This is a genomic window from Mesorhizobium sp. M0715 (genome assembly GCF_040320355.1).
In the GTDB taxonomy this organism is placed as follows: domain Bacteria; phylum Pseudomonadota; class Alphaproteobacteria; order Rhizobiales; family Rhizobiaceae; genus Mesorhizobium.
Genome location: NZ_JAMYPL010000009.1, coordinates 55,473 through 237,017 on the forward strand (window position 1 = coordinate 55,473; position 181,545 = coordinate 237,017).

Below are 181,545 nucleotides of genomic sequence, written 5' to 3' on the forward strand. Positions count from 1 at the left end.
GCAATTATTCCGACCTGAGGAATTCGCATCGCTCGATTATTCCGCGCTGAAACTCGTGCGCACGCCGGAAGCGCTGGTCGAACGATTGGACAATGGCGCCTGCCAGGGGTGCCATCAGGCCGGTTCGACCGCCGGTTTCCATTTCATCGGGCTAGACGACAAGACGACATCGCCGTTGAACCGCATCGAGGTCGGGGTTTCGCCGCATCTTCATGCCGAGATCCCGCGGCGCCAGGCGTGGCTGGCCGCCACGGCCGAAGGCAAGCAGCCGAACCGCTTCCGTCCGCTCTCCTTTGCGCCGCCGGCGGTCTGGACGAACGCCGGCGCGGTCGATTACGCGCCGGCGGAGATGGCCATGCCGTGCCTGATGCAGGAAGATGCGACCCGCTTCGGCGCGACTTGGCAGTGCAGCAGTGATACCATCTGCACGCCGCTGGCCACCGCTTCGGGCGTGCACACGAAACTGGCGCAATGCCTGCTGCCCAAGGACAGCGAAAAAATGTTTTCCGGCCATCCCTGCCTGACCGGCTCGATCGCCAGCAACGCGGCGCAGCCTTTCAACGACCGCTACAGCATATCAGGCCAGTTCGCGGCCTTCGCGCCTGACGTCTCGCGCACCGCTTACACCTGCCGGCCGCCGAAGATCGGCGTGCCCGCCGGGATTGCCTATCGCGGCTGCAACGACAAGGACCGTACATTTGCCGCCTTCAAAGTCGGCAAGCCTCTGCCGCACGAGATCTGCGGGCTGGTCGGCGGCAAGAAATTCGATATCTGCGTAGCCACCAATAATTTCGACCAATGTCTTGGCGGCGCCGTCAATCGCGGCAACCGGCCGGCCTGTTCGGCCGATCATTTCTGCCGCGAGGACTATATGTGCCAGTCGCTGCCGCCGGACACGCCGGGCATCGGCAAAGTGAAAGGCATCGGCTTCTGCTCGCCGACTTATTTCATCTTCCAGATGCGCATCGACAACCACGCAACGCCATGGGGCAGCCCTGTCCGTGCCACGATGGGAGCGGGGTTTGGTGCGGCGGAAGAGGAGTGAGCTGCCCGACGGTTACCTCCTCGGATAGATGCCCAGCCACGCCTCACAGCGGGATGTTGTCGTGCTTCTTCCAGGGGTTCTGCATGTCCTTGTTGCGCAGCATGCGCAGCGCGCGCGCGATGCGGCGGCGGGTCGAGTGCGGCATGATCACCTCGTCGACATAGCCGCGTTCGGCAGCGACGAAAGGCGACAGGAAGCGATCCTCGTAAGCCTTTGTGTGGGCCGCGATTTTTTCCGCGTCGCCGATGTCCTTGCGGTAGATGATCTCGACCGCTCCCCTGGCGCCCATCACCGCGATCTGCGCGGTCGGCCAGGCGTAGTTCATGTCGCCGCGCAGATGCTTTGACGCCATCACGTCATAGGCGCCGCCATAGGCTTTGCGGGTGATGACGGTGATCTTCGGCACGGTGGCCTCGGCATAGGCGAACAGGAGTTTCGCGCCATGCTTGATCAGCCCGCCATATTCCTGCGCCGTACCCGGCAGGAAGCCGGGGACATCGACGAAGGTGACGATCGGGATCGAAAAACAATCGCAGAAGCGCACGAAACGGGCCGCCTTGCGGCTGGCGTCGGAATCGAGCACGCCGGCCAATACCATTGGCTGGTTGGCGACGAAGCCGACGGTGCGGCCCTCGACGCGCCCGAACCCGGTGACGATGTTCTTGGCGAAGTTCTGCTGGATCTCGAAGAAGTCGCCTTCGTCGACAACTTTCATGATCAGTTCCTTGATGTCGTAGGGCTTGTTGGCGTTGTCGGGAATCAGCCGGTCGAGCGACAAATCATGGTCGGTGACCGACTGGTAGCATTCGATCTCGGGAAGCTCCGATGTGTTGGAAGCCGGCAACAGGTCGACCAGCCGGCGCATCTGCAGCAGCGCCTCGACGTCATTGTCATAGGCGCCGTCGGCGATCGACGATTTCGTCGTGTGGACGGAGGCGCCGCCGAGGCTCTCGGCGGTCACCGTTTCGTTGGTCACCGTCTTCACCACATCCGGCCCGGTGACGAACATGTAGGAAGTGTCGCGCACCATGAAGATGAAGTCGGTCATCGCAGGCGAATAGACGTCGCCGCCGGCGCACGGTCCCATGATGACGGAAATCTGCGGAATGACCCCGGAGGCCAGCACGTTGCGCTGAAAGATCTCGGCATAGCCGCCGAGTGCTGCGACGCCTTCCTGGATGCGCGCCCCGCCGGCATCGTAGAGGCCGATGATCGGCGCCCGGTTGCGCAGCGCCATCTCCTGCACCTTGATGACCTTCTCGGCATGCGCTTCCGACAGCGAGCCGCCGAATACGGTAAAGTCCTTGGCGAAGAGGTAGACCGGGCGGCCGTTGACGGTGCCCCAGCCGGTGACGACGCCGTCGCCGGCGATCTTGGTGTTCTCCATGCCGAAGTCGGTCGAGCGGTGCTCGACATACATGTCGAATTCCTCGAACGAGCCCTCGTCGAGAAACACCTCGATGCGTTCGCGCGCGGTGAGCTTGCCCTTCTTGTGCTGGGCATCGATGCGGACCGGGCCACCGCCCATGCGGGCGATCTCGCGGCGGCGCTCGAGTTCCTTGAGAACGTCTTTCATCGATTACCTCCCAAGCCAGCGGCATTTCGTCGTAATCGTGCCGGCAAGCGAGCGCAAGCGGCGCTTGCGCCACGGGCTTTGCTGCGCTGCAACATGAAGCCCCTTGCAATTGAGGGCGAACTCAGCCATATGCAGCCCATAGGCGCTTGGGCCGGGAACGAATCCGGCCTTCTCGACGAATGAGACTGGTTGCGTCTGTTTTCCCTCTTTCCGGTATATCGGCCCTTTTTCCGGTAAATCACAAAGCGGCGAAAAAGCCCCGTGGCATGATGCCTGCGGGCACGACAGCGCAGCCGAGTGGACGAACCCGTCCGCCCGCCTTGTCGTTCATCACAGATTTTTCGACGGCAGGTTGCGCCCTGCCGCCATCGGTGTTTGCGGCCAGAAGCCGCGTGAAAGAAGATTATTTTGACCAACGAAAACACTTTGCCCGGTAGCGCTGCGGAACTCACGGGTTTCGCGGCACTGGGTATTACGGGCGCGCTGCTCAAGGCCACCCACAACGCCGGCTTCGCCGAGCCGAAGCCGATCCAGGCACAGGCGATCCCGCCGCAGATGGAAGGCCGTGACATTTTCGGCATCGCCCAGACCGGCTCCGGCAAGACTGCGGCCTTCGCGCTGCCGATTCTGTCGAAGATCATTGCGCTTGGCACCAAGCGCCGGCCGAAGACGGCACGTGCGCTGATTCTGGCGCCGACGCGCGAACTCGCCGTGCAGATCGAAGACACGATCAAGATCCTCGCCAAGGGCGCGCATGTCTCGACCGCGCTCGTGCTCGGCGGCGTGTCCCGCTTCAGCCAGGTGAAGAAGGTTGCTCCCGGCGTCGACATCCTAATCGCCACGCCCGGCCGGTTGACCGACCTGGTGCGTGAGGGCGACCTCGTGCTTGCCGACACCAAATGGCTGGTGCTGGACGAAGGCGACCGCATGCTCGACATGGGCTTCATCAACGACGTCAAGCGCATCGCCAAGGCGACCGCGCCCGACCGTCAGACGGTGCTGTTCTCGGCGACCATGCCCAATGAAATCGCCGAACTGGCCAAGGGCCTGCTGAAGAACCCGATTCGTGTCGAAGTCGCGCCGCAAAGCACGGCGGCGGCCGAGATCGTGCAGGGCGTCGTCTTTGCCCGCACCAAGCAGAAGCGCCAGGTGTTGTCGACGATGCTCGCCGACGAGGCGATGAAGTCTGTCATCATCTTTTCGCGCACCAAGCATGGTGCCGACAGGGTGACCAAGGACCTTGAGCGCGACGGCTTCAAGGCCGCCGTCATCCACGGCAACAAGTCGCAGAACGCCCGCCAGAAAGCGCTGAACGATTTCCGCGACGGTTCGGTGCGCATTCTGGTGGCGACCGACATCGCGGCGCGCGGCATCGACGTGCCCGGCATCAGCCATGTCGTGAATTTCGACCTGCCTGATGAAGCCGAGAGCTACGTCCACCGCATCGGCCGTACCGGCCGCAACGGCATGGACGGCATCGCGATCACGCTTTGCGATCCTTCGGAAAACAGCAAGCTGCGCCAAGTCGAGCGCATCATCCGTACCAAGCTGCCGATCGTTGCCGACCATCTCGGCAGCCCCGATCCGCTGCGCAATCCGGCTGAAAAGAACGAGCGCTTCGAGCCGGCCAATGACCGCAACGACCGCAATGGGCGTCGCGACGGCAGGCGGCCCGGTGGCGAGAACAAGGGCAACGGCTTTGGCAAGAAGCGCTTCGGCGACAAGCCGGCCTTCGCCGGCGAGCGCAAGCCGGATGGCGCCAAGCCGGCCTTCAAGGGCAACAACAAGCGCCGCTTCGGCGGCAAGCGCCCGGCGGCGCGGGCTGCGTAAGTAGCCAGCGTTGTAGTCAGTCAAGCTCAGGCTGGCTGATTGCCGGGACAGACCAAGGAAAGGGCGGCTGAAGCGATGCTTCGGTCGCCTTTTTCGTCCGCCTACTTCACCACCGCTTCGATCCAGACGGCGATCCTTTGCGCCAGAAACGCCGTGGTCGATGGCGACAGCGCGTCGCCGGCAATGACGTGATTGTCCGGGTCGCCGGTGTCGTCGACCGAAACCAGTTCATGCGGCGCACCCCAGCGCCCGGCAATCTCGCGGGTGCGGTCGGCCCACACCACTTTGTCCGAATCAGAAAAGATGAACAAAGCAGGGATGGTCGCCTTCTCCACCGGCGCGCCATAGGCAAGCTCGGTCAGCGCCTGCATCGGCAAGGTTGCTTCGATCGGATAGCGGGTGGTCCAGAATTTTTCATGCAGCGCGTTGCGCGGCACGAAGCTGTGTTCCTTGCCGGCGACCAGCCTGGCGATCTGTTTGCCCCACGGCATGGTCAGGATCTCGGCGCCCGAAGCCTTGACGCCGAAATTCGGCGAGATGAACGCGATCGCCGCCACCCCGTCCGATGCACCGGACTGCGTTGCCGCCCAGACCGCCAGCGAGCCGCCGGTCGAAGTCGAGATGACGATCACCTTGTCGCCGATCGCCCGGCCAATGGCGAGTGCTTCCTCATAGTCGTTGATCCAGGCGTTGATGCTGCCTTGCGTCATCGCCGCGCCATCCTGCCCGTGACCGGTAAGGCGTGTGTAGAAGAGATTGGCGTCAAGCTGTTCCGCCACTTCGTCGGGCAGCGAGCGGATTTCGCCCTTCGATGCGGAAAAGCCGTGGATGTAGACGATCGACAGCGGGGTCGTGGCATGCACCAACGGATCGGCCCAGACGATCTCTTTTTCCAGCCCGTCACGGATTCCGGGGATGGCGGCTTCCGCCTTTGCCACATAGGCCTGCGGATCGTCAGCGATGAGCGAGGGATCGAAACGGATAGTGGTGTCGACGCGAACGCGCGGGCCGAGCACGAAGGCCAGTGCGAGAATGGCGATAAGGCCCAGCACAGCAAGCACGATCCGTCGCCCCATCGCAGACTCCACGCAGCACTTGCCTCAACCATGGCGACGGCGGCCCGAAACGGTGAGCCTGCCAATTTCGCCGGCGTCCTATTCGATCGGGGGCTTGCGGTCGTAATGCAGCGGCCGCGCCTTCCAACTGGTCATCAGGCTGATAAACCCTCTGCACAGCGGCCTCGGCAGCAGGCCGAGCAGTTTCAGGGGCCAGCTGGTCCGGCGCGGGAAATGGACTTCGAAGCCGCCCGACTTGATGCCCCGCGCCATGCGGCGCGATGCGCGGCTGACCGGCATCAGTCCCGGCATGGGCAGCATGTTCTTCTCGGTCAGCGGGGTGTCGATGAAGCCGGGATTGAACACCTGGATACGCACGTTCATCTTGTCGAAATCATACTTCAGCGACTCGGCCAGAATGTTGATGGCCGCCTTGGTGCCGCCATAGGCGGCCGTTGTCGGCCAGCCGAAATAGGATGTCACCGAGCCGACCAGCACGACATGGCCGCGCGCCCGCACACGCATGCGTTCGACCGCGGGCACGAGGCCGTTGATGATGCCGAAATAATTGACCTCGAAGGACCGCCGAAAGTCGTTGACGACAAGATTCTCCCCCGGCGTCGAAATGTAGTTCCCTGCATTGAAGATGGCGAGCACGATGGGACCGAGTTCCTTCTCGATCGCGGCGACGGTTCTTGCCATGCGCGGCTCGTCGGTGACATCGCAAGGAAAGGCCGTGACACTGCCCGGCATCTGCGCGGTCTCGACGACAAGCGTGTCGATCGGATCGTCGTCAAGCGCCGTCACCGCGACGGCATAGCCCTGGGAAGCAAGATCCCTGGCCAGCGCACGGCCGATGCCGCTTGAGCCGCCCGTGATCCAGGCGACGCCGTGCTTCGGGTTAGCCCGGTAGAGTGTCATGCTGCGCCCTGTCGACTTGTTGGTGCTTTGCTCTAGCGGTGAAGAAATCGAATGAAAAGCCGCTTTTCAACGTCAGCCGGAAATGAACAGTGGCGCAAGAGGCCAGCCTCGGGAAGCGCCGACGCAACAACAGCACTGCAAATGCGACTGGACCAGACAAATTCTTGCCTTGAAACCGCAGCTTCGGGTTTCTAGGGTTTCGGCGCACCTACACAAGGAATCCTGAATGCCCCGTTCTGTGATCGACGCGATCGGCAACACGCCTCTGATCCGCCTCAACAAAGCTTCGGAACAAACCGGTTGCGAGATCCTGGGCAAGGCCGAATTCATGAATCCGGGCCAGTCGGTCAAGGATCGCGCGGGCCTGTTCATCATCCGCGACGCCGAGAAGCGCGGGCTGCTGAAGCCCGGCGGTGTGATCGTCGAGGGAACGGCGGGCAATACCGGCATCGGGCTGACGTTGGTCGCCAAGGCGCTCGGCTATCGCACCGTCATCGTCATCCCGGACACACAGAGCCAGGAGAAGAAGGACACGATCAAACTGCTCGGCGCCGAACTGATCGAAGTGCCGGCCGTGCCCTACAGGAATCCCAACAATTACGTGAAACTGTCGGGGCGGTTGGCCGAGCAACTGGCAAAGACAGAACCGAACGGCGCCATCTGGGCCAACCAGTTCGACAATGTCGCCAACCGTGACGGCCATATCCGCACCACGGCGGAGGAAATCTGGAACCAGACCGGCGGCAAGGTCGACGGCTTTGTCTCGGCGGTCGGTTCGGGCGGCACGCTGGCCGGCGTCGCCTCCGGACTGAAAGCCAAAAGCCGGGATGTGAAGATCGCGCTCGCCGATCCGCTGGGGGCCGCGCTCTATTCTTTCTACACCAGCGGCGAGCTGAAGTCCGAAGGCAGCTCGATCACCGAAGGCATCGGGCAGGGGCGAATCACCGCCAATCTCGAAGGGTTCACGCCGGATTTTTCATTCCAGATCCCCGATGAGGATGCGCTGCCGATCGTCTTCGACCTGATCCAGGAAGAAGGCCTTTGCGTCGGCGGCTCGACCGGCATCAACATTGCCGGCGCGATCCGTCTGGCCAGGGAATTAGGCCCCGGCCACACCATCGTGACCATCCTTTGCGATTACGGCACGCGCTATCAATCAAAACTGTTCAACCCGGAATTCCTGCGCGAGAAGCAGCTGCCGGTGCCAGGCTGGATGGAGCTGAAGAGCACAATTCCGGTGCCGTTCGAAAAGGTCGCGTGATGGCAAACAGGACGGACGCCCTGTTTCGCGACGATGCCTATCTGCGGACGGCGGAGGCGACAGTCGTTGCTGTGAACGATCGCGGCGGTATCATCCTCGACCGGACGATCTTCTACGCCACTTCGGGTGGCCAGCCGGGTGACACCGGATATCTCGAACGCGGCGATGGTAGCCGCATCGCCATTGCCGCCACCCTCACCGGTGAGACCAAGGACGAGATCATCCATGTGCCGGCGCCGGAGCAGGCGGTTCCGCAGCCCGGCGAGGCGGTGAGGCTGGCCATCGACTGGGAGCGGCGGCATCTCTTGATGCGCATGCACGCGGCTTGCCACCTGCTCACCGTCGTCTGCCCGTTCCCGATCACCGGTGCCTCGGTTTCCGAGGACGACAGCCGTGTCGATTTCGACGCTCCGGATGCCGGCTTCACCAAGGAGGACGTCACTGCCGGGCTGATGGACCTGGTGCGGGCCGATCATCCGATCTTTGTCAGGCTGATCAGTGACGAGGATCTGGCTGCCAATCCCGGCCTAGTGAAATCCAAGAACGTTCGGCCGCCGGTCGGCACCGGCAAGATCCGCCTGGTCTGTATCGGCGACAACGCCTCGGTGGACAGCCAGCCCTGCGGCGGCACCCATGTAAAGAGCACCGGCGAAGTCGGCGAAATCCACATCGGCAAGATCGAGAAGAAGGGCCGCGAGAACCGGCGCTTCCGCATCCGCTTTGGGCCGATGTCGGCAAACTGAACAGGACAGTGATCGCCAAAAAAGCGAGCAGGAGAACAAAATGGCCGAGGACAGCCCCTTCACCGTCGACGCAGACTGGCTGCAGCAACGTCTCGGCGAGCCGGGCCTGACGATCATCGACGCATCCTGGTATCTCCCGGCGCAGAAGCGCGATGCGCGCGGCGAGTATGAGTCGGCCCACATCCCGGGCGCACGATTTCTCGATCAGGATGCCGTTTCGGACCCGGATTCGCCCCTGCCGCATACCTTGCCGTCGCCGCAGCATTTTGCCCAGTATGTCGGCGCCATGGGTGTTTCGGCCGATGACACCATCGTCGTCTATGATGGTCCGGGTTTCTTCTCGGCGCCCCGGGCGTGGTGGATGTTCCGGGTGATGGGCGTCTTCCAGACCTATATTCTGGATGGCGGCTTCGATGGCTGGAAAGCCGCCGGCAGGCCGGTGACGGCTGAGCCGACCAAGATCGCGCCAAGCGTGTTTCATGCCGATTTCGACCCCGGGCGCGTCGCCAGCCTCGCCGACATGCGCCGGATCGTCGACACCAGGGCAAGCCAGATCGCCGACGCCCGGGGGCCGGGCCGGTTCACCGGCACTGAACCTGAGCCGCGCGCGGGTATCCGCTCCGGCCATATGCCTGGCGCGCGCAATCTGCCCTATTCGGCGCTGTCGGAAAATGGCGAGCTGTTGTCGAAGGACCGCCTGCGCAAGGTGATCGAGGAGGCCGGCATCGATCTGTCGAAACCTGTCGTCACTTCATGCGGCTCCGGTATTACCGCGGCGGTGGTGACGCTGGCGCTGGAAACGCTTGGCCATACGAACAACAGGCTTTACGACGGCTCCTGGACGGAGTGGGGCGGGCTTTCCGACACGCCTGTGGTGACCGGCAAGGAATGAAGACGATGGAAAACGGCACGCTGGAAGACATTGACGTCACGGTGACGTTCCTCGAGATGCATGTGCCGCCGGCCTATTCGCCGCCTGTGCCGTATAACCGTCAGGTCGCGCTGCTGAAGACCAAGGACATTCCGCTGCATTTCTACCGCTATCTGATGGACCGGGTGGGGCGCAAATGGCACTGGGTCAATGTGCTGAGACTGGATGACGACGAGCTTTCGGCCGGCATCCATCGCGAGGACCGCGACATCAGGGTGCTCTACCTCGATGGCGCCCCCGCCGGCTTCTTTGACCTCAAGCCGCATCTGCCGGAAGAAGTCGAGCTCGCCTATTTCGGCATGATGGAACATGCGACCGGGCAAGGCATCGGCCGCTGGTTCCTGGGCTCCGCGATCGCCGCCGCATGGTCGCATGGGCCGAAGCGGGTGACGGTGCAGACCTGCACGCTCGATCATCCGGCGGCTCTGCCGCTCTACCAGAAGCTCGGCTTCGCACCGGTGGCGCAAAAGAGGGAAATCGTCCATCCGCTGCCTTTCACCGAGCGCGCGGCCAGCGTCATGCGGCCCTAGCCGGAAGCTAATACCAGCTCGAATCTGAACCCGTCGTTCATCGGCCCTTCAGGCTGTTTTTGGCATGTTGCCGGCACCATCAATGCGGCCAAGGCCGAAGGAGACGAAGACATGCTGACCCGCCGTACACTTGCCGCCGCGCTGATCGCGGCAATTGCCATGCCAAGCCTGGCCGCAGCCCAGGCGACAACGCCTTCGGCCGCGACGATCGAGCGGAAGCTCGAGGCGGCGCCGCGTGTGAAATTGCGGCCGAACGAGCGCGTCACCATCCGCGAATTCAAGCGGCGCCCGGATTTGCGCCGCATGGCCCGCTCGATCGATATCCAGTCGATCAACTTCGCCTTCGGTTCGGCGGCCATTTCCAGTTCGCAATACGACAAGATCGAGACCATTGCCGACGCGCTGCGGCGCATCCTGCGCCGCGATCGCGGCGCCCGCGTGCTGATCGAGGGCCATACCGACGCCGTCGGCTCCTTCCAGTCGAACCAGGCCCTGTCCGAACAGCGCGCCGCTTCGCTGAAGCGCACGCTGGTGCGCGAATTCGGCGTGCCGGGTCATGCTCTCGAGACAGTCGGCTATGGCGAGGAGTTTTTGCTGGTGCAGACGCAGACCGAAAACTGGCAGAATCGCCGGGTGACGCTGCGCCGCTTCGACGATTTCATCCGTTGAGCCGCAGCTCCGACGGGACTTGATGAGAGCCGATCGCCGAGGGGCGACCGGCTCTTCGACATTTGGCAGGAATCGGGTGGGCGGCGAGGGTTCAAGGACATAATTTCCAGTCACGACGCCGGAGATTTTTCCATGACCATCCAGTTCAAAGCTTTGCCGACCGAAGATGTCAGGACGTTGCAGCGCGGTGGCATCGATGCTTATGGCCAAATGCCCGAGCGAAAGATCTCCGACGGTGACGGCATGCCTTGCCGTCATTGCTTGAAGAACATAGGAGCCGGCGACGCCTACCTTGTTCTGGCATACAGGCCATTCCCGGGGCTTCAGCCCTATGCCGAAACCGGGCCGATCTTCCTGCATGCCGAGGAATGCGATGGTGCCGCTGAGAGCGGGGCGCTGCCCGAGGTTCTCGATAGCCCTGACTACATCGTGCGCGGCTATGGCAGGGATGATCGTATCGTCTATGGCAGCGGCGGCGTCATCCCGACCACGGCAATTGCTGCACGGGCCGAGACGCTGTTCGAACGCGACGAGATCGCCTACGTCCATGTCCGTTCGGCGCGCAACAATTGCTACCAGTGCCGCATCGAGCGCGCTTGAGGCTGAGATTAGCCCCTGGAAACAGTTGTCGTACTCCCGTCGCATATTCGCGATAGAAAGCCATTGTCGATCGATTTGCCGACCACGGATGAACCGGCGGTAAATCTCGACATCGAGGAAGCGGGGCTTTGGCTCCGCTTTTTTGTTGCGCGGGGGTATTCCGCGCAACAAAAAAGCCCGCCGGCATGGCCGACGGGCTGCAACTGTTTGGCTGGAGGGCCTTTTAGTTGAACTTGTACTTCGCGCCGAGACCCACGGTGTGGAAAGAGGAAGTCGCGGTAAGGGTGTCGTCAGGTGCGCCGAATTCCGAAGAAAAGTCCTTCTTGGCGAACTGCGAATAGCGATATTCGAGACCGACGGTAACGTTGCTGGACAGAGCCGTTTCAAGGCCGCCACCAACCGAGAAACCGCTGGAACCCCAGTCGAGAATGTCGCCGATCGGATCGGAAGCGTTCAGATCGAAATGCTGCCAGCTATAGCCGGCAAGCGCATAGGCAAGGGTCGATTCGTTCATCTTCATGCCGACGCGGCCCAACACATCGAACCCATAGTCGGTATCGACGTTGATCGATCCGCCGCCGAGCTCCAGTTCGGAAGTCATGCCGGAGTAGCGTGCATCGACCATGACGCCTGCGACCCAGCTGCCGAAGTCATGATCGTAGCCGACGTTCAGTTCACCAAAGGCACCTTCGCCACCGAGACCATTGAATTCCAGGTCGCCGAGCGGCGGAACGTTGATCTGATGCACGGATGCACCGGCGCCACCAGCGCCGCCGATGTAGAAGCCGGTCCAGTTGTAGGCTGGCGTCTCGAAGGCAGCACCGCCGCCGTTCTGCGCACCGAAACGGTAATTGGCTGCGATCTGGAAGGTATGGCGCGAGGTGTCAAGATTGAGGAGACCGTCCGGAACTCCGACAAGGCCAGCGTCGGAAAGAAGATCGTCCTTGGTCCCGAAGCGCGTATAGCGATACTCAGTCTTGATCGTCCAATTGCTGTTGATGGCCGTTTCGATGCCACCTCCGACAAAATACCCGCTTTGATCCCAATCAAAGTCGAAGCCGGCGTTCGTATCGAGCTTGTACTTCTGCCAGGAATAGCCACCCAGCACGTAACCCAGAGTGTTCGGCGTCAAGAGGTAGCCGAGACGCAGGCCAGCGTCGAAACCGTAGGTTTCCTTGATCGAAGCGTCGAACCCCGTAATGTCCAGCGTGGTCCCGATGTTGCCGACGTGAGCGTCCAGCAGACCTCCGATGAGGAACCGGGGCGAGACCATATAGTCATAGCCAACCGTCAGCTCACCATAGACGCCTTCGCCACCAATGCCGTTCAGCGAGATTGGAATAAAATCGCTGCCGAGCTTGTGTACGTTGGCACCGGCACCGACGCCAAAACCAACGTAGAGGCCGCTCCAGTTAAAGCCGGCAGCTTCTACCGGTTGCACGACGTCAGCTGCATGAGCAGCAGACATCAAAGCTACAGCAGAAATAGCACCAAGAAGAAAAGATTTCGCGGATGTGCGAATGAACATATGCCCGTACCCCAATGAATAAACCCAGAATGTCTCTAGCAGGGAGTCGGCCGGTACGGGAATGACAAATATGCAACAATGATGAGCAAAGTGCCGTTGCGTCACGTGGTTCGACACCAAGCTTTGCCTGAAAAACAGGCTCGCAAGAAAAAAAACCGCCGGCTTGGAACCGGCGGGCTGGATTGAAAGGAGCTGTTTTCGCGAAAAATCAGGCGGCAAGAACGGCTTTCGGCTCGACCAGTTCGTAGCCGAGCGCCTCGGCGACTGCCCGGTTGGTGATCTTGCCTTTATGGACATTGAGGCCGTTGCGCAGGTGATGATCGTCGACCAGCGCCTTCAGGCCCTTGTCGGCAAGCTGCAGGCCATAGTGCAGCGTCGCGTTGTTGAGCGCGTGGGCCGAAGTGACCGGCACGGCACCCGGCATGTTGGCGACGCAATAGTGGATGACGCCGTCGACCTCATAGGTCGGCTCGGCATGAGTGGTGGCGTGCGAAGTCTCGAAGCAGCCGCCCTGGTCGATGGCGACGTCGACCAGCACCGAGCCTTTCTTCATGCCCGACAGCATTTCGCGCGAAACCAGTTTTGGCGCCGCGGCACCCGGGATCAGCACCGCGCCGACGACGATGTCTGCCGAAAAGCACTCTTCCTCCAGCGCCTCGACAGTCGAGTAACGGGTGTGGACGCGGCCGGCGAAGAGGTCGTCGAGCTGGCGCAGGCGCGGGATCGAGCGGTCGATGATGGTGACGTCGGCGCCAAGGCCGGCCGCCATCCTGGCCGCGTGCAGGCCGACGACGCCACCGCCGAGCACGGTGACCTTGCCGGGCAGCACGCCGGGCACGCCACCCAGCAGCACACCGCGGCCGCCATTGGCCTTCTGCAGCGCCGTGGCACCGGCCTGGATCGACAGACGTCCGGCAACTTCCGACATCGGCGCCAGCAGCGGCAGGCCGCCACGGTCGTCGGTCACAGTCTCGTAGGCGATTGCCGTCACGCCGGACGCAAGCAGGCCCTTGGTCTGCTCCGGATCCGGCGCCAGGTGGAGGTAGGTGTACAGGATCTGGCCTTCGCGAAGCTGCGCCCATTCGCTGGGCTGCGGTTCCTTGACCTTGACGATCATGTCCGACCTGGCGAACACCTCGGCGGCCGTCTTGGCAATCGTGGCGCCGGCGGCGCGATAGGCGTTGTCATCGGCGCCGATGCCGGCCCCGGCGCCGGTCTCGACCAGCACTTCGTGGCCATGGGCGACATATTCGCGGACCGAGCCGGGAGTGAGGCCGACGCGGTATTCGTGGTTCTTGATTTCCTTGGGGCAGCCGACGCGCATTTTCTTCTCCTGATCCGGCCCTTTGGGCTCGTTCCCTGTATGGATGGAGTGAACCACGAATCGTTGCGCAGGTGTTTGCGAATGCGCTTGCGCCAATCGGCCGGTTTCGATAATCGTTGCGCGAAATAACAAGATATTCGCAGGATTCACGAATAATGACGCTCGACAGGATTGATATCGCCATTCTTGAGGCATTGCAGAAGGATGGCAGGATACCCAACGCGGCACTTGCCGAAAAGGTCGGCCTATCGCAGTCGGCCTGTTCGCGCCGGCTCGACAATCTGGAGAAATCCGGAACCATCCGTGGCTATCATGCCCGGCTTTCCAATACAGCACTTGGCCACCAGATGACGGCGATCGTGCACATATCGCTGTCGGGACAGTTCGAGAAGACTCTGTCGGATTTCGAGGCGGCGATCAAACGCTGCCCGAACGTGCTGTCCTGCCATCTGATGTCGGGCGAATATGACTACATCCTGAGGATCGCGGCCAAGGATCTCGTCGACTATGAGCGAATCCACAAGGAATGGCTGTCGGCGATGCCGCATGTGACCAAGATCAATTCGTCGTTCGCCTTGCGTGAGATCGTCGACCGTACGGCCATGGGCATGAAGCCGGAGATGGCCTAGTTCCTCGACACAGAAGTTCTGACGGGTCGCTGCATAGACAAACCACCTGCCTTCGATTTGCGGAAACGGGCGTCACTTCGTCATCCACGGGCGGAGCAAGGAGTGTAGCGACGCAGCGCAGACCCGAGGATCCATGCCGCGACTTCAAAGCGTCACTACGGTGCAGAGTTCTGCTCGGCTGCATTCCTTGGTCAAGGTCACGGCATGGATCCTCGGGTCTCCGCGACGGAGCTTCGCTCCTGCTTCGCCCGTGGATGACGAAGGTGGGTGCCTTGGGTCAATCCCGAATGCCTCTGCGATCCATCGAGACGAACCATGACAACCTGGCTGCTGACAGGCCGCTAACCACCCTGTGGGGCCTGGGCTAGCTGACCGCCGTTACCACCCGATCCATCGGGATATCGTGCGGCTGCGGGTAGATGGTCGCGATGCGCTGCAATTCGTAGCCGACGCCGATGACCAGCGGCTTGAACGGCATCGCTGCCAGCGTACGGTCGAAGAAACCGCCGCCATACCCCAGGCGGTAGTTCTGGGGATCGATGCCGACGATCGGCGAGATGACGATGTCCGGCAGCACCGGATCGCCCTCGGCCGGGATCGGGATGTTCCAGACACCTTTCTCCAGCCGGTCGCCCGCTTTGTAGACGCGGAAGATCAGCGGCTGCCCCTTCTCGATGACGATGGGCAGGGCGGTGCGGCCGCCGCGTTCGTTTATGGACGCCATCCAAGGCCGCAAATCCGGCTCGCCACGAAACGGCCAATAGAGACTGACCATGCGCCCGGCGATCTCGCCGATCATCGCGTCGAGGCTTTCCGCAATGCTTTGCGACATTACCGTTCGGGCGTCGGCCGAAACAGCAAGACGCGCGGCGATCAGGCGTTCGCGCTCGGCTTTGCGCCAGCGTCTCACATCGGTCCAGTCGCTCGAAGGCGCACGGAATTGCGGATCGAGTTCGTGCATGAAACAGGGCGGCGAAGAATATTGCGCCGGAGCATCGTCGTCACGATCGTTGGCCATGCCTCACCTCATCGCGTGTTCGATGACGCTATACCTCGCGATACGATACAACATGTGCATTCACGACATGCAACGACGAGTCTCGGGCACTGTCCATCTGTTGTTGCATTGCACAAAAATACCTACATCCAGGACAGGCAATCTTGCTATCGGGGTGAACGAAATGAACGAAGCTAGGCATCATGTCGTCGTTGTCGGCGCGGGTTTCGGCGGCCTCGAGTTCACCCGTGCACTTGCTGGCGCGCCGGTCCGTATCACCATGATCGACAAGCGCAACCATCACCTCTTCCAGCCGCTGCTCTACCAGGTGGCGACGACGGCGCTGGCCACTTCCGAGATTGCCTGGCCGATCCGCCACCTCCTGCGCAAGCGCAAGGATGTGACGACGCTGCTCGCCAATGTCACCGGTGTCGACCGCGCCGGCAAGCGCGTGCTGCTCGATGACGGCAGCGCGGTCGCCTACGACACGCTGGTGCTCGCCACCGGTGCCCGCCACGCCTATTTCGGCCATGACGAATGGGAACCGTTCGCACCTGGCCTGAAGACGTTGGAGGACGCCACCACCATTCGGCGCCGCATTCTCCTGGCCTTCGAACAGGCCGAGCGGGAGACCGATCCCGCCAAACGCCAGGCGTTGCTGACCATTGCGATCGTCGGCGGCGGACCGACCGGCGTCGAGCTTGCCGGCACCATCGTCGAGCTGGCGCATGACACGCTGCGCGGCGAATTCCGCAACATCGACACGCGGCAGACGCGCGTGGTGCTGATCGAGGCCGGCGACCGCATTCTGGCCAATTTCGCACTGAAACTTTCCGACTATGCCAGCAAAGCGCTCGAGCGGCTCGGCGTGACGGTCGAGCTCGGCCGGGCCGTCACGCGCTGCGACGCCGAAGGTGTTGTGTTTGGCGATAAGCAACTGGCAGCCCGAACGATCCTGTGGGCAGCCGGCGTTGCCGCTTCGCCAGCCGCTGAATGGCTGGGAGCGAAGGCGGACCGCGCGGGCAGGGTGCTGGTCGAGCCTGACCTCAGCGTGCCCGGCAGCCCGGAGATCTTTGTCATCGGCGACGCCGCTCATGTGCTGCGGCCGGACGGGCGGCCGGTTCCCGGCGTGGCGCCTTCCGCCAAACAGGAGGGCCGACATGTTGCGGCCACCATCAAGGCCAGGCTCGGCGGCGACACGACCGCGCGTCCTTTCCACTACAGGCATGCCGGCGATCTGGCGACGATCGGCAAACGCGCCGCTGCCATCGATTTCGGCTGGATCAAGCTCACCGGCTGGCTCGCCTGGTGGCTGTGGGGAGTGGCGCACATCTATTTCCTGATCGGCTTTCGCAACCGGCTTGCGGTTTCGCTGAGCTGGCTATGGATCTACGCGACGGGGCAACGTAGCGCGCGGCTGATCACCCAGGGCGACGACAAGGGCTGATTTCTTCGCCCCGATCGTTCATGCGCACGTCAATCTGTTGCTGATGGACTGACGGCTTCATGCGCGCGACTTGTTGAATGGACTTAAGCAGGTTTCAGAGCGAAGTTCGCTTCGGGGCAGGGCTTTGTCAGGTTGTCGAGGAGAAAACATGTCGCAACTGCTCCATCCCGTATCCCGCCGCGATCTCCTTGCGGGTGCCGCCGCCGCAGGGGCACTGATCATGCTGCATCCGTTCTCCGCCCGCGCTCAAGGCAACCAGGCCCATCTTCGGATCATGGAAACCACCGACATCCATGTGAACGTGCTGCCTTACGATTACTACGCCGACAAAGCGAACGACACGCTGGGTCTGTCGCGCACGGCGTCTCTCATCGATGCTGTGCGCAAGGAAGCCGTGAATTCGATGCTGATCGACAATGGCGACCTGCTGCAGGGCAACCCGATGGGCGACTACATCGCCTATGAGAAGGGGCTGAAGGACGGCGACCTGCATCCGGTCATGAAAGGCATGAACCTGCTCGGCTACGAGTGCTCGACACTGGGCAACCACGAGTTCAACTACGGCCTGTCGTTCCTGGACAAGGTGCTGGCCGGTGCCAATTTTCCCTTCGTCTGCGCCAATTTGATCCGCGGGACCGAGCTTGCCGCTAACCCGCGCGACGACAAGCTCTATCTCAAGCCCTATGTCATCCTCGACAAGAAGATAAAGGACGGCGCGGGCGCCGAGCAGCCGATCAGGATCGGCATTATCGGCTTCGTGCCGCCGCAGATCATGGTTTGGGATCTCAAGAACCTGGAAGGCAACGTCAAGACGCGCGACATCGTCGAGGCGGCCAAGGCCTGGGTGCCGCAGATGAAGGAGGAGGGCGCCGACATCGTCATTGCGCTCTCGCATTCCGGCATCGATGTGAAGCAGGGCGAGATGATGGAGAACGCCTCGTTCTTCGTCGCCGGTGTCGACGGCATCGATGCGGTGTTCACCGGTCACCAGCATCTGGTGTTCCCCGGCAAGAAGGATTTCCAGTCGCTCGATGGTGTCGACACGCAGAAAGGCACGCTGCAGGGCAAGCCCGCCGTCATGGGCGGCTTCTGGGGCTCGCATATGGGGCTGGTCGACCTGATGCTGGAACGTGACGGGTCGAAATGGAAGGTCGTTTCAGCCACTTCCGAGGCGCGGCCGATCTTCGAACGCGTCGACAACAAGAACAAGCCGACTGTCCCGGACGACAAGCGCATCATCGCGGCCCTCGAACAGGACCACCAGGCGACACTGGCCTATGTGCGCCGCCCTGTCGGCAAGACCTCCGCGCCGCTCTATTCCTATTTCGCGCTGGTCGCCGACGATCCGTCGGTGCAGGTCGTCAGCCAGGCGCAGACCTGGTACCTCAAGGATATTCTCAAGAACACGCAATGGAAGGACGTGCCGCTGCTGTCGGCCGCCGCTCCCTTCAAGGCCGGCGGGCGCAACGGCGCCGACTACTATACCGACGTGCCGGCAGGCGACATCGCCATCAAGAATGTTGCCGACCTCTACCTCTATCCCAACACCGTGCGTGCGGTCGAAATCACCGGTGCGCAGGTCAAGGAATGGCTTGAAATGTCGGCCGGCATCTTCAACCGGATCGAGCCTGATAAGGCCGACCAGACCCTCATCAACACCGATTTTCCGTCCTACAATTTCGACGTCATCGACGGCGTCACCTACAAGATCGATCTGTCGCAGCCGTCGAAATACGATGCCAAGGGCGGGCTGGCCAACGCTGGCGCCAATCGCATCGTCGACCTGAGTTTCGATGGAAAACCAATTGATCCCAAACAGAAATTCGTCATCGCGACCAACAATTACCGGGCTGGTGGCGGCGGCAATTTCCCCGACATCAATGCCTCGAAGATCATCTACGAAGCACCGGACACCAATCGCGACGTCATCGTCCGCTATATCGTCAGCGAGGGCACGATCAATCCGTCGGCGGACGACAACTGGTCGTTCGCACCGCTGCCTGGAGCCAGCGCCGTGTTCGAAACCGGCCCCAAGGCCAAGGATTTCATTGCGCAGGTGAAATCGCTGAAGATCGAGCCGGCGGGCGAGGGCGAGGCAGGATTCGCGAAATACCGCATCCTGCTTTGAAGGGTGACGGCGACCGCGCGGCCATGTCGAGATCGTGCTCGACATCGCTTGGTCAGCGGCAATGAAAATCGAAGAGCGTGTCGATTTACGCCTTGTAGACCACCTGGCGCACGTCGATGTAGCTGGCGCGGAAGCCGGCTTCGCAATAGTGCAGGTAGAACTCCCAGAGCTTCTTGAAGCGGTCGTCGAAGCCGAGCGGAACGATCTTCTCCCATGACGCCCGGAACCGGTGGCGCCATTCGGCGAGCGTGCGCGCGTAGTCGTCGGGAAAGACGCGCTCGCGCAGGTGGGCGAGGCCATGATCCTTGCCCAGTGCCTTCAGGATCGACGGTGTCGGCAGCATGCCGCCCGGGAAGACGTAGCGCTGGATGAAATCCGGCCTTGCGCGATAGGTGTCGTAGGCGGCTTCGTTGATGGTGATGATCTGCAGGCCGGCAGTGCCCCCAGGCCTCAGGCAGGCCTTCATCTTGCCGAAAAACACCGGCCAGTATTTCTCGCCGACCGCCTCGAACATCTCGATCGAGGCGATGCGGTCATAGGTGCCGGTTTCGTCGCGATAATCCTGCAGCTTGATGTCGACCTTGTCGGCAAGGCCAGCCTTGGCGATGCGAGCCGTGGCAAAATCGTGCTGCTCGCGGCTGATCGTCAGCCCGGTCACGCGGCAGCCGATCTCGCGCGCCGCGAATTCGGCGAAGCCACCCCAGCCGCAGCCGATTTCCAGCACATGGTCCTTCGGACCGATCCCTGTATCCTTCGCCAGAGCGCGATATTTGGCGGCCTGGGCGCCTTCCAGGTCGTTGGCACCGGTCGTGTAGAGCGCCGAAGAATAGGTCATGCTCGGATCGAGCCATTCCTTGTAGAAGGCGTTGCCGAGGTCGTAATGCGCGGAGATATTGCGTTTCGAACCGGTGCGCGTGTTCTGGTTGAACCAGTGGCGGATGCGCTGGACGGTGTTGATCAGCCAACTGGTGCCGCCCGCGATACGCTCGCCGATGACCGAATTGACCACGAACAGCTCCAGGAAGCTGGTCACATCAGGGCTTTCCCAATCGCCGTCCATATAGGATTCGGCAACGCCGATCGTGCCGCCGGAAAAGGCGCGGCCCGGCAAGCGCCAATTCTTCAACACCAGTTCGGCATCTGGGCCAGGTCCCTTGCCGCCGACGAGGACGGCACGGCCGTCCGGCAGCCTGACCTTGAGCGAACCGCGCGGCAGGTTCATCGCCGCCGACAGCACCATGCGCGCTTTCGCTGGAAGACCTTTCACGATCTCCGCGAAATTGAATTCATCGAGCCTGACCGCGTCGCTCAATGCTACGCCAAAATGTTCCTTTTGCGCCATCTCATGCCCCTGGATTTCCGCGGTGTCGGCGCAAATTGCCGGGCCACGGTTCTCTTGGATCATTCGCCAGCTTCGAACGCCGCCGCGACCGGTTCGTCGGCGAGCGGGCTCGAATGAAGTGCGCGCACCCTACCAGAGCTTCAGCGCTTCCCGGTGAATCCGTGCGACAATCTTCCACGTCATGCGGGGAAACTTCAAGGGGCAGGCTGCAACCGGGGCTGTGCCAAGCAGATTGCTCGCGCCGGCGGGCATCTGTGCCTTTGCACAGCCAAGGCGCAGCGCGTTAAAAAACGCCTATGGCCGCAGAATTCCTTGTGCGATAGATTTAGCCATGCGTTATGTAATCGTCATTGCCGCCATCGCGTTTTTCCTGATCTGGGACGGCATGTACAATCAGGGCCGGTATCTCGACACCACGGTGAGAGAACTTAGCCGCATTGTGCGATATGCTACCGGCAAGGTTTAGCTCCGGCGGCTGCAGCCGCGACATCCTTGTCGATTGACGCCAACGTCCTGCCGTCACAAAAGACCCCAGCACTTTGATCGAGGAGGCGGGGTTGATCCGGCATATCGTTTTCTTCAGCGCGCGGCGAAAAGAGGATGTCGAGGCTGTGCGCACCGGCTTGCTGGCGCTCGGCGACATTCCTCATTCCAGCCTTTTCGAGGTCACCTTGAACACCAAGGTCGATCCACTGTCCGATGAGGTCGACGTGGTCGTCTATGCGGAGTTCGCCGACGACGCCGCGCTGGCCGCCTACAAGGCGCACCCGCTCTATGCGCAGACCACCAGCAAGGTCAAACCGATGCGCGAACTGCGCTATTCCGCCGATGTCGTTGCCGGAAGCTGATGCCTTGTCCAGGTGGTGCCTTTTTCGAAGTCCGGTGAACTGACGTGGGCGAACTGGCCGGGATTGCGATCAAGTCTTGAACCGATTTGCGGAATGATGCACATCGCGCCTGCATGACCCAAACCGCAGCCGCAGGCACTCATCCGCTCGATCACCTGGTGCTGCCGACGCAGAGCCTTGAGGTTGCGCGAGCCCGGCTCACCGCGCTTGGCTTCGTCGTGGCCCCGACCGGCATCCATCCCTTCGGAACGGAAAACTGCTGTGTTTTCCTGGCCGACGGCACGTATCTCGAACCGCTCGCGGTCGGCGACGAACAGGTGGCGACAAAGGCTATCGCAGACGGCAATGTCTTCGTCACGCGTGATCGCGCCTATCGCGACAGCAACGGCGACGAGGGATTTTCCGCCATTGTTCTAGGCACGGGCAATGCCGACGCCGACCATGCACGCTATGTCGGTGCCGGCATCTCGGCGGGAGACATGCTGGGTTTTTCGCGCGCCTTCACCGACCCGGCCGGCAAAAGCGACATCGCATCGTTCAAGCTCGCCTTCGCGGCCGGAGCCGAAGCCACGGACGCCTTCCTGTTTGCCTGCGAGCGCGTCAACGCGCCTGATGTTGACCGTACGGCTTTGCAGGCCCACGCCAACGGCGCGACCGGAATTGTCGAGATCTTGGCGATCAGCGATGCGCCCGGAAAGCAGCATGGGCTTATTTCCGTGGCGGTGGACGATCCGGCCGCCGACAGGCAGGGCGGCAGGTTTCCCTTGCCGAATGCAGATTTGAGCGTGCTTGACGGCCCGGCTTTCACCGCGCGCTTCGGCCTGCCTGCCGGCGCGCCGACAGATCTACGCTTCGCAGCGGTGGTCTTTTCGGTTGGGAACGCCGATGTGACATCGAGGCTGCTTGCAGCCAATTCCGTCCAACACGATATAGCGGGCAATGATATCGTCGTGCGGCCTGCACCCGGACAGGGCGCGGCCTTCATCTTCCGGGAGATCCCATGAGCAAGCCGCAAGCGTCCAATTCAATGGCGCCCAATTCGTCGGTAACCGTCGGCAATGTCGTCTTCGACAACAAGGCGGCTCTGTCGCTGATCGCCGGCCCTTGTCAGTTTGAATCACGCCAGCACGCCTTCGATATGGCCGGCGCGCTGAAGGAACTGACCGGCAGGCTCGGCATAGGGCTCGTCTACAAGACCAGCTACGACAAGGCCAACCGCACCTCGCTGTCGGCGACGCGCGGTGCCGGTATGGACGCAGCCCTTCCCGTCTTCGACGAGTTGCGCAAGGAATTTTCGCTCCCCGTGCTGACCGATGTCCATACCGAGGAGCAGTGCGCGATCGTCGCGCCGCATGTCGATGTCCTGCAGATTCCGGCTTTCCTGTCGCGCCAGACGGACATGCTGGTCGCCGCCGCCAGGACCGGCAAGGTTATCAATGTGAAGAAGGGGCAGTTCCTCGCCCCCTGGGACATGAAGAACGTCGTCGCCAAGATCACCGGATCCGGCAATGCCAATGTGCTGACCACCGAGCGCGGCGCGTCCTTCGGCTACAACACGCTGGTGTCCGACATGCGCGCTCTGCCCATCATGGCCGAGATCGGCGCGCCGGTGATCTTCGATGCCACGCATTCGGTGCAGCAACCGGGCGGGCAGGGTGGTTCCTCGGGCGGCGAGCGCCGCTTTGTCGAGACGCTGGCGCGCGCTGCAGTCGCTGTCGGCGTTGCCGGCGTGTTCATCGAGACCCATCAGGATCCCGACAACTCGACCTCTTCCGACGGCCCGAACATGCTCCCGTTGAAGGACATGCCGGCCCTGCTCGAGCGGCTGATGGCATTCGACCGCATCGCCAAGGGCCTCTAAGGGCGGACGCATACTCCGCCGACTGCCGGCGCTTGTGGAAGGCACGAGCCGGCTATACGCTTGGCTGGCAAATAAGCGTTTTGGCAGGAGGAAGCCATGTCCGTCGCCCGCGTCACCGAAATCACATCCTCGTCGAACAAGAGCTTTCAGGACGCCATCGAACAGGGAATTGCGCGCGCATCCAAAACCCTGAAGAACGTCGAGGGCGCCTGGATCCAGGACCAGAAGATCGTCGTCCAAGACGGCAAGATTGTTGCTTATCGCGTCAATATGAAGGTTACCTTCATCCTCGCGGAGTGAACGGTCGACGCCGAAAAAGTCGGGAACCTTCGCCCGCGCCCCTCATTGTCCAAGTATGGTTCGAAACCACAATGAGGAGCACAATCATGGCAACCCAGACAGGTCACACCCAAGCCATCGCCGCTTCGCGGGTCATCGGCACATCGGTCTACAATACCGAAGGCACGAGCATCGGCAGCATCGAGGATGTGATGCTTGACAAGATGACGAACGGCATCATGTTCGCGGTCATCGGTTTTGGCGGCTTCCTCGGTATCGGCGAGAAATATCACGCCATTCCGTGGGCAAGCCTCGACTACGATGAGGACAAAGGCGGGTATGTCGTGCCGTTTTCCAAGGAACAACTCAGGGCGGCACCTGCCTATTCGATCAACGAATTGACCGGGGCGGATGGTGAGGCGGCCCGCGACGAATCCTACAATTATTACAAGGTCACGCCTTACTGGCATTAACAGCAACCACAAAGCGGCCCCACCGAGAGGCGGGGCCGCTTTGGATTCTGGCTTATTCGCTGACGTATAAGGGGGCCATCGCCTTCGGCGGCGACTGCTGATTGTCGCACGACGTCAGGAATGCCGCCGCGATCAGGAACAGACTCACGATACCACTCAACTGGGACATGGCGAAACTCCTCCTGTTTCGCCCCGCGCCCCCGCACCATAGCCACAAGCCGGCCTGCCGTACATGACTTATGATGACAGCGATTTGCGCTTCGTGAATCGTTCGGAGGCTGATGCCGCGGCAATAATTGCCAGCCGGCCGATTGCCTTTTGCAGCACTTTGGCTAAGACGTGCGGCATTCTTCAGATCAATCGAGGACATCGCAAATGACCGCCATCATCGACATTGTCGGGCGTGAAATCCTGGACAGCCGTGGAAATCCGACCGTCGAGGTCGATGTCATTCTCGAAGATGGCTCAATGGGCCGCGCGGCGGTGCCATCGGGTGCTTCGACCGGCGCCCACGAGGCCGTCGAACTGCGCGACGGCGGTGCCCGCTATCTCGGCAAGGGTGTGCTCAGGGCCGTCGAAGCGGTGAACGGCGAACTGTTCGAGGCGATTGGCGGCATGGAAGCCGAAAACCAGATCCATATCGACCAGACCATGATCGAGCTTGACGGCACGCCCAACAAGAGCCGGCTTGGCGCCAACGCCATTCTCGGCGTGTCGCTGGCGGTGGCCAAGGCGGCCGCCGATGCTGCCGGCCTGCCGCTGTACCGTTATGTCGGTGGCACCAAGGCGCATCTCCTGCCGGTACCGATGATGAACATCATCAATGGTGGCGCGCATGCCGACAACCCGATCGACTTCCAGGAATTCATGATCCTGCCGATCGGCGCGCCGACGCTGCGCGAAGGTGTACGCTGGGGTTCGGAAATCTTCCATACGCTGCGCAAGAAGCTGAAGGATGCCGGCCACAACACCAATGTCGGCGACGAGGGCGGCTTTGCCCCGAACCTGAAAAGCGCCCCGGTGGCGCTCGATTTCATCATGGAATCGATCGAGCAGGCCGGCTTCAAGCCGGGCGACGAGATCGCGCTCGGCCTCGATTGCGCCGCGACCGAGTTCTTCAAGGACGGCAACTACGTCTATGAGGGCGAGAAGAAGACGCGCGATCCCAAGGCCCAGGCCAAATACCTGGCCAAGCTTGCCGCCGACTATCCGATCATCTCGATCGAGGACGGCTTGGCCGAGGACGATTGGGAAGGCTGGAAGTACCTGACCGACCTGATCGGCAAGAAGACGCAGCTGGTCGGCGACGATTTGTTCGTCACCAACACGGCGCGGCTACGCGACGGCATCCGCATGGGCGTTGCCAATTCGATCCTGGTCAAGGTCAACCAGATCGGCTCGTTGACGGAAACGCTCGACGCCGTCGAGACCGCGCACAAGGCCGGCTACACCGCCGTCATGTCGCACCGCTCGGGCGAAACCGAGGATTCGACCATCGCCGATCTCGCGGTTGCCACCAATTGCGGACAGATCAAGACCGGCTCGCTGTCGCGCTCCGACCGCATGGCCAAGTACAACCAGCTGATCCGCATCGAGGAAGAACTCGGCAAGCAGGCAAGCTATGCCGGCAAGTCGGTGATCAAGGGCTGATCCGGAAAACACTCGGATATCGGATGAAAGGGCGGGAGCATTCCCGCCTTTTTTCATTTCGGTTCGCCAAACCGGTCACCTGTAACCGTCCGTTAAGCACAATCGGGCGAAAAAGATCGTGAGCCGCCTGAGTTCGCGGGCTAGAGCCGGATGATTTCAGGTCTGTTCGACCTGAAGTCTGAATCCGACTCTAAATCAAAGAGATAGAGCATGTTGTCGTCCGAAAACCGCTTCACACATTTCGGCATCACGCTCTAGAGGAACCGGGCGATGTGGACGCGTCAGCACAAGCAGAGAAACACCGGCCGGCTGATCATTCCCTCGCTTTGCGTGGTGTTCCTGGCCTATTTCGGCTTTCATGCCTATCACGGCGAATTCGGCATCTATTCGAAATATCAGCTGGAAGCCCAGACGGTTGCGCTGCAAGGCCAGCTCGATGCGATCAAGGCGCGCCGCATGGAACTCGAGCGCCGCGTTCGGCTGATGCATGAAGGCACGCTCGAGAAGGACATGCTCGATGAGCAGGCACGCAAGGCGCTCAATCTGTCCCAAGCCGATGAAATCACCATTATGTTGCCGACCTCGGTGAAATAACTGATTTCCAGTTAATCGCCAATATTTTCAACGATTTTAATTGCTTAGGCGCATGCCAGCTATGCAAATTCGGCATGGCGCAACGCTTTGACGCGTGTTAGCCTCCCTAAAATCGGTGGGGAGGAGCTGATCTCCCCAGAGCAGATTTCATCCTGCTCTAATGTCCACGAAGAGACGCCAACAGGGAGTGATGCATGGCCACCGCAGCCAGAAAAGCGCCTGCCAAATCCAAATCCGACGGCAAATCGGGGCTTTCCGCCCCCAAGCCCGCCGAGTTCACCAAGGATGAAGAGCTTGCCGCCTACCGGCACATGCTGCTCATCCGTCGTTTCGAGGAAAAGGCCGGCCAGCTTTACGGCATGGGTTTCATCGGCGGCTTCTGTCACCTCTATATCGGCCAGGAAGCGGTCGTCACCGGCATGAAGATGGCGCTGATCGACGGCGATCAGATGATCACCGCCTATCGCGACCACGGCCACATGCTGGCGATGGAGCTGTCGCCGCGCGGCGTCATGGCCGAGCTGACCGGGCGTCGGGGCGGCTTGTCCCGGGGCAAGGGCGGCTCCATGCACATGTTCTCCAAGGAAAAGCACTTTTACGGCGGCCACGGCATCGTCGGTGCGCAGGTGTCTCTTGGTACTGGTCTCGCCTTTGCCAACCGCTACCGCGACAACAACAATGTCTCGCTGACCTATTTCGGCGACGGCGCGGCCAACCAGGGCCAGGTCTATGAAAGCTTCAACATGGCCTCGCTGTGGAAGCTGCCGGTGATCTACATCATCGAGAACAACCGCTATGCGATGGGCACCTCGGTGTCGCGCTCTTCGGCGGAAACCAACTTTTCGCATCGTGGTGCCTCGTTCAAGATCCCGGGCATCCAGGTCGACGGCATGGACGTGCGCGCTGTCAAGGCTGCCGCCGACCAGGCGACCGAATGGTGCCGCGCCGGCAACGGGCCGATCATTCTCGAAATGCAGACCTACCGCTACCGCGGTCACTCGATGTCCGATCCGGCAAAATACCGCTCCAAGGAAGAAGTGCAGAAGATGCGCTCGGACCATGACCCGATCGAGCAGGTCAAGGCACGGCTGATGGAAAAGAAGTGGGCGACCGAGGACGAGCTCAAGACCATCGACAAGGAGGTCCGCGACATCGTCGCCGACGCCGCCGAATTTGCCCAGAACGACGCGGAGCCGGATCCGTCCGAGCTCTGGACCGATATCGTATTGTAACGGGAGGGCAAGGACATGCCGATCGAAATTCTCATGCCCGCTCTCTCGCCGACCATGGAAGAGGGCAATCTTTCCAAGTGGTTGAAGAACGAGGGCGACAAGGTCGTCGCCGGCGACGTTATCGCCGAGATCGAGACCGACAAGGCGACGATGGAAGTCGAAGCTGTTGACGAAGGCACGCTGGGCAAGATCCTGATCGCCGCCGGTACCGAAGGCGTCAAGGTCAACACACCGATCGCCGTGCTGCTGCAGGACGGCGAAAGTGCCGGGGATATCGGCAAGTCTGCGGCGCCCGCCAAGGCGGAAGCACCTGCAAAGGCAGAGGCTCCGGCCGCAGCAGAGGACAAGGCGGAGGCCACAAAGCCGGCCGCCGCACCGGTGGCTGCCGCCCCGAAGACGGAGATCGCCGCCGATCCGGACATTCCGGCCGGCACGGAGATGGTCTCCACCACGGTGCGCGAAGCGCTGCGCGATGCGATGGCCGAGGAAATGCGCCGCGACGGCGATGTCTTCGTCATGGGCGAGGAGGTTGCCGAATACCAGGGCGCCTACAAGATCACGCAGGGCCTGCTGCAGGAATTCGGGCCGCGGCGCGTCGTCGATACGCCGATCACCGAGCATGGCTTTGCCGGCGTTGGCGTGGGTGCGGCGATGGCCGGCCTGAAGCCGATCGTCGAGTTCATGACCTTCAACTTCGCCATGCAGGCGATCGACCAGATCATCAACTCGGCCGCCAAGACGCTCTATATGTCCGGCGGCCAGATGGGCGCGCCGATCGTGTTCCGTGGACCGAACGGTGCCGCCGCACGCGTCGCTGCCCAGCACTCGCAGTGCTATGCCGCCTGGTACAGCCACATTCCGGGCCTGAAAGTGGTGATGCCCTACACCGCCGCTGACGCCAAGGGCTTGCTGAAGGCAGCGATCCGCGATCCGAACCCAATCATCTTCCTCGAGAATGAAATCCTTTACGGTCAGTCCTTCGACGTGCCGAAGCTGGACGATTTCGTGTTGCCGATCGGCAAGGCGCGCATCCATAAATCAGGCAAGGATGTCACCATCGTCTCCTTCGGCATCGGCATGACCTATGCGGTCAAGGCTGAAGCGGAACTGCGTGGCCTTGGCATCGATGCCGAGATCATCGACTTGCGCACGATCCGGCCGCTCGATCTCGACACCATCATCGCCTCGGTCAAGAAGACCAACCGCCTGGTGGTGGTGGAGGAAGGTTATCCGCAGAACTCGGTCGGCGACCATATCGCCAACCAGGTGTCGCAGCGCGCCTTCGACTTTCTGGACGCGCCGGTCATCACCATCGCCGGCAAGGATGTGCCGATGCCTTATGCGGCCAACCTCGAGAAGCTGGCGTTGCCGAATGTCGGCGAAGTCATCGAGGCGGTCAAAGCCGTCACGTATCGCTGAACCGGGCGGGAGGACAAAATGCCAATCAACATCACCATGCCGGCCCTGTCGCCCACGATGGAAGAGGGCAATCTGTCCAAGTGGCTCGTCAAGGAAGGCGACAAGGTTTCGCCGGGCGATGTCATTGCCGAGATCGAGACCGACAAGGCGACGATGGAAGTCGAAGCTGTCGATGAGGGCACGGTTGCAAAGCTCGTCGTTCCCGCCGGCACCGAGGGCGTCAAGGTCAATGCGCTGATCGCCGTGCTCGCCGGAGAGGGCGAGGATGCAGGCGCCGTCGCGAAAAGCGGTGGCGGTGCCGCACCAGCGAAAGCCGAGGCGCCGAAAGCGGAGGAGCCCAAGGCTGACGCACCAAAGGCGGAAGCATCAAAGGCGGAAGCATCAAAGGCGGAACCGGTCGCGACCGCACCCAAGGCAGAGGCGGCTCCAGTTGCCAATGGTCATGCGGCCGGCGAGCGCACCTTCGCCTCGCCGCTCGCACGTCGCATCGCCAGGGAAGCCGGCGTCGATGTGTCTGCCGTGACCGGCACCGGCCCGCATGGCCGCGTCGTCAAGGCAGATATCGACGCCGCGATTGCCGGTGGCGGCGCCAAGCCTGCCGCCAAGGCAGCACCCGCCGGGGCTCCGGCAACTGCTCCTGCTGTGAAGGCGATGTCCGACGATCAGGTGCTGAAGCTGTTCGAGGCTGGCTCCTACGATCTCGTCCCGCATGACAATATGCGCAAGACCATTGCGCGCCGCCTGGTCGAGGCCAAGACCACCATCCCGCATTTCTACCTGACGCTCGACTGCGAGCTCGATGCACTCCTCGCATTGCGCACGCAGATTAACGCCGCAGCCCCGGTAAAGAAGACCGACAAAGGCGATGCGCCCGCCTACAAGCTGTCGGTCAACGACATGGTCATCAAGGCGATGGCGATGGCGCTGAAGGCGGTGCCGGATGCCAATGCCTCATGGACCGAAAGCGCCATGGTCAAGCACAAGCATGCCGATGTCGGCGTCGCCGTGTCGATCCCGGGCGGCCTGATCACACCGATCATTCGGCATGCCGACGAAAAGACGCTGTCCACCATCTCCAACGAGATGAAGGATCTGGCCAGCCGGGCGCGCAGCCGCAAGCTGAAGCCGGAAGAGTATCAGGGCGGCACCACGGCGGTGTCCAACCTCGGCATGTTCGGCATCAAGGACTTTGCCGCCGTCATCAACCCGCCGCATGCGACGATCCTTGCCGTCGGTGCGGGTGAGGAGCGGGCGGTGGTCAAGAACGGCGAGATCAAAATCGCCACCGTGATGTCGGTGACGCTGTCGACCGACCATCGCGCCGTCGACGGCGCGCTGGGTGCCGAACTGCTGGTCGCCTTCAAGCGCCTGATCGAGAACCCGATGAGCATGCTGGTTTAGGACGGAGAGGGCGGTGCGGATCTTCTTCACCTCCCTTATGGCGTTTTTCCTGTCAGGATTGGCAGGCGGCTTGGTTGCTCAACAGCTGGCGGTCGCAACCCATGCGCAGGAAGAATACATTCTGGTGTTCATGACGTCGGTGCTTGTCACCATTGTCGCGACGATCGTGTTTTTCATCGCGCAGCTTTTTTCGAACGCACCGTCGATCATCAACTGGCTGGGCCTCTGCGCAATTGTCCTGTTCGTGCTGATCGGGCTCGGCCTGATCGGTTGGACGTTCTCTCAGCCGGTCGATAAGCGCCAGTGGGAAGGTGACCTGCCGATCGTCGCCGGCCTGGTTTTGCCGAACCTGGCCACTGTGCTGGTTCACTGGCTGTTCGTGCGCTGGCGGTTGAGGCGCGGCTCGATTAACGCACAGGTGGGCGCATGAAGACGGTTCTTTGTTACGGCGACTCGCTGACCTGGGGCTACAATGCCGAAGGTGGCCGCCATGCGCTGGAAGACCGCTGGCCGAGCGTGCTGCAGGCAGCGTTAGGCGCCGACGTGCAAGTGATTGCCGATGGCCTCAACGGCCGCACCACGGCCTTCGACGATCATCTGGCCGGTGCGGACCGCAACGGTGCAAAACTGCTACCAACCGTCCTGACGACCCATGCGCCGATCGACCTGATTGTCATCATGCTCGGCGCCAACGACATGAAGCCGTGGATCCACGGCAATCCCGTCGCGGCCAAGCAGGGCATCCAGCGGCTGATCGACATCGTGCGCGGTCACGACTATCCGTTCGACTGGCCGGCGCCGCAGATCCTGATCGTTTCGCCGCCTGTGGTCAGCCGTACAGACAATGCCGAATTCAAGGAGATGTTCGCCGGCGGTGACGAGGCTTCGACGCGGTTGGCGCCGCTCTATGCCGCTCTTGCCGATGAGGCCGGCTGCGGCTTCTTCGACGCCGGCAGCGTGGCGCAAACCACCCCGCTCGACGGCGTCCATCTCGATGCCGAAAACACGCGAAACATCGGCAAGGCGCTGGCACCCGTCGTGCGCGTCATGCTGGAATTGTGAAGGAGAAAAACCGTGGCTGAGAACTACGACGTCATCATCATCGGCTCCGGCCCTGGCGGCTATGTCACCGCGGTGCGTTCCGCGCAACTCGGCTTCAAGACGGCGATCGTCGAGCGCGAGCATCTCGGCGGTATCTGCCTCAACTGGGGCTGCATCCCGACCAAGGCGCTGCTGCGCTCGGCCGAGATCATGCACTATTCGGACCACCTGAAGGATTACGGGCTGAAGCTCGACGGCAAGGTCAGCGTCGATGCGTCAGCCGTGGTCGACCGCTCGCGCAAGGTGTCGCTGCGGCTCAATGGCGGCGTTGCCTTCCTCATGAAGAAGAACAAGGTCGACGTCATCTGGGGCGAGGCCAAGCTTTCGAAGCCGGGCGAGATCGTCGTGTCGAAGACGGCCAAGAAGCCGATGGAGCCGCAGCCGCCAGTGCCGAAAGGCGTCAAAGGCGAAGGCACCTATACCGCCAAGCACATCATCCTGGCGACCGGCGCCCGGCCGCGCGCACTGCCCGGTATCGAGCCGGACGGCAAGCTGATCTGGACTTATTTTGAAGCCATGGTGCCGAAGGAGATGCCGAAGTCGCTGCTGGTCATGGGGTCGGGCGCCATCGGCATCGAATTCGCCTCCTTCTACCGCACCATGGGCGCCGAAGTGACGGTGGTCGAGCTGCTGCCTGCGGTGATGCCGGTCGAGGATGCCGAAGTCTCGAAATTCGCGCAGAAGCAGTTCGAGAAGCAAGGCATGAAGATCATCCTCGAAGCCAAGGTGACCAAGGTCGAGAAGGGTGCCAACTCGGTCACCGCGCATGTCGAGATGAAGGACGGCAAGGTCGAGAAGATCACCGCCGATCGGATGATCTCGGCCGTCGGCGTCCAGGGCAACATCGAGGGCCTCGGACTCGAGGCGCTTGGCGTGAAGACGGAGCGTGGCTGCGTCGTCATCGATGGTTACGGCAAGACCAACGTGCCGGGCATCTACGCCATCGGCGATGTCGCCGGCCCGCCGATGCTCGCTCACAAGGCCGAACATGAGGGGGTCGTGTGCATCGAGAAGATCGCAGATTTTCCTGGCGGGCATGCCACCGACAAGCTGAAGATTCCGGGCTGCACCTACTGCAATCCGCAGGTCGCCTCGGTTGGGCTGACGGAAGCCAAGGCCAAGGCCGAGGGCAAGGACATCCGGGTCGGGCGCTTCCAGTTCGCCGCCAATGGCAAGGCGATTGCGCTCGGTGAGGATCAGGGTTTCATCAAGACCATCTTCGACAAGAAGACCGGTCAATTGCTCGGCGCCCACATGGTCGGTGCCGAAGTGACCGAACTGATCCAGGGTTTTGTCGTGGCGATGAACCTGGAGACGACCGAGGAAGAGCTGATGCACACCATCTTCCCGCACCCGACGCTGTCGGAGATGATGAAGGAAAGCGTGCTCGACGCCTATGGCCGCGCGCTCAACGCCTGATAGATTGAAAGCGCTGCTACAGATGGAACCCGGCGGCAAGGTACTTCGTTTGCGAATGCGTTTTCACGTATCCCACAAGGAGAAGGCATATGCACCTGAATGGCGTCGGCTGGATAGCAGCCATCATCATCGGCGGCCTGGCAGGCTGGTTCGCCGAAATGTTCATGAAGAGCAACACCGGCATCTTCATGAACATCGTCATGGGCATCGTCGGCGCGGTCGTGCTGAACGCCATTCTGCAGGCTCTCAATTTTGGCCCGTTCGGCGTCGGCTGGATTGCCTATCTGATCACCGGCTTTATCGGTGCCTGCCTGCTGATCTGGGCCGGGCGTCTGGTGCGCCGTTAGCATCACTGAAGAGTTGCTATGCGAAAAAGGCTGTTGCGGCATGCGCCGTGGCGGCCTTTTTCTTTGCGTTGAAAAGTCTTAGATGACGTTATGACAGCGAACGCCTGACTGGCGTCGCGAATGAACCAGGTTTCCCGATGGTCACTGTCCTCGATACGATCGCCAACGCCCCGCGCTTGCGGCATCCGGAAAAGGCGCACAAGCCTGATCAGGACGTGCTGCGCAAGCCCGACTGGATCCGCGTCAAGGCGCCGGTGTCGAAGGGCTATGCCGAAACGCGCGAAATCGTCAAATCGCACAAGCTGGTGACGGTCTGCGAAGAGGCCGGCTGCCCTAACATCGGCGAATGCTGGGAAAAGAAGCACGCCACCTTCATGATCATGGGCGAGATCTGCACCCGCGCCTGCGCCTTCTGCAACGTCGCCACGGGCATTCCAACAGCGCTTGACCCGGATGAACCGGCCCGCGTCGCGCATGCGGTCAAGCAGATGGGCCTTACCCATGTGGTCATCACCTCGGTCGACCGCGACGATCTCTCCGATGGCGGTGCGCAGCATTTCGCCGAGGTCATCCGCGCCATCCGGGCCGCGACGCCTTCGACGACGATCGAAATCCTGACGCCCGACTTCCTGCGCAAGGACGGCGCGCTGGAGATCGTCGTGGCCGCCAAGCCCGACGTCTTCAACCACAATCTCGAAACCGTACCGTCGAACTATCTGACGGTTCGTCCGGGCGCCCGCTATTTCCATTCGATCCGGCTGTTGCAGCGGGTCAAGGAGCTTGATCCGTCAATCTTCACCAAGTCCGGCATCATGGTGGGGCTGGGCGAGGAACGGAATGAAATCCTGCAGCTGATGGACGATCTGCGGTCCGCCAATGTCGATTTCATGACCATCGGCCAGTACCTGCAACCGTCGAAGAAGCACCATCCGGTGATCCGCTTCGTCACGCCGGAGGAGTTCAAATCCTTTGAGACGATCGGCCGGACCAAGGGTTTCCTGCTGGTGGCGTCTAGCCCGCTGACGCGTTCGTCGCATCACGCCGGCGACGATTTCGCCAAGCTGCGTGCGGCACGGGAAGCGATTCTCAAGAAATCAGCTTAATCCGCTGGTTTCATGCCAAAATTCGAAGCCATCCGACGCGTATCCCATACACCCGAGCAGATGTTCGCTTTGGTCGCCGATGTTGAATCCTATCCGCAATTCCTGCCGCTTTGCGAAGCGCTGACGGTTCGCTCGCGCAAGGAGCGTGACGGGCGCACGGTTCTGCTTGCCGACATGAGCATTGGTTACAAGGCGATCCGTGAAACCTTCACGACGCAGGTGCTGCTGAAGCCCGCCGAGAACACCATCGACGTGAAGTACATCGACGGGCCGTTCAAATATTTGAGCAATGTCTGGCGTTTCGAACCCGACGGCGCCGGTTGCGCCGTCCGCTTCTTCATCGACTACGAGTTCAAGAGTCGTATTCTGGGCGCGGTCATGGGGACCATGTTCGATCGCGCCTTCCGCATGTTCGCCGAAGCCTTTGAGAAGCGCGCCGACGTCATCTACGGTGCAGCACCTCGGGCCCAAGGTTAGCCGAGTGCTTGCAGGCCCAGTTCCAGCGCTTGCCGGACCGTTTCGCGACGAATGAAATCGCGGCCTTTGTCTGCAAAGAGCTGGTGCTCGGCGACAATCGGTCGGCCGTCCAGCGCAACCCCGAACCAGACCAGGCCGACCGGTTTTCCCGCCGAACCGCCGCCAGGCCCGGCAATGCCGGTGACCGCCAGGGTCAGCCCGGCGCGCGAACGGACAAGCGCGCCTGTTGCCATCTCGATCGCCGTCTCGCGCGAAACCGCGCCGTGCGCCTCAAGCGTGGCGGCGGAGACACCGAGCATGTCCATCTTGGCCTCGTTGGAATAGGTGATGAAGCCGCGATCGACCACGGCCGAGGAACCGGCGATGTCGGTGAGCGCGGCGATGATCATGCCGCCGGTGCAGCTTTCCGCCGTTGCCAGCATGATGCCGCGCTTCTGGCAGGCTTGCAGCAGCGCATTTGCCAGCTCGTTGTTGCTCATTCCGGCACCTCGCCGGGAAACACCACGCTGGCGGTGGCAATCGCCGCTATGCCTTCCTCGCGCCCGACAAAGCCGAGCTTCTCATTGGTTGTGGCCTTGATCGAGATGCGATCCGGCGTAATCGCCAGCATCTGAGAAAGGGCTGCGGTCATGGCCTCGCGATGCGGCCCGACGCGCGGCGCTTCGCAGATCAGCGTGATGTCGGCATTGGCGATGCGGCCGCCGCGCGCGCGCACCAGCCTTGCCGCATGCTCGACGAATATGCGCGACGCAGCGCCTTTCCACTGCGGGTCGGACGGCGGGAAATGCGTGCCGATGTCGCCAGCGCCGCAAGTCGCCAGCAGCGCATCGGTCAAGGCGTGCAGGCCGACATCGGCGTCGGAATGGCCGGACAGTTTCTTGTCGTGCGCTATGGCGACGCCACACAGCGTGACATGGTCTCCCGGTTCGAAGGCGTGGACGTCGTAGCCATTGCCGGTACGGATGTCGGGAAAGCGCACGCGTTCGCCGGAAAGCCGCTGGTCCGCCATCGCAATATCCCGTGCCCAGGTGAGTTTGACATTGTCCGGCGAGCCCGGAACGATCTTGACCGGAATATGCGCCCATTCGGCGATCGCGGCATCGTCGGTAAAATCCATTTTTCCCAGATGATGGGCTTTCTCGTGCGCGGCAAGAATGGGCCAGAACGGAAAGCCTTGTGGCGTTTGCGCCGCGTGAAGCCCGCTGCGCGATACGGTTTCGCCAACCACGCCGGAGGCCGATTCGCGCTTCAGCGTGTCGGCGACGGGCAAAGCGGGCAACGCGCCCTCGCGCTCGCCGATGGCGGCGATGGTGCGATCTATCAGGTCCGCATCGACAAACGGGCGGACGGCGTCGTGGATCAGAACCTGCGCCGGCGCGTGGCCTCTAAGGGCAAGCAGGCCGAGCCGGACGGATTCCTGCCTCGTCGCCCCGCCCATGATGGCGGTGACGCGCTCTACATTGGCGCCCGCCGCCTGCCGGAACAGCTCGTGGTCATCGGCATGAATGGCGACGACGATCTCGCTGGTCCGCGGGTGGGCCAGAAAAATGTCCAGCGTGTGTGCAATGACGGCAAAGCCGCCAATGTGTTGATATTGCTTCGGTCCGTTGGCCTGTCCGGCGCGCGCACCACGGCCGGCCGCAACGATCACCACCGCGACCTTGCCATCCGCATCCGAAACGTGATTTTCACTTGCGTCAGTCATGCCCGTTTGGTCCTAGCGCACGATCCCGAAAAGTGTAATCGGTTTTCGGAAAGATCGTGCGCTAAGTATGAAATTCCAAAGCGTCCTTTGCGCGTCCTGAGGGACGCGCGGCGCTTTGGTCGCGGCCAAAGCCGAAGGCCAGCATTTTTCCCAATTGCGCCTAAATGTGGCGTCATTCCGCGTTGCACATTGCGCCGGTTCTGGCTAGAGAATGTGCAACGAATGAAGATGCTTGGTTTTTGTGCATGGTTAACTTGACCAAATTGCCTGACTTGACCAAATTGGCAGGGCCGCTTGATGTCGGCGGTGTGAGACTCCGCAATCGCGTGTTCCTCGCACCAATGTCGGGGATTACGGACGAGCCGTTCCGGCAGCGTGCCCACGCGCATGGAGCAGGCCTGGTCGTGTCCGAAATGGTTGCCAGCGGAGAGCTCGCCAAGGGCAGGGCCGGTTTCAACCTGCGCATACGCCACTCCGGCCTGCCCGTCCATATGGTTCAGCTTGCAGGCCGTGAGGCGATGCACATGGCCGAAGGTGCCAGAATCGCAGCCGGTGAGGGGGCCGACATTATCGACATCAACATGGGCTGCCCGGCCAAGAAGGTTACCGGCGGTTATGCGGGTTCGGCATTGATGCTGGATCTCGACCACGCACTGTCGCTGATCGACGCCGTTGTCGGCGCGGTCGAGGTGCCAGTGACGGTCAAGATGCGGCTTGGCTGGGACGAAGGCGCGCTCAACGCGCCGATGCTCGCGCGCCGCGCCGAGCAGGCCGGTGTCAGCATGGTGACCGTGCACGGCCGCACGCGCTGCCAGTTCTACCAGGGCAAGGCCGACTGGCGCGCCATCGCCCGCGTCAAGGAAGCCGTGTCCATCCCGGTCGTCGCCAATGGTGACGTCTCTTCGCCGGCGGAAGCGGCCGACATTCTCGATCAATCGGGTGCCGACGCCGTGATGATCGGCCGTGCCCATTATGGCGCGCCCTGGATCGCAGGCGGCATTGCGGCCGCGGCGACCGGCGAGGCGACGCCAAACATGCCACGGGACTCGACCGCGGTCGCCGACTACATCGTGGCCCACTATGAGGACATGCTGGCGCTCTACGGCGCCGAAAGCGGCCTGCGCCAGGCGCGCAAGCATCTTGGCTGGTATCTTGATCGGCATGCCGGCGGCGTCGCCGACGACAGCCGAAAGGCTATACTGACCGCATTCGAGCCCGCGCGCGTTATTGCCTTGCTGCGCGATGTGTTTTCGCGCGATCCGCAACCCTTGAACCTGCGGAGCGCCGCATGAACGCCGCCGCCGGCCAGGGCGCCGAAATGGCGGATGCCGCCCAAATCGTGCTCAACACCATCCGCCGCCCGGTGATCATGATCAGCGAGGAGGGGTTCATCACGTTCGCCAACGCCGATGCGGAAGACTTTTTTCGCTCGAGCGCGACCATGCTCGCCCGCAACACGCTGTCAAAACTCATTCCCTTCGGCAGCCCGCTGCTGACACTGGTCGACCAGGTGCGCGAGCGCCGGGCTCCGGTCAACGAGTACCGCGTCGACGTGTCGTCGCCGCGGCTCGGCATCGAGAAGGTCGTCGATCTCTATGTCGCGCCGGTACCGGAATTTCCGGGCTCGGTGGTGGTTATGTTCCAGGAACGGTCGATGGCCGACAAGATTGACCGGCAGATGACGCATCGGGGCGCGGCACGTTCGGTCACCGGTCTGGCGGCGATGCTTGCCCATGAGATCAAGAACCCGCTCTCAGGCATCCGCGGCGCTGCCCAGTTGCTCGAACTGTCGGCTTCCGACGAAGACCGCGCGCTGACGCGGCTGATCACCGACGAGACCGACCGCATCGTGTCGCTGGTCGATCGCATGGAGGTATTTTCCGACGAGCGGCCGATCGACCGCTACCCCGTCAACATCCATGTCGTTCTCGACCATGTGAAGGCGATTGCCAAGAACGGTTTTGCCAAGAGAATCAAGATATTGGAGGATTACGATCCTTCGTTGCCTCCGGTGTTTGCCAACCGCGACCAGTTGATCCAGGTGTTCCTCAACTTGGTCAAGAACGCCGCCGAGGCGATCGGCAGCGACCCGCAGGGCGAGATCGTGCTGTCGACCGCCTTCCGGCCAGGCATCCGTGTTTCCGTTCCGGGCACGCAGGACCGCGTGTCGCTGCCGCTGGAATTCTGCGTGCGCGACAACGGCTCCGGCGTTTCGGAAGACATCTTGCCGATCCTGTTCGACCCGTTCATCACCACCAAGCCGAACGGCTCCGGGTTGGGTCTTGCGCTGGTCGCCAAGATCGTCGGCGAGCATGGCGGCATCATCGAATGCGAATCGACGCCGCGCGGCACCACATTCCGCATCCTGATGCCGGCCTGGAAAGAAGCGCCAAACGGCGCCGATGATGACGGTGAAGGAGACCGCAAATGACCGTTCGCGGCAATATTCTCGTCGCCGACGACGACGCGGCGATCCGTACCGTCCTCAACCAGGCGCTTTCGCGCGCCGGCCACGAGGTGCGCGTCACCTCCAATGCTTCGACTTTGTGGCGCTGGGTGGCGGCGGGCGAGGGCGACCTTGTCATCACCGATGTGGTCATGCCGGACGAGAACGCCTTCGACATGCTGCCGCGCATCAAGAAGGCGAGGCCGGAGCTGCCGGTCATCGTCATGAGCGCTCAGAACACCTTCATGACGGCGATCCGCGCCTCCGAAACCGGCGCCTATGAATATCTGCCTAAGCCGTTCGACCTGACCGAACTGCTCAACATCGTCAACCGCGCGCTTTCCGAGCCGCGTCGGCCGAAGATCGACGCGCGGCCGGAAGAGCAGCCCGATGCAATGCCGCTGGTCGGCCGCTCGGCCGCCATGCAGGACATCTACCGCATGCTGGCGCGCATGATGCAGACCGACCTGACGGTGATGATCTCGGGCGAATCCGGTACCGGCAAGGAGCTGGTGGCGCGCGCGCTGCATGAATATGGCCGCCGCCGCGGCGGCCCCTTCGTCGCCATCAATATGGCGGCGATCCCGCGCGACCTGATCGAATCGGAACTGTTCGGTCACGAGAAGGGTGCCTTCACCGGCGCACAGAATCGCTCGACCGGGCGCTTCGAGCAGGCTGAAGGCGGCACGCTGTTCCTCGACGAAATCGGCGACATGCCGATGGAGGCGCAGACGCGGCTGCTGCGCGTGCTCCAACAGGGCGAATACACGACGGTTGGCGGACGCACGCCGATCAAGACCGACGTGCGCATCGTCGCCGCCACCAACAAGGATCTGCGCACGCTGATCAACCAGGGGCTTTTCCGCGAGGATCTTTTCTATCGCCTCAATGTCGTGCCGCTCCGGCTGCCAGCGCTGCGCGAGCGCTCCGAGGACGTGCCGGACCTCGTCCGCCACTTCTTCAAGCTCGGCGAAATGGAAGGCCTACAGACCAAGCGCATTTCTTCCGGCGGCATCGAGTTGATGAAGCGCTATCCGTGGCCAGGCAATGTTCGCGAACTGGAAAACCTGGTTCGCAGGCTTGCCGCGCTCTATTCGCAGGACGAAATTTCCGCCGAGATCATCGAGGCCGAGCTGAAGACCGGCGAGCGCCCCGTAGTGCCGGGAGGCGGTAACCTCATTCCCGACGATTTGTCGATTGGCCAGGCGGTCGAGCATTTCCTGCAGCGCTATTTCGCGTCGTTTGCCGGCGACTTGCCTCCTGCCGGGCTCTATCAGCGCATCCTGTCCGAGGTCGAGTTTCCGCTTGTCCTGGCCTCGATGACGGCAACGCGTGGCAACCAGATCAAGGCTGCGGAACTGCTGGGCTTGAACCGCAACACGCTGCGCAAGAAGATTCGCGAGCTCGGCGTCAACGTCTACAAATCATCGCGGCAGGGCTGAGCCTTGATCTGAGCCCGCGCTCTTTTCAGGGGATCGGCTCGCGAAAGATTTCCGTCTCGGTCACACTTGTTGCATAATCGCCACAATGCGTTGCATACATCCGACGCAATCATGGCTCTAGACGGCGACATGGCTCCGCAGGCACCGACAACAAACCAACCGCTTTTCAGCGAACCCGGCGCTCGTGACGGGCGCCGGCTGCTTGCGCTGCCAGGCGTGATCGCGGTCGTCGGCGCGCTGATGACGGCGGCGATCTCGTTCGCCATCCTCGTTGGCGCCACGCCGATCACACCGAACGAGTCGACTACGCTGGCGTTGATTGCCCTCAACACGGCTTTCGTCCTGTTTCTTATCGCGCTGGTCGGGCGTGAGGTGCACCGCATCCTGATGGCGCGCCGGCATGGCAAGGCCGCTTCGCGGCTGCATGTGCGCATTGTCGCCATGTTCGCCCTGGTTGCCGCCATTCCAGCCATCATGGTGGCCATCATCGCGTCGATCACGCTCGACATCGGCCTCGACCGCTGGTTCGAGATCCGCACCAAGACGATCGTCAATTCATCGCTGTCGATCGCCGACGCCTATGTCCAGGAAAATGCCCGCAACCTCCAGGGCACGACGCTGTCCATGGCCTATGATCTCGATGCGTCGCGCACGCTCTACGGCCTTGATCGTACCGGCTTTCTCGACCTGATGAACAAGGAAGCCGTGGGCCGTTCGCTGGCCCATGCGGCGCTGATCAAGCCGGACGGCTCTTTCGTCATGAGCGCCAAGACCGATACGGATTTCGCCATGCCCGAGCCGCCGGAAGGCGCGGTGGCCAGCGCTACCGACGGCAAGCCGGTGCTGATCGAACCGAAAACGCGCAACATCATGGGTGCCATCGTCAAGCTGCGGGAGATCGAAGGACTCTACCTCTACACCATTCGGCTCGTCGACCCCGAAGTGATCAAGGCAAGGCAGATCGTCAGGTCCAACACCGACGAATATCGGGGGCTGGAAGATAACCGCCGTACCTCTCAGGTGGCCTTCGCGCTGCCCTATCTGTCGTTGACGCTCATCATTATCCTGTCCGCGATCTGGACCGGCATTGCGGTCGCCGACCGTCTGGTGCGGCCCATTCGCCAGCTCATCGGCGCCGCCGACGAGGTCGCGACCGGCAATCTCGACGTCGCGGTTCCCGTCAGGCCTTCGGACGGCGATGTCGCGTCGCTCGGCGATACGTTCAACAAGATGCTTCTCGAACTGAAATCGCAGCGCAATGAGATCCTGTCCGCCAAGGACCTGATCGATGAGAGGCGCCGCTTCTCGGAAGCCGTGCTTGCCGGCGTTACCGCCGGCGTCATCGGCGTCGATCCCTACGGCATCGTCACCATCGTCAACCGCTCGGCCGAGGCGATGCTGGCGATTTCGGCCAGCGCAGCCCTTGGGCAGAATCTTTCCGCCGTGCTGCCGCATGTCGGCCGCGTCTTCGAGATCGGCCGCAAGTCCGGCAAACCCGTCTATCGTGAGCAGGTGACCTTTTACCGCGCCGGTGCCGAGCGGACCTTCAACGTGCAGATCACGATCGAGGCCGGCGACGACGGCTCGGAGGAAAAATCCTATGTGGTGACGGTCGACGACATCACCGACCTGGTTCAGGCGCAGCGCTCGTCGGCCTGGGCGGACGTGGCGCGGCGTATCGCCCACGAGATCAAGAACCCGCTGACGCCGATCCAGCTCTCGGCCGAACGTATCAAGCGCCGTTACGGCAAGGTGATTACCGAGGACCGCGAGGTTTTCGACCAATGCACCGACACCATCATCCGTCAGGTTGAGGATATCGGCCGTATGGTGGACGAATTCTCGGCGTTCGCGCGCATGCCAAAGCCCGAGATGAAGGCGATAGATCTGCGCGAATCGCTGCGTGAGGCCTCGTTCCTGGTCGAGGTCAGCCGCGCCGACATCACTTTCGAGCGGATTTTCGGCACGGAGCCGCTAAAGGGCACTTTCGACAGCCGCTTGATGGCGCAGGCTTTCGGCAATGTGATCAAGAACGCCGCCGAGGCCATCGACGGATTGGAACAGAAGGACGGTTCGCACGGCATAATCCGGATTCAAGCCGGGCGCCAGAATGGTGCGATTCGAATCGACGTCATCGACAATGGCAAAGGCCTGCCGCGCGAGAATCGCCAACGGCTGCTCGAGCCCTACATGACCACACGCGAGAAGGGCACCGGACTTGGCCTCGCTATCGTCAAGAAGATCGTGGAGGACCATGGCGGCAGGCTGGAACTACACGATGCTCCAGCGGACTTCCACGATGGGCGCGGCGCGATGATCAGCATCATCCTGCCGCCTGCGGCCGCAACGGCTCCGCGCGGCGAAAGCAGGGCGGAAAACGAAAGAGAAACTGAAAAGGTCGGTAATGGCGTCTGATATTCTCATCGTCGATGACGAGGAAGACATCCGTGAACTCGTCGCGGGCATACTGAGCGACGAAGGTCACGAAACCCGCACGGCATTCGATGCCGACAGCGCGCTCGCTGCTATAGCTGATCGCGCGCCGCGGCTGATTTTCCTCGATATCTGGCTGCAGGGCTCGCGCCTGGACGGGCTGGCGCTGCTCGACGAGATCAAGACCATGCATCCGACCTTGCCGGTGGTGATGATTTCCGGCCACGGCAACATCGAAACGGCGGTCTCCGCCATCCGTCGCGGCGCCTATGACTTCATCGAAAAGCCGTTCAAGGCCGACAGGCTGATCCTTATTGCCGAGCGTGCGCTGGAGACCTCGAAATTGCGGCGCGAGGTTTCCGACCTCAAGCTGCGCAGCGGCGAAACCTTCGATCTGATCGGCATGTCGTCGGCGATGAGCCAGTTGCGCCAGACCATCGAACGCGTCGCGCCGACCAACAGCCGCGTGATGATCATCGGACCGTCTGGCTCGGGCAAGGAACTGGCCGCGCGCGCCATCCACACGCTGTCGGCGCGCAAGAGCGCACCTTTCGTGACGCTGAGCGCCGCCAACATCACGCCCGAGCGCATGGAGATCGAGCTGTTCGGCACCGAATCGAATGGCGTCGAGCGCAAGGTCGGGGCGCTGGAGGAGGCCCATCGCGGTATCCTCTACATCGACGAGGTGGCCGACATGCCGCGCGAGACGCAGAACAAGATCCTGCGCGTGCTGGTCGAGCAGCAGTTCGAGCGGGTAGGGGGAACCAAGCGGGTCAAGGTCGATGTCCGCATCATCTCCTCGACCTCGCAGAACCTCGAAGCGATGATTGCCGACGGGCGTTTTCGCGAGGATCTTTACCATCGCCTCGCGGTGGTTCCGGTCATCGTGCCGGGATTGGCCGAGCGGCGCGAGGATATTCCCTACCTCGTCGATAATTTCATGAAGCAGATCGCCCGCCAGGCCGGCATCAAGCCGCGCCGCATCGGCGACGACGCGCTGGCCGTGCTGCAGGCGCACAACTGGCCGGGCAACGTTCGCCAGCTGCGCAACAATGTCGAGCGCCTGATGATCCTTGCGCGCGGCGACGACGTCGATGCGCCGATCACCGCCGACCTGTTGCCGGCCGAGATCGGCGATGTCATGCCGCGCACGCCGAATCAATCCGACCAGCACATCATGGCGCTGCCGTTGCGCGAAGCGCGTGAGCAGTTCGAGAAGGATTACCTGATCGCCCAGATCAACCGGTTCGGCGGCAACATCTCGAAGACCGCCGAGTTCATCGGCATGGAGCGCTCCGCTCTGCATCGCAAGCTGAAGTCGCTGGGCGTCTGAGCGCGACATATCCAGCCGCCGCGCCCGGGCCGAGCATTTGCCGGTTACGGCGGCGGTGGAATCGCATAAGAAAGCCCCGAGAATATCTAGAGGTTGCCCATGCCGCGCATTGCCTATGTCAACGGGCGCTATGTCACGCACGCCGATGCCGCCGTCCATATCGAGGACCGTGGCTATCAGTTCGCCGACGGTGTCTATGAGGTCTGCGAGGTGGCGCGTGGTTTCATCGTCGACATGCCGCGCCATCTGTCCCGGCTGAACCGCTCGCTGACCGAATTGTCGATCGCCTGGCCGGTCACCTCCCGCGTGCTGCCACTCATTCTGCGCGAGGTGGTCAATCGCAACCAGGTCGCCAATGGCCTGGTCTACGTGCAGGTGACGCGCGGCGTGGCCAGCCGCGACTTCGCCTTCCCTTCCGCCGACACGAAGCCGGCCCTGGTAGTCACCGCCAGGAAGGCCGACGCAGCGGCTGGAGCGAAGCGAGCCGAGACCGGCATCGCGGTCATCACCGTGCCGGAGAACCGCTGGGACCGCGTCGACATCAAGACCGTCGGGCTGCTGCCCAATGTATTGGCCAAGCAGAAGGCCAAGGAAGCCGGTGCGCAGGAAGCCTGGTTCGTCGACGATGAAGGCAACGTAAAAGAAGGCGGCTCGTCCAATGCCTGGATCGTCACCCGGGACGGCGTCCTGGTCACCAGGCCGGCCGAGCACGGCATCTTGCGCGGCATCACCCGCACGACCATGTTCGAAGTGGCGGCCAAGCTTGGCCTGAAGATCGAGGAGCGCGGCTTTTCCGTCGCCGAGGCCAAGGCGGCACGCGAGGCGTTCATCAGCTCCGCAACGACAATCGCCATGCCGGTGGTGAGCATCGACGGCGATACGGTCGCCAACGGGCACCCCGGCTCAATAACACTTTCCTTGCGGCAGGCCTTTTTTGACATTGCGGAAAAAAGTCCAGCCTGATAACCGCACAGGTGGAATGAACATCAATATATCTCGTTCTGCTTGTCGTTACTGACGACAAGACGGTGTTTGCGAGCTTGACATGCGCCCGTTAATTTGGCGCATTGGCTTGCAAACCGAAGGGGATCGGCGAAAGACAAGAACAATGGCGGAACGATCGCAAAACCTTCAGGACCTGTTCCTGAATTCAGTTCGCAAGAGCAAGAACCCGCTCACCATCTTCCTCATCAACGGCGTGAAGCTGACCGGCGTGGTCACTTCGTTCGACAATTTCTGTGTCCTGCTGCGCCGCGACGGTCACTCCCAACTCGTCTACAAGCACGCCATTTCCACGATCATGCCGAGCCAGCCGGTTCAGATGTTCGATGGCGAGGAAAGCCAGGGCGCCTGATTGGCACGTGAGAAAGACGCGGACGCCACCGGTCGCGGAAAACCAACACATCATCCCGGGACGGAAGCCAAGGGCCCGACCCGGGCCGTTGTCATTGTGCCCGTCCTTACCCGCCACCAGCGCAACGACGACGAGACCAACCGTCCTCGGTTGATGCGTTCGGCTGATGCTCGTCATGACGAGGCAGTTGGCCTTGCCCGCGCCATCAACCTCGACCTGGTCCACACTGCGGTGGTTACCATCAACGATCCGCGCCCGGCGACGTTGCTCGGCAGCGGCAAGGTCGCCGAATTCGCCGAAATCGTCAAAGAGGGACACGCGGAGGTGGTCGTCGTCGACCATCCGCTGACCCCGGTGCAGCAACGCAATCTGGAGAAGGAGCTGAACGCCAAGGTGCTGGACCGCACCGGGCTGATCCTCGAGATCTTCGGCGAGCGCGCGCGCACCAAGGAAGGCACGCTGCAGGTCGAGCTCGCCCATCTCAACTACCAGAAGGGCCGCCTCGTGCGCAGTTGGACCCATCTGGAGCGCCAGCGCGGTGGCGCCGGCTTTCTCGGGGGCCCCGGCGAAACGCAGATCGAATCCGACCGGCGGCAGTTGCAGGAAAAGATCATCAAGCTGAAGCAGGAGCTGGAAACGGTGCGGCGCACGCGCGACCTGCACCGCGCCAAGCGCAGGAAGGTGCCGTTCCCGGTGGTGGCGATCGTCGGCTATACCAACGCCGGCAAGTCGACGCTGTTCAACCGGCTGACCGGAGCAGACGTGCTGGCGCAGGACATGCTGTTCGCTACGCTCGATCCGACGCTGCGCCGCGTGCGCCTGCCACATGGCACGCCGATCATCCTCTCCGACACTGTCGGTTTCATCTCGGACCTGCCGACGCATCTGATCGCGGCTTTCCGCGCCACCCTGGAAGAGGTAGTCGAGGCCGATCTCGTGCTTCATCTGCGCGACATTTCGGATCCGGACACGGCCGCCCAGGCCGAAGATGTCGAGCGTATCCTGGCCGACCTCGGTGTTGACGCCGGCGACGCCAAGCGGGTGATCGAAGTGTGGAACAAGATCGACCGGCTCGACGAAGGCAACCGGACCCGGCTGCTTGCCGACGGCGCCGATGCCAACAAGGCGCCGCCGATCGCGGTGTCGGCGGTGACCGGCGAGGGCATCGATGCGCTGAAGGCGATCATCGAAACGCGGATGGCGGGCGAACTCGAAGACCTCACCGTGACGATCGAGCCGGCACAGTTCGGCCTTGTCGACTGGCTTTACCGCAATGGCGATGTCGTTTCGCGAAGCGACAATGATGACGGCAGCGCCACCATCTCGCTCAAGGCCACGCAAAGCGCCCGCGAAGAGATCGAAAGCAGATTGCGTCGTAAAAACAACGGCTAATGTAACTTACTTCGCGGTCTTTGCTTCCTGCCAGAGCGCTTCCATCTCGGCCAGATCAGCCTTGTCCAGCGTGTTGCCGGCTTTTCCCAGTGCCTGTTCGACATAATGGAAACGCGAGCGGAATTTTTCGTTGGTGCCGCTCAGCGCTGCTTCGGAATCGAGCTTGAGATGACGGCCGAGATTGACGACGGCAAACAGCATGTCGCCGAACTCGTCTTTGATCGAGGCGGTGTCGCCTTTGGCCAGTGCCTCGCGCAACTCGCCGATCTCTTCCTCGATCTTGTCGAGGATGGGCGCTGCCTCGCTCCAGTCGAAGCCGACGCGGGCGGCTTTCTCCTGAAGTTTCAGTGCCCGGGTCAGCGCGGGCAGGGCGACCGGCACGCTGTCCAAAAACCCCTTGCCGTTGTCTTCGGGATCGAGACCGCGGGCGAGGCGAGCGCTTCGCTTCTCAGCCTTCTCTTCGGCCTTGATCTTTTCCCACATGCCCTTGGCCATGCCGGCGCTGCGGGCTTTCTCGTCACCGAAGACATGCGGATGGCGGCGGATCATCTTCGTCGTGATGGCTTGCACCACGTCAGAGAAGGCGAATTCACCGGCTTCCTCGGCCATTTGCGCGTGGTAGACGACCTGCAGCAGAAGATCGCCGAGCTCGTCGCGCAGATCGTCGAGGTCGCCGCGCGCGATGGCGTCCGCCACCTCATAGGCTTCCTCGATCGTATAGGGCGCAATGGTCGAGAAATCCTGTTCGATGTCCCAGGGGCAGCCAGTCTTCGGCGCCCGCAGCGCCGCCATGATCTCGATCAGGCGCGAAATGTCTTTCGATGGCGTCATCTAGAGCTATTCCAGGAAAAGTGTGAAACGGTTTTCTGTCCGGAATTGCGTCAAAACAGTCTATCGGATGCTATCCCGCGACCGGCCGCGCGGCCAACGCTGTCAGCCGGCGCGGGAGCCTTGTCCACAGATGAGCCGCGTCAATCAAGAACCGAAACGATCGCCTTGGCGAGTTCGTCCATGCCATCCTCGGGCAGGCCGGCGACATTGATGCGGCTGTCGCCGACCATGTAAATGCCGTGCTCGGCACGCAACCGCTCGACCTGTGCTTCCGTGAGGCCAAGGCGGGAGAACATGCCGCGATGGCTGGCGACGAAGTCGAAGCGGTCGGAATTGGACTGCCGGCGCAACGCTTCGGCGAATTGCACCCGAAGCCTGAGCATGCGCAGCCGCATCTCTTCGAGCTCGGCTTCCCAGTCGGCGCGCAAGGTGGCGTCTTCGAGCACGATGCGCACGACCGCCGCACCATGGTCCGGCGGCATCGAATACATGGCGCGCGCCGCCGACAGCATCTGGCTCATCGCCACATCCGCCTGTGCGCCGTCCCTGGCCAGGATCATCGCCGCGCCGACGCGGTCGCGGTAGACAGCAAAATTCTTCGAGCAGCTCGACGCCACCACCATCTCCGGAACTTTCGCCGCCAGCAGGCGCAAGCCGAGGGCATCGGCCTCGAGGCCATCGCCAAAGCCCTGATAAGCGATGTCGACGAAGGGCAGCAGCTCGCGCTCGACGACCAGATCGGTAACGGCTGCCCACTGTGCCGCATCCAGATTGGCGCCGGTCGGGTTGTGGCAGCAGCCATGCAGCAACACGGCGTCGCCGCTCTTTGCGGTCCGCAGGGCCACCAGCATGTCGTCGAAACGAACGGCGCCCGAGGCGGCATCGAAATAGGGGTACTCGCGGATCTGCAGGCCGGCGGCGCGCATCACCGGCATGTGGTTCGGCCAAGTCGGATCCGATAGCCAGATGGTTGCATCCGAGCGCGTCCGCTTCAGCAGTTCCGCCACCAGCCGCAGCGCGCCGGAACCGCCGGGCGCCTGTGCGGCGCGGATGCGTGTCATGTCAGCGCCTGGACCGAAGGCGAGCCTGGCCATCACTGTGTTGAAGCCGGTATCGCCGGCAAGGCCGAGATAGGTCTTGGTGTCCTGACCCTCCAATAGCCGCTTTTCGGCTTCGCGCACGGCGCGCATGACCGGCGTCTTGCCGTCGCGATCCTTGTAGACGCCGACGCCGAGGTCGACCTTGTCGGGGCGCGGATCGGCGCGATAAAGGCCGATCAGGGCCAGGATCTTGTCGGCGGGGGCGGGCTGCAGGGCTTCAAACATCGATACGGCTCCAATGGCGGCGGAGTGATACGCAAATCGGTCACGTTTCGCCAGCGGTTTTAGCTGGGTGATCCAGCCCTAGACGGGGGTGCTGGGAAGCCTGCTCTGCACGCTCCTGTGATGTGGACGGGGTTTGATGCGGAACCCATTGATGCGCGTGGGAAAATGACCAGCCGGCATTAACAGCGCCACCACGCCATCGTCCGCGTCGGCATGAGCGCTTCTGTGCGCAAATTTCGGCTTTGCCACGGCCAGTGGTCAGCCCCCACCGTGCCTGTCTTTCACAGCCTGCCGCAACAGATAGGCGACCGCGCTCAGCACCATCAAGGCCAGCCCGAACCATGTCAGGGCATAGGCCAGATGGTTGTTGTGGAACGAAACCACCGTCAAGCCGCCGACCGGCCACCCTCCCGGATTGGGCGTGGCATCGGCATCGATGAAATAAGGAGCGACCTGCCCGAGGCCTTGCGTCGTGGCGATCGCCTGCACATCGCGCGAATACCAGCGGTTGGCGGCCGGATCGTTGGTACGCAGGAAGCCGCCTTTCGGTTCGCTGATGCGCAGCAGGCCGTGAATTCCGGTGTGATCGCCCGAGGGCTTGCCTGCGAGGCGGGTTGCCGGATCGCGCTTGTCCGTCGGCACGAAGCCCCTGTTCACCAGAATCGTGAAGCCATCATCCGCTCGGAACGGCGCCATTACCCAGAAGCCACCGCCGAGATCGGTGACCGCCTGGACCAGGGTCTCGCGATCACCGAGAAACCGGCCTGGAACGACGAGGCGGCGATACTCGTCATCCCTGGCGTTGATCGCTGGCCAGGCCGAAGGCGCCGGGGCGGCCACAGGTACTGCCTTGAGACGCTGGTCGACACGCTCGATCAGGTCGAGTTTCCAGACGCGGCGCTCCAGCTGCCAGACACCAAGCGCCGAAAGGCCGGTGATGCCGATGGCCCCGCAAAGGCAAAGCACCAACAGCGTCCATGGTGAACGCGTAACCCTTTGGCCGTCGCCTGTATTCGAATGCGGTGTCGTCCGTGCCTGTTCGTCCAAAGCCAGGTCCCTCTCTCAGGGTATCTGACTCATGTCATGGCCGGGCATCATGTTGACGTTCAGATGGTACATGACCCAGAGTGAGCCCGTCAGCGCGATCACCACCAGGATGAGGGTGAAGATCAGGGCCATCATGGTCCAGCCGTTCTCCGACCTGGTGTTCATATGCAGAAAGAACACCATGTGGACGATGATTTGCACGACGGCGAAGGCCATGATGGCAATCGCCGACGCCATCTGATTGCCGAGCGCGTTGGTCATGACCAGCCAGAAGGGAATGGCGGTCAGCACGACCGACAGGCCGAAGCCTGTCAGATAGCCGCGCAGCGAGCCGTGATCGACGCCGTGATGCGCGTGGCTCTGGTCGCTGGTGTCTGTGTGGTGGCCGGCGCTCATCGCAACATTCCCATCAGATAAACGAAAGTGAAGACGCCGATCCAGATGACGTCGAGGAAGTGCCAGAACATGCTCAGGCACATCAGGCGCCGCTGGTTCGCGGCGATCAGCCCGTGCCTGGAGACCTGCACCATCAGCACCACCAGCCAGATCAGGCCGAAGGTGACGTGCAGGCCGTGCGTTCCGACCAGCGTGAAGAACGACGACAGGAAGCCGCTGCGCTGCGGCGTCGCCCCCTCGTGGATGAAATGGGCGAATTCGTAGAGTTCGATGCTGAGAAAGGCGAGACCGAACAGGCCAGTGATCACCAGCCACACCTGCATGGGTTTCACCCGTCCCTTCGCCATCTCCAGCATCGCGAAGCCGTAAGTGATGGAGGACAGGAGCAGCATGGTGGTGTTCAGCGCGACCAGCGGAAGATCGAACAGGTCCTTCGGCGCGGGTCCGGCCGCGTAATTGCCACCGAGCACGCCGTAGACCGCGAACAGCATCGCGAAGATGAGGCAGTCGCTCATCAGATAGATCCAGAAGCCGAGCATGGTGCTGCTGCCGCTCTCGGCATGGCCGTGGTCGTCTTCCAGGTGGAAGACCGTGTCGTCGATCACCGTGTCGGCGTGTGCCATGGTGCTTATCCCGCCTGGCTGGTGGCTGCGAGCAGGCGTGTCCGCTCGTCCTCGACGCGGGTGACGTCACTGGACGGAATGTGGAAGTCCCGGTCGCAGTTGAAAGTATGCGCGATGGCGTAGCCGATCAGGGCGACGAAGCTGACGATCGCCAGCCACCAAATGTACCAGATGAGCGCCATGGCAAGCACCACGCTCAACCCGGCCAGGACGACGCCGGCTCCGGTGTTGCGCGGCATGTGGATGTCGCGGAAGCCCGTCAACGGACGCTGGTAGCCGCGATTCTTCATGTCCGTCCAGGCGTCGAGATCGTGGACGACCGGCGTGAAGGCGAAATTGTAGGCCGGCGGCGGCGAGGACGTCGCCCATTCGAGCGTACGCCCGTCCCACGGATCGCCGGTATCGTCGCGAAGCTGCTCGCGCCGGCGCACGCTGACGAATATCTGGATGAGGAAGGACAGGATGCCAAGCAGGATCAGGAAGGCGCCGAAGGCGGCGATGATGAACCAGATCTGCAGCGAGGGATCCTCAAAGGTGCGCAGCCGGCGCGTAACGCCCATCAGGCCAAGGATGTAGAGCGGCATGAAGGCGAACCAGAAGCCTACCACCCAGAACCAGAAGGACATCTTCCCCCAGAACGGATCGAGCCGGAAGCCGAATGCCTTGGGGAACCAGTAGCTGATGCCGGCAAACAGGCCGAACAGCACGCCGCCGATAATGACGTTGTGGAAATGCGCGACCAGGAACAGGCTGTTGTGGAGCACGAAGTCGGCCGGCGGAACCGCGAGCAGCACGCCGGTCATGCCGCCGACCACGAAGGTCAGCATGAAGGCGACGGTCCACATCATCGGCAGTTCGAAGCGGATGCGGCCGCGGTACATGGTGAACAGCCAGTTGAATATCTTGGCGCCTGTCGGGATCGAAATGATCATCGTTGTGATGCCGAAGAACGAGTTGACGCTCGCTCCCGATCCCATGGTGAAGAAGTGATGCAGCCAGACCAGGTAGGACAGGATGGTGATGACGATGGTTGCGTAGACCATCGATGTGTAGCCGAAGAGCCGCTTGCGGCAGAAGGCCGAGGTCACTTCGGAGAATATGCCGAAGGCCGGCAGGATCAGGATGTAGACCTCGGGGTGGCCCCAGATCCAGATCAGGTTCACGTACATCATCGGATTGCCGCCGAAGTCGTTCGTGAAGAAGTTGGTGCCGACATAGCGGTCGAGAGCCAGCAGGGCCAGCACCGCCGTCAGCACCGGGAAGGCGGCGACGATGAGCACATTGGTGCAGAGCGCGGTCCAGGTGAAGATCGGCATTCTCATCATGGTCATGCCTGGCGCGCGCATCTTGACGATGGTGCAGACCAGGTTCACGCCCGACAGCAGCGTGCCGACGCCCGCCACTTGCAGGGCCCAGATATAATAATCGACACCGACATCGGGACTGTAGCCGATACCCGACAGCGGCGGATAGGCAAGCCAGCCGGTGCGGGCAAATTCGCCGACGAACAGCGACATCATGACGATGACCGCGCCGCCGACCGTCATCCAGAAGCTGAAATTGTTGAGGAACGGAAACGACACGTCGCGCGCGCCGATCTGCAGCGGGACGACGAAATTCATCAGGCCCGTCACCAGCGGCATCGCCACGAAGAAGATCATGATCACGCCGTGCGCGGTGAAGATCTGGTCGTAGTGATGCGAATTGAGGTAGCCTTCCGAACCGCCGAAGGCCATCGCCTGCTGGAGCCGCATCATGATGGCGTCGCTGAAGCCGCGCAGCAGCATGACGATTCCGAGCACCATGTACATCACACCGATGCGCTTGTGGTCGACGCTGGTGAACCATTCGCGCCACAGATAGCCCCAGAGCTTGAAATAGGTCAGCGCGCCGACGAGGGCGATGCCGCCCAGCGCGACGACTACGAAGGTCGCGACCACGATGGGTTCGTGCAGCGGCAGCGACTCGAGCGTGAGCCGGCCGAAGATCGCCTTGAGAAGAGCAGGATTGTCGAACATGTCTTGCGTGGCGCCTCAGGAGTTGAAGGGCGACCGAAGCGTGCCGGTTGCGGAAGGTGACGGCAGTCGGATCGACAGGGGCGGTGGCCGTTGCAGACCAGCGCCGACTATCGGCGTCGAGGTCATCGGCGTGGCGGATTGATCAGCCTTCGAAGCGGCCAGTGCTTCTTCGGTCGTGCATATGCTGGCGACATAGAATGGGGCAGGGCCGAATATCGTGCCGCGCCGGGCGAACTTGTCATACAGCAGCGGCAGGGTGTTGCGGATGCCGGCCATTCCCAGCCCGCCCTTGGCATCGATCTGCGACATCTCGCTCATGCACATCTTGCCGGGCTCGACGCACATGTTGAGGATCGCCTTGTAGAGATCGGCATCCACCGCCGCATAGTGGCGCACGGGTTGGTTCTCGCTGGGCTGTTCGAGCTCCAGATAGCCGTTTCGGTCGAGCTTGCCGCCGCCGTCCTTTGCCTTCGCGATCCATGCCTGGAAACCGGCATCGTCTAGGCCGTGGAACGCGAAGCGCATTCCCGAGAAGCCGGCGCCGCTGTAGTTGGCGGAGAACCCTTCATAGTCGCCGGACTTGTTTATGACGGCGTGCAGCCTGGTTTCCATACCCGGCATCGCATAGATCTGGCCGGCCAGTGCTGGAATGTAGAAGGAGTTCATCACCGATGCGGAGGTGATGCGAAAGCTGATCGGCCGGTCGACCGGCGCAGCCAGTTCGTTGACCATGGCGACGCCGTACTCCGGATAGATGAACAGCCATTTCCAGTCGAGCGCGACGACTTCGACCTCAAGCGGGCGCACGTCCGGCGGCAGCGGCTTGCCGGCCGCTACACGTCCGATCGGACGATAGGGGTCGAGCAGATGAGTGCCCATCCAGGTCACTGCGCCCAGGCAGATGATGATCAGAAGCGGCACAGCCCAAATGACGAGTTCGAGGTGGGTCGAGTGGTCCCAATCCGGCTCGTAGCGCGCCTCGCGGTTGGACTGGCGGTATCGCCAGGCAAAGAATATGGTGAGAGCCATCACCGGTATGATGACGATCAGCATCAGTGCCGTGGACACCATCAGCAGGTCGCGCTGCTGCGCGGCAACGTCGCCGGCAGGGTTCATGACGACCATGCTGCAGGAGCCGAGCGATGCCAGCAGGGGCAGCAGGAAAAGGGTACGGAGACGGCTCAATGTTTGACCTGTCGGTTGTTCCCCCCAGTGCTAGCCGTACCGCGGCAATGAAGGCATTGGACAATTTGTCCAATGCCGCAATGACGCGGCAGGCGTCATCAAAGCACCTGGCCCGCGCACATGGCAAGCGATCGTATGAGACCGCGGCGGGGCGACGGAGAATGCTGTGAGCCCAACTTCGAAGATCGAAGCCGACGCAAGACGGATAAACGCGCGCCATCATGAGGTGAAGCCCGGCGAAATCGCCGTTGGCGTCATCATCGGCAGGACGTCGGAATTCTTCGACTTCTTCGTCTACGCGATCGCTTCCGTCATCGTTTTTCCGAAGCTCGTATTTCCTTATGCCGACCCGTTGACCGGCACGCTCTACTCCTTCGCCATCTTCGCGCTTGCCTTCATCGCGCGGCCGATCGGGACGGCGATCTTCACCGCGCTCGACCGCGCCTACGGCCGCAGCGCCAAGCTCACCATCGCACTGTTCCTGCTGGGGACCTCGACCGTGTCGATCGCCTTCGTGCCCGGTTACGACCAGATCGGCCCGGCTTCGGCCTGGCTGCTGGCCATGTTCCGGATCGGTCAGGGACTGGCGCTGGGCGGGACATGGGATGGACTTGCCTCGCTGCTGGCGTTGAATGCGCCCGAAAAGCGCCGCGGCTGGTATGCGATGATCCCGCAGCTGGGCGCACCACTCGGGCTCATCGTTGCCAGCGCCCTGTTTGCATATTTCGTCGGCAACCTGTCGGCCGAAGACTTCTTCAGCTGGGGTTGGCGCTACCCGTTCTTCGTCGCCTTCGCTATCAATGTCGTCGCCCTGTTCGCACGGCTGCGCATCGTGGTGACGCCGGAATACACCAAACTGTTCGAAGGCCAGGAACTGGAGCCGACTTCCGTCCGCGAGACGTTGCGCGCCGAAGGGCGCACTGTCGTGCTCGGCGCCTTCGCGCCGCTGGCGAGCTTCGCCCTGTTCCACATGGTGACGGTGTTTCCTCTGTCCTGGATTTTCCTGTTCACGCGCGAGGGACCGGCCCGGTTCCTGGTCATCGAGACGATCGGAGCCTTCTTCGGCCTGGCGGCAATCGCGATCTCGGGCTTCGTCGCCGACCGGGTTGGGCGCTGGCCCTTGCTAGGAGGCTCGGCGGTGGCCATCGCCGTTTTCAGCGGTTTCGCGCCACAGCTGCTCGATGGCGGCTTCGTCGGAGAGTCCGTCTTCATGGTATTGGGCTTCGTCCTGCTCGGCCTGTCGTTCGGCCAGTCTTCAGGAGCACTCGCCTCGAACTTTTCAAAGACCTACCGCTATACAGGTGCTGCGCTGACCTCGGACCTCGCCTGGCTGTTCGGCGCCGGCTTCGCCCCCATAGTCGCCCTGTTCCTGTCCGCCCATTTCGGGCTGATCTCGTCAGGCGCCTATCTGTTGTCGGGAGCGCTGTGCACGTTGCTGGCGCTGAGGCTCAACCAGCGCCTGGATCGGACGCCCGCTTGAGTGACCTGCTTGGCCAGGGCTGGGGACCTCCCGGCCCAATGACTCTGCACGACAAGACCAACAAACAGAATTTCCTGCTTCTGATCCAACTGCGCTGGATCGCGGTCGGTGGTCAGATCGTGACGATCCTGTTCGTCCGCTACGCGCTTGGCATCGGCCTGCCGCTGGTGCCGATGGCGGTGGTGATCCTGCTGCTGATCGCTCTCAATGTCGCCAGCCTGCGCCGGCACAGCAGCCAGGACGCTATCACCAACACCGAGCTGTTTCTTGGACTGCTGCTCGACGTCACCGCGTTGACGGTCCAGCTTTACCTGAGCGGCGGCGCATCCAATCCCTTCATTTCGCTTTACCTGCTCCAGGTCATCCTGGGCGCGGTGCTGCTGGAGACATGGTCAGTCTGGGCGCTGGTCCTCATTGCAAGCACGTGCTTCATCGCGCTGACCACCTTCTACCGTGAGATCGGCCTGCCCGCTGCACACGGTGCCGGGCTGTTCGGCCTGCACATCCAGGGCATGTTCATCTGTTTCGTCCTGGCGGCAACGCTTCTGGTGCTGTTCATCACCAGGGTCCAGAACAACATCCGCACCCGCGACGCCCATCTTGCGGATTTGCGCCAGCAGTCGGCGGAGGAGGCTCACATCGTCAGGATGGGCCTGCTCGCCTCCGGTGCCGCGCATGAGCTCGGCACGCCGCTGGCCACGCTTTCCGTCATCCTCAACGACTGGCAGCGCATGCCGGCTCTCGAGGCCGATCCGAATCTAGCGCAGGAAATCCGGGAGATGCAGGGCCAGTTGGACCGTTGCAAGAAGATCGTTTCGGGTATCTTGATGTCGTCGGGCGAATTGCGCGGCGAAGGCACGGTTCGCACCTCCGTCGACGCCTTCCTGGCGGAGCTGGTGGCCGAATGGAAGTCGACCCGGCTGCCGCAAGGCTTCGAATACACCAAGCGTTTCGGCGCCAACCAGGAGATCGTCTCCGATCCTGCGCTCAAACAGGTGATGTTCAATGTACTGGACAACGCACTTGAAGCGTCGCCTCTATGGGTCGGGTTGATCGTCAGCCGCCACGCGGACGATCTTATCGTCGAAGTTGTCGACGCGGGACCGGGATTTGAAGAAGCCATGCTTGCTGAATTCGGCAAGCCCTATACGTCGACCAAGAACCGGCCAGGTAGCGGGCTCGGCCTGTTTCTGGTCGTCAATGTCATCCGCAAGCTGGGGGGTACCGTCACCGTAAGAAATAGAACCGAGGGGGGAGCTTCGGTTACGTTGCATCTGCCGCTGGCTGCTCTGTCTCCACGAGGGCACAATGCCGACTAAACGCACGCTGTTGATCGTCGAGGACGACATCGCCTTTGCCAACGCACTGCGCCGGTCTTTCGAACGGCGTGACTACGAAACGCATAGCTGCCGGAGCGTCGACGGCGTGCATGCGCTGATCGGCACCGTTGCCTTCCAATATGCCGTCGTCGATCTCAAGCTTGCCAGCGGCTCGGGCCTGGAATGCGTCAGGGCGCTGCACGAGCATGGTCCTGATATGCGGATCGTCGTGTTGACCGGCTTTGCAAGCATCGCCACCGCTGTCGAGGCGATCAAGCTCGGCGCCTGCCAGTATCTTGCCAAGCCCGCCAACACCGACGACATTGAAGCCGCTTTCGGCCAGGTCGAGGGCAATGCTTCGGTGCCGCTCGCCGAGCGACCAACCTCGATAAAGAACCTCGAATGGGAGCGCATCCACGAAATGCTGGTGGAGGCCGACTTCAACATTTCCGAGACAGCACGACGGTTGGGCATGCACCGCCGGACGCTGGCGAGGAAGCTGGAGAAGAGGCGTGTGAAGTAGGCACGATCTACTGCATTCCAGTCGCCACATTGGGCCCACTGCCGCCATTCCTGCCGTCGATGCACCGATGGAAATCACCCGCACAACGATTCCGGGAGCTTGTATTTCTCGGCTTCATGCGGTTCCAGGGATAGCCGCTCGATGCTGGAAGGCGCAGGGTAGAGGCGAACGATGTCCTCAAAGGGAAAAAATTGGCAGGGCAGGGATTAAAATCCCCACATGCTCCGTAAACAGGACATGAAACCGTCGATGCCACGCTTTGACATCATAGGACAACTCGGTTCGCTGCGTCGCTATGCGCGCTCGCTGACGCGGGACAGCACCGACGCCGAGGATCTTGTCCATGACGCGCTGGTGCGTGCCTATGAGCGGCGCAGCACGTTCCGCTCCGGCGGAAACCTGCGCGCGTGGCTGCTGTCGATCGTCCACAACACCTTCATCGACAAGATGCGGTCCCGCAAGTCCGAAGCGTCGCGCGTCGAACAGGCTGGATACCTAGCCGACGGCAGCACGCCGGCACCACAGGAACATTCGGTGCGCCTGGCGCAGGTGCGCGAGGCTTTTTTCAGCCTGCCGGAAGAACAGCGTTCAGCGCTGCACCTCGTCGCCATCGAAGGCCTCTCCTATCAACAGGCCGCCGATGCCAGCGGCGTGCCGCTCGGCACGCTGATGTCGCGCATCGGCAGGGCGCGCGCCGCACTGCGCGAGATGGAGGAGCCGGCGAAGGCAAAAAACCATCTCAGGATCGTTGGAGGCCCGTCATGACCGCAACTGTCGATCCCGTGACCGATATCGACCTCGACGCCTATGTCGACGATCAGGTCGACGTCACCCGCCGCATCGAGGTCGAAGCATTCTTGTCCGCTCGCCCGGAGGCGGCGGCGCGCGTGATGTCGGATCTCAGGACCCGCGATGAACTGCGCGTGGCGCTTGCCGGTTCCGCAGGTTTGGCCGGCTCCAAGGGCATGGCGCGGCCCGCGACCGCCGATGCCGCGCGGCGGCTGGAGAGGGGGCTTGCCCGCGGCCGGCTCTTCGGCGTGTTGCAGCGCGCGGCGGCGGTCGCCGGCTTCGTCGCCGCCGGCTGGCTGGCAAACGGCATCATCGGGCCGATGTCGGTGACCAAGGTCGTCGCCTCGCCGCAGCCGCCCGCCTATGTCGACGAGGCGGTGCAGGCCCACAGGACGACGCTGGTGCGCGAGAGCATGCCCTCGCAGCCGGAAGCGCCCAATTACAACGCCGGCGAAATCCGCGCCGCCACTGCCATCGTCATGCCGTCGCTGCCGACGGATTGGAGGGTGCGCGACGTGCAGATCTATCCGTCGCGCTTTGGGCCGAGCGTCGAGATGGCGGTCGAGACGAAAGACATGGGGCTGGTGTCGCTGTTTGCGATCCGGCCCGGAACCTTCGACGTCGTCAAGCCGACGATAGCGCCCTCGGGCGACATTTCGTCGGCCTATTTCCAGATCGGCGATGTCGCCTATGCGGTGGTCGGACGAAGCGAGGTTCACGACCTCGACCGCGCCGCCGAGACGCTTGCCAAGACGCTTTACTGATCGATCCACAAAGGAGAACGCAAATGAACACCCCCAATCTGGGATATCGCGCCGGCGCCGGCGCCCAAACCGGAGCCATCTTCGACGAGGGCCTGCGCCAGCATATGCTGCGCGTCTACAACTACATGGGCGTCGGCCTTGTGGTCACCGGCCTCGTCGCCTTCATGATCTCATCGACGCCGGCGCTCTACGTGCCGATCTTCTCCAGCCCGCTGAAATGGGTGGTGATGCTGGCACCGCTCGCCTTCGTCATGTTGTTCTCGTTCAAAATGCAGACCATGTCGGCGGCGAGTGCCCAGGCGATGTTCTGGGCCTTCTGCGCGGTGATGGGCCTGTCGCTCGCCTCCGTGTTCCTGGTCTTCACCGGAACCAGCATCGCGCGCACCTTCTTCATCGCCGCCACCATGTTCGGCGCCACCAGTCTCTACGGCTACACGACAAAGCGCGACCTGACCCAGTTCTCGTCGTTCCTGATCATGGGCCTGATCGGCGTGGTGATCGCCAGCATCGTCAACATCTTCCTCGGCTCGACCGCGCTGCAGTTCGCCATCTCGGTGATAGGCATCGCCGTGTTCATCGGCCTGACCGCCTGGGATACGCAGACGATCAAAGAACAGTATGCCGAGAATTTCGACGCGGAATCGCGCCAGAAACTTGCCGTCTTCGGCGCCTTCTCGCTCTATCTGAATTTCATCAACATCTTCCAGCTGCTGCTGAATTTTACCGGCGAACGCGAATAACAACTATCCGCTGTGGGCAAGAGCGAGGGTTTTTGCTCTTGATGCGGAGAGGTGGCCGGAGGGAGATCCTCCGGCCACAATTCGTTCCTGCAGAACCAGGCTACACCTTGAGTCCCCAAGAGCTTTTGCTAGTCTGCCCACCGCGCCGGCCTTCAACAACGACCCGCGAGGAAATGTGGCACAGGACAGCCAAAGGCTTCATGGCGACGGCATCTCGGCGACCATTGTCGCGCAGGGCGCCGAACTGATTTCGCTGCAAGACGCGCACGGATTTGAGTTCCTGTGGCAGGCGGGGCCGGAATGGCGGCGGCACTCGCCGGTGCTGTTCCCGATCGTAGGGCGGCTGGCGGGCGATCATCTGCGCCATCGCGGCCGGACCTATTCAATGACGCAGCACGGGTTTGCGCGCGACAAGCCGTTTGCCTGGGGGCGGAAGGGGCCGCGATCCTGCACGCTGGTGCTCACTGACGACGCCGACACCTGGGCGCGCTATCCATTCGCCTTTCGGCTTGAAGTGACCTATACGCTGGTCCGCCAGCAGCTTGATGTGACTTTCGACATCTCCAACACCGGTGATGAGCTCCTGCCGGCATCGATCGGGGCGCACCCGGCATTCAATTGGCCCTTGCAGCCGGATTTGGCCAAGACGGATTACCGGCTGATCTTTGCCGGTGATGAGCCGGCGCCGATCCGCCGCCTTAAGGACGGACTGCTGCTGAAAACGCCACAGCCGACGCCTGTCGAAGGCAACATACTCCCGCTCTCCGAACGGCTGTTTGACGAGGACGCCGTGATTATGGACCAGATCGCCAGCACCAGCGTGCGTTATGCCGCCGAGCGTGGCCCGGCTCTGGAGATGTCCTGGCAAGGGGTTCGGGAGTTGGGCGTCTGGTCAAAGCCGGGCGGCGCGCCATTCCTTTGCATCGAACCTTGGCACGGCCTTGCAAGCCCGGTGGATTTCGATGGTGATTTTGTCGACAAACCAGGCCTGATGCTGGTCGCGCCGGGGGCAAAGCGCGTGATGAGCTATCAGATACGGCTGCTATGACGTTCCTGATCGGCAGATCCAGTCACGCCGGGAGTGCCCTATGAAGCTGCATTTCAGCCGCAATCCCAATCCTCGATTGGCGGTCGCGGCGGCACTCCATCTCGACGCGAAAGTCGAATTTGAATTCGCCTCGCCCTTCGCTCCGGGGCAGGCGGAGAAATATCGGCCGTTAAATCCCAATCTCTCACTGCCCATCCTTGTGGATGATGAGGGAAAGAGCCTCTGGGAGGCAGACGCCATAGCCTGCAGGCTCTCGCGCGACGCGCATTCGGATTTCTGGCGCACCGGCGATGACGAACCCGAGATGATCCGCTGGCTGAGCTGGGGCAAGGAGCACTTCGCACTCGCGTGCGACACGGTGCATTTCGAACGTGGGACCAAACAGCGGTACGGCATCGGCCCGATCGATCAGAAGCGGGTGGAGGAGGGCCTAAACCAATTCCATACGGCCGCGGCAATACTCGACGCCGTGCTTGCCGAGCGGCAGTGGCTGGTCGGGAATTCGGTTTCCTATGCCGATTTTCGAATGGCGACCTTTCTGCCGTTCAACGATGCCGCCAGATTGCCGCTCGACGATTATTCCTCTGTCAGCCGCTGGTACCGTCGGCTTGAAGACATCGGCGCCTGGCGTGACCCTTTCAAGGGGATGGATGCACCCGAATTGCCGCCGGTGCCGCAAACGGCTGTCGCGGACCAGCGGTGAGAACGCGCGCGAAGAGCCGCGCAGCAGGCCGAGTCTACCAAGGCAATGATGTGCGGGGGATCGGATGAATATCTATGTCCTGAGTGTGGTCGAAGGACAGGAATGGGTCCTTCCTCGACAGGCGGACGACTACCAGCTGTTTTCGACGCTCTGCGGCCGGAAGCAGACACAATGGCATCCGCCCGGGATGGAGATCCTGCGCGAACACGACGACGGTACGTTCCGGCAATATTCAGATTTTCCATGGCTTGGCGAGCATGTGCTCATCCTGCGGGCGAGGGCGTTGAAGTTGCTTCGGCCAACCCTCGAACCGTACGGTGAATTCCTGCCGCTTCGTGCTGACGAGCCAATATCGCTCTGCAATGTCACCACCGTGATCGATGCGCTGGACGAGGAACGTTCAAAGATCGTTCGCTTTGACGATGGCGGCATAATGGTGATCGAAAGCCTCGTCCTTCGAGCGGACGCAATCGGCGGTACCGAGATATTCAAGCTGCCCGAGCGTGCGGACGGGGTGCGAATATCCGATATCTATCTGCAGGAGACGATCGTACGCCGGATCGGGGAGCTTGGGCTCAAGGGCATTGCTTTCAACTTGGTCTGGAGCGACGAGCCGGTCGGACAAGGCAGGATCGAATACCCAGGTGTGGAAAAGGGCATTTCAACCGCAAGCTCGCTCACGCGCTTTTGGGCAGGTCTGCGGCGGAGAGCAGGATTTTGACGTCAAACCTGCCGGACGACGGTGCCGACCACATTGACGAGAAGGCGCGCGGCGGTCAGCGCTGACAGGTCGTCAATGTCAGCCGGAGGATAGAACTCGACAAGGTCGAACCCTGCGATCCGGGCCCGTCTGCCGAGGCCGGCGATCAGGTCGATCACCTCCATGTAGGTGAGGCCGCCGGGTGTACGCGCCGCCACGCCCGGCATGATGCTTGGATCAAGGCTGTCGCAGTCGAGGGTGACGACAACCCGCGCGCCTTCCGGAATATGCCGGAGCGCGGCTTCGACGCCCTGAGCGTGAACCTCGCGGGCGGTCACGAAGCGACTGCCATAGCGCCGTGCCGCTTCGATCTCGGTGATGCGTGCGCTGCCAACGCTGCGCAGGCCGACTTGCACCATGCCTGCGACATGCGGCATCTCGCTCGCCCTGCGCATCGGGCTCGAATAGCCGTAGCGTTCGCCATGCACCTCGTCGCGCCAGTCGATATGGGCGTCGATCTGCAGGACCCAGACCGGCCCGTGCTCCGCAAAGCCGGAGAGGAAGGGAATGGTCATGGAACAGTCGCCGCCGATCAGGATCGGCACGGCCGGCAATACCAGGATTTCGCGCGTTTTTGCCTCAATCCTGACCCTGTTGCCGGCATTGTCATGCATGGTGGTCAAGATATCGCCGACGTCGATGCAAGAGGCCGGCTTGCCGTCGAACAGCGGGCCGCCGAGATCGAAATTCCAGTGCTCGACGAGCGCGGCATCGTCCTGGCTCGCAGTTCGGATGGCATCCGCCGCCAAGGCATGGCCGCGGCTGTCCTTGCCGGGATAAGTGCTGCCGTGACCGGCTCCGAAGATCACTGCGCGGGGCATGTGGCCATCTGTCAGGCGATCGGGAAAGCCGAGAAAGGGAGGCGAGGGTGTCATGGCTTGATGGATCCTGATGATGGCTTAGCGCACGCCAATCGGTTGCGTCTAAGTCAAGCGCCTCGGCTTCAGCTTTGTGGGCCGATTGGGTAAGCCCAATAAACTCTAAAACAATCGAGATCGATCACCCACCTGGTGTTTCAAATTTGGGCCAATGGGACATTGGCGGTGGCATGGGCCGATCTCGAGGCGACATTGCGCTGCCGACGAGGACGTTGGCGGTTTGGATCGGCAGGCGCGATCCCGAAATTTCCAGTGCGTGACGAGAATGAACCTTGGCTGGTCGCCTGGTAGCGGAACCAGGCGAGGTTCACGTTGTTACCACAGCGGGCGACTACCGGTTGCCGGATTCGGAGTCATCGTTTCATGACCAATGGTCCATTGCCTGAAAACGTTCTGGTCTCGCTTCCCAAGATCGATGCAAAAGCGGCGCCGACGCTCAAAAATGCCGAGGCGGAGGTATTTTACACGGAAGCAATCCGCGAGCTTACCGCCACCGACATACCCTTTCTGGTCGCCGGGACTTACGCGGTAAGCGCTTATACGGGTGTCACCCGCCAGACCAAGGACCTCGATATTTTCTGCAAGGCAGGCGATTACGCGCGGATCCTCGCCCATTTCAAGCAGCTTGGATATGCCGTCGAAATCGAGGATGACCGGTGGCTCGGCAAGGTGTTCAAGGGCACGCATTTCTTCGACGTCATATTCGGCTCGGCCAACGGCACGGTGCCTGTTGGCGACCTGTGGCTGGAACACGCCCGCCAAACAGAGCTGTTGGGCAGCAGGGTGCGGATCATCGGCCCGACCGAACTCATCTGGTCCAAATGCTTTATCCAGGACAGAGGGCGACACGATGGCGCCGATATCGCTCATACGATTCTCAAGGCGGGCGATCAGATCGATTGGCACCGGCTGCTTTCTTATCTGGAGGTTCATTGGGAGGTTCTGTTGATGCAGCTTATCAATTTCAGATGGATCTATCCGAGCGAGCGCGATCATATCCCGGCGTGGCTGCTCGATGAATTGCTCGACCGCCTCGCCAAGCAACGGCAGTTGCCGTCTCCAAGGATGAAGATCTGCCGTGGGCGGCTGCTTTCGCAAACCGATTACGAAATCGACGTCAAGGAATGGGGCTTCGCCGGCGTCGGTGGTGTGGGAGAATTCCGTGATGGCTGATCCCGTCAAGAGCAGCGGGCCCAAGGACGGCGCACGCGCGCTCAAAGTTGCCGCGGTCGGGGATCTCCATGTGCGGGAAGATGCGCAAACCTCGTATCGAAACCTCTTCGGCGAGATTTCGAGCGAAGCGGACATTCTCGTTCTCACGGGAGATCTGACCAATCTCGGCAAGCCTCGTGAAGCGGAGATGCTGGCCGAGGATCTGCGCAACTGCTCGATCCCGGTCGTGGCGGTGCTCGGCAATCATGACTACGAGTCTGGTGCGGTGGAAGACGTCACGAACATCCTGCGCCAGGCGCATGTTCATCTCCTCGACGGGCAGGCAGTCGAAATCGAAGAGGTGGGTTTTGTCGGCGTGAAGGGATTCATAGGCGGCTTCGGGTCACGCATGCTCGGCTCATTCGGTGAACCGGCCATCAAAACGATGGTCGCCGAAAGCGTGAACGAGGCAATGCGACTTGAAAACGCGATGCGCCAGGTGCGGGCGAAGCGCACGCTGGTGATCCTCCACTATGCGCCGATTGCCGACACAGTCGCGGGAGAACCGCCGGAGATATTTCCATTTTTGGGCTCTTCACGCCTGGCGGAGACGATCGATCGATTCCAGGTTAGTGCTGTCGTGCACGGTCATGCACATCGCGGTTCTTACGAAGGTCAAACGCCTGGCGGAGCCAAGGTCTACAACGTCGCCATGCATGTGACCAAGCCAAGCGGCCGCCCCTACGCCTTGCTCGAAATCTGACGCCAGCGGCATGCGCCGTGGTGCCCATTGGCCTGAACTCAATTGGTGGCGTTGATCGACTTCGCCAACTCTTCCAGCTTCCGGGGATCGTTGCCGTGACGGCGCACCAGTTCGCGAGCCTGCCTGGACGGCAAATCGGTCGTGGCCGCCAGTTGTCGCACCTGCTGATCGTCAATGGCGACCTGCGGCAATGTATGGTCGATATTTCCTTGCTTGTCCTTCATCGCGCTTCTCCTTGATCCCTGTCGATGACAACGGCTCGAAAATCCGACCGGTTCCGAACGATCTGCAAACTTTTGGGCCGGCACCTGGGCGGACCAACATGCGCGTGCCCTGAGGGCGTAACGATCTCGATGGCTGGATTCTGCCAGGAACCATGCCACGGCGCACGAGTTGTTCCGACTGAACGGAGATAGTTAGATGCCACAGCCAAGACAGCCAGACCCAAATCGCGATGTGCCCGTGCCGCCTCCAACATGGAAGCCCCAGCCGATCGAGGAACCCGAACCGGAAAGGCTCCCGGACGAGACGCCGCTGCCCAATCCCGACGAGAATGAAGAGCCTCCCGTCCACGCATAGACGAAGGGGAGCTTCTTTATCGCGGGGCAAGTGCGCAACCTCGAGACAGAAAGCCCATCGCCTGCAGATCGGCAAAGTTGAATGGTTGCTTCGGCGCCTCAAGTCGTCGTCTGGATGATCAGGGTCAGCGTGCCATCGCCATCTATGTTTGCAGCGACAACCTGCGAGGAATTGAGCCCATTCGCCCTCAAAGCCGATGTCGCCTGAGGCGAAGCATCGACTGAGTTTTGCAGGCGAAGCAAATCTTCGGCGCTGGTTTGATTGAGCACGGCATCCGCCTGCGCCTTGATTTCGTCAGGCAAATCCTCGACGGCGATAATGGCAACGCCGGTGAAATTCAAATCAGCAGAGCCTGGATCTGGCAGCGCCAGCTCCGGTTGCACTTCGCCCTGCGGTGGCGTCACCTGGGGAGGCTGCGGTCCAACAGTTTGGGCGTAGACGGGCTGAATGATGACCGCCCCGGAAAGTGCGAGAGCTATCGTCAACATGCGCATGGTCGCTCCTTGCATCCTCGAGGAGATTTTGAAGAAACCCCCATGCTGAGCGATGGTTCCCGCGGGGCTGGTCCCGCCGGGCGATTTCGTCCCAACTCACCCCAGAGAGACGCCGAAAACCTTGGCCAGGGCGTCCGTCACACGGCTGTCTCCCAACCGGTTGGGCGGTTTCGTACGGAATCGTACCATCGATTGATCTGCACCTTGGACAGGATCAAAATCAAGCAGAGGTGACCATGGGAGGGAGCCGCATGAGCATCGCCAGATGGGCAATAAGACCTGTCGGTACCGCCAAGGCGTTTCTGGCAGAGGAGCTTCGAAGTGCGCGATACGGCGACATTGTTTCGGTCAAAGCGGCGATAGAGGCCGCTCGCAGGGACGCGCCTTATTTGCAGGACACAGACGATGAGTTGATGGAGACGATCGTCGAGCTGGCACGGGAACTGGGGCTGGCCGTCCTTTTTGACTCTCGCGATTGACCGATGAGCCATGGCTGGAGGACTCACCGGCGGTTGAAGCGATTTGGTACGAAATCGACAATTGGCTCATGGCCGAAAATGCGCAATCATTGGGAAATGGGACGACGGTTGGACGACAAACTCGATTGCAAGGCTTGTGGGACTATCCAAATGGACATTCCCGACAACGCGGAGGAATCGACGCCAATTCATTGCAGCAATTGCGGCGCCTTTCTCGGCGAGTGGGGCGAATTGCAGGACGATTTCTACCGTCAGGCTCGCGGTACCGAAGCATTCGACTTGCGCAACGGAACCATTATCAAGAAGTAGCGCGCAACAACGCGGCCTCCGAATAACATCGGTAAATCCACAGGGGTTGGCAGATCTAGCCGACGTCGATGACGACCATCAACCCGCCGCCGCCCTTCTCCTCGACATTGTTGTTCGTCGTGTGATGCGGGATGTGGCAGTGAATGAGCCACTTGCCGGGACGCAGCGCCTTCCACACGACGTCATAGCGCTGTCCCGGTCCGACATTGATGGTATCGGCCAGGAAGCGTGCCGAGGGAGAAAGCGTCTCACCGTCACGGGCGACGACCTCGAAGGGTCCGCCATGGATATGCATTGGATGGACGAAGCCGTTGTTGGTGCCGATGAAACGCACCTTCAGCGTCTCGCCCACCTTCATAGGAATGGTGTCGGTTGCGGGATAGGCCTTACCGTTGATGGTGAAGAAGTTCGGCATGCCGCCTTCCATTGGCATTGAGGGGTAGGTCAGCCCATCACGCACCAGCCATTCCTGAAGTTCGATGACATAGTCGTGGTCAGCCGGAACCTCGTCGGCAGGATTGGCGGGATCGATGATCAGCGCCCCATAAAGCCCCAGCGCCTGGGTGCGGTCCGGCTTGGCATGCGGATGATAGAAATAGGTCCCGTGCTGGGTCGCGGTGAATGCATAGGAATAGGATTGTCCAGGTTCGATCGGCGGCTGGGTGATCTCGGCAGGCCCATCCATCTGGTTCGGCAGAATCATGCCGTGCCAATGCACCGTGGTTTCTTCGGGCAGGTCGTTGGTGACGTCGATGCGAACCTTATCGCCCTGGCGAATGTGGATGCGCGGACCGGGAATCTGGCCATTGTAGGCATAGGCGTCGACCGCGACGTTGGGCAGGATCTGCCAGCGGACCACCGATGGTCTGAGCTCGAACACCTTGACGCCGTTCTCCAGGCGGAATGGCAGTTCCTGGTCGCCCTTGGCGGCAAGAGCATAGGACGAGGTAACGCGACGCGGATCGGTTGCAGCCATGTCACGCATGGCCTCCGCCGGCGTGTCGCGACCCATGATCATGCCTTGCGGCATGATCGCGCCGCCGACGTCACGCGCCGAAAGCGTCAGGTTCAGCCAGTTGGCCGGCGCGGCCATGCCGATCGCCAGCGCCAACACCGACACAATACCGAGGGCCGCAATCTGCGGCGTGGTAGCGTCCGTCTCCATCTGGTGGCCGCTGCGTTTGGACTTATGGGAGGTGTTGCGGCTTCGTCGGCCGTCGCCGGCGTTGGGGTGATGCATAGCATGCTGTTGGTGGGCGGTCGGCTCTCCACTGCTCGTTTCGTTCGCCTGCGGGCGCTGCGTCATCAATCCGTGCTTCAGCCCGCGCGCGACCAGCCAGACATTGGCCGGATAGGCGAGCGTGAAGCCAGCGATGACGCCGATCGACATCACGCCCCAGAACAAAAGCTCGTTCGGCTCCATGGCGCGCATGTCGCGCCCCATCATCAGAAAGCTCATGACGGGTGCCATGCCGGCCATCATGAAATTCATCGAGATGAACTCGGGCAGGAAGCTCTTGCGCACGTTCTCCCAGTAGGTGCCGCCCATCATCGATTTCATGAACAGCGATTGGAAGATGAACAGGCCGAAGGCAAAGCCCGCCAGATATTCGACGATGAGGTCGAGCCACATCGGCAAGCCAAGCGTTGCCGTGATGACTGCGGCGAGAATGATGCCGGTCGCATCGCCGGCAACGCAGTGGATGGTCGAACCGACCCCCTGTTTCCACAGCGGCCTGGTAAAGTCTTCATGCTCGCCCGGCCGTGGCTCCTTGTCTGCAAGCACATAAAGCAGCAGCCCCAATGGACCCATATAGAGGGTCACCAGGATGAAACCCCATTTCATCACCACCGGTTCGGGATTGTTGCGGTATTGATCGAAGCCGACATAAAGCGTCGAGGCGGCGGCAAGAGCGAACCAGACGGCAAGGAAATAGTCGATTGGCTGGATGAACATGGATGCATCCCGTCGCGGATCAGTGGCTTGTCACAAGCAGCCCCGTCGATGAACGCAGCCGGCGTGTTTATGATCCCGCCGGCCCAATCCGGTTGTGTCGAATTCTCCAGCCTGGCGCTCTTGTCGAAGCATTAACGCGCGGTAATTCCCTTGAAGGCGTGGGCGCTTCGCTGCCTCAACAGGAGCTGGCCATGAAACATCAAACACTCGACCAACTGCATGCCGTCGCCAAGATTGAATCGTCGGCTGCCTATTCCGCAATGACACGAAATCAGCGCGTAGAGCGCTGGGCTGAACTGCTGGAGCGTAGTCCCGAGCGATGCCTTGGGGCCTTTGCAGGCACTGAACATTTGCACCCTGAAGCACGTGCGATGATGCGGGGCGAGGGTACGGCAATTTCGGTTGCCTTCGAAGATCCAGTGCTGCGCGCATCGGGTTTGAAAGACGACACATATGGTGAGGCAAAGCGCTTTTTCGAGTTGAACGACTGGCAGTTGCACGACATCGTCTGCGATTGCCACGTCGGCTCAACCATGAAAGCGCGCTGGGCTGCGACGCGGGTCCGCTCAGCCATCAGCGGCAGGTTCTTTGCGTGGTTGCGGCAAAGGATAATGCGCTGACCGTAGTTGGGGATCGTCGTCGCTTCGGTGCGGCATACGATCCCCTGTCTTGCCGATTGGATGTCTTGCCGATTGGATGTCTTGCCAATCGGAGGTCTCGCCGATGCGGATCAACGCTTGTCCTGGTATAGCCGGTCGGTCGCTCGGTCGCTCTCCCTTCGTTCGGCGGGTCCACGCCGACGGCGTGCGATAACGGCATAGGCCATCAGCACGATCAGCAGCAATGGGCCGCCGGCAACGACGACCAACCACATGATATCTCCAAACATGGCGCCATCTCCTTTCCCAGACAACCGGCGAGGAGGAGAACCGTTCCGCGCAGCAGGCCACCTCGGTCGCCCCTGGTCATTAACTTACGAATTGCGCTCGTAGGTTCCGATGAGTTCAGCCTGCTCAAGCGAATGTTTCTGCGCCTCCCGCCAGATGCGCTCGATGCCCACGCTGGCTGGAATGGCAAGGCTCGGGATGTCGAGCGCGGCCAGCCGGAAATGGTAATGGTGAACGCCATGTCCGACCGGCGGCTCAGGGCCGTCGTAATAGGCGTTGCCAAAATCATTCGTTGCTTGCCTGAGGGCGCCCGGACCCGGCTTGCCGCTTTCGGCCTCGGGAAGTTCCCTTGTGTCCGGGGAGATGTTGAACACCGCCCAATGACCAAACGTTCCGCTCGGCGCGTCAGGATCCTGAACGACGAGAACAAGGCTCTTTGCTTCATCTGGCACTCCAGACCATTTCAGCGGCGGCGATACGTTTTTGCCGTCTCGTGTGTATCTTTCGGGAATTTGTCCGCCTTCGGCAAAGGCGGCACTGCTAAGGGCAAGTGGCATGGTTCACTCCTCCGGCGAAGTTGATCCCAGCGACGCGCAGGGCAGCTATTTGTTGGTCCGCATCTTTTGTCTTGGATCGATTCCGCCAGCGGCGGTCGTGTCGTTTTCGACGTCACCTTCGACCGTGTTCTCGCCTTCAAGCTCGAACTCTTCGCCTTCCTTGATCGTTCCCTTGGAAGTCCCGATACCAGGATTGTTCGCCAAGTCGGCATCGCTCGGTTTTTTCCATTTCGGATGTTTGGTTCCGGTCATGAGAAAACTCCTTCGACGGGGATTGCAGTTTTGAAATCGCAGAGCGGATAATTCGTTCCGGTTCCACGCCTCGGCTTCTTCATTGGTTCGCAGCGCGCCGGCTAAAGCCCGAATGGATAGGTGTCGGGAACGCCGGTTCTTGCATGCTCCGGGCCAAGCGGCGTCACTGCCGCGGTTTTGTCGAACCATAGGAACGCGTCGAACTGCCGGGGCAGGGAAGCGTCCGCATAGTGGCTGCCCAGCTCGGTTTCCGGCCGGTAGATCACGCCGATAAATCGCTCCAGCCTGCGTTCCAGCAACCGCTCACGCAGCGTTGTGTCGCGCCCGAGGTCGAGCAGGAACCGCGACACAAGGGAATCGTGGCAAAGCCGTTCGTAACTGTCGGCGTGCGACGCGCGAATTTGCTTCACCTCCATTTTGCCATCCCAGTCGCTGGCGGCCGCCACAGTGCCGGAATGCGTGCCCATACCGATCAGCACTGCTTCATCCCCGAAACGCTGCCGGCAGAGCTGGCCGATGTTCAGTTCGTCCCTGACGACACCCATCTCGGTAAAGCGGGCATCGCCGATATGGGAATTGTGCGCCCACACCACCGCCTTGGCCTTGGGGCCGCCGGCATGCAGCACATGTTCCAAGGTCTCGAACATATGCGTGTCGCGCAGGTTCCAGGACTCCGCGCCGCCATAGTACATGATCCGATAATAGTGTTCGGCGGACGCGATCAGCCGGGCATTCTGACTGGCGTCGAGAAAGTCGGTGCCGTCCCGTTTTGCATATTCGAGCTGTTTGGCGAGCAAGTCCCGGCATTGTTCCAGCACCGCTTTCTCGCATTTTTGATAGCCGGCGGTGAGCACCGCACGGCCGTAGGTAGACGGTTCGTGTTGCCAGGGCGTCAGGCAGCCATAGCGTTCGCGCGCGATCCTGGCTGCCTGGGGATCGATCCGGTCGAGATAGTCGAGGACCGCGCCGATGGAACCGCTCATATTGTAGATGTCGAGGCCGTAGAACCCTGCTTGCTCTGAAGGCTCTAGCTTCTCGTTGTGACGGCGCATCCAGTCGGTGAAGGCCGCGACATCGGTGTTGCGCCACATCCACGTCGGAAATCGCTGGAATGGCGCGCCGGCACCGGTTCGCGGCCGACGACGGCGAACATAGCGGTCGATCGCCGCCGCGTCGGGCCAGTCCGCCTCGACCGCGACGATGGTGAAGCCGTGGCGTTCGATGAGCCCGCGGGTGATTGCCGCGCGCGCCCTGTAGAATTCGGACGTGCCATGGCTTGCCTCGCCAAGCAGAACAATGCGCCGGTCGGCGAACCGATCGAACAATGCGCCGAAGGCCGGATCATCGAAATCGGGCAGGGGTTCGGCCGCGGCGGCGATCATGTCAGGCAGGCTGATCGGATGCGGATGTCGAAGCGGACGACCGAGCTTGGTGACCGTGCCGCTTTCCGACCAACCCTGCTCGCCGATCAGAGGGACGAAGCGCACGCCGCCGAAATCCTCCTCGCTGTAGGTTGCGGCACCTGTCCGGGTGACTTTGAGCAGACGTTGCAAATCGGGGTCGTCGCCGACCGGAATGACGAGCCTGCCGCCGACATCGAGTTGCTCCTGAAGGGCGAGCGGTGCGCCGGGACCGCTGGCTGTCACCACGATGGCATCGAACGGCGCCGCCTGCGGCCAGCCCTTGGTGCCATCGCCTGTCCGAACCTCGATGTTTTGGTAGCCGAGTTTTTCAAACCGCCGCTTCGCGGTTTCGGCCAAACCGGGATGACGCTCTATCGTGTAGACCTGTTCGACGATCCGGCTCATCACCGCGGCCGCGTACCCCGAGCCGGTGCCAATTTCGAGCACATGGTCACCCGGTTTGACATCCGCCATCTCGATCATGAACGCGACGATGTAGGGTTGCGATATGGTCTGGCCGTCGGCGATCGGCAGCGGCGTGTCTTCATAAGCAAATTCCTCGAAGCCGGGTTCGACGAAGGCCTCGCGTGGAACTTCGCGCATAGCCTGCAGAATCTCACGGTCATGGATGCCGCGCCGGCCGACATGGATTTTGACCATTCGATCACGGGCACGAGGAAGATCGAGCATCTTTTAGCTCCCCTTTGGTGCAACGCTTCGAGGCGATCCTTCGCGGTACCTGCCTTGAGCCTGCCTTCGCGATTCCAGTTTCTAACCGCCAGAAGACTTCAAGGTTCCCGACTATCTGCGGACAGAGCCGTGTGCCCGCCGGGATAGCGTCCGGTCTCTTGGCTGCGCGGGTCGCGACGCCGCCCCGGACGGCGGCAGTCGGGGGTTGCTCAAGCGCAAAGATGCCCCAGTTATCACCAGCGAACCGAAGCTGGAGATGTCGATGAACGACAAGGCAGCCGCGACGCCGCAGGCTATCGGCCACGAACGGATCGACCTCTTGGACCGTTACTGGCGCGCCGCGAATTATATCTCGGTCGGCCAGATCTACCTGCTCGACAATCCGCTGTTGCGCGAACCGTTGAAGGCCGAACATGTCAAGCCGCGGCTGCTTGGACATTGGGGCACGACGCCGGGGCTGAATTTTCTCTACCTGCATATGAACCGCGTTATCCGCGAAAGCGACCTTGATGTTCTGTTTATCTGCGGCCCGGGCCATGGCGGTCCCGCAATGGTTGCCAACACCTGGCTCGAGGGCACCTATAGCGAGATCTATCCCGATATCGGGCAGGGCGAAGACGGCCTCAGGAAACTGTTCCGGCAGTTTTCCTTCCCCGGCGGCGTGCCAAGCCATGCCGCGCCCGAGACGCCCGGCTCAATCCATGAGGGCGGTGAACTGGGATATGCCTTGGTCCATGCCTTCGGTGCGGCCTTCGACAATCCGGACCTGGTGGTTGCCTGCGTCGTTGGTGACGGCGAAGCCGAGACCGGTCCGCTCGCGGCGGCGTGGCATTCCAACAAGTTCCTGAACCCGATGTCGGACGGCGCCGTCCTGCCGATCCTGCATCTCAACGGCTACAAGATCGCCAGCCCAACGATCCTCGGCCGCATGGACGACCAGGAATTGCGAAAGCTTTTCGCCGGCTATGGCTACGAACCGTTCTTCGTCGAAGGCCACGAGCCGCTTTCCATGCACCAGTCGATGGCCGCGACGCTCGACACGGTGCTCGATCGCATCCGGTCCATTCAGGAGCAGGCACGGGCTCCGGGATGGCATGGTCAACGCCCGCAATGGCCGATGATCGTGCTGCGCAGCCCCAAGGGGTGGACAGGTCCCAAGGAGGTCGATGGCGAGAAGGTTGAGGGTTTCTGGCGCTCGCATCAAGTGCCGGTGTCGAACGCACGCGGAAATGAGGACCACCGCACGATCCTCGAAAACTGGATGCGAAGCTACAAACCGGAAGAGCTGTTCGATGAAAGCGGACACCTGTTGCCAGAGCTAGCGGCACTTGCCCCAACAGGGACAAAGCGCATGGGTGCAAGCCCGTACGCGAATGGCGGACTGCTGAAGCGCGATCTTGTGCTTCCAGACTGGAAAAGCCTGGGGCTGGAAGTGCCGCGTCCAGGTGGCGTTATCGCTGAAGCGACGCGGATTTGCGGAAGCTATCTTCGCGAGGTGTTCCGCCTCAATGCCGAGGCGCGGAATTTTCGCCTGATGGGGCCGGACGAGACGTCATCCAACCGCCTCGATGAGGTGTTCGAAGTTACCGATCGGACCTGGATGCAGCGCATCGAACCCTACGACGTCCATCTTTCCCGTGACGGACGTGTCATGGAAGTGCTCAGTGAGCATCTTTGCCAAGGGTGGCTCGAAGGCTATCTGCTCACCGGCCGGCACGGCCTGTTCTCCTGCTATGAAGCCTTCATCCACATTGTCGATTCGATGGTCAACCAGCATGCCAAATGGCTGAAGACCTCCGGCGAGCTTGCCTGGCGCAAGCCGATCGCCTCGCTCAATTACCTTTTGACCTCCCATGTCTGGCGGCAGGACCACAATGGTTTCAGCCATCAGGATCCGGGCTTTGCCGATCTGGTCGCCAACAAGAAGGCCGATACGGTAAGGCTCTATTTTCCGCCGGACGCCAACACCCTGCTGTGGATCACCGATCATTGCCTGAGAACCTATAACCGCATCAATGTCATTACCGCCGGCAAGCAGCCGGCACCGCAATGGCTGTCCATTGAAGAAGCCGAAGCGCATTGCAAGGCGGGGGCGGGCATCTGGGAATGGGCCGGTACGGTTGCTCAGGGCGAGGAGCCCGATGTGGTCATGGCCTGCGCCGGCGATGTGCCGACGCTAGAGACACTTGCTGCGACCGACATTCTGCGCTCCGCAATCCCCGACCTGAAAATCCGCGTCGTCAATGTTGTCGACCTGATGACGCTGCAGTCGAACACGGAGCACCCGCACGGCCTTGCCGATGGAGACTTCGACGCGTTGTTCACGAAGACACGGCCTGTCATCTTCGCCTATCACGGCTATCCCTATCTCATTCATCGCCTGACCTACCGTCGCGCCAACCATGACAACATGCATGTGCATGGCTTCCGCGAGGAGGGCACCACGACGACGCCGTTCGACATGGTGGTGCTCAATGAACTCGATCGCTACCACCTCGCGCTCGCCGCCATCGAACGCGTGCCGGGACTGGCCGAAAGGGCCGAAGGGCTTGCGGGCGAACTCCACGACCGGCTGGTGAAGCACAGGGCCTATGTCCGCGAGCACGGCGAAGACATGCCCGAAATCCAGGAATGGAGCTGGCCCGGCAAAAGCGCGGCAAAGGCGCGCCGATGACCCGCCGGTCGATCCTGGCGCTGAATGCCGGTTCGTCCAGCATAAAGTTCGCGCTTTACGATATTGCCTCGTCGCAGGATCTGCAGCTCGTTTCACGCGGCACGTTGGACTTGGGCGACACACCCACACTCCGCGCAAAAGCGGCCAACGGAACGGTGCAGTGCGAGCGGCAGCTCGCCGCCGACAAGCCGCGTGATGCGGCCATAGGCGAGATGCTGAATTGGGTGCAGAGCGAAATTGGCGAAAGAAACCTGCTCTGCGCCGGCCATCGCGTCGTGCATGGCGGAAGCGAATTCATCGAACCTGTCCGTCTGACCCCAGACATCATCGACGCCATCGACAGGTTGACGCCGCTTGCTCCGCTGCATCAGCCTCGCAGTCTCGCGCCGGTCCGCGCGATAGCTACCTTGCAACCGGACTTGCCACAGGTTGGCTGTTTCGACACCGCTTTCCACCAGACGATCGATCCGCTCGTGCGGCGCTTCGCCCTTCCGCGCCAGTATGAAGGGCAAGGCTTGCGCCGCTACGGGTTTCACGGTCTCTCCTATGAATACATCGCCGGGCGACTCAGCGGGATATCGCCAACTCTTGCGACGAAACGCACCATCGTCGCCCATCTCGGCAATGGTGCCAGCCTTTGCGCTTTGCAGCAGGGCAAGAGCATCGATACGACGATGGGGTTTTCGGCGCTGGATGGCCTCGTCATGGGCACGCGGTGCGGCGCCATCGATCCCGGCGTGCTGTTGTACTTCCTGCTGGAAAGAGGCATCGCGGCTGAGGAACTGCAGACAATCCTCTACGAGAAGTCGGGACTGCTCGGCGTATCCGGTATTTCGGGCGACATGAGGACGCTGGAAGCGAGCAATGATCCTCGCGCTCATGAGGCGATGGCGCTTTTCGCCTTTCGCGCCGCGAGAGAGGCCGCGGCGCTTGCAAACACGATGGGTGGTCTTGAATGCCTCGTGTTCACCGCCGGCATCGGCGAACGGTCCGCGTCTATCCGCAACGCCATATGCGAAAAATTGACCTGGCTTGGCGTGGTGCTTGAAGAACACGCCAACGACACCCACGCCGAAATCATCAGTCGGTCGGAGAGCAAGGTGGAGGTGCGCGTGATTGCGACCGATGAGGAAAGTGTCGTTGCACGTCACAGCCGCAAGGTGATGCAAGCCTGAAGGCTCGCCATCGGCATCTGAAGTCGGCTGTCGGTTCGGCCCGACAAAAGCGCGGGCAAGGGTATTCCCTGTACGAAAATTACCAAGCGAGCGGTCGGGGGAACCAACTGCCCATGGAAATATTGTGCGAGCAATCCCGGCTAACCCCGAGACCGTCGGCACGATGATCAGGCCGACAGCCTTACTTCAGGCTTTGGCTGAGGAATCCATGTTTACGGACGACGTTGCGGTGAGGCGCCTGAAAATCCTGGTCGAGCAATATGTCGAGACACGCAAGAAGCGCCACGATGTGATCTCTACAGCCAACGCCGGAACCGCAATCCGAGAGGTGATGCCAAGTTGCCCGCTTTCGGGAAAGGCCTTCGATGATCTGATTGCGGCCTGCGCCATAGAGCATGGCCTCGCCGTGCTCTTCGACAATCCGGGTATATCAGGCACTGAAATCTGAGGCTGGCGCTTCCGAGGCCACCATCGCGATGAGCAGGAGTTCAGTCGGCATGTCCAGATACTTTTTCGACCTTCGAGATGAGAGCGGAAGCTTGCAGGAGGATCCGGAGGGCCAGGAATTTCCTGATCTCGCGAGCGCCGAGGAAAACGCGATGGCGTCGGCGAAGGAAATCCTCGCCGAAGAGCTGCTGCATGGCAAGCCGCTGCGTACCGGATTGGCCTTCGAGATTTTTGACGAGAACCGCAACCTGGTGCTGCGCTTCCCCTTTGCGCTCGCGGCCGAAAAGGCCGGGGCACCCCCTTAATACCGAATTGCCTGGCGGCCGATCGCTTGCAGGGTCATACAGGTCGGGCGTCAATGCGGATCCTATCCTTCCGCCTTGAAGTTTCTGGCTTCTTTCTCGACCTTGGGGCTGTCCTTGCCATGCTTTCGCATGAGCTCCTTGGCCTGCTTGGGTGAGACGTCGGTGGTCTCTGCCAAGCGCAGCGCCTTCTTGTCCTTGCTTTCGGTCTTCTGCTTCTTGGCCGTCATGGCTCTTGAACTCCCTTGAAGCCCTGTTCCGATCGATCTTTGCCGGTGCCAACGCCCGACCATATCCAGATGAACTGTCGTTGCCTGGTTTGCTTCGACGAGACGTCAACGAGACGATGCCGGTCAGGTTCCGTGCATCGCCTGCTCATGGCTGAACTTGTCACGCCACGCGGCGGTATCGATGGCGATCTCGGATGAATTCATTGAAGAAGCGGCCTTTTGAGGAGGCTTTGGTGAAAGCGGCATAAGTTGCCGGCGCAACACCCTCATAATCGTAACGTCTGCCGCTCGGCACAAACCAGACCGAGAGGATCTTGGTGGCGGGATCGTATTGTGTGTTTTGGATCACGGTCGATGGCATGGTGGCACCCGACGGGTCTGCCCGAATAACCCGCTAGCGGTAGTCAGGTTCCGCCGATGCCCTCGCGGCTCGCACCGCGACTACCGGTCGCGCGGGTTGCCGAACGTCGGGTCGCGCTTCCTCGAATATCGGTCGATGCGTGGCAGGCTGTCATCAAACTCGATGCACGGTAGCCTCAGGTCCCAATAGGCATGGGCTTGCGGCCGAAAACCTTCAGGTTTGTCGAGGAAGCCGATGGTCACATAGAACTCGTCCGGCAGGCCTTCGTCGCTATAGCCTATCGAGCTTCCACAGTCTGGGCAGAACGTGCGGGTGACGCCTGGCGTTTTGGAAAAGGCCTTCGGAGTTCCCCTAAGAAGCTGAAATTGCTTCGGCCGGTAACCGACCCAGATCGTCAGCGGACTTCCGATGGCCCGGCGACAATCGTCGTCGTGATCGTAGCATATCCAGAAAGGCTCTCCATCCACGGCTGCCGCGATCCGTCCGCAGAAGCAGGCTCCGGTCTCGCGCCGCATCGTCTGTCCATCCTGTCGCGCCCAAGGGACGTTCAGAGAGCGGCCGAACGGCCGCTCCCATTCAAGGTGAAGTCGCTGAAATCATGCATCGTGATGCTCGGGCATGCTCTTGAGCTGATCCTTGGTCCAGTTCGTCACCGCGTGAACGTCGCCGTCTTCATCGCGCATGAATTCCAACTGGCTCGCGGGAACGGCCACTGGCTTGGCGCCTATGCCGAGGAAGCCGCCGACATCGATGACGACCTGACTGGCGGCTCCAGAGCCGTGGACATGCGAAACGCTGCCGACCTTGTTGTCGTCCGCGTCGTAAATCGTGGCGTCTTCGAGAATGTCTGGCGTCAGTTCGGTGCTTGTGAGGCGTACGTGGTTGGTGTGATCCATCGTTCGAGACTCCTGTTGGGTGGAATATCTGAACCTCTCAGCCGAGCAATCGTTCCGAACAATTTCGGGGGCGACGGACGGACGACGCAAGGATGCAAGAACCCTCAAAATCAGCCTCGGCCCGAATTGACTCGCAAAGCTCCGTACGGAAGCGTACAAAGGAAAATCGTCAGCAGCACAGTTGGGCGCTGACGCTTGGGAGTGACCATCGCTCTTGCCCATCACGAGGCATGGCCTTGCATGGCGAGGAGCCCGAGCACCCCGGTCTGCCACTGGACGCGATAACCGCGCTGGCGCGGGATACAGGCGCCATTGAACAGCAGATACGTGAAATCATATCGCTCCTCGGGTTCGATCGCGCCTCTATCCTGCGGGAGGCTCGTTTGCTGGCGAAAGATGGTCAGCCAGCAAGGCCTTCGAGTCTTCAGCAGTAACTGTCGGTTTCATACCAACACGCCGGCCCGTCTAGTGCTGCGCGAGACGAGGTCTATGGTTCGTTACCGTCCGCTCGTTAGACGGGCGCGGCCGGCTAAGAGATCCCAGTGCTCTTGCCCAAGGGAAAAGAGTCTCGTGGATTACCAGATACTGCAAGCCAAGAGCGAATTGCTTCGCCGCATGAGCGCGGACGACTTCGCGCGGTTAAGGCCGCATCTGGCGAGCGTTTTCCTGGACTTGCGCGCGCCACTGGAGACTGCGGGGCAGAAGATCGAAGCCGTCTATTTTCTGGAAAGCGGACTGGCATCGGTGGTGGCCAGGACTTCGGCGGCGACCGAAGCGGAAGTCGGAATCATCGGGTTCGAAGGAATGACCGGTTCGGCCCTGATCATGGGGGACGACCAGGCGAACTTTGATTGCTACGTCCAGTCGACATGCGAGGCCCTCCGGGTAGAGGCTGCCCCATTCGTCGAAGCCCTGGAGAACAGCCCTACGTTGCGGTCGTTCCTGTTGCGCTATGTCCAATATTTCCACGTTCAGACAAGCTACACGGCATCGATCAACGCACGGCAGAGCCTGGAAGTCCGGCTGGCGAGATGGCTTTTGATGTGCAGCGACCGCACTGTCGGAGACAGGCTTATGATAACCCATGAATTTCTGTCCATCATGCTTGGTGTCAGGCGTCCGGGGGTTACCGTGGGTCTGCAGATGATCGAGAGTTATGGTTATATCCGAGCGCGCCGCGGAGAGATCACGATCCGCGATCGAGACGGTCTCGTGACGTTGGCGCGAGGCTCTTACGGTCCACCTGAAACCCAGTACCGCCGGCTGATCGGAGATTTGGGCTCGAAGCATGCCGCGAGGCAGGAGCGGCCTCTCGCTTGAGCGCCGGGGCCAACAGAGGCTTCTCCGCCACTGAACCGCCAGGAAGACATTTCGAGTGGCCGACGCGATGATGCCGGTGAGACACCGTTGCCCAAACCCGCGCCGGCCACTGCGGCATGTTTTGGGGATGCCGCGTTGCCAATTTAGTTGCTGACAAGCAACTGGCAACGAGGGCTCACGGTTTGGTAAGAACCGTACGTACATACACGCAACCTCCCTCGATCGCATTCAAGGCCTGCCTGCGGAATCCTAGGTTGAATACAGCACCCGATAACTCCGAATTGACAGGCTTTGTCCGGTCGGCGCGGTGATGTCCGCGGGTAGGGTGCAGATTTGCTGGCCAGGTTCCGATATTGCCAGGCGGGCTGGCCTTCACCATCTAGCTGGGATGTCGACACCCACATCGAAAACACCCGGCTCATCCAGGCTTCAGCACGATCTCTTTGGTGCTGCCGACGACCTGCCGGACGGTTTCCTCTACCAGCCCGAGTTGATCGCGGCGCAAGAAGAAGCGGAACTCGCCCGGCGCCTCGAAGGCCTGCCTTTCGAGGCGTTCGATTTCCATGGCCATCTGGCAAACCGGCGCGTGGTCGGTTTTGGCCTGCGCTACGACTACGACAGGCGTCAGGTCGTCGAGGCGCCGCCGATCCCTGACTTCCTACTGGCCCTGCGCGACAAGATCGCGGTGCTGGCAGGCAGGCCCGCCGACGCCTTCGCGCAAGTGTTGATCAATGAATACCGGCCTGGCGCCGGCATTGGCTGGCATCGAGACAAGCCTCATTTCGAAGACGTTGCGGGTGTTTCGTTGCTGGCGCCTTGCAGTTTTCGGCTCCGGCGGAAGAATGGCACCAAGTGGGATCGCCGCACCATCGTCGTCGAACCAAGGTCGGCGTATCTCATGACCGGAGCATCGCGCACGGAATGGGAGCATAGCATTCCGCCAGTTGACCTGCATCGATACTCGATCACCTTGCGGACATTGCGCGCCAACTCCGCATGAGCATCGCGCGCCGAGCCGTTCTGAGGCATCGCCAGCGCCATCACGAGTTCTTGAACGCAAACGGTTCCGGGAACCTCCCAACCACAAGTTGGTTTGGAGGACAGGTACAGCTTCAAAGGTGGAGAATGCCCATGGCCCGTGCCCGCTCAGTGTTGGTGGCCGCCAGGCGTCCGTTCCATAAAACGCCGATGGCAGTCGCAAATGCATGTTTCGTCGGCACATTGCTGACCGACGTTGCCTATTGGCGAGGCGCTGAAATGATGTGGGCCGTTTTTCCGCCTGGCTGCTGCTTGCTGGCCTGGTTGTGGGCGTGCTCGCGGTTCTTGCAGCACTGGTGGATTTGTTTACCGGCCGGCTTTCCGGTGAAGCCGGGCGTGTATGGCCATATCTCCTCGGCAGCCTCGTCGTGCTCGTCGTGTCTCTCTTCAACGCACTGGTGCACAGCCGTGATGCCTGGACCTCGGTCGTGCCGACGGGGCTCATCCTGTCCGCCGTCGCCGTGATCGTTATTCTCTTGGTGGGCCTGCTGGGATGGAGTTCCGGCCGCACTCAGGTGGAGGTGGTCGAATGAATGTCTCGGCCAGGCATATCAGGCGTATCGCGAGCCTCGGTCTGCTGTGTGGATCAATTTTGGCGCTGCCGCATGCAGCGATAACGAACCGGATCCCACCGATCAGGTCGGAGCGAACCCGACGCTGCCTGAACCGATCCAGTATCTGGTGCCGCCGATGCATGTCGCGTCCGTCATCGGTTGGAAACAGGAGGAAAGGCCGACGGTCGCCAAGGGTTTGCAAATCCAGGCCTTCGCCAAGGGCTTAAAGCATCCGCGCTCGCTTTACAAATTGCCGAATGGTGACGTTCTGGTGGTCGAGTCCGTGGCGCCGCCCGGTGCGGCGATCAAGCGGCCGAAAGACCTGGTCATGGGCTGAATCGAGTCCATGGCGACGTCAGGCGGCGGCACCGAAGGAAGCAACCGTATCACCCTGCTGCGCGATACCAACGGCGATGGTGTGCCCGATGTCCAGGAGGTCTTCCTCGATCATCTCAATTCGCCCTTTGGCGTGGCCCTGGTCGGCAACGATCTCTACGTCGCCAACACCGACGCCATTGTGCGTTACCCCTACATGTCGGGCGACACCAAGATCACCGCCCCGGGCACAGTGCTGACGCCGTTGCCCGGCGGGCCCATCGATCATCACTGGACAAAGTCTCTCGTGGTCAGCCCCGACGGGTCTCTGCTTTATGTCGGCATCGGATCCAACAGCAACATCACCGAGAACGGCATCCAGGCAGAAAAGGACCGGGCCGCGATATGGGAAGTCGACAGGGCCACTGGCCGATATCGTATTTTCGCGAGCGGCCTGCGCAATCCCAACGGGCTGGGCTGGGAACCGCAGAGCGGCGCGCTGTGGGCTGTGATCAACGAGCGCGACGAGCTCGGGCCTAACCTGGTTCCCGACTATATGACCTCGGTCAAGGACGGCGCGTTCTATGGTTGGCCGTACAGCTACTATGGTCAGCATGTCGACCCGCGCGTGATGCCGCAGCGGCCGGACCTTGTCGCCAAGGCGATCCCTCCCGACTATGCCTTGAGTTCCCACGTCGCACCGCTGGGCTTAGCGTTCTACACTGGAACCAACCTGCCGGACCCGTATCGCAATGGCGCCTTTGTTGGCGAGCATGGCAGCTGGAACCGCAAGACCTTCAACGGTTACAAGGTCGTGTTCGTGCCGTTCAAGGACGGTCATCCAGATGGCAAGCCGCAGGATGTCGTCACCGGTTTCCTCGATAAGGACAACAAGGCACACGGGCGGCCCGTCGGCGTTGCCGTCGACAAATCGGGCGCGTTGCTGATCGCCGACGATGTCGGAAACACGGTCTGGCGCGTAACTTCCGCGAGTCAGTAGGCACCTGCATAAACGCGGATCGCTTCACCTATCTCGGTGCAAATTCCACCAGCGCCTTGACGAATTCTGCCGGTGCCTCGATCGGCAGGAATTCGCCGCAGTTGACGATCACGCGACCTTGCAGGTCCTTTGCTCCAGACAGCCTCAAACCTTCGAGGTAGTCGTCGATCGATCCGAAATCCGCGTCGCCGCGGATATAGAGGATCGGAATTTCGATGCGCGCGGGTACTGCATTGACCTTGGCATCCTCCTTGAACGCGCGATACCAATCAAAGCCGGCCTTAAGTGCCTCCGGCCTCGAATAGGCCTCCGCAAAAGTCTCCCGCATTTCATTGGTCAACGCATCGGGATGTCCGGCGAGCAGATCGAAGAAGAAATCGAAGTAGGCGCGCTGGTGGCCTGTCACCAGCAACTCCGGCAGTTCGGGCACCGCATGGAACGCAAAATGCCAGATGTCCGGGTTTGCCACTATCTTCGTCCAGGGATGAAGGCCGGGGATAACCGTATTCATCGGCACCGCACCAACGATGCGATCGCCATGATGGCGAGCAGCGGCGAAGGCAATCATGCCGCCCACATCAAAGCCTGCAACGACGATGGATTTGGCCCCAAGCGTCTCGGCGGCTGAAATCACGATATCGGCAAGAACCTTCTTTTCCGCCGACGGCGGCGTGCCACGCGATTCACCGATCTCCGGAAGATCGAAAGCCAGCGTAAAGTATCGTGCGCCGAGTTCATCGATCACACCCTCATAGATTTTCCGGGAATGGGGCCAGCCGTGCAGAAGGATCAAGGCCGGTCGGCCCGGATCGCCGGCCATGGATACCGCCAGCCGCATATTGCCTGCTTCGAGGGTCCGGACGAGCATCGTCTATCCATTCTCGGGAACTCAGGAGAAAACGATGAGCGAACGAATAGGTTGCCCGACCGGTTCCGCCGGCGTCGCTGCTCACCGCCGCCCGTTCTCCAGCAGTGGCCAGTGCTCAAAGAACCCAGCCTGCTCGCTCAGCCGGCTGGACCGTCACCCGGCGGGAGGAGGGGGCCACTCTCGCCACCGGCCTGTTGGTCCGCTTGGCGGAACAAGCATTTAATCCTGACGTTAAAATGCCGAGCGGTCCCGCAACGGGCGAATGGGCTGTCGCGAAGTCGTCGCGGCGATTTGCAATTAGGACAATGCAGGGAGATCCAGATGCCGCTTACGGCCTTCGCACTCAATTGCTCGCTCAAAGCTTCGAACGACAGGGAAAAATCCTCCACCGATCGGTTGCTCGCCGATGTCCTGACGGCGCTGATGCAATACGAGGTGAAGGGCGAGATCGTGCGTGCGCTCAGCCACGATATCAAGCCCGGCGTGCTCTCCGACATGGGCGAGGGCGACGATTGGCCGAAACTCAGGAAGAAAATACTGGCGGCCGACATTTTCGTGCTCGGGCTCCCGATCTGGCTTGGCCAGCCCTCGAGTGTGGCCAAGCGCGTCCTGGAGCGGATGGATGCGTTTCTCGATGAGACCGATGACAGAGGGCGCATGCCGGCAGCAGGAAAGGTGGCCTTGGTAGCCATCGTCGGCAATGAGGACGGTGCGCATCACTGCCACGCGGAATGCTTTCAGTCACTGAACGATGTTGGCTTCACCATCCCGGCCAATGGCGGGGTCTATTGGGTTGGCGAGGCCATGCAGGAGGTCAACTACGTCGACCTGCCGGCAACTCCGGAAAAAGTCTCGGGTGCGATCGAAATGGCAGCCTCAAACGCCGCCCATCTCGCTGGATTGCTGAAAGAGCGGGACTACTCGGGCGTCTCGGGGTGACCTTTGTTCGCCTAAACACTACCTTAGCAGCGTCGATGAGGTCTCAGTCGGGAACAGGAAGGCTTGTAGCGAGTTCATATTCTCATCAGCCGGCGATCGCCGCTCCGTCTATACGGCGCGAAGCCGCAAACAGGAGAGCAAGTCATGGGTCTCGGCACGATTCTTATCATTATTCTGGTCATTGCATTGCTTGGCGGTTTTAGTGGTCTTGGCGGCGGGCCTTTCTACGGCACCGGTTACTATGGCGGCGGCGGTCTCGGTCTGCTGCTGCTTGTAGTCATTATCTTAGTCGTGCTCGGGCGTCTCTAGCCGAGTCCGCGATGCGGGTGGCAGAATGTATCACCTGCCGCTTGCGGTCCTTCTGGGTTGCTTTGAATCCATAGCAGTCCAGCAATGACGGTCCGCCCTCTAGAGGGCGGACCACTCGTTGGAGATGTTAGGTCAAAATCAGGACGATCTTGAACGTATCCGGATCAACGATGACGATCCGGCCGTCCGCAAGCACGAAATACTCGTAACTTTCGTAAGCGGGAACGATCTTGACGATACGAGCCGGCAAACGATGCAGCCTGACCTTCTGCCGTGGGACTTCGACGCCGACGGTGATGTCAAAATCGACATTGGACACAGGCTCGACCTTCGTCTCCCGGATGATCTGAGTGACCTGGGTTTTCTGCTCCACCGTCACGTTGTTGATGGAACCGGTCGACGTCGTATCCTGTGTCGAGGCCTTGCCCTGAGCCTGCTCGTCGGTCTGCATCTTGGTCTTGTCCCGAGCCTGCTGGTCGGTGGTGGTGCCAGCCTTGCCCTGAGCCTGCTCGTCGGTCTGCATCTTGGTCTTGTCCTGAGCCTGCTGGTCGGTGGTGGTGCCGGCCTTGCCCTGCGCCTGCTCGTCGGTCTTCAGCTTGGTCTTGTCCTGAGCCTGCTGGTCGGTGGTGCCGGCTTTGCCCTGCGCCTGCTCGTCGGTCTTCAGCTTGGTCTTGTCCTGAGCCTGTTGGTCGGTGGAGGTGCCGGCCTTGCCCTGCGCCTGCTCGTCGGTCTTCAGCTTGGCTTTGCCCTGGGCCTGCTCGCCCATCTTGGAACCGCCCTGGCAGTCAGCCTGCCCGGAAGCGCAATTGGCGTCTGCGCCAGATTGGCTTTCGGGCTGTTGTGTCTGAGCCATTGCCGTTCCACAGCCGAGCCCGATCGCCAGCATGCTGGTAATGAGAACATGTTTCATGGGGAAATCTCCCTGGGTAAGGTTCGTCCCTTCAGTGCGTAGAACCAGAACCCAAAAAAAATGTTCCGAGATAGTTGAGTGAGGTCTAAAAAAACGACCTCACTCGGGACCATATGATCGCGGGCGGAAGCCGTCGTTAAAATGATCTTTTCAACCTTGCCGATTGCCCTAGCTCTCTCCTGAGAGGAGGCCGGATATGGCAATTTATAGTCTGAGGGTGGTCAGCTTCATTTTCGTGGCACTGGCTTTCGTTCCGGCCGCCGCGCATCTCTTCGCGATGTTCAACAAGATGAAGCTCGACGGGCCAAACTATCTGGCTGCGCAGCGCGCCTATGATGGATGGAGCCTGTTCGGAATCGTGGTGCTGGGAGCATTGCTCTCTACGGCCGCCCTGGCGATCCTGCTCTACCGAGCGAGTGCATCTTTCGGCTTGGTTGTCGTCGCCTTTCTCAGCATCGGCGCCACGCAATTTGCCTTCTGGACGCTGACCTACCCAATCAATCAGGCGACCCGGAACTGGACTGTCCTGCCTGAAAACTGGGAGCTGCTGCGGCGCCAATGGGAGTATTCACATGCCATCGCCGCCGGCCTCAATGCCTTGGCGTTGCTTGTGCTTTTCCTATCGGCGCTTCGGGCTGCGGTGCGTTGAACGACCACGTCTTCACCAGCACGGCCGCCGAGCGGGCAGGAACCCCAATGAAGCGAAATCATTGACCCGCCCGATGTTTCCAGCGTGGCCCGAAAATGAAGCGGTACTATTTCGATCTTCAAAACGGTGACGGCGCGGTACCCGACGATGACGGGCAGCTGTTCGAATCCCGGGAACAAGCCAGAGCGGAAGCAATTCGTATTTTGCAGGATGTTGCCCAAGACGAAATGCCCGACTGCGATTTCGTCAAGGTAACCGTCAAAGTACGCGATGAGATCGGTGCGCAGATGTTTGAGGCATCGCTTGTTCTGACCTCCGGATGGAGCGCGTGATGCCGCAGTGCTAGCGGCGATACCGCACCGGGATTTGCACGACGTTCTCCGATCCAGGCAGATCAAAGGCCATGGCCAGTTGACGTACGGAGGCCATCTCCACGATCAGTTCTTCGATCGAAAAATCCGGCAGGCCGGTCTTCACCCTCTGCCTCACCTTGGCCGCAAGTTCATGAACCCGCACCGGGACGAAAAGCGGGCTGTCGTCCAGCAGCTTGCTGATTTCGATGACCACATCGGCGTCGATGTCTTTCGGCAATTCCCGCATGGGCGTCACCTCCTCTCGAAGCAACAGCCCGTCATGTCGATGCGACGGGCGATCAGGCGTTGAGCGCCGGGCAAGGGGTCGGAGAGGGACGTGCTCGGCGCTGGCCGATAGCCAGATTCATAAAGCTGCGGGCATCGGTGTGTCACGAAAAAATATCGGTACGAAAATTACCAAGCGGCTCATCCCACGCAATCCAAAAGCGCCTTCCCCGAAATCGCGACTCCGGCAGCGCTGTTCCCGACAGAGGAGGAACAAAAAATATAGGGAGGAACAAAAAATATGGCCCGGAATTGAGACTGACGAATTGGAGGATCTAGCCATGGACAGCAGGGAAGAAAAGATCAAACGGCGAGCCCATGAAATTTGGGAGCAAGAGGGCCGGCCGGCTGGCCGCGAGCAGGAGCACTGGGACCAGGCCGTGCAGGAGATCGAGGCTGAGGGTTCGGAGACTGAACGTGGCCCGGTTTTGCCTGATCCGACAGTTGCAGCCGATTCCAATAGCTCAAAGCGTTGATCGTCAAATCCATGGCGTCTTGAGAGTACGATCAGGCAACCAAATTGGTGGAACCTCGTTTGCCGGACAGCAACCAGAGGAGGTTTCGATGAAGAGGTTCTTTTTACTCCTGGTCCTGGCCGCCGTCCTTGCGCTCGGCGCCTGCGACAACAATATCGAGCCGATGAAAGCCAACACCGGCACCATCAACAAGAACCCACAGATTGACCAGGCCGCCAGACCAGAGTCCACGACTGGTGGTGATCAGCCAGCCACTGTGCCTCAGGGCAAATGAACTCGGTCTCACATTGCGACACACCTCTGCTGCGCGTCGCCTATCTCGATGGTGGACCGCGAGACGGCGCCCCGGTTATCCTGCTGCATGGCTGGCCCGACGACGCGACGACATACGCTCGCATTTCGCCAGCCCTTCATGAAGCTGGCTTTCGGACGTTTTCGCCTTGGCTGCGAGGCTTTGGGCCGACATCGTTCCTGTCAGAAGAAACCATGCGCTCGGGCGAGATTGCCGCGATGGCGCAGGATGTGCTGGATTTTGCCGATGCGCTTGGCCTCAGCCGCTTTGCGGTTGTCGGACACGATTGGGGCGCCCGGATATCCTATCTGCTCGCGTCGGTTTTCCCGGACCGCATCAAGTGCTGTGCTGCGCTGTCGCTCGGCTGGCAACCAGGCAAACCAGCAACGCCGGCGCCCGGACAAGCGAAAGCATTTTGGTATCAATGGTTCATGGCGACGGCCCGGGGCGCTGAGTTCGTACGAAACAATGGCAAGAAATTCGCCAGATACCAGTGGGATAGCTGGGGCCCATTAGGCTGGTTCGACGACGCTATTTTCGATGGTGTCGCGAGTTCGTTCGAAAATCCTGATGGGCGGATGTGACGTTGCATTCCTATCGGGTCAGATGGGAAGAGGCCGAGCCCGATCCACGCTATGCCGAACTCGCCCGCCGGCAAGCAGCGGTCAAGATCATCACGGTGCCAATCCTGACGCTTCATGGTGGCGACGACCGCGTTGTGTTTGCCCAGTCCTCAGAGGGGCTCGAAAAGCATTTCCCCGCGTTCTACAGGCGGGTGGTGCTGGATGGCATCGGACACTTCCCGACGCGTGAGGCTTCTTATCAGGTTTCGCGATTGTTGGCTGCGTTTCTCGATAGCCATGGCAAGCGCTGAAGTGGGGTCGTCATTCGACCTCATAGTACAGACCGGAACCTGACGCATCGCCGTGCATTTCGTCTCCATGCATGACGAACCGAAATGCGGTCTCGCAATCAATCGGCAGCCAGGGAGAATTTGAATGCAAGCTTCAGGCGCAATCTCAACACACCATGCTGGCCAACTGGCCATAGAACCGTTTGCCGGCACGGTGACGGTACGATTTTCCGACGCCATAGTCGCTGCCACGGAACGGGCGAAAGTGCTTCAGGAAGAAGGACATGAGCCCGTGTTCTACATCCCTTTCGAAGACATCTATTTCGACCTTTTCGAAAAGACGAACACCACCAGCCGCTCCCCTTTGAAAGGCACCGCGAGCTACTGGCGCGTCCATGCGGTGGGCAGCTCGGCTGACGATGTCATGTGGGCATACGAGACGCCTGAAACCGCGGCGCGGCCCATTGCACGTCATGGTGCATTCGATCCGGAAAAGGCGCGCATCGATGCCGAGCCCGCGGAGGACAGACGGCACACGCCCCACGTCCCGGAGTAGATTGCCCGTTCGCAGCGGGGCGATCTGAATTCAAGGCTGGTGCTGACGGCGCGGAAACTCGTCATCAAGGATGCATAGTGCCTCCTCATATTTGACAGTCGATGCCCCGACCTGTCGTGCCTGCCAGATATTGTCCGCCAGATCCGCGCGCTTCACCGGCAGCGCCAATGGATTCGATGCCGCTCGTCGCACAAACGCGAAGTAATCCTCACCGGACCTGCGCGACATGGCGTCGACGGCCGAAGCGATCGTCGGGCCAAAACCGGCCTCTTCCAACTTGGTCCGGTCCCAGCCTTCGCCCTTTTCGAGGACGTCATGGAGATAGGCGACGACCTTCTGGTCCTTGGTTTCGACCGCGTCAACGATACGGCGGCAGTGCTCGATATACGGTCGCCCGGTCTTGTCGCGCTGTGCTGCGTGGACCTCTTCGGCAATCTTGGCCGCCCGGTAAAACATGCTCATCTGGCTTGTCCTTCAGACCTGGTTTCACCATCGCTCCTCGGTATCGTGGTGCGGCAGGTCTATTCCGCAGCAAACCCAGCCAAGTCGCTGCCTCGATCCATAATTGTAGCGCGGTTCCAGGCGAGCCGGATCGTCGAACGTTCCGATATGCAGCGCGACCTCTCCGGGCGATGCGTCATAGGCAAGGCTGAGCGGTGACCCGCAGGCGGAGCAGAAGCCCCTCCGGGCAATCGGCGAAGACCTGCGATAGGTCGGCATCGCATTGGTCCAGGTCACGCTTTGGGAAGGCACCCAGGCCAGAACCGCGAACGCACTGCCGGTCGCCCGCCGGCACATATCACAATGGCAGTAATGCACTCTCGGTTCGCTTCCAACGCGGAAGCGGATCGTGCCGCAGAGACATCCTCCGCTCAGTTCCATTTTGGCGCCCCGGCTGACTTGCCGCTCCAACGCCTCTCGCGCGGTCTCATGCGAGCACCTCCATTCATCTCAGCGGAAACGCCAGCCATTTACGTCGGTTCCTGTGGCTATCTCAGGAACCAGTGCTTGCGCGCGGCGTTGCGTGTCTTTGCCGACAACGGGAGGAAACAGGGAAAATGCATCGCCGGTCGGAGAAGCGCTGATGTCGATGCCGGGGCTGGCATACGGTCCTCTCGGCGATCGATGCATGCATATCTGCGTGGATATGCAGCGGCTATTTGCAGAGCCGTCTGAATGGGCAACACCCTGGATCACCCGGGTTCTCCCGCAGATCGAGAGGCTGGTCGAAAGACGCGCGCCACAGACGGTCTTTACACGCTTCCTGCCCGCCGGGAAGCCGGGGCAAGGGGTCGGCACATGGAAGCGCTATTATCAGCGCTGGGCTTCCCTGACGATCGAGACGATCGGGCCCGAAATGACCGAATTGTTGCCGTCTTTAGCCGGCTACTGCCCGCCAGCGGCGATCGTCGACAAGCACATCTACTCGCCCTGGTTCGAAGGGCGTCTCAGAGCGCTCCTGGTGGAGCGCGGCATCGATACGCTGGTCATCACCGGCGGCGAAACGGATGTTTGCGTTCTGGCTACGGTGCTCGGGGCCATCGATTTCGGCTATCGCGTGGTTCTCGTCACGGACGCGCTGTGCAGTTCTTCCGACGCAACCCATGATGCACTGCTGACCGTTTACCACCAACGTTTCGCGCAACAGGTCGAGACGGTTGAGATGGAAACGGTTCTCTCGAACTGGACTTGACGTCCGCTAACCCGGCCCGGGTGGGAAGTGTCCATGCTTCCTTGCGCGGTTGGGCTGCCTATCTGTTAAGAGAATGACGGACACCAGAACAGGTAGCAGGACGTGACGCAACGATCGGGAAGTGCTGATCTTCCACTCCATGGCGGGCGCGTGCCAAAATGGCTCGGCGACCGCATGACGCGTCTTGGCGCTGTGATGTGCGAGGCGATCATTCATCACTATGGTCGAGACGAGTTGCTGCGGCGGCTGGCGCATCCATTCTGGTTCCAGTCCTTTGGTGCTGTCATGGGCATGGATTGGCACTCGTCAGGAATCACGACCAGCGTCGTGGGCGCTTTGAAGCGTGGCCTCACGCCGCTTTCCGGCGAGCTCGGCATTCATGTCTGCGGTGGCCGCGGCGCGCATTCGCGCAAAACCCCGCATGAGCTGGAAGCCATCGGCCAACGCGTCGGCTTCGACGGAGCGGGCCTGGCAACCGCCAGCCGGCTGGTCGCCAAGGTCGACAGCGCCGCCGTCCAGGACGGTTTCGATCTCTATCTGCATGGCTTTATCGTCGCCGATGACGGTCACTGGGTTGTGGTGCAGCAAGGCATGAACGGCGACAGCAAGGTGGCGCGCCGCTACCATTGGCTCTCCGAGGGCCTGAAGAGTTTTGTCGACCAGCCGCATGCCGCTATCGAAGGGGCCAATCAAGGCGAGATCGTCAACCTGACCGACCGGCGTGCCGAGGCGTCCCGCCAAGGGCAACTTGACCTTTTGCAGAATCTCGGACCGGATCGCATCCTGGGCGAGCTGGCGGCATTGGAGCGAGGCGCGGAGCCGACGCGCCGGCAGGAACCGGAACAACCGCTGCTGCCGCATTTGGTCATGCCGGCCCACCATGACGTTCGCGAAAGCGATGTCGTCATGCATCGCCTACACGGCAATATCGCAGCCGCCGCGGACCGCGGTCCCACCGATTTCGCCGAGCTCCTTCTGGTCCCCGGCGTCGGCGCACGCACAGTGCGCGCGCTGGCCCTCGTTGCCGAGGTGGTGCATGGCGCTCCTTGCCGTTTTTCCGATCCCGGCCGCTTCTCGCTGGCGCATGGCGGCAAGGACAGGCATCCATTTCCGGTACCGCTGAAGGTCTATGACGAGACGATCGGGGTTCTGAAGTCGGCCGTGCAGAAGGCAAAGCTCGGTCGCGATGAAGAAATCGGCGCCTTGAGGCGGCTCGACGATCAGTCGCGGCAAGTCGAGCGATACGTGACCGGCCCCAGCCTGAAGGAAATTGTCGCGGGAGAATTCGACCAATCGCATCTGCTTGGCGGGCGCAGCGTGTTCGGGTGGGAAGCTGCGCCGGACACAGCGCCTGCTGAGCGGAGCAAAAAAGCGTGAGAACGAGACAGAGGGCTGTAGATCAGTCGGCCAGATCGATCAGCGCGACACCGAGGTCCGGACGCTTGCTGCGGCGCAGATGACCGGGCGCTTCCACCAGGGTGATTTCGAGCGTTGGTCGAACGATGCCGTCAAGCAGATGTCCACCCCGGGTGGTGCCGTCGCTCAATCCAAGCACCGCATGGACGTGCAGGCTGGGCTTGTCATCATCACCCAGTGCAACATCGCCGATCGCGCTCAGAACCTCGCACTGTTCGCCGATGGGGATTTTGCGGTAGGTCTTCGCGGTCGGATCAAACCAGCCCACGGTGGCTTTTTCGAAAGCCCCTATGGCGGTCAAGGACGCACTGCCGATCTCCTGGTCGACCGCGAAGGCGGTCAGTGCCGCGAACGCTTCTTCGCCTGGGTCGAGCACCACGACGAATGTCCGTTGTCCGCCGATCTCATTGACGAGCTGAGATTTCATCCCTGTGCTTCCATCGTTCGGCCCAAGGCCGTCGCCAAGATCAATGGGCGCGGTGTTCCGCATTGCGCTTGCGGGTCGCTGCAGCTTTCTTTGCCGATTCGGATCGGCTTGCGGCAGACCGTGATGCCGATGCCTTGCCGCCGCTTTTACCGCCTTTGTGCGCCGCGAGATGGCCCGTGTGTTTGCCGCGGCCCGAACCGCCTTCCTTCTTGCCACCGCCATCGTCCTTGTTGACGGTAGCCCATGCACGCCGCTCTGCTTCCTTGTCCGAAACCCCGCGCTTCTCGTAGCCTTCGGCAATGTGGTCGGCCTTACGCTCCTGCTTGTCAGTGTATTTCGATTTGTCGCCTCGTGGCATGGCCTGCTCCTATTGAATAAGGGCTGAACGTCGATTTGACGCGCTGGTTCCAACAGAAGTTCGCGTAGCCAATGCCATCGCCCGGCCTGCCAAACACCGCCGCGCGCAGGCTAACGCTTTTCGGGCCGGGGAGAGCGCAGCAGCAGGCGAGGGGAATTGGTTCAGCCGATTGCCAACCTCACGACGAGGGCCAGGATCACGACACCGACCAAGCCGGCTATGAAGATGACCCGACGGGTGCGCGTTCGCAGGATGATCTCGCCTTGTCTCGCCTGCTCCGCAGAGAATACAGGTCCATTGTCGCCGTCCTTGCCATGCCGACCATCGCTCATGATCGCCTCCTTCCGGCTCTTGGCACACAACCATCGCTTGACCGGGGAGGTTCCGATTGCATCGATCCGGCCAGCAGAAAAAGGATCACAGGCTCGTGAGGAGGGAACTTTGCCCTCCGCGAGTGGTTTGGGCCGCTTGAGACCCAGCCAGCCCGGAGCCAGCCATGTCCGATGCCAAAATTTCCAGCGGCTTGAGCAGACGCATGTTCATGACGGCCTCTGTTTCGGCGGCGGCGGTGATGCCGCTTGTGAATTCCCCAACGAGAGCTGCCCAGCCCGCGTCCGCAAAACCGGCCGAACCGCGCGATTTGTCGGCGGTTTCGATGCGTATCAACAAGCAGACCTACAACCTCGCGCTCGACAATCGAACCAGCCTGCTTGACGCGCTGCGCGACCATGTCGGCCTGACCGGCACCAAGAAAGGTTGCGATCACGGTCAGTGTGGTGCCTGCACGGTGCTGATCGACGGAAAGCGGGTACTGTCGTGCTTGAGCTTTGCCGTCATGAACCAGGGCCGGGAGATCACAACGGTGGAAGGCCTGGCTTCGGCGGACGGGGAACTGCATCCGGTCCAGCAGGCCTTCGTCGACCACGATGCCTTTCAATGCGGCTATTGCACACCGGGTCAGATCATGTCCGCCATCGGTTGCATCAACGAAGGCCATGCTGGATCGGAAGATGATATTCGCGAATATATGAGCGGCAATCTATGTCGCTGCGCGGCCTATCCCAACATCGTTGCGGCGATCGTTCAGGCACGCGACGAGACCAGGAGGGCTTAGGATGCGCCCGTTCGTATATGAAAGACCAACCAGCGTCTCCACGGCAATCGCCATGGCGTCCCGTCCCGATGCCGTGCATGTTCCGCCAACCGGCGCCGACACGCAGTTCATCGTCGGCGGCACCAATCTGGCCGACTACATGAAGCTCGGTGTCGCGCGGCCGGAGCGACTGCTCGACCTCAACACTCTTGCCGAGCCGGCCTTGCGGCAGATCAGGATAGACGATGATAAGATCCGGTTTGGTGCGCTGGTCCGTATGGGTGAAGCAGCCGACAACAATGATGTCAGGCGCCGTTGCCCGGTCCTCGCCGACAGCTTGAAATTCGCTGCCAGCGGTCAGCTTCGCAACATGGCGAGCCTGGGCGGCAATGTGCTGCAACGTACGCGCTGCGAGTATTTTCGAGAGATATCTTGGCCGTGCAACAAGCGCGAACCGGGCTCCGGCTGCGCTGCGATGGAAGGGTCCAATCGCCAGCATGCCGTGCTGGGTACGAGCGATGCCTGTATTGCCACGTATCACGGCGATTTCGCGCAGGCGCTGGTTGCGCTGGACGCCACCGTCGATGTCGAAGGTCCGCGGGGAAGGCGCACGCTCACTTTTGCCAAGCTGCATAAACGGCCGGGCGAAACGCCCGACATCGAGACGGATCTGGCCGCCGACGAGCTCATTACCGCCATCGAAGTGCCGCTGGCACAGTGGAGCAGCCGGTCGCGCTATCTGAAGATACGCGATCGCGAATCCTACGCGTTTGCGCTGGCGTCCGCGGCTGTCGCGCTCGACATGGATGGCGAGACGGTAAGGAGTGCGCGCATTGCGCTTGGCGGAGTGGCGACGGTGCCGTGGCGTGCGCGCGAAGCAGAGGACGCGCTACAGGGCAAAGTGCTTGACGAAGCCACGGCGCAGGAGGCCGCCGAGGCTGCTTTCGCCGATGCCAGACCGCGCGAGCATAACGCATTCAAGATACCGCTCGGCAAGCGCACGCTGGTGCGGGCGCTGCTCGAAACCCGGGATATGAAGGGCTGAGCCATGAACCAAGCTGCACCCGCTCCAAGGGAAAACCAGGGCGATCCCGTTGTTCGCATTGACGCCCGGCTAAAAGTTACCGGACAGGCCGGCTATCCCGCCGACATCGTTACGGCCAACGTCGCCTACGGTGCCCTTGCCACCAGCAGCATTGCCCGGGGCAAGGTTTCCGAACTTCACACGAAAGACGCCAATGCCGTACCCGGTGTGCTGGACATCGTCACCTATGGCGATCTGGACAAGACCGACATGCCGAAATTCGGCAACACCGGTGCAAGTTCGATTGGGCCCTTGCACGACAGGACGGTTTTTCACGATGGTCAGATCATCGCTCTGGTGGTCGCTGAAACCTTCGAGGCGGCGGAGGAGGCAGCGATGTTGGTCCGCGCCGACTATGAGGACGAACGGCCCAGCGCCAGCTTTGATTCCAAGGGCGTGAAGATGGAACCGGCTGCCGGCAAAAGCCCGATGTTCAAGGAGGATGCGAAGGCCGGTGACTTCGACGCCGCTTGGGCGGATGCGACGGTGAAGATCGACGAAAAATATTCGACGCCGACCCAGCATCATAATCCGATCGAGCTGTTTTCGACCACCGCCATATGGCAGGGCGACCAGTTGACGATACACGAACCCAGTCAAAACGTTACGGGCTGGAAGGTGGAACTGGCACGCCAACTGAAGCTCGATCCGGCCAATGTGCGGATCGTCAGTCCCTATATCGGCGGCGCCTTCGGCTCCAAGGGGCCGATGACGGCACGCACTGCTATCGTTGCCGTCGCGGCGCGGCGCATCGGCCGGCCGGTTCGCTGCGTCGTCAATCGCATGCAAGCCTTCGGTACGCAGACCTATCGCGCCGAAACGCGGCATCGGATCCGCATGGGCGCCGGCAAGGACGGCCGCATCACGGCGTTCGGACATGAGGCCTGGGAGGTGACGTCACGCCCGGACCCTTATGTCGTCGGCGGCACGTCCGCCACCGCGCGCATGTACGATTACGGCTCCGTTCTGACGCATGTTTCGCTGGTTCATGCCGACCGCAACACGCCTGGCTACATGCGATCGCCGCCGGAGACGCCTTATGTCTACGCGCTGGAAAACGCCATGGACGAAATGGCCGTGGCCCTCGGTATGGATCCTGTCGAGTTTCGTCGCATCAATGAACCGGAGAAGGAGCCGATCGGAGGCAAGCCATTTTCCAGCCGCTCACTCATCAAGTGCTACGACCAGGCGTCCGAGGCCTTTGGCTGGTCGAAGCGCGATCCCAGGGTCGGCTCGATGCGCGACGGCGATTGGCTGGTCGGAATGGGCTGTGCGACGGCAATCTATCCGACTGCCGCCGCACCTTGCGCGGCCCGGGTTCGTCTCACCGCGGATGGCGAGGTTCGGGTCCAGTGCGGCTCCCATGAAATTGGCACCGGCGTTCGCACCATCGCCGGCCAAATGGCGGCCGAAAGGCTGGGGGTCGGCATGGACAAGATCAGCGTGGAGATGGGCGACAGTGCCTTGCCGCCGGCTCCCGTGTCGGGCGGATCGATCTCGACCGCCAGCGTCTGCTCCGCGGTCATGAAAGCCTGCGACGCGATACGCGAAAAACTGTTTGCCGCCGCTGCGGGCAAGGGGGCTCCGCTGGCAGGTTCGGCCAATGCGAAGCTGGATTTGAAGGACGAAGAGGTCGTCACCGAGACCGGCAAGTCCGCCAAGCTGGCCGATGTCTTCAAGGCCATGCAAGTCGGCGCCATCGAAGAATATGCCGAGTTTGCGCCGAAGGGTTCTTCGCCTGAAGCCCTGAGGAAACTCTATGCCGGACAATCGGAGTTTCATGGTGGAGAGAACGACGAAGATTCGGTCAAATATGCGTTTGGCGCCGAGTTCGTCGAAGTGCGCATCAACAGCTATACACGCGAAATCCGGGTGCCGCGCATGGTCGGAGCCTTCGCTGCCGGGCGCATCATGAACACGCGCACCGCGCGCAGCCAGCTGATGGGTGGCATGATCTGGGGCGTTGGCCAAGCGTTGCACGAGGCCACGGAAATTGATCAGCGCCACGCGCGCTACGTGAATCGCGACCTGCAGGACTATCTCGTGCCGGTCAACGCCGACATCAAACAGGTCGACGTTATCCTGGTCCCCGAAATCGACCACCAGGTCAATCCTGCCGGCGTCAAGGGCTTGGGCGAACTCGGCAATGTCGGAACGGCTGCTGCCGTGGCGAGTGCCGTCTATCATGCGACCGGCAAGCGCATTCGCGATCTGCCGATCAGAATAGATAATTTGATAGGCTGACGATCAAGAGCTCTGCACGGAGCATGGAAACCCATAGGAAATTCAAAAACGGCAGGTTGATGCCGTGGGGAAAAGGCACGGTCGTCACCGGAGCAAAGGGATTTGTCTACCTCTGCGGCAATACGGCAACCGCCGAAAATTACGATCCTGCCGGAAAGAGAGGAGGGGGCTTCCCTGGCGATGCGGCGGCACAGTGGCGCGCAATTTTGGCGAACATCAAATCAGATCTGGAAGAACTCGGCAGCGCGCTCGACTATCTCATCCGGCTGACCTTCTTCGTCAAGGGGCCATTTCCCGATGGCGGCGTTCTAAGTTCACCCAATTTTCGTCTCGACGTACTGGACGAGTTCTTTGCCGAGCATTGCCCGAAGCACTGCAGCTATAACGCCGCCCTCCGAGGTGATCGGGATTGCAGCGCTTGCGCAAGCCGACATCGTCGTTGAAATTGTCGCGGTGGCGGCGTTGCCTGACTGAAAAAGTTTTCGCGTGCAGCGATAGCTTAGTTGCCTTGGCTCTCGAGTGTCACTCCGGGGCTGTAGCCGGAGCCGTGTAACGTCGGCGCACAGCGTCAAGCACCCGCTTACGGCTCTCCTGCGCCGACAGGGTCTTGTCCTCTTCCGCCTCGGCGGTTTCGCGCGCCAGGTCCTTGTCCCTGATCTGATGTCGAAACCATTTGGAATAGTCGCCGGTGCGCAAGTGAAACTCCCAAGTCTTGTCGTCTATGCCCTCGGCGATCTGAGCGAAGATCATCAGATTGTGAGCCCTGAGGTTCATCGCGTTGTCAGGGCCATGGAAATAGAAGCTGCCGGCTTCGTCGAGCTGGCCTTCGGCATATTTCCGGCTGTGCCGCTTGAGTGACTGACGTGGTTCCACCACCTTGACCGTCTTGACTTTCTTGCCCGCCTGCGGCCGCCAGAACAGCACGCGCGCGCCCTTGGGGCTGGGGATGTCCTTTGGCGGCTCAATGCCAGTCTCCTTGCAGAAGACCTTCACCACGTCCTTCGCCTTGGGGCCAAGCGCAATGATGGCTGTCACAAGGCGCAAGGCGTCTGTCGAGATCGCCTCGGGGTGAACGGTGATCAAGATTGTGCCCGGCAATTCCAATGAAAGGACCGCCCGCGTATCGTCGCGCCGCTTGGGCAGAAGATGGTGCGCTTCATCGATGACGAGCCAGTGCGGTCTCGCGGTGCGCCGGCGGAAACTGCTCAGGCCAGGCAGCAGGTCGGCAAAGAAATCCGGCCTCTCGTCGACGCGTAGGGCCAATCCATTGACGACAATGTTGCTGTCGGCCTTGGCGATCAGATCCAGCACCTGCGCCTTTGTCGGCGCGCTTGAGCCGTCTCCCAGGCGAACGGCGCCTTCAAGGCCGTCATAGTCGCCTTCGGGATCGAAGACGCAGAACTGAAAACCACTTTCGACGAAGCGTTCCGTCAGCGCGGTGGCCAAGGTGGATTTGCCAATGCCGGAACTCCCGGCAATGAGGATCGTGTCGCTCGGCGACAGGTAGACATCATCGCCGCCAGACGACCCAAGAACGATGCCGTCATGGCGCTTCGGCACTATCGCGTGATCACGCTTTATCAGCTTTGCGATCAATTGCTCCACGCCCTTGCCGCGGGCACCACGCATGACCAGGTTGGCTGTATCCTTGACCGCCGGAATTGCATTGTCGACGGCGGCGCTGCAGCCACAGGCTTGCAGGAACGCGTGGTCGTTCTCGGCGTCGCCGACGCCGACGACGTTGTGCGGCGAAAGTCGAAGGTCCTGAAGGGCCGCAGCGAGCCCGGTGGCTTTGTTGATGCCGCTCGGCAGGATCATCACCGCGCCCTTGTTGAAGATGATTTCCAGTTCGAGACCCATCTTCTTGATGATATCGAGCACGGTCGCCTGATGGGGTTCCCAGGTCGCGACGATCGATCGCCCGACCGAAAGCGGCTTGACGCCCTGCCGCTTCAATCTGGCGACGAATTTGGGCTCGGGCGATGGGGCGATCACCCGCTCTTCCTCGCTGGCCGGCGTGTAGATCATCGCGCCATTCTCAGCGACGACCTTGTCGAAGAGGCTAAGCTCGGGAAAGACGCGCTTGAGATCGGGCAGTTCACGCCCGGTGACGAGAACCAGCTTGCGGCCGCTTTTCTTGAACCGCTCAAGCGCGGCGAGCGTCTTCTTGGCGACGATCCCATCATGAGCCAGCGTGCCGTCATAGTCTGCCGCCAATGCAATGAAATACATTCCGCCGACCCTTCTCGTTCCGGTTGCCCTGCGGCTAGAACGTGTGATCGAGACAAAGGCTCCCCACCGACCGGATCGTAGGTCTGGAGAAGGGGATGGTTCGCCCTCGGAAACCAGGAACTCCTTCGGTGCCGGTACGTTGACCAGACAAGCCGGGAACCGTCCCGGTCTTTGCTGGCGGCGTGCAAACCCGTCGCCGAAATCCACCAAGTGCAATGAAAGGTAAGGCCATGGGCTTCTTTTCGAAGGACATCAAGACACTCGACGATCTCTTCGTGCACACGCTGCGCGACATCTATTACGCCGAAAAGCAGATCGAGAAGGCGCTGCCGAAGATGATCGACAAGGCAACCGACCCGCAATTGAAAGCCGGATTTGAAAAACACCTCGACCAGACGAGAGGCCATATCGAGCGCGTCGAACAGGTGTTTGAGTTGCATGGCGTCAAGGCCAAGGAGGTCAACTGTCCGGCAATCGACGGTATTCTCGAGGAGGCCGACGATGTGAGCGGTGACGTCGATGACAAGGAGGTTCTCGACGCGGCGCTGATTGCTTCGGCGCAGGCCGTCGAACACTACGAGATGACCCGCTACGGGACGCTCATCGCCTGGGCCAAGCAACTCGGCCGCACCGACTGCGCCAATGTGCTGGCCAAGAACCTCAGGGAAGAACAGGCGACCGATCGCAAGCTCACCGAAATGGCGGAAAGCAAGATCAACCTGCAGGCAGCCGAATAAGGCTGCAATCCGGCCGGCTGGTAACTCGGCCGGCCGGATTGCTGGCAGGTTTCCACTCCGTCAGCGAGACGGGTCGACGCCCAAGGCCGTTGATTGCTTGCGCAGCGCCTCATCGTCATCCTGCGGCGCATGCCGAGCAGATCCTGCAGTTTCCGTGTAGATGCGGTACGCCACACAAGCGAGCGCCACTATGAAAAGCAGACGGCCCATCCATCCTATTCCTTGCTCATGGATTTCATTCCGGTCATCCTCAGTACCCTCCGACGACCGGCAAGATTTCGCCGGTGATGTAGCTCGAGCAATGCGGCGAAGCGAGGAACACATAGGCCGGCGCGAGTTCTTCCGGTTGCGCGGGTCGTTTCATTGGCGTGTCCGCGCCGAATTTCGAGACGTCGTCGGCTTCCTTGTCCGACGGATTGAGCGGCGTCCACACCGGACCCGGTGCGACCGCATTCACCCTTATGCCCTTGCCGATGAGATTGCCCGACAGGGCCCGCGTGAAGGCATGGATGCCGCCCTTGGTCATCGAATAGTCGACCAGTTGTTTTGAACCGTCGATACCGGTTACCGAACCGGTGTTGATGATCGCCGAACCTGGCTTCATGTGCGGCACCGCTTCCTGCGCCATATGAAAATAGCCGTAAAGATTGGTCTTCAGCGTCGTGTCGAAATGTTCTTCGGTCAGCTCGCCGAAATCGCTGGAATGGATCTGGAACGCAGCGTTGTTGACCAGCACGTCGATGCGACCGAATTTTTCAACGGTCTCCATGACCGCCTTGTGGCAGTGGCTGCGTTCGCTGACATCGGCCTTGACCAGGATGCAGCGTCGTCCCTCCTTTTCCACCGCTGATTTGGTCTCTTCAGCATCCTTGTCCTCGGCCAGATAGACGATCGCGACGTCGGCGCCCTCGCGGGCGAACAACACCGCCACCGAGCGGCCGATGCCGGAATCGCCGCCCGTGATGAGTGCTACCTTTTGGTCGAGTTTTTTCGATCCGAGATAGTACGGCGCATCGTACAGCGGCTCCGGCTCTAGCGCCCATTCGTGCCCCGGTTTGGGCTGATGTTGCTCGGGGAAGGGGGGCTCGGGATATTCACGGGCGCCAGCCTGCATGGCGCCTTGCTGCTTCCCACCGCCTTTCGATTTGTCCTTGGCATCGACGCCACGTTGGATATGGCGCTGCTTGGCCGCTTCACCGGCTATTTCTGACTTCATCTGCATGATCGTCTCCTTGGCTTGGAGTGGAAACAACGCATGTCAGGCAAAAAGGTTTGCGCAAAAGATCGACTTACCGAGAGGATTCCGGCCAGCGTTTGGCAACGCGTAACGACGACATCGCCAGCTGCACCAATTCAGCTGCAATGCAGCCGCGCCAGCCACCGCCGCGATGGGATCGAGCACCCGGGGCTTGCCCGCTGCCTGCGCCGCCTTGGCGGCGAGCCAAACGTGATGATGTGGATTGGGAAGCTGTTGCGTCAAATTGGCGTGCGCAAAGCAGCGCCATCCGGTCTGCTCCGGGCGTAGCCGCCGGAATTCTATCTTGGCGACAGCCCATCGAGCAGGAAGTCGAGGCCTTTTCGGAAGGCGCCATCCCAATCGTTGTCCAACAGCAGACGAGAGCGTTCGATTGTCGGGTAGTGTTCGCTGAGGTGTGTAAGACGCTGCTGTGCGGCTGCCCTGTCTTCTTCCGAGAGGTCGAAGCTTGCCCGGGTGAGGGTGGCGCCCATCACATAATTCCAGAGCGACCATATCGCGGCGTTCAGATTCGCGTCGGCAACACCGGCTCTGGACAAGGTCTTGCTCAACATTTCCAGGCGGCTGAGAATGTTCGGGCCGAGCGCCCGGCGCGGCAACAGCGATGCCGACCAAGGATGGCGCAACATTCTGGCGCGCCAGTCTTCGAGCATATGAACGACGTCTCCACGCCAGTCCGGAGACTCACCTGTTTCAGGCGATCCGCGATGTTCGAGCACCGAATCGAGTGCTAGATCAAAGACATCCTCCTTGTTGTCAACGTGCCAATACAGGCTCATCACACCCGAGCCGAGGCGATCGGCCAGCCGACGCATTGTCAATCCGTCTATGCCCTGGGCGTCCAGCAGTTCCACGGCGATCGCCACGATACGCTCTCGAGACAGCGGCGGCTCGCTGCTCGCCTCCTGGATGGGTTGAAGCTTTGTCCGTTGCGATCGTTTGCTGGCACTGCGGGGTTTGGCTGCCATCTGTCTTCCTTGCTGGCCGAACGTCGATTTTGGCAGGCACCGTCAGGAATGTCGACGCTGATCGCTTGACTAGTACGATGTACCATACGATGACTCGTACATCGCACGATTCATCGTATGAGCGATCTGGTTTAAAGTTCATGCCGGCGGCGAGTGCGTTATTCGCAGTCAGCAGAGCCAGGAGAAATCATGTCACGCGCAATCAAGCATCTGCTTATCGGAGGGCTAATCATCATGACCATTGCAGTTCCCACTGCGTCGCCGGCGAACGAGTTCAAGCTGACCATCATCAATCCACAGACGCTCTACGACCCGTCGCCGAATGGCTACAGCACCGCCGTGATCGCACCGCGCGGAGCTCGGATTGCCTACATTTCCGGGCAGGGCGGCCAAGACAGCACAGGAGCCTTGTCACCCGATTTCGCCGTCCAGGTTAAGCAGGCCTACGCAAATTTGCATGCGGCGCTCGGGGGCATCGGCGCCAAGCCGGATCAGGTGGCGAAGCTCACGGTCTTCGTGGTCGACCACGACATGTCCAAGCTCGATGTGTTAACCAGGAACGTCAAGGACATGTTCGGCGAGGCGTTGCCGGCGCAGACACTGGTTCCCGTTCCCAAGCTTGCAATCGACCCCATGCTTTTCGAGGTGGAAGCCACCGTTATTCTGGAATAGGGAGCCTGATCGCCCCAACTGACATGGGGTCGAGCACGCCGCCGACAGCCGCGCGTTGGAACCACCAATTCATTTTGGCTCCCACGAAGCAAAGCCGTCACGACGCATACACTCTATTGCTATTGCCGCCGCATCCAAAAGTCGCATAAGATAGATTATGGAACTAACGCATCGGTCAAGAACTGGAAATTGCCGCTGATTCTCATAGGCTTGAGCCGATTGTGCCGTATTGCCTTGAGCGGATGGCCAACGCTAGGCTGTCGAAATGAAGATGGCAAACAGCGAGATCGAAGCGGCGATCGAAGTGTTCGTGCATGGCTTCAGCGCCGACAGAAGCCGCACCTTTCCTTACGAGGCCAGCCGCGTTGGACGCTTGTGGCTGATGCGCGATGCCGAGCGCAAGAATCTTCGTGACTACCGCGGCGAAGAATGGGTCGTCCATGACGTCGCCGCTCAAGAAGCCGATGCCGTCGTGCGGCAGCATGCACGGCCGGGCTTTGCCATTTCCGTTGTGATCGCGAACGAGGATCCGGACGGGCCGACACGAACCGCCTACAAAGCTCTCGGCTACCGGCTGCTTCGGACCGAAGGTTTTTTCGTCCACCGGTTGCGCCGGATTCCGAGCCCGCCAGCGGTTGCGGTTGCTTCGGTCGAACGCGTGCAGACAGCCGAACGGGCGGCGGCGCAGTTGGGAAAGATCATCCGCAGACAGCCGATCCCGGATCATTTGCTCGGCGACAGCGCGCCGTTGCGCCAGTATGTGGCAGTCGATGGCGCCGATATCGTTGGGCGCGTGCGCAGCTTGGATGCCGTGGAAGCCACGTGGTGTTCGAGCATGTATGTCGAGCCTTCGCACCGGCGTCGCGGCATTGGCCAGGCTTTGATGTCGAAAATGTTGCACGACGATCGGGCGCGTGGGTCGAGGTGCTCGGTGCTGGCTGCAACCCACGCCGGGGCTCTGCTTTATCCCCGGATGGGCTACGAACGGATCGGAACGCTGCTGATATTCGCACCAATGAACCGAAAGCCGGTATGAAAGTCTATTCGCATCACGCTGATTCGTAAGGGATTTCAATCGCCATCCCATCATAGGCCGGCTCGACGTTGGCGGGTGTCTCGGCCATCACCGTGGCGTAGTCGAGCGGCACGTGCATATGTGTCAACACCGCATGTATCGGCGCCAGCCGCTCGATCCATTCAAGCGCTTCGCCAAGGGACAGGTGACTGGGATGCGTCCGGTACTGCAGCGCGTCGATGATCAGCACGTCGAGGTCGCGCAGCCGTTCGGCGGTGGGTTCCGGAAAGTCGCTGATGTCGGGACAATAGGCGAGACCGCCAATGCGGAAACCGAGCGATACGATGTCGCCGTGGATCTGCGGCAGCGGCTCAAGGGTGAGGGTACCCCCCTCTCCTTCGATGACCACCGGCCTGGTGTGGTCGATGAGATGCGGCCTGACGATCGGCGGATAGGAACTGCCTTGCGGCGTCTCGAAACAGTATCCGAACGCTTCCCGCAACCGAAGCATCGTCGCCCTGTCGGCATGGACGTCGATCAGTTGGCGCTGATCGAGAACGAAACCGCGCAGATCGTCGATGCCATGGATGTGGTCGGCATGCGGGTGGGTATAGACGACCGCATCGACACGTTTAACGCCGGCCAGCAGCATCTGCTGCCGAAAATCCGGCCCCGTGTCGATGACGACAGTCGTGCGGCTGCCGTTCGCCGCGATCCGCTCGACAAGTGCGGCGGCACGCGTGCGCCGGTTCTTGGGGTTGTCGGGGTCGCAATTGCCCCAGTCGCCGGTGATGCGCGGCGTACCTGGGGACGAGCCGCAGCCGAGAATGGTGAGGCGCAGCCGGTCGGTCATCGTTCAGGCACTTTGCTCTACAGGCCGCGGCATCTTGCCGAACAGCCGGAAGAAATTATCCGTCGTCAGATCAGCGATTTCAGCTTCGCTGACGCCGATGGTTTCGGCCAGCACCTTGGCCGTGTGCGCGACATAGGCGGGCTCGTTGCGTTTGCCGCGAAACGGCACGGGCGCCAGATAGGGCGCGTCGGTTTCGACCAGCAGCCGGTCATGCGGCACATCGGCGGCAATGGCGCGCAACTCAGCTGAATTCTTGAAGGTGAGGATACCCGAGAACGACACGTAGCCGCCGAGAGCGACGCCAATTTCGGCGAGCCGATGTCCGGAAGAAAAGCAATGCAGGATGAAGGGGAAGGCGCCCTTCCCCGTTTCGGCCTTGAGGATCGCTGCCATGTCGTCGTCGGCGTCGCGCGAATGGATGACCAGCGGTAGGCCGGTCTCGCGCGCGGCTGATAGGTGGGTGCGAAAGCCTTGCGCCTGCGCATCGCGGGGCGCTTTGTCGTAGAAGTAGTCCAGCCCGGCCTCGCCGATGGCCACCACTTTCGGGTGCGCGGATAGCCGCACAAGCTCCTCGACCGTGATATCCAGCTCTTCGGCCGCATTGTGCGGATGAGTGCCGACAGAGCAATAGACTTCGTCGAAAGTTTCAGCGATCTCAAGTACTTGCGGAAACCGCCTCACGCGTGTCGAGATCGTCACCATACGGTCGATTCCGGCGGCTAACGCGCGGGCGACGATGGCCGCCCGCTCCTCGGCGAAGTCGGGAAAGTCGAGATGGCAGTGACTGTCGACGAGCATCAGACGTTCGCGTCCGGCTGTTCGACATAACGTGGAAACACCCCTTCCGGTACGGGCAACGCAGTGCCGGGCACCAGCGCATGGTCAGCATGGACATGCGCGAAAGCGCGGCTCTCCGCCGGCACCGCCAACAGGTCGAGCAGTTTCGCGGCCGATCCCGGAGTGAAGGGTTGACACAGCACCGCCACGCGGCGCACGACTTCGGCGGTCGTCCACAGCACCGTTTCCATGCGCGCAGGGTTGGTCTTTTTCAACGCCCATGGTGCCTCGCCGGCAAAGTAGCGATCGGCTTCCGCCACCACGCCGAAGATCGCCGCCAGCGCCAGATGGATGCCCTGCTCGGCCATCGCCTTGCGCGCGATGTCGAGAGCGGCGACGGCCTGATCCAGGATTGCTCTGTCTGCATCCGTCAGGTCGCCGCGCTGCGGCACCACGCCGCCGCAGTTCTTGGCGATCATCGACAGCGAGCGTTGCGCAAGGTTGCCGAGGCCGTTGGCAAGATCGGCATTGGTGCGGTTGACGATCGCGTCATGGCTGTAGCTGCCGTCGTTGCCGAAGGGCACCTCGCGCAGGAAGAAGTAGCGCACCTGGTCGAGGCCGTAGTGCTCGACCATCGCGAATGGATCCACGACGTTGCCAACCGATTTCGACATCTTCTCGCCGCGGTTGAACAGGAAGCCATGCGCGAAAACGCGGCTCGGCAACTCAATGCCCGCCGACATCAGAAATGCCGGCCAATAGACCGCATGGAAGCGGACAATGTCCTTGCCGATGATGTGCGTGGCCGGCCAATAGCGCCATTGCTCGGCCTTTGTGTCGGGATAGCCGGCGGCGGTGATGTAGTTGGTCAACGCGTCGACCCAGACATACATCACATGTTTGTCGTCGCCGGGCACCGGCACGCCCCATTTGAAGGTGGTGCGCGAGATCGACAGATCCTTCAGCCCGGACTTGACGAAGCTGAGCACCTCGTTGCGGCGCTCGGTGGGACCGATAAAGTCTGGCTGGCTCTCATAAAGGGCCAGCAATTTTTCCTGATAGGCGGAAAGCCGAAAGAAATAGCTTTCTTCCTCGTTCCATTCGACGGGCGAGCCGAGCGGTTCGCGACGCACGCCATCCTCGCCGAGCGTCGTCTCGCTCTCGTCGAAATAGGCTTCCTGGCGCACCGAATACCAACCGCTATAACGGTCGAGATAGATGTCGCCATTGGCGGCCATCGCCTTCCAGATCGCCTGACAGGATTCGTAGTGGCGCGGTTCCGTCGTGCGGATGTAGTCGTCGTTCGAGCCACCCATCGCCTCGGTCATCGCGCGGAAAATCGCCGAATTGCGGTCGGCCAGCGCCAGCGGCGTTATGCCTTCCTTCTCGGCCGTTTGCTGCATCTTCAGGCCGTGTTCGTCGGTACCGGTCAGGAAGAAGACGTCCTTGCCGTCCAGGCGCTGGAAGCGTGCCAGGGCGTCGGTTGCAATGACCGTATAGGCGTGGCCGATATGCGGCTTGCCGTTCGGATAAAAGATCGGGGTGGTGATGTAGAACTTGTCGCGTGACATGAAGGAACCGTCATGAATGTCTGAATGGAAAGGCGTGGCGGTGGATATCGTATCGAGGCAGCATTTGCCATCCCGATCCAGGAAACCCAGTCACATTCGCATTGCAGAATTCAGGCGGTCGATCATGATCAGGGCGTGCTGCTTCTTGTCGAGATTGTAGGTATCGGTCTCAGATATAGCGTCCAGCGCCTCATGCCAAGTGTCGGACAACGTTTTGGCCCGTGCGAGATCGCCCGCCAGTGCTGCCTGACTTGCCGCGTCCGACAACAGGTCCAGCGCCCGGCGGTTGAAGATATCGAACTGGATCGCCTGATCGCGGCCAGCCACGGCTTCGGCGAGGCGAAACGCGCCGCCGACATCGCTCTTTCTGCCGGTGACCAGAGCGTCGAGCGTGGAGGCGATCTCCAGCCCGCCATACTGCGTCAACAGGATCGCGTTGCGGGCGCTGCCCCCTGCCCGCCCGACCAGTGCCGCGCGAGCCGCCGGATCGTCAGGCGGCGCGGGCTCGGTCGTTTCCAGCACCGTCATCAGGTCGTCGGCGTCGAGCGGGTTCAATCGCACCACCTGACAGCGCGACCGGATCGTCGGCAGCAGGCTGCCCGGCGCGTGGACAATCAGGATGAACAGAGTCCGTGCCGGCGGCTCTTCAAGATTTTTCAGCAACGCATTGGCCGCATTGGTGTTCATGTCATCGGCGGGGTCGACGATGACGACCCGATAGCTGCCGTCGTGCGAGGTCAGCGACAGGAAGCGGCTGACCTTGCGTATCTCATCGACGGTGACGACTGTCTTGAAACTCTTGGTCTTGTCGTTCAGCGGCCGGGTCAGATGCAGCACGGAAGGATGCGCCCCGGTGGCGATCTGGCGAAACAGCGACGAAGCCGGATCGGCAGTGGCAAGGCTTTCCGGCGCCTGCGCAAAATCCGGGTGCTTCAGCAGATGATGCGCAAGGTGGAAGGCGAGCGTCGCCTTGCCGATGCCGACTGGCCCGGAGAAGATCAGCGCATGCGGCAGCTTGCCCGCACGATAAGCGGCGGTGAGCACGCCTGCAGCTTGGCTATGCCCGACCAGAACGGGCGTTTCGGAGGGCTCCGGCACGCCGTCGAGCGTGTCGTGCTGCTCGGGTGCGATGCGTTCGAAGATCATGCCGGCGTTGCCTGCCTGTCGCGTGCCGGCGTTCTCGCCGCCAGTGCCGCGAACACCGCCGCGGTGACGACGTTCTCGACCGCGTCGGGCTCGGCGGCTGCGTCGACGACGATGCAGCGCTCCGGCTCGGCCTTGGCGATCGCCAGAAACGCCTCGCGGCGGGCCTGATGGATCGCCAGCGTCTCCTTTTCGAAGCGGTCGGCGACTGCCTCGGTGCCGCGCCGCAGCGTTGCGCGCCTCAGGCCTTCCGCCGGATCGATGTCGAAGATCAGCGTCATGTCCGGCATCATGCCGTTGATGGCGACCTGCTCCAGCGCATCCATGAACGCCGAATCGATGCCGCCGGTGACGCCCTGGTAGACGCGCGAGGAATCGAGGAAGCGGTCGCAAAGCACGATGGAACCACGCTCGACCGCCGGCCGGATGAGCTGCTCGACATGATCGGATCGCGCGGCGGCGAAAAGCAGCGCTTCCATCTTCGGTCCGAACGGTTCGGCCGCGCCCGAAAGCAGCACATGCCTGACGGCTTCGGCGCCCGGCGAGCCGCCGGGTTCGCGGGTAAGCAGCACATCGTATTTCTTGGCGCGCATCTTCCTGGCCAGCCGCTCGATCTGCGTCGACTTGCCTGCCCCCTCGCCGCCTTCGAAGGTGATGAAAAAACCGCGTGCCAACCGAGAGGCCTTCTTGTCCATGGCTGAATGGGATTGTAGCGCTCTAGATAGTCCGCGTTCGGCCAAACGTCCATGCCGTCAATTTTTGCCCTTGTGCAGTCGCCCCCAAAACCATGGCTGGTTTTGAGTGATATGCGTTATCGCAGCCAGCCGACCGCCAGTTCCTTGACGGCATCGAGTGCGCGCTGCGGCAGCGTGCCGACGCCGATCGATTCGGCGGCGAAAAGCGGTGTCTCCTGGCTGAGCGTATCGCCGATCCAGACGCGCAGCGCACCCACCGGCTGCCCCTCCTCCACCGGTGCAGCAACCGGGCCGTTGTAGACGATCCTGGCCGTCAGCTTGTCGCGGTTGGTGATCGGCAGGAAAATGTCGATCGGACCCTTGGCCTTCAGCGTCACCCCGGATTTCGCTCCGCCGAAAACCTGGGCTTCTCCAACCACCTCGTCCTTGGCGAAAATTTCAGTCTTCTCGAACGAGCGGACACCCCAGTCGAGCAGCTTTCGCGCTTCCTCGGCGCGCTCCTTGTCCGAGGCCAGCCCGCTCATCGCCGCGATCACGCGGGTACCATTGTGGCTGAGCGAACCGACGATGCCGAAACCGGCTGCCTCGCTCGCACCGACCGCCAGGCCGTCGGCGCCGATGTCCATCGCCAGCAGCGGATTGCGGTTCCTCTGTGAGATCTTGTTCCAGGTGAAATCCTTCTGGCTGTAATAGCGATAGAGATCCGGATAATCGCGCCACAGGTGCAGGGCGAGCTGCGCCAGCTCGCGCATGGTCGTCTGTTGGCCATCCGCCGGCAGGCCGGTCGAATTGACGAAAGTCGACGTCTTGAGGCCGATCTGGCGGGCCCGTTCGGTCATCTGCGCGGCAAAATTGTCCTCGGATCCCGACATGCCTTCGGCGATGACGATGCAGCCGTCATTGGCCGCCTGCACGGTCACGCCCTGAATCAGGTCTTCGAGCCGGATCGACGACTTGAGCTTGGCGAACATTGTCGATGTTCCCGAAGGCGCGCCACCCTTGCGCCAGGCGTTTTCGCTGACAACGAACGTATCGTCGAGCTTCAGGCGACCGGACTTGATGGCGTTGAAAACCACTTCCATGGTCATCAGCTTGGCCATCGAGGCCGGCGGTATCGGCTTGTCGGCATTCTTGGAAAACAGCACCGTCCCGGTCTCGGCGTCGATCATGAAGGCCTGTGCGGCCTTGGTCTCGAACAGCTGCGCACCGGCCGGAGCCTGGAAAAACAGCAGCAGGCCAAAAACCAGAAGCCCGGCGAGCGGGAGCAAGCGCAATTGCATGATGTTCGACCCGTTGGCCGGCACCGCCGGCAAGCCCGCAAAAAGTATCGGGCTTTTTGCACGGCGGATCAACCGCGTAGCGGAAATCCAGCCTGGCTTGTGCTCAGTTGCGCACAGCCAGCGCATCGGGAGCGCCATGCGACCAGGCAGCCTGCAGCAAATCATCCAGGTTGTGATGGCCATCGGGATAGAGATTGACCGAATACCAATCCTCGCCGTCGAGTTCCGAACGCTGGATCTCGATCTTGCCGAAGGCGGCAAGCTGAGCGGCAATACGCTTGGCTTCTCCGGCATCCTCGAACGAACCGGCAGCAACGTAGTCGGTGGACGGACCGGCCGGTGGCGGCTGCCGCTTCCACGATTGGAGCACGTCGGCCGGCGACATGCCGTCGCTACCCATTGCGGCGAAGGCATTTGAGGCGCGTTCGACCCGCTCGTCGGCATAGGACAGCGAGGCCACGGCAAACGGTGATTGCGGCGGCAGATTGATCTGCGGGCGCTCCGGCACGATCGGGCCGAAATCCGGAAGCGCCAGATCGCCATAGGCCGAGGACTGCGTCAACATGACCGGCTGGACAGCGCCGGAATCGGTCAACTGGCCCGGAAACGGCACGGCGGCGGCGCCCGCAGGCAGGCTTGGCGACGGCCCGTTCATGGCGACCATGACGCCGGTCGGCAGTCCATCCGACGGGTCTGGCGCCCTGTTGCCGGGATGGTAGGAAGCCATCAGATACTGGTCGTCATCGCCGTCGAGCGGCGCGCGGCCGACATATTCGACCTTCACCTGAGCGGTGCCGGTGTTGGCATAGTCAAGCATCTGGGCAGCGCGCTCCGAGACATCGATGATGCGGCCTTCGTGATATGGGCCGCGATCGTTGACGCGAACGATGACCGAACTGCCGGTCTTGAGATTGGTGACGCGGGCATAGCTCGGCAGCGGCATGGTCGGGTGCGCCGCCGTTAGATGGGTCATGTCGTAGACTTCGCCATTGGCGGTAAGCCGGCCATGGAAGGCGTCGCCATACCAGGAGGCCAGGCCGACCTTGGCGTAGCGCTTGTCTTCCCGGGGGTAATACCACTTGCCGCGGACCTGATAGGGTTTGCCGAGCTGATCCCTGCCGCCGCCACGTTGGATGCGCCCATTCTGGGAGATCACACGCGGGCTTGCCTTCACGCCATATTCGGATTCGGCGAAATATTCTTTGGAGCGGGTCTTCTTGTAGACCATCGCTTTCGGCTCGGGCTGCGACGCACAAGCCGCCAGCAAGGCGGCCGACATGGCGAACAACGCGACTGCAGCAGCGCGACGAAGACGCGGTTGCGTCACAGCCTGCATTTTCCTGATGTCCCCTTCAGTCTTGACCTAGACGTCGTGTCCAACCGTCGAAGAAGCCGAAACACTCACCCGACCAATACAACGACGCCTTTGAACCCCGATCCTTTGTGCGCAGGAATTGCTTATCACGGTATTAACCGATTGTGGCTGCAACCGGGCAAGATTGTGGCGTCTCCACCGTGAAAGCCTTCTGAAAAGTAACGGTTTTCGTGCTTCCACGCGAGAGATGTGATGCCCTCTGCCACAAAGAGCCTGGCTTCGCTCCTGCCGCCCATGCCTGCCGTTGACCAAGCTTTGACGGGCAGCGGACCGACCGTCGGAACAAAGAAATGCGCCGCTAGTTTCTTCCGCAGGGCACTCGAACAGAAGGACGAGCATGATGAAAATGGCTTCATTGACAATCGCGATCGCAATGTCACTTTCTGCCGGGTCTGCGATCGCCGCATGCCCGGACAAGTCGGCTTCCAACGCAGGGACGGATTCCGAACAGACCGCCGGTATTTCGAAAGATGGAACTCATGCGCCTTTAGAGACCCCAAAAGCGTCGGACAGCACGGGCAAGCCAGCCGCCAAGGATGGCGCCACGATGCCGTTGGCGGGCGCCGAAGGCGGCGGCGACAAGAATCTTGCAACCTCGCAGCAGGACATTGAGGCGCAGCAGCATGGTGATAAGGCCGCGGCGGCAAAGGCGGACGAAAGCTGCAAAGACTGAGGAACACGCAGGCCGGAGCCGATTTGCAGCTTCGGCCTTCCTCACGAGCAGCTGTTCCCTTGGCGAACTGAATTTTTTGGGGAAACGCCGCAGCTCTCCCAAGAGGTTGACCTATAGGGATTAACCCGCCCCGCCCGGTTGCAAGGATGGTTCTGGCGATAGCTGGACTGCGCCCTTGCCTGGGGCGCTGCATGGAAGCACTGCAGCGCCTCACAATCTCGGGCAACGCCCGCGGCGGGCTTCTTCTTCATGCACCATTGGACCGCGATGGTCCCGGTGCTCGATCCCGACAAGCTCAGAGTCTGCCCAGGACAGCAGGAAGCGACGCAGCGGTGGTTGACGCAGCCCTCAATGCCGCTTTACAGGAATGAGGCGTGAACCAGCCGGGAGCGCCTTCGGTGCCAATCCGGTGCCAACAGGCCAAACGGGTTGGCCCCCGCGCTACCCAAGTGGTTGAAAAATCACGATGGAGGAATGGCCGAGCGGTTTAAGGCACCGGTCTTGAAAACCGGCGTGGGTGCAAGCTCACCGTGGGTTCGAATCCCACTTCCTCCGCCAACTGGCGCCCCTGCAAGATCCGCCAAAGGCGCATAAGCGCGACGGCACCTGGTACCTCGTTCGCCGTGTTCCGAAGGAATTCGCCGAGCTCGATCGCCGCGTCCTGGTCCGCATCAGCACCGACATTCCGATCGTAAACGATCCCCGTGGCATTCGTGCCAAGGAAGTAGTGCAGCGCCTCCACGTCGAGCTCGATGCGTATTGGGGAGGGCTTCGCGACGGTCAATCTGGCGAAGCTCGCTTGCGTTTCGAGGCGGCCCAGCAGCGGGCGAAAGCCCTGAGGCTGGTCTATCAGACGAATGCCGAGCTCGCTGAAGGCGCGCGCGATGATATTGTCGACCGCATTAGACTGCTCCTCGACAGGAACGTCATTGAGGACGAGCGGGAGGTGGCGGCCGCCCTGGGTGGTGAGGAGCGGCCGGCGATCCGCCTCACGGGGCTGGTTGCAGAATTCGAGAAGATCGAGGCCCAAAGCCTCAATGCCATGTCCCCGAACCAGCTCCGAAAGTGGCGCAATCCGAAAAAGCGCGCCGTTGGCAACCTTATCGAGGTTGTGGGCGACATGAACATAGCCGCCCTCACCCGGAGCCACGCCATACAATTTCGCGAGTGGTGGCAGAAACGCATACGCGTGGAAAGTCTCGACATCGGCACCGCAAACAAGGACATTGGCCACGTGTCGAAGATGCTGACCACTGTCGACATGGCACATCAGCTGAATTTGCCGCCGGTGTTCAAGAAATTGCGGCTATCGGGACAGGTCGCGGTCCAACGAGCGGCTTTCGAAGCGGCTTTCGTCCAAGACAAGATCCTTGCCGACCGCGCGCTGGCGGAACTCAACGAGGAGGCCCGTCACCTTGTGCTGCTGATAGCGGACACCGGCATGCGTTTGTCGGAGGCGGCGAACCTTCTGCCGCACCGCATCTTGCTAGATCACGCGGTGCCACATGTGCAGGTGAGGCCCGATGGACGCGTGTTGAAGACAGACCACTCCCTGCGCGACATTCCGCTCGTGGGTTGCGCGCTCGCCGTAATGAAGCTCCACCCCAAAGGGTTTCCGCGCTATCTCGACAAGGCCGACTCGCTCTCTGCCTTGGTCAACAAGTTTCTTGACAATGCGAATCTCCTGCCGACTGATGACCACTCTCTCTACAGCCTGCGGCACACATACGAGGATCGGCTGACGGCCGTGGAGGCGCCCGAAAAGGTCGTGGCCATGCTGATGGGCCACAAATGGCATCGGCCAAAATACGGTTCTGGCCCGACGCTCGAGCAAAAGCAGTTCTGGCTGAAGAAGATCGCGTTCAAACCGCCGGCGCATCTTTGACCTCCCGCGCATCATTGCGGTGAGGACCGCCGCGTTATCATCGTGGCGCGCTTGAGCTCGACGGCGCGCTCCAGATGCTCGAACAACGGCACGTATGCGCTCTCAGGGGTACAGTCACGCTTGTATATGCGGTGCTCTCCGATTAATGGCCGTGAGCCGAGAACAAATCCGAGAGGCCGAAGGATGTATGGCGATGTCGTTAGGGAAGAACTCAATCTCCAGCCTTCGGCCCTCATCCGCTCCGAAGCTGAGTACATCCTCGACTTCCGTGATGCTGACGCCCTCTGAGCTCGACTTGCTTCGGCAACAGTCGAAAGAGACGGGCGACTTCGCGCGAAAAGCCTTCGAGGGTCTACGCCCCAAGGCAGCGAAATCGGCCTATGCGGCTGGGGTGCCGTCGACGGTGACACCGAGCAGACGCGCCTGAGTTTGGAGCGACCGGACGGACACCGCCGGCGGCTACTACACGCCTAGAGACGCAATCGTACCGCGCTGGACAGCGGCCGGCCCAATGCGGCCTACCACGAGGCGTTCCACCGCCTGCAGGCGCTGTTTCTCACCGATGCCGAGCCTCGGCTAAGATTTCTACGACGCTGGACGGGATCGAAGCGGCCCGTGCTTTTGCCAGCTCTGGAGAGCCACCATTTTTACGTTTACCTGCTTACGTCTCCGTACCAGACCAGTGGGGGCTGCTGTCAGCTCCCCGATGCTCATGCCATTGCAGAGAGCCGCCTTGAATGAATCAAGATGCAAACGGTGCCACTCCATGGGGTGTTACGATTATGTTGACTTTTGTTGACCTGAAAATCGTTTCGGTGAACGGGTTTCCAGGCACATGCTGAAGCGCACGTAGTGGCCAGGGGGCATTGAGGCGCGTGAGGCTTGCCCGGCGCAGCCAGGGCAAACCAGGCTCACGGACGTTTTGCACGGCAGACCAGGTCTCAATCATCTGCTGCTTTCGCGCGCTATGCCTTTGAATTGACCAACGATGGGGTTGGGGGTCAAAGCGAGATTGATCCCAAGCGCGGCCTTAGGGCCTCATAGAACTATCACCCTCATCTTTGTTGGGGTTTTGGCCAACTAAGCGAAGATCGGGCTAGGCCGAAGACGGCCGATCGAGGTCGACTCGCGCGACGGCGTAGGCGTCAAGCGAGATGAATTGGTCATCCAGCGGTCTTGCGGAAATTTCCATGAAGTTGGGATCGGTTGCCGCCTGCTCGAACTGCTCGGCGCCGAGAAGAGCAATACGGGCGCTGCTCGGCGCATCCGAAAGCCGCACAGATTGCGTCTTGGCGGTGAGGTTAGCGACCCACAGGGTCACGCCCCGATCGTTTTCAGCTGCGATCGTCACAACGCCGTCAGCGCCGAAAGTTCCTACGGACAGCAAGGTGGCTCCGCCGAGCTTTGAGAGACCAGCCAAGACATGGAAAGCGGGATAGACCGTTCGGGAATCCTGCTGGTCAAACCATGGCTGCACGAAGTCAGCCTTCCTATGGATTTGGCCAAATGGACCGGTGAAGTCACCGAAGACGACGGCCTCGATGCCCTCGCGAGCGCATGCGGCGAAATAGCCGACGATCCAGGCCGCATTGAACAGCCCGCGCTGACGAGGATCGATGCGCGATAGGCAGACGCGACCATTCGCTTCGTTCTGCGCCGTGGAGGCACCGTAAGGGTTCTCGCGGCAGCCGAGCTGACTGGGACCCACACGCAGCGGCAACCCGCCCATGAAGGAACGGGCAGAGCGGATCAGGTGGGGAATGGCCTCAAGCGTCTCCATCACTGACACATCGTCGGCAGCGTGCACGCTTGGACAGGTGGTAAAGGTCGCGTAGTCGAGCGCCTCGCTTGGCGGGCGCTTGCGATTGAGCTCGGTGAAGTACGCGGCCATGCCGCCGCCGACCGGTACACCCGGGAAAGCCCGGCGCGCTGCCGAGTAGCTTTCCTGGAAGCTCGGCATGGCCGGCCATGCTGCTCCCGGCTGTACCGATTTCATGTCCTGCGCCGGAAAGACGCAGATAGCTTCTAGATTGAGGCCGAGGCGACGGACAGCATCCGCGACCGGCTTCAACTCGCCGAAGGGATCCAGCGTTCCCCTGGTTATGATCTCCAGCACGACGCTTGCACCAATCAACCGGGTCAGCGCTGCGTACCGTTCAAGTTCATCGTGGCCGTGCCCGAGACGGAGATCGACCTGGCAGGCTATCCACTGCGGAGCCAATTGCCGAATTAGATCGGAGTTTCCAAGGGCGTGCCTGGCCTCGTCGGCGGCGACGCCGACGCCAATGCGAGGCACTCGGCCGGCCGGTCCGCCAATCGTCACTTTGATCGGCGGGTCAGGATTTTCAGACATCGGCGCAAGAAGCGTCCCCGACATATGCAGCCGGACGGCCTGGGTGAATTTCTGGCCCTTGGGCAGTCTGTAGGGCCACGGGCGACGCAAGGGACGAACATAGGTTTTATAGGATGCGTCAGACCAATTGCGTTGATCCTCCATCTCAAAGGCATCACCATCCATGGTGCAGGTGGCCCAGATCCCAGGCGCGATCTCATGTGACAACGCGCGCACGTCGGTGAACGGACATTCCGGATCAATAAAGTCCGGAAAATGCGAAAGCCTTTCGAGACCATCTTGATGCAGGACCCGCACCGGCTTGCCGGCCAAATCTGCTATGGGATGCAGCACGACGAAGCCGGTCCGGTTGGTCAAAAGGTCGGTCTCAGGCTCTGCTTCTGTCACAAACGACAGCGCACCATCGCCACTGCCCGAGACGCGTGCCCGGTAAACCAGGCGGCCGGATGTTGCGGCACATGTTGCACGGTATTCAATGGCGAACGCATCCGGCCTCTCGTCGATCCGCAGATCATCGAGAACGGGGGTACATGTTCCCCAGTTTTCGTCCCGTACAAGAAACGAGATTCCGCGCAAGATCTCGATCGTCCCGATGCGGATGTAGCGCAACGCCCCATTGTCGAACGCGACCGACAAGGATCCGGCGCGCAGTGTGCGCAGCGGTGCCTCGTGCTGTTCGGTGCCACATAAGCGGACTGCCAGGGAAGCTGTCGAGGTCAAATTGCCCGCTCCGTCGTGGCGTCGAAGATCGAGGCCCGGTTCATGTTGATGTCGATCGCAAGCTTCTCGCCCGGACGGCTGACGTCGTGCGCCTGCAGCTCAGCCATCACCGGCGCGCCAGCCAGTCGGAATGTCGCGTAGCTGCGCGAGCCGGTCGGCTGCAGCAGGTCGATCGTTGCCTCATAGCGAAACGTGCCCTGCTCCGGTGTGGCAGTGTGCGCCCGAGTGAGATGTTCTGGCCTCAACCCGAGCAGCACCTGCTGTCCGTCTGCGACGCCCTTCAGCCCCCTGCCCGGCGCTAAGGGCAGCAGCGCGTCCGCGAGCCGGATGGCGGCGGCGCTTCCGTCCAAGGCAAGGTTGCCTGGCAGGAAGCTCATCCGCGGCGAACCCAGAAACCCAGCGACGAAGGTTGAGGCCGGGTGCTCGAACAACTCGAGTGGCGCGCCCTGCTGCTCTATCAACCCGTCGCGCATCAGCACGATGCGGTCAGCCAACGTCATCGCTTCGATCTGGTCATGGGTGACGTAGATCATCGTTGTGGCAATGTCCTGGTGAAGGCGTTTGATTTCGCCGCGCATTTCGTCGCGAAGCTGTGCGTCGAGATTGGACAGTGGCTCGTCGAACAAAAAGATGAGGGGGTTGCGGACTATGGCGCGGCCGATGGCGACGCGCTGACGCTGGCCACCGGACAGCTGACGCGGAAAACGCCCCAGCAAGGTAGTGATGCCAAGCATGCGTGCCGCCTCGGCCACGCGCACCTCGATCTCTGGCTTCGGCATCTTGCGAGCCTTGAGGCCGAAGCCAATGTTCTTGGCCACGCTCATATGCGGATAGAGCGCATAATCTTGAAACACCATTGCCACGTCGCGATCGCGCGGCCGGAAATCATTGACCACTTCGCCGCCAATCTCGATCGTGCCTTGTGAGCTCTCCTCCAGTCCTGCGATGGTCCTCAGCAGAGTGCTCTTGCCGCATCCGGAGGGTCCAACCAGGACAGTGAACTCGCCGTCGGGGATGTGGAGGTCAATGCCGCGCACCGCATGGAAGGCGCCGTAGCGCTTGTGCAAGCCGGTGATTCTGACTTCGGCCATGCCTTCCCTTCCTATCCGCGAACGGCGCCGAGCGTCAGCCCGCGCACGAGATGTCGTTGAGCAAGCACTCCAAGGGCGATCGATGGCACAAGGGAGACAATGGCAAGGGCTGCGGCTTCACCATATTGTGCGCCCTGGAAGCCGATGAAGGCTCGGAAGACCGTTGGCAGCGTAAAGGCAGTTCGGCTGGTCAAAATCAGAGCGAAGAAGAACTCCGTCCAGCAGGCAATGAAGGCGAAGACAGCCGCCGCGACGATGCCTGGTGCTGCGAGCGGCACGGCAACGCGCCAGAACGCCTCCCATCTCGTGCAGCCATCGACGAGGGCCGCCTCCTCCATCGACTTCGGCATGCCGCGGAAATAGGCAAACATCATCCAAACCGACACCGGTAGCGTGAAGACCGTGTAAGCTAGGATCAGCCCGATATGGGTGTCGTACAGCCCGACGCCACGATAGATAAGGAATACCGGCAGGACGATGCCTATCGGTGGCAGGAAGCGCTGCGACAGGACCCAGAAGGACAGATGCCGGCCGCCCGTGTTGTAGCGCGCCAGACTATAAGCCATCAGCGTGCCGATCAGTGCCGAAAGCACCGTCGCCGAAAGCGAAATAATCAGGCTGTTGATAAGCCCGTCGAGACCGCGATAGGTGAACAGCGCAGCTTCGTAGTGGACAAGCGTCGGTGCGGCAGGGAACCAGACAGGCGGTACGGTGAGGTAGTCGTCGCTGGGCTTGATGGAGGTGTTGAACATCCAGTAGAGCGGCCACAGCACAAACACCAGGAAGAACCCCAGCAGCAGAATTCGGCCGATCGGCAACGACCGGCGTTTCCTGCGGCGGGCGGGCGCGACGGCGGCCATTAGACCGGTTCTACCTTCAAGAGCCGACGCACCAGCAACGTCACGATGAGCGCCGTAAAGATCAGGAACAGCCAACTTCCTGCTGTTGCTTGCGATAGATGAAACTGCGTGAAGCCGACGGTATAGAGATAATAGGAGGCCGTGTAAGTTTGTGTTCCCGGGCCACCGCCTGTCATGATGAAAATGGTATCGAACATACGGATTGCGTCGAGCAGACGGAAGGTCAGGGCCAGCAGCATCATCGGCCCGAGATGCGGGAGCGTGATCGCCCAAAAAGCCTGCCAGGCGTTGACGCCGTCAAGTTCTGCCGCCTCATAGAGATTGGGTGGGATTGCGGTCAGCCCAGCGAGCAGGATGACGAACATGAACGGCGTCCACTGCCAGACATCGGCGATGATCAGCGAGATATAGAGCCACGGGCGCTCCGTCATCCATCCTATCGTAACCTCCTGCCCCAATAGTTGCGTCAGGATATAGTTGGTCGGTCCGAAAGGCCGCTGTAAAAGCAGCGTCCAGGCCTGGCCGACGATGACCGGGCTGATGAACAGCGGCACGATCAGGATCGACATGATCACACCGCGGCCCGGAAAGCTGCGCACCATTGTCAGCGCCACCAGGAGACCGAGCACGAATTCGATAGCGACGCTGATGCCCGACAGCCATGCTGTCAGCAACAGCGACCAACGTGCTACTGGATCGAACACGACCCGCTCAAAGTTCTTCAATCCGACAAAGGCGTGGCCCGGCACCTGGAAGTCGTAGTTGATGAAAGATACCACCAGCGAGAACAGAAGGGGATAAATCGAGAGCGCCAAAATCAGCAGCACCGCAGGCGCCACCAGCAGCCACTTGAAGTGACGGTCTGCCCATTGGGCAAAGGCAGACAGCCGGGGCGGTGCGCCGGCGGCCTTCAAGCGACGGATCGTGGCGGTGGGCTGCATAGGCGTATCCAAAAATCACCGCTTAGCGGGGAGGTGTTGCGAGCCAAGCGCCCGCAACACCAATTGCTCCAGACAGCATGCCTCCCCTCAGAGGGTGACGGCCATGCCAAGTTTTTCCACCGTGTTGTCGGCAGTGGCGCCAGGCAGTTTCAAGAACTCGGTGTAGAAGCCTTTCTGCGAATCCACACCCAGTCGGTCGGTCGTCTCGTTCCACTCGGCGGCCGCCGTTTCAAGCGACGCCTTCGCATCCGCCCCAGCCCACACCGCGGTGCACATGCGGTCGATGCTCAAGAAGTAGTCCTGCGCGCCCGGCATGATCGGATCGAGCAGACCGACATTTGCCGAGTTGTTGAGGTTGGCAAGGTACTCCTTGGCACTGGGGAAGAGCGCGCCGTAGAGCTCGGACTTGAAGTGCGAGATGCGGTATGGGTCGCGTAGCGCATAGGGCAGCATGCAACGTGCCAGCGAGACGGGTGGCGAGCATACCCATTGCATGAACAGATACGCCGCCTCTGGGTTGGGTGAATCCGCCGACAGTGCCTTGTTGTAGCCGGTCGCATGTTCCGGATTTCCCGGAACGACGGCATAGCCGACCTTGCCAGCGATCTGCGACTGCGGAATGAAGTTGATTGCCGTGGCGGACTGCGAATAGTTCGCCGCCATACGGCCGCTAGGAGGCCAGGAATAGATCATCGCGACTTTGCCGGTCAGGAAAGCCGCCCACAAGGAAACGGCGTCGAGCTCGTTGTTACCGGGGATCGAGGCCTTGTTTGCGGCGAGCATGTTTGTCAGCGTCTTGACGCCGGCATCCGACACCAAGCCGGCCTTCATGTCGTCTCCGAACAGTTTTCCGCCGTTGGCGCGGTACTGCTGCAGAAAGTCGAACTGATTGCCAGGGCTGCCCGCCTTGCGGAAATGTCCCGCGCCATAAACCTTTGGCGCCATCTGGTCGGTAATGAACTGGGCGATCTGGGCATATTCTTCCCAGGTCTTCGGCGGTCCAAGCTTGGCGTTGAACTTCGCCTGGTAAGCCTCCACCATTTTCGGATCCTCGAAGATGTCCTTGCGGTAGTAGAGAGCGAACATGTCGCCGTCGTCGAAGAACCCCCAGATCTTGCCCTTGTAGGTCGGCAGCGCCTTGTACAGGGGATGATAGTCCTCGAGGTCTGCCGGGTTCATGTATTTGGCGATGTAGTCGTCTAGAGGGGCAATGACGCCGCCATCGGCAAGCGACGGTGTCCAGGCCGGTGAGATGTCGAGAACGTCATAGGCACCCGAGCCGGCGATGTGCTCGGCGACTGCCTTGGAGTACTGGTCAGGGTTCGACAGTTCGACGACATTCGACTTCATCCCGGTAAGCTGCTCCCACATCGGCCCACTGAAATTGCGCGGATCGAGTGCCTGCAGGCCAGCCTCGTAGGTCATGTTGAGGGTGACGCCCGAATGCGCCTTGGCCGCCTCCGCCGCGCGAAAGGCGGAACCGTCCGCCGGCCCTTCCTTCGATGCTTTTAGGGCTGCGGCCTGCGCCTGGCCGAGCGGCGACGTGGCGTCCGCCAATTCCAATGTTTGCTGCGCCATCGCCCAATCCGTCATCATCCCCAGCATCGGGCCGGACACGGCCAACATGCCGGTCATCTGACCGAAGCGGGTGATGAAAGTTCGGCGGGTGGTTTCGCCGCTCATGAAGGCGTCGACCTCTGCTTCGAGACCTGCCTGAAAGTCACGTTTTTCACGATCGTTCATAGTGCTTGGTCCTCCCATTTCCATTTGCTTCACTCGTCCGCCGGCGCTGCGGTCAAGCATTTCCTCCCGTAAGGTCGCCGCAAAGGGGCCGCGGCGGCGCGCCCAAAAATCAGTGTCCTCCTAGGTTCCGAAGCGGGCGGCGAGCCCCGACAGCCTGGTCTTCCACAGCTCGCTCGAAAGAACCTCGCGATTGACCACGCCGCGCGGCTCCCGACCGCGCTGCACCTCCATTACCGCTTTGACGTCGGCGGCACCGTTGCCGGCAAAGCACTGGTCGGTCCAGCAAAGTGCGTGCGGCGCCAGGATGACATTGTCGAGTTTGAGGATCGCATCGTCTGCGTCGGGAGGCTCTTGTTCCAGCACGTCGAGACCGGCGCCGGCGATGCGGCGCTCCTGCAGCGCTTGCGACAGCGCTTTCTGGTCGACGATCGGGCCGCGCGCGGTGTTGATCAGGTAAGCTGTCGGCTTCATCAGGGCGATCCGCTCAGCGTTGACGATGTGGTGGGTCTGAGGCGACAGGGGGCAACTGACCGACAGCACGTCGGCGCGGCGAAACAGATCCTCCAGCCCGACCAGCTCGACGCCCAGGTCGGCAGCGACCCTCTTGTCGGCAAACGGGTCATGGGCAATGAATTGCATGTCAAAGGGCTTCGCCAAGCGGAAGACCTCGGCACCGATGTTGCCGATGCCCAGTGACCCAAGCGAACGCCCGACGAGGCCGACCCCCATGTGATCGGAGCGCTTCTCGAAACCAACAGACCCTTTGCGGGTGAGCGCGTCCTTTGTCAGCAGTTTGCCGGTCAGTGCCAGCATGAAGGTGATGACGGATACGGCGACGGGGCGTCGCACGCCATCGGGCGTGATGACCAAGGCAATGCCGGCTGCGGTGCAGGCCTCAACGTCGACAGTGTCGTAGCCGACCCCGAAGCGGGCAACGACGGCCAGGCGCCCGCTCCTTGGGATGCTCGTGGCATCGAAGCGATGGGCGAGGAGGATCAGCGCATCGAAATCCTCAAGTTGGTCGGCGCGAAGCGGACTGTTTGACTCCAGGAACACCATCTCGACGCCTGTCGCATTGCGCAGTGGCACGAGATCGAAATCTGGGTAGGTCGGCGAGCCGTCCGGCTTGCGGAAATCACCGGAAAGCGCCACCCTGAATTTTACGCTGTCCATCGTCTCCTCCGCTCCTATTCGCACCCGGCCCGGATCTTGGAAACCGCGTCGGCGATCGCGTCGTGCAGAACCCAAACGTCGCCTGAATAACAAATAAAATCAAAACCTTGTGCGTAGAAGTCGTGTCCCTGCGCGACGTTGGGCACCAAGCGTCCAAGCGATTTGTTGTGCTTCTTGGCGGCGGCAACGATTTTGGCCATTGCAGCAGTGAAAGTGGGGTGGGCGAAGTCGCCAGGAATGCCGAGCGAGACGGACAGGTCGAAATGTCCGACCCACAGACAATCGACCCCGTCCAGTCCCGCGATGCCGTCAATGTTCCTGACGCCGTCGGCGGTCTCTATCAGGCAGATGAACGTCGAGCGCTTGTTGGCGGCTGAGAATTTATCAGTGACCGAGCCCGGACGGTAGCGGTCATGAGCGATCTGCAGCGCCACGCCGCGGACGCCGGCAGGGTGATATTTCATGGAATTGATGATGTGCTGCGCCTGCTCGACGGTACTCACCATCGGCGCGATCAGGCCTTCGGCCCCCATATCCATGGCGCGGGCAAGGAAATGGTAGTCCTGCGATGGCACACGCACCATAACCGGCAGGTCGGCCGCCTCGAAATAGCGGATCGCACTCTTCACCGTCTCCAGGCTGAAGCCCGAATGCTCCATATCGAAAAAGACGAAGTCACAGCCAGCGGACTTCAGGATGTGACCTATACCCGGCGTCGCGAACTCGGCGACGAGCGTACCAAGTTTGACCCGCCTGTGAGAAGTTAACGCCCTGAGACTTGGCTCTGACATGCACTTCCTCCCGTTCGCCCAAAAGGGCCAATCCGCCTAGTTCTCGTCAATGCGTGGCCTCAAGAACGAGGTCGCAGGTCATCACCAACTTGGTCACGACGAGCGGCGCGCTCTGCGTATTGAATTCGTCGAAGTGAGCGGTGCGGCAGTGCTCCTCGAATGCGGCCTCGCTATCGTAAATCTCATAGAGCAGGACCCGGTCCGGTTCGCCGCGCGCCTCCGTCACGTCAAAGCGGCGGCAGCCGGCCTCGCTGCGCATCGACGCGGTTGCATTGGCGTCCACAAGTTCGCGGAATCTGCCCCGGGCACCCGGCTTGAGGCGGAAATCGACCCAGACCACGAAGCCCCTCATCACTTGGCACCTGCAATTTCCAGATAGCGCCTGGACACATATTCCAGATGCCTGCGCATAGCCGCTTCGGAGGCGTCTGGATCGCGCGCGGCGACGGCATCAAAGATTTCGCGATGAGCCTCATAGGCCTTGCGGTCTTCACCTTTGGCCAAAGTCGTGCGCCGCTGTTCGAGCAGCCATTCGGCCAACGCCGCGTGGATAGCTGTGAAGATTCGATTGCGGGTGATCACCGCCAGCACGTAGTGGAAGTCCACGTCGGTGCGCTCGAAGCGCGTCAGGTCCCCGATCGACTGTCGGTTGATTTCAAGCGCCTCTTTGAGACTTTCAATATCTTCTGGGGTGGCATTGATGGCGGCGTTGCGGGCAAGACCGACTTCGAAAAACAAACGCGCGCTCTGGAAGTCATGAACCCCGCCGGGGGCCGAAATCATGTGACGCGCCGGCCCCGAGAGGGCGTCGATCACGAATTGGGGCGTTGGCCGAGTGACGCGGGCGCGCTCGCCGGATTTCACCTCGACAAGGCCCATCTTGCTCAGATGCAGCAGGGCTTCGCGGATTGAAGGGCGCCCGACCCCAAACTGCCGCATGAGTTCCCGTTCGGATGGGAGCCGGTCGGCTTCGGCCAGCTCTCCCTCGCGGATCATCCGCTCAAGGTGCGCTGCAACCTCGTCCGAAAGCTTCCGCGGCTTGATCAGAACTCCGATCATTGGCATACCTGTTATACCAATACGCTATGGCCCCAGAGCGCCTCTGTCAACGATCCTTCTACCAACAGACGCTCGTGACCAAGTGAGAACGGTCATTGTTCTTCCTGTCAAACGAGTATCTATCGGCGTTCGCCCAACTGAGACGCCGCACAAAGTTGGAACGAATCTGGCGTAAAATTGGCTGGGCGCATCGACGCCGGCATCGAGGAGGCGCTCGCCCGCTTTGGCATCGATACTCGTGGCGCAGCAGACGGCTGGGGAGCGACACTCGACAGCGTATATGACGGAGCGATTGAGGCGCTGACCTCCCTTGATGCTAGCTTTGCAAAGGCACTAGCGATCATCGCCGAGGGCTGAGCATGGCAGACATCGATGCTACACAGCGCGTCATCGAACATCTTTTGACGCATTTCGCCTGACCAAAAGCGGGCGCAAGCAGTCCGGCGGCAACGGGCTGTAACCGACTGTCAGGTCTCGGCAGGCATTTGAGATAGCTGCCGTTCTCCATACGATCCCCAGTTGGACGATAAGACCAAGCGTCCCAACAGCCAGAAGCGGACATCGTCAACGAGTTTAATTTACGCAGCCAGGATCGACCTCGCAGTTCGGGCCGATGCGACACCCATCCGGAACGCCATAGCTCAAAACCCCTCAAGCGCTTCAGCGCAGCGTTGCAAAAGGTCGAGCTGCGTTGCGGACCTCGGGTCTGCCGTTCGTTCTCCTCCGTCACGGCTGGTATACGGAGAACCACACGCCTTCCGTGATCCCTGACCTCTCTGGGCAGCATGATCCCGACCGCTTCCTGCAACGGAGGGCGATCATTTCCACTAAATCCAATGCTTTATGAGGAAAGCCGGTGGTACCGTTGGCTGGGATCAGTTCGCCCATCAACCAACTGTTTTTGTCACGTTTTTCCTTCCTGCGGGGTGTTGTTTGTATCACAATATGTATCACAGCAGGCAGCACAATCTCGCCGCGGATATTCCGCCGGCGACACGGACAGATGGCAACTTGCATCGGCGTACGAGGGGGCTGCGCAATTTTTTGCAGAAGCAGGAACATAGCTGCATCGCCCAAGTTAAATACCGACGGCATTGGATCACGGCTTCATTCTCGCATTTCCAGTCTGCCAGAGTGCTCCGGGATTCTTTGATGCTCGAACGAATGGGCAGGACAATGTATCGCTGTCAGCTTTTGCTATCAGCCTTTGGTCTGGTGTTGTTGACGGGTGGCCTGTTCCCACAGGGCCAAGCCATGGCACAGGCGCCCTGCCCGGCCGACCACGATAAGCTGCTCGCTGTCCTCAAGGCCAATGTGAAAGCAAGCGGCGGACCTGCCAACGGTGGCTTTGAGACCAACGAATGGGCCGCTATCGTCGCCCGCGACGGCGCCGTATGCGCGATCGCTTTCAGCGGTCCCACCGCCGATTCGCAATGGCCAGGCAGTCGCCTCGTCGCGGCAGAGAAGGCCAACACGGCCAATGGACTCAGCCTGGCGCAGATGGCCCTATCGACGGCCAATCTCTACGCGGGGGCGCAGCCGGGCGGGCCGCTTTTCGGCTTGCAGGAGACCAATCCGGTCAACCAGGCCGCGGCCTATGCGGGCGATCCCAAAACGTTCGGAAGCGCCAGCGATCCCCTCGTCGGCAAGCCGATTGGAGGCGTCGTTGTGTTTGGCGGCGGACTTGCCCTCTATGACGGCAAGAGCATCGTCGGAGGGATCGGGGTTTCCGGAGATTCCTCATGCGCCGATCACAATGTCGCCTGGCGTGTTCGCGCGGCGCTCGGCCTCGACAAGGTTCCCGCCGGGGTCAATCCCAATCGCAAGGACGCCATCGTCTACGATCTCGATCCCGGCGGCAAAAGCGCCTCGGGCTGGGGTCATCCGCTTTGTGCCGGCACCGAGGCTGACATCGCGGCGGAGCTCGGCGCCGGCGTGGGAGGCTCGATCCACAAATGAAAGGCATGCTGCACCCGGCACCGGCGCGCGTTGACGCAGGACAAGGCGCCCGCGCATTGGCGACCTGGAATTCTTTTCGCACCTGCATACTCCCGGTGATGCTGCTGGCATGCGGCCCATTCCTGAGCGGTGCCTCGGAGCCCCCATCGGCGGCGGCTATTGCGCCGCCCGCCGCGGCCGCGCCACCCGATGACGGGCAATGGACAATGCCGGCCAAGAACTACGCGTCGACCCGCTTCAGCGACCTGACCGAGATCAACGAAGGCAACGTCAAGAACCTGCAGGTCGCCTTCACCTTCTCGACCGGCGTGAACAAGGGCCAGGAAGCAGCGCCGCTGGTTGTCGGCAGCAGCATGTACATCGTCACGCCCTTTCCCAACATCGTCTACGCACTTGACCTCTCCAGGCCAGGCGCGCCGATGAAATGGAAGTACGAGCCCAACCCCGAGCCGGCGGCACAAGGGGTGGCCTGCTGCGATGTCGTCAACCGCGGCGCGGCCTTCGCCGACGGGCGCATCTTCTTCAACACGCTGGACGGCCACACGATCGCGCTCGATGCCGATACGGGCAAGCCGATCTGGAACGCTCATATCGGCAACATCAACATCGGCGAGACAATCACCATGGCGCCGCTGGTGGTGAAGGGAAAAGTTCTGGTCGGCAATTCCGGCGGCGAAATGGGCGTCCGCGGCTGGGTGAAGGCGCTGGATGCCGGAAACGGGCATGTTGTCTGGACGGCTTATGGCACTGGACCCGACAAGGATGTGCTGATCGGCCCGGACTTCAAGCCCCACTATGACATGGACAAGGGCACAGACCTTGGCGTGACGACATGGCCGCCCGAAGCCTGGAAGATCGGCGGCGGCAATATGTGGGGCTGGATCTCCTACGATCCGGACTTGAACTTGATCTTCCACGGCACAGGCAATCCAGGACCGTGGAATCCGGATTTGCGGCCAGGCGACAACAAATGGACGTCCGGTATTTTCGCGCGTGATCCCGATACCGGAGCGGCGAAGTGGTTCTATCAGTGGAGCCCGCATGACCTCCATGACTATGACGGCATCAACGAGCAGATCCTTCTGGACATGACCTGGCAAGGCAAGCCGCGCAAGGTCCTAGTCCGACCGGAACGCAACGGCTACCTCTATATCCTCGATCGAACCACTGGCGAGGTGCTGTCGGCCACAGCCTATGGCCCGGTCAATTCCAGCAAGGGCGTCGACCTGAAGACCGGCCGGCTGATTGCAAACCCCGACAAGAGAACCGGCACCGGCAAGGTGGTGCGAGACATTTGCCCGACAGCGTCCGGCCTCAAGGACTGGCAGCCATCGGCCTTTTCGCCGAAGACCGGCCTGCTCTACATCCCCCACAACAATCTCTGCATGGATGAAGAAGGCGTCGAGGTAAACTACATCGCAGGCACGCCCTATGTCGGCATGAACGTACGCATGATCCCCGGGCCGGGCGGCAATCGTGGTGCCTTCACCGCCTGGGATGTTGCCGCCGCCAAGCCGGCCTGGGTCCTGAAGGAGAACTTTCCGGTGTGGAGCGGCACCGTCGTCACTGCCGGCGATGTCGTCTTTTACGGCACCATGGAAGGCTGGTTCAAGGCGGTCAGCGCCAGGACTGGCGACCTCCTTTGGCAATTCAAGACATCGTCCGGCATCATCGGCCAGCCGATAACCTATCGCGGCCCCGATGGGCACCAATATGTCGCAACTCTGTCAGGCGTCGGTGGCTGGGCCGGTGCCATCGTTTCCGGCGACCTCGACCCACGCGATGCCACCGCGGCACTTGGCTTCGTCAACGCGATGAAGGATCTAAAGAACGCTACCACGGCGGGAGGCACGCTTTATGTGTTCCGGCTGCCTTGATGGATTGGACTTGACCGTACGTCCGGCGCGAAAGGCGTTCCAACGGGTGGCCATCGGCATGGCCGGGCTCGCCTTGTTGCTCTTGCCGGCTATTGCCAATCCACGTGAGTTGAGAGTGTGCGCCGACCCGAACAACATGCCGTTTTCCAACGCGGCCGGTCAAGGCTTCGAGAACAGGATCACGGAAATTATCGCCACTGATCTTGGCGCCAAGCTGACGTATACTTGGTGGGCGCAGCGCCGTGGCTTCATCCGTAACACGCTGAAGGCAGGCCTTTGCGATCTCGTGCCCGGCACGCCTGCCAATCTCGAAATGCTGCGCACGACCACGCCTTACTACCGTTCGTCCTATGTCTTCGTGACCCGCCAGGACGGCCCGGACGTGACCTCCTTCAACGACCTGCGGTTGCAAGAATTGCGTATCGGTGTTCAGCTCATCGGCGACGATGGCGCCAACTCGCCGCCTGTCCAGGCGCTTGGCCGCCGCGGCATCGTCGGGCACCTCATCGGCTACCCCGTCTATGGCGACTACTCCGCTCCCAACCCTCCGGCGCGCATCGTCGAAGCTGTCGCGAACGGCGAGATCGATCTTGCCGTGGTCTGGGGTCCGCTCGCCGGCTATTTCGCCCAGAGGCAAAAGGTGTCGCTCCGGATCACGCCGGTCACGCCTCGCATCGACGGACCGCAACTGCCGCTAATGTACGACATCTCAATGGGTGTTCGGCGCGAGGACGATGCGCTGCGTGGCGATGTGAATAGCGCGCTTGCCAGACACAAGGCCGAGATCGACGCGGTTCTGGCGCAATACGGCGTACCGCGTCTGGACATGGCCGGGAGTCCGGCGCGATGAGGCACGCTCTGGCGTTGTTACTGCCCTTGACGCTGACCCTGGTCGCCTGCCAGCGCGAGGAGCGCGACACGCAACCGCAATCGGCGCTCGGCTCAGGTGAGCAGCCGACGCCTGTGACCACGTTGGAGCCGGGCGGACAGCGCCCCTCCCCCACCGACAACAAGGCGGCGAGCTTCGAGGCCAACGCCTTCCACATGAGCGAGGGCAAACGCCTGTTCAACTGGTTCAACTGCTCGGGCTGCCATGCCAATGGCGGTGGCGGCATGGGCCCGGCGCTGATGGACGAGAAGTGGCTCTACGGCAGCTCGATCGAAAGCATCCACGCCACGATCCGCGACGGCAGGCCGAACGGGATGCCGAGCTTCGGCCAGAAGATACCCGACGACCAGATATGGGAGCTGGCGGCATATGTGCGTGCACTGGGCGGCAACGCGCCCTCCTCCGCCGCGCCGCAACGCAATGACGGCATGATGGTGCATCCCTCGGAAAACCGCCTGCCGGATGCCGCGACACTGGGCAAATCACCGTGAAACGCCCGGCTTCGATGACCTTCGCCCTCTGTGTCCTGCTTCTTCTGCAGGGATGCGCAGGCTGGCAGTCGGCGCTGGATCCGAAAGGCCCCGCAGCCGGCGAGTTGGCTTGGCTGATCTGGTTCTTCACCGCGCTTTGCGCGGTTGTGTGGGTGCTGGTGATGATCGCGCTCGCAGCACCGCTGGTTATGCGATCGCGTCCCGGCGATGAACCCCTCTTACTCGACGAAGCGGCCGAACGCCGCAAGATGCGCGTGGTCGCGTCCGCCGTCGGACTGACCGCCATCATCCTGATCGGACTGACGCTGCTAAGCTTTTTCGCCAACAGGACGCTGGCTGCGATCGGCTCGGAGGCTGTGCTGACAATCAGGGTGACCGGGCACCAGTGGTGGTGGGAGTTGCGCTACGAGGATGCTACGCCGAGCCGCATCCTGACGATGGCAAACGAGATCCATATCCCTGCCGGCGAGCCGGTGCGGCTGCTATTGACCTCGACCGATGTGATCCATTCCTTCTGGATCCCAAGCTTGGCCGGCAAGCTCGATCTTATCCCCGGCCACATGAACGTGCTGGATATCAAGGCGGACAAGCCGGGCGTCTACCGCGGTCAATGCGCTGAATTCTGCGGTGCGCAGCACGCCAATATGGGCACCTTCATCATCGCCGAGCCGCGCCCGAAATTCGATGCCTGGCTGAACGACCAGTTGCAGCCGGCCGGCGCGCCGGCGAGCGGCGAAGCCAAGGCCGGCGCGGACCTGTTCCTCAAACGCCCCTGCGTGATGTGCCACAGGATCGGGGGAACGCCGGCCGGCGGAACGGTGGCTCCCGACCTCACCCACATCGCCAGCCGGAAAACATTGGCGGCCGGAACGCTGACGATGAGCCGCGGCAATCTCGCCGCCTGGATAGCCGACCCGCAAGGCATCAAGCCGGGTTCCCACATGCCAGTGGCAGATCTCAACGGCGACGAGCTCAACGCAATCGTCGCTTATCTCGAGGGGCTGAAATGAGCAGCGCCGATGTCACAGGCGACCGCCACATCCCGGAACCAGACCCCGCCAAGGGCGACCTTGCTCCCGAACGTGACGGCCCCCGCGATACGGGCATGGATGATGCCAGCCTGCATCGCTGGCTCGAGCGCACCTGGCGGACGCCGTCCGGCATCGTCGGAGCGCTCTCGAGCGTCGATCACAAGGTAATCGCACGACGCTATTTGATCACCGCTTTCGTCTTCCTTGGTCTTGGCGGTCTCAACGCTGTCGCCATGCGTATCCAGCTTTCGGGACCGCAACGCGGCCTGATCGGGCCCGACCTCTACAACCAGCTGTTCACCATGCATGGCGTTACGATGATGTTTCTGTTCGCCGTGCCCATCGTGCAGGCGACCGGGATCTACCTGGTGCCGCTGATGGTGGGCACCCGCAACATCGCGTTTCCGCGCCTGAACGCGTTCAGCTATTGGATCTACGTCTCGGGCGGCGCTTTCGCCTGGGTGTCCTTTGCCCTCAACATGGCTCCTGATGTGGGCTGGTTCGCTTACGTGCCGCTGTCCGGCCCCGAATTCGCACCGGGCAAGCGCGCCGATGTCTGGGCGCAGATGATCACCTATACCGAAGTGTCGTCATTGGCCGTCGCGGTTGCGACCATCGTCACCGTGTTCAAGCAGCGAGCCCCCGGCATGTCGCTGGACAAGATCCCACTCTATGTCTGGGCGATGCTGGTCACTTCCTTCGTCGTCGTCTTCGCGATGCCGGCGGTGATGATCACCTCGACTTTCCTGATCCTTGACCGCCTGGTCGGCACGCACATCTTCAACCCGGCGGAAGGTGGGGATGCTCTGCTGTTCCAACATCTCTTCTGGTTCTTCGGCCATCCGGAAGTTTACATCATCTTCTTGCCGGCGACGGGCATGGTCTCTTCGATCATCCCCGCTTTCGCCAGGCGACCGACATTCGGCCATCTCGGGCTTGTCCTGTCACTCTTCGCTGTCGGCCTCCTGTCGTTCGGGCTCTGGGTCCATCACATGTTCGCCACCGGATTGCCGAAGCTCGGCGCAAGCTTCTTCACCGCGTCCAGCATGATGATCGCCATTCCGAACGGCGTGCAGATCTTCTGCTGGCTGGCAACATTATGGGATGGCAGACCGGTGATCCGGACCCCGCTGCTGTTTGTCTTCGGCTTCTTCTTCATCTTCGTCATCGGCGGGCTAACCGGCGTCATGCTCGCCTCGGTGCCACTGGATCTTCAGGTGCACGACACCTATTTCGTCGTCGCGCACTTCCATTACGTGCTGATCGGCGGCTCGGTGTTCCCGCTGCTTGGCGCGGCTTATTTCTGGTTCCCGAAGATCACCGGCCGCATGATGAGCGAACGCCTTGGGCGGTGCCATTTCTGGCTGGCCTTCATCGGGTTCAATGCGGCCTTTTTCCCGATGCATCTCGTCGGCCTATGGGGCATGCCACGACGGGTCTACACCTATCCGGCCGAGCTTGGCTGGGGCAACATCAACCTTTTCATCTCGGCAGGGGCGCTGCTCTTCTTCCTGAGCTTTGTCCTGTTCACTTTCAATCTTGTGCATGGCGCGTTGAAAGGCACCTCGGCCGGCAACAATCCGTGGGACGCAGGAACCTTGGAGTGGGCAACATCCTCGCCGCCGCCGAGCTATAATTTCGCACGCATTCCCATCGTCACCCATATCGAGCCGCTCTGGGCCGAGCGCGAGACGCTCCCTGTAGCGACCGGGCTCCGCGTCGATGCGCGCGAGCTCCTCATCTCCACCGTGGCGGAAGCTCATCCCGACATTCGTGAGAAATCGGCCACACCGTCGATCTGGCCTCTTTTCGCGGCGCTCGCCGTCGGTGGTACGTTTCTCTATTCGATTTTTACGCCTTGGGCCATCGTCTGGGGCGCCGCGCCGATCGCCATCACGTTGATCGGTTGGTTCTGGCCGAAGGGCGATCCGGAGGACCAGGAATGAAGCATCGAGTTGCCGCCGATCTTTCAGGACTGCCGACCTTCGGGCATGGTCCGCATAGCCCGACCTGGTGGGGCACGCTGGGCTTCATGGCGCTCGAAGGCACCGGTTTCGCGCTGGCGGCGGGCGCGTATCTCTACCTTGCGCTGTCATGGCCAGCATGGCCGCTCAGCGCACCGCAGCCGAACCATTGGCCCGGGACGATCGTCACGATTTTGTTTGTCGTCAGCCTTGTGCCCAACCACATCCTGCACCGCTATGCCAAGCAATGCTCCATTGTTCCGGTGCGGATCGGCCTGTTGGTCATGTCGCTGCTCGGCATCGCTCCGCTCGTCGTGCGCTGGTTCGAATTCGCCGCCCTCAACATCTATTGGGACACTAACGCCTATGGATCGATGCTCTGGGTGCTGCTTGGCCTGCACACCACGCACCTCATAACAGATGTCGGCGACACCATCGTGCTGACAGTGCTGATGTTCACGCGCCACGGCTATAGCGGCCGGCGCTTCGGCGATGTCGGCGACAATGTCTTCTACTGGGATTTCGTGGTCCTGACCTGGATCCCGATCTACGTGCTCATCTATTGGGCGCCGAGGCTAGGCTGAGATGCGAGCGTTGCGGTTGGGAACGTCTTGGGGTGGTCTTCTGTCAGGTCCGCTGGCCTGGGCGGTCTCGACACAGCTGAATTATGCGCTGGTGCCTTGGCAATGCAACCGCCAGGTGCCGGTCGTGCTTCCCGTGGCGCTGCTGCTCGTCTTGTTGTCGCTGCTCGGCGGGGCGCTGTCGTGGCGGGCGAAGCGGCGAGGCGGTGCCGGATTCAAACCGGAGCGTACGCGCGGCACAGAGCGCTTCGTTGCCAATCTCGGGATGTTGTCGGCGTTGCTGTTTGCGCTTGTGATCCTCATGCAAGGCAGCGCGGCGCTGATCCTGGATGAGTGCCTGCGATGAACCTGGACGCGCTGTTCCCTACTTCCATCTGCTACGGCGCCGGCGCGCCCGGGGCCGGGTGGACGCTCGCGCTGCCCATCACCCTGCCACTCGCCGTGCTTGCCTTGATATATGTCGTTGGCGCGAGCCGGCTTTGGCGGCGCAGCAGCCGCGGCAGGACGTTGCGGCTGCGCCAGGCTCTGCTGTTCACGGCCGGATGGGGCGTGTTGACAGCCGCATTGGTCAGCCCGATTCATATGCTCGGCGAGCAGGTCTTTGCGGCGCATATGATCGAGCATGAACTGCTGATGGCCGTGGCGGCGCCGCTGTTGGTCTCTGCCTGCCCGGCTGCTGCCTTGATGTGGGGCCTACCCACCCGGTTCCGGCGCATTCTGGGAATTGCCGGGCACGCCAATTGGCTGAAGGCGGTCTGGGCTTTCGCAACGCGGCCGTTCATGGCGACCATTATCCACGGCATAGCCATATGGATCTGGCACATTCCGGTGTTATTCGAAGCCGCGCTCGAACGCGGCGTGCTGCACTATGCACAGCACGCGAGCTTCTTCGGAACAGGGCTGCTGTTCTGGTGGGTCCTCTTGCCGCGTCCCGGCCGCCAGCATGCCTATGGGAGCGCAGTGATGCACCTCTTTGTCACCTCGCTGCATACCGGGCTGCTCGGCGTCCTCCTGTTGCTCTCGCCACGCCTCTGGTACCCGGATAACGCCGTAGGAGCGGCACTGTGGAATTTGAGCCCCCTGGAGGACCAGCAACTTGCCGGGCTGGTGATGTGGGTTCCGGCTGGATTGATATATGGCGGCGCAGCTCTGCTGCTGGCCGCGTTGTGGATCAAGGCGAGCGGAAGGAGGGAGGCGGCGCATGCGTACGAGCTTGTCTAAACTGCTTGGCGCGGTCATCGCCGCGCTAGTGCTGCTCGTCGCGGCCGTGGCCGGAATGACTTGGTGGTCCGATCGGGCCGCGCGCGTCCGCCACGAGGCGGAGGCGGCCACGGGCGGTGACACTGCGAGGGCCTTGCCGATCATGACTGCGAATGGCTGTTCCGGCTGCCATACGATAACGGGCGTGCCGGGCGCGCAAGGGCAGGTGGGTCCTCGCCTGGATGCCAGTCTTGCTGGCCGCGTCTTTATCGGCGGCGGGCTGGCCAACAATCCAGAGAACCTGATCCGCTGGATACGATCGGCCAGGGAAATCGATCCGCACACGGCCATGCCATCGACACGGATCACGGAGCAGCAGGCGCGCGATATCGCGGCCTACCTCTACGCTCTAAAATGATCTTAGCGGTTCATCGTCTGAACAACAACGCCGGCCCTTCTGAAGAGACCGACTATCGTTGATCCAGGATCATTCAAGCTAGGTTTGACCCTGAGACGGATCGGAAATCCGTTCACGCACGGCGTGCTCGGTTTTGTCTGCTGTGGACTTCACGATCTCGCCGAGCTGATCGGCCATCGTGTCTGCTTCCATATGTTGCCGGCCAGCTTCCTGCTTGATGGTTTCATAGGCGTCGGCGGCGGCCTGCTTGGCCTCATCGAGACCCCTGTCCAGCATGGTTCCGGCAGTATCGCGAAGCTTGTCACCAAAGGCGCCTAGTTGCTCATCCTCCGTTGTGGTATGCGGCAGCATTGCACCGATAGCGGCGCCGATGGCGAGACCGACGGCCGCTACGGCCAAGGGTTGGTCTTCCAACAGATCTTGCGCGGAGCGGCTGGCTTTCGCCGCCATGTCACCAGTCATCGAGCTTGCATTGGCAGCGCTTCCCGTCAGACCCGCCGCAGCGGCCCTTGCGGTGCCCGATATGGTATCGCCGACGCTGGTAGCGCTCGATGAGAGCGAATCCGCGGCATCGGAGAGCGTGCCGCCGAAGCCGCCGCGCTCCCCTTCATCATGTCGTCCCGGCGCTGGAGGCAATGGGTAGCCAGCCGAACCGTGGGCCATGTTTGAGGTACCGCTGCCGAACATTAGCCAAGCCAGACCCGCGCCCACCATGGTGACCGGCAAAGGATTGTCTCGGACCTGCGTCCTGAGATTGCTGAGTATGGCCGAGCTCTCCCCTCCCGAGAACAGCCCGGTGAACTCATCCAGCAATTGTCCGGGCGTCATCTTGCCTCGAATAGATTCGGCGGTCTCCATCACCCGGGCGCGGGCTGCCTCTGCCTCGCGTTCAAGTTCGGCTGCGGATTTCTCTTTCATCTCACCTGTTCCTTGATCACGCTCGCATCGCGCTTGAGCTGTTCCTGGGTCCGGTCGGGGGTAAGTTCCGAAGGCGCCATGCTGGCCATCCCGGTCCGCAGCAGGATGACGCCGAGGACCGCCACGACCACACCGACCAGCAGGGAAGACCACCCCGCGCCAAGCCCTGCCCGCGTCAGTGCGATAACGAGTGCCTGCAGCAACACCAATAGCGCGGCGAGCAGGCAGATCGCGCCGCCCAGTACTTCCGCGGCACCTGCTCCGGCTTTGGTAAGCTTTTCAGAGAGCTCTGCCCGAAACAGCCTGGCTTCGGTTTGCACAAGCGTGGTGACGTTCTGGGCCAGGTCCGTCACCAGCCCGGCAAGGCTGGTATTGTCCTGTGTGCTCATCTGTCTTGCTCCGCATTCTGAGTGGCCGGATCCTCGCCGAGAAGGTCGAAATTCTGGGAACTGTCGGCGGACCAATCGGCGGCCTGGCTGGACGTGATGTCTCCCGACGCTCCCTGAGCTGCTTCAGGACCCGCCGGCGGAGAAGCCTTGATGAACCGCCCGAGAGCCAATCCGGCCAATACCGATCCGGCAAGCAAGACACCGGGATTTTGCCGGCCAAAGGACTGCACGTCCTCCAGGACCTGGCCGAACGGCTTCTGTTTCAATGACGATGAAAGCCGCTCCAAGCCACCGGCGGCATCCAATGCGAACTTCGATGCGTTCCTTTCATCGTTGTTGGCCAGATGGTCACTGGCCGCGCGCAGTGCGCCGCCCAGCGCCGCCAAACTCGATCCGATGTCGCGCTGAGCTTCCTCCGCCTTGTCGGAAATGACATCCCTGGCTTCAGATGCATAGTCGCCAGCCTTACGGGTCACCGTGTCACGCGCGTCGTGGAGCAACTCGCTGGCACGTTCTTGTTCCAGGCGAAGCCTGTCGGAAACGTCGCTTTTCGCCTTGTCAAAATCGGTGGGCTGTCCGCCCTGATCGTTCTCACGCTGCATGGGCCACCTAGTGAAGACCGAGGAAGGAGAGGACCGCGAGCACGACAACGATAAGGCCGATAAGATAGATAACACTGTTCATGTGCACGTCCTCCGTGGCTCCCAACTTCGTGGAACCTCCGATGTTCCATTAGGTGAAGCATTTATAGCTAAGCTGAAAATGGAGAGCTCGTCAGGCACACACCAACACGAATGAGCTGCGCTGTCTCTCGTACACAGCGCCAATTGGCCGATATAACCGGGTGCGGCCGAGTCAGCGAGAAGCGCCAAGGGGGAGACAGCCAGTGCCGGCAGCCTTCGGTATTGCTAAGACAGCCTATTCGGCTGCCTGCCTGTCGATCAACTGCTCGCTCTGGGCGCCTGAACTTGGCCTTGGCGGCGAAAGCATGGGCTCCTCGCCCATTGGCGCAGCGGCAACAAGGGAGAACTCGCCCCTTCCGTCTATCGACGGTCCTTCGCTCCAACGTCCCCGCGCTGGTTCGACACCTTCGACGAAGCAATTGATGAAGGCATAGGATACCTCCTGATGCTCCTTCTCCTGCGGAAAGGAGTTGGGGACCGGCAGAGACGCGTTCAATCCGCCCATGTCTTCGATCGCCGCGAGCCACTGCTGTTGATGCATGGTGTCGCGCGCAATAAGGAAGGACAGCATGTCCTTCATGCCGGGATCGTTGGTCATGTTGTACAGGCGGGTAGCCAGTACGCGGCCGCTTCCTTCCGCGGTGACGTTTGCGACCATATCCGCGGCAAGATTGCCGCTGGCATAGACATGCGAAGCATTGAAGGGAACGCCGTTGGCGTTTTCAGGCAGTGCGGCCAGGCCGGTCGACAAGATATGGCGGAAGTTCATCCCGTTGAGGACCGAGCCGCCGACCGTGTCCGACGAGATGTCCTCCTGCAGCGAAAGTGGTGCACCCTCTAGATTGAGGGCGACCGCAGTCGCCAGCATTTCGATATGGCCGAGTTCCTCGGTCGCCGTGTTCAACAACAGGTCGCGGTATTTGGCCGGTCCGCGGCATCCCCATGCCTGGAAGAAATACTGCAAGGCGACGCGGATCTCGCCTTCTACTCCACCTATGGCCTGCTGCAACGCGCGGGCAAAGACTGGATTCGGCGTTTCCACACGAACCGGGTACTGCAATTTCTTGTCGGTGTAATACATGGCTGACTCCTGGTTTGAAGTCAGCCGAACCTCAGCTCGGACGCATTGTTCCGTAGGAGGAACGTTTAATTCCGGCAGGCTTCCCGACGGAACGTCTCGAGCTACGGAAGCTCATTGCGCAATGCGAGCCGTCCAGTCGGTCTACGCCGTGGGTGCCCATTGGCACCGGGGATCATGCGACCTTGGAAAACAGGGCGACGTCGCATCTGGCGAGGCCGTAGCGCCACCGATGATCGGTCGTGGCGACCCGGCTTTGGTAAAACAACGATAGTTGGCTGCCTTCGATCATCACCGTCGAGTGGCCGTTCTCTCCCGGCTGGCCTGGCTCCAGCACCGGGCCGATCGATACGTAAGGTCCAGCAACGTCATCAGCGATAGCGAAGAACACGCGTTGCCGGTTCCCCCGAAGTCCATTCGGCAGAAAACAAGTGGCATTGAGAAGCACCCGACCGTCCGGCAACTCGACCAGCTGTGCGCCTTCTATGCCCCATTCATAGTCGGGATCCTCTCTCGTATTATGGTGAGGGACATCATTATGGTCGAGGATCTTGCCGATCCGCTTCCAGGGACCGAACCACGAGTCGGATTGGCTCCGTGCGAGGTAGATGTCGGGTTGCGGCACCCTGGTGAATTTTGGCATCGCGGAATAGACGAGGTAGCGCTTGCCGCCAATAACTGCGGGATGCGGATCGTAAATGCCGTCCTCCTCGGTGTCCGGGATGGCAAGGATCGCCGGGCTGAGAACCACCCACTGGAATCCGTCATTGGAAACCGCGTGCTCGCACCGGCCGCCAGACTTCATGAACTCGGTCTGGATGAACATATGAAAGACGCCGCTTTCGTGGATGACGCCGGGAGCCGCAACACCACTCCCGTTGATAGGAAGTTCGATCGGCGGATGCTCGGTCCACGGTCCATAGAGATCGGGCGCCGTGGCATGAAGGATCCTCCACGTCTCGGTGGTCACCGTGCCACTTGAGCCGAAGACGTGCCACAGACTGCCATCGAAGACAGGGCACGGGTCTTTGAGATCATCGACGCTTTGCGGATGAAACAGCGGAAAAACATTGGTCGCAAAGTCGATCTTCATATCAGCCCCGGAATCTTGCCCTGCCAAAACCGAATCGCCAGTCGTGCAGGCGAATCAACGTGATGTTCTGCACATTTTATAGCCGACAAGTTCAACGCAAATACGGCAATGCCGTTCTCCACCAGCATTCCCCAGTCGCCCCGCGCCTCAAAGCCCGCCGACACACGATAGCCGTTCTCGACTCAGCGAGCGGATCTCGTTTTCGTCTATCGAGCGGCGACTGAAGGCGCTCCATTTCACCTTGGAACAACTCACCTCGTTGAAAGTTAGGAGACGGGAACGAAGTTTAGTTCTCTCCCGTCCGCGACTAACAAATGTTAGTCGGAACATAAACGACAGACTAAAGGAAGGAAATCTTCAATGGAAGCAGCCTTGGGTGGGGCAGTCGCCAGTAACCGCGCTGGCAGGGAAAATCTACTGGTTTGCTTCTCCCATTTGCGGTGGAATTTCGTTCATCAACGCCCGCAACATATCCTCAGTCTCGCCTCCATGCAGCAGAGAGTGGTCTACTTCGAAGAGCCTGTTTTCGAAGACCTGCCACAGCCGCTGATGCGGACGAGCGAGGCAGCGCCAAGCATTCTAATTGTGACGCCAGTGCTTCCGCTCGGCATGTCGGCCGCGAAAGCAGATGCCGTCCAGCGGAGATTTGTCCAGCAGATCATAGCTTCAATGCCGCACAGCCGGTTGATCGCTTGGTACTACACGCCGATGGCTCTGCGCTTCACCGAGCACCTCGACCCAGACATATGCATCTATGACTGCATGGACGAACTCTCCGCATTCAAGAATGCGCCGCCCGAGCTGGGGCAGATGGAAAAGGCCCTGCTGCGCCGCGCCGATCTCGTTTTCACCGGAGGCCTAAGCCTGTTCGAGACCAAGCGTCACCTGCATCACGCGATCTTCCCTTTTCCTAGCAGCATCGATGTGAAGCACTTTCACACTGCGAGACGCCCAGGAAAGGAGCCAACCGACCAGGCCGGCATTCCTCATCCGAGGGTCGGATATTTCGGAGTTATCGACGAGCGGCTGGACGTCGAGCTCGTAGCGCAGGCGGCGGAGACTATGTCGGACGTGCATTTCGTGATGCTTGGCCCGGTCGTCAAGATCGACCCCGCAACCCTGCCCAGAGCCGAAAACCTGCATTGGTTGGGCGCGAAGGCCTACTGCGACCTGCCCCACTATATGCGCCATTGGGATGCCGGTTGGATGCCGTTTGCACTCAACGAAGCGACCCGCTTCATCAGTCCGACCAAGACGCCAGAGTTCCTAGCGGCCGGTCTCCCGGTGATCTCGACGGCAATCGTTGACGTTGTGCGCAGCTACGGCGCTGCTGGACTGGTGGAAATCGCCGACAGTGACGATCTGGAAATCAAGCTGCGCTCCATTCTATTGCGACCTCGTGAGACGTTCCTGCCGCAAGTCGACGCCTATCTTGCGGACATGTCTTGGCAAAAGACATGGAGTGGCATGACCGCTCACATCGAGCGTGCCTATCGAGGTAAGAAGGTCATCCCTCTCCGCAGGAGTGCATAGCCATGTTCGATTGGCTGATCGTCGGCGCGGGATTTGCCGGCAGCGTGCTTGCTGAAAGGATAGCCTCCCAGCGCCACGAAAGTGTTCTCCTGGTCGACCGCCGCAGCCATGTCGGCGGCAACGCCTATGATTGCTATAATGAGGCCGGCATCCTCATCCATCGTTATGGGCCACATATTTTTCACACCAACAGCCAGTCGATCGTGGACTACCTCTCGCAGTTCACGGAATGGCGCACATACGAGCATAGGGTGCTGGCGGCCGTGGATGAGAAACTGCTTCCCATCCCGATCAATCTCGACACGGTAAATCGCCTTTACGGCCTCGACCTGAATTCCACACAGTTGGAGGAGTTCTTCGCGTCGCGGCGCGAAACCGTAGAGGACGTACGAACGGCCGAGGACGTCGTCGTCAGCACGGTGGGACGCGAACTCTATGAGAAATTCTTCCGTGGCTACACCAGGAAGCAATGGGGCGTCGATCCTAGCCAACTGAGCAAATCAGTGACGGCACGAGTGCCGACCAGAACCAACCGCGATGACCGCTATTTTAGCGACAGCTTCCAGAAGATGCCGGCCGGCGGGTACACGAGAATGTTCGAACGCATGCTCGACCATCCGAACATCAAGGTCATGTTGCAGACCGACTTCCGCGAAATTCGTGACGAGATACCATTCAACCACCTGATCTATACCGGCCCGATCGACGAATACTTCGGCTGGCAGCTCGGGCGTCTTCCTTATCGCTCGCTCCGTTTCGAGCACGTCACCCTCGACCAAGAGCAGTTTCAGCCGGTTGCCGTCGTCAACTACCCCCAGACGGAAAATTACACCCGCATCACCGAGTACAAACATCTGACCGGCCAGCAGAACGCGCGGACCAGCCTGACCTACGAATATCCCACCGATATCGGGGACCCGTACTATCCGGTGCCGCGGGCCGAAAACGAAGAGCTCTACAAGCGTTACGAAGCGCTCGGCGCAACCTGTCCCGACGTGTGGTTTGTCGGCCGCCTGGCAACCTACCGCTACTACAATATGGATCAAGTGGTCGGGCAGGCTCTGGCTACTTTCGCCCGCATCCAAAAGAGCGTCCCGGAATGGGCGAGCGCGAGGAAGGCGTCGTTGGCCGAAGGGGCGCTGTAGCTCCCCCACCTAGACGTACTTGGGAGCATCGGGCTTGGCAACGCGGCGCCAACAGCGCTCGCAACAGTCCCTTGTGCCGCTCATGTATTTAACGCGTCGGGTTCGCCGCGAACAAAGTTTGCTGGCGGGCCAATTCATCCGCGATGGGCGTGCGGACATGTCGGCTGCCGTTCGCCTGGATGACCGAAAACAATCCCACTTCCGCATGCCGCGAATTGTCCCAGCCCGGATAGGCGGTTATCGGGTATAGGCAAATACCTTCGATCGGCGCTTCGAGACCGATTGCGGCACGCACCTCGTCGCAGACATAATGGAGCCAAGCCGCCCCGCCCGATCCTTCGGAGCCGGTCTCGGCGATGAACATCGGCTTGCCGTATCGACGCGCGACCTCAATCAGCATCTCCGATAGGGCACGGTACTCGTGATGCCCCATCGGAATCGTCGGCCCGTTTAGGTACCACTGATTGTGTGGGTAGAAATTCAGGCCAACGACATCGACAACATCTTCGCTGCCCCCCAACTCTGGTTCTGCCCGGCCCAGCAGCATGTCGTAAGCTTCGAACTGTCCGAGACGGGCATTTTCGGCCCGGCGCCATTCGGTCCGCGTTCGGTCGCGAGGAGCAATGTGGATAAGCGGCTCGGCCCAGACAAATCTGCAAGCGGGATCGACCTCCCGCATTGCCCGAACGCCAGCTATTGCAGCTTTCACGAGGTGCCGCTTGAACCATCCCCGCTTCTTCGGGCCGACGCGCGGGAAATACCCGACCTCAACAGCCCAGGCGAAAAACGAAATTTCGTTGATTGGGCACAACAGAGGCGCTGTACCGGCGATTGAACGATGGACCCTCACAGCTTCCGCAGCGAACGAGGCATAGGCATCGATGAAATGCATCGACCCCTGTTCAACGTGGTCTGGAGATCCGTAGTGGAAAATGTCCCAGATGACCTGGACACCTGCCGATTGCGCTGCTTCGACCATCGGCGTCCAGCTTGACCAGTCATAGGTCCCAGGAGCGGTTTCGATGAGGTGCCAGCGCAAACCGTCGCGGATGGTACGAAGACCGAGTTCGGCGCAACCGCGGTAGTCGCCCAGGGCATGCAAATAATGCGACGTCGCGCGGATAAGATCGAGGCGAACGCCGTCCTTGCGCCGGTGCGACGAGCACTCAAAGCCAGCCATGAAAAAACTGGCGAACGCCGACGTGCCCGCAATCGAAGTCAAGCCATCGCTATCGCTTTGTGCTGCTTCGCTCATGCGGCAACCCCTTCTCATTTGCCATGCTGCACCATCGTCCAGTGTATTACTCAGGGCCAAACCCGGATGGTCGAGCCTTTGTTCCCCGATCGAGCCCACCGAGCCGGTGGAGCAGACAGGAGCCAGGGAACAAGGTGCGCCGAGGCAAGTTCGGGACCGAGCCGTCATCGATTGTCCAGCGGTTACAACGGAGGCAGGGAACAGCATGACCGTTCAGATTCGACTTTCCGACATCGACCATGCCAGGCGCGAGGATCGTGGCGACGGCGTCTGGAGCATCGCGCCGGATTTGGCCTATTTGCGGCTGACAATCGTGAATGTCGTGTTCTTCGGCGCTCCCGGCAGCGGAGATCGAAACTGGGTCCTGATCGATACGGGTTTGCCGACGTCGCGAAGCAGCATCCTGGCGGTCGCGGAAAAGCGCTTTGGAGCCGGCGCGCGGCCCGCCGCGATCATCTTGACCCATGGCCATTTCGACCATGTGGGAGCGGTTGTGGATCTGGCCGGCACATGGGATGCGCCCGTTTTCGCGCACCCGCTCGAGCGTCCCTATTTGGACGGAACCGGGTCCTATCCACCGCCTGATCCTTGGGTGGGGGGCGGCCTGATAGCGCTGCTTTCGCCACTCTTTCCTCGTGGCCCAATCGATCTCGGAGATCGCCTGCAACTCTTGCCGGCCGACGGATCGGTCCCCGGCATGCCCGGATGGCGCTGGCTGCACACGCCCGGGCATGCGCCGGGGCATGTCTCTCTCTGGCGCGAAGAAGACCGCTCGCTGATCGCTGGGGACGCCTTCATCACCACGGGTCAGGAGTCGGTCTATGAAGTCGCCGTTCAGGACTTGGAGATGCATGGTCCACCGCGCTACTTCACACCGGATTGGGATGCGGCGGAAAAATCCGTGAAACAACTGGCTGCGCTGAAGCCGCAGATGGTGATCAGCGGACACGGAGCGCCAGCTGCGGGAGTTGGCATGCGCCAAGCCCTCGACAGACTGGCTGAGCGGTTCACGGCATTCGCCGTGCCGCCGCGGATGAAGTTCGTGCGTGAGCCAGCCACTGTTTCAAATAGCGGAGCTTAGCGGAGCGCCAGGAGCTGTATTGCCGCTCCAAGGTGCTTGCAGATTGTCTCGGCGGAACAACCTCGTAGCGCCAGTTGGGGCATATGTTCCGTTGCGGACGTCAAAGCCTTGCCGAATTGGCGCCAATGGTTATCTCAGCGACAATTTCGAACACAGCCCATGTCATAGGTTAATGCGTGGCTCCGCAGGCTCCCCTATGGGCGGCATAACTGCGGGTTCGATTGTGCGGCGGTCCAATCACCCGCCGAACCGGGCCCGTTCTCCGCCGCCGCTCTGTAATGTCACGGAACTTTCAGCGCGATTGCAAGTTCGATAAATAACATAAGCTAGGTAGCCAATTTGTCTCCCACCTCATCCTCGGATGTACTTATCCGCAAACTCCTGAGCATCTCGGATGTTCGACAGACCGACATCGACGTTTTGAAGAGCATCCCGATCCAGGAGAAGGATTTTTTGCCCAACTACGACCTAGTGCGTGAGGGGGACCGTCCTGTCAGTTCGTTTGTCGTTTTGGATGGCCTGCTCGGTTCCACCAAACTTACCGGCGACGGCAAACGGCAGATTACATCCTTCTTTGTGGCTGGGGATATTCCGGATCTGCACGGACTGCATCTGTCGGTCATGGATTGCAATTTTACGACCCTCACAGCAGCTAGACTGGGCTTCATACGACATGACGCTCTTCGCGCCGTTTGCGAACAGCATCCTCGAATCGCGACGGCTTTTTGGCGGTCGACCCTGATCGATGCAGCTATTTACAGGGAATGGGTCACTAATGTGGGAAGACGCGAGGCATACACGCGCATGGCGCACATATTGTGCGAATTGATTTTTCGCTTGCGCTCGGTTGGACGCATCCAGGATCACGTCGCGGATCTTCCCATTACCCAGGCAGCCCTTGGCGATGCATTGGGCTTGTCCACAGTCCACGTCAACCGAATGCTTCAGGAACTTCGACGTAGAGGCCTCATCGCCACCACAGGATCAAGAGTGCATGTTCTGGATTGGCTTGGCCTCACTCATGCAGGTGATTTCGACACGACCTACCTGCACCAAAGGAACCCTGCAGTTTAGTGGTGACGGAAGCTCTCGCATGGCACGATTTTTCTTTGATAGTGGCGATCACGATCTGGTCTTCGAGGACCAAATCGGCATCGAATGTGCCGGTTTGGAGGAGGTGCGCCGCGTGGGCTTCGAGGGTCTTATCGACCTTACGAGAGATGCACTCACTGAGGTGGACGGGCAGCAAGTGTTTGTTGAAGTGCGGAACGAAAACGGCGACAGGATTCTGAGGCTGAGCATCTCGCTTCAGATCAAGTTGATGAGGTGACGTGCGCACCGGACTTGCTGCGTCAGAAGGCTGCCGAGCGACGGCACATAAACCCGAACGCCGCGTGATCGGACAGTCGCACGAAGATGTCGCCGCATTTGCGACCTACAGGCAAGCTTCGGTTCCCCGCAGGGAAGAAATCGGCAAGGCACAGCAGAAGGCCATGGCCCGTCCGATACTTGGCCCAACCCGACTGATTTTAATCGGTGTCGCGTATTTTTTGATGAAGTTCTGGAACGCGCACTTTCGGCGCTCGTTCATGTTGTCTCAGCAGTGGGTGTCGAAGTGCAACGAAAAGCGAACGAAGCAAGCCGGGTAGCGAAAGGCCAGGAACTTGAGGTCGAACATCTGGTCGAGCTCACGGACATTGACCCCAAGCAGGCCCGAACGCTGCTTCGCAAGCACGGCGCCGATTGGCCGAAGCTCAAAGACGAGGCGGAAGCTCTGAAGAAGGAAGACTAATCGTCACCTTCCCAGCGGTTGGCGAGAAAGCTGTTCTAGCTCATCCTCGTCCGTGATCCCCGCCTGGTAGTAGGCCAGAATACGTGATGCCCGGCGTTCCCTCTCGGTTGCGGTTTCGTTTTTGATTTTGCTGCGTGCGAATACGCGACTGAGTAGGGCAAGTTCTGATGGCGTGAAGGCGTCTCTATGCATCGCATCTCAACTCCGCGCGCCGCCCGTCTCGAGAGGGGCCGAGGCGGGCTGAAGCTGTGGTTGCAACCTCTGATGCCGGCCAGCAAGAGATCGCAGAACAGGTCGTCCGGCGCGCGCTAACGCTGGACGAGAAAGAATGTTCCACGTGTTTTCTTAGATGGAAAGCCCGCCCCGGACAAAGCCGAGACGGGCCGAAGCTGCTTCGGCAGCCTCAAGGCCCAGACAATGAGGGAGGATTGTAGGCCTGCAGCCAAACCTCGTGCCGCAGTGAATGTTCCGCGGCTGTAACTATTGGCGGGATCATCTGCTGCGATTGCAGGGCGCGGCAACTTCTTGTCGGCCGGGGTCGAGACGTTCCGACGCGCCGTCAAGCGGCCGACATCTCGATCAGCCGCGTGGTTTCATGTTTGTTGAGAAGGCTGATCTGCAAATCCAGTCCGCTCGGCGCTCTCCAGCTCTCTATGGGCATGCGACGCGGCAATGGCAGCCTGTCCAAAAGCGACGGCTATCTGGTTCAACGCTTTGACAACGTCACCGATGGCGTACATGCCGTGGATGGAACTCTGCTGATGCTCGTCGACTGTGACATAGCCGTCTTTACAACATCTTGCGCCAACGGCCTCGGCGAGTTGAGAACGAACCTTGCATCCCAGTGCCAGATAAATGGCATCGAAGCGGTCTGACGTCCCATCTTTCAAAATCGCCTCGCAGCCGTCTGCTGCCGGGCAGAGCGTGTCGAGAGCGTCACCGACGACTATGCCTCTTGCCCTCGCCGCACGACGAGTGCTGGGCGAAAAGTCGGATGCGTCGCTCCCAAGCATCGTTATGAGCGGTGTAAACCGACTGAGGAAAATGGCTTCTTTCAAGGCTCTCACGTCGTGCCCGACGACCGCAATCTTCTGGTCGATCGCCTCATACCCATCGCATACCGGGCAGAGTCGAACGACACCTGCGGCAATTGCCTCGCGTAGACGCGGAATGACGGGTGTCGTGTCGGTGATCCCTGTCGCCAAAAACACCTTGCGTGTCCGGATTGCGCCAATCGAGGTCTCAGTGACGAACCCCCCATGGGCAGGGGCGAGGGAATAGACCTGCCCTCCAACCAGAGTGGCTCCATACAAGGTGGCGTGACGTCGAAGGCGATCCAGAATATCGGCTCCACTTATCCCTTCGGGAAAGCCAGGACAGTTATGGCTCGTTGGGATCAAGGCGGCACGAGGATCGCCGGCATCGATCACCAGCACGCGATGGCGAAAACGGGCCAGATATTGAGCGGCGGTGAGTCCTGCCGGCCCGCCTCCGACGATCAGGACATCTTCGGTCTCGGCGGCCGGTCGACTGACGTGGCTATCGTGCATGGTTCGGCGCATCACCGGCGAACGATTTGGTTCGTGCGATGTTCCAAGGGCGGTTTTCGAGACATCTGGCTCGACGGCGACAGCGTAGACACCAGGCTTCAACCCGACCGCAAGACGCCAGGCTCCTCTGTTTCCTTGAACTCTTCCGTATCCTTGGGCGCAGCGACCAGATCCTGGAATCCGACAGTGGCGACGAGATAGCCTGCCTCATCGTAAACCTTCGTCACCCAACTGGTCGGGTCCACGCCGTCGACAATTCCGTCGAGCATGGCCTCTTTGGCAGCGCGCTTCGCCTCCCTGACAGCCTCATCTCGATCAGCCATATCGGCGAAGATTGCAGGCTGCGACATGCCTTCGATAAACTCGAAGCGAAATTTCGGCATCGGTTGCTCCAGTCGGTGTGCCAGCGGATCGGCCATTTCTGGCAGGTTTGACGGTCAACGCGGCGGTGTCGAAAAGGATGCAGCGGGTGGTGTTCGCATGACCATCCAACGTCAGGCAGCGTTGCTGCGTCCCATCTCCCAATCGTCCCGCCAACGTGCGCGCACGGCAATCATCAGCGTGGCCGCTTCCGTCATTCCTGTTTGGAACAGCCTGATCAACTCTCTTGCGACGGCATAGGCCGCCGCCGTGTCAGGCAAAATGGCAAATTCCTGGCACAGCGCGTCAAATGCCGCGCGAAGGATATTCAGGTCACTGGGGTAGAGAGCTTCTGTGTTCATGCGGATGGGTCGGTTAAGCATCAGGCTCCTCCAAACGGGCGAGAGTGCGATAGTCGCTCCAAGCAGCGAAACCCGTTACACAGCCGCGGACCACGGCTTTATGCGGCACAGCCCACCAGCTGTCATTAAACTATGATGCACTCGGCCGTTGTTCATGCGTGAAGATCGCCCACCGCCCATTCATCGCTTAACCTTCGCAAGGGTGTAGACGGCGAAGCCCTATAATCCAGCGACTATAACTCTTCGCGGCGCGATTGATGGGGCACAACGTGCAGCAGAATTTACCAAGCGCAACCGCAGGTGCCGAAGCGGCTGAATCCAAATCGCCTCGTCGCCGATATGAGCGTTTGCTGAACCGAACGCTTGGCGAGACTATCCAAATCAAGACCGTTCTCGATGCCGGATGGCATGTGGGAGGGCCGACGCAGGACACCTGGAAAGCGCGCGCTGCTCAACTGTACCTTTTGTTGATTCATGGCGGGGGGATATAATGCCCCGCGGAACCAGGGGCACTGCCGCGAGTTCTTTGGAATGGCAAATCATCCGGTCACGAGCGCCCTTACCTCAATCGGCACATTGACTTCCCGTCCCGCAGCGTTCCTGGTGTTGCTGGCCTATGCAATCCTTTGGATGATTTTCGAGCGACAGAGCTTGGATTGGCATGGAGCCGCTACATTGTTTACTTGGGCGATGACGCTGTTCATCCAGCGCGCGGAGCACCGCGACACTCAAGCGATCCACGCCAAGCTTGACGAGATTCTGCGGTCAGATCACGCGGCTTCAAACATCACGCGGATCGACGATGAAGAGCCCGAGGAGATCGAAAAACATCGCCATCGCCGGCAGCGGGGCGATTGACGTGCAGCCTTTCGGTTCCGTTGCGTCAGGCGCCCGCAAGAAGACCTCCGGTATTGAGCTTTGGCGAAAGGTGCTCATCTATCTGGCCATTGCCACCATCGCCAGCCTGCTCACGGTGTTGATCATAAATCTCACTCCAGAGTCGCGCGTTCTACGATCAATCGTTCCCCATCGGTTCGACGCTACGGATCCCCAATTTTCCAAGACGATGAGCAGCTATTCGCAAGGGCAGATGTTCGGTTCCAATGCGGTCCAAACTCTCATCAACGGGGACGAAATATTTCCGTCAATGCTGCAAGCAATCGGGGCGGCTCGATCCAGCGTCGACATCGAGACATATATTTATTGGTCGGGAGCCATCGGCTACGAGTTCGCAATCGCATTGGCGGCCAAGGCCAGCGAAGGCGTCGAAGTCCGCGTGAACGTCGACGGGGTTGGCAGCCTTCCCTTCGACGAGGACTTGATCCACATCATGACCACGGCCGGTGTGAGGTTCGAACGCTATCGGCCGCTACGCTGGTATACGTTGGACCGTGTAAACAACCGAACTCATCGCAAGCTGCTGATCGTCGATGGCCGGGTCGCTTTCACTGGCGGGGTCGGCATTGCCGATAATTGGCGCGGGAACGCACGCAACTCAAATGAATGGCGCGACACGCACTACCGGATCGAAGGACCCGCCGTGGCCGCATTCCAGGCGGCGTTCGCCGAAAACTGGCTGGAGACGACCGGTGAGACATTGCAGGGCGCGAAGTTCTACCCTGCAGTTGCGCCCGCTGGTGGGCTCGATGCCCAACTAATACTTTCTTCGCAGCCAAACGGCTCGGAGAACATGGAGTTGATGATGTTGGCGGCAATAGCCGCGGCCAAGGATCATCTGCGCATCGGCATGGCCTACTTCGTGCCGGACGACATAGCCCTGCAGCAGATTCTTGATGCAAGGAGGCGAGGCGTCTCGGTCGATATCATCGTTCCCAATTGGCTGACGGATGTGCCTATAGTGCGAAAGGGTTCACGTTACTTCTGGGGCGAATTGCTCAAGGCCGGTGTGCGCATCTTTGAGTTTCAACCCACAATGTACCATCCGAAGCTTTTGATCGTCGACGATGTCTGGGTGAGCTTTGGTTCGGCTAATTTGGATGAGCGTTCCTTGCGCCTCAACGATGAGGCCACTCTGAATGTCTACGGCATGGAATTCGCGCGGACGCAAATAGACGTTTTCAACGAGGACCTGAAACGATCAAGGCAGGTCAGTGTGGAAGAATGGCAAGCTCGTCCGCTAAGCGAAAAGGTCACCGACTACTTTGCGAGCAGGTTTCGCTCCCAGCTTTAATAATAGCGAGGGTGCGGAGATGCAAAGCCCCCGCAATTGCTCGCCATTGGTATTGATAGACGCTCTCGGTCGAAGTTAAACGCCGTGCCGTGGTTCTGCACGGATGTGGAGGGCCTAAAATACTTCAATCACCTTACGGCTTCTCTTTTTTGAGAGCCTGGATGGATTTGCGATGAATTTGCGGTTGCGCCGGCGACGTCTCCACCAGATGCTGTGCAAGCCTTGCTTGTCTCAGCCGCGCCGTCTTCTCGGCTCGTTCCGCTCGTTCCGCTCGTTCAGCGTCCAGCATCTCTTGGCTGATACGCTTGGCGCGGTCGTATCTTTCCTTGTCGTGATTGCGAGTCACGGACACCTCCTAGCCAGCAACAGAAATCCTGCGAACCTTTTTGGTGACACGTGGCTTGCGTTCGATGGGACCGCGCGTGACGGCTTGTGCGAGGCGCGCTTCCTTCAATCGCGCCGTCTTGGCGGCGCGCTCAGCACGTTCCTTGTCGACAATGAGTGCTGCAGCCGATGTGGTCTTCTCGTTGCGACCGTCATCATTGGTCCGCGGCATCTCAGCGCCTCGCCTTAATTCTTGTCGCCCGCAGTGCCATTTTGTACCTGGGTCGTGCTCTAACCTGATCTATCATCCTCTTGGCGGAGCTTTTGCCTGCATGAGCCGGCTTCTTGCGCAGGTGGTTGTCGTTGTCCGCTTGTGGGATGGCCATCTCGGTTCTCCTATGCGGGCCCAACTTCGAAATGGCGGAAGTGTTCCCAGCCAACTCGCAAGTTGCTGGGCTATTTTCGGATGCAGCGGCGGATCCCAAGGCATGCGATCCGGGCCTGGCGTCGTTTGCCAACTCGCGTCCAGCGATTGATAACGACCCACCTTGCAGGTGCGCGAATGAGCAGCGGGACTGCTCGAGGCAGGTTCATAGCTGATTTGACGCTTGGAACACGTTGTCGGTCTTTAGGTTGTCCAAACGGTGTGACGCCGCAGGTGTCGACGATGAACTTTCCTTGCGACGCGATGGTTCACACTTTACTGCAGCAAGGATCCCACGGAAACGCATAAGCTCGGCATTGCAGGGAATTGGGCGCTTGGGTCGTTGAACCACTACCGGGTGTGTCTGTAGTCAACCTTACAGGCAGCTGCAGTTCCAGCCGAGGAGCACGGTTCCAAGCGCATACGGGACCAGAAGCAAACCTATCGACACCCAGAAAGCCGGCTCTGCCAAGGCGGCCATGTCCTTGCGAAACTGCTCCATAGGGCTACCCCGGCAACTTCGACAAACGAATAGAGCTAATCTGGTAAGGCCTACGGCCCGCTTTTGGCATCTTCGACCTCCAGCGCATCCATGAGGGCTGCCACATCGGTGGGTTCGCCATCGGCGTCACCATGCACCCTAGTTCGGGCGTTCTTTAGCGCTTGTTCGATCGCATCTTCAATGTTACCGAGCTCGTCCTCACGCACCTCGCGACCATAACCGGCCGCTTCGGCATCCTGCTCGAATTGCTGGACAAGCACGGCGAAGCTCACTTCCTCTTTGCCAGCAAGAGTGCCGACATTCTCCTGCAGCCAGGTTTCAAAAAACACTTTGGTCGCGTTCATCGGATAACTCCTCCGCCGGATTAAGCGCGGCGGCGATCCGAAGTTCCGCAATGTCGTCACTTTCCCAATCAGCAAGGGGATATGCTCATGGTGGGCTTGGCTGATCATCTTACGAACAGACGCTCGTGCGCTGACATTCATGGAAGACAGCCTGAACTTTCAGGGGTTCACATGGACCGGGCGTTTCATTTGATCTTTTGCGCATCCGGCGCGAACAGGGCCTGCCCCGCCAGCTTCGCGTGCAATGCGCGGGCCAGGTCAAGATGTTCCAGCACCGTCGGCAGCTTTTCGGAGGCGAAGCGCTGAAGCGCTGCATCCTCGCCCGAGCCTATCTCCCAAGCCAGGAGTTGCGCCGTCTTTTGGTGATCGACGATCTGCGCTCCCAGGTAAGCCAGCTCAAACGCGGTGCCGTCGAGTTTTTCGAGATCGGAACGGATTTTTTTGTGATCTGGGTCGAGCCCTTCGGGAAGTGGAATTTTGCTTTTATCTGCCACGGATTTCAGCTGCTCATTGGCCTTGTCGTGATCATCGACCATCCGATTTGCAAATTCCCGAACCCCATCGTGACTTGTCTTTCCAGCCGCGAGCCGACCTAGCTCTATCTCGGACCTGCCGCCTACCATAATCAGCTGGGCGAAAAGCCGATCCTGATAATTCGTCTGATGCGGTGCTGGAACTCCAGGCTTCTCCATACTCGTATCGGGAGCAAGGCCGGCTGGATTGCCGATTTGCGCCAGCGCACAGCAGGGCGACAATGCCAGGGCTACTGTCATTACGGCAGCACGCATGATGTCCTCCATTCAGTACCGAATTAACCCTTCGGCCGCGGTTTCCCCGGTGTTCTAGAGCGTGAGCAGATAGGCCACCAATGCATCCTTTTCCGATTGGTCGAGCTTCGTTCCGAGCACCAGGTTGAAGAACTCTACGGTATCGCCCAGCGTCATTAGGCGGCCGTCATGAAGATAGGGCGGAGAATCCTTGATCCCGCGCAACGTGAAGGTCTTGATCGGTCCATCCGGTATGGCAACCTGATCGTTGAACGTCTGGCCAACTTTGTAGAATCGCTCAAGCTTCAGATCGTGCATGTTGTTGTCCATGAAGGACAGACTTGGAACATGACATTCGCCGCAGCGGCCCTTTCCCATGAACACCTGCTCGCCCTTGATCTCCAGCGCATTGGCGGCAGCCGGGTTAAGTCGTCCGAACGGATCGAGCTTCGGTGCCGGCGGAAAATCGACGATGTTCTGCATCTGCGCCATCATCGCAACCTGGTTGGGCCGATCCGGCAGATTCACGCCCTTGCGGGTGGCGCTCACGTGATCGCCGTTGAAATAGGCAGTGCGCTGTTCGAACTGCGTAAAGTCCTCCACGGAACGCAGCGAGCGTTTGGACCCGTGGATCTGCTGGTTGAACAAGCCGCGCAGACTGGTCGTGTCGAGCCGGAAGCGCTCGGCTTGCGGCCGCACGTCCGGGGTAAGGTGAAACGCCGCGTTGGTGTGGAAATTGGAATGGCAATCGAGGCACGCCACACCCGTGCTTTGCATCGCTACCTTCCTGTCCTCGGTCTGATTGAATTCCTCCTGCGGAAATGGCGTCAACAGCAGACGAAGCCCTTCCATCTGCACGGGCGTGATGATGCCGTTCATGTATTCGTAGAAGTTGCGTATCGTCAGCAGATCACCTCGCGACACATCGCCAAGCTCCGGGTGCGTGGTGAGAAATATTGGAGGTGGAAATTCCGGCGTAAGATAATCCGGCAGGTCGAAATCGACATCGAAGCGACGCAGATCCCGTCCTTCATCAGCGCCGATCTCTCTAATCTGACTTTCAGGAAAGACCTGACCTCCAGTGGCCTGCTTGATGTGCGGCAACGGCAGGAAACCTTGCGGCAACAGACCACGATCACGAATTTCCTGAGGAGTTTTCGTTGCCAGGCTGCTCCAGGTTTCGCCTGCCGGCAGTTTCACTCGCGAGCCTTCTTGCACAGCTTTGCGCCCGCCCGACATCATGACGCCCCGCATCGGCCGGTCAGCCAGATCGTAACGTCTCTCAAGCAGGCCGCGTTGCCGTTGTGTCACTGCCGGTTTTTGCGCTTCGTCAGTCTCCTTGACCGCGGAAAAAGGCAAGCTTGGCAATGGACGATACGTCAAATCCGGCGGCAGCGGGTCCGAAGCAACATTGAGCGCGAATGTCGCAGCCCCAAGCAGGACTGGCAAACCAAGATTGAAGATACGCGACATATCTCCTCCCCACAGCGTTGAATTTGACCCCAACCAGTGCGCGCCAGCTTTGTTCCCGAGCTTGGGAAAAAGCCGATCAGCCGCCGACTGGACAACGCAACGCATGATCGTCCCACGCTCGGCTTCTCGATGATCACCGGTGTCGCTGTTTTGGAAGTGCGTCGATCTGCTTGCCTGAACGCGGACCACGATTGTGCTGCTCGAACTATTGCCCGCGATCCGTTCTCGCCATTTTCTGGCTGGTGACTGCACGCCCGCCGATCGACTGGTGCCCTGTAACCCTGCGAAGCTATTCTATCCCGACAGTTCGGATTGAATAACCTCATCGGTTGGCGACCCATCAGACGTGACTGCGCTTTTGACCCGGTCCATCCCGAACTGAGCGACCTGAACCATCATGGCCTTGGCCTTTGCGATGAGTTCGTCGTCGGGAAGACTATGCCCGGCCTGCAGGGTGACTGTAATAAACTCGCCGCCCTCCCCGCGGAATTCCACGACCGGTGCCTGGTCTCGGCTGACGACAATTTCCATCATCTGCATAAGAACCTCCTCCTCGCTTCGACTGTAGCGGCCAGCCGAAGCTAAACGCACGGCCGTCTAATCCTTGACATAAGCCCCAGGTTGGCGACCGCCTCTGGGCGCCTTGGCGTCTTTCGAACGCTCGGCGATCGCAGGACCTGCTCCAGAGGTTTTCTCTGCGGCCGGTGAAGGTGTCGCCTGTTTTGGCGGGGTCCTACCGCCCGATTTTTCGGGGCGGGGTGATATGCCAACTGAGGCTTTGTCTGAAGAAGTCATGGCTCGTTTCCCTGGCTGCGAAATTCCATTACCAACCTGCGAAACGCCGTGACGTTCCATTGCAATTCGTTCGTGAAAACAAGATCTCCGCTGGTGAACCTGGGGCCTCGCTGAGCCAACGGGCTGTTTTCGCGAGACAAACGGCAAATGCCAGCCAGCTCGGGCAAGACAGAGCTTAGCCTGACACATGGCAGCGTGGCAGCAGAATACGAGCCAACACGAAACTCGTAGAGATACCCATCGCCGAACGCGGTGACGGCAGCAGCTTCGGTCATTCTGCAGAATGCGTTTCCAGCGCCGCGGCAATGCCCATCGCCCGAGGTCCAGGAGCCTGAATCCAGCGCCGACCAGCAAAAGGCTCGCGATACAGGCCGAGGCCGCAGTTCAACCGATGAGGAACAATATCTCCCTTTGAAAGTTCTGGCCGACCCATGAAGGAGATATGAAATGTCAGAATCGCGCGAATGGCTTGTCCAATGGCTCAGGGATGCTCACGCCATGGAAGAGCAGGCCGAGACCATGTTGAATGGGCAGTTGAACCGAATTGAGAACTATCCTGAGCTCAGCGAACGGATTCGCCAGCACGTCCAGGAGACCAGGCAGCAGGCTGCTCGGCTGGAAACCTGTCTCGACCGCATCGGACAAGGATCTTCCACACTGAAGGATGCCGGCGGCAAGCTGACGGCGATGGCGCAGTCGCTCAGCGGGGTCTTCGCCGGTGACGAAGTGATGAAAGGATCGCTTGCAAGCTACACGTTCGAGCACATGGAAATCGCCTCCTACACAATCCTTATCGCCGCTGCCAAATCTCTGGGTGAAGCAGAGGTCGCCCAGGTCTGCGAAGAGAACCTGCGTGAGGAAGTCGCAATGGCGGACTGGTTGAAAAGCCATATTCCAGCGACAACCGAGCAGTTCCTGGCGCGGGCCGACTCGGAGAGTGAGAACGCCAAGCGTTGATCAGCCGGTAGCGTCATTGCTAAACAAGCTCGCGCCTTGCGCTGAAGCTCGGCGCAAGGCGCATCGAGGTTGAGCCGTTACCGCTGTGAAAGGCACTTCAAAGTAGGCAGCGCGTGAGTAAGTTTTCCGATTAGCTCTCCGTGCCGCGATAGTATCCTTGACGCCAATTGAACTTGAAATTCCGGACGGAATTCTCTGCCATGTGCCGCTCCTTGAGAGCCCGCCGAACTGCCCATCATACGGATGTTGCTATCGCCCACTTTTTGGCGACAGTTCCCCATCCCCAACCATCTCCGCCAGCCGGCTGAGGAAGTCCACCAAAGCAGCTTGCGGCTCGTCGATTTCGCCGACGACGACCGAAATGCCCCAACGCCCAAGAACGGCCTCCTCCACAGGGTTTCGGCTGGTCATGAGGATGAACGAGGGCGGGCGATCTTTCTCATAGCCGGACCGATGCCACGTCTGCCAGAGACGGTGCAACAGCAACCGAATATTTGGGTCGGAAAGGCTATAGCCAATGAAGAGGATCGTGCTGCCGAGTGCATCCGAGCGAAAACGCACGTCCAGCGGAGAATTGAAGGAGAGGCGATCGAGGTAGTCCGTTTCGGTGAGGACGAGGGACGAATCCTCGTCGAAATCACCATGGAACTTGACGATGTGGGTAACGCCTTGGCGGGCCTGCGCTACATCGCGTGCATTGGCCACTTTCACGTAGTCCCGGCCGTATATCTCATAAGCCAGTTCTAGGTTCCGGTCATAATTAGTTGTGTAGATGACAGGGAAGTCGAGCCTCACGATGAGACGATGCAACTCGGATTTCTCGATCCGGTCCTTGGGGACGGACCAGTTTCTGTCCATCCAACTGCGAAGTGGCCCGATGCTGCCATGCTTGATCCGATAGTACTCGGCCAGGGTTTGAAAACGATCGCGTCGCGTGGAAAATTCGTCGTCGACGCCGAGCTCCTTTGCCATTCGCTCTATCAGCTTCTCCCAGGAGGGTAGTCCAACACTGATCGACACCCCTGCCCCAACAAACAGAATTGCGCTGCGATGGCGAATTGCGTTGGCGAGCGAATCTACAGGGTCATCGTTCATCAAGTCTTTTGAGGCCACCCGCGCAGGTCGACCTTCCTCCCTCACATCTGGTCGTTGTTAGGCTGCTTGGTGATCCCCACCTGCCTGGCCAGCTCGGAAAACGGTGGCACACTCGCTTCGAACTGCTTGGTGTTAGCCAGCCGCAAAAGACGCAAAGGGAAACACACTGCGTCGCGGTTAGCAGGCGACATATCCTCGAAGAGGCGCTCATCAACCGTGAACGAGGCTTCGGCGTTTTTCAACGCCGTGTCGATATCATCGACCGAGAGAAGGCCTCTGCGGACCAAGGCGTTATTGACGGCCGCGACCGCCATGAGCAAACCTTCCAATTGCAGGTTGGCGACGTTCATGGGCCATGTCCTTCATATCGTTGGAAGCCCGTCGATAGATAATCCTGCTCCGGAGGCCTTGTGCCGTGCCGGTGATGGGGTTGTCGCTTGCCAGAGCGTTTTGGCTGCGCGGCGGCGCCGGGATTGGCATCTGGTGGCGCCATGGCTTGGATCTCCGCTGGGCTGCTGGACAACTCTCCACATGCCTCGAGGTTCCGGATCGCCATGGCACTACCGTCGGGTGCACGAGGTGATCGAGGTTTGGTCTTCAGACTACGATTCAACAAGCGCGTTACATGGTTCCTCCGCGAGCGCGAGCCGCCTTCGGCAGAAGATGCCAGCCGCGTGCCGCTCTAGCCAAAAGCAACCGTCTGCAAGGCGTTCGGCAACTTTAGAGCTCCGACTGTGCCTCCCAGATGGGCCATATAGAGCCATATAGAAACGACCAAGCTGATGCCTGCTAAGGTCTCGGGATCTCGTTTTATCGGCGACATCAGGCTGCCGCGCTCGGCAGGTCAGCAGATCCGATGGAGGGAACAACCCGGCACGGTGATGGTTCGGTGGCATCAAAGGTGATAGAGAACGATGGGTAAAAAGCCCAAACAGCACACAGAAGCCACGGCGGATCGTGAAAAAGCGATCGAAGCGCTCTACTTTGCGCGCAAGTGCGGCCTCACCAAGGAAGAGGCACTCAAGATGTTCAGGGAAGCCCAAATCAGGATCGATGATGGACCCAAAAGGCACTCCGGCAAGCGAACTTAGAAGCGTTCGTCGAGCGCTCGTCTCAGCCAGCGGCGGCGCATGATCTTCTTCACCTCCGACACGCATTTCAACGATCCCCGCATTTTGCGGCTCGACCCCCGCCCCTTCAGTTCATTGGCGGCGCATGACCAGGCACTGACTGAACTTTGGAACGAGACTGTTGCTCCAAACGACGAGGTTTGGCACCTCGGCGACTTTGCCAGGGGATCGGCCGAGACAGTGTCTTCGCTGCTGTCCTGCCTCCACGGCACCAAGCACCTCATCATCGGCAACAACGACGGCGTGGTAACGCTCCGCGCTTCGGCTTGGGCTAGCGTGCAACACTACAAGGAGCTGACTGTCGAGGGCCGTTTCTTGGTTCTTTGCCACTACCCGTTCCGCACCTGGAACCAGATCGGCAAGAAATCGATAAACCTGCACGGCCATTCTCATGGCCGGCTGAAGCCGATGACGCGCCAGCACGACGTCGGCGTAGACGCCTGGGATTTTCGCCCAGTCACTTTTGCTGCCATACAGGCCAGGCGGCGCCGCCGAGGTTAGCGCAGCAGATGGTCGAACGATCGACGTCTTTACGTGGTGATGCTAGCCGCAAACAGGAATCCAGAAATCCTGCCCCTGGGGTATTGCAGCCTTGCCTGGAACGCACCGCGAGTAAACCGGACCGAGGAGCGCCCCACCCGTCTGCACAGCCGTCACAACCTTTGGGACAGGCGCCGACCCCCGTCGTCACCCCGGCGGCGCGCCACTGGCGCCCAATCGTTCATCCACCTCGCTTGAAACGAGCTTCAATCGCCGTCCTTGGCGATCTCAGTGCCACATTCTCTCTCTAAGCCACTTAAGAAACCTGTTCCCTCCAATCGACCGGCGGACTCTAGCGGCAGCCCACTGCCCTCTGAACGTGGTTCCGACATGGCAACTGCAGACGATGTCATGCAACTCACCGTCAGACAGTTCGAAGAAGCGCTTTGCTTCCCCATAGGTGTCATCCTTCAGGCCTAACGCACGCAGTAGCGGGTCCTCGAAGGCCACTGTAATTGGCGAGCCCTCACCGCGTGCTGCGTCGCGGGCTTCCCGCTTCAGATACTCAGTGCCGGTAAGGGCTCTCAGGCGTCGCTCGGGATGTTGTGCCAGCAACTCTGCCCAGCGCTCAATACGCTGTTGCCGGGTCATGATCGGGTATGTCGAGAGGGGTTCTACTTCTGCAATTGTCTGCAATTGACTTAGAGTTTGGTGTTCCATCGTCGGCTCCTTTTGATCGAAGTCCCTTCCCCACAAAAACTATCGCGCGCCTACGCACTGACAAGAGCCGGTAAGGCGGCCACTTGCCCGACATGGATTGCGAAATGACAAAAACAGCGCATTGCTCCGCCGGCGCGCGAAACGATATCTCATCCCAAATCAGACCGAAGCCGTTCAGAACGAACAGCTCGCCACCCGCCCACAACAACAATTTAAATTAGTAACGCCTTATGGAACTTTGGGGTTGGCGTTTCATTTCATCGGCATGGAGGCCACTGTAATCCAGTGAATTGGATCTTGAGACAGGCACAAGGCCGACAAGGCGCCCCTTCCACGTAGCTTGAGCCAACCAAAAGAAGACCTGCTTTGCGGTTCGGCGCGTCCGCCATTTCTGACAAAATCGATGTCCGCTTCCAGGCCGGCAAACACACAACCCAAACGACAGGAATGAGGGCGCTTTGCGGACATTCGCATAAGCCCAAAACTGGACCTACATCGAGCCGGCCTATCAACCTGCTGCTGGGCATATTCAACAGCCTTTCGGAGCGCGTGCAGGGCAAGATCGGCGTCCCGTGCCGAAGGGCTTAAAGAAAGACAAGGCCGAGAGAATCAAGCCAGGCTTGGTCGGCCGGGTCAAGTTTTTCTGAAGGGCGAAGAAAAACTGCGCCATGCAAAGCTGCTGGACTACCGTGAAGAATAACTAACATTGGCGAGGGTACTGCCAACGTTGAGGAACAGAACCGTGTGCCTGACGTTGTGCCGGATCGACGTCTAGGAGAAACGGCATGGTGGCGCCACGCGCGGTCTGGAAGGGCTTTCTGAGGGTCGGTTCCGTGTCATGCGGGGTAAAGATAGTGGGTGCCACAAGCGAGGCAACCAAGATCGACTTCAAGATTTTGAACCGCAAGGACGGTTTACCCGTTAAAAGCGCCTATGTCGATGAAGAGACTGGCGACGTTGTCAAAGCCGAGGATCAGATCAAAGGGTATGAGGCGGACAAGGATGATTTCATCCACGTCGAGCCGGACGAGTTAAAGAAACTGAAGCTGACGTCACAGCATACACTTGACGTCGATTCCTTCGTTCCGGTTGCCGAGATCGACACACGTTATCTCGAGAAACCATACTACTTGATCCCGGCAGACGGCGCCTCCCTGGAGGCCTTTGCCGTCCTGCGCGATGCGATGGCCAAGAAACGCGTTGCGGCACGCTCCTGCGTCGTACTCTATCAGCGCGGGCGCGAAGTGTTGATACAGCCCCTTGGAAAAGGGATGTTGCTGACCGAGCTACGGACCCACAATGAGATGACATCGGAAGACACCGTCTTCGACGATGTGAAGAGCGCAAAATATGATTCGGATTTGCTCGAAATCGCGGGGCTTCTCATCGACAAGAAGGTGACAAAGTTCGATCCTTCGAAATTCGAGGACACCTACGAGGACGCGTTGATTGCCATGATTGACGCCAAGCGCAAGGGCAAAAAACCCCCGAAACCGGTACCGAAACCCAAGGAGAACGTGGTCGACTTGGCCTCAGTTCTTCGAAAGAGCCTCGCCAAGGAAGGGATCGGCCAAGATCGGCCAAAGGCCAATAGCCGCAAATCAGCTTAGGTGCTGGAACCGGCACTCGTTCGTTGCTCATCCATATCGCTTGCCGAGAAGCGGAGCCTTGAGCGCGTCTAGCTGATCCTGAAGGCGGCCTTTCTCCACGATCATTTCCTCAGGGCCTTCGCAAACGGCACCGTGCACTGCTCCGTTGCCTCGCTCTAGACAGATTCACCACTAGCATTTTCGGGAAGAGCCGCGCTCGTGTCCGCACCGTCTGACTGGCGCGTAACATGCTGTGTAACAATCGATTCTTAGATTTCTTGATTTGCTTGGATCGGAGGCAAGAATCGAATCCCACTTTCTCCGCCAGACGTCGAATTGTCCAGCCCGGAGACATGGGTAGCAGTTTGTACCTAAGACACGATGACAACCTCGTGCTCGGTTGCAAAGTCCTCTGTTCCAAGTCGATATATCCGAACTGCGAGTCATCGCCTCGATCACGAGCGCCCGGTTGCGTCAGGCTGACTTTGAAGTTCGGATGGATGACGGTCATTTCCTCTCGGGAGCGCTCCGCCGAACATCTCCATGGTCCTTTCAATGAGGCGATAGATAGTCAGGCTGCGCCGGCTGCAGTCGCGGTCAATGGCTGGAGGAAGTGATCGTTGAGTGACACCGGCCGCCCTGCATTCAGGCATGGGCGGCCGTCTTGTGGAGCGGGATGACGCGGCTCGATAAGCAGTCAGCGTGTTGGCGCTGAATCGCTCAAGCTTTCGTCACCTCCGCCCAGATCAGCCCGCGGCGCTCGGCACCGGCGTGTTGAGCAGCTGCTGTTCCCAGAGGTACGCGATGCCGCTGCCGCCGAAGTGCTGAATGAGAATCTCGGTCAGCTCCTCGACATGCTCGGTGCGCGCCCAATCGCGTTGCCATTCGCCAGCGAGCGCCATCACGGTCATCACGTTCGCGCCGGCCGCGATCATTCGCTGGATGGCAACTTCGTGAGACTCCTTCGAAATCCCGCCCGACGCGTCGGTGATCACGGTCACGTCCCAGCCTTCGCCGGCGGCCTGGATCACAGGCATTGCGACGCAGACCTCGGTCCACAGGCCGGCGATGATCAGCTGCTTGCGGCCGGTCGCCTTGACGACGTTCACCACGTTCTCGTCCTGCCAGGTGTTCACCCAGGTGCGATCGAGGACTTCCTGGTCCGGAAATACGTCGGTGATCTGCTTGAAGAGAAGTCCTCCGCGCGCCGCAATCACGCTGGTGAGAATGGTCGGAACATCGAAGGCTTTTGCTAGCTTCGCCAGCGCGGTCGTGTTGTTGACCACCATGTGCGGGTCGTGGCTGTTCAGATTGGCCAGCTGATAGGGCTGGTGGTCGATCAGGACGAGGACCGAGTCTTCGGGACGAAGAAGCGAATCAAGGCCGTTACGAGGGGTCATCAAGACTTCCTTTCTCTGCCGCTCTGGAAGGCAATGGGTTCATGGGAGACACACGCCAGTGGGCGGGCGTTGCCTGGGACGTAATTTGCCGTTCCTTTTGGTGATGCGGTAGTGCCATAATCGGACAAGCTGTGTCGCGAAATGAGGAACGCTGGAGTGGACATCGAAGATCTGCAAACATTCGTCGCAGTGGCCGATGCCGGGGGCGTATCGGCCGCCGCGCGCCGGCTAGGCGTCTCCAAGTCAATCGTCAGTCGGCGGCTCTTTCGGGTTGAAGCAGAACTTGGCGTCCAGCTGCTTGCACGAACGACCCGCGGCGCCTCGCTTACAGAAGCGGGCATCACGTTCAGAGACCATGCGGCCCGAGCCAGCGCCGAGATTGATACGGCCAGGGAAGCGATCCTCCCCACCGGTGAGTTGCGCGGCCGCCTGAGGGTTGCCATGCCGCTTACTTTCGGCGCGACCCATTTTGCTCCCGTGCTCGCGGAAATGGCGCGTCTGCACCCGAAGCTTCACATCCATACTTCTTATAGCGATCGCTTCGTCGATCTCATCGCAGAGGGTTTCGATTGCGCGATCCGGGGCGCCTACCTTCAGGACTCCAACCTGATCGCGAAGCGCGTCGGGCCTGTCCATGGAAAGCTTGTCGCGAGCCCGGATTACATCAAAGCGCACGCGTCACCCGAGACTCCGGACGAACTCGTCACCCATCAGGCCCTCATGCAGGGAACGGAAGCCTGGCAGTTCATGGATGGCGACAAGATTGTTACGGTCCAGCCGCAGGGCAGGTTCAAGGCCGACAGCGCCACGGCGCTTGCCGCGACGGCGGCGGCAGGTCTCGGCATCGCCTGGCTCCCCGATTGCATTACACATGAATATGTAGCCTCCGGCGCGCTGGTCCCGATCATGACACGCTATCCGGTACCTCCGGGAGCTGCGTATGTCGTACGCCCGCCGGGGCAGCATCCTACGCGGAAAGTGCGCGTGCTCACCGAGATGCTGATTGAGTATTTCAAACGCAACCCGGATCTTTGGGGTCTTGACGGCTAGGACACGAACGGTTCGAAGCCGTGTCAAAGAACCGCGTTCGACGGTCCCATTGCTCCGAGCCGTTGCGTTCGGCGACATTGCTTGCACGTTCCGTGCGTCAGCGCCCTTACAGAGCCTTTAGCCTTTGGAAAGGGAGATGTGTTTCTTCTCGAGGGAGCAGGCGGCGCGCCGGCAGCAGAGGCGAATCGATGGATATCTTCGGCATCAAGGCACTGTTGATCTGCGCGCTGATCTTCATTCCGTTCGAACATCTGTTTGCCGAGCGGCCGCAGAAGATCTTCCGCAAGGGCTTCGCTGTCGATCTGATCTATCTGCTGTTCAACGGCTTCATCATAAAGCTGGCCATCGTCATGATGGCGGCAGGCGCGCTCGGTGCCGCTGCGCTCCTGGTCCCGCCGGCGATAACGAAGGCCGTCAGCGGCCAGCCCGTCTGGCTGCAGGTTGCCGAAATCATCGTGATCACCGATATCGGCGTCTACTGGACACATCGGGCCTTCCACAAAATCCCCGCGCTTTGGAAGTTCCATGCCGTTCACCACGGCATTGAGGAACTCGACTGGCTCGGGGCCTTCCACAATCACCCCGTCGACGCCATCGTCACAAAGGCAATATCGCTGACGCCGATCTTTTTCCTCGGCTTCTCGGAAGCCTCGATCGCCGTCTTTTCGACCATCTACCTTGGACACACGCTGCTTGTGCATTCAAACGTGCGGATTCCGTTCGGCCCCTTGAAGTGGCTGATCGCCAGCCCGCAGTTCCATCGCTGGCACCATGCCAACCAGCGCGAAGCCTATGACAAGAACTTCGCCGGGCAGTTGCCTTTCCTCGACATGCTGTTCGGGACCTACAATCCCACCGGCGACAAGGTGCCGGACAAGTACGGCGTCGACGATCCGATCCCTTCCACCTATTTCGGTCAGATCGGCTATCCGCTCCTGCGCCGCAGGAAGCTGAACCGAGCAGTGCCGAACACCGAAGCCTGACAGCTGGCCCGACGGTGCGGTATCCACCCCGATCCGCTTTCGGGCCGTAGAACGCCGAACCACGGGAAGGCTTTTCGCGTCGAATCGGCTAAACCCTGAGGCATGAACGAGACGTCTCTCTATGCGCCGGTGAAGCGGTTCCTCGAAAGCCTCGACTTCGTCGTCAAAGGCGAGATCGGCGGCTGCGATGTTGTTGCATTGCGCGAGGGGGAGCCGCCGGTTGTCGTCATCTGCGAGTTGAAGCTGCAGTTCAATCTCGAACTGGTGCTGCAAGGTGTCGATCGCGCGGCGGCCTGCGACGAGGTGTGGCTGGCCGCGCGCATGTCGGCCCGCGGCAAGGGCCGCGAAAGCGACGCCAGATTTCGCAATCTCTGCCGCCGTCTTGGCTTCGGCCTGCTCGGTGTGACCGCGACGGACCGGGTCGAGGTGCTTCTCAGCCCGATCGCGCTGGCGCCGCGCAAGAATGCCCGCCGGCGCTCTCGTCTGGTTGACGAGCACCAGCGCCGTCGCGGCGATCCCGTTGCCGGAGGAGGATCGCGCAATCCGATCATGACGGCCTATCGTCAAAGCGCCCTCGCCTGCGCTGCCGCCATGGTGGACGGACCCAGGCGACCGCGTGATCTCAAGGCGGTGACGCCGATCGCGCCCAAGATACTGCAGCACAATGTCTATGGCTGGTTCGCGCGCGTCGACCGCGGCCTCTACGATCTTACGGATGCAGGCCGTGCCTCTTTGGTCCGTTGGCCGCAGGCATCGCACGCCCGACACGCAATTTTGAACGCACCGGCCATATGATTGAAGATTCCGGCGGCGCTCGCGGCGGTCCGCTCGGTTGATTTCTCCGACAAAATGTGTTGCTTGTCCCGCCCATGAAGAAGCTCTGCATGACCGCCTTGGCGTCAGTGACACTGAGTTTTCCAGCCAGCGCAATGGACAATGCATTGCGCGCCGGTCTGATGAAACTCGATCCCCAAACCCGTCTTGAACAGCGTTGCGACGCCGAAGTGCTCGACCGCATCACCCATGACGATCGCAAGTTCAAAGCCGATCGCGTCGTCGCCTACGCCTTCGCCACGCCCGAGATGGGTGCCGATGCAATCAAGAGCCCGGGTGCTGCGTTTCGCAGCAAGGGGCAGTGGTACCGGCTGAAATTCAAGTGCCAGACCGCGCCGGACCATATGGAAGTTTTGCAGCTCCGCTACCGGATCGGGGACGAAATTCCAGAAGCCGACTGGGCAAGGTACAATCTCTACGATTGATTTGTGATCTGCCATGGTTTGCCTGGCTGTCGCGAGTGCCGCGAAGCCGTGATCCGGCTTGACGCAATGCTGCTTCGGTGATGCAGCCACGCGTGATCCCTTGACGCCAGGGGACCACCAAGTTAGGGCCTCTGGATAATCGACGAACACTCGGCAAAATCAGCAAGGGCTTCCTGTCGATGGACATTTTTTTCAGCGCTGCCAGTCTGACCGCCCTGCTGCAGGTCATCGCCATCGACCTCGTGCTGGCCGGCGACAATGCGATCGTCATCGGCCTCGCCGCGGCCGGCTTGCCCGCCGAACAACGCAAGAAGGCGATTCTTCTCGGCGTGGTGGCGGCAACGGTGCTGCGCATCGGGTTTGCCGCAATTACCGTCAAGCTGCTGGCGATCGTCGGCCTGCTGCTCGCCGGCGGCATCCTGCTGCTGTGGGTCTGCTGGAAGATGTACCGCGAGTTGCGTACGTCGCATGCCGATGAATTGGAAGCGACCGAGGCACTGTCGAATTCGGACCTCAACAGCGACCAGGCGGTCGCCGGCAAGACGAAGCGCAAGACCCTTGGCCAGGCTGCCTTGCAGATTGTCGTCGCCGACGTGTCGATGTCGCTCGACAACGTGCTGGCGGTGGCTGGAGCGGCGCGCGATCATTTTCCGGTGCTGGTCATCGGCCTTGTGTTGTCGATCGCCCTGATGGGGCTGGCCGCGACTTTCATTGCCAAGCTGCTGCATCGCCACCGCTGGATTGCCTATGTCGGCCTGCTGATCATTTTCTATGTGGCTGTGGACATGGTCTATCGTGGCGCGGTGGAGGTCTGGCCGCATGTAAACGGTGCGGTCGGCTGAGGCTGGCGGACATCGGCATCTTCACTCAGTGGAAGCAAGACCGCCGTGCGTTTTGCCGCATCGCGGGCCTGCCCATACCAATGCCGCAATAAGTGTGGTACTGCGCCGGCAATCCTGAAAAGCCCGGAAAACCTTTATGTCCGCTCCCCGCGTGAGTTTTGTCAGTCTTGGATGCCCGAAGGCCCTCGTGGATTCGGAGCGCATCATCACGCGCCTGCGCGCCGAAGGTTACGAAATCGCGCGCAAGCATGACGGCGCCGACCTCGTCGTCGTCAACACCTGCGGCTTTCTCGATTCCGCCCGCGACGAGTCGCTCAACGCCATCGGCTCCGCGCTTTCGGAAAATGGCCGAGTGATCGTCACCGGTTGCCTGGGCGCCGAGCCGGACGTCATTCGTGAAAAGCACCCTAACGTGCTGGCGATCACCGGGCCGCAGGCCTATGAGAGCGTGATGGCTGCGGTCCATGAGGCCGCACCGCCTTCGCACGACCCCTATATCGATCTCCTGCCACCGCAGGGCGTCAAGCTGACGCCGCGCCACTACGCCTATCTCAAGATTTCCGAAGGCTGCAACAACCGCTGCACCTTCTGCATCATTCCCGCACTGCGTGGCGACCTCGTCTCGCGGCCGGCGGCCGATGTGCTGCGCGAGGCTGAGAAACTGGCCAAGGCTGGCGTCAAGGAACTTCTGGTCATCTCGCAGGACACCAGCGCCTACGGCATCGACATCAAGTACCAGACGTCGATGTTCGGCGACCGTGAAGTGCGCGCGAAATTCCTCGACCTTTCGGAGGAACTGGGCAAGCTCGGCATCTGGGTGCGCATGCACTATGTCTACCCCTACCCGCATGTCGCCGACGTCATCCCACTGATGGCCGAGGGCAAGATCCTGCCTTACCTGGATATTCCGTTCCAGCATGCCTCGCCGCAGGTGTTGAAGAACATGCGCCGGCCCGCACACGGCGAAAAGACGCTCGAGCGCATTCGCGGCTGGCGCGAGGTATGCCCTGATCTGGCCATCCGCTCCACCTTCATCGTCGGCTTCCCCGGCGAGACGGACGACGATTTCGAGATGCTGCTCGACTGGCTCGATGAAGCCAAGATCGACCGCGCCGGCTGCTTCAAATATGAGCCGGTCCGCGGCGCCCGCTCCAACGATCTCGGCCTTGAACAGGTCCCGCAGGAAATCAAGGAGGCGCGCTGGCATCGCTTCATGCAGCGCCAACAGAAGATTTCGGCGACGCAGCTGGCCAGGAAGGTCGGCAAGCGCCTACCGGTGCTGATCGACGAGGCGCACGGCACATCGGCAAAGGGCCGCACCAAATACGATGCGCCCGAGATCGACGGCTCGGTGCACATCCAGTCGCGCCGCCCGCTGCGCCAAGGCGACATCGTCACCGTCAAGATCGACCGTGCCGATGCCTATGACCTCTATGGTTCGGCGGTCTGACGGTCCGTATTTACTACATCTGGCGATAATTCAGCCGTCTTAACCCGCGCAGCCGCGATCCGCTCTATGGTTTGTGGACCGTAGATGCGGGAAATGCGGATGAACACCAGACCTGCGGAACAAAATTACATCGCGACGCTGGACCTGCTCAGGCTGGCGGCAGCACTTGCCGTCGTGTTCTTCCACTATTTCTTTCGCGGCGCTGCCGCCGAAGGCTACCTTGCGCAAGGCTATCCGCTTGCCGCACCATTCGCCCTCTACGGCTATCTCGGCGTCAACCTGTTCTTCCTGATCAGCGGTTTCGTCATTGCCTGGTCGGCGGAAAACCGGAACTGGGATCAGTTTGCGATCGCGCGGTTCGTTCGCCTCTATCCGGGTTTTCTGTTCTGCATGACGATCACCTTCGCGATTGTCTTCCTTGTCGGGTCGCCGCTGCTTTCGGCCTCTTTCGTTCAGTATGCCGCCAATCTGTCGATGTTCGCGCCGGCCTTCGGCCAGCCCTTCATGGACGGCGTCTACTGGTCGATCGTGCTTGAACTGGTGTTCTACGGATGGATCACGCTGGCCCTGTTCACCGGGCTCTTCCAGAAACGCAAGCTGGAGCTGATCTTCATCTGGCTGGCGATCTCGGCCTTGAACGAGTTCTTCATCGGCAGCGGCGGAGCCAGGCTGCTGTTCCTCACCGAGTTCGGCCCGTTCTTCGCCGCCGGCGTGCTGGTCCACCAAATCCATTCGCATGGCCGTTCTGTGCCGGCCCTGCTGCTGCTTGCCGCCGCGTTCCTGATCTCCTGCGGAACGCTATCGGTGACGCAGCACTGGATGCTTGGCCACTACGGCATTGCCGTTGCCTCGGCCAATCTCGTCGTCGCCAACGTCGTCATGCACGCGGCCTTGATCGGCGCGGTGCTGCTGCGCGACCGTGTCAGGGCATCGGGGCTCACTCTGGCGCTGGGCGGGCTGACCTATCCGCTCTATTTGCTGCACCAGGACATCGGCTATCTCGCCATCAATGCGGCAACGCCCCTTGTCGGCAAATGGATTGCCGCTCTTGGTTGCGTCGTGCTCATGCTTTTCATTTCGTGGGCGATCTGGCGCACCTGCGAACAACCGGTACAGCGGTTGCTCAGGTTTTGGCTCGGCCGCGCGGTCGATGCCGGACGAACGCGGTTTCGTCGCCCCTCTGCCGGCGCACAGCCCGCCGAATGAAGAAGGGCGCCTCGCGGCGCCCCTCCGTCTCATGTCTCGCGCTGCTTATTTCGGCAGCTTGTCGTCGACGCCTTTCACATAAAAATTCATGCCGAGCAGCGTGCCGTCGTCGGCGACTTCACCATCCTTCAGCCACGGCGTGCCGTCCTGCTTGGCAACCGGTCCGGTGAAGGGATTCCAGCCGCCGGCGATCTTCTTTTCGGTGGCTTCGGCCATCGCCTTCACGTCGTCGGGCATGTTGGTGTAGGCCGACATCTTGACGGCGCCGTCCTTGATGCCGAGCCAGACATTGTCCGGCTTCCAGGTGCCGTCGAGCGCGGCCTGGACGCGGCTGATGTAATAGGGACCCCATTCGTCGGTGAGCGAGGTCAACTGCGCGTTCGGCGCGAACTTGATCATGTCTGAGGACTGGCCGAAGCCTTTCAGCTTGCGCTCCTCGGCCACCTGCAGGGCAGCGGTGGAATCGGTGTGCTGGACGATGATGTCGGCGCCTTGGTCGAACAGCGCCTTGGCGGCGTCGGCTTCCTTGCCCGGATCGAACCAGGAATTCACCCAGACGATCTTGGCCTTGAAGTTCGGGTTGATCGACTGTGCGCCGAGCATGAAGGAGTTGATGCCCATCACCACTTCGGGGATCGGGAAGGAAACGATGTAGCCGGCAACGCCGGCCTTCGATTCCTTGGCGGCGATCTGGCCGAGCACATAGCGGCCTTCATAGAAACGCGCATTGTAGATGCCGAGATTGTCAGCGGTCTTGTAGCCGGTGGCGTGCTCGAACATCACCTTCGGGAATTTCTTGGCGACCTTCACTTCCGGGTCCATGAAGCCGAAGGAGGTGCCGAAGATGATCTTGCAGCCTTCGCGAGCCAGGCGCTCGAAAGCGCGGTCGGCGTCGGGGCCTTCCGAGACGTTTTCGAGATAGGCGGTCTCGACCTTGTCACCGAGCGCCTTCTCCACCTCGAGACGGCCCTGGTCGTGCTGGTAGGAGTAGCCGAAGTCGCCGATCGGGCCGGTGTAGACCCAGCAAGCCTTTAGCTTGTCCGCCGCCTCGGCCGTCGCTGCCAGCGACATGGCGGCGGTCGTGGTCATCAGGGCAATAAGCAGTTTTTTCATCGTGTTACCTCTCTGAGTTAAGCCTTGGAGCTTCCCGTTTGTTTTTATTGTCAACGATCCGGAACGAATGGCTGCCCCAAGGAAGCCGGCGTGTTCATCATCGTCAGACGCTTGTTGCGCGAGATTAGAACGAGAACCACGACGGTTGCCAGATAGGGCAGCGAAGAAAGGAACTGCGAGGGCACCGGAATGCCAAAAGCCTGTGCATGAAGCTGGCCGATCCACACCGCGCCGAAGATGTAGGCGCCGGCCAGCACCCGCCATGGCCGCCAGGAGGCGAACACCACCAGCGCCAGCGCGATCCAGCCGCGGCCGGCACTCATGTTCTCCACCCATTGCGGCGTGTAGACCAGCGAGAGATGGCCGCCGGCAAGGCCGGCACAGGCACCGCCGAAGATGACCGCGAGGTAGCGATAACGGATCACCTTGATGCCAAGCGCATGCGCCGAGGTGTGGCTGTCGCCGATCGAACGCAGCGTCAGTCCGGTCCGGGTCTTGAACAGGAACCACATGACGGCCGCGGTCAGCGCGATCGAGATGTAGAAGATCGGATCCTGCCCGAACAGCAGCCTGCCGACCACAGGGATTTCCGTCAGGCCGGGAATGTAGAGGTTGGGCAGCCTTTCGCCGGGCTGGCCGACGAAGCTGGTGCCCATCATGCCGGACAGGCCAAGGCCGAGCAGCGTCAGCGACAGGCCGGTCGCCACCTGGTTGGTGGCCAGCGACAGCGTCATGACGGCAAACAGCAGCGAGAATACCGCGCCCATGGCGATTGCCGCCAAAAGGCCGATCCAGGGCGAACCGGTGAGATAGGTCGCGCCGAATCCGCCGACGGCGCCCATGATCATCATGCCTTCGACGCCGAGATTGAGCACGCCGGAGCGCTCGACCACCAGCTCGCCGATTGCCGCGATCAACAGCGGCGTTGCCGCGGTGGCGATGGTCAGAAGGATGTTTACGGTGATGTCCATCAACGGGCTTCCTTCAGCTTCGGTGCGGCTTCGAGTTTGGCCACGCCTTCCGGTTTGGTCAGCGCCAGGCCGATCACGCGGATGCGGTAGTGGATGAGCGTGTCGCAGCCGAGCACGAAGAACAGCAGCATGCCCTGGAACACCCGCGCCACCTTGTCGGAAATGCCGAGCGCGCTTTGCACCGCTTCGCCGCCGAGATAGGTCAGTGCCAGAACCAGTCCGGCGGCAACGATGCCAAGCGGGTTGAGACGGCCAAGGAACGCCACGATGATGGCGGTGAAGCCATAGCCGGGCGAAATGACAGGCTGCAGTTGCCCGATGGCGCCCGAGACCTCGGAGATGCCGGCGAGTCCCGCCAGCGCGCCTGACAGCAGGAAAGCAAAAAAGACCATGCGGTTGAGGCCGAAGCCGGCGAAGCGCCCTGCCCGCGGGCTTGAGCCCAGCACGCGCACCTCAAAACCTTTCAGCATGCGGCTCATCAGGATCCAGACCAGCACCGCGGCGACCAATGCGAAGACAAAACCCCAGTTTGCCCGCCCGGCATCCGGCATCAGCTCCGGCAACACGGCCGAATCGTTGAACTGGATGGTCTGCGGGAAACCATGGCCCTGCGGATCGCGCCAGGGTCCGCGCACCAGCCAGTCGAGGAAGAGCTGCGCGACATAGACCAGCATCAGGCTGGTCAGTATCTCGTTGGTGCCGAAGCGAGTCTTGAGCAGAGCCGGGATCGCCGCATAGGCCGCGCCGCCGACCATGCCGAGCAAAAGCATCAGCGGCAGCACCAGCGGACCTTCGAACTGCGGAAACAGCACCGGAATCATCGAACCGGCAATGCCGCCGAGGATGAACTGGCCTTCGGCGCCGATGTTCCAGATGTTGGCCTTGTAGCAGACCGACAGGCCGACAGCGATCAGGATGAGCGGCGCTGCCTTGATCGCCAGTTCATGCAGCTGCCAGACCTGGCTGATCGGCTCGATGAAATAGATATTGAACGCGGTCAGGGGATTGACACCGAGCAGCGCGAACATGACGGCGCCGGCAATGATGGTCAGCGCAAAGGCGATGAACGGCGACAGGGCCGAAAAAAGCATGGAACGCTGCGGGCGTTTGACGAGTTCGAGGCGCATCATGCCGTCTCCAGCGAGTGTTCGGCGTGGCCTGGTTCGGCGCCGCCCATCAGCAAACCTACCTTTTCGAAGGTTGCCTCGGCGATCGGCATAGGCTTCGACAGCTCGCCATTGTGCATGACCGCGATCGCGTCCGATATCTCGAACAGCTCGTCGAGATCCTGGCTGATCACCAGCACCGCCGATCCGCTGCGCGACAGCTCGATCAAGGCCTGGCGGATGTGAGCGGCGGCGCCCGCGTCGACGCCCCAGGTCGGCTGGTTCACCACCATGACGCTTGGCCGGCGGTCGAGTTCACGGCCGACGATGAATTTCTGCAGATTGCCACCCGAAAGGGCCGCAGCCTCCGGATCCGGCGCACTCTTGCGCACATCCATCGCCTCGATGATGCGTTGGGACGCGGCTTGGATGGCACCGCTCTTCACCATCCCGCCGGAACCGACGAACGCCTTGCCGTCGGTGGCATGGCGCGACAGCAGCAGGTTTTCGGAAAGCTTCATGCGCGGTGCCGCACCGTGGCCGAGGCGCTCCTCCGGCACGAAGGCGGCGCCCAGCAGTCGGCGTCCGGTGATGCTAAGGCCTCCCGCATCCTTGCCACGAATGCGCACCGAGGCGGCATTCTGCTGCAGCACTTCGCCTGAAACGGATTCGAAGAACTCGCCCTGGCCGTTGCCGGCGACGCCGGCGATGCCGATCACCTCGCCGGCGCGGACGTTCAGGCTGATGCCCTTGAGCGGTATTGAGAATGGCGTTGCCGGCTTGCGGCTGAGGTTGCGGATTTCGAGCAGCGGCTGCGCCTTGTCGATGCCCTCGACCGGCGCGCGCACCACGGCCTGCACCTCGTTGCCGACCATCATGCGAGCCAGCGAAGACGCGGTTTCCTCGCGCGGATTGCAGTGGCCGACGACCTTGCCGTGGCGCAGCACGGTGGCGCGGTCGCAGATGCGTTTGACCTCTTCGAGCCGGTGCGAGATGTAGAGGATGGATTTGCCTTCCGAACGCAGGCGCTCCAGCGTCTCGAACAGCTTGTCGGCTTCCTGCGGCGTCAGCACCGAGGTCGGCTCGTCCAGGATGATGAGCTGCGGGGTCTGCAGCAGGCAGCGGATGATCTCGATGCGCTGGCGCTCACCCACCGACAGGTCGCCGACAAGCGATTCAGGATCGAGCGGCAGGCCATAGCTGAAGGAAAGCGCCCTCGCCTTGGCCGCGATGCTGCTGATCGGCGAGCCGTCGTCCAGCGATAGCGCGATGTTTTCGGCCGCGGTCAGCGCCTCGAACAGCGAAAAATGCTGGAACACCATGCCGATGCCGAGTTTTTTCGCGGCGCCGGGGTTGGAAATCCTGACCGCCTGGCCGTTCCAGAAGATCTCTCCGGAATTGGGCTCCAGCGAGCCGAACAGCATCTTGACCAGTGTCGACTTACCGGCGCCGTTTTCGCCGAGCAAAGCGTGGATTTCACCTCTGGCGATGTCGAGATCGATGTGATCGCACGCCGTCAGCGTGCCGAATATCTTGGTGAGGCTACGCACCTCGAGCAGGTTCGTGCCGTCCTGATTTGCACTCACAGTGCCTCCCATCTGGTTAGCCAGACATGTTCTGTGTTCCCGCAGGCATGGTAGGCGCGGCCGGCTCTCATCGGAAAGCGGCACGCGTCTTGAAAGAGCTTCAAGAATTTCAGCGGAAATTCAAGGGATAGCAAGGCAGAACGAACTAAGGGATGAGAATGGTCGTCCCTGTGGTCCTGCGGCCCTCGAGATCGGAATGCGCCTTGCCGGCGTCTTTGAGCGCATAGCGCTGGTTGATCTTGATCTTGACGGCGCCACTGAGCACGACTTCGAACAGGGCAGCGGCGGAGGCCTCGAGGTCTTCGCGCTTTGCGTTGTAGACGAACAGCGTCGGCCTTGTAGCGAACAACGAGCCCTTCTGAGCCAGCAATGACATGCTGAACGGCGGTATAGGTCCGGAGGACTGGCCGAAGCTGACGAACATGCCGAGCGGCCTCAGGCAGTCGAGCGAAGCCGGAAACGTGTCGTTGCCAACCGAATCGTAGACGACATCGCACTTCCTGCCGCCGGTGATGGCAGCAACCCCGGCGACGAAATCCTGTTCCTTGTAGTTGATGACATGGTCGAAACCATGCGCCCTCGCGAGCTCGATCTTGTCGGACGAGCTGGCGGTGCCGATGACGGTCGCGCCGAGGTGTTTTGCCCATTGGCCGAGGATCAGCCCGACGCCGCCGGCCGCGGCGTGGAACAGGATCGTGTCGCCTGCCTTCACCTTGAACGTCCGGCGCAGCAGATATTCCGCCGTCATGCCCTTCAGCATCATCGCGGCGGCCTGTTCGTCGCTGATGCCATCCGGAACCTTGACGACCCGGCTGGCATCGATGACGCGCTCTTGCGCATAAGCCCCCGTCGTCACCGCATAGGCGATGCGATCGCCCGGATTCAGCCAGTCGACGCCCTGGCCGACCTCCAGCACCACGCCGGCGGCTTCGCTGCCTGGCACGAGCGGGAAGCCGCCGGGCGGCGGATAGAGGCCAGAGCGATGATAGACATCGATGAAATTGAGGCCGATCGCGGTGTGCCGGACCAGGATCTGCCCGGATCCCGGCTGACCGAGGTCGGCGTCCTCGTAGGTCAGGACTTCCGGGCCGCCGTTGGCGTGAATGCGGATCGCTTTGGACATTGCTAGGCTTCCTGTGGGGCTAGGCTCTCTGTGGGAGTGGCTGATCAGGCCTTTTTGGCACCGAGATTGGGAAAGAACTGCATGATGCCACCGATGCAGGCAAGGTAAAGCCCGGTGATGGTGATGCCGATCTTGGTGAAGGTGCTGACCTGCTCGCCCAGCACGCCGATCTGATCGTAGAAGGCAGCGAGTGCCGCCTGGGCCAGGGCAAGCGCGCCGAAAGCGCACCACAAGAGAGTCATCCCAAGGTTGATGCGCCGCAGCCGCACCACCCGCACCGGGTGGATGAAGTTGATCGGTACGAAAGTCAGGACGCCGGCCACCACCACCACCGCAAACGAAACCCATTGTCCGGGCTCGATGACGAACAGGGTGAACACCACCATGTTCCAGACCACGGGGAACCCCTTGAAGAAATTCTCCTTCGTCTTCATGCCGGTGTCGGCATAGTAGATGGCGCTGGAGACGACGATGATCGCCGCAGACAGGAATGACAGGCCCTCGCCCATGAAGCCGCGCTGATAGAGCGCGAAGGCCGGGATCAGCACGTAGGTCACGTAGTCGATGATGTTGTCGAGCAGTTCGCCCGACCAAGTCGGCAGGATTTCCTTGACCTCGAGCTTCCGCGCGATCGGCCCATCGATGCCGTCGACGAACAATGCCAGCCCGAGCCACCAGAACATCGCCGTCCAGCGCTCTTCGCTTGCCGCTACCAGCGACAGGAAGGCCAGGAACGACCCCGAGGCGGTCAAGAGGTGGACGGAGAACGCTCTCGCCTGTGGCCAGGTGACCTTCTTCTTCGGGCGCGGAATCCGGTCCGTGATCTTTTTGGCGGCTTTTCGGGCCGTTGTGTTCTTGCTCACGGGCCCCGCCAATCCAGCTTGCAGATTTCGGCCGAACGGCCGGCGAAATTCCAGTTGCGGCCGAAAGCCCGCATCTTGCTCTTGTCGGACCGGGCCACGATGATCTCAGGCGCGATCCAGTATTCCGAATTGCTGATCACCGTGTCCTTGTCGCGGTCCTTGCCGGGGATGGGTGTCACCGCTCCGTCGATAATCTTCGGTATCTGGAATATACGCGTCTTGTCACGCGTCTCATAGGTGATCGGCACCTGCTCGACGCCGAGGAATTTGCCGACGAGGATGGAGAGCAGCGATGTGGTTCCGCCTGCCTTGCCGGTGAAGATCTTGGTCAGCGCCTTGACCGCGTAGACAGAGGCGCGGCTGTCGATGAACAGGCCCGCGGTCCAGTTGCCGCGGCTCATGTAGCCGGGAATTTCCATGACCAGCCCGAGATTGAGGCCGGACAGATCTACTTCACCGAAATGGCCGGCATCGATGCGAAATCCCGCCCAGGTCTGGCAGTAGCCTTCGGTCGGCGGATGATTGCCAAGCGACAGCACGCAGGGGCAAAAAACCGTGCAATTGCAGGAGAGTACGAGCTCTCCCTTCATCGCCCAGCTCTGGTCTGCCATCGATTTTCCCCCACTCACAGCGAGACTACTAGCAGCGCGGCTGCCCAGACAAGCAGTATCGCACCGGCCAGCCGGGTTGGAACCCTGCTGGCGGTTTGTTTTTCGATCAGGGTGAACAGCCCGATCAACGCCATCCAGAAAATGTTCATGACGCCAACGGCGAACATCACCAGCATCAAGGCCCAGCAGCAGCCGAGACACCACAGACCTTGAGCGACACCGAGCCGAAAGACGCTGGCCGGCCTGGCGCTCCAGTTCGCGAAAAGGATCGAGAACGGGTTCTTGCATTTCTTCAGGCAAGCTTCCTTCAGGCCGCTGAACTGGTAGACACCGGCAATCAGCAGAGCGAGCGCAGCGGCAAGGCCGACGACCGGATCGAGCATCCCGGCTGACGAGGCGAATGCATGGGCGGCCAAGGTCAGCGCCGCGAACATCATTGAAGCGGCGAGCCAGACGCTGAGGTAACCGGCGACCAGCACCAGCGGGTGAACGACCGGTTCGCCCTTGATGCGAGCCGTGTCAGTGATTTCGCAATAGGTGCGGATCATCGGCGCCGCCGAAGGCAGCATCGTCGCGATCGCCATCAGGAACCACATGAAAACGAGCGCGCCGGCCTGCAAGCCGAGACTTGTGTCCAAAGGCACCGGTGAGAGGCACAGCACAAAGAACCGTTCCAGGAAATCGGGCAGCGGCAGTTGCGGCAGGCTGCGCAGCATCGTGTCGCCGGGGGCGCTGACGCCTGCAATCCCGCCTTCGGCGCCGCGGATTGCCATCGCGGCAAGGGTCAGCCAGGCAAGCAGGATGCAAGCGCCGACAACGACGTTTACCGTGACGCGAGGACTGCGCGCGATGCCGGCCATGGCGCGGCCGGCGCGGTCGAGATGCCTGAAGTCGTCCTGCTGGCCGGTCATGACATCCGAATGGGCCGAATCGCCGCGTTGATCAAGCGGCATGATCTGACCTATATGCTCATCGAACGGCAGGTCGGGTGGACCGCCTCGCATTGCAAGCCGGAAGCCGATCTTGGAGCATCAGCAAACTGCGCGGATACTGGTTGCCGGCACGGGGCCGGCAGGACTGATCGCGGCGCTCGGTTTTGCCGCCGAGGGTTTCCCGGTGACACTGGTCGGGCCGGAGGCCACCGCCCCCGATGGCCGCACGACGGCCCTGATGAACCCTGCCTTGAAAGTGCTCGACCGGCTTGGCGTGCTCGAAGCCGTCAAATCCAAGGCGGCGGCCCTGAAAGTGATGCGCATCGTCGACGCCACCAGCCGGCTGATCCGCAGCCCGGTCGTCACCTTCCGTGCCAGCGAGATCGACGAGGACCAGTTCGGGCTGAACCTTCCCAACAGCGTGCTCAACCCGGCACTCGCCAGCGCCGTTGCCGCGCATGCCGGCATCGACCGGCTGATGCCGATGGTGGCGAACTGGCATCTCGATGCCGAGCGCGCCCGTGCCGTCCTGTCCGACGGCAGCACGGTCGACGCAGCGCTGGCGGTCGCCGCCGATGGGCGGTTGTCACCGGCGCGCCAGGCGGCCGGCATCTCGACCTCGGCCCGGTCCTACCCGCAGGCAGCTCTCGTCCTCAATTTCGGCCATGGCGGCGACCATGCCTTCACCTCGACCGAATTCCACACCGAGACCGGTCCGTTCACGCAGGTCCCGCTGCCCGGCAATCGCTCCAGCCTGGTCTGGGTGGTCAAGCCCCAGACCGCGACCGACCTCGCCGCACTGGACGATGCGACGCTTTCTCAGCGGGTCGAACAGCAGATGCAGTCGATGCTGGGCCGGGTAACGGTCGAGCCAGGCAGGCAGATCTATCCGCTTTCGGCGGTGACGCCACTGCGTTTCGCCCGAGATCGGGTGGCGCTGGTCGGCGAAGCCGCCCATGTGTTTCCCCCGATTGGTGCGCAAGGCCTCAATCTCGGCATCAGGGACGTCGACGATCTAATTGGAATCGCTCGTGAAAATAGAGCCGATCCAGGTGCAGCCAAGGCGCTTGCAGCCTACGATTTCAAGCGCCGCCCCGATATTCTGGCGCGCAGCAGCGTGGTCAACCTGCTCAACATGTCGCTGCTTTCCGACATGCTGCCGGCGCAGATGGCCCGCGTTGCCGGGCTCGGTGTGCTCGGAGGCTTCGCGCCGCTTCGGGCTTTTTTCATGCGCGAGGGACTTCGTCCCGGCAGCGGTTTTGCCGCGCTTGCTGGCGGGTTAGGGAAACAGGTCCGGCGCTAGGATATTGTGCCGGATCAGGTAGAGCAGCCCGGTGACGGTCACGACCGACAGGCAGGTTGTGATCAGCACACTGGCCGACGCGCGCTGTACCCAGACGCCATACTGCTGGGCGATGACGAAGACGTTGGTGGCGGTCGGCAATGCCGCCAGAAGCACCGCCGAGAAGACCCATGTCTCAGAAAAATTGCCGATCCAGCTCAGCACGACATAGCAGAGCAACGGGTGCAGGATCAGTTTCAGCGCCGCAATCGGAACCATCTCATGCGGGACGCGATTGAGCGGCCTGAGCGCCAGGGTGACGCCCATGGCAAACAGCGCGCAAGGTGCGGCCGCCCGGGAAAGATATTCCAGAAGTCGCTCCACCGGCACGGGCGGTCGAAAGCCGATATAGGCGGCGCCGACACCCAGGGCGGTTGCGATGATGAACGGGTGCAGCACGATCTTGCGCACGACACCCAGCGCAAGCCGGAGAGGAGTGGTCTTCTCGTCGCCCGACAGCGCCATCATCATGGGTGCGACGGCGAAATGCATGATGTTCTCGAAACAGAAGATCAGGGCGACCGGCACGGCAGCCTCCTCGCCGAAGGCCAGCAATGCCAGGCCCGGCCCCATATAGCCGATATTGCCATAGGCGGCCGCGAGCGCCTTGATGGTCGATTGCGCTATCTCGCCGCGCGAGGTCAGCACCGACCCCATGAACATCAAGGAAAATATCATGAAGGTGGAGACGACCGAACCGAAGATGAAGCGCCATTCCGTCAGGTCTTCGAACGGCGTCCTGGCAAGCAGTTGGAAGAAAAGTGCCGGCAGCGCGACATAGACGATGAACGTGTTCATCCAGCCGAGCGCCTCCAGCGGCTGCCTGGTGATGCGCGCCACCAGAAACCCGACAAAAATCAAGCCGAAGAACGGAAGAACAAGACCGATGACGTCAGACATTTTTATGCTGGTCCGAAACCCTGGCGCCGGGCTAGCCCGTTGCTTGATAGGGCGTCAAGCGCCTCGGGATTGAATTGATGCGCGGTCTGCGCCAAATAAGCCCAAGGAATTCAGTGGTGAGTACGATGAAAACAGCCAAATTCGCAATCGGACAGGTGGTTCGCCACCGGCTGTTTCCATTCAGGGGCATTATTTTCGACGTCGACCCGCAATTCGCCAACACCGACGAATGGTACGAAGCCATCCCCGCCGACGTTCGACCGCGCAAGGATCAGCCTTTCTATCATCTGCTCGCCGAGAATTCGGAGACCGAATACATCGCCTACGTCTCCGAGCAGAATCTGCTTGAGGATCAGTCGGGTGAGCCGGTCCGGCATCCGCAGATCAAGGAGATGTTCGACAAGAGGCCGGACGGCGGCTACCAGCCGAAACGGCAGTCAAGGCACTAATCCGCGGAGAGACGGGCACAACAAAAGCGGGGCATGACCCTAATGCAGTTCACTTAAGTTGGGCTGGATGAGGATCTGGTAAGACCTATCGAACAGGATGGAGATTCGTTTCCATCCTGTTCGT

General features: G+C 61.0%; 192 protein-coding genes, 1 tRNA gene and 2 pseudogenes (1 of these 195 cut by a window edge). 112 read left to right on the forward strand and 83 right to left on the reverse strand.

The features are described from left to right. A protein-coding gene (locus tag NKI21_RS13465; protein WP_352441548.1) for a hypothetical protein crosses the window boundary here: on the forward strand, positions 1 to 1,045 show its 3' portion. 959 nt of this gene lie to the left of the window's left edge; 1,045 of the gene's 2,004 nt are visible here — the last part of the coding sequence; its start codon lies beyond the left edge, outside the window; the stop codon is at positions 1,043 to 1,045. A gap of 43 nt (positions 1,046 to 1,088) precedes the next feature. On the opposite strand, the gene NKI21_RS13470 is transcribed toward NKI21_RS13465, so the two are convergent. Further along, the gene (locus NKI21_RS13470) at positions 1,089 to 2,621 is read right to left on the reverse strand and encodes an acyl-CoA carboxylase subunit beta (protein ID WP_352775222.1); all 1,533 of its coding nucleotides are present in this window, start codon (positions 2,619 to 2,621) and stop codon (positions 1,089 to 1,091) included. A 408-nt stretch (positions 2,622 to 3,029) separates the two neighbouring features. On the opposite strand from NKI21_RS13470, the gene NKI21_RS13475 reads away from it, so the two are divergent. Beyond that, positions 3,030 to 4,451, forward strand: a complete 1,422-nt coding sequence (locus NKI21_RS13475) for a DEAD/DEAH box helicase (protein WP_352441547.1) — start codon at positions 3,030 to 3,032, stop codon at positions 4,449 to 4,451. 101 nt (positions 4,452 to 4,552) lie between these two features. On the opposite strand, the gene NKI21_RS13480 is transcribed toward NKI21_RS13475, so the two are convergent. Further along, positions 4,553 to 5,527: an alpha/beta hydrolase gene (locus NKI21_RS13480; protein WP_352865919.1), complete on the reverse strand. Its 975-nt coding sequence runs from the start codon at positions 5,525 to 5,527 to the stop codon at positions 4,553 to 4,555. Positions 5,528 to 5,605: 78 nt separating this feature from the next. Beyond that, positions 5,606 to 6,427 carry an SDR family oxidoreductase gene (locus NKI21_RS13485; RefSeq protein ID WP_023812065.1) on the reverse strand — a complete coding sequence of 274 codons (822 nt, stop codon included), beginning with the start codon at positions 6,425 to 6,427 and terminating at the stop codon, positions 5,606 to 5,608. A 226-nt stretch (positions 6,428 to 6,653) separates the two neighbouring features. On the opposite strand from NKI21_RS13485, the gene NKI21_RS13490 reads away from it, so the two are divergent. From NKI21_RS13490 to NKI21_RS13515, 6 genes are all read left to right on the forward strand, one after another. Continuing rightward, entirely contained in the window at positions 6,654 to 7,688 is a 1,035-nt protein-coding gene (locus NKI21_RS13490) for a cysteine synthase A (protein ID WP_023812064.1), read from the forward strand. Beyond that, the gene (locus tag NKI21_RS13495) at positions 7,688 to 8,431 is read left to right on the forward strand and encodes an alanyl-tRNA editing protein (protein WP_352865923.1); all 744 of its coding nucleotides are present in this window, start codon (positions 7,688 to 7,690) and stop codon (positions 8,429 to 8,431) included. Before NKI21_RS13490 ends, NKI21_RS13495 begins: the two co-directional genes overlap by 1 nt. A gap of 40 nt (positions 8,432 to 8,471) precedes the next feature. Beyond that, entirely contained in the window at positions 8,472 to 9,323 is an 852-nt protein-coding gene (sseA, locus tag NKI21_RS13500) for a 3-mercaptopyruvate sulfurtransferase (protein ID WP_023812062.1), read from the forward strand. Positions 9,324 to 9,328: 5 nt separating this feature from the next. Then, a complete protein-coding gene (locus NKI21_RS13505; RefSeq protein ID WP_023812061.1) occupies positions 9,329 to 9,892 on the forward strand; it encodes a GNAT family N-acetyltransferase in 564 nt (187 codons plus the stop codon). Positions 9,893 to 10,003: 111 nt separating this feature from the next. After that, the gene (locus tag NKI21_RS13510; protein ID WP_023812060.1) at positions 10,004 to 10,561 is read left to right on the forward strand and encodes an OmpA family protein; all 558 of its coding nucleotides are present in this window, start codon (positions 10,004 to 10,006) and stop codon (positions 10,559 to 10,561) included. 132 nt (positions 10,562 to 10,693) lie between these two features. Next, on the forward strand, positions 10,694 to 11,161 hold the full coding sequence (locus NKI21_RS13515) for a DUF1203 domain-containing protein (RefSeq protein WP_023812059.1): 468 nt from the start codon (positions 10,694 to 10,696) through the stop codon (positions 11,159 to 11,161). Positions 11,162 to 11,384: 223 nt separating this feature from the next. Here NKI21_RS13515 and NKI21_RS13520 read toward each other — a convergent pair whose 3' ends face one another. Together NKI21_RS13520 and ald are read right to left on the reverse strand one after the other, a co-directional pair. Next, positions 11,385 to 12,689 (reverse strand): outer membrane protein, encoded by a 1,305-nt coding sequence (locus NKI21_RS13520; protein ID WP_352866041.1) that lies wholly within the window; start codon positions 12,687 to 12,689, stop codon positions 11,385 to 11,387. 208 nt (positions 12,690 to 12,897) lie between these two features. Next, complete coding sequence (gene ald, locus NKI21_RS13525; RefSeq protein ID WP_023812057.1) at positions 12,898 to 14,013, reverse strand: alanine dehydrogenase; 1,116 nt, start codon at positions 14,011 to 14,013, stop codon at positions 12,898 to 12,900. 155 nt (positions 14,014 to 14,168) lie between these two features. On the opposite strand from ald, the gene NKI21_RS13530 reads away from it, so the two are divergent. Continuing rightward, positions 14,169 to 14,642: an Lrp/AsnC family transcriptional regulator gene (locus tag NKI21_RS13530; protein WP_023812056.1), complete on the forward strand. Its 474-nt coding sequence runs from the start codon at positions 14,169 to 14,171 to the stop codon at positions 14,640 to 14,642. Between the two features lie 364 nt (positions 14,643 to 15,006). Here NKI21_RS13530 and NKI21_RS13535 read toward each other — a convergent pair whose 3' ends face one another. Next, positions 15,007 to 15,660, reverse strand: coding sequence for a 5-formyltetrahydrofolate cyclo-ligase (locus NKI21_RS13535; protein WP_128304443.1), 654 nt, complete (start codon positions 15,658 to 15,660; stop codon positions 15,007 to 15,009). Between the two features lie 163 nt (positions 15,661 to 15,823). Here NKI21_RS13535 and NKI21_RS13540 point away from each other — a divergent pair, with 163 nt between their 5' ends. Next, a complete protein-coding gene (locus tag NKI21_RS13540) occupies positions 15,824 to 17,086 on the forward strand; it encodes an NAD(P)/FAD-dependent oxidoreductase (RefSeq protein ID WP_352775229.1) in 1,263 nt (420 codons plus the stop codon). Positions 17,087 to 17,234: 148 nt separating this feature from the next. After that, on the forward strand, positions 17,235 to 19,214 hold the full coding sequence (locus tag NKI21_RS13545; protein WP_352775232.1) for a bifunctional 2',3'-cyclic-nucleotide 2'-phosphodiesterase/3'-nucleotidase: 1,980 nt from the start codon (positions 17,235 to 17,237) through the stop codon (positions 19,212 to 19,214). A gap of 85 nt (positions 19,215 to 19,299) precedes the next feature. On the opposite strand, the gene NKI21_RS13550 is transcribed toward NKI21_RS13545, so the two are convergent. Beyond that, entirely contained in the window at positions 19,300 to 20,556 is a 1,257-nt protein-coding gene (locus NKI21_RS13550; RefSeq protein WP_128304513.1) for an SAM-dependent methyltransferase, read from the reverse strand. A gap of 331 nt (positions 20,557 to 20,887) precedes the next feature. On the opposite strand from NKI21_RS13550, the gene NKI21_RS13555 reads away from it, so the two are divergent. The 17 genes from NKI21_RS13555 to NKI21_RS13635 all read left to right on the forward strand — a co-directional run bounded on the left by NKI21_RS13555 (position 20,888) and on the right by NKI21_RS13635 (position 34,760). Then, positions 20,888 to 21,022 (forward strand): hypothetical protein, encoded by a 135-nt coding sequence (locus tag NKI21_RS13555; RefSeq protein ID WP_023812051.1) that lies wholly within the window; start codon positions 20,888 to 20,890, stop codon positions 21,020 to 21,022. 91 nt (positions 21,023 to 21,113) lie between these two features. After that, a complete protein-coding gene (locus NKI21_RS13560) occupies positions 21,114 to 21,404 on the forward strand; it encodes a Dabb family protein (protein WP_023812050.1) in 291 nt (96 codons plus the stop codon). Between the two features lie 113 nt (positions 21,405 to 21,517). Next, positions 21,518 to 22,408 carry a VOC family protein gene (locus NKI21_RS13565; protein WP_352751068.1) on the forward strand — a complete coding sequence of 297 codons (891 nt, stop codon included), beginning with the start codon at positions 21,518 to 21,520 and terminating at the stop codon, positions 22,406 to 22,408. Next, positions 22,405 to 23,265 (forward strand): 3-deoxy-8-phosphooctulonate synthase, encoded by an 861-nt coding sequence (gene kdsA / locus NKI21_RS13570; protein WP_031213495.1) that lies wholly within the window; start codon positions 22,405 to 22,407, stop codon positions 23,263 to 23,265. The genes NKI21_RS13565 and kdsA overlap by 4 nt, the downstream gene beginning before the upstream one ends. A 96-nt stretch (positions 23,266 to 23,361) precedes the next feature. After that, positions 23,362 to 23,565, forward strand: a complete 204-nt coding sequence (locus NKI21_RS13575) for a dodecin family protein (protein WP_127294417.1) — start codon at positions 23,362 to 23,364, stop codon at positions 23,563 to 23,565. 86 nt (positions 23,566 to 23,651) lie between these two features. Further along, on the forward strand, positions 23,652 to 24,017 hold the full coding sequence (locus NKI21_RS13580) for a PRC-barrel domain-containing protein (protein WP_127294419.1): 366 nt from the start codon (positions 23,652 to 23,654) through the stop codon (positions 24,015 to 24,017). A 375-nt stretch (positions 24,018 to 24,392) separates the two neighbouring features. Beyond that, positions 24,393 to 25,667: a phosphopyruvate hydratase gene (gene eno, locus NKI21_RS13585; protein WP_023812044.1), complete on the forward strand. Its 1,275-nt coding sequence runs from the start codon at positions 24,393 to 24,395 to the stop codon at positions 25,665 to 25,667. 270 nt (positions 25,668 to 25,937) lie between these two features. Beyond that, the gene (locus NKI21_RS13590; RefSeq protein ID WP_023812043.1) at positions 25,938 to 26,261 is read left to right on the forward strand and encodes an FtsB family cell division protein; all 324 of its coding nucleotides are present in this window, start codon (positions 25,938 to 25,940) and stop codon (positions 26,259 to 26,261) included. A gap of 194 nt (positions 26,262 to 26,455) precedes the next feature. Further along, positions 26,456 to 27,493, forward strand: a complete 1,038-nt coding sequence (pdhA, locus tag NKI21_RS13595; protein WP_023812042.1) for a pyruvate dehydrogenase (acetyl-transferring) E1 component subunit alpha — start codon at positions 26,456 to 26,458, stop codon at positions 27,491 to 27,493. Positions 27,494 to 27,508: 15 nt separating this feature from the next. After that, positions 27,509 to 28,912 carry a pyruvate dehydrogenase complex E1 component subunit beta gene (locus NKI21_RS13600; protein WP_023812041.1) on the forward strand — a complete coding sequence of 468 codons (1,404 nt, stop codon included), beginning with the start codon at positions 27,509 to 27,511 and terminating at the stop codon, positions 28,910 to 28,912. A gap of 18 nt (positions 28,913 to 28,930) precedes the next feature. Further along, on the forward strand, positions 28,931 to 30,313 hold the full coding sequence (locus NKI21_RS13605) for a pyruvate dehydrogenase complex dihydrolipoamide acetyltransferase (protein WP_352795552.1): 1,383 nt from the start codon (positions 28,931 to 28,933) through the stop codon (positions 30,311 to 30,313). A gap of 13 nt (positions 30,314 to 30,326) precedes the next feature. Further along, the gene (locus NKI21_RS13610) at positions 30,327 to 30,743 is read left to right on the forward strand and encodes a hypothetical protein (RefSeq protein ID WP_023812040.1); all 417 of its coding nucleotides are present in this window, start codon (positions 30,327 to 30,329) and stop codon (positions 30,741 to 30,743) included. Continuing rightward, positions 30,740 to 31,375 (forward strand): SGNH/GDSL hydrolase family protein, encoded by a 636-nt coding sequence (locus NKI21_RS13615; RefSeq protein WP_128304447.1) that lies wholly within the window; start codon positions 30,740 to 30,742, stop codon positions 31,373 to 31,375. Before NKI21_RS13610 ends, NKI21_RS13615 begins: the two co-directional genes overlap by 4 nt. Before the next feature lie 12 nt (positions 31,376 to 31,387). Further along, positions 31,388 to 32,833, forward strand: coding sequence for a dihydrolipoyl dehydrogenase (gene lpdA, locus NKI21_RS13620; RefSeq protein ID WP_023812037.1), 1,446 nt, complete (start codon positions 31,388 to 31,390; stop codon positions 32,831 to 32,833). 89 nt (positions 32,834 to 32,922) lie between these two features. Continuing rightward, on the forward strand, positions 32,923 to 33,180 hold the full coding sequence (locus tag NKI21_RS13625) for a GlsB/YeaQ/YmgE family stress response membrane protein (protein WP_023812036.1): 258 nt from the start codon (positions 32,923 to 32,925) through the stop codon (positions 33,178 to 33,180). Positions 33,181 to 33,317: 137 nt separating this feature from the next. Next, positions 33,318 to 34,283, forward strand: a complete 966-nt coding sequence (gene lipA / locus NKI21_RS13630) for a lipoyl synthase (protein WP_023812035.1) — start codon at positions 33,318 to 33,320, stop codon at positions 34,281 to 34,283. 12 nt (positions 34,284 to 34,295) lie between these two features. Continuing rightward, positions 34,296 to 34,760 carry a type II toxin-antitoxin system RatA family toxin gene (locus tag NKI21_RS13635; protein ID WP_352677851.1) on the forward strand — a complete coding sequence of 155 codons (465 nt, stop codon included), beginning with the start codon at positions 34,296 to 34,298 and terminating at the stop codon, positions 34,758 to 34,760. On the opposite strand, the gene NKI21_RS13640 is transcribed toward NKI21_RS13635, so the two are convergent. Together NKI21_RS13640 and NKI21_RS13645 are read right to left on the reverse strand one after the other, a co-directional pair. Next, entirely contained in the window at positions 34,757 to 35,239 is a 483-nt protein-coding gene (locus NKI21_RS13640; RefSeq protein WP_352677849.1) for a CinA family protein, read from the reverse strand. The two genes, NKI21_RS13635 and NKI21_RS13640, sit on opposite strands and share 4 nt — an antisense overlap. Continuing rightward, the gene (locus NKI21_RS13645; protein ID WP_352677847.1) at positions 35,236 to 36,465 is read right to left on the reverse strand and encodes a bifunctional 2-C-methyl-D-erythritol 4-phosphate cytidylyltransferase/2-C-methyl-D-erythritol 2,4-cyclodiphosphate synthase; all 1,230 of its coding nucleotides are present in this window, start codon (positions 36,463 to 36,465) and stop codon (positions 35,236 to 35,238) included. Before NKI21_RS13645 ends, NKI21_RS13640 begins: the two co-directional genes overlap by 4 nt. A 263-nt stretch (positions 36,466 to 36,728) precedes the next feature. On the opposite strand from NKI21_RS13645, the gene dusB reads away from it, so the two are divergent. The 8 genes from dusB to hflX all read left to right on the forward strand — a co-directional run bounded on the left by dusB (position 36,729) and on the right by hflX (position 46,865). Continuing rightward, positions 36,729 to 37,757: a tRNA dihydrouridine synthase DusB gene (gene dusB / locus NKI21_RS13650; protein WP_352611759.1), complete on the forward strand. Its 1,029-nt coding sequence runs from the start codon at positions 36,729 to 36,731 to the stop codon at positions 37,755 to 37,757. Continuing rightward, positions 37,754 to 38,896, forward strand: a complete 1,143-nt coding sequence (locus NKI21_RS13655) for a two-component system sensor histidine kinase NtrB (protein WP_023812029.1) — start codon at positions 37,754 to 37,756, stop codon at positions 38,894 to 38,896. The genes dusB and NKI21_RS13655 overlap by 4 nt, the downstream gene beginning before the upstream one ends. Further along, entirely contained in the window at positions 38,893 to 40,353 is a 1,461-nt protein-coding gene (ntrC, locus tag NKI21_RS13660) for a nitrogen regulation protein NR(I) (RefSeq protein WP_023812028.1), read from the forward strand. The genes NKI21_RS13655 and ntrC overlap by 4 nt, the downstream gene beginning before the upstream one ends. 129 nt (positions 40,354 to 40,482) lie before the next feature. Continuing rightward, positions 40,483 to 42,768, forward strand: coding sequence for a sensor histidine kinase NtrY-like (locus tag NKI21_RS13665; RefSeq protein ID WP_023812027.1), 2,286 nt, complete (start codon positions 40,483 to 40,485; stop codon positions 42,766 to 42,768). Then, positions 42,758 to 44,119 carry a nitrogen assimilation response regulator NtrX gene (ntrX, locus tag NKI21_RS13670; RefSeq protein ID WP_023812026.1) on the forward strand — a complete coding sequence of 454 codons (1,362 nt, stop codon included), beginning with the start codon at positions 42,758 to 42,760 and terminating at the stop codon, positions 44,117 to 44,119. Before NKI21_RS13665 ends, ntrX begins: the two co-directional genes overlap by 11 nt. A 99-nt stretch (positions 44,120 to 44,218) precedes the next feature. Next, positions 44,219 to 45,082 (forward strand): D-amino-acid transaminase, encoded by an 864-nt coding sequence (locus NKI21_RS13675; protein ID WP_023812025.1) that lies wholly within the window; start codon positions 44,219 to 44,221, stop codon positions 45,080 to 45,082. A 145-nt stretch (positions 45,083 to 45,227) separates the two neighbouring features. Then, the gene (gene hfq, locus NKI21_RS13680; protein WP_006202172.1) at positions 45,228 to 45,473 is read left to right on the forward strand and encodes an RNA chaperone Hfq; all 246 of its coding nucleotides are present in this window, start codon (positions 45,228 to 45,230) and stop codon (positions 45,471 to 45,473) included. After that, the gene (gene hflX, locus NKI21_RS13685) at positions 45,474 to 46,865 is read left to right on the forward strand and encodes a GTPase HflX (RefSeq protein WP_352865934.1); all 1,392 of its coding nucleotides are present in this window, start codon (positions 45,474 to 45,476) and stop codon (positions 46,863 to 46,865) included. It abuts the gene before it with no gap. Positions 46,866 to 46,871: 6 nt separating this feature from the next. Here the strand turns inward: hflX and mazG are convergent, their stop codons facing one another. The 7 genes from mazG to cyoA all read right to left on the reverse strand — a co-directional run bounded on the left by mazG (position 46,872) and on the right by cyoA (position 54,290). Further along, positions 46,872 to 47,696, reverse strand: a complete 825-nt coding sequence (mazG, locus tag NKI21_RS13690) for a nucleoside triphosphate pyrophosphohydrolase (protein ID WP_023812023.1) — start codon at positions 47,694 to 47,696, stop codon at positions 46,872 to 46,874. 140 nt (positions 47,697 to 47,836) lie between these two features. Then, positions 47,837 to 49,021, reverse strand: coding sequence for an amino acid aminotransferase (locus tag NKI21_RS13695; protein WP_352441530.1), 1,185 nt, complete (start codon positions 49,019 to 49,021; stop codon positions 47,837 to 47,839). A 258-nt stretch (positions 49,022 to 49,279) separates the two neighbouring features. Next, positions 49,280 to 49,987 (reverse strand): SURF1 family protein, encoded by a 708-nt coding sequence (locus NKI21_RS13700; RefSeq protein ID WP_031213493.1) that lies wholly within the window; start codon positions 49,985 to 49,987, stop codon positions 49,280 to 49,282. A 96-nt stretch (positions 49,988 to 50,083) separates the two neighbouring features. Further along, positions 50,084 to 50,464, reverse strand: a complete 381-nt coding sequence (gene cyoD, locus NKI21_RS13705) for a cytochrome o ubiquinol oxidase subunit IV (RefSeq protein WP_128304458.1) — start codon at positions 50,462 to 50,464, stop codon at positions 50,084 to 50,086. Beyond that, positions 50,461 to 51,087 (reverse strand): cytochrome o ubiquinol oxidase subunit III, encoded by a 627-nt coding sequence (gene cyoC / locus NKI21_RS13710; protein WP_023812019.1) that lies wholly within the window; start codon positions 51,085 to 51,087, stop codon positions 50,461 to 50,463. Before cyoC ends, cyoD begins: the two co-directional genes overlap by 4 nt. A 5-nt stretch (positions 51,088 to 51,092) precedes the next feature. Beyond that, a complete protein-coding gene (cyoB, locus tag NKI21_RS13715) occupies positions 51,093 to 53,105 on the reverse strand; it encodes a cytochrome o ubiquinol oxidase subunit I (protein ID WP_352865940.1) in 2,013 nt (670 codons plus the stop codon). A gap of 15 nt (positions 53,106 to 53,120) precedes the next feature. Further along, the gene (gene cyoA, locus NKI21_RS13720) at positions 53,121 to 54,290 is read right to left on the reverse strand and encodes a ubiquinol oxidase subunit II (RefSeq protein WP_352441528.1); all 1,170 of its coding nucleotides are present in this window, start codon (positions 54,288 to 54,290) and stop codon (positions 53,121 to 53,123) included. 166 nt (positions 54,291 to 54,456) lie between these two features. Between cyoA and NKI21_RS13725 the strand changes: the two genes are divergently transcribed. The 9 genes from NKI21_RS13725 to NKI21_RS13765 all read left to right on the forward strand — a co-directional run bounded on the left by NKI21_RS13725 (position 54,457) and on the right by NKI21_RS13765 (position 62,377). After that, entirely contained in the window at positions 54,457 to 55,770 is a 1,314-nt protein-coding gene (locus NKI21_RS13725) for an MFS transporter (protein ID WP_023812016.1), read from the forward strand. A gap of 38 nt (positions 55,771 to 55,808) precedes the next feature. After that, positions 55,809 to 57,089, forward strand: coding sequence for an ATP-binding protein (locus tag NKI21_RS13730; RefSeq protein WP_502896763.1), 1,281 nt, complete (start codon positions 55,809 to 55,811; stop codon positions 57,087 to 57,089). After that, positions 57,079 to 57,612 carry a response regulator transcription factor gene (locus tag NKI21_RS13735; protein WP_352441526.1) on the forward strand — a complete coding sequence of 178 codons (534 nt, stop codon included), beginning with the start codon at positions 57,079 to 57,081 and terminating at the stop codon, positions 57,610 to 57,612. The genes NKI21_RS13730 and NKI21_RS13735 overlap by 11 nt, the downstream gene beginning before the upstream one ends. A gap of 249 nt (positions 57,613 to 57,861) precedes the next feature. Then, positions 57,862 to 58,377, forward strand: coding sequence for a sigma-70 family RNA polymerase sigma factor (locus tag NKI21_RS13740; protein WP_236383399.1), 516 nt, complete (start codon positions 57,862 to 57,864; stop codon positions 58,375 to 58,377). Beyond that, complete coding sequence (locus NKI21_RS13745; RefSeq protein ID WP_127294473.1) at positions 58,374 to 59,165, forward strand: anti-sigma factor family protein; 792 nt, start codon at positions 58,374 to 58,376, stop codon at positions 59,163 to 59,165. The genes NKI21_RS13740 and NKI21_RS13745 overlap by 4 nt, the downstream gene beginning before the upstream one ends. 23 nt (positions 59,166 to 59,188) lie before the next feature. Then, positions 59,189 to 59,905 (forward strand): Bax inhibitor-1/YccA family protein, encoded by a 717-nt coding sequence (locus tag NKI21_RS13750; protein ID WP_352865945.1) that lies wholly within the window; start codon positions 59,189 to 59,191, stop codon positions 59,903 to 59,905. 175 nt (positions 59,906 to 60,080) lie between these two features. Next, positions 60,081 to 60,953 (forward strand): aldose 1-epimerase family protein, encoded by an 873-nt coding sequence (locus NKI21_RS13755; protein ID WP_352865951.1) that lies wholly within the window; start codon positions 60,081 to 60,083, stop codon positions 60,951 to 60,953. 40 nt (positions 60,954 to 60,993) lie between these two features. Then, entirely contained in the window at positions 60,994 to 61,656 is a 663-nt protein-coding gene (locus NKI21_RS13760; protein WP_352630641.1) for a glutathione S-transferase family protein, read from the forward strand. A 64-nt stretch (positions 61,657 to 61,720) separates the two neighbouring features. Further along, the gene (locus NKI21_RS13765) at positions 61,721 to 62,377 is read left to right on the forward strand and encodes an imm11 family protein (protein WP_352552062.1); all 657 of its coding nucleotides are present in this window, start codon (positions 61,721 to 61,723) and stop codon (positions 62,375 to 62,377) included. A gap of 2 nt (positions 62,378 to 62,379) precedes the next feature. On the opposite strand, the gene NKI21_RS13770 is transcribed toward NKI21_RS13765, so the two are convergent. Beyond that, positions 62,380 to 63,291, reverse strand: coding sequence for an agmatinase (locus tag NKI21_RS13770; RefSeq protein ID WP_352865955.1), 912 nt, complete (start codon positions 63,289 to 63,291; stop codon positions 62,380 to 62,382). Between the two features lie 366 nt (positions 63,292 to 63,657). Here NKI21_RS13770 and NKI21_RS13775 point away from each other — a divergent pair, with 366 nt between their 5' ends. Together NKI21_RS13775 and NKI21_RS13780 are read left to right on the forward strand one after the other, a co-directional pair. Further along, entirely contained in the window at positions 63,658 to 64,467 is an 810-nt protein-coding gene (locus NKI21_RS13775; protein WP_023812007.1) for a nucleotidyltransferase family protein, read from the forward strand. Further along, the gene (locus tag NKI21_RS13780) at positions 64,460 to 65,209 is read left to right on the forward strand and encodes a metallophosphoesterase family protein (protein ID WP_023812006.1); all 750 of its coding nucleotides are present in this window, start codon (positions 64,460 to 64,462) and stop codon (positions 65,207 to 65,209) included. The genes NKI21_RS13775 and NKI21_RS13780 overlap by 8 nt, the downstream gene beginning before the upstream one ends. A gap of 38 nt (positions 65,210 to 65,247) precedes the next feature. On the opposite strand, the gene NKI21_RS13785 is transcribed toward NKI21_RS13780, so the two are convergent. Both NKI21_RS13785 and NKI21_RS13790 read right to left on the reverse strand, forming a co-directional pair. Beyond that, positions 65,248 to 65,433: a hypothetical protein gene (locus NKI21_RS13785; RefSeq protein ID WP_023812005.1), complete on the reverse strand. Its 186-nt coding sequence runs from the start codon at positions 65,431 to 65,433 to the stop codon at positions 65,248 to 65,250. 453 nt (positions 65,434 to 65,886) lie between these two features. Next, the gene (locus NKI21_RS13790) at positions 65,887 to 66,282 is read right to left on the reverse strand and encodes a hypothetical protein (RefSeq protein ID WP_352865957.1); all 396 of its coding nucleotides are present in this window, start codon (positions 66,280 to 66,282) and stop codon (positions 65,887 to 65,889) included. A gap of 251 nt (positions 66,283 to 66,533) precedes the next feature. Here NKI21_RS13790 and NKI21_RS13795 point away from each other — a divergent pair, with 251 nt between their 5' ends. Next, positions 66,534 to 66,761 carry a hypothetical protein gene (locus NKI21_RS13795; protein ID WP_023812003.1) on the forward strand — a complete coding sequence of 76 codons (228 nt, stop codon included), beginning with the start codon at positions 66,534 to 66,536 and terminating at the stop codon, positions 66,759 to 66,761. Between the two features lie 150 nt (positions 66,762 to 66,911). Continuing rightward, positions 66,912 to 67,070, forward strand: coding sequence for a hypothetical protein (locus NKI21_RS13800; RefSeq protein ID WP_023812002.1), 159 nt, complete (start codon positions 66,912 to 66,914; stop codon positions 67,068 to 67,070). A gap of 55 nt (positions 67,071 to 67,125) precedes the next feature. Here NKI21_RS13800 and NKI21_RS13805 read toward each other — a convergent pair whose 3' ends face one another. Further along, positions 67,126 to 69,027, reverse strand: a complete 1,902-nt coding sequence (locus tag NKI21_RS13805; RefSeq protein ID WP_023812001.1) for a multicopper oxidase domain-containing protein — start codon at positions 69,025 to 69,027, stop codon at positions 67,126 to 67,128. 191 nt (positions 69,028 to 69,218) lie between these two features. On the opposite strand from NKI21_RS13805, the gene NKI21_RS13810 reads away from it, so the two are divergent. Continuing rightward, positions 69,219 to 69,647 carry a hypothetical protein gene (locus NKI21_RS13810; protein ID WP_128304515.1) on the forward strand — a complete coding sequence of 143 codons (429 nt, stop codon included), beginning with the start codon at positions 69,219 to 69,221 and terminating at the stop codon, positions 69,645 to 69,647. Between the two features lie 110 nt (positions 69,648 to 69,757). On the opposite strand, the gene NKI21_RS13815 is transcribed toward NKI21_RS13810, so the two are convergent. The 4 genes from NKI21_RS13815 to NKI21_RS13830 form a co-directional block, all read right to left on the reverse strand. Continuing rightward, positions 69,758 to 69,916 (reverse strand): hypothetical protein, encoded by a 159-nt coding sequence (locus NKI21_RS13815; RefSeq protein WP_128304463.1) that lies wholly within the window; start codon positions 69,914 to 69,916, stop codon positions 69,758 to 69,760. A gap of 84 nt (positions 69,917 to 70,000) precedes the next feature. Next, positions 70,001 to 70,471, reverse strand: coding sequence for a YbhB/YbcL family Raf kinase inhibitor-like protein (locus NKI21_RS13820; protein WP_128304464.1), 471 nt, complete (start codon positions 70,469 to 70,471; stop codon positions 70,001 to 70,003). 45 nt (positions 70,472 to 70,516) lie between these two features. Then, a complete protein-coding gene (locus NKI21_RS13825) occupies positions 70,517 to 70,723 on the reverse strand; it encodes a hypothetical protein (RefSeq protein ID WP_013531530.1) in 207 nt (68 codons plus the stop codon). A 101-nt stretch (positions 70,724 to 70,824) separates the two neighbouring features. Beyond that, positions 70,825 to 72,816, reverse strand: a complete 1,992-nt coding sequence (locus NKI21_RS13830) for a protein-L-isoaspartate(D-aspartate) O-methyltransferase (protein WP_352865961.1) — start codon at positions 72,814 to 72,816, stop codon at positions 70,825 to 70,827. Between the two features lie 262 nt (positions 72,817 to 73,078). Between NKI21_RS13830 and NKI21_RS13835 the strand changes: the two genes are divergently transcribed. The 4 genes from NKI21_RS13835 to NKI21_RS13850 all read left to right on the forward strand — a co-directional run bounded on the left by NKI21_RS13835 (position 73,079) and on the right by NKI21_RS13850 (position 77,417). Then, positions 73,079 to 75,490, forward strand: a complete 2,412-nt coding sequence (locus NKI21_RS13835; RefSeq protein WP_023811996.1) for a phosphoketolase family protein — start codon at positions 73,079 to 73,081, stop codon at positions 75,488 to 75,490. Next, positions 75,487 to 76,665 (forward strand): acetate/propionate family kinase, encoded by a 1,179-nt coding sequence (locus NKI21_RS13840; RefSeq protein WP_352865964.1) that lies wholly within the window; start codon positions 75,487 to 75,489, stop codon positions 76,663 to 76,665. The genes NKI21_RS13835 and NKI21_RS13840 overlap by 4 nt, the downstream gene beginning before the upstream one ends. Before the next feature lie 208 nt (positions 76,666 to 76,873). After that, positions 76,874 to 77,113, forward strand: coding sequence for a hypothetical protein (locus NKI21_RS13845; RefSeq protein WP_031213489.1), 240 nt, complete (start codon positions 76,874 to 76,876; stop codon positions 77,111 to 77,113). A 49-nt stretch (positions 77,114 to 77,162) separates the two neighbouring features. Further along, on the forward strand, positions 77,163 to 77,417 hold the full coding sequence (locus NKI21_RS13850) for a DUF6894 family protein (RefSeq protein WP_023811993.1): 255 nt from the start codon (positions 77,163 to 77,165) through the stop codon (positions 77,415 to 77,417). A gap of 62 nt (positions 77,418 to 77,479) precedes the next feature. Here NKI21_RS13850 and NKI21_RS13855 read toward each other — a convergent pair whose 3' ends face one another. The 4 genes from NKI21_RS13855 to NKI21_RS13870 form a co-directional block, all read right to left on the reverse strand. Further along, on the reverse strand, positions 77,480 to 77,644 hold the full coding sequence (locus tag NKI21_RS13855) for a hypothetical protein (RefSeq protein ID WP_023811992.1): 165 nt from the start codon (positions 77,642 to 77,644) through the stop codon (positions 77,480 to 77,482). A gap of 160 nt (positions 77,645 to 77,804) precedes the next feature. Continuing rightward, positions 77,805 to 78,005: a KTSC domain-containing protein gene (locus tag NKI21_RS13860; RefSeq protein ID WP_023811991.1), complete on the reverse strand. Its 201-nt coding sequence runs from the start codon at positions 78,003 to 78,005 to the stop codon at positions 77,805 to 77,807. A gap of 80 nt (positions 78,006 to 78,085) precedes the next feature. Beyond that, positions 78,086 to 78,520 carry a GFA family protein gene (locus NKI21_RS13865; RefSeq protein WP_352751030.1) on the reverse strand — a complete coding sequence of 145 codons (435 nt, stop codon included), beginning with the start codon at positions 78,518 to 78,520 and terminating at the stop codon, positions 78,086 to 78,088. Between the two features lie 81 nt (positions 78,521 to 78,601). Continuing rightward, entirely contained in the window at positions 78,602 to 78,901 is a 300-nt protein-coding gene (locus NKI21_RS13870) for a PRC-barrel domain-containing protein (RefSeq protein ID WP_013531539.1), read from the reverse strand. A gap of 570 nt (positions 78,902 to 79,471) precedes the next feature. Here NKI21_RS13870 and NKI21_RS13875 point away from each other — a divergent pair. The 4 genes and pseudogenes from NKI21_RS13875 (at position 79,472) to NKI21_RS13890 (ending at position 83,128) form a co-directional block, all read left to right on the forward strand. After that, entirely contained in the window at positions 79,472 to 80,221 is a 750-nt protein-coding gene (locus NKI21_RS13875) for a Crp/Fnr family transcriptional regulator (RefSeq protein ID WP_352630661.1), read from the forward strand. Positions 80,222 to 80,609: 388 nt separating this feature from the next. Beyond that, positions 80,610 to 81,221 (forward strand): alpha-ketoglutarate-dependent dioxygenase AlkB, encoded by a 612-nt coding sequence (locus tag NKI21_RS13880; RefSeq protein ID WP_352865968.1) that lies wholly within the window; start codon positions 80,610 to 80,612, stop codon positions 81,219 to 81,221. Positions 81,222 to 81,352: 131 nt separating this feature from the next. Beyond that, positions 81,353 to 81,792, forward strand: a pseudogene (locus tag NKI21_RS13885) (DUF2231 domain-containing protein). Continuing rightward, a pseudogene (locus NKI21_RS13890) lies at positions 81,789 to 83,128 on the forward strand (PQQ-dependent sugar dehydrogenase). Before NKI21_RS13885 ends, NKI21_RS13890 begins: the two co-directional pseudogenes overlap by 4 nt. Positions 83,129 to 83,156: 28 nt before the next feature. Here the strand turns inward: NKI21_RS13890 and NKI21_RS13895 are convergent. Beyond that, positions 83,157 to 83,996: an alpha/beta fold hydrolase gene (locus NKI21_RS13895; protein WP_352611749.1), complete on the reverse strand. Its 840-nt coding sequence runs from the start codon at positions 83,994 to 83,996 to the stop codon at positions 83,157 to 83,159. Between the two features lie 321 nt (positions 83,997 to 84,317). On the opposite strand from NKI21_RS13895, the gene NKI21_RS13900 reads away from it, so the two are divergent. Further along, positions 84,318 to 84,935 (forward strand): flavodoxin family protein, encoded by a 618-nt coding sequence (locus tag NKI21_RS13900; RefSeq protein ID WP_352865973.1) that lies wholly within the window; start codon positions 84,318 to 84,320, stop codon positions 84,933 to 84,935. A 144-nt stretch (positions 84,936 to 85,079) separates the two neighbouring features. Further along, positions 85,080 to 85,244 (forward strand): DUF3309 family protein, encoded by a 165-nt coding sequence (locus tag NKI21_RS13905; RefSeq protein WP_023811982.1) that lies wholly within the window; start codon positions 85,080 to 85,082, stop codon positions 85,242 to 85,244. A gap of 127 nt (positions 85,245 to 85,371) precedes the next feature. Here the strand turns inward: NKI21_RS13905 and NKI21_RS13910 are convergent, their stop codons facing one another. Then, on the reverse strand, positions 85,372 to 86,154 hold the full coding sequence (locus NKI21_RS13910) for a DUF1236 domain-containing protein (RefSeq protein WP_352865976.1): 783 nt from the start codon (positions 86,152 to 86,154) through the stop codon (positions 85,372 to 85,374). A gap of 217 nt (positions 86,155 to 86,371) precedes the next feature. On the opposite strand from NKI21_RS13910, the gene NKI21_RS13915 reads away from it, so the two are divergent. Next, on the forward strand, positions 86,372 to 86,803 hold the full coding sequence (locus tag NKI21_RS13915) for a hypothetical protein (protein ID WP_352793914.1): 432 nt from the start codon (positions 86,372 to 86,374) through the stop codon (positions 86,801 to 86,803). Positions 86,804 to 86,898: 95 nt separating this feature from the next. After that, positions 86,899 to 87,135: a DUF6894 family protein gene (locus tag NKI21_RS13920; protein ID WP_352865979.1), complete on the forward strand. Its 237-nt coding sequence runs from the start codon at positions 86,899 to 86,901 to the stop codon at positions 87,133 to 87,135. A 10-nt stretch (positions 87,136 to 87,145) separates the two neighbouring features. Here NKI21_RS13920 and NKI21_RS13925 read toward each other — a convergent pair whose 3' ends face one another. Further along, positions 87,146 to 87,403, reverse strand: coding sequence for a hypothetical protein (locus tag NKI21_RS13925; RefSeq protein ID WP_023811978.1), 258 nt, complete (start codon positions 87,401 to 87,403; stop codon positions 87,146 to 87,148). A gap of 319 nt (positions 87,404 to 87,722) precedes the next feature. Between NKI21_RS13925 and NKI21_RS13930 the strand changes: the two genes are divergently transcribed. The 5 genes from NKI21_RS13930 (at position 87,723) to NKI21_RS13950 (ending at position 89,618) form a co-directional block, all read left to right on the forward strand. Then, the gene (locus tag NKI21_RS13930) at positions 87,723 to 87,917 is read left to right on the forward strand and encodes a DUF2934 domain-containing protein (protein WP_023811977.1); all 195 of its coding nucleotides are present in this window, start codon (positions 87,723 to 87,725) and stop codon (positions 87,915 to 87,917) included. Positions 87,918 to 88,005: 88 nt separating this feature from the next. Continuing rightward, positions 88,006 to 88,191, forward strand: coding sequence for a hypothetical protein (locus NKI21_RS13935; RefSeq protein WP_023811976.1), 186 nt, complete (start codon positions 88,006 to 88,008; stop codon positions 88,189 to 88,191). Beyond that, positions 88,188 to 88,793, forward strand: a complete 606-nt coding sequence (locus NKI21_RS13940; protein ID WP_352865983.1) for an alpha/beta fold hydrolase — start codon at positions 88,188 to 88,190, stop codon at positions 88,791 to 88,793. Before NKI21_RS13935 ends, NKI21_RS13940 begins: the two co-directional genes overlap by 4 nt. 2 nt (positions 88,794 to 88,795) lie before the next feature. Then, complete coding sequence (locus NKI21_RS13945) at positions 88,796 to 89,083, forward strand: alpha/beta fold hydrolase (protein WP_352865985.1); 288 nt, start codon at positions 88,796 to 88,798, stop codon at positions 89,081 to 89,083. A gap of 124 nt (positions 89,084 to 89,207) precedes the next feature. Further along, positions 89,208 to 89,618 (forward strand): DUF427 domain-containing protein, encoded by a 411-nt coding sequence (locus NKI21_RS13950; protein WP_023811973.1) that lies wholly within the window; start codon positions 89,208 to 89,210, stop codon positions 89,616 to 89,618. Positions 89,619 to 89,648: 30 nt separating this feature from the next. On the opposite strand, the gene NKI21_RS13955 is transcribed toward NKI21_RS13950, so the two are convergent. Together NKI21_RS13955 and NKI21_RS13960 are read right to left on the reverse strand one after the other, a co-directional pair. Further along, complete coding sequence (locus NKI21_RS13955) at positions 89,649 to 90,080, reverse strand: HD domain-containing protein (protein ID WP_023811972.1); 432 nt, start codon at positions 90,078 to 90,080, stop codon at positions 89,649 to 89,651. Positions 90,081 to 90,104: 24 nt separating this feature from the next. After that, positions 90,105 to 90,500: a GFA family protein gene (locus NKI21_RS13960; protein ID WP_023811971.1), complete on the reverse strand. Its 396-nt coding sequence runs from the start codon at positions 90,498 to 90,500 to the stop codon at positions 90,105 to 90,107. 202 nt (positions 90,501 to 90,702) lie between these two features. Here NKI21_RS13960 and NKI21_RS13965 point away from each other — a divergent pair, with 202 nt between their 5' ends. Beyond that, on the forward strand, positions 90,703 to 91,311 hold the full coding sequence (locus NKI21_RS13965) for a cysteine hydrolase family protein (protein ID WP_023811970.1): 609 nt from the start codon (positions 90,703 to 90,705) through the stop codon (positions 91,309 to 91,311). 102 nt (positions 91,312 to 91,413) lie between these two features. Next, the gene (locus NKI21_RS13970) at positions 91,414 to 92,688 is read left to right on the forward strand and encodes a DUF763 domain-containing protein (RefSeq protein ID WP_023811969.1); all 1,275 of its coding nucleotides are present in this window, start codon (positions 91,414 to 91,416) and stop codon (positions 92,686 to 92,688) included. 22 nt (positions 92,689 to 92,710) lie between these two features. Here NKI21_RS13970 and NKI21_RS13975 read toward each other — a convergent pair whose 3' ends face one another. The 3 genes from NKI21_RS13975 to NKI21_RS13985 form a co-directional block, all read right to left on the reverse strand. Continuing rightward, positions 92,711 to 93,154, reverse strand: a complete 444-nt coding sequence (locus NKI21_RS13975; protein WP_023811968.1) for a PPC domain-containing DNA-binding protein — start codon at positions 93,152 to 93,154, stop codon at positions 92,711 to 92,713. Positions 93,155 to 93,194: 40 nt separating this feature from the next. After that, the gene (locus NKI21_RS13980) at positions 93,195 to 93,512 is read right to left on the reverse strand and encodes a hypothetical protein (protein WP_023811967.1); all 318 of its coding nucleotides are present in this window, start codon (positions 93,510 to 93,512) and stop codon (positions 93,195 to 93,197) included. A 161-nt stretch (positions 93,513 to 93,673) separates the two neighbouring features. After that, complete coding sequence (locus tag NKI21_RS13985) at positions 93,674 to 93,844, reverse strand: hypothetical protein (RefSeq protein ID WP_023811966.1); 171 nt, start codon at positions 93,842 to 93,844, stop codon at positions 93,674 to 93,676. Positions 93,845 to 94,053: 209 nt separating this feature from the next. Between NKI21_RS13985 and NKI21_RS13990 the strand changes: the two genes are divergently transcribed. Genes NKI21_RS13990 through NKI21_RS14005 form a run of 4 tightly spaced genes read left to right on the forward strand, consistent with a single transcriptional unit; the run spans position 94,054 to position 98,376 of the window. Beyond that, a complete protein-coding gene (locus NKI21_RS13990; protein ID WP_352441559.1) occupies positions 94,054 to 94,626 on the forward strand; it encodes a (2Fe-2S)-binding protein in 573 nt (190 codons plus the stop codon). A gap of 1 nt (position 94,627) precedes the next feature. After that, positions 94,628 to 95,650, forward strand: coding sequence for an FAD binding domain-containing protein (locus tag NKI21_RS13995; protein WP_352441507.1), 1,023 nt, complete (start codon positions 94,628 to 94,630; stop codon positions 95,648 to 95,650). A 3-nt stretch (positions 95,651 to 95,653) separates the two neighbouring features. Then, complete coding sequence (locus NKI21_RS14000; RefSeq protein ID WP_352441506.1) at positions 95,654 to 97,933, forward strand: xanthine dehydrogenase family protein molybdopterin-binding subunit; 2,280 nt, start codon at positions 95,654 to 95,656, stop codon at positions 97,931 to 97,933. 23 nt (positions 97,934 to 97,956) lie between these two features. Further along, on the forward strand, positions 97,957 to 98,376 hold the full coding sequence (locus NKI21_RS14005) for a RidA family protein (RefSeq protein WP_352441505.1): 420 nt from the start codon (positions 97,957 to 97,959) through the stop codon (positions 98,374 to 98,376). Between the two features lie 79 nt (positions 98,377 to 98,455). Here NKI21_RS14005 and NKI21_RS14010 read toward each other — a convergent pair whose 3' ends face one another. Further along, on the reverse strand, positions 98,456 to 100,165 hold the full coding sequence (locus NKI21_RS14010) for an HAD family hydrolase (protein WP_023811962.1): 1,710 nt from the start codon (positions 100,163 to 100,165) through the stop codon (positions 98,456 to 98,458). Positions 100,166 to 100,395: 230 nt separating this feature from the next. On the opposite strand from NKI21_RS14010, the gene NKI21_RS14015 reads away from it, so the two are divergent. Beyond that, positions 100,396 to 100,902: a YciE/YciF ferroxidase family protein gene (locus tag NKI21_RS14015; RefSeq protein WP_023811961.1), complete on the forward strand. Its 507-nt coding sequence runs from the start codon at positions 100,396 to 100,398 to the stop codon at positions 100,900 to 100,902. Between the two features lie 250 nt (positions 100,903 to 101,152). On the opposite strand, the gene NKI21_RS14020 is transcribed toward NKI21_RS14015, so the two are convergent. Beyond that, positions 101,153 to 102,124: an SDR family oxidoreductase gene (locus tag NKI21_RS14020; protein WP_023811959.1), complete on the reverse strand. Its 972-nt coding sequence runs from the start codon at positions 102,122 to 102,124 to the stop codon at positions 101,153 to 101,155. A 33-nt stretch (positions 102,125 to 102,157) separates the two neighbouring features. Here NKI21_RS14020 and NKI21_RS14025 point away from each other — a divergent pair, with 33 nt between their 5' ends. Next, positions 102,158 to 102,427, forward strand: a complete 270-nt coding sequence (locus NKI21_RS14025; protein ID WP_352441504.1) for a hypothetical protein — start codon at positions 102,158 to 102,160, stop codon at positions 102,425 to 102,427. An 11-nt stretch (positions 102,428 to 102,438) separates the two neighbouring features. Here the strand turns inward: NKI21_RS14025 and NKI21_RS14030 are convergent, their stop codons facing one another. Next, complete coding sequence (locus NKI21_RS14030) at positions 102,439 to 103,125, reverse strand: TetR/AcrR family transcriptional regulator C-terminal domain-containing protein (RefSeq protein WP_023811958.1); 687 nt, start codon at positions 103,123 to 103,125, stop codon at positions 102,439 to 102,441. A gap of 189 nt (positions 103,126 to 103,314) precedes the next feature. Here NKI21_RS14030 and NKI21_RS14035 point away from each other — a divergent pair, with 189 nt between their 5' ends. Together NKI21_RS14035 and NKI21_RS14040 are read left to right on the forward strand one after the other, a co-directional pair. After that, on the forward strand, positions 103,315 to 103,797 hold the full coding sequence (locus tag NKI21_RS14035) for a RidA family protein (RefSeq protein ID WP_023811957.1): 483 nt from the start codon (positions 103,315 to 103,317) through the stop codon (positions 103,795 to 103,797). 382 nt (positions 103,798 to 104,179) lie between these two features. Next, positions 104,180 to 104,833: a GNAT family N-acetyltransferase gene (locus NKI21_RS14040; protein ID WP_352630685.1), complete on the forward strand. Its 654-nt coding sequence runs from the start codon at positions 104,180 to 104,182 to the stop codon at positions 104,831 to 104,833. Positions 104,834 to 104,846: 13 nt separating this feature from the next. On the opposite strand, the gene NKI21_RS14045 is transcribed toward NKI21_RS14040, so the two are convergent. The 7 genes from NKI21_RS14045 to NKI21_RS14075 all read right to left on the reverse strand — a co-directional run bounded on the left by NKI21_RS14045 (position 104,847) and on the right by NKI21_RS14075 (position 112,467). Continuing rightward, complete coding sequence (locus tag NKI21_RS14045; protein WP_023811955.1) at positions 104,847 to 105,665, reverse strand: MBL fold metallo-hydrolase; 819 nt, start codon at positions 105,663 to 105,665, stop codon at positions 104,847 to 104,849. A gap of 3 nt (positions 105,666 to 105,668) precedes the next feature. After that, positions 105,669 to 106,463, reverse strand: a complete 795-nt coding sequence (locus tag NKI21_RS14050) for a TatD family hydrolase (RefSeq protein ID WP_023811954.1) — start codon at positions 106,461 to 106,463, stop codon at positions 105,669 to 105,671. Beyond that, the gene (gene metG, locus NKI21_RS14055) at positions 106,463 to 108,013 is read right to left on the reverse strand and encodes a methionine--tRNA ligase (protein WP_023811953.1); all 1,551 of its coding nucleotides are present in this window, start codon (positions 108,011 to 108,013) and stop codon (positions 106,463 to 106,465) included. Before metG ends, NKI21_RS14050 begins: the two co-directional genes overlap by 1 nt. Before the next feature lie 90 nt (positions 108,014 to 108,103). Further along, on the reverse strand, positions 108,104 to 109,159 hold the full coding sequence (locus NKI21_RS14060) for a DNA polymerase III subunit delta' (RefSeq protein WP_352441502.1): 1,056 nt from the start codon (positions 109,157 to 109,159) through the stop codon (positions 108,104 to 108,106). Beyond that, complete coding sequence (tmk, locus tag NKI21_RS14065) at positions 109,156 to 109,830, reverse strand: dTMP kinase (RefSeq protein WP_023811951.1); 675 nt, start codon at positions 109,828 to 109,830, stop codon at positions 109,156 to 109,158. Before tmk ends, NKI21_RS14060 begins: the two co-directional genes overlap by 4 nt. Before the next feature lie 137 nt (positions 109,831 to 109,967). Further along, the gene (locus NKI21_RS14070) at positions 109,968 to 111,131 is read right to left on the reverse strand and encodes a D-alanyl-D-alanine carboxypeptidase family protein (RefSeq protein ID WP_023811950.1); all 1,164 of its coding nucleotides are present in this window, start codon (positions 111,129 to 111,131) and stop codon (positions 109,968 to 109,970) included. 103 nt (positions 111,132 to 111,234) lie between these two features. Continuing rightward, positions 111,235 to 112,467, reverse strand: coding sequence for a septal ring lytic transglycosylase RlpA family protein (locus NKI21_RS14075; protein ID WP_352865996.1), 1,233 nt, complete (start codon positions 112,465 to 112,467; stop codon positions 111,235 to 111,237). Positions 112,468 to 112,843: 376 nt separating this feature from the next. Here NKI21_RS14075 and NKI21_RS14080 point away from each other — a divergent pair, with 376 nt between their 5' ends. The 3 genes from NKI21_RS14080 (at position 112,844) to NKI21_RS14090 (ending at position 115,064) form a co-directional block, all read left to right on the forward strand. After that, a complete protein-coding gene (locus tag NKI21_RS14080; protein WP_128304492.1) occupies positions 112,844 to 113,179 on the forward strand; it encodes a hypothetical protein in 336 nt (111 codons plus the stop codon). A 468-nt stretch (positions 113,180 to 113,647) separates the two neighbouring features. Continuing rightward, positions 113,648 to 113,737: transfer RNA gene (locus NKI21_RS14085), tRNA-Ser, on the forward strand. Further along, a complete protein-coding gene (locus NKI21_RS14090; protein WP_352611758.1) occupies positions 113,697 to 115,064 on the forward strand; it encodes an integrase in 1,368 nt (455 codons plus the stop codon). Before NKI21_RS14085 ends, NKI21_RS14090 begins: the two co-directional genes overlap by 41 nt. A 1,096-nt stretch (positions 115,065 to 116,160) precedes the next feature. On the opposite strand, the gene NKI21_RS14095 is transcribed toward NKI21_RS14090, so the two are convergent. The 9 genes from NKI21_RS14095 to nanR form a co-directional block, all read right to left on the reverse strand. After that, a complete protein-coding gene (locus NKI21_RS14095) occupies positions 116,161 to 118,137 on the reverse strand; it encodes a D-apionate lactonase family protein (protein ID WP_352721435.1) in 1,977 nt (658 codons plus the stop codon). Then, positions 118,134 to 119,228 carry an ABC transporter ATP-binding protein gene (locus tag NKI21_RS14100; RefSeq protein WP_352721437.1) on the reverse strand — a complete coding sequence of 365 codons (1,095 nt, stop codon included), beginning with the start codon at positions 119,226 to 119,228 and terminating at the stop codon, positions 118,134 to 118,136. The genes NKI21_RS14095 and NKI21_RS14100 overlap by 4 nt, the downstream gene beginning before the upstream one ends. 11 nt (positions 119,229 to 119,239) lie before the next feature. Continuing rightward, on the reverse strand, positions 119,240 to 120,046 hold the full coding sequence (locus NKI21_RS14105; RefSeq protein ID WP_245273237.1) for a carbohydrate ABC transporter permease: 807 nt from the start codon (positions 120,044 to 120,046) through the stop codon (positions 119,240 to 119,242). A gap of 41 nt (positions 120,047 to 120,087) precedes the next feature. Next, the gene (locus NKI21_RS14110) at positions 120,088 to 121,029 is read right to left on the reverse strand and encodes a carbohydrate ABC transporter permease (protein ID WP_023811941.1); all 942 of its coding nucleotides are present in this window, start codon (positions 121,027 to 121,029) and stop codon (positions 120,088 to 120,090) included. A gap of 87 nt (positions 121,030 to 121,116) precedes the next feature. Beyond that, positions 121,117 to 122,772, reverse strand: coding sequence for an extracellular solute-binding protein (locus NKI21_RS14115; RefSeq protein WP_127296120.1), 1,656 nt, complete (start codon positions 122,770 to 122,772; stop codon positions 121,117 to 121,119). Between the two features lie 120 nt (positions 122,773 to 122,892). Continuing rightward, positions 122,893 to 123,945, reverse strand: coding sequence for an NAD(P)-dependent oxidoreductase (locus NKI21_RS14120; protein WP_352442883.1), 1,053 nt, complete (start codon positions 123,943 to 123,945; stop codon positions 122,893 to 122,895). Between the two features lie 14 nt (positions 123,946 to 123,959). Further along, positions 123,960 to 124,736: an HpcH/HpaI aldolase family protein gene (locus NKI21_RS14125; protein ID WP_352442884.1), complete on the reverse strand. Its 777-nt coding sequence runs from the start codon at positions 124,734 to 124,736 to the stop codon at positions 123,960 to 123,962. 46 nt (positions 124,737 to 124,782) lie between these two features. Further along, on the reverse strand, positions 124,783 to 125,088 hold the full coding sequence (locus tag NKI21_RS14130; protein WP_023811937.1) for a putative quinol monooxygenase: 306 nt from the start codon (positions 125,086 to 125,088) through the stop codon (positions 124,783 to 124,785). Continuing rightward, positions 125,088 to 125,795: a transcriptional regulator NanR gene (gene nanR / locus NKI21_RS14135; RefSeq protein ID WP_023811936.1), complete on the reverse strand. Its 708-nt coding sequence runs from the start codon at positions 125,793 to 125,795 to the stop codon at positions 125,088 to 125,090. Before nanR ends, NKI21_RS14130 begins: the two co-directional genes overlap by 1 nt. Before the next feature lie 177 nt (positions 125,796 to 125,972). On the opposite strand from nanR, the gene NKI21_RS14140 reads away from it, so the two are divergent. The 11 genes from NKI21_RS14140 to NKI21_RS14190 all read left to right on the forward strand — a co-directional run bounded on the left by NKI21_RS14140 (position 125,973) and on the right by NKI21_RS14190 (position 136,205). Continuing rightward, positions 125,973 to 126,152 carry a hypothetical protein gene (locus NKI21_RS14140; protein ID WP_128304509.1) on the forward strand — a complete coding sequence of 60 codons (180 nt, stop codon included), beginning with the start codon at positions 125,973 to 125,975 and terminating at the stop codon, positions 126,150 to 126,152. 486 nt (positions 126,153 to 126,638) lie between these two features. After that, a complete protein-coding gene (locus NKI21_RS32385) occupies positions 126,639 to 127,754 on the forward strand; it encodes a heme-binding protein (RefSeq protein ID WP_502895870.1) in 1,116 nt (371 codons plus the stop codon). Beyond that, the gene (locus NKI21_RS14150) at positions 127,751 to 129,631 is read left to right on the forward strand and encodes a methanol/ethanol family PQQ-dependent dehydrogenase (protein WP_352775182.1); all 1,881 of its coding nucleotides are present in this window, start codon (positions 127,751 to 127,753) and stop codon (positions 129,629 to 129,631) included. The genes NKI21_RS32385 and NKI21_RS14150 overlap by 4 nt, the downstream gene beginning before the upstream one ends. Then, positions 129,612 to 130,481 (forward strand): substrate-binding domain-containing protein, encoded by an 870-nt coding sequence (locus NKI21_RS14155; protein ID WP_352775185.1) that lies wholly within the window; start codon positions 129,612 to 129,614, stop codon positions 130,479 to 130,481. The genes NKI21_RS14150 and NKI21_RS14155 overlap by 20 nt, the downstream gene beginning before the upstream one ends. Further along, positions 130,478 to 131,011 (forward strand): c-type cytochrome, encoded by a 534-nt coding sequence (locus tag NKI21_RS14160; protein WP_352775188.1) that lies wholly within the window; start codon positions 130,478 to 130,480, stop codon positions 131,009 to 131,011. Before NKI21_RS14155 ends, NKI21_RS14160 begins: the two co-directional genes overlap by 4 nt. 14 nt (positions 131,012 to 131,025) lie before the next feature. Beyond that, positions 131,026 to 132,021 (forward strand): cytochrome c oxidase subunit II, encoded by a 996-nt coding sequence (gene coxB, locus NKI21_RS14165; RefSeq protein WP_352866046.1) that lies wholly within the window; start codon positions 131,026 to 131,028, stop codon positions 132,019 to 132,021. Then, positions 132,018 to 133,988: a cytochrome c oxidase subunit I gene (ctaD, locus tag NKI21_RS14170; protein ID WP_352442888.1), complete on the forward strand. Its 1,971-nt coding sequence runs from the start codon at positions 132,018 to 132,020 to the stop codon at positions 133,986 to 133,988. Before coxB ends, ctaD begins: the two co-directional genes overlap by 4 nt. Beyond that, positions 133,985 to 134,590 carry a cytochrome c oxidase subunit 3 gene (locus NKI21_RS14175; RefSeq protein ID WP_352775747.1) on the forward strand — a complete coding sequence of 202 codons (606 nt, stop codon included), beginning with the start codon at positions 133,985 to 133,987 and terminating at the stop codon, positions 134,588 to 134,590. Before ctaD ends, NKI21_RS14175 begins: the two co-directional genes overlap by 4 nt. A 133-nt stretch (positions 134,591 to 134,723) precedes the next feature. Beyond that, entirely contained in the window at positions 134,724 to 134,933 is a 210-nt protein-coding gene (locus tag NKI21_RS14180) for a hypothetical protein (RefSeq protein WP_352442890.1), read from the forward strand. Continuing rightward, on the forward strand, positions 134,930 to 135,808 hold the full coding sequence (locus NKI21_RS14185) for a cytochrome c oxidase assembly protein (protein WP_352442891.1): 879 nt from the start codon (positions 134,930 to 134,932) through the stop codon (positions 135,806 to 135,808). The genes NKI21_RS14180 and NKI21_RS14185 overlap by 4 nt, the downstream gene beginning before the upstream one ends. Continuing rightward, a complete protein-coding gene (locus NKI21_RS14190) occupies positions 135,789 to 136,205 on the forward strand; it encodes a c-type cytochrome (RefSeq protein WP_352442892.1) in 417 nt (138 codons plus the stop codon). The genes NKI21_RS14185 and NKI21_RS14190 overlap by 20 nt, the downstream gene beginning before the upstream one ends. 78 nt (positions 136,206 to 136,283) lie before the next feature. Here NKI21_RS14190 and NKI21_RS14195 read toward each other — a convergent pair whose 3' ends face one another. The 5 genes from NKI21_RS14195 to NKI21_RS14215 all read right to left on the reverse strand — a co-directional run bounded on the left by NKI21_RS14195 (position 136,284) and on the right by NKI21_RS14215 (position 140,366). Then, complete coding sequence (locus NKI21_RS14195) at positions 136,284 to 137,123, reverse strand: hypothetical protein (RefSeq protein WP_352442893.1); 840 nt, start codon at positions 137,121 to 137,123, stop codon at positions 136,284 to 136,286. Beyond that, the gene (locus NKI21_RS14200; protein ID WP_352442894.1) at positions 137,120 to 137,512 is read right to left on the reverse strand and encodes a phage holin family protein; all 393 of its coding nucleotides are present in this window, start codon (positions 137,510 to 137,512) and stop codon (positions 137,120 to 137,122) included. The genes NKI21_RS14195 and NKI21_RS14200 overlap by 4 nt, the downstream gene beginning before the upstream one ends. Beyond that, positions 137,509 to 138,114 carry a hypothetical protein gene (locus NKI21_RS14205; RefSeq protein WP_352442895.1) on the reverse strand — a complete coding sequence of 202 codons (606 nt, stop codon included), beginning with the start codon at positions 138,112 to 138,114 and terminating at the stop codon, positions 137,509 to 137,511. The genes NKI21_RS14200 and NKI21_RS14205 overlap by 4 nt, the downstream gene beginning before the upstream one ends. A 316-nt stretch (positions 138,115 to 138,430) precedes the next feature. Beyond that, positions 138,431 to 139,276, reverse strand: a complete 846-nt coding sequence (locus NKI21_RS14210) for a manganese catalase family protein (protein ID WP_023811920.1) — start codon at positions 139,274 to 139,276, stop codon at positions 138,431 to 138,433. 172 nt (positions 139,277 to 139,448) lie between these two features. Continuing rightward, on the reverse strand, positions 139,449 to 140,366 hold the full coding sequence (locus NKI21_RS14215; RefSeq protein ID WP_352442897.1) for a glycoside hydrolase family protein: 918 nt from the start codon (positions 140,364 to 140,366) through the stop codon (positions 139,449 to 139,451). 360 nt (positions 140,367 to 140,726) lie between these two features. Between NKI21_RS14215 and NKI21_RS14220 the strand changes: the two genes are divergently transcribed. Beyond that, entirely contained in the window at positions 140,727 to 141,899 is a 1,173-nt protein-coding gene (locus NKI21_RS14220; RefSeq protein WP_023811918.1) for a glycosyltransferase family protein, read from the forward strand. 2 nt (positions 141,900 to 141,901) lie between these two features. Further along, complete coding sequence (glf, locus tag NKI21_RS14225) at positions 141,902 to 143,044, forward strand: UDP-galactopyranose mutase (protein WP_352613341.1); 1,143 nt, start codon at positions 141,902 to 141,904, stop codon at positions 143,042 to 143,044. A gap of 88 nt (positions 143,045 to 143,132) precedes the next feature. Here the strand turns inward: glf and NKI21_RS14230 are convergent, their stop codons facing one another. Further along, positions 143,133 to 144,299, reverse strand: a complete 1,167-nt coding sequence (locus NKI21_RS14230; protein WP_128305822.1) for a beta-glucosidase — start codon at positions 144,297 to 144,299, stop codon at positions 143,133 to 143,135. Between the two features lie 205 nt (positions 144,300 to 144,504). Here NKI21_RS14230 and NKI21_RS14235 point away from each other — a divergent pair, with 205 nt between their 5' ends. The 4 genes from NKI21_RS14235 to NKI21_RS14250 all read left to right on the forward strand — a co-directional run bounded on the left by NKI21_RS14235 (position 144,505) and on the right by NKI21_RS14250 (position 147,029). Continuing rightward, a complete protein-coding gene (locus NKI21_RS14235) occupies positions 144,505 to 145,380 on the forward strand; it encodes an MBL fold metallo-hydrolase (protein WP_128305823.1) in 876 nt (291 codons plus the stop codon). A 339-nt stretch (positions 145,381 to 145,719) separates the two neighbouring features. Then, positions 145,720 to 146,454 (forward strand): Crp/Fnr family transcriptional regulator, encoded by a 735-nt coding sequence (locus NKI21_RS14240; RefSeq protein WP_352677659.1) that lies wholly within the window; start codon positions 145,720 to 145,722, stop codon positions 146,452 to 146,454. A gap of 19 nt (positions 146,455 to 146,473) precedes the next feature. Continuing rightward, positions 146,474 to 146,710, forward strand: a complete 237-nt coding sequence (locus NKI21_RS14245; protein ID WP_127296098.1) for a DUF6894 family protein — start codon at positions 146,474 to 146,476, stop codon at positions 146,708 to 146,710. Between the two features lies 1 nt (position 146,711). Then, positions 146,712 to 147,029 (forward strand): hypothetical protein, encoded by a 318-nt coding sequence (locus tag NKI21_RS14250; RefSeq protein WP_352613339.1) that lies wholly within the window; start codon positions 146,712 to 146,714, stop codon positions 147,027 to 147,029. A 736-nt stretch (positions 147,030 to 147,765) separates the two neighbouring features. Here NKI21_RS14250 and NKI21_RS14255 read toward each other — a convergent pair. The 3 genes from NKI21_RS14255 to NKI21_RS14265 all read right to left on the reverse strand — a co-directional run bounded on the left by NKI21_RS14255 (position 147,766) and on the right by NKI21_RS14265 (position 149,465). Beyond that, the gene (locus NKI21_RS14255; RefSeq protein WP_352866003.1) at positions 147,766 to 148,824 is read right to left on the reverse strand and encodes an NAD(P)/FAD-dependent oxidoreductase; all 1,059 of its coding nucleotides are present in this window, start codon (positions 148,822 to 148,824) and stop codon (positions 147,766 to 147,768) included. Further along, on the reverse strand, positions 148,821 to 149,105 hold the full coding sequence (locus NKI21_RS14260; RefSeq protein ID WP_023811910.1) for a DUF6894 family protein: 285 nt from the start codon (positions 149,103 to 149,105) through the stop codon (positions 148,821 to 148,823). Before NKI21_RS14260 ends, NKI21_RS14255 begins: the two co-directional genes overlap by 4 nt. Before the next feature lie 111 nt (positions 149,106 to 149,216). Continuing rightward, positions 149,217 to 149,465 (reverse strand): hypothetical protein, encoded by a 249-nt coding sequence (locus NKI21_RS14265; protein ID WP_127296096.1) that lies wholly within the window; start codon positions 149,463 to 149,465, stop codon positions 149,217 to 149,219. A 510-nt stretch (positions 149,466 to 149,975) separates the two neighbouring features. On the opposite strand from NKI21_RS14265, the gene NKI21_RS14270 reads away from it, so the two are divergent. Beyond that, positions 149,976 to 150,302 (forward strand): low affinity iron permease family protein, encoded by a 327-nt coding sequence (locus NKI21_RS14270; RefSeq protein ID WP_352721459.1) that lies wholly within the window; start codon positions 149,976 to 149,978, stop codon positions 150,300 to 150,302. Next, positions 150,247 to 151,635 (forward strand): phospholipase D-like domain-containing protein, encoded by a 1,389-nt coding sequence (locus NKI21_RS14275; RefSeq protein WP_352630707.1) that lies wholly within the window; start codon positions 150,247 to 150,249, stop codon positions 151,633 to 151,635. The genes NKI21_RS14270 and NKI21_RS14275 overlap by 56 nt, the downstream gene beginning before the upstream one ends. A gap of 133 nt (positions 151,636 to 151,768) precedes the next feature. On the opposite strand, the gene NKI21_RS14280 is transcribed toward NKI21_RS14275, so the two are convergent. From NKI21_RS14280 to NKI21_RS14305, 6 genes are all read right to left on the reverse strand, one after another. Then, on the reverse strand, positions 151,769 to 151,981 hold the full coding sequence (locus NKI21_RS14280; RefSeq protein ID WP_352866007.1) for a hypothetical protein: 213 nt from the start codon (positions 151,979 to 151,981) through the stop codon (positions 151,769 to 151,771). 9 nt (positions 151,982 to 151,990) lie between these two features. Continuing rightward, positions 151,991 to 152,191, reverse strand: coding sequence for a hypothetical protein (locus NKI21_RS14285; protein ID WP_352721465.1), 201 nt, complete (start codon positions 152,189 to 152,191; stop codon positions 151,991 to 151,993). A gap of 744 nt (positions 152,192 to 152,935) precedes the next feature. Further along, positions 152,936 to 153,229: a hypothetical protein gene (locus tag NKI21_RS14290; protein WP_023811905.1), complete on the reverse strand. Its 294-nt coding sequence runs from the start codon at positions 153,227 to 153,229 to the stop codon at positions 152,936 to 152,938. A 185-nt stretch (positions 153,230 to 153,414) separates the two neighbouring features. Then, positions 153,415 to 154,017: a DUF4142 domain-containing protein gene (locus NKI21_RS14295; protein ID WP_352866012.1), complete on the reverse strand. Its 603-nt coding sequence runs from the start codon at positions 154,015 to 154,017 to the stop codon at positions 153,415 to 153,417. A gap of 54 nt (positions 154,018 to 154,071) precedes the next feature. Further along, the gene (locus tag NKI21_RS14300; protein WP_352866015.1) at positions 154,072 to 155,469 is read right to left on the reverse strand and encodes a cytochrome B6; all 1,398 of its coding nucleotides are present in this window, start codon (positions 155,467 to 155,469) and stop codon (positions 154,072 to 154,074) included. A gap of 294 nt (positions 155,470 to 155,763) precedes the next feature. Then, positions 155,764 to 156,009 (reverse strand): hypothetical protein, encoded by a 246-nt coding sequence (locus tag NKI21_RS14305; RefSeq protein WP_352866018.1) that lies wholly within the window; start codon positions 156,007 to 156,009, stop codon positions 155,764 to 155,766. 702 nt (positions 156,010 to 156,711) lie between these two features. Between NKI21_RS14305 and NKI21_RS14310 the strand changes: the two genes are divergently transcribed. Then, the gene (locus NKI21_RS14310) at positions 156,712 to 157,221 is read left to right on the forward strand and encodes a ferritin-like domain-containing protein (protein WP_128305833.1); all 510 of its coding nucleotides are present in this window, start codon (positions 156,712 to 156,714) and stop codon (positions 157,219 to 157,221) included. Positions 157,222 to 157,470: 249 nt separating this feature from the next. On the opposite strand, the gene NKI21_RS14315 is transcribed toward NKI21_RS14310, so the two are convergent. Together NKI21_RS14315 and NKI21_RS14320 are read right to left on the reverse strand one after the other, a co-directional pair. Beyond that, positions 157,471 to 158,316 carry an SIR2 family NAD-dependent protein deacylase gene (locus NKI21_RS14315; RefSeq protein ID WP_352442908.1) on the reverse strand — a complete coding sequence of 282 codons (846 nt, stop codon included), beginning with the start codon at positions 158,314 to 158,316 and terminating at the stop codon, positions 157,471 to 157,473. 41 nt (positions 158,317 to 158,357) lie between these two features. Beyond that, positions 158,358 to 158,666, reverse strand: a complete 309-nt coding sequence (locus NKI21_RS14320; RefSeq protein WP_023811900.1) for a hypothetical protein — start codon at positions 158,664 to 158,666, stop codon at positions 158,358 to 158,360. 564 nt (positions 158,667 to 159,230) lie between these two features. Here NKI21_RS14320 and NKI21_RS14325 point away from each other — a divergent pair. Both NKI21_RS14325 and NKI21_RS14330 read left to right on the forward strand, forming a co-directional pair. Further along, the gene (locus NKI21_RS14325) at positions 159,231 to 159,407 is read left to right on the forward strand and encodes a hypothetical protein (RefSeq protein WP_352442909.1); all 177 of its coding nucleotides are present in this window, start codon (positions 159,231 to 159,233) and stop codon (positions 159,405 to 159,407) included. A 39-nt stretch (positions 159,408 to 159,446) separates the two neighbouring features. Further along, positions 159,447 to 159,947 carry a metallophosphoesterase family protein gene (locus NKI21_RS14330; protein WP_352442910.1) on the forward strand — a complete coding sequence of 167 codons (501 nt, stop codon included), beginning with the start codon at positions 159,447 to 159,449 and terminating at the stop codon, positions 159,945 to 159,947. Between the two features lie 267 nt (positions 159,948 to 160,214). Here the strand turns inward: NKI21_RS14330 and NKI21_RS14335 are convergent, their stop codons facing one another. Further along, positions 160,215 to 160,646, reverse strand: a complete 432-nt coding sequence (locus tag NKI21_RS14335) for a hypothetical protein (RefSeq protein WP_023811898.1) — start codon at positions 160,644 to 160,646, stop codon at positions 160,215 to 160,217. Between the two features lie 785 nt (positions 160,647 to 161,431). Here NKI21_RS14335 and ku point away from each other — a divergent pair. After that, positions 161,432 to 162,256 (forward strand): non-homologous end joining protein Ku, encoded by an 825-nt coding sequence (gene ku, locus NKI21_RS14340; protein WP_023811897.1) that lies wholly within the window; start codon positions 161,432 to 161,434, stop codon positions 162,254 to 162,256. Positions 162,257 to 162,981: 725 nt separating this feature from the next. Here ku and NKI21_RS14345 read toward each other — a convergent pair. Then, positions 162,982 to 163,635, reverse strand: a complete 654-nt coding sequence (locus tag NKI21_RS14345) for a hydrolase (RefSeq protein WP_352443138.1) — start codon at positions 163,633 to 163,635, stop codon at positions 162,982 to 162,984. A 156-nt stretch (positions 163,636 to 163,791) separates the two neighbouring features. Here NKI21_RS14345 and NKI21_RS14350 point away from each other — a divergent pair, with 156 nt between their 5' ends. The 7 genes from NKI21_RS14350 to NKI21_RS14380 all read left to right on the forward strand — a co-directional run bounded on the left by NKI21_RS14350 (position 163,792) and on the right by NKI21_RS14380 (position 170,425). Further along, on the forward strand, positions 163,792 to 164,685 hold the full coding sequence (locus tag NKI21_RS14350) for a LysR family transcriptional regulator (RefSeq protein WP_352443139.1): 894 nt from the start codon (positions 163,792 to 163,794) through the stop codon (positions 164,683 to 164,685). 188 nt (positions 164,686 to 164,873) lie between these two features. Then, complete coding sequence (locus tag NKI21_RS14355; protein ID WP_352443140.1) at positions 164,874 to 165,668, forward strand: sterol desaturase family protein; 795 nt, start codon at positions 164,874 to 164,876, stop codon at positions 165,666 to 165,668. A gap of 102 nt (positions 165,669 to 165,770) precedes the next feature. Further along, on the forward strand, positions 165,771 to 166,463 hold the full coding sequence (locus tag NKI21_RS14360; protein ID WP_352443141.1) for a DUF2161 domain-containing phosphodiesterase: 693 nt from the start codon (positions 165,771 to 165,773) through the stop codon (positions 166,461 to 166,463). A gap of 56 nt (positions 166,464 to 166,519) precedes the next feature. Further along, the gene (locus NKI21_RS14365) at positions 166,520 to 166,927 is read left to right on the forward strand and encodes a DUF930 domain-containing protein (RefSeq protein WP_352443142.1); all 408 of its coding nucleotides are present in this window, start codon (positions 166,520 to 166,522) and stop codon (positions 166,925 to 166,927) included. 179 nt (positions 166,928 to 167,106) lie between these two features. Then, a complete protein-coding gene (locus NKI21_RS14370) occupies positions 167,107 to 167,769 on the forward strand; it encodes a TerC family protein (protein ID WP_023811892.1) in 663 nt (220 codons plus the stop codon). Between the two features lie 136 nt (positions 167,770 to 167,905). Beyond that, a complete protein-coding gene (gene rimO / locus NKI21_RS14375; protein ID WP_013531645.1) occupies positions 167,906 to 169,219 on the forward strand; it encodes a 30S ribosomal protein S12 methylthiotransferase RimO in 1,314 nt (437 codons plus the stop codon). A gap of 99 nt (positions 169,220 to 169,318) precedes the next feature. Then, on the forward strand, positions 169,319 to 170,425 hold the full coding sequence (locus NKI21_RS14380; RefSeq protein WP_352443143.1) for an acyltransferase family protein: 1,107 nt from the start codon (positions 169,319 to 169,321) through the stop codon (positions 170,423 to 170,425). Positions 170,426 to 170,470: 45 nt separating this feature from the next. Here the strand turns inward: NKI21_RS14380 and NKI21_RS14385 are convergent, their stop codons facing one another. The 8 genes from NKI21_RS14385 to NKI21_RS14420 form a co-directional block, all read right to left on the reverse strand. Further along, positions 170,471 to 171,538, reverse strand: a complete 1,068-nt coding sequence (locus NKI21_RS14385; RefSeq protein ID WP_352759850.1) for a BMP family ABC transporter substrate-binding protein — start codon at positions 171,536 to 171,538, stop codon at positions 170,471 to 170,473. A gap of 50 nt (positions 171,539 to 171,588) precedes the next feature. Continuing rightward, positions 171,589 to 172,509 (reverse strand): ABC transporter permease, encoded by a 921-nt coding sequence (locus NKI21_RS14390; protein ID WP_031213469.1) that lies wholly within the window; start codon positions 172,507 to 172,509, stop codon positions 171,589 to 171,591. Further along, positions 172,509 to 173,639: an ABC transporter permease gene (locus tag NKI21_RS14395; protein ID WP_352721481.1), complete on the reverse strand. Its 1,131-nt coding sequence runs from the start codon at positions 173,637 to 173,639 to the stop codon at positions 172,509 to 172,511. Before NKI21_RS14395 ends, NKI21_RS14390 begins: the two co-directional genes overlap by 1 nt. Beyond that, on the reverse strand, positions 173,636 to 175,213 hold the full coding sequence (locus tag NKI21_RS14400; RefSeq protein WP_352866032.1) for an ABC transporter ATP-binding protein: 1,578 nt from the start codon (positions 175,211 to 175,213) through the stop codon (positions 173,636 to 173,638). The genes NKI21_RS14395 and NKI21_RS14400 overlap by 4 nt, the downstream gene beginning before the upstream one ends. Positions 175,214 to 175,346: 133 nt before the next feature. Beyond that, the gene (locus NKI21_RS14405) at positions 175,347 to 176,324 is read right to left on the reverse strand and encodes a quinone oxidoreductase family protein (protein WP_352759856.1); all 978 of its coding nucleotides are present in this window, start codon (positions 176,322 to 176,324) and stop codon (positions 175,347 to 175,349) included. Positions 176,325 to 176,368: 44 nt separating this feature from the next. Next, complete coding sequence (gene pcsA / locus NKI21_RS14410; RefSeq protein WP_023811884.1) at positions 176,369 to 177,187, reverse strand: phosphatidylcholine synthase; 819 nt, start codon at positions 177,185 to 177,187, stop codon at positions 176,369 to 176,371. Continuing rightward, positions 177,184 to 177,798 carry a DUF1326 domain-containing protein gene (locus NKI21_RS14415; RefSeq protein WP_352721485.1) on the reverse strand — a complete coding sequence of 205 codons (615 nt, stop codon included), beginning with the start codon at positions 177,796 to 177,798 and terminating at the stop codon, positions 177,184 to 177,186. The genes pcsA and NKI21_RS14415 overlap by 4 nt, the downstream gene beginning before the upstream one ends. A gap of 14 nt (positions 177,799 to 177,812) precedes the next feature. Next, on the reverse strand, positions 177,813 to 178,751 hold the full coding sequence (locus NKI21_RS14420) for a DUF2182 domain-containing protein (protein ID WP_352795463.1): 939 nt from the start codon (positions 178,749 to 178,751) through the stop codon (positions 177,813 to 177,815). A 70-nt stretch (positions 178,752 to 178,821) separates the two neighbouring features. Here NKI21_RS14420 and NKI21_RS14425 point away from each other — a divergent pair, with 70 nt between their 5' ends. Then, the gene (locus NKI21_RS14425) at positions 178,822 to 180,033 is read left to right on the forward strand and encodes a UbiH/UbiF family hydroxylase (RefSeq protein ID WP_128305845.1); all 1,212 of its coding nucleotides are present in this window, start codon (positions 178,822 to 178,824) and stop codon (positions 180,031 to 180,033) included. On the opposite strand, the gene NKI21_RS14430 is transcribed toward NKI21_RS14425, so the two are convergent. Next, positions 180,010 to 180,972: an AEC family transporter gene (locus NKI21_RS14430; protein WP_352866035.1), complete on the reverse strand. Its 963-nt coding sequence runs from the start codon at positions 180,970 to 180,972 to the stop codon at positions 180,010 to 180,012. The genes NKI21_RS14425 and NKI21_RS14430 overlap by 24 nt on opposite strands. Positions 180,973 to 181,097: 125 nt before the next feature. Here NKI21_RS14430 and hspQ point away from each other — a divergent pair, with 125 nt between their 5' ends. Further along, positions 181,098 to 181,421, forward strand: coding sequence for a heat shock protein HspQ (hspQ, locus tag NKI21_RS14435; RefSeq protein ID WP_023811879.1), 324 nt, complete (start codon positions 181,098 to 181,100; stop codon positions 181,419 to 181,421). The last annotated feature ends 124 nt before the right edge of the window (positions 181,422 to 181,545 follow it).

What these genes read in the sequence shown, in the direction of transcription:
- NKI21_RS13975 (WP_023811968.1), bottom strand. Translation starts at nt 93,154, where the DNA reads ATGAAATCTCAGCTCGTCAATGAGATCGGCGGACAACGGACATTCGTC.
- NKI21_RS13930 (WP_023811977.1), top strand. Translation starts at nt 87,723, where the DNA reads ATGGACAGCAGGGAAGAAAAGATCAAACGGCGAGCCCATGAAATTTGG.
- eno (WP_023812044.1), top strand. Translation starts at nt 24,393, where the DNA reads ATGACCGCCATCATCGACATTGTCGGGCGTGAAATCCTGGACAGCCGT.
- NKI21_RS14275 (WP_352630707.1), top strand. Translation starts at nt 150,247, where the DNA reads ATGAAGAGCCCGAGGAGATCGAAAAACATCGCCATCGCCGGCAGCGGG.
- NKI21_RS13950 (WP_023811973.1), top strand. Translation starts at nt 89,208, where the DNA reads ATGCAAGCTTCAGGCGCAATCTCAACACACCATGCTGGCCAACTGGCC.
- NKI21_RS14150 (WP_352775182.1), top strand. Translation starts at nt 127,751, where the DNA reads ATGAAAGGCATGCTGCACCCGGCACCGGCGCGCGTTGACGCAGGACAA.
- NKI21_RS13785 (WP_023812005.1), bottom strand. Translation starts at nt 65,433, where the DNA reads ATGAAGGACAAGCAAGGAAATATCGACCATACATTGCCGCAGGTCGCC.
- NKI21_RS13985 (WP_023811966.1), bottom strand. Translation starts at nt 93,844, where the DNA reads ATGAGCGATGGTCGGCATGGCAAGGACGGCGACAATGGACCTGTATTC.
- NKI21_RS13880 (WP_352865968.1), top strand. Translation starts at nt 80,610, where the DNA reads ATGTCGACACCCACATCGAAAACACCCGGCTCATCCAGGCTTCAGCAC.
- NKI21_RS14015 (WP_023811961.1), top strand. Translation starts at nt 100,396, where the DNA reads ATGGGCTTCTTTTCGAAGGACATCAAGACACTCGACGATCTCTTCGTG.
- coxB (WP_352866046.1), top strand. Translation starts at nt 131,026, where the DNA reads ATGACCTTCGCCCTCTGTGTCCTGCTTCTTCTGCAGGGATGCGCAGGC.
- NKI21_RS13635 (WP_352677851.1), top strand. Translation starts at nt 34,296, where the DNA reads ATGCCAAAATTCGAAGCCATCCGACGCGTATCCCATACACCCGAGCAG.
- NKI21_RS13795 (WP_023812003.1), top strand. Translation starts at nt 66,534, where the DNA reads ATGAGCATCGCCAGATGGGCAATAAGACCTGTCGGTACCGCCAAGGCG.
- NKI21_RS14320 (WP_023811900.1), bottom strand. Translation starts at nt 158,666, where the DNA reads ATGAACGTCGCCAACCTGCAATTGGAAGGTTTGCTCATGGCGGTCGCG.
- NKI21_RS13535 (WP_128304443.1), bottom strand. Translation starts at nt 15,660, where the DNA reads ATGGCCAACGATCGTGACGACGATGCTCCGGCGCAATATTCTTCGCCG.
- NKI21_RS14310 (WP_128305833.1), top strand. Translation starts at nt 156,712, where the DNA reads ATGTCAGAATCGCGCGAATGGCTTGTCCAATGGCTCAGGGATGCTCAC.
- NKI21_RS14370 (WP_023811892.1), top strand. Translation starts at nt 167,107, where the DNA reads ATGGACATTTTTTTCAGCGCTGCCAGTCTGACCGCCCTGCTGCAGGTC.
- NKI21_RS13760 (WP_352630641.1), top strand. Translation starts at nt 60,994, where the DNA reads ATGAAGCTGCATTTCAGCCGCAATCCCAATCCTCGATTGGCGGTCGCG.
- NKI21_RS14270 (WP_352721459.1), top strand. Translation starts at nt 149,976, where the DNA reads ATGGCAAATCATCCGGTCACGAGCGCCCTTACCTCAATCGGCACATTG.
- NKI21_RS13580 (WP_127294419.1), top strand. Translation starts at nt 23,652, where the DNA reads ATGGCAACCCAGACAGGTCACACCCAAGCCATCGCCGCTTCGCGGGTC.
- NKI21_RS14030 (WP_023811958.1), bottom strand. Translation starts at nt 103,125, where the DNA reads ATGGCAGCCAAACCCCGCAGTGCCAGCAAACGATCGCAACGGACAAAG.
- NKI21_RS14110 (WP_023811941.1), bottom strand. Translation starts at nt 121,029, where the DNA reads ATGCAGCCCACCGCCACGATCCGTCGCTTGAAGGCCGCCGGCGCACCG.
- NKI21_RS14130 (WP_023811937.1), bottom strand. Translation starts at nt 125,088, where the DNA reads ATGAGGGGCTTCGTGGTCTGGGTCGATTTCCGCCTCAAGCCGGGTGCC.
- nanR (WP_023811936.1), bottom strand. Translation starts at nt 125,795, where the DNA reads ATGATCGGAGTTCTGATCAAGCCGCGGAAGCTTTCGGACGAGGTTGCA.
- NKI21_RS14035 (WP_023811957.1), top strand. Translation starts at nt 103,315, where the DNA reads ATGTCACGCGCAATCAAGCATCTGCTTATCGGAGGGCTAATCATCATG.
- NKI21_RS14400 (WP_352866032.1), bottom strand. Translation starts at nt 175,213, where the DNA reads ATGGGAGGCACTGTGAGTGCAAATCAGGACGGCACGAACCTGCTCGAG.
- NKI21_RS13540 (WP_352775229.1), top strand. Translation starts at nt 15,824, where the DNA reads ATGAACGAAGCTAGGCATCATGTCGTCGTTGTCGGCGCGGGTTTCGGC.
- NKI21_RS14040 (WP_352630685.1), top strand. Translation starts at nt 104,180, where the DNA reads ATGCGCGATGCCGAGCGCAAGAATCTTCGTGACTACCGCGGCGAAGAA.
- NKI21_RS14265 (WP_127296096.1), bottom strand. Translation starts at nt 149,465, where the DNA reads ATGCTTAACCGACCCATCCGCATGAACACAGAAGCTCTCTACCCCAGT.
- NKI21_RS13495 (WP_352865923.1), top strand. Translation starts at nt 7,688, where the DNA reads ATGGCAAACAGGACGGACGCCCTGTTTCGCGACGATGCCTATCTGCGG.
- mazG (WP_023812023.1), bottom strand. Translation starts at nt 47,696, where the DNA reads ATGACGCCATCGAAAGACATTTCGCGCCTGATCGAGATCATGGCGGCG.
- NKI21_RS13745 (WP_127294473.1), top strand. Translation starts at nt 58,374, where the DNA reads ATGACCGCAACTGTCGATCCCGTGACCGATATCGACCTCGACGCCTAT.
- NKI21_RS13730 (WP_502896763.1), top strand. Translation starts at nt 55,809, where the DNA reads ATGACTCTGCACGACAAGACCAACAAACAGAATTTCCTGCTTCTGATC.
- ald (WP_023812057.1), bottom strand. Translation starts at nt 14,013, where the DNA reads ATGCGCGTCGGCTGCCCCAAGGAAATCAAGAACCACGAATACCGCGTC.
- NKI21_RS13505 (WP_023812061.1), top strand. Translation starts at nt 9,329, where the DNA reads ATGGAAAACGGCACGCTGGAAGACATTGACGTCACGGTGACGTTCCTC.
- pdhA (WP_023812042.1), top strand. Translation starts at nt 26,456, where the DNA reads ATGGCCACCGCAGCCAGAAAAGCGCCTGCCAAATCCAAATCCGACGGC.
- cyoC (WP_023812019.1), bottom strand. Translation starts at nt 51,087, where the DNA reads ATGGCACACGCCGACACGGTGATCGACGACACGGTCTTCCACCTGGAA.
- NKI21_RS14080 (WP_128304492.1), top strand. Translation starts at nt 112,844, where the DNA reads ATGATGAAAATGGCTTCATTGACAATCGCGATCGCAATGTCACTTTCT.
- NKI21_RS13845 (WP_031213489.1), top strand. Translation starts at nt 76,874, where the DNA reads ATGTTTACGGACGACGTTGCGGTGAGGCGCCTGAAAATCCTGGTCGAG.
- NKI21_RS13860 (WP_023811991.1), bottom strand. Translation starts at nt 78,005, where the DNA reads ATGCCATCGACCGTGATCCAAAACACACAATACGATCCCGCCACCAAG.
- NKI21_RS14125 (WP_352442884.1), bottom strand. Translation starts at nt 124,736, where the DNA reads ATGTCAGAGCCAAGTCTCAGGGCGTTAACTTCTCACAGGCGGGTCAAA.
- NKI21_RS14430 (WP_352866035.1), bottom strand. Translation starts at nt 180,972, where the DNA reads ATGTCTGACGTCATCGGTCTTGTTCTTCCGTTCTTCGGCTTGATTTTT.
- ku (WP_023811897.1), top strand. Translation starts at nt 161,432, where the DNA reads ATGGTGGCGCCACGCGCGGTCTGGAAGGGCTTTCTGAGGGTCGGTTCC.
- NKI21_RS14405 (WP_352759856.1), bottom strand. Translation starts at nt 176,324, where the DNA reads ATGTCCAAAGCGATCCGCATTCACGCCAACGGCGGCCCGGAAGTCCTG.
- NKI21_RS13790 (WP_352865957.1), bottom strand. Translation starts at nt 66,282, where the DNA reads ATGCGCATGTTGACGATAGCTCTCGCACTTTCCGGGGCGGTCATCATT.
- NKI21_RS13655 (WP_023812029.1), top strand. Translation starts at nt 37,754, where the DNA reads ATGAACGCCGCCGCCGGCCAGGGCGCCGAAATGGCGGATGCCGCCCAA.
- NKI21_RS13600 (WP_023812041.1), top strand. Translation starts at nt 27,509, where the DNA reads ATGCCGATCGAAATTCTCATGCCCGCTCTCTCGCCGACCATGGAAGAG.
- NKI21_RS13765 (WP_352552062.1), top strand. Translation starts at nt 61,721, where the DNA reads ATGAATATCTATGTCCTGAGTGTGGTCGAAGGACAGGAATGGGTCCTT.
- NKI21_RS13895 (WP_352611749.1), bottom strand. Translation starts at nt 83,996, where the DNA reads ATGCTCGTCCGGACCCTCGAAGCAGGCAATATGCGGCTGGCGGTATCC.
- NKI21_RS13480 (WP_352865919.1), bottom strand. Translation starts at nt 5,527, where the DNA reads ATGGGGCGACGGATCGTGCTTGCTGTGCTGGGCCTTATCGCCATTCTC.
- NKI21_RS13470 (WP_352775222.1), bottom strand. Translation starts at nt 2,621, where the DNA reads ATGAAAGACGTTCTCAAGGAACTCGAGCGCCGCCGCGAGATCGCCCGC.
- NKI21_RS14020 (WP_023811959.1), bottom strand. Translation starts at nt 102,124, where the DNA reads ATGCAGATGAAGTCAGAAATAGCCGGTGAAGCGGCCAAGCAGCGCCAT.
- NKI21_RS14175 (WP_352775747.1), top strand. Translation starts at nt 133,985, where the DNA reads ATGAAGCATCGAGTTGCCGCCGATCTTTCAGGACTGCCGACCTTCGGG.
- NKI21_RS13805 (WP_023812001.1), bottom strand. Translation starts at nt 69,027, where the DNA reads ATGTTCATCCAGCCAATCGACTATTTCCTTGCCGTCTGGTTCGCTCTT.
- NKI21_RS14215 (WP_352442897.1), bottom strand. Translation starts at nt 140,366, where the DNA reads ATGAAGATCGACTTTGCGACCAATGTTTTTCCGCTGTTTCATCCGCAA.
- ntrC (WP_023812028.1), top strand. Translation starts at nt 38,893, where the DNA reads ATGACCGTTCGCGGCAATATTCTCGTCGCCGACGACGACGCGGCGATC.
- NKI21_RS14295 (WP_352866012.1), bottom strand. Translation starts at nt 154,017, where the DNA reads ATGCGTGCTGCCGTAATGACAGTAGCCCTGGCATTGTCGCCCTGCTGT.
- hfq (WP_006202172.1), top strand. Translation starts at nt 45,228, where the DNA reads ATGGCGGAACGATCGCAAAACCTTCAGGACCTGTTCCTGAATTCAGTT.
- NKI21_RS13850 (WP_023811993.1), top strand. Translation starts at nt 77,163, where the DNA reads ATGTCCAGATACTTTTTCGACCTTCGAGATGAGAGCGGAAGCTTGCAG.
- NKI21_RS13905 (WP_023811982.1), top strand. Translation starts at nt 85,080, where the DNA reads ATGGGTCTCGGCACGATTCTTATCATTATTCTGGTCATTGCATTGCTT.
- NKI21_RS14355 (WP_352443140.1), top strand. Translation starts at nt 164,874, where the DNA reads ATGGATATCTTCGGCATCAAGGCACTGTTGATCTGCGCGCTGATCTTC.
- sseA (WP_023812062.1), top strand. Translation starts at nt 8,472, where the DNA reads ATGGCCGAGGACAGCCCCTTCACCGTCGACGCAGACTGGCTGCAGCAA.
- NKI21_RS13485 (WP_023812065.1), bottom strand. Translation starts at nt 6,427, where the DNA reads ATGACACTCTACCGGGCTAACCCGAAGCACGGCGTCGCCTGGATCACG.
- NKI21_RS13900 (WP_352865973.1), top strand. Translation starts at nt 84,318, where the DNA reads ATGCCGCTTACGGCCTTCGCACTCAATTGCTCGCTCAAAGCTTCGAAC.
- NKI21_RS14360 (WP_352443141.1), top strand. Translation starts at nt 165,771, where the DNA reads ATGAACGAGACGTCTCTCTATGCGCCGGTGAAGCGGTTCCTCGAAAGC.
- NKI21_RS14075 (WP_352865996.1), bottom strand. Translation starts at nt 112,467, where the DNA reads ATGCAGGCTGTGACGCAACCGCGTCTTCGTCGCGCTGCTGCAGTCGCG.
- NKI21_RS14060 (WP_352441502.1), bottom strand. Translation starts at nt 109,159, where the DNA reads ATGATCTTCGAACGCATCGCACCCGAGCAGCACGACACGCTCGACGGC.
- NKI21_RS14420 (WP_352795463.1), bottom strand. Translation starts at nt 178,751, where the DNA reads ATGCCGCTTGATCAACGCGGCGATTCGGCCCATTCGGATGTCATGACC.
- NKI21_RS13665 (WP_023812027.1), top strand. Translation starts at nt 40,483, where the DNA reads ATGGCTCCGCAGGCACCGACAACAAACCAACCGCTTTTCAGCGAACCC.
- NKI21_RS13995 (WP_352441507.1), top strand. Translation starts at nt 94,628, where the DNA reads ATGCGCCCGTTCGTATATGAAAGACCAACCAGCGTCTCCACGGCAATC.
- NKI21_RS14185 (WP_352442891.1), top strand. Translation starts at nt 134,930, where the DNA reads ATGAACCTGGACGCGCTGTTCCCTACTTCCATCTGCTACGGCGCCGGC.
- NKI21_RS13960 (WP_023811971.1), bottom strand. Translation starts at nt 90,500, where the DNA reads ATGGAACTGAGCGGAGGATGTCTCTGCGGCACGATCCGCTTCCGCGTT.
- NKI21_RS13575 (WP_127294417.1), top strand. Translation starts at nt 23,362, where the DNA reads ATGTCCGTCGCCCGCGTCACCGAAATCACATCCTCGTCGAACAAGAGC.
- NKI21_RS13695 (WP_352441530.1), bottom strand. Translation starts at nt 49,021, where the DNA reads ATGTTTGAAGCCCTGCAGCCCGCCCCCGCCGACAAGATCCTGGCCCTG.
- rimO (WP_013531645.1), top strand. Translation starts at nt 167,906, where the DNA reads ATGTCCGCTCCCCGCGTGAGTTTTGTCAGTCTTGGATGCCCGAAGGCC.
- NKI21_RS13615 (WP_128304447.1), top strand. Translation starts at nt 30,740, where the DNA reads ATGAAGACGGTTCTTTGTTACGGCGACTCGCTGACCTGGGGCTACAAT.
- NKI21_RS13810 (WP_128304515.1), top strand. Translation starts at nt 69,219, where the DNA reads ATGAAACATCAAACACTCGACCAACTGCATGCCGTCGCCAAGATTGAA.
- NKI21_RS14325 (WP_352442909.1), top strand. Translation starts at nt 159,231, where the DNA reads ATGGGTAAAAAGCCCAAACAGCACACAGAAGCCACGGCGGATCGTGAA.
- NKI21_RS14415 (WP_352721485.1), bottom strand. Translation starts at nt 177,798, where the DNA reads ATGGCAGACCAGAGCTGGGCGATGAAGGGAGAGCTCGTACTCTCCTGC.
- NKI21_RS14380 (WP_352443143.1), top strand. Translation starts at nt 169,319, where the DNA reads ATGAACACCAGACCTGCGGAACAAAATTACATCGCGACGCTGGACCTG.
- glf (WP_352613341.1), top strand. Translation starts at nt 141,902, where the DNA reads ATGTTCGATTGGCTGATCGTCGGCGCGGGATTTGCCGGCAGCGTGCTT.
- NKI21_RS14045 (WP_023811955.1), bottom strand. Translation starts at nt 105,665, where the DNA reads ATGACCGACCGGCTGCGCCTCACCATTCTCGGCTGCGGCTCGTCCCCA.
- NKI21_RS14305 (WP_352866018.1), bottom strand. Translation starts at nt 156,009, where the DNA reads ATGCAGATGATGGAAATTGTCGTCAGCCGAGACCAGGCACCGGTCGTG.
- NKI21_RS13815 (WP_128304463.1), bottom strand. Translation starts at nt 69,916, where the DNA reads ATGTTTGGAGATATCATGTGGTTGGTCGTCGTTGCCGGCGGCCCATTG.
- NKI21_RS13770 (WP_352865955.1), bottom strand. Translation starts at nt 63,291, where the DNA reads ATGACACCCTCGCCTCCCTTTCTCGGCTTTCCCGATCGCCTGACAGAT.
- NKI21_RS13645 (WP_352677847.1), bottom strand. Translation starts at nt 36,465, where the DNA reads ATGACTGACGCAAGTGAAAATCACGTTTCGGATGCGGATGGCAAGGTC.
- NKI21_RS13935 (WP_023811976.1), top strand. Translation starts at nt 88,006, where the DNA reads ATGAAGAGGTTCTTTTTACTCCTGGTCCTGGCCGCCGTCCTTGCGCTC.
- NKI21_RS14160 (WP_352775188.1), top strand. Translation starts at nt 130,478, where the DNA reads ATGAGGCACGCTCTGGCGTTGTTACTGCCCTTGACGCTGACCCTGGTC.
- NKI21_RS14245 (WP_127296098.1), top strand. Translation starts at nt 146,474, where the DNA reads ATGGCACGATTTTTCTTTGATAGTGGCGATCACGATCTGGTCTTCGAG.
- NKI21_RS13675 (WP_023812025.1), top strand. Translation starts at nt 44,219, where the DNA reads ATGCCGCGCATTGCCTATGTCAACGGGCGCTATGTCACGCACGCCGAT.
- NKI21_RS13825 (WP_013531530.1), bottom strand. Translation starts at nt 70,723, where the DNA reads ATGACCGGAACCAAACATCCGAAATGGAAAAAACCGAGCGATGCCGAC.
- NKI21_RS14155 (WP_352775185.1), top strand. Translation starts at nt 129,612, where the DNA reads ATGTGTTCCGGCTGCCTTGATGGATTGGACTTGACCGTACGTCCGGCG.
- hspQ (WP_023811879.1), top strand. Translation starts at nt 181,098, where the DNA reads ATGAAAACAGCCAAATTCGCAATCGGACAGGTGGTTCGCCACCGGCTG.
- NKI21_RS13605 (WP_352795552.1), top strand. Translation starts at nt 28,931, where the DNA reads ATGCCAATCAACATCACCATGCCGGCCCTGTCGCCCACGATGGAAGAG.
- NKI21_RS14200 (WP_352442894.1), bottom strand. Translation starts at nt 137,512, where the DNA reads ATGAGCACACAGGACAATACCAGCCTTGCCGGGCTGGTGACGGACCTG.
- ctaD (WP_352442888.1), top strand. Translation starts at nt 132,018, where the DNA reads ATGAGCAGCGCCGATGTCACAGGCGACCGCCACATCCCGGAACCAGAC.
- NKI21_RS13830 (WP_352865961.1), bottom strand. Translation starts at nt 72,816, where the DNA reads ATGCTCGATCTTCCTCGTGCCCGTGATCGAATGGTCAAAATCCATGTC.
- NKI21_RS14235 (WP_128305823.1), top strand. Translation starts at nt 144,505, where the DNA reads ATGACCGTTCAGATTCGACTTTCCGACATCGACCATGCCAGGCGCGAG.
- NKI21_RS13515 (WP_023812059.1), top strand. Translation starts at nt 10,694, where the DNA reads ATGACCATCCAGTTCAAAGCTTTGCCGACCGAAGATGTCAGGACGTTG.
- NKI21_RS13840 (WP_352865964.1), top strand. Translation starts at nt 75,487, where the DNA reads ATGACCCGCCGGTCGATCCTGGCGCTGAATGCCGGTTCGTCCAGCATA.
- NKI21_RS13955 (WP_023811972.1), bottom strand. Translation starts at nt 90,080, where the DNA reads ATGAGCATGTTTTACCGGGCGGCCAAGATTGCCGAAGAGGTCCACGCA.
- NKI21_RS13530 (WP_023812056.1), top strand. Translation starts at nt 14,169, where the DNA reads ATGACGCTCGACAGGATTGATATCGCCATTCTTGAGGCATTGCAGAAG.
- NKI21_RS13545 (WP_352775232.1), top strand. Translation starts at nt 17,235, where the DNA reads ATGTCGCAACTGCTCCATCCCGTATCCCGCCGCGATCTCCTTGCGGGT.
- NKI21_RS13590 (WP_023812043.1), top strand. Translation starts at nt 25,938, where the DNA reads ATGTGGACGCGTCAGCACAAGCAGAGAAACACCGGCCGGCTGATCATT.
- metG (WP_023811953.1), bottom strand. Translation starts at nt 108,013, where the DNA reads ATGTCACGCGACAAGTTCTACATCACCACCCCGATCTTTTATCCGAAC.
- NKI21_RS13750 (WP_352865945.1), top strand. Translation starts at nt 59,189, where the DNA reads ATGAACACCCCCAATCTGGGATATCGCGCCGGCGCCGGCGCCCAAACC.
- NKI21_RS13990 (WP_352441559.1), top strand. Translation starts at nt 94,054, where the DNA reads ATGACGGCCTCTGTTTCGGCGGCGGCGGTGATGCCGCTTGTGAATTCC.
- NKI21_RS14190 (WP_352442892.1), top strand. Translation starts at nt 135,789, where the DNA reads ATGCGTACGAGCTTGTCTAAACTGCTTGGCGCGGTCATCGCCGCGCTA.
- NKI21_RS13640 (WP_352677849.1), bottom strand. Translation starts at nt 35,239, where the DNA reads ATGAGCAACAACGAGCTGGCAAATGCGCTGCTGCAAGCCTGCCAGAAG.
- NKI21_RS13965 (WP_023811970.1), top strand. Translation starts at nt 90,703, where the DNA reads ATGTCGATGCCGGGGCTGGCATACGGTCCTCTCGGCGATCGATGCATG.
- NKI21_RS14260 (WP_023811910.1), bottom strand. Translation starts at nt 149,105, where the DNA reads ATGCCGAAATTTCGCTTCGAGTTTATCGAAGGCATGTCGCAGCCTGCA.
- NKI21_RS14390 (WP_031213469.1), bottom strand. Translation starts at nt 172,509, where the DNA reads ATGGACATCACCGTAAACATCCTTCTGACCATCGCCACCGCGGCAACG.
- NKI21_RS14005 (WP_352441505.1), top strand. Translation starts at nt 97,957, where the DNA reads ATGGAAACCCATAGGAAATTCAAAAACGGCAGGTTGATGCCGTGGGGA.
- NKI21_RS13490 (WP_023812064.1), top strand. Translation starts at nt 6,654, where the DNA reads ATGCCCCGTTCTGTGATCGACGCGATCGGCAACACGCCTCTGATCCGC.
- kdsA (WP_031213495.1), top strand. Translation starts at nt 22,405, where the DNA reads ATGAGCAAGCCGCAAGCGTCCAATTCAATGGCGCCCAATTCGTCGGTA.
- NKI21_RS13920 (WP_352865979.1), top strand. Translation starts at nt 86,899, where the DNA reads ATGAAGCGGTACTATTTCGATCTTCAAAACGGTGACGGCGCGGTACCC.
- NKI21_RS14330 (WP_352442910.1), top strand. Translation starts at nt 159,447, where the DNA reads ATGATCTTCTTCACCTCCGACACGCATTTCAACGATCCCCGCATTTTG.
- NKI21_RS14210 (WP_023811920.1), bottom strand. Translation starts at nt 139,276, where the DNA reads ATGTATTACACCGACAAGAAATTGCAGTACCCGGTTCGTGTGGAAACG.
- NKI21_RS13740 (WP_236383399.1), top strand. Translation starts at nt 57,862, where the DNA reads ATGCCACGCTTTGACATCATAGGACAACTCGGTTCGCTGCGTCGCTAT.
- NKI21_RS13870 (WP_013531539.1), bottom strand. Translation starts at nt 78,901, where the DNA reads ATGGATCACACCAACCACGTACGCCTCACAAGCACCGAACTGACGCCA.
- NKI21_RS13835 (WP_023811996.1), top strand. Translation starts at nt 73,079, where the DNA reads ATGAACGACAAGGCAGCCGCGACGCCGCAGGCTATCGGCCACGAACGG.
- NKI21_RS13735 (WP_352441526.1), top strand. Translation starts at nt 57,079, where the DNA reads ATGCCGACTAAACGCACGCTGTTGATCGTCGAGGACGACATCGCCTTT.
- NKI21_RS13565 (WP_352751068.1), top strand. Translation starts at nt 21,518, where the DNA reads ATGACCCAAACCGCAGCCGCAGGCACTCATCCGCTCGATCACCTGGTG.
- NKI21_RS14315 (WP_352442908.1), bottom strand. Translation starts at nt 158,316, where the DNA reads ATGAACGATGACCCTGTAGATTCGCTCGCCAACGCAATTCGCCATCGC.
- NKI21_RS13865 (WP_352751030.1), bottom strand. Translation starts at nt 78,520, where the DNA reads ATGCGGCGCGAGACCGGAGCCTGCTTCTGCGGACGGATCGCGGCAGCC.
- NKI21_RS13800 (WP_023812002.1), top strand. Translation starts at nt 66,912, where the DNA reads ATGGACATTCCCGACAACGCGGAGGAATCGACGCCAATTCATTGCAGC.
- NKI21_RS14385 (WP_352759850.1), bottom strand. Translation starts at nt 171,538, where the DNA reads ATGAAAAAACTGCTTATTGCCCTGATGACCACGACCGCCGCCATGTCG.
- NKI21_RS14205 (WP_352442895.1), bottom strand. Translation starts at nt 138,114, where the DNA reads ATGCAGCGTGAGAACGATCAGGGCGGACAGCCCACCGATTTTGACAAG.
- NKI21_RS13855 (WP_023811992.1), bottom strand. Translation starts at nt 77,644, where the DNA reads ATGACGGCCAAGAAGCAGAAGACCGAAAGCAAGGACAAGAAGGCGCTG.
- NKI21_RS14025 (WP_352441504.1), top strand. Translation starts at nt 102,158, where the DNA reads ATGTCAGGCAAAAAGGTTTGCGCAAAAGATCGACTTACCGAGAGGATT.
- NKI21_RS13510 (WP_023812060.1), top strand. Translation starts at nt 10,004, where the DNA reads ATGCTGACCCGCCGTACACTTGCCGCCGCGCTGATCGCGGCAATTGCC.
- cyoB (WP_352865940.1), bottom strand. Translation starts at nt 53,105, where the DNA reads ATGTTCGACAATCCTGCTCTTCTCAAGGCGATCTTCGGCCGGCTCACG.
- NKI21_RS13555 (WP_023812051.1), top strand. Translation starts at nt 20,888, where the DNA reads ATGCGTTATGTAATCGTCATTGCCGCCATCGCGTTTTTCCTGATCTGG.
- NKI21_RS14195 (WP_352442893.1), bottom strand. Translation starts at nt 137,123, where the DNA reads ATGAAAGAGAAATCCGCAGCCGAACTTGAACGCGAGGCAGAGGCAGCC.
- NKI21_RS13980 (WP_023811967.1), bottom strand. Translation starts at nt 93,512, where the DNA reads ATGCCACGAGGCGACAAATCGAAATACACTGACAAGCAGGAGCGTAAG.
- NKI21_RS14050 (WP_023811954.1), bottom strand. Translation starts at nt 106,463, where the DNA reads ATGCTCGTCGACAGTCACTGCCATCTCGACTTTCCCGACTTCGCCGAG.
- NKI21_RS14070 (WP_023811950.1), bottom strand. Translation starts at nt 111,131, where the DNA reads ATGCAATTGCGCTTGCTCCCGCTCGCCGGGCTTCTGGTTTTTGGCCTG.
- NKI21_RS13780 (WP_023812006.1), top strand. Translation starts at nt 64,460, where the DNA reads ATGGCTGATCCCGTCAAGAGCAGCGGGCCCAAGGACGGCGCACGCGCG.
- NKI21_RS14220 (WP_023811918.1), top strand. Translation starts at nt 140,727, where the DNA reads ATGGAAGCAGCCTTGGGTGGGGCAGTCGCCAGTAACCGCGCTGGCAGG.
- NKI21_RS14300 (WP_352866015.1), bottom strand. Translation starts at nt 155,469, where the DNA reads ATGTCGCGTATCTTCAATCTTGGTTTGCCAGTCCTGCTTGGGGCTGCG.
- NKI21_RS14395 (WP_352721481.1), bottom strand. Translation starts at nt 173,639, where the DNA reads ATGATGCGCCTCGAACTCGTCAAACGCCCGCAGCGTTCCATGCTTTTT.
- NKI21_RS14230 (WP_128305822.1), bottom strand. Translation starts at nt 144,299, where the DNA reads ATGAGCGAAGCAGCACAAAGCGATAGCGATGGCTTGACTTCGATTGCG.
- NKI21_RS14100 (WP_352721437.1), bottom strand. Translation starts at nt 119,228, where the DNA reads ATGGCCGAAGTCAGAATCACCGGCTTGCACAAGCGCTACGGCGCCTTC.
- NKI21_RS13820 (WP_128304464.1), bottom strand. Translation starts at nt 70,471, where the DNA reads ATGCCACTTGCCCTTAGCAGTGCCGCCTTTGCCGAAGGCGGACAAATT.
- NKI21_RS13520 (WP_352866041.1), bottom strand. Translation starts at nt 12,689, where the DNA reads ATGTTCATTCGCACATCCGCGAAATCTTTTCTTCTTGGTGCTATTTCT.
- NKI21_RS14335 (WP_023811898.1), bottom strand. Translation starts at nt 160,646, where the DNA reads ATGGAACACCAAACTCTAAGTCAATTGCAGACAATTGCAGAAGTAGAA.
- NKI21_RS14010 (WP_023811962.1), bottom strand. Translation starts at nt 100,165, where the DNA reads ATGTATTTCATTGCATTGGCGGCAGACTATGACGGCACGCTGGCTCAT.
- NKI21_RS13550 (WP_128304513.1), bottom strand. Translation starts at nt 20,556, where the DNA reads ATGGCGCAAAAGGAACATTTTGGCGTAGCATTGAGCGACGCGGTCAGG.
- NKI21_RS14115 (WP_127296120.1), bottom strand. Translation starts at nt 122,772, where the DNA reads ATGAACGATCGTGAAAAACGTGACTTTCAGGCAGGTCTCGAAGCAGAG.
- NKI21_RS13940 (WP_352865983.1), top strand. Translation starts at nt 88,188, where the DNA reads ATGAACTCGGTCTCACATTGCGACACACCTCTGCTGCGCGTCGCCTAT.
- NKI21_RS14290 (WP_023811905.1), bottom strand. Translation starts at nt 153,229, where the DNA reads ATGAACGCGACCAAAGTGTTTTTTGAAACCTGGCTGCAGGAGAATGTC.
- NKI21_RS13775 (WP_023812007.1), top strand. Translation starts at nt 63,658, where the DNA reads ATGACCAATGGTCCATTGCCTGAAAACGTTCTGGTCTCGCTTCCCAAG.
- NKI21_RS32385 (WP_502895870.1), top strand. Translation starts at nt 126,639, where the DNA reads ATGAGGAAAGCCGGTGGTACCGTTGGCTGGGATCAGTTCGCCCATCAA.
- NKI21_RS13910 (WP_352865976.1), bottom strand. Translation starts at nt 86,154, where the DNA reads ATGAAACATGTTCTCATTACCAGCATGCTGGCGATCGGGCTCGGCTGT.
- NKI21_RS14345 (WP_352443138.1), bottom strand. Translation starts at nt 163,635, where the DNA reads ATGACCCCTCGTAACGGCCTTGATTCGCTTCTTCGTCCCGAAGACTCG.
- cyoD (WP_128304458.1), bottom strand. Translation starts at nt 50,464, where the DNA reads ATGAGCGCCGGCCACCACACAGACACCAGCGACCAGAGCCACGCGCAT.
- NKI21_RS14000 (WP_352441506.1), top strand. Translation starts at nt 95,654, where the DNA reads ATGAACCAAGCTGCACCCGCTCCAAGGGAAAACCAGGGCGATCCCGTT.
- ntrX (WP_023812026.1), top strand. Translation starts at nt 42,758, where the DNA reads ATGGCGTCTGATATTCTCATCGTCGATGACGAGGAAGACATCCGTGAA.
- NKI21_RS13925 (WP_023811978.1), bottom strand. Translation starts at nt 87,403, where the DNA reads ATGCGGGAATTGCCGAAAGACATCGACGCCGATGTGGTCATCGAAATC.
- NKI21_RS14120 (WP_352442883.1), bottom strand. Translation starts at nt 123,945, where the DNA reads ATGGACAGCGTAAAATTCAGGGTGGCGCTTTCCGGTGATTTCCGCAAG.
- lipA (WP_023812035.1), top strand. Translation starts at nt 33,318, where the DNA reads ATGGTCACTGTCCTCGATACGATCGCCAACGCCCCGCGCTTGCGGCAT.
- NKI21_RS14285 (WP_352721465.1), bottom strand. Translation starts at nt 152,191, where the DNA reads ATGCCGCGGACCAATGATGACGGTCGCAACGAGAAGACCACATCGGCT.
- NKI21_RS13625 (WP_023812036.1), top strand. Translation starts at nt 32,923, where the DNA reads ATGCACCTGAATGGCGTCGGCTGGATAGCAGCCATCATCATCGGCGGC.